Annotated in this window: 190 protein-coding genes, 4 tRNA genes and 4 pseudogenes (1 of these 198 cut by a window edge); 104 read left to right on the top strand and 94 right to left on the bottom strand. The window is 59.7% G+C overall.

From position 1 onward, the window contains the following. Positions 1-258: 258 nt before the first annotated feature. The 6 genes from msrQ to AC1RJ3_RS02670 all read right to left on the bottom strand — a co-directional run bounded on the left by msrQ (position 259) and on the right by AC1RJ3_RS02670 (position 6,241). Positions 259-879, bottom strand: coding sequence for a protein-methionine-sulfoxide reductase heme-binding subunit MsrQ (msrQ, locus tag AC1RJ3_RS02695; protein WP_054595579.1), 621 nt, complete (start codon positions 877-879; stop codon positions 259-261). Next, positions 879-1,892 carry a protein-methionine-sulfoxide reductase catalytic subunit MsrP gene (gene msrP, locus AC1RJ3_RS02690; protein ID WP_103320095.1) on the bottom strand — a complete coding sequence of 338 codons (1,014 nt, stop codon included), beginning with the start codon at positions 1,890-1,892 and terminating at the stop codon, positions 879-881. The genes msrQ and msrP overlap by 1 nt, the downstream gene beginning before the upstream one ends. Positions 1,893-1,955: 63 nt before the next feature. Beyond that, on the bottom strand, positions 1,956-2,813 hold the full coding sequence (gene pssA, locus AC1RJ3_RS02685; RefSeq protein WP_054595577.1) for a CDP-diacylglycerol--serine O-phosphatidyltransferase: 858 nt from the start codon (positions 2,811-2,813) through the stop codon (positions 1,956-1,958). Between the two features lie 144 nt (positions 2,814-2,957). Next, positions 2,958-3,974: a ketol-acid reductoisomerase gene (ilvC, locus tag AC1RJ3_RS02680; protein WP_003185459.1), complete on the bottom strand. Its 1,017-nt coding sequence runs from the start codon at positions 3,972-3,974 to the stop codon at positions 2,958-2,960. A 48-nt stretch (positions 3,975-4,022) separates the two neighbouring features. Next, entirely contained in the window at positions 4,023-4,514 is a 492-nt protein-coding gene (ilvN, locus tag AC1RJ3_RS02675) for an acetolactate synthase small subunit (protein WP_003205610.1), read from the bottom strand. 2 nt (positions 4,515-4,516) lie between these two features. Continuing rightward, complete coding sequence (locus tag AC1RJ3_RS02670) at positions 4,517-6,241, bottom strand: acetolactate synthase 3 large subunit (protein ID WP_054598234.1); 1,725 nt, start codon at positions 6,239-6,241, stop codon at positions 4,517-4,519. 399 nt (positions 6,242-6,640) lie between these two features. On the opposite strand from AC1RJ3_RS02670, the gene AC1RJ3_RS02665 reads away from it, so the two are divergent. Further along, entirely contained in the window at positions 6,641-7,063 is a 423-nt protein-coding gene (locus AC1RJ3_RS02665) for a DUF4124 domain-containing protein (protein ID WP_347928877.1), read from the top strand. Between the two features lie 22 nt (positions 7,064-7,085). Here AC1RJ3_RS02665 and AC1RJ3_RS02660 read toward each other — a convergent pair whose 3' ends face one another. Genes AC1RJ3_RS02660 through mrcB form a run of 3 tightly spaced genes read right to left on the bottom strand, consistent with a single transcriptional unit; the run spans position 7,086 to position 10,520 of the window. Then, positions 7,086-7,421, bottom strand: coding sequence for a YqcC family protein (locus tag AC1RJ3_RS02660; RefSeq protein WP_347928876.1), 336 nt, complete (start codon positions 7,419-7,421; stop codon positions 7,086-7,088). Continuing rightward, positions 7,421-8,179, bottom strand: coding sequence for a tetratricopeptide repeat protein (locus AC1RJ3_RS02655; protein WP_054595574.1), 759 nt, complete (start codon positions 8,177-8,179; stop codon positions 7,421-7,423). The genes AC1RJ3_RS02660 and AC1RJ3_RS02655 overlap by 1 nt, the downstream gene beginning before the upstream one ends. A gap of 16 nt (positions 8,180-8,195) precedes the next feature. Beyond that, on the bottom strand, positions 8,196-10,520 hold the full coding sequence (gene mrcB / locus AC1RJ3_RS02650; protein ID WP_103320101.1) for a penicillin-binding protein 1B: 2,325 nt from the start codon (positions 10,518-10,520) through the stop codon (positions 8,196-8,198). Between the two features lie 117 nt (positions 10,521-10,637). Between mrcB and AC1RJ3_RS02645 the strand changes: the two genes are divergently transcribed. From AC1RJ3_RS02645 to AC1RJ3_RS02635, 3 genes are all read left to right on the top strand, one after another. After that, positions 10,638-12,194, top strand: coding sequence for a bifunctional aminoglycoside phosphotransferase/ATP-binding protein (locus tag AC1RJ3_RS02645; RefSeq protein ID WP_347928875.1), 1,557 nt, complete (start codon positions 10,638-10,640; stop codon positions 12,192-12,194). Positions 12,195-12,284: 90 nt separating this feature from the next. Further along, a complete protein-coding gene (locus AC1RJ3_RS02640; RefSeq protein WP_054595571.1) occupies positions 12,285-12,629 on the top strand; it encodes a pentapeptide repeat-containing protein in 345 nt (114 codons plus the stop codon). Positions 12,630-12,853: 224 nt separating this feature from the next. Beyond that, a complete protein-coding gene (locus AC1RJ3_RS02635; RefSeq protein WP_019691679.1) occupies positions 12,854-13,126 on the top strand; it encodes a TfoX/Sxy family protein in 273 nt (90 codons plus the stop codon). A gap of 255 nt (positions 13,127-13,381) precedes the next feature. Here the strand turns inward: AC1RJ3_RS02635 and AC1RJ3_RS02630 are convergent, their stop codons facing one another. From AC1RJ3_RS02630 to AC1RJ3_RS02615, 4 genes are read right to left on the bottom strand one after another with little or no spacing between them, the layout of a single operon-like run. Beyond that, on the bottom strand, positions 13,382-14,233 hold the full coding sequence (locus AC1RJ3_RS02630; protein ID WP_347928874.1) for a ChaN family lipoprotein: 852 nt from the start codon (positions 14,231-14,233) through the stop codon (positions 13,382-13,384). A gap of 9 nt (positions 14,234-14,242) precedes the next feature. Next, entirely contained in the window at positions 14,243-15,010 is a 768-nt protein-coding gene (locus tag AC1RJ3_RS02625; RefSeq protein WP_054595569.1) for a heme ABC transporter ATP-binding protein, read from the bottom strand. Continuing rightward, complete coding sequence (locus AC1RJ3_RS02620; protein WP_173860012.1) at positions 15,010-15,993, bottom strand: FecCD family ABC transporter permease; 984 nt, start codon at positions 15,991-15,993, stop codon at positions 15,010-15,012. Before AC1RJ3_RS02620 ends, AC1RJ3_RS02625 begins: the two co-directional genes overlap by 1 nt. A gap of 50 nt (positions 15,994-16,043) precedes the next feature. Next, positions 16,044-16,931, bottom strand: a complete 888-nt coding sequence (locus AC1RJ3_RS02615) for a heme/hemin ABC transporter substrate-binding protein (protein ID WP_493077295.1) — start codon at positions 16,929-16,931, stop codon at positions 16,044-16,046. A 185-nt stretch (positions 16,932-17,116) separates the two neighbouring features. On the opposite strand from AC1RJ3_RS02615, the gene AC1RJ3_RS02610 reads away from it, so the two are divergent. Next, positions 17,117-17,434 carry a Rieske (2Fe-2S) protein gene (locus AC1RJ3_RS02610; protein ID WP_493077293.1) on the top strand — a complete coding sequence of 106 codons (318 nt, stop codon included), beginning with the start codon at positions 17,117-17,119 and terminating at the stop codon, positions 17,432-17,434. Here AC1RJ3_RS02610 and sfsA read toward each other — a convergent pair. Next, positions 17,431-18,144, bottom strand: a complete 714-nt coding sequence (sfsA, locus tag AC1RJ3_RS02605; RefSeq protein ID WP_493077291.1) for a DNA/RNA nuclease SfsA — start codon at positions 18,142-18,144, stop codon at positions 17,431-17,433. The two genes, AC1RJ3_RS02610 and sfsA, sit on opposite strands and share 4 nt — an antisense overlap. Next, entirely contained in the window at positions 18,144-19,316 is a 1,173-nt protein-coding gene (locus tag AC1RJ3_RS02600) for a pyridoxal phosphate-dependent aminotransferase (RefSeq protein WP_054595564.1), read from the bottom strand. Before AC1RJ3_RS02600 ends, sfsA begins: the two co-directional genes overlap by 1 nt. Before the next feature lie 332 nt (positions 19,317-19,648). Between AC1RJ3_RS02600 and dksA the strand changes: the two genes are divergently transcribed. The 16 genes from dksA (at position 19,649) to AC1RJ3_RS02520 (ending at position 40,613) form a co-directional block, all read left to right on the top strand. Then, positions 19,649-20,095, top strand: coding sequence for an RNA polymerase-binding protein DksA (dksA, locus tag AC1RJ3_RS02595; protein WP_054595563.1), 447 nt, complete (start codon positions 19,649-19,651; stop codon positions 20,093-20,095). 159 nt (positions 20,096-20,254) lie between these two features. Beyond that, positions 20,255-21,151: a tRNA glutamyl-Q(34) synthetase GluQRS gene (gene gluQRS, locus AC1RJ3_RS02590; RefSeq protein ID WP_347928871.1), complete on the top strand. Its 897-nt coding sequence runs from the start codon at positions 20,255-20,257 to the stop codon at positions 21,149-21,151. A 77-nt stretch (positions 21,152-21,228) separates the two neighbouring features. Then, positions 21,229-21,405, top strand: coding sequence for a hypothetical protein (locus AC1RJ3_RS02585; protein ID WP_003176118.1), 177 nt, complete (start codon positions 21,229-21,231; stop codon positions 21,403-21,405). Beyond that, positions 21,389-24,343: a sensor histidine kinase gene (locus AC1RJ3_RS02580; protein ID WP_162491270.1), complete on the top strand. Its 2,955-nt coding sequence runs from the start codon at positions 21,389-21,391 to the stop codon at positions 24,341-24,343. Before AC1RJ3_RS02585 ends, AC1RJ3_RS02580 begins: the two co-directional genes overlap by 17 nt. Before the next feature lie 22 nt (positions 24,344-24,365). Beyond that, a complete protein-coding gene (locus tag AC1RJ3_RS02575; RefSeq protein WP_054595560.1) occupies positions 24,366-25,799 on the top strand; it encodes a sigma-54-dependent transcriptional regulator in 1,434 nt (477 codons plus the stop codon). A gap of 859 nt (positions 25,800-26,658) precedes the next feature. Continuing rightward, positions 26,659-28,062 carry a polynucleotide adenylyltransferase PcnB gene (locus AC1RJ3_RS02570; RefSeq protein WP_054595559.1) on the top strand — a complete coding sequence of 468 codons (1,404 nt, stop codon included), beginning with the start codon at positions 26,659-26,661 and terminating at the stop codon, positions 28,060-28,062. A gap of 4 nt (positions 28,063-28,066) precedes the next feature. Further along, positions 28,067-28,549 carry a 2-amino-4-hydroxy-6-hydroxymethyldihydropteridine diphosphokinase gene (gene folK, locus AC1RJ3_RS02565; RefSeq protein WP_347928870.1) on the top strand — a complete coding sequence of 161 codons (483 nt, stop codon included), beginning with the start codon at positions 28,067-28,069 and terminating at the stop codon, positions 28,547-28,549. 325 nt (positions 28,550-28,874) lie between these two features. Beyond that, the gene (gene panB, locus AC1RJ3_RS02560; RefSeq protein ID WP_054595557.1) at positions 28,875-29,675 is read left to right on the top strand and encodes a 3-methyl-2-oxobutanoate hydroxymethyltransferase; all 801 of its coding nucleotides are present in this window, start codon (positions 28,875-28,877) and stop codon (positions 29,673-29,675) included. Beyond that, a complete protein-coding gene (gene panC / locus AC1RJ3_RS02555) occupies positions 29,672-30,532 on the top strand; it encodes a pantoate--beta-alanine ligase (protein ID WP_054595556.1) in 861 nt (286 codons plus the stop codon). The genes panB and panC overlap by 4 nt, the downstream gene beginning before the upstream one ends. 158 nt (positions 30,533-30,690) lie before the next feature. Beyond that, entirely contained in the window at positions 30,691-31,071 is a 381-nt protein-coding gene (panD, locus tag AC1RJ3_RS02550; RefSeq protein ID WP_003228271.1) for an aspartate 1-decarboxylase, read from the top strand. 245 nt (positions 31,072-31,316) lie between these two features. After that, positions 31,317-32,981, top strand: coding sequence for a glucose-6-phosphate isomerase (gene pgi, locus AC1RJ3_RS02545; RefSeq protein ID WP_145022128.1), 1,665 nt, complete (start codon positions 31,317-31,319; stop codon positions 32,979-32,981). A 174-nt stretch (positions 32,982-33,155) separates the two neighbouring features. Further along, positions 33,156-35,093 (top strand): acetate--CoA ligase, encoded by a 1,938-nt coding sequence (gene acs / locus AC1RJ3_RS02540; protein WP_054595554.1) that lies wholly within the window; start codon positions 33,156-33,158, stop codon positions 35,091-35,093. A gap of 63 nt (positions 35,094-35,156) precedes the next feature. Beyond that, complete coding sequence (locus tag AC1RJ3_RS02535; RefSeq protein WP_493077285.1) at positions 35,157-36,029, top strand: oxygenase MpaB family protein; 873 nt, start codon at positions 35,157-35,159, stop codon at positions 36,027-36,029. Between the two features lie 216 nt (positions 36,030-36,245). Next, the gene (locus tag AC1RJ3_RS02530; protein WP_493077284.1) at positions 36,246-37,262 is read left to right on the top strand and encodes a class I SAM-dependent rRNA methyltransferase; all 1,017 of its coding nucleotides are present in this window, start codon (positions 36,246-36,248) and stop codon (positions 37,260-37,262) included. A 106-nt stretch (positions 37,263-37,368) separates the two neighbouring features. Further along, positions 37,369-40,311 (top strand): DUF748 domain-containing protein, encoded by a 2,943-nt coding sequence (locus AC1RJ3_RS02525; protein WP_493077282.1) that lies wholly within the window; start codon positions 37,369-37,371, stop codon positions 40,309-40,311. 2 nt (positions 40,312-40,313) lie between these two features. After that, positions 40,314-40,613, top strand: a complete 300-nt coding sequence (locus tag AC1RJ3_RS02520) for a DUF2845 domain-containing protein (protein ID WP_054595550.1) — start codon at positions 40,314-40,316, stop codon at positions 40,611-40,613. 111 nt (positions 40,614-40,724) lie between these two features. On the opposite strand, the gene AC1RJ3_RS02515 is transcribed toward AC1RJ3_RS02520, so the two are convergent. Then, complete coding sequence (locus AC1RJ3_RS02515; protein WP_347928865.1) at positions 40,725-41,081, bottom strand: BON domain-containing protein; 357 nt, start codon at positions 41,079-41,081, stop codon at positions 40,725-40,727. A gap of 277 nt (positions 41,082-41,358) precedes the next feature. Next, positions 41,359-41,769, bottom strand: a complete 411-nt coding sequence (locus tag AC1RJ3_RS02510) for a pilin (RefSeq protein ID WP_054595548.1) — start codon at positions 41,767-41,769, stop codon at positions 41,359-41,361. 226 nt (positions 41,770-41,995) lie between these two features. Between AC1RJ3_RS02510 and pilB the strand changes: the two genes are divergently transcribed. Genes pilB through yacG form a run of 5 tightly spaced genes read left to right on the top strand, consistent with a single transcriptional unit; the run spans position 41,996 to position 46,609 of the window. Next, positions 41,996-43,696 carry a type IV-A pilus assembly ATPase PilB gene (gene pilB / locus AC1RJ3_RS02505; RefSeq protein WP_493077279.1) on the top strand — a complete coding sequence of 567 codons (1,701 nt, stop codon included), beginning with the start codon at positions 41,996-41,998 and terminating at the stop codon, positions 43,694-43,696. Positions 43,697-43,699: 3 nt separating this feature from the next. Beyond that, on the top strand, positions 43,700-44,917 hold the full coding sequence (locus AC1RJ3_RS02500) for a type II secretion system F family protein (RefSeq protein WP_054595546.1): 1,218 nt from the start codon (positions 43,700-43,702) through the stop codon (positions 44,915-44,917). 2 nt (positions 44,918-44,919) lie between these two features. Beyond that, a complete protein-coding gene (locus tag AC1RJ3_RS02495) occupies positions 44,920-45,792 on the top strand; it encodes a prepilin peptidase (protein ID WP_493077276.1) in 873 nt (290 codons plus the stop codon). After that, positions 45,789-46,412: a dephospho-CoA kinase gene (coaE, locus tag AC1RJ3_RS02490; protein WP_054595544.1), complete on the top strand. Its 624-nt coding sequence runs from the start codon at positions 45,789-45,791 to the stop codon at positions 46,410-46,412. The genes AC1RJ3_RS02495 and coaE overlap by 4 nt, the downstream gene beginning before the upstream one ends. Beyond that, complete coding sequence (gene yacG / locus AC1RJ3_RS02485) at positions 46,409-46,609, top strand: DNA gyrase inhibitor YacG (RefSeq protein WP_054595543.1); 201 nt, start codon at positions 46,409-46,411, stop codon at positions 46,607-46,609. The genes coaE and yacG overlap by 4 nt, the downstream gene beginning before the upstream one ends. 9 nt (positions 46,610-46,618) lie before the next feature. On the opposite strand, the gene AC1RJ3_RS02480 is transcribed toward yacG, so the two are convergent. The 3 genes from AC1RJ3_RS02480 to AC1RJ3_RS02470 form a co-directional block, all read right to left on the bottom strand. Beyond that, positions 46,619-46,834: a hypothetical protein gene (locus AC1RJ3_RS02480; protein ID WP_054595542.1), complete on the bottom strand. Its 216-nt coding sequence runs from the start codon at positions 46,832-46,834 to the stop codon at positions 46,619-46,621. Positions 46,835-46,897: 63 nt separating this feature from the next. Beyond that, on the bottom strand, positions 46,898-47,584 hold the full coding sequence (locus AC1RJ3_RS02475) for an energy-coupling factor ABC transporter permease (protein WP_493077273.1): 687 nt from the start codon (positions 47,582-47,584) through the stop codon (positions 46,898-46,900). Between the two features lie 130 nt (positions 47,585-47,714). Then, positions 47,715-48,647: a LysR family transcriptional regulator gene (locus AC1RJ3_RS02470; protein ID WP_493077271.1), complete on the bottom strand. Its 933-nt coding sequence runs from the start codon at positions 48,645-48,647 to the stop codon at positions 47,715-47,717. Between the two features lie 121 nt (positions 48,648-48,768). On the opposite strand from AC1RJ3_RS02470, the gene AC1RJ3_RS02465 reads away from it, so the two are divergent. Beyond that, positions 48,769-49,008 carry a DUF2790 domain-containing protein gene (locus AC1RJ3_RS02465; RefSeq protein WP_347928860.1) on the top strand — a complete coding sequence of 80 codons (240 nt, stop codon included), beginning with the start codon at positions 48,769-48,771 and terminating at the stop codon, positions 49,006-49,008. A 20-nt stretch (positions 49,009-49,028) separates the two neighbouring features. Here the strand turns inward: AC1RJ3_RS02465 and AC1RJ3_RS02460 are convergent. From AC1RJ3_RS02460 to AC1RJ3_RS02450, 3 genes and pseudogenes are all read right to left on the bottom strand, one after another. Then, positions 49,029-49,421, bottom strand: a pseudogene (locus AC1RJ3_RS02460) (methyl-accepting chemotaxis protein); the annotation flags it as partial. 494 nt (positions 49,422-49,915) lie between these two features. Beyond that, on the bottom strand, positions 49,916-51,184 hold the full coding sequence (locus tag AC1RJ3_RS02455) for an OprD family porin (protein ID WP_493077269.1): 1,269 nt from the start codon (positions 51,182-51,184) through the stop codon (positions 49,916-49,918). Positions 51,185-51,258: 74 nt separating this feature from the next. Continuing rightward, positions 51,259-52,335 (bottom strand): MFS transporter, encoded by a 1,077-nt coding sequence (locus AC1RJ3_RS02450; RefSeq protein ID WP_493077267.1) that lies wholly within the window; start codon positions 52,333-52,335, stop codon positions 51,259-51,261. A 252-nt stretch (positions 52,336-52,587) separates the two neighbouring features. On the opposite strand from AC1RJ3_RS02450, the gene AC1RJ3_RS02445 reads away from it, so the two are divergent. From AC1RJ3_RS02445 to AC1RJ3_RS02435, 3 genes are all read left to right on the top strand, one after another. After that, entirely contained in the window at positions 52,588-53,214 is a 627-nt protein-coding gene (locus AC1RJ3_RS02445) for a DUF1780 domain-containing protein (protein WP_054595535.1), read from the top strand. Positions 53,215-53,290: 76 nt separating this feature from the next. Next, positions 53,291-53,464, top strand: coding sequence for a DUF3094 family protein (locus AC1RJ3_RS02440; protein ID WP_054595534.1), 174 nt, complete (start codon positions 53,291-53,293; stop codon positions 53,462-53,464). A 60-nt stretch (positions 53,465-53,524) separates the two neighbouring features. Next, positions 53,525-54,823, top strand: a complete 1,299-nt coding sequence (locus tag AC1RJ3_RS02435; RefSeq protein WP_054595533.1) for an NAD(P)/FAD-dependent oxidoreductase — start codon at positions 53,525-53,527, stop codon at positions 54,821-54,823. A gap of 120 nt (positions 54,824-54,943) precedes the next feature. Here the strand turns inward: AC1RJ3_RS02435 and AC1RJ3_RS02430 are convergent. From AC1RJ3_RS02430 to rluD, 7 genes are all read right to left on the bottom strand, one after another. Continuing rightward, a tRNA-Pro gene (locus AC1RJ3_RS02430) sits at positions 54,944-55,020 on the bottom strand. Positions 55,021-55,118: 98 nt separating this feature from the next. Continuing rightward, a tRNA-Lys gene (locus AC1RJ3_RS02425) sits at positions 55,119-55,194 on the bottom strand. 5 nt (positions 55,195-55,199) lie between these two features. Next, positions 55,200-55,276: transfer RNA gene (locus AC1RJ3_RS02420), tRNA-Pro, on the bottom strand. 9 nt (positions 55,277-55,285) lie between these two features. Beyond that, positions 55,286-55,361 (bottom strand) — tRNA-Asn (locus AC1RJ3_RS02415). 296 nt (positions 55,362-55,657) lie between these two features. Further along, the gene (gene clpB / locus AC1RJ3_RS02410) at positions 55,658-58,222 is read right to left on the bottom strand and encodes an ATP-dependent chaperone ClpB (protein ID WP_493077264.1); all 2,565 of its coding nucleotides are present in this window, start codon (positions 58,220-58,222) and stop codon (positions 55,658-55,660) included. A gap of 129 nt (positions 58,223-58,351) precedes the next feature. Then, a complete protein-coding gene (gene pgeF / locus AC1RJ3_RS02405) occupies positions 58,352-59,077 on the bottom strand; it encodes a peptidoglycan editing factor PgeF (protein ID WP_493077262.1) in 726 nt (241 codons plus the stop codon). Next, positions 59,074-60,036 (bottom strand): 23S rRNA pseudouridine(1911/1915/1917) synthase RluD, encoded by a 963-nt coding sequence (rluD, locus tag AC1RJ3_RS02400; protein ID WP_054595530.1) that lies wholly within the window; start codon positions 60,034-60,036, stop codon positions 59,074-59,076. The genes pgeF and rluD overlap by 4 nt, the downstream gene beginning before the upstream one ends. A gap of 152 nt (positions 60,037-60,188) precedes the next feature. On the opposite strand from rluD, the gene AC1RJ3_RS02395 reads away from it, so the two are divergent. The 4 genes from AC1RJ3_RS02395 (at position 60,189) to AC1RJ3_RS02380 (ending at position 64,482) form a co-directional block, all read left to right on the top strand. Beyond that, complete coding sequence (locus AC1RJ3_RS02395; protein ID WP_493077260.1) at positions 60,189-61,202, top strand: outer membrane protein assembly factor BamD; 1,014 nt, start codon at positions 60,189-60,191, stop codon at positions 61,200-61,202. Between the two features lie 124 nt (positions 61,203-61,326). Next, positions 61,327-61,560 carry a PP0621 family protein gene (locus AC1RJ3_RS02390; RefSeq protein WP_054595528.1) on the top strand — a complete coding sequence of 78 codons (234 nt, stop codon included), beginning with the start codon at positions 61,327-61,329 and terminating at the stop codon, positions 61,558-61,560. Beyond that, entirely contained in the window at positions 61,550-63,139 is a 1,590-nt protein-coding gene (locus AC1RJ3_RS02385; protein WP_493077258.1) for a sensor histidine kinase, read from the top strand. Before AC1RJ3_RS02390 ends, AC1RJ3_RS02385 begins: the two co-directional genes overlap by 11 nt. Then, positions 63,136-64,482, top strand: coding sequence for a sigma-54-dependent transcriptional regulator (locus tag AC1RJ3_RS02380; protein ID WP_347928852.1), 1,347 nt, complete (start codon positions 63,136-63,138; stop codon positions 64,480-64,482). The genes AC1RJ3_RS02385 and AC1RJ3_RS02380 overlap by 4 nt, the downstream gene beginning before the upstream one ends. 164 nt (positions 64,483-64,646) lie before the next feature. Here AC1RJ3_RS02380 and thiO read toward each other — a convergent pair whose 3' ends face one another. The 7 genes from thiO to AC1RJ3_RS02345 are packed head-to-tail and all read right to left on the bottom strand — an operon-like array spanning position 64,647 to position 71,484. Then, positions 64,647-65,747, bottom strand: coding sequence for a glycine oxidase ThiO (gene thiO / locus AC1RJ3_RS02375; protein ID WP_493077255.1), 1,101 nt, complete (start codon positions 65,745-65,747; stop codon positions 64,647-64,649). Positions 65,748-65,804: 57 nt separating this feature from the next. Next, the gene (locus AC1RJ3_RS02370) at positions 65,805-66,206 is read right to left on the bottom strand and encodes a type IV pilin protein (protein ID WP_054595524.1); all 402 of its coding nucleotides are present in this window, start codon (positions 66,204-66,206) and stop codon (positions 65,805-65,807) included. A 15-nt stretch (positions 66,207-66,221) separates the two neighbouring features. Then, on the bottom strand, positions 66,222-69,383 hold the full coding sequence (locus tag AC1RJ3_RS02365) for a pilus assembly protein (RefSeq protein ID WP_493077253.1): 3,162 nt from the start codon (positions 69,381-69,383) through the stop codon (positions 66,222-66,224). After that, positions 69,370-69,855, bottom strand: a complete 486-nt coding sequence (locus AC1RJ3_RS02360; protein ID WP_427546457.1) for a pilus assembly PilX family protein — start codon at positions 69,853-69,855, stop codon at positions 69,370-69,372. The genes AC1RJ3_RS02365 and AC1RJ3_RS02360 overlap by 14 nt, the downstream gene beginning before the upstream one ends. A 5-nt stretch (positions 69,856-69,860) precedes the next feature. Further along, positions 69,861-70,571 carry a PilW family protein gene (locus AC1RJ3_RS02355; RefSeq protein ID WP_347928848.1) on the bottom strand — a complete coding sequence of 237 codons (711 nt, stop codon included), beginning with the start codon at positions 70,569-70,571 and terminating at the stop codon, positions 69,861-69,863. Next, positions 70,568-71,014, bottom strand: a complete 447-nt coding sequence (gene pilV, locus AC1RJ3_RS02350; RefSeq protein ID WP_347928847.1) for a type IV pilus modification protein PilV — start codon at positions 71,012-71,014, stop codon at positions 70,568-70,570. The genes AC1RJ3_RS02355 and pilV overlap by 4 nt, the downstream gene beginning before the upstream one ends. After that, complete coding sequence (locus tag AC1RJ3_RS02345) at positions 71,011-71,484, bottom strand: GspH/FimT family pseudopilin (RefSeq protein ID WP_054595520.1); 474 nt, start codon at positions 71,482-71,484, stop codon at positions 71,011-71,013. Before AC1RJ3_RS02345 ends, pilV begins: the two co-directional genes overlap by 4 nt. 123 nt (positions 71,485-71,607) lie before the next feature. On the opposite strand from AC1RJ3_RS02345, the gene AC1RJ3_RS02340 reads away from it, so the two are divergent. Then, the gene (locus AC1RJ3_RS02340; protein WP_054595519.1) at positions 71,608-72,156 is read left to right on the top strand and encodes a GspH/FimT family pseudopilin; all 549 of its coding nucleotides are present in this window, start codon (positions 71,608-71,610) and stop codon (positions 72,154-72,156) included. Here the strand turns inward: AC1RJ3_RS02340 and ispH are convergent. The 6 genes from ispH to murJ form a co-directional block, all read right to left on the bottom strand. Further along, positions 72,133-73,080 (bottom strand): 4-hydroxy-3-methylbut-2-enyl diphosphate reductase, encoded by a 948-nt coding sequence (gene ispH, locus AC1RJ3_RS02335; protein ID WP_103319409.1) that lies wholly within the window; start codon positions 73,078-73,080, stop codon positions 72,133-72,135. The two genes, AC1RJ3_RS02340 and ispH, sit on opposite strands and share 24 nt — an antisense overlap. Positions 73,081-73,213: 133 nt before the next feature. Then, positions 73,214-73,651 (bottom strand): FKBP-type peptidyl-prolyl cis-trans isomerase, encoded by a 438-nt coding sequence (gene fkpB / locus AC1RJ3_RS02330; RefSeq protein WP_173860013.1) that lies wholly within the window; start codon positions 73,649-73,651, stop codon positions 73,214-73,216. Positions 73,652-73,658: 7 nt separating this feature from the next. Next, positions 73,659-74,171 carry a signal peptidase II gene (gene lspA, locus AC1RJ3_RS02325; RefSeq protein ID WP_019691622.1) on the bottom strand — a complete coding sequence of 171 codons (513 nt, stop codon included), beginning with the start codon at positions 74,169-74,171 and terminating at the stop codon, positions 73,659-73,661. Further along, a complete protein-coding gene (gene ileS / locus AC1RJ3_RS02320) occupies positions 74,164-76,995 on the bottom strand; it encodes an isoleucine--tRNA ligase (protein ID WP_054595516.1) in 2,832 nt (943 codons plus the stop codon). Before ileS ends, lspA begins: the two co-directional genes overlap by 8 nt. Before the next feature lie 13 nt (positions 76,996-77,008). Then, positions 77,009-77,947 (bottom strand): bifunctional riboflavin kinase/FAD synthetase, encoded by a 939-nt coding sequence (gene ribF, locus AC1RJ3_RS02315; protein WP_347928845.1) that lies wholly within the window; start codon positions 77,945-77,947, stop codon positions 77,009-77,011. A gap of 129 nt (positions 77,948-78,076) precedes the next feature. After that, positions 78,077-79,615 carry a murein biosynthesis integral membrane protein MurJ gene (gene murJ, locus AC1RJ3_RS02310; RefSeq protein ID WP_347928844.1) on the bottom strand — a complete coding sequence of 513 codons (1,539 nt, stop codon included), beginning with the start codon at positions 79,613-79,615 and terminating at the stop codon, positions 78,077-78,079. Between the two features lie 251 nt (positions 79,616-79,866). On the opposite strand from murJ, the gene rpsT reads away from it, so the two are divergent. After that, complete coding sequence (gene rpsT / locus AC1RJ3_RS02305; RefSeq protein ID WP_003185593.1) at positions 79,867-80,145, top strand: 30S ribosomal protein S20; 279 nt, start codon at positions 79,867-79,869, stop codon at positions 80,143-80,145. A 120-nt stretch (positions 80,146-80,265) separates the two neighbouring features. Here the strand turns inward: rpsT and AC1RJ3_RS02300 are convergent, their stop codons facing one another. From AC1RJ3_RS02300 to rplU, 5 genes are all read right to left on the bottom strand, one after another. Next, the gene (locus AC1RJ3_RS02300; RefSeq protein ID WP_019691618.1) at positions 80,266-80,730 is read right to left on the bottom strand and encodes a CreA family protein; all 465 of its coding nucleotides are present in this window, start codon (positions 80,728-80,730) and stop codon (positions 80,266-80,268) included. A gap of 11 nt (positions 80,731-80,741) precedes the next feature. After that, positions 80,742-81,860: a glutamate 5-kinase gene (gene proB, locus AC1RJ3_RS02295; protein WP_054595513.1), complete on the bottom strand. Its 1,119-nt coding sequence runs from the start codon at positions 81,858-81,860 to the stop codon at positions 80,742-80,744. Positions 81,861-81,983: 123 nt separating this feature from the next. Next, on the bottom strand, positions 81,984-83,207 hold the full coding sequence (gene cgtA / locus AC1RJ3_RS02290) for an Obg family GTPase CgtA (protein WP_019691616.1): 1,224 nt from the start codon (positions 83,205-83,207) through the stop codon (positions 81,984-81,986). Between the two features lie 195 nt (positions 83,208-83,402). Then, positions 83,403-83,660 carry a 50S ribosomal protein L27 gene (rpmA, locus tag AC1RJ3_RS02285; protein ID WP_003176049.1) on the bottom strand — a complete coding sequence of 86 codons (258 nt, stop codon included), beginning with the start codon at positions 83,658-83,660 and terminating at the stop codon, positions 83,403-83,405. 35 nt (positions 83,661-83,695) lie between these two features. Then, the gene (rplU, locus tag AC1RJ3_RS02280) at positions 83,696-84,010 is read right to left on the bottom strand and encodes a 50S ribosomal protein L21 (protein WP_003176051.1); all 315 of its coding nucleotides are present in this window, start codon (positions 84,008-84,010) and stop codon (positions 83,696-83,698) included. Positions 84,011-84,250: 240 nt separating this feature from the next. Here rplU and AC1RJ3_RS02275 point away from each other — a divergent pair, with 240 nt between their 5' ends. From AC1RJ3_RS02275 to AC1RJ3_RS02265, 3 genes are all read left to right on the top strand, one after another. Beyond that, entirely contained in the window at positions 84,251-85,219 is a 969-nt protein-coding gene (locus tag AC1RJ3_RS02275; protein WP_054595512.1) for a polyprenyl synthetase family protein, read from the top strand. A gap of 194 nt (positions 85,220-85,413) precedes the next feature. Further along, positions 85,414-85,755: a zinc ribbon domain-containing protein YjdM gene (locus tag AC1RJ3_RS02270; protein WP_054595511.1), complete on the top strand. Its 342-nt coding sequence runs from the start codon at positions 85,414-85,416 to the stop codon at positions 85,753-85,755. 205 nt (positions 85,756-85,960) lie between these two features. Further along, on the top strand, positions 85,961-86,218 hold the full coding sequence (locus AC1RJ3_RS02265; RefSeq protein ID WP_054595510.1) for a PA4570 family protein: 258 nt from the start codon (positions 85,961-85,963) through the stop codon (positions 86,216-86,218). Positions 86,219-86,326: 108 nt separating this feature from the next. Here AC1RJ3_RS02265 and bamJ read toward each other — a convergent pair whose 3' ends face one another. From bamJ to AC1RJ3_RS02250, 3 genes are all read right to left on the bottom strand, one after another. Continuing rightward, the gene (gene bamJ, locus AC1RJ3_RS02260) at positions 86,327-86,944 is read right to left on the bottom strand and encodes a BamJ family beta-barrel-assembly machinery protein (RefSeq protein WP_054595509.1); all 618 of its coding nucleotides are present in this window, start codon (positions 86,942-86,944) and stop codon (positions 86,327-86,329) included. A 127-nt stretch (positions 86,945-87,071) separates the two neighbouring features. Next, positions 87,072-87,365: a DUF6482 family protein gene (locus AC1RJ3_RS02255; protein ID WP_103319432.1), complete on the bottom strand. Its 294-nt coding sequence runs from the start codon at positions 87,363-87,365 to the stop codon at positions 87,072-87,074. 255 nt (positions 87,366-87,620) lie between these two features. Further along, on the bottom strand, positions 87,621-88,109 hold the full coding sequence (locus AC1RJ3_RS02250; RefSeq protein ID WP_019691610.1) for a TIGR00645 family protein: 489 nt from the start codon (positions 88,107-88,109) through the stop codon (positions 87,621-87,623). Between the two features lie 161 nt (positions 88,110-88,270). Here AC1RJ3_RS02250 and AC1RJ3_RS02245 point away from each other — a divergent pair, with 161 nt between their 5' ends. Beyond that, the gene (locus tag AC1RJ3_RS02245; RefSeq protein ID WP_493077245.1) at positions 88,271-90,100 is read left to right on the top strand and encodes a hypothetical protein; all 1,830 of its coding nucleotides are present in this window, start codon (positions 88,271-88,273) and stop codon (positions 90,098-90,100) included. A 3-nt stretch (positions 90,101-90,103) separates the two neighbouring features. On the opposite strand, the gene AC1RJ3_RS02240 is transcribed toward AC1RJ3_RS02245, so the two are convergent. Both AC1RJ3_RS02240 and AC1RJ3_RS02235 read right to left on the bottom strand, forming a co-directional pair. Next, positions 90,104-90,445 (bottom strand): PA4575 family protein, encoded by a 342-nt coding sequence (locus tag AC1RJ3_RS02240; protein WP_019691608.1) that lies wholly within the window; start codon positions 90,443-90,445, stop codon positions 90,104-90,106. A gap of 271 nt (positions 90,446-90,716) precedes the next feature. Next, positions 90,717-93,161, bottom strand: coding sequence for a Lon protease family protein (locus tag AC1RJ3_RS02235; RefSeq protein WP_054595507.1), 2,445 nt, complete (start codon positions 93,159-93,161; stop codon positions 90,717-90,719). 278 nt (positions 93,162-93,439) lie between these two features. On the opposite strand from AC1RJ3_RS02235, the gene AC1RJ3_RS02230 reads away from it, so the two are divergent. From AC1RJ3_RS02230 to AC1RJ3_RS02215, 4 genes are all read left to right on the top strand, one after another. Then, positions 93,440-93,928, top strand: coding sequence for a DUF3015 domain-containing protein (locus tag AC1RJ3_RS02230; protein WP_054595506.1), 489 nt, complete (start codon positions 93,440-93,442; stop codon positions 93,926-93,928). A gap of 85 nt (positions 93,929-94,013) precedes the next feature. After that, positions 94,014-95,867, top strand: a complete 1,854-nt coding sequence (locus AC1RJ3_RS02225; RefSeq protein ID WP_493077242.1) for an Lnb N-terminal periplasmic domain-containing protein — start codon at positions 94,014-94,016, stop codon at positions 95,865-95,867. Between the two features lie 159 nt (positions 95,868-96,026). After that, positions 96,027-96,332 carry a chorismate mutase gene (locus tag AC1RJ3_RS02220; protein WP_347928840.1) on the top strand — a complete coding sequence of 102 codons (306 nt, stop codon included), beginning with the start codon at positions 96,027-96,029 and terminating at the stop codon, positions 96,330-96,332. Positions 96,333-96,449: 117 nt separating this feature from the next. Further along, on the top strand, positions 96,450-96,941 hold the full coding sequence (locus tag AC1RJ3_RS02215) for a GreA/GreB family elongation factor (RefSeq protein WP_347928838.1): 492 nt from the start codon (positions 96,450-96,452) through the stop codon (positions 96,939-96,941). A 78-nt stretch (positions 96,942-97,019) separates the two neighbouring features. On the opposite strand, the gene ettA is transcribed toward AC1RJ3_RS02215, so the two are convergent. Beyond that, a complete protein-coding gene (gene ettA, locus AC1RJ3_RS02210) occupies positions 97,020-98,684 on the bottom strand; it encodes an energy-dependent translational throttle protein EttA (RefSeq protein ID WP_054595502.1) in 1,665 nt (554 codons plus the stop codon). A 285-nt stretch (positions 98,685-98,969) separates the two neighbouring features. Here ettA and AC1RJ3_RS02205 point away from each other — a divergent pair, with 285 nt between their 5' ends. The 5 genes from AC1RJ3_RS02205 to AC1RJ3_RS02185 all read left to right on the top strand — a co-directional run bounded on the left by AC1RJ3_RS02205 (position 98,970) and on the right by AC1RJ3_RS02185 (position 107,464). Continuing rightward, positions 98,970-102,818, top strand: a complete 3,849-nt coding sequence (locus tag AC1RJ3_RS02205) for a sensor domain-containing protein (RefSeq protein ID WP_347928836.1) — start codon at positions 98,970-98,972, stop codon at positions 102,816-102,818. A 279-nt stretch (positions 102,819-103,097) separates the two neighbouring features. Further along, the gene (gene glyA, locus AC1RJ3_RS02200) at positions 103,098-104,351 is read left to right on the top strand and encodes a serine hydroxymethyltransferase (protein ID WP_054595500.1); all 1,254 of its coding nucleotides are present in this window, start codon (positions 103,098-103,100) and stop codon (positions 104,349-104,351) included. A gap of 259 nt (positions 104,352-104,610) precedes the next feature. Beyond that, positions 104,611-105,924 (top strand): C4-dicarboxylate transporter DctA, encoded by a 1,314-nt coding sequence (locus AC1RJ3_RS02195; protein WP_103319429.1) that lies wholly within the window; start codon positions 104,611-104,613, stop codon positions 105,922-105,924. Between the two features lie 68 nt (positions 105,925-105,992). After that, positions 105,993-106,697, top strand: a complete 705-nt coding sequence (locus tag AC1RJ3_RS02190; protein ID WP_054598230.1) for a FadR/GntR family transcriptional regulator — start codon at positions 105,993-105,995, stop codon at positions 106,695-106,697. Between the two features lie 44 nt (positions 106,698-106,741). Further along, complete coding sequence (locus AC1RJ3_RS02185) at positions 106,742-107,464, top strand: GntR family transcriptional regulator (protein ID WP_054595499.1); 723 nt, start codon at positions 106,742-106,744, stop codon at positions 107,462-107,464. 85 nt (positions 107,465-107,549) lie between these two features. On the opposite strand, the gene yjiA is transcribed toward AC1RJ3_RS02185, so the two are convergent. The 3 genes from yjiA to AC1RJ3_RS02170 all read right to left on the bottom strand — a co-directional run bounded on the left by yjiA (position 107,550) and on the right by AC1RJ3_RS02170 (position 110,923). Next, a complete protein-coding gene (gene yjiA / locus AC1RJ3_RS02180) occupies positions 107,550-108,521 on the bottom strand; it encodes a GTPase (RefSeq protein ID WP_347928835.1) in 972 nt (323 codons plus the stop codon). A 122-nt stretch (positions 108,522-108,643) separates the two neighbouring features. Then, positions 108,644-108,841, bottom strand: coding sequence for a YbdD/YjiX family protein (locus tag AC1RJ3_RS02175; RefSeq protein ID WP_010448516.1), 198 nt, complete (start codon positions 108,839-108,841; stop codon positions 108,644-108,646). A gap of 15 nt (positions 108,842-108,856) precedes the next feature. Continuing rightward, positions 108,857-110,923: a carbon starvation CstA family protein gene (locus AC1RJ3_RS02170; protein WP_054595497.1), complete on the bottom strand. Its 2,067-nt coding sequence runs from the start codon at positions 110,921-110,923 to the stop codon at positions 108,857-108,859. A 158-nt stretch (positions 110,924-111,081) separates the two neighbouring features. Between AC1RJ3_RS02170 and AC1RJ3_RS02165 the strand changes: the two genes are divergently transcribed. Next, positions 111,082-111,462, top strand: coding sequence for a PilZ domain-containing protein (locus AC1RJ3_RS02165; RefSeq protein ID WP_347928832.1), 381 nt, complete (start codon positions 111,082-111,084; stop codon positions 111,460-111,462). A 34-nt stretch (positions 111,463-111,496) separates the two neighbouring features. On the opposite strand, the gene radA is transcribed toward AC1RJ3_RS02165, so the two are convergent. From radA to katB, 3 genes are all read right to left on the bottom strand, one after another. After that, positions 111,497-112,864: a DNA repair protein RadA gene (gene radA, locus AC1RJ3_RS02160; RefSeq protein ID WP_019691594.1), complete on the bottom strand. Its 1,368-nt coding sequence runs from the start codon at positions 112,862-112,864 to the stop codon at positions 111,497-111,499. A gap of 45 nt (positions 112,865-112,909) precedes the next feature. After that, positions 112,910-113,464: an ankyrin repeat domain-containing protein gene (locus AC1RJ3_RS02155; RefSeq protein WP_493077234.1), complete on the bottom strand. Its 555-nt coding sequence runs from the start codon at positions 113,462-113,464 to the stop codon at positions 112,910-112,912. 63 nt (positions 113,465-113,527) lie between these two features. Then, positions 113,528-115,069 carry a catalase KatB gene (gene katB / locus AC1RJ3_RS02150; RefSeq protein WP_493077232.1) on the bottom strand — a complete coding sequence of 514 codons (1,542 nt, stop codon included), beginning with the start codon at positions 115,067-115,069 and terminating at the stop codon, positions 113,528-113,530. 284 nt (positions 115,070-115,353) lie between these two features. On the opposite strand from katB, the gene mscL reads away from it, so the two are divergent. Next, positions 115,354-115,767 (top strand): large-conductance mechanosensitive channel protein MscL, encoded by a 414-nt coding sequence (gene mscL, locus AC1RJ3_RS02145; RefSeq protein WP_347928828.1) that lies wholly within the window; start codon positions 115,354-115,356, stop codon positions 115,765-115,767. Between the two features lie 45 nt (positions 115,768-115,812). Here the strand turns inward: mscL and AC1RJ3_RS02140 are convergent, their stop codons facing one another. After that, positions 115,813-116,589, bottom strand: a complete 777-nt coding sequence (locus AC1RJ3_RS02140; RefSeq protein ID WP_054595493.1) for a ferredoxin--NADP reductase — start codon at positions 116,587-116,589, stop codon at positions 115,813-115,815. 343 nt (positions 116,590-116,932) lie between these two features. Here AC1RJ3_RS02140 and AC1RJ3_RS02135 point away from each other — a divergent pair, with 343 nt between their 5' ends. Both AC1RJ3_RS02135 and AC1RJ3_RS02130 read left to right on the top strand, forming a co-directional pair. After that, positions 116,933-117,649, top strand: a complete 717-nt coding sequence (locus tag AC1RJ3_RS02135) for an autoinducer binding domain-containing protein (RefSeq protein WP_054595492.1) — start codon at positions 116,933-116,935, stop codon at positions 117,647-117,649. 203 nt (positions 117,650-117,852) lie between these two features. After that, on the top strand, positions 117,853-118,977 hold the full coding sequence (locus tag AC1RJ3_RS02130) for a methyltransferase (protein WP_493077229.1): 1,125 nt from the start codon (positions 117,853-117,855) through the stop codon (positions 118,975-118,977). 84 nt (positions 118,978-119,061) lie between these two features. Here AC1RJ3_RS02130 and AC1RJ3_RS02125 read toward each other — a convergent pair whose 3' ends face one another. From AC1RJ3_RS02125 to AC1RJ3_RS02115, 3 genes are read right to left on the bottom strand one after another with little or no spacing between them, the layout of a single operon-like run. Continuing rightward, the gene (locus AC1RJ3_RS02125) at positions 119,062-119,229 is read right to left on the bottom strand and encodes a DUF2474 domain-containing protein (RefSeq protein WP_427534066.1); all 168 of its coding nucleotides are present in this window, start codon (positions 119,227-119,229) and stop codon (positions 119,062-119,064) included. Positions 119,230-119,286: 57 nt separating this feature from the next. Further along, complete coding sequence (gene cydB, locus AC1RJ3_RS02120) at positions 119,287-120,294, bottom strand: cytochrome d ubiquinol oxidase subunit II (RefSeq protein ID WP_427534064.1); 1,008 nt, start codon at positions 120,292-120,294, stop codon at positions 119,287-119,289. Positions 120,295-120,297: 3 nt separating this feature from the next. Further along, complete coding sequence (locus tag AC1RJ3_RS02115) at positions 120,298-121,734, bottom strand: cytochrome ubiquinol oxidase subunit I (RefSeq protein ID WP_103316873.1); 1,437 nt, start codon at positions 121,732-121,734, stop codon at positions 120,298-120,300. Between the two features lie 396 nt (positions 121,735-122,130). On the opposite strand from AC1RJ3_RS02115, the gene AC1RJ3_RS02110 reads away from it, so the two are divergent. From AC1RJ3_RS02110 to AC1RJ3_RS02100, 3 genes and pseudogenes are all read left to right on the top strand, one after another. Next, positions 122,131-123,405, top strand: coding sequence for an MFS transporter (locus AC1RJ3_RS02110; protein ID WP_493077226.1), 1,275 nt, complete (start codon positions 122,131-122,133; stop codon positions 123,403-123,405). Positions 123,406-123,466: 61 nt separating this feature from the next. Further along, positions 123,467-123,744, top strand: a pseudogene (locus AC1RJ3_RS02105) (type II toxin-antitoxin system RelE/ParE family toxin). 14 nt (positions 123,745-123,758) lie between these two features. Then, positions 123,759-124,046, top strand: a complete 288-nt coding sequence (locus AC1RJ3_RS02100; RefSeq protein WP_173860029.1) for a HigA family addiction module antitoxin — start codon at positions 123,759-123,761, stop codon at positions 124,044-124,046. A 6-nt stretch (positions 124,047-124,052) separates the two neighbouring features. Here the strand turns inward: AC1RJ3_RS02100 and AC1RJ3_RS02095 are convergent, their stop codons facing one another. Both AC1RJ3_RS02095 and AC1RJ3_RS02090 read right to left on the bottom strand, forming a co-directional pair. Further along, positions 124,053-124,604, bottom strand: a complete 552-nt coding sequence (locus AC1RJ3_RS02095; protein ID WP_103316880.1) for a DJ-1 family glyoxalase III — start codon at positions 124,602-124,604, stop codon at positions 124,053-124,055. An 80-nt stretch (positions 124,605-124,684) separates the two neighbouring features. Then, positions 124,685-125,143, bottom strand: coding sequence for a DUF4879 domain-containing protein (locus tag AC1RJ3_RS02090; RefSeq protein WP_493077223.1), 459 nt, complete (start codon positions 125,141-125,143; stop codon positions 124,685-124,687). A 215-nt stretch (positions 125,144-125,358) separates the two neighbouring features. On the opposite strand from AC1RJ3_RS02090, the gene AC1RJ3_RS02085 reads away from it, so the two are divergent. Further along, complete coding sequence (locus AC1RJ3_RS02085) at positions 125,359-126,654, top strand: NCS2 family permease (protein ID WP_493077221.1); 1,296 nt, start codon at positions 125,359-125,361, stop codon at positions 126,652-126,654. After that, positions 126,651-127,730, top strand: a complete 1,080-nt coding sequence (trmA, locus tag AC1RJ3_RS02080) for a tRNA (uridine(54)-C5)-methyltransferase TrmA (RefSeq protein ID WP_493077219.1) — start codon at positions 126,651-126,653, stop codon at positions 127,728-127,730. Before AC1RJ3_RS02085 ends, trmA begins: the two co-directional genes overlap by 4 nt. Positions 127,731-127,785: 55 nt before the next feature. Here trmA and AC1RJ3_RS02075 read toward each other — a convergent pair whose 3' ends face one another. Beyond that, the gene (locus AC1RJ3_RS02075; protein ID WP_054595482.1) at positions 127,786-128,679 is read right to left on the bottom strand and encodes a PA4780 family RIO1-like protein kinase; all 894 of its coding nucleotides are present in this window, start codon (positions 128,677-128,679) and stop codon (positions 127,786-127,788) included. Between the two features lie 368 nt (positions 128,680-129,047). On the opposite strand from AC1RJ3_RS02075, the pseudogene AC1RJ3_RS02070 reads away from it, so the two are divergent. Further along, positions 129,048-130,136: pseudogene (locus AC1RJ3_RS02070) on the top strand (cache domain-containing protein); the annotation flags it as partial. Between the two features lie 90 nt (positions 130,137-130,226). Continuing rightward, positions 130,227-130,994 carry a methyl-accepting chemotaxis protein gene (locus tag AC1RJ3_RS02065; RefSeq protein WP_371917654.1) on the top strand — a complete coding sequence of 256 codons (768 nt, stop codon included), beginning with the start codon at positions 130,227-130,229 and terminating at the stop codon, positions 130,992-130,994. Positions 130,995-131,170: 176 nt separating this feature from the next. Here the strand turns inward: AC1RJ3_RS02065 and AC1RJ3_RS02060 are convergent, their stop codons facing one another. Next, positions 131,171-131,962 carry an AraC family transcriptional regulator gene (locus AC1RJ3_RS02060; protein WP_493077216.1) on the bottom strand — a complete coding sequence of 264 codons (792 nt, stop codon included), beginning with the start codon at positions 131,960-131,962 and terminating at the stop codon, positions 131,171-131,173. Positions 131,963-132,045: 83 nt separating this feature from the next. Here AC1RJ3_RS02060 and AC1RJ3_RS02055 point away from each other — a divergent pair, with 83 nt between their 5' ends. Then, positions 132,046-133,074, top strand: coding sequence for a bile acid:sodium symporter family protein (locus AC1RJ3_RS02055; RefSeq protein ID WP_054595479.1), 1,029 nt, complete (start codon positions 132,046-132,048; stop codon positions 133,072-133,074). Here the strand turns inward: AC1RJ3_RS02055 and AC1RJ3_RS02050 are convergent. Beyond that, positions 133,061-134,338 (bottom strand): acetyl-CoA C-acetyltransferase, encoded by a 1,278-nt coding sequence (locus AC1RJ3_RS02050; protein ID WP_493077214.1) that lies wholly within the window; start codon positions 134,336-134,338, stop codon positions 133,061-133,063. The two genes, AC1RJ3_RS02055 and AC1RJ3_RS02050, sit on opposite strands and share 14 nt — an antisense overlap. A 118-nt stretch (positions 134,339-134,456) precedes the next feature. On the opposite strand from AC1RJ3_RS02050, the gene AC1RJ3_RS02045 reads away from it, so the two are divergent. Together AC1RJ3_RS02045 and AC1RJ3_RS02040 are read left to right on the top strand one after the other, a co-directional pair. Then, entirely contained in the window at positions 134,457-135,809 is a 1,353-nt protein-coding gene (locus AC1RJ3_RS02045; RefSeq protein WP_489111315.1) for a 3-oxoacyl-ACP reductase, read from the top strand. A gap of 2 nt (positions 135,810-135,811) precedes the next feature. Beyond that, positions 135,812-136,666, top strand: coding sequence for a MaoC family dehydratase (locus AC1RJ3_RS02040; RefSeq protein ID WP_493077211.1), 855 nt, complete (start codon positions 135,812-135,814; stop codon positions 136,664-136,666). 20 nt (positions 136,667-136,686) lie between these two features. Here the strand turns inward: AC1RJ3_RS02040 and AC1RJ3_RS02035 are convergent, their stop codons facing one another. Next, the gene (locus AC1RJ3_RS02035; RefSeq protein ID WP_493077209.1) at positions 136,687-137,136 is read right to left on the bottom strand and encodes a DMT family transporter; all 450 of its coding nucleotides are present in this window, start codon (positions 137,134-137,136) and stop codon (positions 136,687-136,689) included. A gap of 389 nt (positions 137,137-137,525) precedes the next feature. On the opposite strand from AC1RJ3_RS02035, the gene AC1RJ3_RS02030 reads away from it, so the two are divergent. Both AC1RJ3_RS02030 and AC1RJ3_RS02025 read left to right on the top strand, forming a co-directional pair. After that, on the top strand, positions 137,526-139,082 hold the full coding sequence (locus AC1RJ3_RS02030; protein WP_493077207.1) for a collagen-like triple helix repeat-containing protein: 1,557 nt from the start codon (positions 137,526-137,528) through the stop codon (positions 139,080-139,082). A 199-nt stretch (positions 139,083-139,281) separates the two neighbouring features. Further along, positions 139,282-140,952, top strand: a complete 1,671-nt coding sequence (locus AC1RJ3_RS02025; protein ID WP_493077205.1) for a ShlB/FhaC/HecB family hemolysin secretion/activation protein — start codon at positions 139,282-139,284, stop codon at positions 140,950-140,952. A 57-nt stretch (positions 140,953-141,009) separates the two neighbouring features. Here AC1RJ3_RS02025 and AC1RJ3_RS02020 read toward each other — a convergent pair whose 3' ends face one another. From AC1RJ3_RS02020 to AC1RJ3_RS02005, 4 genes are all read right to left on the bottom strand, one after another. Beyond that, positions 141,010-143,085 (bottom strand): autotransporter family protein, encoded by a 2,076-nt coding sequence (locus AC1RJ3_RS02020; protein ID WP_493077203.1) that lies wholly within the window; start codon positions 143,083-143,085, stop codon positions 141,010-141,012. A gap of 179 nt (positions 143,086-143,264) precedes the next feature. After that, on the bottom strand, positions 143,265-143,468 hold the full coding sequence (locus AC1RJ3_RS02015) for a Flp family type IVb pilin (RefSeq protein ID WP_347928815.1): 204 nt from the start codon (positions 143,466-143,468) through the stop codon (positions 143,265-143,267). A 38-nt stretch (positions 143,469-143,506) separates the two neighbouring features. Next, a complete protein-coding gene (locus AC1RJ3_RS02010) occupies positions 143,507-143,920 on the bottom strand; it encodes a response regulator (RefSeq protein WP_054595470.1) in 414 nt (137 codons plus the stop codon). Between the two features lie 52 nt (positions 143,921-143,972). Beyond that, positions 143,973-144,176 carry a Flp family type IVb pilin gene (locus AC1RJ3_RS02005; RefSeq protein ID WP_054595469.1) on the bottom strand — a complete coding sequence of 68 codons (204 nt, stop codon included), beginning with the start codon at positions 144,174-144,176 and terminating at the stop codon, positions 143,973-143,975. A 322-nt stretch (positions 144,177-144,498) separates the two neighbouring features. On the opposite strand from AC1RJ3_RS02005, the gene cpaB reads away from it, so the two are divergent. The 5 genes from cpaB to AC1RJ3_RS01980 are packed head-to-tail and all read left to right on the top strand — an operon-like array spanning position 144,499 to position 149,751. Then, positions 144,499-145,440, top strand: a complete 942-nt coding sequence (gene cpaB, locus AC1RJ3_RS02000; RefSeq protein WP_493077200.1) for a Flp pilus assembly protein CpaB — start codon at positions 144,499-144,501, stop codon at positions 145,438-145,440. 60 nt (positions 145,441-145,500) lie between these two features. Then, complete coding sequence (locus tag AC1RJ3_RS01995) at positions 145,501-146,691, top strand: CpaE/TadZ family protein (protein WP_054595467.1); 1,191 nt, start codon at positions 145,501-145,503, stop codon at positions 146,689-146,691. Continuing rightward, entirely contained in the window at positions 146,688-147,962 is a 1,275-nt protein-coding gene (locus AC1RJ3_RS01990; RefSeq protein WP_054595466.1) for a TadA family conjugal transfer-associated ATPase, read from the top strand. The genes AC1RJ3_RS01995 and AC1RJ3_RS01990 overlap by 4 nt, the downstream gene beginning before the upstream one ends. Positions 147,963-147,980: 18 nt before the next feature. Continuing rightward, positions 147,981-148,865, top strand: coding sequence for a type II secretion system F family protein (locus tag AC1RJ3_RS01985; RefSeq protein ID WP_493077197.1), 885 nt, complete (start codon positions 147,981-147,983; stop codon positions 148,863-148,865). 1 nt (position 148,866) lies between these two features. Then, complete coding sequence (locus AC1RJ3_RS01980) at positions 148,867-149,751, top strand: type II secretion system F family protein (RefSeq protein ID WP_493077195.1); 885 nt, start codon at positions 148,867-148,869, stop codon at positions 149,749-149,751. Between the two features lie 254 nt (positions 149,752-150,005). Here the strand turns inward: AC1RJ3_RS01980 and AC1RJ3_RS01975 are convergent, their stop codons facing one another. The 3 genes from AC1RJ3_RS01975 to AC1RJ3_RS01965 all read right to left on the bottom strand — a co-directional run bounded on the left by AC1RJ3_RS01975 (position 150,006) and on the right by AC1RJ3_RS01965 (position 152,542). Beyond that, positions 150,006-150,395 (bottom strand): DUF6124 family protein, encoded by a 390-nt coding sequence (locus AC1RJ3_RS01975; RefSeq protein WP_427529436.1) that lies wholly within the window; start codon positions 150,393-150,395, stop codon positions 150,006-150,008. 784 nt (positions 150,396-151,179) lie between these two features. Next, positions 151,180-151,947: a response regulator transcription factor gene (locus AC1RJ3_RS01970; RefSeq protein ID WP_489111323.1), complete on the bottom strand. Its 768-nt coding sequence runs from the start codon at positions 151,945-151,947 to the stop codon at positions 151,180-151,182. A gap of 124 nt (positions 151,948-152,071) precedes the next feature. Then, positions 152,072-152,542 (bottom strand): prepilin peptidase, encoded by a 471-nt coding sequence (locus AC1RJ3_RS01965; protein WP_493077192.1) that lies wholly within the window; start codon positions 152,540-152,542, stop codon positions 152,072-152,074. A gap of 75 nt (positions 152,543-152,617) precedes the next feature. On the opposite strand from AC1RJ3_RS01965, the gene AC1RJ3_RS01960 reads away from it, so the two are divergent. Together AC1RJ3_RS01960 and AC1RJ3_RS01955 are read left to right on the top strand one after the other, a co-directional pair. After that, positions 152,618-153,064 carry a TadE/TadG family type IV pilus assembly protein gene (locus AC1RJ3_RS01960; protein WP_103316930.1) on the top strand — a complete coding sequence of 149 codons (447 nt, stop codon included), beginning with the start codon at positions 152,618-152,620 and terminating at the stop codon, positions 153,062-153,064. Beyond that, entirely contained in the window at positions 153,061-155,826 is a 2,766-nt protein-coding gene (locus tag AC1RJ3_RS01955; protein ID WP_493077189.1) for an ATP-binding protein, read from the top strand. The genes AC1RJ3_RS01960 and AC1RJ3_RS01955 overlap by 4 nt, the downstream gene beginning before the upstream one ends. Here AC1RJ3_RS01955 and AC1RJ3_RS01950 read toward each other — a convergent pair. The 5 genes from AC1RJ3_RS01950 to AC1RJ3_RS01930 all read right to left on the bottom strand — a co-directional run bounded on the left by AC1RJ3_RS01950 (position 155,811) and on the right by AC1RJ3_RS01930 (position 160,146). Continuing rightward, a complete protein-coding gene (locus AC1RJ3_RS01950) occupies positions 155,811-157,763 on the bottom strand; it encodes a pilus assembly protein TadG-related protein (protein WP_493077187.1) in 1,953 nt (650 codons plus the stop codon). The two genes, AC1RJ3_RS01955 and AC1RJ3_RS01950, sit on opposite strands and share 16 nt — an antisense overlap. 112 nt (positions 157,764-157,875) lie before the next feature. Next, complete coding sequence (locus AC1RJ3_RS01945; RefSeq protein WP_054595455.1) at positions 157,876-158,433, bottom strand: DUF4136 domain-containing protein; 558 nt, start codon at positions 158,431-158,433, stop codon at positions 157,876-157,878. Positions 158,434-158,461: 28 nt separating this feature from the next. Beyond that, positions 158,462-159,070 carry a DUF4136 domain-containing protein gene (locus tag AC1RJ3_RS01940; RefSeq protein WP_054595454.1) on the bottom strand — a complete coding sequence of 203 codons (609 nt, stop codon included), beginning with the start codon at positions 159,068-159,070 and terminating at the stop codon, positions 158,462-158,464. A gap of 24 nt (positions 159,071-159,094) precedes the next feature. Further along, positions 159,095-159,844 carry a methyltransferase domain-containing protein gene (locus AC1RJ3_RS01935; RefSeq protein WP_103316940.1) on the bottom strand — a complete coding sequence of 250 codons (750 nt, stop codon included), beginning with the start codon at positions 159,842-159,844 and terminating at the stop codon, positions 159,095-159,097. Next, positions 159,844-160,146: a MazG-like family protein gene (locus AC1RJ3_RS01930; RefSeq protein WP_054595452.1), complete on the bottom strand. Its 303-nt coding sequence runs from the start codon at positions 160,144-160,146 to the stop codon at positions 159,844-159,846. Before AC1RJ3_RS01930 ends, AC1RJ3_RS01935 begins: the two co-directional genes overlap by 1 nt. A gap of 311 nt (positions 160,147-160,457) precedes the next feature. On the opposite strand from AC1RJ3_RS01930, the gene AC1RJ3_RS01925 reads away from it, so the two are divergent. Together AC1RJ3_RS01925 and AC1RJ3_RS01920 are read left to right on the top strand one after the other, a co-directional pair. Then, positions 160,458-160,751 carry a hypothetical protein gene (locus tag AC1RJ3_RS01925; RefSeq protein ID WP_054595451.1) on the top strand — a complete coding sequence of 98 codons (294 nt, stop codon included), beginning with the start codon at positions 160,458-160,460 and terminating at the stop codon, positions 160,749-160,751. 293 nt (positions 160,752-161,044) lie between these two features. After that, positions 161,045-162,385 (top strand): MATE family efflux transporter, encoded by a 1,341-nt coding sequence (locus AC1RJ3_RS01920; protein ID WP_493077183.1) that lies wholly within the window; start codon positions 161,045-161,047, stop codon positions 162,383-162,385. Positions 162,386-162,449: 64 nt separating this feature from the next. On the opposite strand, the gene AC1RJ3_RS01915 is transcribed toward AC1RJ3_RS01920, so the two are convergent. The 6 genes from AC1RJ3_RS01915 to AC1RJ3_RS01890 all read right to left on the bottom strand — a co-directional run bounded on the left by AC1RJ3_RS01915 (position 162,450) and on the right by AC1RJ3_RS01890 (position 169,254). After that, positions 162,450-163,235: a DUF4123 domain-containing protein gene (locus AC1RJ3_RS01915; protein ID WP_493077181.1), complete on the bottom strand. Its 786-nt coding sequence runs from the start codon at positions 163,233-163,235 to the stop codon at positions 162,450-162,452. Beyond that, positions 163,232-164,614 carry a contractile injection system protein, VgrG/Pvc8 family gene (locus AC1RJ3_RS01910; RefSeq protein WP_493077179.1) on the bottom strand — a complete coding sequence of 461 codons (1,383 nt, stop codon included), beginning with the start codon at positions 164,612-164,614 and terminating at the stop codon, positions 163,232-163,234. Before AC1RJ3_RS01910 ends, AC1RJ3_RS01915 begins: the two co-directional genes overlap by 4 nt. 233 nt (positions 164,615-164,847) lie before the next feature. Beyond that, positions 164,848-166,761 carry an arginine decarboxylase gene (gene speA / locus AC1RJ3_RS01905; RefSeq protein ID WP_054595447.1) on the bottom strand — a complete coding sequence of 638 codons (1,914 nt, stop codon included), beginning with the start codon at positions 166,759-166,761 and terminating at the stop codon, positions 164,848-164,850. Between the two features lie 218 nt (positions 166,762-166,979). Beyond that, a complete protein-coding gene (locus AC1RJ3_RS01900) occupies positions 166,980-167,351 on the bottom strand; it encodes a translation initiation factor Sui1 (RefSeq protein ID WP_054595446.1) in 372 nt (123 codons plus the stop codon). A 262-nt stretch (positions 167,352-167,613) separates the two neighbouring features. Next, positions 167,614-168,183, bottom strand: a complete 570-nt coding sequence (locus tag AC1RJ3_RS01895; RefSeq protein WP_493077176.1) for an NUDIX hydrolase — start codon at positions 168,181-168,183, stop codon at positions 167,614-167,616. A gap of 3 nt (positions 168,184-168,186) precedes the next feature. After that, positions 168,187-169,254: a DUF2333 family protein gene (locus AC1RJ3_RS01890; protein ID WP_103316950.1), complete on the bottom strand. Its 1,068-nt coding sequence runs from the start codon at positions 169,252-169,254 to the stop codon at positions 168,187-168,189. A 291-nt stretch (positions 169,255-169,545) separates the two neighbouring features. On the opposite strand from AC1RJ3_RS01890, the gene gcbA reads away from it, so the two are divergent. The 14 genes from gcbA to AC1RJ3_RS01820 all read left to right on the top strand — a co-directional run bounded on the left by gcbA (position 169,546) and on the right by AC1RJ3_RS01820 (position 188,440). Further along, on the top strand, positions 169,546-171,216 hold the full coding sequence (gene gcbA, locus AC1RJ3_RS01885) for a diguanylate cyclase GcbA (protein ID WP_054595443.1): 1,671 nt from the start codon (positions 169,546-169,548) through the stop codon (positions 171,214-171,216). A 51-nt stretch (positions 171,217-171,267) separates the two neighbouring features. Next, complete coding sequence (locus AC1RJ3_RS01880; protein WP_493077173.1) at positions 171,268-173,229, top strand: methyl-accepting chemotaxis protein; 1,962 nt, start codon at positions 171,268-171,270, stop codon at positions 173,227-173,229. Positions 173,230-173,480: 251 nt separating this feature from the next. Beyond that, positions 173,481-175,244: a protein-disulfide reductase DsbD gene (locus AC1RJ3_RS01875; protein ID WP_493077171.1), complete on the top strand. Its 1,764-nt coding sequence runs from the start codon at positions 173,481-173,483 to the stop codon at positions 175,242-175,244. Between the two features lie 131 nt (positions 175,245-175,375). After that, complete coding sequence (gene aroQ, locus AC1RJ3_RS01870; RefSeq protein WP_019693755.1) at positions 175,376-175,828, top strand: type II 3-dehydroquinate dehydratase; 453 nt, start codon at positions 175,376-175,378, stop codon at positions 175,826-175,828. A 48-nt stretch (positions 175,829-175,876) separates the two neighbouring features. Beyond that, positions 175,877-176,341 carry an acetyl-CoA carboxylase biotin carboxyl carrier protein gene (accB, locus tag AC1RJ3_RS01865; RefSeq protein WP_103316957.1) on the top strand — a complete coding sequence of 155 codons (465 nt, stop codon included), beginning with the start codon at positions 175,877-175,879 and terminating at the stop codon, positions 176,339-176,341. Positions 176,342-176,358: 17 nt separating this feature from the next. Further along, positions 176,359-177,720: an acetyl-CoA carboxylase biotin carboxylase subunit gene (gene accC, locus AC1RJ3_RS01860; RefSeq protein ID WP_019693757.1), complete on the top strand. Its 1,362-nt coding sequence runs from the start codon at positions 176,359-176,361 to the stop codon at positions 177,718-177,720. Between the two features lie 311 nt (positions 177,721-178,031). Further along, positions 178,032-178,910: a 50S ribosomal protein L11 methyltransferase gene (prmA, locus tag AC1RJ3_RS01855; protein WP_489111331.1), complete on the top strand. Its 879-nt coding sequence runs from the start codon at positions 178,032-178,034 to the stop codon at positions 178,908-178,910. A gap of 30 nt (positions 178,911-178,940) precedes the next feature. Then, on the top strand, positions 178,941-180,203 hold the full coding sequence (locus AC1RJ3_RS01850) for a DUF3426 domain-containing protein (protein ID WP_493077168.1): 1,263 nt from the start codon (positions 178,941-178,943) through the stop codon (positions 180,201-180,203). A gap of 197 nt (positions 180,204-180,400) precedes the next feature. Further along, entirely contained in the window at positions 180,401-181,411 is a 1,011-nt protein-coding gene (gene dusB, locus AC1RJ3_RS01845) for a tRNA dihydrouridine synthase DusB (RefSeq protein WP_054595437.1), read from the top strand. Continuing rightward, positions 181,408-181,728, top strand: a complete 321-nt coding sequence (gene fis / locus AC1RJ3_RS01840; protein WP_007921650.1) for a DNA-binding transcriptional regulator Fis — start codon at positions 181,408-181,410, stop codon at positions 181,726-181,728. Before dusB ends, fis begins: the two co-directional genes overlap by 4 nt. Before the next feature lie 82 nt (positions 181,729-181,810). After that, complete coding sequence (gene purH, locus AC1RJ3_RS01835) at positions 181,811-183,418, top strand: bifunctional phosphoribosylaminoimidazolecarboxamide formyltransferase/IMP cyclohydrolase (protein WP_493077165.1); 1,608 nt, start codon at positions 181,811-181,813, stop codon at positions 183,416-183,418. Between the two features lie 188 nt (positions 183,419-183,606). Continuing rightward, positions 183,607-184,902: a phosphoribosylamine--glycine ligase gene (gene purD, locus AC1RJ3_RS01830; RefSeq protein ID WP_493077163.1), complete on the top strand. Its 1,296-nt coding sequence runs from the start codon at positions 183,607-183,609 to the stop codon at positions 184,900-184,902. Positions 184,903-185,001: 99 nt separating this feature from the next. Continuing rightward, entirely contained in the window at positions 185,002-187,779 is a 2,778-nt protein-coding gene (locus AC1RJ3_RS01825; protein ID WP_493077161.1) for a hybrid sensor histidine kinase/response regulator, read from the top strand. Positions 187,780-187,843: 64 nt separating this feature from the next. Beyond that, positions 187,844-188,440, top strand: coding sequence for a MarC family protein (locus AC1RJ3_RS01820; RefSeq protein WP_493077159.1), 597 nt, complete (start codon positions 187,844-187,846; stop codon positions 188,438-188,440). Between the two features lie 89 nt (positions 188,441-188,529). Here AC1RJ3_RS01820 and AC1RJ3_RS01815 read toward each other — a convergent pair whose 3' ends face one another. The 6 genes from AC1RJ3_RS01815 to cobG form a co-directional block, all read right to left on the bottom strand. Then, positions 188,530-189,180: a hypothetical protein gene (locus AC1RJ3_RS01815; protein ID WP_054598227.1), complete on the bottom strand. Its 651-nt coding sequence runs from the start codon at positions 189,178-189,180 to the stop codon at positions 188,530-188,532. Positions 189,181-189,244: 64 nt separating this feature from the next. After that, a complete protein-coding gene (locus tag AC1RJ3_RS01810; protein WP_493077157.1) occupies positions 189,245-190,051 on the bottom strand; it encodes a hypothetical protein in 807 nt (268 codons plus the stop codon). A 235-nt stretch (positions 190,052-190,286) separates the two neighbouring features. Continuing rightward, positions 190,287-191,990, bottom strand: coding sequence for a precorrin-3B C(17)-methyltransferase (gene cobJ, locus AC1RJ3_RS01805; protein ID WP_493077155.1), 1,704 nt, complete (start codon positions 191,988-191,990; stop codon positions 190,287-190,289). Beyond that, the gene (locus AC1RJ3_RS01800; protein ID WP_103317033.1) at positions 191,990-192,721 is read right to left on the bottom strand and encodes a precorrin-2 C(20)-methyltransferase; all 732 of its coding nucleotides are present in this window, start codon (positions 192,719-192,721) and stop codon (positions 191,990-191,992) included. Before AC1RJ3_RS01800 ends, cobJ begins: the two co-directional genes overlap by 1 nt. After that, positions 192,721-193,347 carry a precorrin-8X methylmutase gene (locus AC1RJ3_RS01795; RefSeq protein ID WP_054595430.1) on the bottom strand — a complete coding sequence of 209 codons (627 nt, stop codon included), beginning with the start codon at positions 193,345-193,347 and terminating at the stop codon, positions 192,721-192,723. Before AC1RJ3_RS01795 ends, AC1RJ3_RS01800 begins: the two co-directional genes overlap by 1 nt. Then, complete coding sequence (cobG, locus tag AC1RJ3_RS01790; RefSeq protein ID WP_493077152.1) at positions 193,340-194,662, bottom strand: precorrin-3B synthase; 1,323 nt, start codon at positions 194,660-194,662, stop codon at positions 193,340-193,342. Before cobG ends, AC1RJ3_RS01795 begins: the two co-directional genes overlap by 8 nt. Positions 194,663-194,778: 116 nt before the next feature. Here cobG and cbiE point away from each other — a divergent pair, with 116 nt between their 5' ends. The 16 genes and pseudogenes from cbiE to urtC all read left to right on the top strand — a co-directional run. Then, the gene (gene cbiE, locus AC1RJ3_RS01785) at positions 194,779-195,990 is read left to right on the top strand and encodes a precorrin-6y C5,15-methyltransferase (decarboxylating) subunit CbiE (protein WP_493077150.1); all 1,212 of its coding nucleotides are present in this window, start codon (positions 194,779-194,781) and stop codon (positions 195,988-195,990) included. Next, positions 195,983-197,080: a cobalt-precorrin-5B (C(1))-methyltransferase gene (locus AC1RJ3_RS01780; RefSeq protein ID WP_493077148.1), complete on the top strand. Its 1,098-nt coding sequence runs from the start codon at positions 195,983-195,985 to the stop codon at positions 197,078-197,080. The genes cbiE and AC1RJ3_RS01780 overlap by 8 nt, the downstream gene beginning before the upstream one ends. Continuing rightward, complete coding sequence (locus AC1RJ3_RS01775; RefSeq protein ID WP_493077146.1) at positions 197,077-197,802, top strand: cobalt-precorrin-6A reductase; 726 nt, start codon at positions 197,077-197,079, stop codon at positions 197,800-197,802. Before AC1RJ3_RS01780 ends, AC1RJ3_RS01775 begins: the two co-directional genes overlap by 4 nt. A 56-nt stretch (positions 197,803-197,858) precedes the next feature. Continuing rightward, on the top strand, positions 197,859-198,194 hold the full coding sequence (locus AC1RJ3_RS01770) for a type II toxin-antitoxin system RelE/ParE family toxin (protein WP_123423705.1): 336 nt from the start codon (positions 197,859-197,861) through the stop codon (positions 198,192-198,194). Positions 198,195-198,198: 4 nt separating this feature from the next. Beyond that, positions 198,199-198,522, top strand: coding sequence for a helix-turn-helix domain-containing transcriptional regulator (locus tag AC1RJ3_RS01765; RefSeq protein WP_123423706.1), 324 nt, complete (start codon positions 198,199-198,201; stop codon positions 198,520-198,522). Positions 198,523-198,634: 112 nt separating this feature from the next. Further along, positions 198,635-199,036, top strand: coding sequence for a DUF2946 domain-containing protein (locus AC1RJ3_RS01760; protein WP_054595426.1), 402 nt, complete (start codon positions 198,635-198,637; stop codon positions 199,034-199,036). 47 nt (positions 199,037-199,083) lie between these two features. After that, positions 199,084-199,563: a copper chaperone PCu(A)C gene (locus AC1RJ3_RS01755; RefSeq protein ID WP_493077144.1), complete on the top strand. Its 480-nt coding sequence runs from the start codon at positions 199,084-199,086 to the stop codon at positions 199,561-199,563. Between the two features lie 54 nt (positions 199,564-199,617). Then, entirely contained in the window at positions 199,618-200,037 is a 420-nt protein-coding gene (locus AC1RJ3_RS01750) for a DUF2946 domain-containing protein (RefSeq protein ID WP_493077142.1), read from the top strand. An 89-nt stretch (positions 200,038-200,126) separates the two neighbouring features. Next, positions 200,127-202,256, top strand: a complete 2,130-nt coding sequence (locus tag AC1RJ3_RS01745) for a TonB-dependent copper receptor (protein ID WP_493077140.1) — start codon at positions 200,127-200,129, stop codon at positions 202,254-202,256. 149 nt (positions 202,257-202,405) lie between these two features. Beyond that, on the top strand, positions 202,406-203,788 hold the full coding sequence (locus AC1RJ3_RS01740) for a PepSY-associated TM helix domain-containing protein (RefSeq protein WP_493077138.1): 1,383 nt from the start codon (positions 202,406-202,408) through the stop codon (positions 203,786-203,788). A 225-nt stretch (positions 203,789-204,013) separates the two neighbouring features. Then, a pseudogene (locus AC1RJ3_RS01735) lies at positions 204,014-204,796 on the top strand (ABC transporter ATP-binding protein); the annotation flags it as partial. Position 204,797: 1 nt separating this feature from the next. Beyond that, a complete protein-coding gene (locus tag AC1RJ3_RS01730; protein WP_493077136.1) occupies positions 204,798-205,757 on the top strand; it encodes an ABC transporter substrate-binding protein in 960 nt (319 codons plus the stop codon). Beyond that, positions 205,754-206,764 carry a FecCD family ABC transporter permease gene (locus AC1RJ3_RS01725; protein WP_347928781.1) on the top strand — a complete coding sequence of 337 codons (1,011 nt, stop codon included), beginning with the start codon at positions 205,754-205,756 and terminating at the stop codon, positions 206,762-206,764. The genes AC1RJ3_RS01730 and AC1RJ3_RS01725 overlap by 4 nt, the downstream gene beginning before the upstream one ends. Positions 206,765-207,128: 364 nt before the next feature. After that, positions 207,129-208,394 carry an urea ABC transporter substrate-binding protein gene (gene urtA, locus AC1RJ3_RS01720; protein WP_123583251.1) on the top strand — a complete coding sequence of 422 codons (1,266 nt, stop codon included), beginning with the start codon at positions 207,129-207,131 and terminating at the stop codon, positions 208,392-208,394. Between the two features lie 132 nt (positions 208,395-208,526). Next, a complete protein-coding gene (gene urtB, locus AC1RJ3_RS01715) occupies positions 208,527-210,026 on the top strand; it encodes an urea ABC transporter permease subunit UrtB (protein WP_493077133.1) in 1,500 nt (499 codons plus the stop codon). Next, positions 210,026-210,921, top strand: partial view of an urea ABC transporter permease subunit UrtC gene (gene urtC, locus AC1RJ3_RS01710; RefSeq protein ID WP_347928779.1) — the 5' portion only. 184 nt of this gene lie beyond the right edge of the window; only the first 896 of its 1,080 coding nucleotides appear in the window; its start codon is at positions 210,026-210,028; its stop codon lies off the right edge, out of view. Before urtB ends, urtC begins: the two co-directional genes overlap by 1 nt.

Below are 210,921 nucleotides of genomic sequence, written 5' to 3'. Positions count from 1 at the left end.
CTCTCGTTAGCGGGAGGCGAATTCTACAGCGTTACTCGCTGCTGTCAACACCTCTTTTTCTCCGCTTTCGACCGAGAGGATCGAACCGTTAAAAGAGCCAAACAACACCGCTCTTTCAACTCCTTCAGGCCTCGATGAACTGAAGCGTAACCGCTGTCGAAAACTGCGTAACTCTTTGTTTACCAAGGAGTTTTCCGTTTCGACTGCGCCGGAAGTGGGGCGAATTATAGACTTCCAGAATCTGCCGTCAAGGGTTAATTACGCTTTTGTTGCAGAAGGCGCATTTCTGGTCATTAAACGAGGGATTCGGCGCATTACAGAGGGTGCTCGCAGCATTAATAGCAGTGCGCCTATAGATGCATAGATTACCCACTCCTTTAGATCCGCCCGAACTATCCAAAGCATATGCAGCAATCCAAGGCCAAGAATCACATAGACCAAGCGATGCAACTTTTTCCAACGGACACCCAATCGTCGCTGACTATAACGATTGGACGTAACCGCCAGTGCCAGAAGACCAAGAAATCCCAGACTGCCGACAATAATGTACGGCCGCTTGCGCAGCTCTACCCCCAACTGAGACCAGTCAAGACCGAGAATGAAAACCAGATAGCCACTCAAATGCAGAACAACATAAGCGAAGCACCACAGCCCGAGCTGCCGCCGAATGGCAATCCACCCAACCCATCCTGTCAGCTTTTGTACAGGCGTCATGCTTAAGGTGACCAATAGCAGGACCAGAGCCCCCAACCCCAGCCGATCCACCAGCACTTTTCCGGGATCCGGCCCCAAGGCAAAACTCCAGGCTTCATACAGCCAGAGTAATGGCCATACCGCCGCAACGATAAAGACGCTAATGCGCCACACTGGAAAACGCATCAGTAATTCTTCCGCAGATCGAGGCCTGTATAGAGAGACGCGACTTCATCTGCGTAGCCATTGAACATCTGTGTCTCACGCACATTAGGCTTGAACAGCCCGCTCGGTAGGCGCCGCTCCCTGGCCTGAGTCCAACGCGGGTGATCAACCGTAGGGTTCACGTTCGCGTAAAAGCCATACTCATCGGATGCAATGCTCTGCCAAGTGGTTTTCGGTTGCTCGCTGACCAGACTGATACGTACGATGGATTTGACGCTCTTGAACCCGTACTTCCACGGCACCACCAAGCGTAAAGGCGCGCCATTCTGATTGGGCAGCTCGCGGCCGTACATGCCGACGGCAAGAATCGCCAACGGATTCATCGCCTCGTCCAGACGTAGCCCTTCTACATAAGGCCAGTCGATCAAGGCGAAACCAGAACGCTGCCCCGGCATGGTCTTGGGGTCCTGCAAGGTTTCAAAACGAATGTACTTTGCTTTGGATGTCGGCTCGACCTGGCGAAGTAACGCCGAGATGGGAAAACCGATCCAGGGAATCACCATCGACCAGGCTTCTACACAGCGCAGACGATAGATGCGCTCCTCCAACTGATACGGCTTCATGAAGTCCTCCAGCGCATAACGCCCTGGCTTACCCACCTCGCCATCGACAACCACAGACCACGGCTCGGTTTTCAGTGCGCCAGCATTTTGCGCTGGATCGCCCTTGTCGGTACCGAACTCATAGAAGTTGTTGTAGTGAGTCGCGTCCTTGAACGGCGTGATCGCCTCATCCTTGACGGTCACCGCCTCCCATTTGGTTGCAGGGAGCTTTTCGGAAAACCAGGAAGGCGCCTTGCCCGACTCGACATCCGCGTACCGAGCCGCGCTGTCAGCGCTGGCCCATCGTGGCAGGCCGCTGACCGCCATACCGGCGATCGCCCCACCAAGCACACTGCGACGAGAGAGATAGAGAGACTCAGGCGTGACGTCCGACTCATGAGAGTCGGACGACTTGGGAAACTTGAATAACATGGCAACTCCGCAGAATTGGAGGACAGATGCACCAATAGACTGCGGAGTATGGGGGAAATTACATCACTCGGCGTTTTTGTGCCGACGAAGATGCAACAGGTACTGCACCGGACCAGAAGCTGCATAGGCGAGAAAAACCAGCAGCAGAATGCGCGGCGGATCGCTGAAGACTACTGCAAACACCAGCACCACCGCCAGGATCGCTACGAAAGGTACACGCCCCTTCAGGTCCAGCTCTTTGAAGCTGTTGTACTTGATGTTGCTGACCATCAGCATCCCGGCGGCTGCAACCATCAGAGCAACCAGGAAGGACATCTTGGAGCCCTGAATCCCGTAATCGCTGAATGCCCAGACAATACCTGCAACCACACCTGCCGCAGCCGGACTGGCCAGACCGATGAAGTAGCGCTTGTCTGCAGTGCCGACCTGGGTATTGAAGCGCGCCAGACGCAATGCCGCGCCTGCGACATAGATGAAGGCAACCATCCAGCCAACCTTGCCCATATCCCCCAGTGCCCAGCCGAATGCCAGCAACGCCGGCGCAACACCGAAGGCAACCATGTCCGACAGCGAGTCGTACTCGGCACCGAAGGCGCTTTGGGTATTGGTCATGCGCGCTACCCGGCCATCAAGGCCGTCGAGGACCATGGCGACGAAAATCGCAATCGCCGCGAAAGCAAAATACTTGCTCGCGCTTGCAGCATCACCGGCACTCAAGGCGCTCTGGGCACTCATCGAGTTGATGATGGAGTAGAACCCTGCGAACAGGTTCGCAGTGGTGAACAAATTCGGCAGAAGATAGATACCACGATGCCGGACTTTACGGCCTTCAGCGTCATGCCCTTCTTCGACATGCTCATCGATGGGTAGCAGGCTTTCGGCGTCAGAGGCCTGGTTTGGCTCTTCGGGACGTTCGCTCATGGACATTACCTTGCAACGGTGTGGAAAGTTTCGACAGGTGTCTGCGACAACGGTTCGGCCGCAAACGATGCAGCTTTATACCAGAACCGACCACTCAAACGAAAAAACGCGGCCTAAGCCGCGTTTTCTGTACAAGCTCGTGACTTAGTTTTTGGCTTTGTCGACGATTTTGTTGGCGCCGATCCACGGCATCATCGAGCGCAGTTGCTCGCCGATGATCTCGATGCCGTGTGCAGCGTTGTTACGACGCTTGGCGGTCATCGAAGGATAGCCGGTAGCACCTTCGCTGATGAACATCTTGGCGTATTCGCCGTCCTGAATACGTTTCAGGGCATTACGCATGGCCTGACGGGATTCAGCGTTGATGACTTCAGGGCCGGTAACGTACTCGCCGTACTCGGCGTTGTTGGAGATCGAGTAGTTCATGTTGGCGATACCGCCTTCGTACATGAGGTCAACGATCAGCTTCAGTTCGTGCAGGCATTCGAAGTAGGCCATTTCTGGCGCGTAGCCAGCTTCAACCAGGGTTTCGAAACCGGCTTTGACCAGTTCAACGGTACCGCCGCACAGAACGGCTTGTTCGCCGAACAGGTCGGTTTCGGTCTCGTCCTTGAAGGTAGTTTCGATGATGCCGGTACGACCACCACCAACGCCGGCAGCGTAGGACAGTGCTACGTTTTTGGCGTTGCCGGAAGCGTCCTGATAGATAGCGATCAGGTCAGGGATACCGCCGCCTTTTACGAACTCGGAACGCACGGTGTGGCCCGGAGCCTTCGGCGCGATCATGATCACGTCGAGGTCAGCGCGCGGCACAACCTGGTTGTAGTGGATCGCGAAGCCGTGGGAGAAGGCCAGGGTGGCGCCTTTCTTGATGTTCGGCTCGATTTCATTCTTGTACAGGGCAGACTGGAACTCGTCCGGGGTCAGGATCATGACCAGGTCGGCAGCGGCAACAGCAGAAGCAACGTCAGTCACTTTCAGGCCGTGAGCTTCGGCTTTGGCAACAGTGGCCGAACCTTTACGCAGACCGACAGTAACGTCAACGCCGGAGTCTTTCAGGTTGCACGCTTGAGCGTGACCCTGGGAACCGTAACCGATGATGGCAACTTTCTTGCCCTGGATGATCGACAGGTCACAGTCTTTATCGTAGAAAACTTTCATGAATTTCCCCTATATATCCAGGCCGTTCAGGCCATTCGCTAATTTGGTTTAGATGCTGAGTACTTTGTCGCCACGGGCAATCCCGGTGACGCCACTGCGTACGGTTTCCAGAATCGAGGCAGTGCCGATCGACTGAATGAAACTGTCGAGCTTATCGCTGGTACCGGTCAATTGAACGGTATACACGCTGGCACTGACATCGACGATCTGTCCACGATAAATATCGGTAGTGCGTTTGATCTCGGCGCGCTGGGCGCCGGTGGCCTTGACCTTGACCAGCATCAGTTCGCGCTCGATGTGAGCGCTTTCCGACAGGTCGACCAGCTTGACCACTTCGATCAGTTTGTTCAGGTTCTTGGTGATCTGCTCGATGATTTCATCGTGGCCAACAGTGGTCAGCGTCAGACGCGACAGGGTCGGGTCTTCGGTAGGTGCCACGGTCAGGCTCTCGATGTTGTAGTTGCGCTGCGAGAACAGGCCGACTACACGAGACAGAGCGCCCGGTTCGTTTTCCAGAAGCAAGGAAATAATATGCCGCATGATTACGTACGCTCCGTCTTGCTCAGCCACATATCGCGCATGGAGCCGTCTTTGATCTGCATCGGATAGACGTGCTCGCTGGTGTCGACCGAAATATCGAGCACCACCAAGCGATCTTTCATGGCGAACGCTTCCTCCATCTTCGACTTCAAATCCTTCGAGTCGGTGATGCGCACGCCGACGTGACCATAGGCCTCTGCCAGCTTGACGAAGTCAGGCAGCGATTCCATGTAGGAGTGCGAGTGACGGCTGCCGTAACTCATGTCCTGCCACTGGCGAACCATACCCAGAACACCGTTGTTCAGGATGACGATTTTTACCGGCAAACCGTATTGCAGGCAGGTGGACAGTTCCTGAATGTTCATCTGGATACTACCCTCGCCCGTCACGCAGGCGACGTCGGCATCCGGGAAGCTCAACTTGATGCCCATCGCCGCCGGGAAACCGAAGCCCATGGTGCCCAGGCCACCGGAGTTGATCCAGCGGTTCGGCTTATTGAACGTGTAGTACTGCGCCGCGAACATTTGGTGTTGGCCCACGTCGGAGGTCACAAAGGCATCGCCCTTGGTCACTTCGCAGAGGGTTTCGATCACGGTTTGCGGCTTGATAACGCTACCGTCGCCCTTTTCATACGGGAACAGGCCACGATCACCACGCCACTCGTCAACTTGCTTCCACCAGCTGGCAACAGACTCCTTGTTCGGGGTCTCGCCGATTTCCTTGAGGATCGCGACCATTTCGGTCAGGACGCTCTCAACCGGGCCAACGATAGGCACGTCTGCCTTGATGGTCTTGGAAATCGAAGCCGGATCGATGTCGATGTGAATGATCTTGGCGTTCGGACAGAACTTGGCCGGGCCGTTGATCACGCGGTCATCGAAACGCGCGCCGACAGCGAGAATCACGTCAGCATGGTGCATGGCCAGGTTGGCGGTGTAGCTACCGTGCATGCCGAGCATGCCGATGAACTGACGGTCGGTGCCAGGGTAGCCACCCAGGCCCATCAGGGTGTTGGTCACTGGCAAGTTGAGCATTTGCGCCAGTTCGGTCAGCGGCGCGGAGCCACCGCCAAGGATCACGCCGCCGCCCGAGTACAGCACGGGACGCTTGGCCGCCAGAAGCATTTCTGCTGCCTTGCGGATTTGCCCGGAGTGACCACGAACCGCCGGGCTGTAGGAACGCAGCTTGGCTTTTTTCGGGAAGACGTATTCGAATTTTTCGGCCGGGTTGGTCATGTCTTTCGGGATATCGACAACGACAGGACCGGGACGACCGGATTGCGCCAGGTAGAACGCTTTCTTCATGACTTCCGGGATTTCCGACGCGTGCTTGATCATGAAGCTATGCTTCACGATCGGCCGGGAGATACCGATCATGTCGGTTTCCTGGAACGCATCGGTGCCTACCATGGTGCTAGGCACCTGGCCGGAAATGATCACCATCGGAATGGAGTCCATGTAGGCCGTGGCAATACCGGTGATGGCGTTGGTTGCGCCCGGCCCGGAGGTCACCAGTACTACGCCGGCTTTACCGGTAGCACGGGCATAGCCGTCAGCCATATGGGTCGCAGCCTGTTCGTGACGAACCAGGATGTGGGTCACTTCCGGTTCTTTGAACAGGGCATCGTATACATGAAGGAGAGCACCACCCGGGTACCCGTAGATATATTTGACGCCTTCGTCACGCAAAAAGCGGACGAGCATCTCACCGCCAGATAAAAGCTCCACGTTGTTCACCTCTAAAACGCCAGAATACCGCCCACATAAGGGGACGGGTCTTAATAGGTTTACTTCTCGGCAGAGCATGAGCGACGGTGGTCGCCGACTACGTCAGCACTGACTGAGCAAGTATTGGGATCGTCCCAAGTGTTGCGGGGCTTTCCCACCCAGCGCGAGGTAACGCGTTGCGGGTGTAACAGGTCGGCGCGGATATGCGCCTCATGATCTGCCGAGCGGGCCTGCTTCTGGCAGTCCCTCTACAGCGGACTTTGGATTCTTCTGTTTCGCCCTCTGCAAGTCAAGCCGTCAATGTGCTTTATTCGAACTAAGCGCATGAGAACGCAAGAAAAAACCTATAAACAGCAGGTGTGTTAGCTTCAATTGCGCAACCCACGACAAGGAAACGGCATGCGAACGTTGATCTTCACGGCCAGTCTGCTGATTGGCCTGAGCCCTTTGTGCATGGCCAGTCCGATCTACACATGGATTGATGGCCAGGGCGTTACCCATTTCGATGCACAGCCGCCTCAAGGGCAGGAAGCCACCACCGTAGTGAAACCCGCCCTGCCCGCTGGCAAACCGACCACCCCGCCGCGCAACAGCGCGACAGGCGATCAACAGGCCATCGATAGCACAGTGAAAAAGCAGGTCGCAGAGCAGCAAGCCCAGCTCAAGACGTTCTGCGAACAGGCACGAACGAACCTGGCTCAACTGCAGAACAATCCGAGGTTACGTGAGGAAGTCGACGGTGAGATGCGTCGCCTGACAGACCAACAGCGTCAGGAACGCATCACCGAAACACAAAAACAGATCAAGGATAACTGCCAGTAGTTAGGCACTGGCAGTTTCCGGCTTAGCGGGAGGCCGTGATGAGCTGATCGAACTCTTTGAGCAAGGCTTGCAACCGCTGATCCTTGCCCTGGACATTACGCGAAGCAAAGACCATCTCGGCCATTTCCTGAATGCCCGAGGCGTTCGGCAGCGGCAGGTTGTTCTCAAGGATGATCTTCATGCGCGGCAGGAAGATCCATTGCAGCCACTGCTCGAAATCCAGCGTATCGACGGAAAATGGCTCGACGCTGGCCAGCGCCTCAGCGCTTGGCGAGACCTCGCCCCACCAGCCCTGAAGACGCAACTCACGCTCGATCAGCAGCAGCTGTTCGGCGATCTTCGGAAAACGGACATCCATCAGAGCGAAACCTTGGCCTTTTGACGAGCCTGCGCCGCGCCAGCGGAGTCGCCCTGTTTCTCACGCGCCTGGGCGATCAGTTCCCACAGGCTCGCCTGCAGATCCGGACGTCCATTGGCAAACGTCAAACCTCGGCGAGCGAACTGCTCGGCTTGCGCTGCATCACCTTGGGCCAAGCGCACCTGCGCCAGACGATAAAGCACTTGCGGCTCACGCGGAGCAACCCGCTGGGCACGCTCGAGGCTGGAAGACGCACCATTGAGATCGCCGCTCGCCTGTTGCTGCTGCGCGGTGGTCAGCAAGGCCAGTACCGGACCGTCAAGCTGCTCGTCGGCAGACAAACCGCCGCCGCTGCTCGCAGGAGGAATCCCGCTCGGCGTCGATGGCATGCTGTAGTTACCCTGATTGATTGGTGCCGACTGCATCGGTCCGCTGTCATACGTCCCCGGAGTAATCGGACCGGAACTGGTCGGGCCAGGACTGATCGGCTGCGTGCTGATTGGCGTCGACGTCGTCGCGCCACCGCCCGGGATCATTACCACCACGCCAGTGTCACCCTGCGGGATCGCCTGAGTCTGGGCTTGTGCCGGCCGTTTCACGGTGCTTTTACGGAAACCGCCATTGGCAGAAATCCGCTCACTGTTGGACACGGCCGTACCGGAGTCGACCACTGGAATCGAGCCGTGCTGCACATTGGAGCAACCGCTGAGCAAAGCCAGGGCTGTCACCGTAACCGCTGGAATAAACCACTTGTTCACTTGAATCCCTCTTTGCTTAATTCATCCAGCCCTTGACCCAATCCATCACCGATTCGCCTGACGCGGGGCCTGAACCACCGCACGCAGCGCCAGGAGGCGGTTCGCTGCCGCGAATATACGGCATCTGCACCGCGCCTGGGCAGCTGGCTTCAGAACCCTGGCCGGTGCGCGAATCGACCCAGGCTTGAACGATATTATCCGGCTGCGGCATATCCAGCGGCAACGGGTCGGCCTTGCGCATGAAACTGGTCCAGACTTGCAGCGCGCCCGTGGCACCGGTGAACGGCGTCTTGCCGTTGTCATCGCGCCCCAGCCAGACCACTGCCAGCAGATCCTGGCTGAAACCGGCGAACCAGCTGTCTCGCGAGTCGTTACTGGTACCGGTTTTACCCGCCAGCGTCAGCGTCTTGGGCAGCACGTTGTAAACCGAGCTACCGGTACCTTCACGCATCACGCGCTGCATGGCGCTTTGGATCAGGTAGATGGAAGCCGGATCGAAACGCTGCTGAATCTGGAACGGATAACGCTTGAGCGGCTGACCTTCGGCGGTCAGTACGCTGCGAATCCCGCGCATCGGCGTGTTGAAACCACCGTTGGCCAGCGTCTGGTACATGGTTGCCACTTCAATCGGCGTCATGCCACCCGCTCCCAGCAACATCGACGGGAAGGCCGGAAACTCGCGAGTGATGCCCAGACGCCCAAGGGTTTTCAGGACGTTCGGCACACCGACTTCCAAGCCCAGACGCGCAGTCGACAGGTTGTAGGAGTGCGCCAGCCCCTGGTACAGGAAAACCGTACCGTGGGAGCGACGATCATAGTTCTGCGGTTTCCAGACCTGACCATCTGCGCCTTTGACCGAGAAGGACTCATCGGACAGCCAACTGGTCAAGGTGTACTGGCTCGGCTTTTCAAGCGCGGTCAGGTATACCGCCGGCTTGATCAGGGAACCGATTGGCCGCACGGCATCCAGCGCCCGGTTGAAGCCGGCGAAGCTGGCCTGGCGACTACCGATCATCGCCTGGACTTCACCGGTTTCAGGATTGGTCACGACCATCGCCGCTTCAACATCATCCGAACCTTTGCGGCCGGCAAGGCGCTTGAAGGTATCGTTGACCGAGGCTTCGGCCTTCATCTGCAGGATCGGGTCGAAACTGGTGAAAATCCGCAGACCTTCTTCGGTCAAGTCTTCGTCGCGGTAGTCTTCGCGCAGTTGACGCTTGACCAGATCGAGGAAGCCCGGGAACGAACTGTCGGCCAGGCTGCCGCGCTTGGTCACGCCCAGCGGCATCTTCTTCGCCGCAGCGACTTGCTCGGCAGTAGCGACACCTTGCTGTTCCAGCAGATCGAGTACCAGATTGCGTCGCTCAAGCGCGCGCTCCGGGTAGCGACGCGGGTTGTAATAGGACGGCCCTTTGACCATACCTACCAGCAACGCGACTTGATGCAACTTGAGTTCGGACAGCGGCTGGCTGAAGAAGAACTGACTGGCCAGACCAAAACCGTGCACGGCGCGCTGACCGTCCTGACCGATGAACACTTCATTGAGGTAAGCCTCAAGAATGTCCGGCTTTTTGTAGTGCAACTCAAGCAGCATCGCCATCATCGCTTCGGTCAGCTTACGGCTCAGGCTGCGCTCGTTGGTCAGGTAGAAGTTCTTGACCAGTTGCTGCGTCAACGTACTACCGCCCTGACGCATTTGCCCGGCCGATGTGTTGACCCAAACGGCCCGCATGATCGATTTTGGCGACACACCGAAGTGGTGATAGAAGTCACGGTCTTCCACCGCCACCAGCGTATCGAGCAGATACGGTGGCACTTGATCGATCTTGATCAGGATGCGGTCTTCGAGGTTTTTCGGGTAAAGGCCACCGATCAACAGCGGCTCGAGGCGCACCACCGACAGTTTTGAACCGTTGGTCGACGACAGCTCGGCGACGTAATCGCCCGAGAAGCGCACACGTACCGGTTGAGCCTGCTCCAGGCCCTCATAGAACTGGAACCCACGGGTGTTCAAATCGACGGTATTGCCGTTGACCGATGCCGCGCCAGGTCCATTGGCCACACTTTCGCGGCGATAACCCAAGGCATCGAGCTCGGTGAGAAAGTCATCCTTGCTCAGTTTCTGTCCGACGAACAGTTCGAGCGGGCGCGCATAAACCTTGGCCGGAATGGTCCAGCGCTTGCCGGAGAACTTCTCCTGGACCACGGCATCAAGGTAAACCGCGAAGCCTGCCAGCACTACGAGGCCGACCAGACTGAGCTTGAGCGCCCAGCCTAACCAGGGGCGCAGGCCGCTAGAAGGAGGTTTTTTAGGGGTACGAGGGGATCGGGTACGAGTCATGGCGGCGGATTATACGCACTTTATTCCCGATCAACATGAGCCCAGCGAGGTTTGCGTTAACCCGGCTAGCCGCCATAATGTTGCCCTTGAATTTTTCCAGACTCTGAAGGATCACCTGTGAGCCAGTCCTTGATCGCTGCCCTGCAAAACCCGGCCCTCTACCCGCATCCTGTAGAGGGATTCCAGGTCATCGAGACGCACATCTCATGGGTGCTGCTCACTGGCCCCTATGCTTATAAAGTGAAGAAGCCGGTCAATTTCGGCTTCCTCGACTTCACCAGTCTCGAGTCACGCGAACATTTCTGCAGCGAAGAACTGCGCCTTAACCAGCGTCTGACCAACGATTTGTACCTTGAAGTGCTGCCGATCACCGGCAGCATTGAAGCGCCGCAATTGGGCGGCACCGGTCCAGTGCTCGATTACGCGCTGAAAATGCGCCAGTTCCCGCAAAGCCAGTTGCTCAGTAACCTGCAGGCCAATGGCGAACTGACGACTGCGCACATCGACGAGATGGCCACCCAGATCGCCCGGTTCCACCTGAGCACCCCGAAGGTTCCGGCAGCTCATGAAGCCGGCACGCCTGAAAGCGTCATGGCACCGGTGCGGCAGAACTTCGAACAAATCCGCCCGTTCCTCAGCGAAAAAGCCGACCTGCTGCAACTCGACGCCCTGCAAGCCTGGGCCGAAAGCAGTTTCGAACGCCTGAAACCACTGCTGGTACAACGTAAGGCCGAAGGTTTCATCCGCGAATGCCACGGTGATATCCATTTGGGCAACGTCACCGTGATCGACGGCAACGTGGTGATTTTCGACTGCATCGAATTCAACGAGCCGTTCCGCTTCACCGACGTCTATGCCGACACCGGTTTCCTGGCGATGGACCTTGAAGACCGTGGCCTGAAAAGCCTGGCTCGGCGCTTCATGAGCCAATACCTGGAGCTGACCGGCGACTATCAGGGCCTTGAGCTGCTGAACTTCTATAAAGCCTACCGCGCACTGGTTCGCGCCAAGGTCGCCCTGTTCAGCATGCCCGCCGAGGCCGATCCGGTGCAGCGCGCCACCACCCTGCGCCAGTACCGCAACTACGCCAACCTGGCGGAAAGTTACAGCACCATTCCATCGCGCTTCATGGCGATCACCCACGGTGTTTCTGCCGTAGGTAAAAGCCACGTAGCCATGCGCCTGGTAGAAGCACTGGGCGCGATTCGCCTGCGCTCCGACGTCGAGCGCAAGCGCCTGTTCGGCGAACAGCACGTACCGAACGACCTGCAAGCCGGTATCTACAGCGCCGACGCCAGTGCCAGCACCTATTCCCGCCTGCATGAAATCGCTGGCGTGATTCTGCGCGCCGGTTTCCCGGTGGTCATTGACGCGACTTACCTCAAGCGTGAACAACGCGATAACGCGGCAAAAATCGCCGAAGCGACCGGCGCGCCATTCCTGATCCTCGATTGCAACGCACCACAAGCCGTGATCGAGAGCTGGCTCGCACAGCGTCAAGCAGACAAAAACGATCCATCTGACGCCAATCTGGCTGTTATCGCAGCTCAACAAGCCAGCCGCGAGCCGCTGACTCCGGCAGAGATTCTCTGCAGCAAACGCGTTCAGACCAATGAAAGCGGGACCCTCGACACCGTGGTCGCGCAAATTCGTCAGCGTCTGCCGGGGCTGTAAGAAACTAAATTCAGGCGCGAAGCCCTAACCGGCTTCACGCCTGCAAAATAGTGGCACTATACTGGCGTCATAAAACCAACAGGTGACACCATGAGCCAGCCGAAACTTCTCGACACCCCGCTATATGCCCTGCTGCACAAAGACGACATCGAAGGCTTCAATCGCGAAAGGCCCAAGTCCGGGCCTATCGATATGGTGGGCGGCGACTTTCGTGGCCTCGACCTGCGCGAGCTGAACGCCGAAGGTATTGATTTCAGCGATGCCTATTTCCGCTCTGCCGACCTGCGCGGCATTGATTTTCGTGATGCCTCCCTCGAAGGCGCGAGCCTGGCCCACGCACAAATCTCTGGCGCTTACTTTCCCTCCGAGCTGAGCGCTGACGAAATTCTCATGTCGATGAATTTCGGCACTCGCCTGCGCTACCGCACCCGCTAACACCTGCCGTCACCTGAAGTCCGGTGCCCCTGCTGCGCGCCGGACTGCATGCCTGATCTCCCAAGTCCTTTCCTGCCGCCGCTACCGCCCTTTCCAGAACTATCTGGTAGAACGCCTTAGAAGCTTTTGCGTTCAAACTGACCAAACAACCACGCTTTTCCTACTGACCGCTACACTCCTGTGAGGCTTGCCCACGCACTCTTCGGCTGTCGCAAGGAGGCTTGATGAATGATGAACTGCAACACCTGAAAAACCTTGGCAAGACATCGGCGCAATGGCTGCATGCCGTGGGCATCCACAGCGCCTCGGACTTGCGCCGCCTGGGCGCGGTAGATGCTTATCGTGCGGTACGCACTCGCGGGTTTCGCGCCTCGAAGGTGTTGTTGTATGCGATTGAGGGGGCGCTGATGGATGTGCACTGGAACGATATCCCCGCTGATCGCAAGGAAGCACTCAATAAACAGCTTGAAGCCATTTCGTCACGTCACAAGGTCTAAAGCCCAGCATTTACAGGCGATCCAAACAAGTGTTTAGCAAAAGAGCAAAGAACTCGGAAAACAGCGATTGACTTAGAAATGAGAATCGTTATGATTATCGCAACTGATCGCGAGATCAGCTGATCTTCTGAAAGACCATTGGTTCGGACTCTCAGATTATCTCCTCATCAGGCTAATCACGGTTATTTGACCCGGCTCTTGCCGGGTCTTTTTTTGCCTGTCGAAAAGTGCTTCGCGAGATATGCCGACTGCTTGTTACTGACGCATTTGCGCGCAATAGTCCTGAACGGGTCGGGCGGCCGTGTACCAGACGTAATCCGCCGATGCCGACGAGACCACAGCTCCCTTCTCCGCCAGCATCACCACCACGGGCGCCGAATGCTCACCAAGATCCTGCACATGCAACGGTACGCCAATGTCCAGCCGCGCGTGATAAGCGCCGGCAAACAACAATGCCGGCGCGGGCGCTGCCAGCAGTTGTTCGGCCATTTGCCGATCACGTTGTTGCTGAACCGCCAGCATGGCCGGCATCCGGCTTTCGGGTAACAACCCGCAATGAGACTCACGGATTTGCGCCAGCAGCTCATTCCTGACCGCTGGCGCATTCGACCGGGTTCCGCTTACGGCCGGCGCTTGCTTGTACATACGCCGAACGTCAGTCGAGTCCAGATTCGCCGCCAATAACGGATAGGGCTGAGCCAGGGCAAAGCGCACAATCGGCCCATACAGATTCCAGTCCCAACCCGATTGCCAGGCCAACGCCGCCGGCAAATCGGCGGGCCAGCGAGCGGTGTCCAACGCATGGATTTCATCGACACGTGCCTGCTGGTCCGGCGTCAGCATTTCCAGCAGCACGCTGCCCTGAGTCCGGCGCTGGGACAGTGCCTGCAATAACCACAGCTGTGCGTGATGATGATCAGGATTGTCATGCTGCTCGCCAACGATCAGCCGTGGCGCCCCGGCCAACCGCTCGACCAGCGCTTGCGCGCTCAGACGCTGACCGCTATGCAGATCGCGAATCACCCCAGCCGGTTGATCCACGGCACTGGGTGCCATGTTTTGGCATGACACCAGTAACAACAGCGCCAGAATCAATATCCCACGCATGAGCTCACCTCAACGGGCGATGATCAGTGGATGCCCGCGCTCCGGGTGCGGCTGCACCAACACATCCAGCCCGAACACGGCTTTGAGCGGCTCCGGCCGCAGCACCTGCTGCGGTGTGTCCAATGCATGCGGACGGCCACTTTCGAGCAACAGAATGCGATCACAGTAACGCGCCGCCAGATTCAGGTCATGCAGAATCACCAGCACCGCCGCTCCGCGATCAGCAAATTCCCGAATCGCCTGCAAGGTGGTGTGCTGATGCAGCGGATCGAGCATCGACGTCGGCTCGTCGAGCAGCAAGGTTTGCCCAGCCTCCCCCGGCCAAAGCTGCGCCAGCACCCGCGCCAGGTGCACACGCTGGCGCTCACCGCCGGACAGGGCGAGGTAGCTGCGGCCACTCAAATGCCCGACATCGGCAGCCTGCAAGGCAGCAGCGACAATCTCGTCATCGCGCACCCGGCCTGTTTGATGCGGCAAACGGCCCATGCCGACCACTTCCTCGACGCGGAACGCAAAATCCAGGGTCGAGGTCTGAGGCAATACCGCCAGGCGTTGCGCCCGTTGTGCACCATCCCATTGGCTTAGCTCGCGCTGATCGAGCCAGACACGACCATGATCAGGACGTAACTCGCCGCATAACGCGCCGAGCAAGGTACTTTTGCCCGCGCCGTTGGGGCCCAGCACTCCGAGGACTTCGCCCGGCTTGAGTTCAAGATCGATATCGGCCAGGACGATTTTCTTGCCGCGGCAGATCTGCAGGTTTTCCACTCGCAGCATCAGGCGCGACCTCGTAGCAGCAAATATAGAAAGAACGGTGCGCCGATAAACGCCGTAACGATGCCAATCGGCAATTCAGCCGGGGCCAACGCCAAGCGCGCCACCAGATCGGCAAACAACAACAGGCTGGCGCCTGCCAGGACTGAGGCCGGCAATAACACGCGATGATCGGGTCCCGCCAACAGTCGCACCAGATGCGGCACCACCAGCCCGACAAAACCGATCATCCCTGCCGCCGCAACAGCGGCACCGACGCCCAGCGCGGTGCAGAACACCAGCTCGCGCTTGAGCCCTTCGACGTTGATCCCCAAATGACTGGCCTCGGACTCACCGAGCAACAACGCATTCAACGCCTTGGCCCGGCGCGGCAACCACAGCGCTACCGCAGCGCTCACCAACAACAATGGCCAGAGTCGCGCATAGCTGGCGCCATTCAGGCTGCCCAGGTTCCAGAAGGTCAGCGTACGCAAGGTCGCGTCGTCCGCCAGATAGGTGAACAAACCCACCGCCGAACTGGCCAGCGCCGTCAGAGCGATGCCTGCCAGCAACATGGTTGCCACGTTGGTCTGGCCGTTACGCCGACCAAGACGGTAAACCAGCGCCGTCACCCCGAGCCCACCCAGAAACGCACACAGCGATAACAGGTAAGGACCGATCGCCTCAGGCAAGCCGCCAAACAGCGAGCCGCCGACAATCGCAATCGCCGCGCCCAAGGCTGCACCACTTGAAACGCCGACCAACCCCGGATCGGCCAGCGGATTGCGGAACAAACCCTGCATCGCCACGCCAGACAACGCCAGCACCCCGCCCACCGCCAGACCGAGCAAAGTACGCGGCAAGCGAATCTGCCCGAGGATCAGTTCAGCCTGCTCCAATCCCTCGGCAGGAACCGGTAGACCGATCATCCGCATTGCGGCGCGCAACGTATCGAGCAGCGGCAAGCTGACCGGGCCCAGGGCCAATGACAACCAGATCGCCAACAAACACAGCAAGCTCAGCCCGATGAACAACGAACGAGGTTTGACCAGAGTACTCATGGGGCGATGGTTGCCTTGGCCGATTCAGCGGGATAGAACCCGGCGGACAGCTTTACCAGGCTTTCCGGCAAGCGCGGCCCCAAGCCGCCAACCAACAGCGTCGGGTCCAGCTCGAACACCCGTCCGGCCTTGGCCGCCGGCGTCGACGCAAGAATCGGGTTTTCCTTGAACAACGCGGCACGCGCGGCGTTACCGGTCAGCGCCCGGTCGGCAAACACCAGCACGTCTGGCGTCAGGCCCGCGAGGGACTCAACGGAAAAAGGCTTGTAACCGGTATGGGTCGCCAGGTTATGCCCACCCGCCTGTTGCAACAGCCAATCGGCTGCGGTGTCCTTACCGGCGATCAGCGGCTTGCCGCCAGCGTGCCCCAGCAACAGCAACACGCCCGGCGCTTTTTGTTTGGCCTGAGCCTGGCTGACCCAGACTTTCTGCTGCTCAAGTTGCTGTTGATAACTCTGGAACAACGCCGTGGCCTGCGGCTCGCTACCGAGCAATTTACCCAGGTGCTGCAAGTTGCCTTGCAGAGTTGGCAAGTCAGGTTGTGCAGAGAACAACTCAACCTGCACCCCGGCACCGCGAATCTGCGACAACACTGGCGGTGGGCCCATTTCTTCGGTGCCAATGAGAAGCTGCGGGCGCAAACTCAGGATGCCCTCTGCCGACAATTGCCGCTGATAACCGATACTCGGCAAGGCCTTGAGCGATTCGGGATGCTGGCTGGTGCTGTCAACACCGACCAGTTTCGACTCGCCGCCCAACGCACTCACCCACTCCGACAAAGCCCCGCCGGCACTGACCCAGCGTTGCGGCAATTCGGTCGCTTGAGCCCCATGATTGACCAAAAGTCCGACACAGAGCGCAATAGCGCTGGTACTCAGGCGCATAACAGGGTTTCCTTTGTGGAGTTTTCCCGCAGGATCAAGGCGTCGTCAGCTACGCAGCCGCCACGGGCGAAACACCCATTTGATAATTGTTTGCATTTGCACGTCAAGCGCAGACACATTTGCTAACCAGTGAGCGCGCACGCATCACCGCCAGAGGCCAGAGCCTTTGGCACTTGAGGATAGTCATGAAGTTTCTTTGCTCCAGCGCCGAGCTGGTCGATGCCGGCAGCCGTGGTTTCGAGATCGATGGCCAGAAGTTGTTTGCCGTACGCCGTGAAGGCCGGGTCTACGTGTACGAAAATCGCTGCCCGCATCGCGGTGTCGGCCTGGAATGGCAGCCGGACCAGTTTCTCGACCCCAGCGCCAGCCTGATCCAGTGCGCCACTCACGGTGCATTGTTTCTGATCGAAAGCGGTGAATGCGTGGCCGGGCCCTGTGCCGGGCAGTCCCTCAGTGCCCTGGCATGCCGCGAAGACAGGCAGGGAATCTGGGTTCAACTTTAGGCGTCGAGCAACACCTCCAGTCGACGGTCAACGCGCACTTCATTCGAGGTCAGGCTCACACCGTACGCCAACACTTCAACCCCGGCCGCTTTCGCCTCACGCAAAGCGGCCGCGTAACCCGGATCGATCTCCTCGGCCGGGCGCACCGAGTCAATGCCGGTCAGATTGACGCAATACAACTGCACCGCACGAATACCGTCCCGCGCCAGGCACGCCAGCTCGCGCAAGTGCTTGGCACCGCGCTGAGTCACTGCGTCCGGAAACGCCGCAACCGCTGAGCCATCGAAGCCCAGCGTGACGCTTTTGACTTCGACGAAGGCCGGGCCGCTCGGGTAATCGAGGCGGAAATCGATGCGGCTGTTTTCCTGACCATACGGCACTTCACGCTTGAGCCCGGTAAAGCCATTGAGCTCGCTGATCAAACCGCCACGTAGCGCTTCTTCAATCAAGGTATTGGCCCGCGCGGTGTTCACGCAGGCCAGCCGCCCTTGCGGGGTTTCACTGATTTCCCAGGTGCCGGGCAACTTGCGTTTCGGATCGCTGGAGCGGCTGAACCAGACCTGCCCGCCTTCGACCATGCAGTTGAACATCGACCCGGTGTTTGGGCAGTGAATAGTCAGCAACTCGCCGCTAACGGTTTCGATATCGGCGAGAAAACGCTTGTAGCGACGAATCAGCCGACCTTCTTCCAGAGGAGGATTGAAATGCATCAGCCTTGCCAGCTCCGCAGGCCACGGGCAATCCGCTGAACCGCTTCCTGCAAGCGTGGCAGGCTCTGGGTGTAGGCGAACCGCACGTGATGACCGGCCTGATACCGACCAAAATCCAGGCCCGGGGTGAAGGCAACATGTTCGGTTTCCAGAAAGTGCCGGCAGAAGGCAAACGCATCACCGCCAAAGGCACTGATGTCGGCATACAGATAGAAGGCGCCTTCCGGCTCCACGGCGATCCCGAAACCCAACTCGCGCAAGGCTGGCAACAGGAAGTCACGTCGGCGCCCGAACTCGGCCCGGCGCTCTTCGAGAATGCTGATGGTGTCCGGCTCGAAGCAGGCCAGTGCTGCGTGCTGGGCCATGCTCGGCGCGCTGATATAAAGGTTCTGCGCGAGTTTTTCCAACTCGCCGACCGCAGCCTCCGGGGCGACCAGCCAACCAAGGCGCCAGCCGGTCATGCCGAAATACTTGGAGAAACTGTTCAGCACAAAAGCGCTGTCATCGACTTCCAGCACACTGGCAGCGTCGGTGCCGTAGGTCAGGCCGTGATAGATCTCGTCCACCACCAAATGGCCGTGGCGCTCTTTGATTGCCGCAGACAGCCCGGCCAGCTCATCGCGGGTCAGGATGGTTCCGGTCGGGTTGGCCGGTGAAGCGACCAGTGCGCCAACGCTGTCGTGGTCCCAGTAACGCTCGACCAGACCTGGCGTCAGCTGATAGCGCACGTCCGGGCCGACCGGCACCAGTTGCGCCGCACCTTCCACCAGCCGCAGGAAATGCCGGTTGCACGGGTAACCCGGGTCGGCCAGCAGCCAGTGTTTACCGGGATCGACCAGCAAGGCGCTGGCCAGCAGTAACGCGCCAGAACCACCCGGCGTGATCAGGATGCGCTGCGGGTCGATGTTCAAGCCGTAACGTTGTTCATAAAAGCCCGAAATGGCTTCACGCAGCTCTGGAATGCCACGAGCCGCGGTGTAACGGGTTTTCCCCGCCGTCAGCGCCGCCTGGCCGGCCTTGATGATCGGCTCGGCAGTGGTGAAATCCGGTTCGCCGATTTCCAGGTGAATCACGTCGTGCCCGGCCGCTTGCAATTCATTGGCGCGCGCCAGCAATGCCATGACATGGAAAGGTTCGATAGCGCGGCTGCGCGCACTGTAGGGCTGAGCCATTAGCCTTCCTTCAACGGGGGAAAAGAATTGATTCTACCCAAGCCCGGGAACGAGCGAGAACCTAAAGCGGTCACAACCGGAAGTTCACCCGTAAAAGAGCTGATACATAAGCCTCAGGATTGACTAAAATCAATATCTGATCAGGCCTCCAGACCCGCCAGACAAGGCTTTGCAAACATTTGCAAGCCTTACGGACCGCAGCCTCGACATCCAGGAGTAGCGCGCTCCGATTTGATCTGGTAAGTTCGCCCGCTTGCAGCCGCAGGGCCGGCAGGTGTCGGTGATGGAGCAATCCTGCGCAATGGATTACAAGAGTAGAGGCGGTCCATTTCATGCCCACCCAAGCAAAGCAGCAAAGCACTGAGCCAAAGATCAGCGGCTTCGAACCCTATATTGAAAGCAAGGGCGAGGAGTACATGGGCGAGCCCATGCGCAAACACTTCACCAAGATCCTGCAGAAGTGGAAACAGGACTTGATGCAGGAAGTCGACCGCACTGTTGATCACATGAAGGACGAAGCGGCGAACTTCCCCGACCCGGCCGACCGTGCCAGTCAGGAAGAAGAATTCAGCCTCGAACTGCGTGCCCGCGACCGCGAGCGCAAGCTGATCAAGAAAATCGACAAGACCCTGCAACTGATCGAAGACGAAGAATACGGCTGGTGCGAGTCTTGCGGCGTCGAGATTGGCGTCAAACGCCTGGAAGCACGCCCTACCGCTGACATGTGCGTCGACTGCAAGACCCTTGCAGAGATCAAGGAAAAGCAAGTCGGCAAGTAAGTGGCCGCTTGAACGAAGAACGGAGCGTGCGAACGCTCCGTTTTTGTTTCTGGTGCCTGAACGTCCGAGGGAGCAAAGCTTGCTCGCGATGGCAATTTCAAGGGCGCCATCGCCGGCAAGCCGTGCTCCTACAGAACCAGACAACGTAACATCGCGCCCATGACTGCCATCAAATCCCCCGCCTACATCGGGCGCTTCGCTCCCACCCCCAGCGGGCACCTGCACTTCGGCTCGCTGGTCGCGGCATTGGCCTCGTACCTTGACGCCCGCTCGGTTGGCGGCCGCTGGCTGTTGCGCATGGAAGACCTCGACCCGCCTCGGGAGGAACCCGGCGCCCAAGCGGCGATCCTCAAGGCACTGGAAAGCTACGGTTTCGAATGGGACGGCGAAATGGTTCGCCAGAGCGACCGCCACGACGCCTACGCGCAGGTGTTGAATCAACTGTTCAACCATGGTCTGGCCTACGCCTGCACCTGCTCGCGGAAAAAACTGGCGCCTTATCACGGGATTTATCCAGGTCTGTGCCGCAACGCCGGTCATGCCAGCGAAGACGCCGCAATCCGCTTGCGCGTCCCGGAACTGGAATATCACTTCACCGACCGCGTGCAAGGCGAATACCGCCAGCACCTGGGCCGTGAGGTCGGCGACTTCGTCATCCGTCGACGCGACGGGCTCTACGCCTATCAACTGGCAGTGGTGCTCGACGACGCCTGGCAAGGCATCACCGATATTGTCCGCGGTGCCGACTTGCTCGATTCCACCCCGCGCCAGCTGTACCTGCAAGAACTGCTCGGCCTACCGCAACCGCGCTATCTGCATCTGCCGCTGATTACCCAGCCGGACGGCAACAAGCTCGGCAAGTCCTACCGCTCGCCGCCGTTGACCGAGGATCAGGCCACGCCCCTGTTGCTGCGCGCCCTACGCGCACTGGGACAAAAGCCTGGCCACGAACTCGATAACGCCAGCCCCAGGGAAGTGCTGAACTGGGGCATCAGGCACTGGGATGCGGCGTTAATCCCGCGCACACTGACACTACCCGAAGCGCAATTACGCTGACTAAGCTTGCAGGTTGGCGCCCATCCGTTACCATCGCCGCACGTTTTCGGGCACGCGCACAATAAAGAGAGGCCGGGATGTACATCTATCGCTTGGTCCTACTCCTGGTAGTGGGGATCTATCTGTTCTCCCCAGCCATCATGGACTGGTGGATCGACGCCACTGGCGCCTGGTATCGCCCGTATCTGCTGTGGCTGATTCTGATCGTCGTGACCTTCATCCTGCAGAGCCAAAAAGATGCCGATGAGCTTTAGCCTGACCCAGATGATCCTGATCAGTGCCGCCTACCTGGCAGTGCTGTTTGGTGTTGCCTGGATCAGTGAACGCGGAATGATCCCGCGAGCGATCATTCGCCACCCGCTGACCTACACCTTGTCATTGGGTGTCTACGCCAGCGCCTGGGCGTTCTACGGCACGGTCGGCCTGGCCTATCAATACGGTTATGGCTTCCTGTCCAGTTACCTCGGCGTTTCCGGGGCGTTTCTGCTGGCGCCGGTGTTGCTCTACCCGATTCTGAAGATCACCCGAACCTATCAACTTTCCTCCCTGGCCGACCTGTTTGCGTTTCGTTTCCGCAGCACCTGGGCCGGCGCGCTGACCACCATCTTCATGCTGATCGGCGTGCTGCCGTTGCTTGCGTTGCAGATTCAGGCGGTCGCCGATTCGATTGGCATCCTCACCCGTGAGCCGGTGCAGCATCGGGTCGCCCTGAGTTTTTGTGCGCTGATCACCCTGTTCACGATCTTCTTCGGCTCGCGGCATATAGCGACCCGGGAGAAACACGAAGGCCTGGTGTTCGCGATTGCCTTTGAATCGGTGATCAAGCTGATCGCCATTGGCGGCGTTGGCCTCTACGCCTTGTACGGCGTGTTCGACGGTCCGCAACAGCTGGAAGTCTGGTTGCTGCAAAACCAGACCGCCCTCGCCGCCCTGCACACGCCGCTGCAAGAAGGCCCATGGCGCACGCTGCTGCTGGTGTTCTTCGCCTCGGCGATCGTGATGCCGCACATGTACCACATGACCTTCACCGAAAACCTCAACCCGCGCTCGCTGGTCAGTGCGAGTTGGGGCTTGCCGCTGTTTCTCCTGCTGATGAGCCTGGCCGTACCGCTGATTCTCTGGGCTGGCCTCAAACTTGGCGCCACCACCAACCCGGAATACTTCACCCTCGGCGTTGGCATCGCCGCCAACAGCAAGGCGCTGGCACTGCTGGCCTACGTCGGTGGTTTGTCAGCTGCCAGCGGCCTGATCATCGTCACCACCCTGGCGCTGTCCGGGATGGCCCTGAACCACCTGGTGCTGCCGCTGTATCAGCCGCCTGCCGAAGGCAACATCTACCGTTGGCTGAAATGGACCCGCCGCGCCTTGATCGTCGCGATCATCATGGCCGGTTATGGTTTCTATCTGCTGCTGGGCGCCGAGCAGGACCTGGCCAACCTGGGCATCGTCGCATTCGTTGCCACCCTGCAGTTTTTGCCCGGCGTACTGTCCGTCCTGTATTGGCCGACCGCCAACCGTCGCGGCTTCATCGCCGGGTTGCTGGCGGGGATTCTGGTCTGGCTGGTGACTATGCTGTTGCCGCTGGTCGGCAACCTGCAGGGCTTCTATATCCCGTTGCTGAACATGATCTACGTGCTCGACGACACCAGTTGGCACATGGCGGCGATCGCGTCGCTGGCGGCCAACGTGCTGATGTTCACGCTGATCTCGCTGTTCACCAACGCCAGTACCGAAGAAGCCAGCGCCGCTGAAGCCTGTGCCGTAGACAACGTGCGTCGCCCGCAACGCCGCGAACTGCACGCCGCCTCACCCCAGGAGTTCGCCACCCAACTGGCCAAACCGTTGGGCGCCAAAGCCGCGCAGAAAGAAGTCGAACAGGCCCTGCGCGACCTTTATCTGCCGTTCGACGAGCGTCGCCCATATGCCTTGCGCCGCCTGCGTGACCGAATCGAAGCCAACCTCTCCGGCCTGATGGGCCCGAGCGTTGCGCAAGACATGGTCGAAACCTTCCTGCCGTACAAGGCTGGCGGCGAAAACTACGTCACCGAAGACATTCACTTCATCGAAAGCCGCCTCGAGGACTATCACTCGCGCCTCACCGGCCTTGCCGCCGAACTCGATGCCCTGCGCCGCTATCACCGCCAGACCTTGCAAGAGTTGCCGATGGGTGTTTGCTCGCTGGCCAAGGATCAGGAAATCCTCATGTGGAACAAGGCCATGGAGGAGTTGACCGGGATCGCCGCGCAACGCGTGGTCGGTTCACGCCTGGGCACCCTCGGCGAGCCGTGGAAAGAACTGTTGCAAGGCTTCATCAATCTTCCCGACGAGCATTTGCACAAACAGCACCTGGCTCTGGACGGTCAGACGCGCTGGCTGAACCTGCACAAAGCGGCGATCGACGAACCGCTCGCGCCCGGTAACAGCGGTCTGGTATTGCTGGTCGAAGACCTGACTGAAACCCAGATGCTCGAAGACAAACTGGTGCACTCCGAACGTTTGGCGAGTATCGGTCGACTGGCGGCCGGCGTGGCCCATGAAATTGGCAACCCGATCACCGGCATCGCGTGTCTGGCGCAGAACCTGCGCGAAGAGCGCGAAGAAGACAGCGAACTGAAGGAAATCAGCGGGCAAATCCTCGAACAGACCAAACGCGTGTCACGCATCGTTCAGTCGCTGATGAGCTTCGCCCACGCCGGCAGCCATCAGCACAATGACGAACCGGTCTGTCTGGCCGAGGTGGCCCAGGATGCCATTGGTCTGCTGGCGCTGAACCGCCGCAACTTCGAAGTGCAGTTCTTTAACCTGTGCGATCCCGAGCATTGGGTCGATGGCGATCCGCAACGGCTCGCCCAGGTATTGATCAACCTGCTGTCCAACGCCCGCGACGCATCGCCGGCCGGCAGTGCGGTTCGAGTAAAAAGTGAAGCCAACGAACACACGATCGACCTGATCGTGGAAGACGAGGGCAGTGGTATCCCGTCGAGCATCATGGACCGATTGTTCGAACCCTTCTTCACCACCAAGGATCCTGGCGAAGGCACCGGTCTGGGCCTTGCACTGGTCTATTCCATCGTTGAAGAGCATTATGGACAAATCACCATCGACAGCCCGGCTGACACACAAAGCCAACGCGGCACCCGTATCCGGGTGACCTTACCGCGTCATGTCGAAGCGACGTCCGCTGTGAACTGAGACCGTCGAGAGTATCGAATCAATGCCGCACATTTTGATCGTCGAAGACGAAACAATTATCCGCTCCGCCTTGCGCCGCCTGCTGGAACGTAACCAGTACCAGGTCAGCGAAGCCGGTTCAGTGCAGGAAGCACAAGAACGCTTCAGCATTCCCACGTTCGACCTGATTGTCAGTGACCTGCGCCTGCCTGGCGCACCGGGCACCGAGCTGATCAAGCTGGGCCAGGGCAAGCCGGTGCTGATCATGACGAGCTACGCCAGCCTGCGCTCGGCAGTCGACTCAATGAAGATGGGCGCGGTGGACTACATCGCCAAGCCTTTCGACCATGACGAGATGCTCCAGGCCGTCGCACGCATCCTGCGTGACCGGCAATCGGCGCAAAGCTCCGTGGGCGAACCTGCGGTCGGCAAAGCCAGCGGCTCGGCGAAGTCCGCTGTCGATAACAGCAATGGCGAAATCGGCATCATCGGCTCGTGCCCACCGATGCAGGATCTGTACGGCAAAATCCGTAAAGTGGCTCCCACCGATTCCAATGTATTGATTCAGGGCGAATCAGGCACCGGTAAAGAGCTGGTCGCCCGCGCCCTGCACAACCTGTCCAAACGCGCCAAGGCGCCGATGATTTCGGTGAACTGCGCAGCCATCCCGGAAAGCCTGATCGAGTCCGAGCTGTTCGGCCACGAGAAAGGCGCGTTTACCGGCGCCAGCGCCGGGCGCGCGGGCCTGGTTGAAGCCGCCGACGGCGGCACTTTGTTCCTTGATGAAATCGGCGAACTGCCACTTGAAGCCCAGGCGCGCCTGCTGCGCGTGCTCCAGGAAGGTGAAATCCGCCGCGTGGGCTCGGTGCAATCGCAGAAGGTCGACGTACGCCTGATCGCTGCGACTCACCGTGACCTGAAGAGCCTGGCCAAGATCGGCCAGTTCCGTGAAGACCTGTATTACCGTCTCCACGTTATCGCCCTGAAACTGCCGGCCCTGCGTGAGCGTGGCGCGGACGTCAACGAAATCGCCAATGCTTTCCTCGCCCGCCAGAGCGCGCGCGTGAATCGCACCGACCTGAAATTCGCTCCGGACGCCGAACAGGCAATTCGTCATTACTCCTGGCCGGGCAACGTGCGTGAACTGGAAAACGCTGTCGAGCGTGCCGTCATCCTGTGTGAGAGCCCGGAGATTTCTGCCGAGTTGCTGGGCATCGATATCGAGCTCAGCGATCTTGAAGATGACGAGTTCATCGGCCTGGCACCGCAACAGGGCAGCACCGGCAACACCAGCCACGAGCCCACCGAAGACCTGTCACTGGAAGACTACTTCCAGCACTTCGTCCTCGAACACCAGGATCACATGACCGAAACCGAATTGGCTCGCAAACTCGGCGTCAGCCGCAAATGCCTGTGGGAGCGTCGTCAGCGCCTGGGTATCCCACGACGCAAGACCGGCGCGACCAGCGAAAGCTGAACGTCACCTGTCGAGTGTGCGAGTAACACATGACAATGTGAAAAAACTGTTACCGCAGCTTTTTCTCGTAACAGAAGCCGGGGCTTACGGTAACGAAGCCCCGGTTTTTTTTGGCCCTGAAAAAGGCGACCCAGGCACCTAACCCCTTGTTTTACTGGGGCTCGCAAAAGTTGGCACGGCACCTGCTATATGTTTGGTACAAGAACAATAACAAGCAATGCACAAGACAATAAAAATAAGACGAATCGACTCACGCACAACAAAAACAAGACGGCGAGAGGCGTAGCTAACTGATTCTTTTGGAGAGGCGTTGTATTTGGGGCTTGCCCCGCAACCAGGCCGAGAACAACAAAAACTGCCCTAAGGCAGAGCCTGAACTGGTTGGATCGCACAGATCACTGCAGCACAGCGACCAAAGCAATCCGTTTGCTCTTGGCTCCCGATTGGGAGGGTCATGAAGGAAACCTTCATGACAAGGGCGCGACACAAAAACAAGAAGCCCGAAACCAAAAATAAAAATAGAGCATGCAACTACTTCTTGGGGAGCTTCGGCTCCCCTTGTAGTTTCTGGCGTTTGGCCAACGCGGCTTGTAGCAGCTGCCGAGCCCGCGAGGCTGCGTTCGGTGCGGGCCGCGTTCGGACGCAGCCGTCGTAGAACCTGAGATTGCGGTCTGTCAGATAGTATGAGGTGTATGCATTTACGACGGCTTCGCCGCCGAACGCTGCCTCGCATAGCTCGACAGCTGCTACGCAGATCAGCGCAGCTTCCTACACCATCCCCCGACTAAATGCTAGAATCCCGGCCCATCATGCGGTCATTCTTCGTTTTGGCCGAACATTCCTTCAAACAGTGCATCCCATGCTGAAGAAGCTGTTCCAGTCATTCCGTTCTCCCTTGCGTCGTACGCAACACATTCGCAGCACGCCTGAAGTGCTCAACAGCAGCCAACACTCGCTGCAACGGGCTCAGTTCAGCCGTTATGCGGTGAACATCGTCGAACGCCTGCAGAGCGCCGGCTACCAGGCTTACCTGGTCGGTGGCTGTGTGCGCGACATGCTGCTCAACATCACACCCAAGGATTTCGACGTCGCCACCAGCGCCACACCGGAACAGGTTCGCGCCGAGTTTCGTAATGCGCGGATCATCGGGCGCCGATTCAAACTGGTGCACATCCATTTTGGTCGCGAAATCATTGAAGTCGCGACCTTCCGCGCCAATCACCCGCAAAACGACGAGGAAGAAGACAGCAACCAGTCCTCGCGTAACGAAAGCGGGCGCATTCTGCGCGACAACGTTTACGGCACGCTGGAGGAAGACGCGCAACGCCGCGACTTCACCATTAACGCCCTGTATTACGATCCGGTCAGCGAACGCATTCTCGACTACGCCAACGGCGTACACGACATCCGCAATCACCTGATCCGCCTGATCGGCGACCCGACCCAGCGTTACCAGGAAGACCCGGTGCGGATGCTCCGTGCGGTGCGTTTCGCCGCCAAGCTGGACTTCGGCATCGAGAAGCACAGTGCCACGCCAATCCGTAACCTGGCACCGATGCTGCGCGAGATCCCGTCGGCGCGCTTGTTCGAAGAAGTGTTGAAGCTGTTCCTTTCGGGTCATGCCGCGGACACCTTCGAGATGCTGGTCGATCTGCAATTGTTCGACCCACTGTTCCCGGCCAGCGCCGAAGCCCTGGAACACAACCCGACCTACACTCACACCCTGATCAGCGAAGCGCTGATCAACACCGACCTGCGGATCAAGCAGAACAAGCCGGTGACGCCAGCGTTCCTGTTCGCCGCCCTGCTCTGGCCAGCCTTGCCGGCCCGCGTACTGCGCTTGCAGGATCGTGGCATGCCGCCGATTCCGGCCATGCAGGAAGCTGCTCACGAACTGATCAGCGAGCAATGCCAGCGGATCGCGATTCCAAAGCGCTTCACCATGCCGATCCGCGAGATCTGGGACATGCAGGAGCGCCTGCCACGCCGCAGCGGCAAACGTGCCGACCTGTTGCTGGACAACCCGCGATTCCGTGCCGGTTACGACTTCCTGCTACTGCGTGAAAGCGCTGGCGAACAGACCAATGGCCTGGGCGAATGGTGGACGGACTATCAGGACGCCAACGAAAGCGAACGCCGCGACATGATCCGCGACCTCAGCGGCAAGGACGACGGTGCCAGCGGTGCGCCGCGTAAACGTCGCCGCAGCGGTGGCGCCAAGCGCAAACGTGCCGCTGGCGTACCGAGTGCGTCGGGCGAGTAAATCGATGGAACGCATTTACATTGGCATGGGCAGCAACCTCGCCGCCCCCGCGGAACAATTGCGCAGCGCCGTCGAAGCGCTCGCGCAGTTACCCCAGACAGCGCTGGTGGGAGTTTCGTCCTTCTATCAAAGCGACTCCTTGCTGCCGGGCCAGCCGCGATATACCAACGCGGTGGCCGCGCTCGACAGCACGCTGACGCCGCTTGAGCTGCTCGATGCGCTGCAAGCCATCGAAATCGACCAGGGTCGCGAGCGTCATGAACGCTGGGGCCCGCGCACGCTGGATCTGGATATCCTGCTGTTCGGCGATCGACTGATCGACGAGCCCCGCCTCAAAGTCCCCCATTACCACATGCAGGCCCGAGCCTTTGTGCTGTACCCATTGGCCGAACTGGCGCCAGCTGACCTGCAACTGGCCGACGGTCGTCACCTGCGCGACCTGCTCGCTGCATGCCCGTTCGTCGGACTGGAACGCCTGGCCCCGTAGGAGCAAGACTTGCCCGCGATGGCAACACTGCGGTTTCCAGACAGACCGCGTAATCGTTCATCGCGAGCAAGCTCAGCGCCTACAGATCTATGCTGAATCGCATCAGTAACGCCGGTAACACCAACGGCGTAACATTGCGGTAACACATCCAATTGACTTCCCGAGTTCTCCTCACGACTATAGGCGTCCCGCTGCCGGCAACCCGGCACTACAGGGCGCAATCCAGGCTTTTAAAGCACGACACAAGACCGTGCGCCTGAGTAAATGAAGAATCACGCGCGTTACCCGCAGTAGTTTTCCAAGCGCCTGAATGAGGATTCCTTACATGCCAGCTATCACCTTGACCACATTGCAGAGCCTCAAGCAAAAGGGTGAAAAAATCACCATGCTGACCTGCTACGACGCTACCTTCGCCCACGCTTGCAATGAGGCGGGTGTTGAAGTGTTGCTGGTGGGCGACTCCCTTGGCATGGTGTTGCAAGGACACGACAGCACCCTGCCGGTGACCAACGCCGAAATGGCTTACCACGTCGCCGCGGTCAAGCGTGGCAACACCGATGCCTTGATCCTCGCGGACCTGCCGTTCATGGCCTACGCCACCATCGAGCAAACGATGACCAACAGTGCCCAGTTGATGCAGGCCGGTGCACACATGGTCAAGGTCGAAGGCGCGCTGTGGCTGGCCGAGTCGATTCGTCTGCTGGCCGAACGCGGTATTCCGGTGTGCGCGCACATGGGGCTGACGCCACAGTCGGTGAACATTCTCGGCGGCTATAAAGTTCAGGGCCGCAATGAAAACCAGGCCCGGCAGATGCGTGCCGACGCGATTGCCCTGGAACAGGCCGGCGCGGCGATGCTGTTGCTCGAATGTGTACCGAGCGAGCTGGCCCACGAAATCACTCAAGCGGTGAAGATTCCGGTGATCGGCATCGGCGCCGGCAATGCCACCGACGGTCAGGTGCTGGTACTGCACGACATGCTCGGCCTGTCCCTCAGCGGCCGCGCACCGAAGTTCGTGAAGAACTTCATGGCCGGCCAAGACAGCATTCACGCCGCCCTGAGCGCTTACGTCGCTGAAGTCAAAGCCGCAACCTTCCCTGGCGCCGAACACGGATTCTCTGCATGAACACTGTCAAAACCGTACGTGAACTACGTGCCGCCGTCGCCCGCGCTCGCGGCGAAGGCAAACGTATCGGCTTCGTACCGACCATGGGCAACCTGCACAGTGGTCACGTCGCACTGGTCACCAAAGCCGCCCAACGAGCGGACTTTGTAGTCGCGAGCATTTTCGTCAACCCGCTGCAATTCGGTGCCGGCGAAGACCTCGACAAGTATCCGCGGACCTTGGCCGCCGACCAGGAGAAACTGCTGCAAGCCGGCTGTCACCTGCTGTTCGCCCCAACCGTGGAGGAAATGTACCCGGACGGCATGGCCGGCCAGACCCGCGTCAGCGTTCCACTGCTGTCTGAAGGCCTGTGTGGCGCCAGCCGCCCCGGGCATTTCGAAGGCGTGGCGACGGTGGTCAGCAAGTTGTTCAACATGGTTCAGCCCGACCTCGCGGTCTTCGGTCAGAAAGACTTCCAGCAACTGGCGGTGATTCGCGCGCTGGTGCATGACCTGAACATGCCGATCCAGATCATTGGCGAACCCACCGTAAGAGCCGCCGACGGTCTGGCGCTGTCCTCGCGCAATGGTTTCCTCAGCGAAGAACAGCGGGCCGTCGCGCCAATTGTGTATCGCACGCTGAGCGACATCGCCGAAGCCATCAAACAGGGCGAACGCGATTACCCGGCGCTCCTGGCCCGGAAGATCGAGCAGCTCCAGGCCGCAGGGTTGCGTCCTGATTACCTGGAAATCCGCCACGCACTGACCCTGCGCCCAGCGACCGTGGATGACCGTGACCTGGTGATCCTGGTGGCCGCTTTCCTGGGCACGACCCGGTTGATCGACAACCTGCACCTGAACCTCGACGCTCCGGTTTAAAGGGCAAGATCAAAAGATCGCAGCCGGCGGCAGCAACTACAGAATTATACGATTCCGTGTAGGAGCTGCCGCAGGCTGCGATCTTTTGCGGTGTATTGCCGGCCTCAAAAGCTTCGGGCAAACTGCCCGCCGTTCGGATCTGACCAAGGGAAACACTCATGCACGCCATCATGCTCAAGGCCAAGCTGCATCGCGCCGAAGTTACCCACGCAGTGCTCGACTACGAAGGCTCTTGCGCCATCGACGGTGAATGGCTGGACCTGTCCGGGATCCGTGAGTACGAACAGATCCAGATCTACAACGTCGACAACGGCGAACGCTTCACCACTTACGCCATCCGTGGCGAAGAAGGCTCGCGCATGATCTCGGTCAACGGCGCCGCCGCACACAAGGCCAAGGTCGGTGATCGGGTGATCATCTGCGCTTACGCTCATTACAGCGAAGCCGAACTGCTCAATTTCAAACCGCGCATGCTCTACATGGCTCCAGGCAACGAGTTGAGCCATACCAGCAATGCCATCCCGGTTCAGGTCGCCTGAACCCTCCCCCGTACTCCGAACACTGAAAGCCCGCCTGCCTGGCGACCTTGAGTGCCGGTACAAAATAGTACCGGCCACAGGTCAGACAAAGCCAAGACAGATCACACCGCGAGGTTTACTGTAATCGCCCTGCGCTATTAAATCGTTTATTCGCAGTTCAACCGGAGGGCGCCTGTCATCAAACAGGACATTCCGGATTTTTCAGTGTCCTAAAGGCAGTCCAAGTAAAAAGGAAACCCGCAGCGATGGCGTACTACCGCACTCCTCATGACGTTACCGCTCTGCCAGCCTGGCAGGCGCTGAATGATCACCGCCAAGCCATGCAGGATTTCAGCATGCGCGAAGCGTTCAATGCCGACCCGCAGCGTTTTACCCAGTTCACACTGAGCAGCTGTGGACTATTTCTTGATTACTCGAAAAACCTGATCAATACCGAAACCCGCAATCTGCTGGTGGGCCTGGCGAACGAAGTCGGCTTGCAAGACGCGATCAAGGCGTTGTTCAACGGCGAAATCGTCAATGCCTCCGAAGGCCGTCCGGCGCTGCATACGGCCCTGCGCCGCCCGGTGGGCGACAAGCTGTCGGTCAATGGCGTCAACGTCATGCCGGACGTGCACAAAGTGCTGAACCAGATCACCGAGCTGGTCGGGCGCATTCACGACGGCCTGTGGCGCGGTTATACCGAGAAGCCGATCACTGACGTGGTGAACATCGGCATCGGTGGTTCGTTCCTCGGCCCTGAACTGGTGTCCGAAGCGCTGTTGTCCTACGCCCAGAAAGGCGTGCGCTGCCATTACCTGGCGAACATCGACGGCAGCGAATTCCATGAGTTGTCGGCAAAGATTCGTGCCGAAACCACGCTGTTCATCGTGTCCTCGAAATCCTTCAACACCCTCGAAACCCTGAAAAACGCCCAGGCCGCTCGCGCCTGGTACCTGGCTCAGGGCGGCTCCGAAGCCGAGCTGTATCGCCACTTCATCGCCGTTTCGAGCAACAACGCTGCGGCCGTGGCCTTCGGTATTCGCGAAGAAAACATCTTCCCGATGTGGGACTGGGTTGGTGGGCGTTACTCGCTGTGGTCGGCCATCGGTTTGCCGATTGCCCTGGCCATCGGCATGTCGAACTTCAAGGAACTGCTGTCCGGCGCCTACACCATGGACCAGCACTTCCAGAGCGCACCGTTCGAACAGAACATGCCGGTGCTGCTGGCATTGCTCGGTGTCTGGTATGGCAACTTCTGGGGCGCGCAAAGCCACGCGATCCTGCCGTATGACCACTACCTGCGCAACATCACCAAGCACTTGCAGCAACTGGACATGGAGTCCAACGGCAAGAGCGTACGTCAGGACGGCACGCCGGTTTCCACCGATACCGGTCCGGTCATCTGGGGCGGCGTCGGTTGCAACGGTCAACACGCCTATCACCAGTTGCTGCACCAAGGCACCCAGCTGATTCCAGCCGACTTCATCGTGCCGATCGTCAGCTTCAACCCGGTTGCCGACCACCACCAGTGGCTGTACGCCAACTGCCTGTCGCAAAGCCAGGCGCTGATGCTCGGCAAGACCCGCGCCGAGGCGGAAGCCGAGCTGCGTGAAAAAGGCGTGGCCGAAGACCAGGTGCAAAAACTCGCGCCGCACAAGGTGATCCCGGGCAACCGCCCGAGCAACACCCTGGTGGTCGAGCGCATCAGCCCGCGTCGTCTTGGCGCGCTGGTGGCGATGTACGAGCACAAGGTGTTCGTGCAGAGCGTGATCTGGGGCATCAACGCCTTCGACCAATGGGGCGTGGAGTTGGGCAAGGAGCTGGGCAAAGGCGTCTACAGCCGCCTGGTCGGCAGCGAAGAAACCCCGGCCGAAGACGCTTCGACCCAGGGCCTGATCAACTACTTCCGCGGTCGTCACCGCGGGTGATTTGACCTTCAAAGTTTGCTCGCGATGCAAACACTGCGGTGTATCCGATACACCGCATCATCGTTCATCGCGAGCAAGCTCTGCTCCTACGAGGGTCGCGTAGCTCCCCTCTTGAACCCGATAGTCACTCGGCGCATCTTTATCACTTGTGCAATACAAGCATAAGGAACCGCCATGTTCGATATCAGCACGTTCCCCAAAGCCGATGCCGTCCGCCAGGCTGCGCAACTGAGTCAGGACGACTACCAGCGCCTGTACCGCCAATCCATCGAGCAACCCGACGTTTTCTGGGCCGAACAGGCCAAGCGTTTTCTTGACTGGTCGACCCCCTGGCAAAGCGTTCAACACACGAATATCAAAACCGGCGCGGCACAATGGTTTGCCGGTGCTCAGCTCAACGTCAGCTATAACTGCATCGATCGCCACCTCGCCCAACGCGGCGAACAGACCGCGATCATCTGGGAAGGCGACGACCCGGCTGAATCGCTGCACATCACCTACCAAAAACTGCATCACTGCGTTTGCCGCCTGGCCAACGTGCTGAAAAGCCGTGGCGTAAAAAAAGGCGACCGGGTGTGCATCTACATGCCAATGATCCCTGAAGCCGCCTACGCAATGCTCGCCTGTGCACGCATTGGCGCCGTGCACTCGGTGGTCTTTGGCGGGTTTTCCCCCGACTCCCTGCGTGACCGGATCCTCGACGCGGACTGCCGCACCGTGATTACCGCCGATGAAGGGGTACGTGGCGGTAAATACGTACCGCTCAAACAGAACGTCGACAAAGCCCTGCTCAGTTGCCCGGCCGTCAGTACTGTCGTAGTGGTCGAACACACTCAGATCGAGGTCAATTGGGTCGAGGGCCGCGACCTCTGGTATCACCAGGCCCTGCGCGACGTCAGCGACGACTGCCCGCCAGAACCCATGGACGCCGAAGACCCGTTGTTCATCCTTTACACTTCCGGCAGCACCGGTAAACCCAAAGGCGTGCTTCACACCACTGGCGGCTATCTGCTGCAAGCGGCGATGACCTTCAAGTACGTGTTCGACTACCGCGACGGCGAAGTTTTCTGGTGCACCGCCGACGTCGGCTGGGTCACCGGCCACAGCTACATCGTCTACGGGCCACTGGCCAATGGCGCGACCACACTGATCTTCGAAGGCGTGCCAAGCTACCCGAACAGCTCGCGGTTCTGGCAGGTCATCGACAAGCATCAGGTGAACATCTTCTACACCGCACCCACCGCCTTGCGAGCCCTGATGCGCGAAGGCCTGGAGCCGTTGAAAGACAGCTCACGCGCCAGTTTGCGGCTGCTGGGCAGCGTTGGCGAGCCGATCAACCCGGAAGCCTGGGACTGGTATTTCAACGCAGTCGGCGAGCAGCGCTGCCCGATCGTCGACACCTGGTGGCAGACCGAAACCGGCGGCATCATGCTCAGCCCGCTGGTCAGTGCACAACGGATCAAACCCGGTTGCGCAACCCGGCCGATGTTCGGCGTGCAACCAGTATTGCTCGATGAACACGGCAAGGAAATCAGCGGCGCCGGCAGCGGCGTGCTCGCCATAAAATCAAGCTGGCCAGGGCAAATCCGCAGTGTCTATGGCGACCCGCAACGCATGATCGATACCTATTTCAAACCCTATCCCGGCTACTACTTCACCGGCGACGGCGCACGGCGCGATGAAGACGGCGACTACTGGATCACCGGACGCATCGATGATGTGATCAACGTCTCCGGGCACCGCATCGGCACCGCCGAAGTCGAAAGCGCACTGGTGCTGCATGACAGCATCGCCGAGGCTGCGGTGGTCGGTTACCCCCACGACCTCAAGGGCCAGGGCATCTACGCCTTTGTCACGCCGATGAACGGCATCGAACCCAGCGACGCATTGAAGAAAGAACTGCTGGCCCACGTCAGCCAGGAAATCGGCAGTTTCGCCAAACCCGATCTGATCCAATGGGCACCGGCCTTGCCGAAAACCCGTTCGGGCAAGATCATGCGGCGCATCCTGCGCAAGATTGCCTGCAATGAGCTCGACAGCCTCGGTGACACCTCGACCCTGGCCGACCCCAGCGTGGTCGCCGGGCTGATCGACAAGCGCCTGAACCAATGATCTGTTCACCCAAGCGCGGCCGTTGGCCGCGCACTTTTTAAATGCCATAGCCACCGAGTCGTCATGGAATTCATCCGTAGCCGTATCGAAACCCAGATCATGAGCCTGTCCGGCCTTTCGCTGGGCAAGCTCGACCTGGAAAACCCCAAGGGCGATCCCGGGCTCTTCGGCCCCGACTCGGTGAGCTGGCAAGTGCATGGCGACTTCAGCAGCATGCTCATCGGCGGCATCAGCGCCTTGATGCTGCAAGCCTTGCACCCGCTGGCACTGGCCGGGGTCTGGGACCACTCGAATTTCCGTGAGGACATGCTCGGTCGACTGCGCCGCACCGGGCAGTTCATCTCCGGTACCACCTTCGGTTCGCGTCAGGACGCCGAGTGGCTGATCGAGAAAGTGCGCACCATTCACCTGCAAGTGGTCGGCACCGCGCCCGATGGGCGCCCTTATGCCGCCAGCGATCCGGACCTGCTGACCTGGGTCCATGTGGCCGAGGTCAGCAATTTTCTCGCTGCGCATTTGCGCTACCGCAATCCGAATCTTTCGCCCACCGATCAGGACCGTTACTACAGCGAGATCGCCTTGGTCGCCGAGCGTCTGGGCGCCCGCGATGTTCCGCGCTCACGGCGGGAAATCAGCGAATACCTTGAGCGAATTCGCCCACAACTACTGTGCGATGAACGCAGCCGCGAAGTGCTGCGGTTGCTCCTCGCTGCACCGTCACCCAGCCGCCTGGCCAGGCCCTTCGGTGGGCTGATGATGCAAGCGGGCATCGACCTGCTGCCCGACTGGGCCAGTGACATGCTTGGTGTCCGCCAGAATCCGCTGCAACGCAAACTGATTCGCGCCAGCGTCAATCGCAGTGCCCCGATGCTGCGCTGGGCGGTGCGCAATGGTTCGGTGCAGCGGGCCAAACGGCGGATGGGAATCCTCAGCTGAATGCGTGGTGTTGCCTTACCCTGTGGCGAGGGAGCTTGCTCCCGTTGGAGCGCGAAGCGCTCCCAAATCCTTCAGCCGAATTCTTTCAGACAGAGCCCGGTCGAAAGTTTTACGGCCGCTGCGCGCCCGAGCGGGAGCAAGCTCCCTCGCCACAGGGGATCCATCGATCACAATCCTGTTAAACTCTCGCGCCAAATTCCCCAGCAAGGCGCGTCCATGTCTTCCTTGAATCAGGCGCTGCGCGCCGCCCTCGATCATCGCCAAGACTTGCTCGCAGAGCTCCACTCGCAAGGCACCGACTGCTATCGACTGTTTCATGGCAGCCAGGAAGGTGCCGGCGGCCTGACCGTCGACCGTTACGGCCCGCAACTGCTGGTCCAGAGCTTTCACCAGTCGCTGGAACGCGATGACTTGCTCGCGTTGCACGAGGTCATCAATCAGCACCTCAACCTCAACACCCTGCTGGTCTATAACGACCGCTCGCGGGGTAACTCGCGCATTGATCGCGAAGACACGGTCTACCGCGCCGAAGAGGCCGCGCTTGTCGACATGGTGGGCCACGAATGGGGCCTGAACTACCGGGTCCGTGGTCGCCACGCCGGACAGGATCCGCTGCTGTTTCTCGACCTGCGCAACGCCCGCGGCTGGGTCAAGGACCACAGCGCCGGCAAAAGCGTGCTGAACCTGTTCGCCTACACCTGCGGCGTCGGCCTTGCCGCGGCGGCTGGCGGTGCACGCGAGGTGTGCAATCTGGATTTCGCCGAGGGTAACCTGGCAGTCGGCCGTGAGAACGGCCTGCTCAACCCGCAATTGCCAAGCATGCAGTTCGTACAGTCCGATTACTTCCCGGCCATCCGCCAACTCGCCGGCCTGCCGATCAGCCAGCGCCGCGGGCAGAAACTGCCCAGTTATCCGCGCCTGGAACAGCGTCAGTACGACCTGGTCCTGCTCGATCCACCCGCCTGGGCCAAAAGTGCATTCGGCACCGTTGACCTGCTGCGCGACTACCAGAGTTTGCTCAAACCGGCGCTACTGGCCACCGCCGACGATGGCGTGCTGATCTGCTGCAACAACCTGGCAAAAGTCAGCATGGACGACTGGCGTGAGCAGGTGCTGCGCTGCGCAGAAAAGGCCGGACGCCCGGTGCGCGACTGGAAAGTGCTGACACCTGGCAGCGACTTTCCGTCGATGGATCAGCAGCCGCCGCTGAAAACCCTGATCCTGCAACTCTGAGCTCTTTCGAAAAAACCTGACATTTGCTGTTCAAGGTGATTGCTTTGGAACCAGAATCGCATGCCATACTCCAAGCCACTCCCGATTCCGATAGTTGAAGCCGAACATGCCCAAAGGATTGATTCGCGCCATCGGCGCCTTGTTGATTGCCGTCGCCCTTTACAGCGTGTTGGGGTTTCTGATTTTACCGGGCATCGCCTTGCGGATCGCCAATCAACAATTGGCCAACTACGCGGCGGTGCCTGCGCACATTCAACGGATCGAACTCAATCCCTTCAGTCTTGAACTGACCGTGTGGGGCCTGAACATCGGCGAGCCGGGCAAGGAACAGCTTGCCTTCGAGCGCCTGTACGCCAACCTGCAAATCGATAGCCTCTGGACTCGTGCACTGCACTTGATCGATGTGCAGCTGGACAAGCCGAAAACCGAGATTCTGTTCAACAAGGACGGCAGCCTGAACCTCACGCAACTGTTCAAGTTGCCAGCCAGTGAGCCGACGCCTGCGGACCCGAACGCCAAACCCTTCCCGCTGCGCATCGACCACATCAATCTGGCCAGTGGTTATGTGCACTTCCAGGACCTGCGCCCGAGCGAGCCGATCGAATTCCTGTACGACACGCTCAATCTGGAGTTGAACAACCTCAGTACCCTGCCCGACGACAACGCCGCCATGACCCTCGTCGCAGCTGGCCCGGCGGGTGGCCGGATCGACTGGACCGGCCACATCAGCCTGGTACCCATCAGCTCCGAAGGCACACTGAAAGTCACCGACGGCAAAATGAAATCCTGGTGGCCTTACGTGCGTGACGCATTGCCGCTGGTGCTTGAAGACGGAACGCTGAACCTGAGCACCGATTACAAGTTCAACCTGACGCAGGGAACCGAACTGCTGCTGAACAACGCCTCCGTCAGCGTTGCTCCGTTCGCCATCAAGGCCCCGGATGGCCGGCCGCTGGTGCGCCTCGAACGTCTGGACGTCAGCGAGACCACGGTCGATCTGGTCAAGCAACAAGTGATCGTCGGCAAGATCCGCAGCCAGAAGCTCGAAACCTGGGCCGCCCGCGAAGCCGATGGCCAGCTCGACTGGCAGAAGCTCTTCGCCAGCCAACCGACCAAACCGGCCACAAAACCCGAGTCAACCAAGGCTCCGGCGGCGGCAGACTCGCCGCAACCAAAACCCGATCCAGCGGTGCCGAGCAAGCCCTGGCAAGTGCTGCTCAAGGATGTCGAGCTGCGCAACTATCAAGTGCACCTGGCCGACCGTCAGGCCCAACCGGCGGTGGCACTGGAGCTTGGCCCGCTGAACGTCGATGTGAAGAATTTCGATAGCCTCAATGGTTCGCCGTTTTCCCTCAAGGTCGATACCGGCCTGGGCAAGCAGGGCAAGATTCTCGCGGATGGCGAGGTCAACCTTGCGCCGATCAGCGCCAAACTCAAGGTCCAGACCAAAGACATCGACTTGCGCGTCGCCCAGTCCTATATCAACCCGTTCATTCGTCTGGAGCTGCGTTCCGGGATGCTCGGCAGCGACCTGGCGGTTGACCTGAAAAGCACCGAGCCACTGGCGTTCAGCGTTACCGGCCGCGCTCAGGTCGACCAATTGCACACCCTGGACACTCTGAAAACCCGCGACTTCCTCAAGTGGCAGCAAGTGGTGGTCGAAGGCCTGAACTACCAACATGGCGATAGCCTGTCGATCGACAAGATCAACCTGCAACAGCCCTATGTGCGCTTCATGATCAACGATGATCGCACCACCAACATCAACGACCTGCTGATCCCGCAATCGCCCGACAACGGCAGTAAAACCGCCGCCGCGAAACCTGCTGCAAGCAAGGACAAGCCACTGGGTATCCACATCGGCGCGATTGCGATCAACGACGGTTCGGCGAACTTCGCCGACTTCAGCCTGACACCGAACTTTGCCACCGCCATTCAACAGCTCAACGGCCAGATCGGCACCATCGACAGCCGCCAGGTCAAACCTGCCGCCGTCGACATCAAGGGCAAAGTCGACCGCTACGCCCCGGTGACCATCAAGGGCAGCGTCACCCCGTTCGACCCGATGACCGCGCTGGATATCGCCACCAGTTTCAAACGCGTCGAACTGACCACCCTGACCCCCTACTCCGGCAAATTTGCCGGTTACCGGATCCGCAAGGGCCGGCTCAATCTCGACCTGCACTACCAGATCGTCAAAGGCCAGTTGAAAGCCGAAAACAAAGTGGTGGTGGAGCAACTGCAACTGGGCGAAAAAGTCGACAGCCCGGACGCCGTGAGCTTGCCGCTGAAACTGGCCATCGCCTTGCTCAAGGACAGCGATGGCAAAATTTCCATTGATCTGCCGATAACAGGCGATCTGAACAACCCGCAATTCAGCATCATGCCGATCATCTGGCAAACCCTGCGCAACCTGATCGTGCGCGCGGCCGAGGCGCCCTTCAAGCTCATTGGCGGGCTGGTCAACGGCAGTGGGGCCGAGGACCTGGGCAGCGTGTCGTTCGCACCCGGTTCAAGTGAACTGGGCAAGAACGCCGAGTCGGCGCTCGATACCCTGGCCAAAGCGCTCAAGGAACGTCCGGCCCTGCGCCTGGAAATCGAAGGTACCGCCGCCGAGAAGAGCGATGGCCCCTTGATTGCCGAACAGCGACTGGAACGTGAATACCAGTACAACTACTACAAAATGCTCCAGCGCCGCGGCGACAAAGTCCCTGCGCAAGCTTCGTTGCTGGCAGTCCCGGACAGCGAAAAAGGCCCGCTGCTCGAAGCCATTTACCGCACACGCCTGAAAACCCAGCCACCGGCCGAATGGACGCAACTGGGCAAAGCAGAGCGCACCGCCAAACTGCGTGAAGGCGTGATCAAGTTCTGGTCTTCAGACACCGCGCTGCTGCGCCAACTGGGTCAGGATCGCGCCAGCACCATCAAGGACTACCTGGTCGACAAAGCCCAGCTCGCCGATGACCGGGTGTATTTCGTTGACGCTAACCTGGGCGAAGCCGAAAGCGATGGCCGAGTAGTCACGCCCATGCACCTGGATGCGGAGTAAGCATGAATAGCCGATTGCTGATCAGCCTGGCACTGGCGTTCTTCGCCAGCCAGGTGCAAGCCCAGACCGATACCTTGCGCTGCGGCAGTCAGTTGATCAGCGTCGGCGATCGCACCAGTGAAGTGCTGCACAAATGTGGCGAGCCGGTTGCACGTGATGCGTTGGGCTACAAACGTAGCGCCAATCGCCGGGAAGAAGTCCCGGTTGAGGAATGGACCTACGGTCCGAACAGCGGCATGTACCAATACCTGCGCTTTGAAGGCAACCGCCTGGTACGGATCACCAGCAAACGCGGAAACTGATTGGAAAAGATCGCAGCCTGCGGCAGCTCCTACGCCAAAATCATGGTCTGTAGGAGCTGCCGCAGGCTGCGATCTTTTGCTTCTCCCCGCTCCGGCGGGAAACCTTCAGTCTTACTGGGCCAACAGGCCATCAGCCGATACAGCTTTGACACCTTTGATTTTCTTGGTGATAGCGACGGCCATATCTTTCTGAGACTGGGTAATGGCTACTTTCGACGATAGAGAAACGACGCCTTTGTTGGTTTCGACTTTGATGTCGGTGCCAGGAATCCCCTTCTCGGTGACCAGATCGCTTTTCACTTTAGTGGTGATCCAGGTATCGGAAGTTGCTTCCTCGGCCTTGGTCATTTCACCGGCAGCCACCACCATCGGCGACTGTGTGGCTTGAGTGGTCTGCGCAAATGCAGCGTTGGCCATGGTCAGGGTCAGAGCGGTTGCAGCGGCGGCAGCGATAGCGAACGTCTTCATACGAGTAACTCCTGTTCTTCCAGAAAGTCTGCTGCATGCCTTCTCAGCAGGGTTAACAGAGACAGTGCGAAGGCCGTGCCAACTTGAGATAGCCAAATAAACCGATAAGAATCAATGCGTTATAAAAAATCCAAATACCTGGAGTCATGCAAAATGCATGACCCGGGCGTTATTGACATGCAAGTTGCGGGTTTTATCGAATTACCGCGATGCCATCGAACGGTCGAGAAAATGCCTCGCGTCCGTAGAGGCGAGGCATTGAGGCTTCGATACAGGATCAGACGCCAGTGCAACCCTTGGGCGCGTAGTCCTGCAGCGCGGTGGTCGCGCAGGTCCAGCCACCGGCCAGTGTCCGCGTCAGCGTGATGGTTTTGCTGAGCACCGGACCTGGTGCATTGACAATCGTGCAAACAATAGTACCTGCACCGCTGGAAGCAGTACCCGATGCCGTGATTGTGCAGTTACCGGTAGTTGCCGTACCACCGATCAGCGCCAGTGTCGGGTCGGTGCCCTGATTGATAATGTCTTCAAAAGGCACCTTCAGTGCTGAAATTTCCGCCAGCCCCGCGGTGACCTTCGCCCGCGCCTGATACTTGGAATACAGCGGCAACGCGAACGTCGCCAGAATGCCGATGATCGCCACCACGATCAGCAGCTCGATGAGGGTAAAACCTTTTTGATTATTCATAGAACAGGCTCCATGCATGAGGCGAAATCTCATGTCCTGAACCAGTCAAAGCACAGCACATGCCAACCCCTGCGCCCCCGGCTTACAGGGTGTCAGATCGGTAAAAGCCCGGCACATACCCCGAAGAACCGCACTATCTGACACTTTTTGTCACCTCAAGAACGCTGGTGAGGTTCCATCCGTTGACTAGGCTATAAGTCTTGAACGGTCTGTGCCTGGTAATCGAATGAATGACATCGCCCTCAGCGGTCTGGCCAAGCAATTGGTGCTGGCCGAACTGCTCACTGACAAAAGCGCGCAACAGGCGTATCAGCAAGCTCAGCGCAATCGCGTTTCCCTGGTCAGCTATCTGGTACAGAACAAAATGGTGAGCAGTCGCCAGGTTGCGGAAATTGCCTCAGAGCATTTCGGCGTCGCCTTCCTCGACCTCAACTGTCTCGACAAAGACTCCCAGCCCAAAGACCTGGTCAGTGAAAAGCTGATTCGCCAGCACCACGCCCTGCCACTCTGGCGGCGCGGCAACAAACTGTTCGTGGGCATTTCCGACCCGAGCAATCAGCAGGCGATCAACGATATCCAGTTCAGCACCGGGCTCACCACCGAAGCGATCCTGGTCGAAGACGACAAGCTCAGCGACGCCATCGAGAAATTCTTCGACAGCCACAGCACGGGCCTGGAAGACATGGCCGATATCGACCTCGGGGGCCTGGACATCGAAGCCGTCGACGACCAGCGCCAGGACGCTGTCACCGGCCAGGACTCCGACGATGCCCCGGTGGTGCGCTTCGTCAACAAGATGCTGCTGGACGCGATCAAGGGCGGCTCCTCGGACCTGCATTTCGAGCCCTACGAAAAAATCTATCGGGTGCGGGTACGGACCGACGGCATGCTGCGCGAAGTTGCCAGGCCGCCGACTCAATTGGCCAACCGCATCGCTGCCCGTCTCAAGGTGATGGCCAGCCTGGACATTTCGGAACGTCGAAAACCCCAGGACGGGCGGCTCAAGATGCACCTGTCGAAAAGCAAATCCATCGATTTTCGGGTCAACACCCTGCCAACGTTGTGGGGCGAAAAAATCGTGATACGGATTCTCGACCCCTCCAGTGCACAGATGGGCATCGACGCGCTGGGTTACGAGCCCGATCAAAAAGACCTGTATATGGCGGCGCTCAAGCAACCTCAAGGGCTGATTCTGGTCACCGGGCCGACGGGTTCAGGGAAAACCGTGTCGCTGTACACCGGGTTGAATATCCTTAATACCGTCGACATCAATATCTCCACCGCCGAAGACCCGGTAGAGATCAACATGGAAGGCATCAACCAGGTCAACGTCAATCCCAGGCAGGGCCTGGATTTCGCTCAGGCATTGCGCTCATTTCTGCGCCAGGACCCGGACGTGATAATGGTCGGCGAGATCCGCGATCTGGAAACCGCCGAAATCGCGATCAAGGCTGCGCAAACCGGACACCTGGTGCTTTCCACCCTGCACACCAACAGCGCGGCTGAAACCCTGACCCGGCTGCACAACATGGGCATCCCGGGGTTCAACATCGCCACGGCCGTGCACCTGATCATTGCCCAGCGCCTGGCCCGCAAGCTGTGCCCCCACTGCAAAAAAAACCTCTCGATTCCCGACGAAACCCTGATCAAGGAAGGCTTCCCACGGGAACGCATCGGCTCCTTCACGATCTACGAACCCGTCGGTTGCGATCTCTGCAACAACGGCTACAAAGGGCGAGTCGGAATCTATGAAGTGGTGAAAAACACCCCGCAGCTGCAACGGCTGATCATGGCTGAAGGCAATTCTCTGGAAATCGATACGCAGATGCGCAAGGACGGCTTCAACGACCTGCGCACCTCGGGCTTGCTCAAGGCCATGCAGGGCATCACCAGCCTCGAAGAAATCAACCGGGTCACCAAGGATTGAGTCATGGCGGTCAAAGCAATCAAGGTCAGCGTCTACGCCTGGGAAGGCACCGACAGGAAAGGCAGCAAGGTAACCGGCGAGCTGAGCGGTCATAACCCGGCCTTGATCAAGGCGCAGCTACGCAAACAAGGGATCAACCCGGGCAAAGTACGGAAAAAAACCGCTTCGCTGTTCAACCTCGGCAACCGTATCAAGCCGCTGGACATTGCTCTCTTCACCCGGCAAATGGCGACCATGATGAAAGCCGGTGTGCCGCTGCTGCAGTCGTTCGACATCATCGGCGAGGGCTTCGACAACCCGAACATGCGCAAGCTGGTGGACGAGGTGAAACAGGAAGTCGCCGCCGGCAACAGCTTCGCCACCGCACTGCGGAAAAAGCCGCAGTACTTCGATGAGCTCTACTGCAACCTGGTCGACGCGGGCGAGCAGGCCGGCGCGCTCGACACGCTGCTGGAGCGGATTGCGACCTACAAGGAAAAAAGCGAAAGCCTCAAGGCCAAGATCAAAAAAGCCATGACCTATCCGCTGGCCGTGGTCTTTGTCGCAATCATCGTCACCGGCATTCTGCTGGTCAAAGTGGTCCCGCAATTTCAGTCGGTGTTTTCCGGGTTTGGTGCAGAACTCCCGGCCTTTACCCTGATGGTGATCGGTCTGTCCGAGTTCATGCAGGCGTGGTGGTGGCTGTTACTCGGCGGCCTGATCATCGGGGCCCTGAGCTTTCGCCATGCGCTCAAGCGCTCGCAACGCTTTTGCGACTGGCTGGATGCCAAACTGCTGAAAATGCCGATACTCGGCGCACTGCTCTACAAATCGGCGGTGGCGCGCTTTGCCCGTACCCTGTCGACCACCTTCGCCGCAGGCGTCCCCCTGGTCGAAGCTCTGGATTCGGTAGCAGGTGCTACTGGCAATATCGTGTTCAAACGGGCGGTTCTGCGCATCAAACAGGATGTCTCCACCGGCATGCAATTGAACTTCTCGATGCGCACCAGCAGGATTTTCCCCAACATGGCGATTCAAATGGCCGCCATTGGCGAGGAGTCTGGCGCACTCGACGATATGCTCGACAAAGTTGCGATCTACTATGAAGCTGAAGTCGACAATATGGTCGACAGCCTGACCAGCCTGTTGGAGCCGTTCATCATGGTGGTGCTCGGCGTCATTGTCGGCGGACTGGTGGTTGCCATGTACCTGCCCATTTTCCAACTCGGTTCAGCGATTTGAACATGCCCTTGAGTGAATTCATGGCCGGTTACCCACTGGCATTCGTTGTCACTGCGCTAGTGCTTGGGCTGGTGATCGGTAGTTTTCTCAACGTGGTGGTCTGGCGCCTGCCGAAAATGCTTGAGGGCGACTGGCGGCAACAAGCCCTGGATGTACTGGGTTTACCCCCTGAAGCACCGGGCCCGACCTACAACCTGATGTTGCCGCATTCACACTGTCCGCAGTGCGCCCATCGAATCCGCGTCTGGGAGAACATTCCGCTGCTCAGTTACCTGGCGCTGCGCGGCCGGTGCTCAAGTTGCAAAGCGCCGATCAGCGCCCGCTACCCCTTGACCGAACTGGCCTGCGGCGTGCTGTCGGCGTTTGTCGCCTGGCACTTCGGCTTCGGTTGGACAGCTGCGTGGGTGCTGGTCCTGAGTTGGGGGTTATTGGCGATGTGCCTGATCGACGCCGACCACCAATTGCTGCCGGATGTGCTGGTGTTGCCGTTGTTGTGGCTGGGTCTGATCGTCAACAGCTTCGAGCTTTTCGTGCCTTTGCAGGCAGCGATGTGGGGGGCGGTGGCCGGCTATCTGCTGCTGTGGTCGGTGTATTGGCTGTTCAAACTGATAACCGGCAAGGAAGGTATCGGTCACGGCGACTTCAAGCTCCTGGCGCTGCTCGGTGCCTGGGGCGGTTGGCAGATTCTGCCGCTGACGGTCCTGCTTTCATCGCTGGTGGGTGCTGTGGGGGGAGTGATTTTACTGCGCCTGAAAGATACCAACACCTCGACGCCGATCCCCTTTGGACCCTATCTGGCAATTGCCGGCTGGATTGCCTTGCTCTGGGGTGGTCAAATAACCGGCTTCTATTGGCAGTTTGTCGGTTTCAAATGAATACCCCTGTGGAAAAACCCTGGATTCTCGGTCTGACCGGTGGCATCGGCAGCGGCAAAAGCGCGGCGGCCCAGCACTTCATCGATCTGGGTGTGCACGCGGTGGATGCCGATCATGCCGCACGCTGGGTGGTCGAACCCGGTCGCCCGGCGCTGGCGCAGATTGCCGAGCACTTCGGTGTCGGCGTGCTGCAAGCCGATGGCCAATTGAATCGCGCAGCACTGCGCAAGCTGATCTTTGAAGTCCCCGAAGAACGCCGCTGGCTCGAAGCGTTGCTGCATCCGCTGATCGCTCAGGAAATCGCCGCGCACCTGGCACGCGCACAATCACCTTATGCGATTCTGGTGTCGCCGCTGTTGATCGAGTCCGGGCAGTACAAAATGACCCAGCGAGTGCTGGTGATCGACGCACCGGAACACTTACAGATCGAACGAACCTTGCAGCGCGACCAGACCAGCGAACAGCAGGTCCAGGCGATCCTCAAGGCCCAGTCCAGCCGTCAGGACCGCCTCAGCCATGCCGACGATGTGGTGGTCAACGACCGCGACCTCGCCTGGCTGCACAGCGAGGTCGAACGCCTGCATCACTTTTACCTTACTTTGCGTGGAGGCCAGTCATGAGCCAACCCCCTGTCGTCGAATGTCCAACCTGCGGCGCCCCTGTTGAATGGAGCGCGACCAGCACCTTCCGGCCGTTTTGCTCGGACCGTTGCAAACTGATCGATCTGGGCGCCTGGGCCTCGGAAGAACACAAGATTCCGGTCAGCCCCGACTCTGAAGACGAGTTGTTCTCGGAAGATTTCGACCCGCGCCACTGATCCCGCCCCTCAGGGCCGCATGAACCCGTAGTCCTGGCTGTCGTCGAGATTCTCCGCCAGAAACTGCAACTCATCGGCCAGATCCTCGACACTGCGTACGCCCTTGCTCTGCTGCACCACCGCACTGAGCAAGGCACGCAGGCTCAACCCCGGTTCAAACCCCGCCTCATGCGCCGACTCGAGACTGTTGCGCAATTCCTGCCTTGCCCATTCGTAAACGCTCATGCCACTGCTCCTGAGGATTTTCCAGAGCATGGAATCGCAGCCGATTCGAACATTTGATATGGATCAAGGCTTGTCGTCGTCCTTCCACGGCGCCGACAAATAACGCGTGCGGTTGAAGGTCTCCAGCCACTCGGGACAGAACACCACCAGCGAACTGATCACCATGCCGTTGATAAACGCCTCGGGGAAAATGATCAGCCACAGGTAACCGACAAAATCCTCCAGCCATTCCGGCATCGCAAAACGCTCGTCGAACCACAATAGCCCCAGCGCCGCCAGCAGGCAGAGCAACGCCGAAAGCCCGGCGGCCAAAAAGCCCGAGCAAAAGATATACACAAAGGGATTACGCGGTTGCGCCCGCTCCACCAGGATTGCGCAGCCTTCGGTGACCAGCACCGGCAACAGAATCAGCAACGCACCATTGACCCCCATCGCGGCCAGGTCCTGACGCCCGAGCAGCACCAGCCCCACCTGCGCCACCAGCCCGCCGACAATCGCCAGCGGCCAGTCCAGCAATAACGTCACCGCCGTCATGCCGATGATGTGATAAGACACGCCGGTGTCGAAGTCCCGTCGCACCAGCCAGAGGACGAACAACGCGAACACGGTGCCAAACAGCAAATGCTGACGCCGACTGTCCGTGAACAACTCGACCCACGGTGCTCGGGCAACGGCCCAGATCAGCACTGGCACGTAGATCAGCCAGCCGACCGTGAGGGTTTCGGGCGAGAGCAATGCGGCACCGATCATCGCGGCAGGCACTCCCACGCCCACAACGGCACAAAACCCGGTAACCCTACTGAGCAGACCTTCACTCCAGACTCCTTCCTGAACCGAAACAAGCCTTGAGTCTACACCGCCCTGCGCGCGCCCTCAGATCTCAGGCCCAGTGGCGTGGATCGCTCATCACTGCCTCATGCTCGGCGAACAGGCGCGGTAACTCCGCCTTGAGAAAATCCACCCAGGTTCGGACCTTTGCATCGAGAAAGCGCCGCGACGGGTACAGCGCGTAGACATTGCGCTCACGCGGGCGATAGGTCGGCAGCAGGCGCAGCAACGTGCCGTCGCTCAACGGCCGAGTCGCGGTATAAAACGGCAACAGACTGACCCCCATCCCCGCCTCGGAAGCCTTGACCATCGACTCGGCTACATTGCACTGAAAGGTCTTCGCCGGGCTGACGCGGTGCTCACCCTCCTCGTCATGGAACACCCATTGATCGCTGTACAACGGATCCAGCATGCGTAGGCAGCGATGATCGTTCAGGGCCAGCGGCTTGTCTGGCACCCCCTGGCGTTGCAGGTAGTCGGGGGAGGCGCAGGGCACGCTGTAGATCTGCCCGACGACCTGGGCGACAAACTGCGAGTCGGCCAGCTCATGGGCAATCGAAATCACCACGTCATGGCCTCCTTCCAGCGGATCCGGATTGCGTTGCGACAAGGTCAGCTCGAACACCACATCAGGATAGAGTTCGGTGTATCGAGCGATCAGCGGCGTGATCAGCACACCCAGGCCATGCATGCTGTGAACCCGCAACCGACCGCTGGGCTTGAGATGAGCGCCACGCGCTTCGGCCGTGGCCTCTTCCATCTCTTCGAGTATTTGCCGACTGCGCAGCAAAAAGCGCTCGCCGGCCTCGGTCAAGCTCAAACGCCGAGTGGTGCGTTGCAGCAGGCGCGCCTGCACATGTTGCTCCAGATCCGCGACCAGTCGGGACACTTGCGCGGTCGAGAGTTCAAGCGCGTCGGCGGCAGCGGTAAAGCTGCCGCTGTCCACCACGCGGACAAACACCCGCAAGTTATTGAGCAAATCCATAGGCCCTCCTCGGGCACTGACTGTTGCGTTTCACGTAAGGCTGCATCAGGCACTTGCCCCTTTATCGGTAGCGGGCAAGGCATAGACTTCAATCATCGGAACCCACACGGAGTACACAAAAATGAAAACCTTGATCAGCCTGTTTCTGACCGTTGTCGCCACCTCCGCCATGGCCGCCGGCAACGAACCCGCCACTCCGTACAACCCGGCGCAACCGCTGGACATCGCCAAGGTGCTTTCCGTGACAAACACCGCCACCGCCTGCGACGTAGTGCCGGCGACCATGGTCTACATCGATCATCAAGGCCAGACCCACCGCGTGACGTATCAGGTCATGGGCAGCTGCACGAGCAACCTGTGATCGCTGGCTCGCGGCACGACTCAAACGACCATCCGTTTCGCCTGCAAGGCCAGATCATGCAGCCCGGCCAAGCGCGCCATGATGCGCTCGACCACTTCGACCCGGGCCAGCGCACCACTTTGCAGTTCGCCCATCGAGTGCAGCGCCACTTCGGCCTTTTCCAGCCCCAGACGCGTTGAACCGGCCAACTGCTCGATACCTTGGCGCGCATGCTCGGCGGACTGTTCCAGGCCCGTCGCGATCTGCCTGATCTGCGCACTGGAATCCGCCGCCTGACGTGACAGATTGCGCACTTCGTCCGCCACCACCGCAAAGCCTCGACCATGGCTGCCCGCCCGCGCCGCCTCGATGGCTGCGTTCAACGCCAGCAGATTGGTCTGACGGGAAATGTCCTGAATGCTGCCGACAATTGCACCAATGCGCATCGACTGAGCGCCGAGTTCATCGAATACTTGATCGAGACGCTGCATATAGAGGTTCAGGTCCCCCAGCACACTGGCCGAAGACTGCATGCTCAGCGCACTCGCCTTCACCCGCTCACCGGCCGTGCGCGCCAGCTGATTGGCAAAACGCATGTCTTCCTCGGTTTGCAGCACCGACTCGGTCAATTGCTCCAGCGTGAGGTGCACAATCGCACCGGGCCATTCGCGCTCGGGTTGCACTGCCGGGGTCGGGGGCTCGATCAGCTCCACGCTCGGCACGGGAGTTTCAGACTCAAGCGGCAGCGTCACTGTCACCGGTGGCTGTCGACGATACAGCGCCGCAGCGAACAGCAATGCGAGGTTGATCCCGCCAGCCAGCAGCAGCCGCTCGTTATCGCCCCAGGCCAACAGCACAGCGCCCACGCCAGCACTCATCAACAGTAAACCCGCACCGATCTTGCGCGGCCCGCGCTCTTGCGCGCCGGTCATAGCAGCGTCCAGGTGTAACTGAGGATCAAGCGGTTTTCGTCGATATCACTGCGGTAGTTGGAACGCGCCACGGCGTTGCGCACGCGTATCCCGAGACCTTTGAGGGTGCCGCTCTGCAGCACATAACCGAGATCGAGATCGCGTTCGCGGTCCTTGCCTTCGAAACCCTTGCCGGTGTCGACGTTGTTGCCGGTGATGTAACGCACAGTGCTGGTCAGCCCCGGCACCCCGAGGGCGGCGAAGTCGTAGTCATAGCGCGCCTGCCAGGAGCGTTCGTCGGTGTAGGCAAACTCGTAGGTCGGCACCTCGTTGCCCAGCGGCGAGATGTTGGCGAAGACTCGTGGGAAGGCACTATCACCATACATCCCCTGATAACCGACATAGAACGTATGGCCGCCATGCTTGGCCGAGAGCAAGGAGAAGAACGCCCGGTTGTCGATGTTACCCAGCAATTTTTTGCCGTCCTCATGGGAGTCGTAGTAACCGAGGTTGGCGCCCAGGGTCCAGTCGCCCAACGGTTCACTGTGCTTGAGGCCGAGGAAGCGCTGGTTGTAGATATCGTCCAGTTGCCCGTACCAGGCACTGACCGAGGTGCGTTTGTCATTGAAGGCGTAATCGGCGCCCGCAAAGTTGAAGCCGTCACTGCTGGCCTGGCGCTGCGGCACATGACCGAGCATGGCCTGCATTTTTTGCTCGCCGGACTCGTTGCGCAGACTGGTCGAACTCAAATGCCCTGCCTGCAAGGTCAGGCCGCTGATCTCGCTAGAGCTGATGCTCGCCCCTTGGTAGGTCGGCGGCAGCAAGCGAATATCGCTGAAGGCCAGCACCGGCAGGTTGGGTTGCAATTCACCGACCTTCAATTCGGTACGCGAGTAACGCAGCTTCAATGCGCCGGCCAGACGACTGTAATCATCCGCCGCCCGCCCATCGCTCTGTACCGGCAACAGCCCGGTATTGACCCGGTCCGGACTGCTGTCGAGCTTGAGGCCGAGCAAGCCAATGACATCCACGCCGACACCGAGGGTGCCTTGGGTGTAACCGGATTTGACGTTAAGGATGAAGCCTTGGGCCCACTCTTCGGCCTTCGACTGTCTGTTGGCCCCGACGATGTCGGAAAAGTCCCGGCTGAAGTAGTAATTGCGCGCCTGCAAGGTGGCGCTGGCGTCTTCGATAAAGCCGCCCTCGGCAGCCATCAGGCCACTGGAAAAACCCGAGACGACCGCCAGGGACACCGCTGAACCCAGTGTGGGGAGAATCTGTTTCATCGCTTTTCTCTTATTGTTATTGATCGACAGGTTGGCGTGCGCCACCCGCAGCGTTGCGATGCGGGTGGTGGGAGTCAGACGCTGGTCGGCACCAGTCTCGAGGCGACGCCTTTGCTGCTGCGTTGGCAGCTGATGGCGAACACGGCCATGGCGATGGCGGCGATCGCCCCCGGCAAGGCGAACGCCATGAAATTCAGTTGCAGCGGCAGACTTATTCCCAGCAACGCACCGCCCAGAAGCGGGCCGACGATGGCCCCGAAGTTCAGTACCAGCAGGAATGACAGACTCGAACCCAGGCTATAACCGGCGTTGGCCATCAGTTTCGGCAGCCAGGAGCTCAAGGCATACACCATCAACAGGCAGCAGAAAAACGCCAGCCACAACATGAGCGTGCGCATCGCCCGGCCTTCACGAAACAGCTGTAAAACCGGGGTGCCGCTGCCCTTCACTTCGGTCATGTGCAGTTGATCGGTGGCTTGCGCAACATAAGCCGGGTCAACCCGTTGGAGCACCTTGCGCGCCTGTTCATTGCGACCCTGACGCAGCATGAAACCTACCGACTCGGGCAAGAAATACATGATCAGCGGCAACAGTAGCAACGGCACAATCGCCACATAAAACACCGACTGCCAGCCAAAGCTCGGGATCAGCACGATACCGAGCCCGGCCGAGAGCATGCCGCCCACCGAGTAGCCGCTGAACATGATCGCCACCAGGGTACTGCGGATCTTTTTCGGCGCGTACTCGTTCATCAGCGCCACCACGTTGGGCATCACCCCGCCAATCCCCAGCCCGGCGATGAACCGGCAAATGCCAAATTCAGTAGGGTTGCCGGCAAAACCATTGAGTACGGTAAAACCGCTGAAAAGCATCACGCACAGGGTGATGGCTTTTTTGCGGCCGATCCTGTCCGACAGCGGGCCGAAAAACAGCGCCCCGAACATCATGCCAAACAGTGCATAACTGCCTAATGCACCTGCCTGCAGAGGACTCAGCCCCCAGTCCTTCATCAACATCGGCAGCACCACGCCGTAGATCACCAGATCGTAACCATCGAAGATGATGATCAGGGCACACCAGCACAGCACCCTCCAGTGAAAACGGTTGAAGCGTGCGTTGTCGATAAGCTCATGTACGTCGATCGTGCGCATGGCATCTTTTCTCTTGTTGTTGTTTTTTTAAGAGCTTCGGTAACGCGGTAAACGTCCGTAAAGCCGAGGGTAGGGACGTCTGGCGCGCGGCAATATCCGCTTTGTGCAGATCGCTATCCGTTTTGTGCAGTGCCCTGGACCGGGCCTTGGAGGAAGATCGCTGGATGCTTGCAACGATGAAGGCTCGGGAAAGTTTTTCCTCTCCGACAAACTGTCTTCTTTGCGATCGCATTTGAACGCTAAGCTTGGCCTATGGATGACTCAGATTATTTGCGCCTGCTGACCATCGCGGCCGAGCAAGCCAACGCGTTCCTTTCCAATGCCCGCAAATGGGAGCGTGAGCGTTGGGTTTGCCAACGCCTGCTGCAAGGCTTGAACATTCCCTACCGCGTCGACGAATTCACCCCCGCTGGTGAACCGCCGGATGTACTGTTTCGCGAGGCAAATTTCGAGGTGTTCTTCGTGCTCGACGAAGGTCGACGGTTGAATGACGAGTGGCGCGACGAGCTGCAACGCCGGCGCAGTGCATTCTCCCTGAGCCAACTGGTGCGCCGCGAAGCCAAGCCCAGGCGTATTCCAGCCAACGAGTTCTTGCTGAGACTGGCACCGACCTTGCGCAAAAAAGCCCATAACTACAAAGAACGCGGGATGGACCTGGGCGAACTGGACATCATCGCCTTCGCCAGCCTCAAGCGCGAAGTGCTCGACCTCAACAGCCATTTCCCGCCGCCCACCGAATACCTGCGCCAGGGGTGGCGCTCGTTGTCGCTGGTCGGCCCGACCTTCGCTCGAGTGCTGTTCGCTCACCCGGATGCACCGGACTTTTTGCGCGGTAACCTGGGACGCAGCATCCTCTTCGACGTCGGGATCAGCCTGTGAACTCACGACAGCAATTGTTGGCGCCCCCGCTGTAGCTTCTATACATTTAGCAACGTCTACCTGACGAGGCCTTATCATGACCAGCCGCCTGAAACCCGACGACCAGCAGCATGTCGAAGAGTATCTGCAACTGTCGCAGAACCGAGTCGAGCGCCGGCCTTTCCGGCCGTGGATGCTCCTCGTGGTGGTATTGGCAGTGACCATTGGCCTGGGCCTTGTGAGCCGACTTATCAGTTACCTGACGCTATGAGCAGCGTGGCGCTCGCTCGGGTAATTGCACCGATTTCCTTTAGCCTTGCGAGATATCCCCATGACTCATCGTATTGTCATCGTTGGCGGCGGCGCCGGCGGTCTGGAGTTGGCTACCCGTCTGGGTAAGACTCTGGGCAAGCGTGGCACGGCCAGTGTGATGCTGGTCGACGCGAACCTGACGCACATCTGGAAACCGCTGTTACATGAAGTGGCGGCAGGTTCGCTGAACTCTTCCGAAGACGAACTCAACTATGTTGCCCAGGCAAAATGGAACCACTTCGAGTTCCAGCTGGGGCGCATGAGCGGGCTCGATCGCGCACAGAAAAAAATCCAGTTGGCGGCTACCTACGATGAAAATGGCCGGGAACTGGTGCCGGCACGCGAAGTGGCTTACGACTCGCTGGTGATTTCGGTCGGCAGCACCACCAACGATTTCGGCACCCAGGGCGCGGCGCAACACTGCCTGTTCCTCGACACCCGTAAACAGGCCGAGCGCTTCCACCAGCAATTGCTCAACCACTACCTGCGCGCCCACGCCGGGCAATCCGATGCGGTGCAACAGATCAGCGTGGCCATCGTCGGCGCGGGCGCCACCGGCGTTGAACTGGCGGCGGAACTGCACAACGCGGCCCACGAACTGGCGGCATACGGCCTGGACCGGATTCTTCCGGAAAACATGCACATCACCCTGATCGAAGCTGGCCCACGGGTGCTGCCTGCCCTGCCGGAGCGGATCGGCGGACCTGTGCATAAAACCCTGGAAAAACTCGGCGTCACGGTGCTGACTAACGCAGCCGTCAGTGAAGTCACCGCCGATGCGCTGATCACTGCCAGCGGCCAGGAGATCAAGGCCAGCCTGAAAGTCTGGGCAGCCGGGATCCGTGCGCCGGGTTTCCTCAAGGATATCGACGGCCTGGAAACCAACCGGATCAACCAGCTGCAAGTGCTGCCGACCCTGCAAACCACCCGCGACGAAAATATCTTTGCTTTCGGTGACTGCGCGGCCTGCCCACAACCGGGCACCGATCGCAACGTGCCGCCACGTGCGCAAGCCGCGCACCAACAAGCCTCGCTGCTGGCCAAATCGTTGAAACTGCGCATCGAAGGCAAGCCGTTGCCGACGTACAAGTACACCGATTACGGCTCCCTGATCTCGCTGTCGCGTTTTTCGGCTGTGGGTAACTTGATGGGCAACCTGACCGGCAGCGTAATGCTCGAAGGCTGGCTGGCGCGGATGTTTTACGTGTCGCTGTACCGCATGCACCAGGTCGCGTTGTACGGCCCGTTCCGCACAGCGATGCTGATGCTCGGCAGCAGGATTGGTCGCGGCACTGAACCGCGGCTCAAGCTGCATTAAGATCCTCTCGTCCGTTAATTGATCGTTCCTACGAGTGCGTGGGAACGATCATTTGTAGCGATACCGGATTTCAGCAGGCAAAAAAAATCCCCGTATCTTTCGATACGAGGATTTTTAATATGGTCGGGGTAAGGGGATTCGAACTCCTGACATCCTGCTCCCAAAGCAGGCGCGCTACCGGACTGCGCTATACCCCGGTAAAAAAAAGGCACCCTTTTAAAAGAGCGCCTTCTTCGATCAGCGCTTTTGGCCTCTGATCTTAAGATTCGATTCCAGCGCTAACTGGTTTCAAAAATGGTGGGTCGTGTGGGATTCGAACCTACGACCAATTGGTTAAAAGCCAACTGCTCTACCAACTGAGCTAACGACCCAAAAATGGTCGGGGTAAGGGGATTCGAACTCCTGACATCCTGCTCCCAAAGCAGGCGCGCTACCGGACTGCGCTATACCCCGGTTTGAAATTGGCTCCGTGACCAGGACTCGAACCTGGGACCCAATGATTAACAGTCATTTGCTCTACCGACTGAGCTATCACGGAACTACATATTTCAATTACAACTGTGAAGCTTGCTTCACCTCTTCGACCCGTTCGCATCGCTGCGTTCGTGTGTCTGAGGCGCGCTATTTTACAATCTTAAGCACCTCTGTCAACCCCCTAAATTGCTTTCAAGACAATGATTTGCAACTTATTTCAGATTTCTCCTTGGGGAGAAGAAACCGCTGGGGTGACTTACTGCGGGGCGCACTTTACAAGCCTTTTCCTTACAGTTCAACACCCTAAGAAAAAAAAGGCCCCGCGATGCGGGGCCTCCTTCATTACCGTGCAGCGAACGGTCAGTTGAAAACGATTTCGTCGTTCGCCACAGTGGCCGTCACAGTGGTGCCCGGCAGGAAGCTGCCGGCCAGAATCAGCTGTGCCAGCGGGTTCTCGATCCAGCGCTGGATCGCTCGTTTGAGCGGCCGTGCGCCATAGACCGGGTCGTAACCCACCGCAATCAACTTATCCAGCGCCTCGCTGCTCAGCGTCAGTTTCAGCTCGCGCTCGGCCAGACGGCTGCGCAGGCGACCCAACTGGATCTCGGTAATGCCGGCAATCTGATCCCGTGCCAATGGCTCGAAGATCACCACTTCGTCGATCCGGTTGATGAACTCCGGACGGAAGTGCGTCGACACTGCATCCATCACCGCTGCACGCTGCGCTTCACGATCACCGACCAGTTCCTGGATCTGCACCGAGCCCAGGTTGGAGGTCATGACGATCACTGTATTGCGGAAATCCACGGTACGTCCGTGACTGTCGGTCAGACGGCCATCTTCCAGCACTTGCAGCAGCACGTTGAACACGTCCGGGTGGGCCTTCTCGACCTCGTCCAGGAGGATCACCGAATACGGCTTGCGACGCACCGCCTCGGTCAGGTAACCGCCCTCCTCGTAGCCCACGTAGCCTGGTGGCGCACCGATCAGCCGCGCCACGGAATGTTTCTCCATGAACTCGGACATGTCGATCCGCACCATCGCCTCTTCGGTATCAAAGAGGAATTCGGCCAAGGCTTTGCACAACTCGGTTTTACCGACACCGGTCGGGCCGAGGAACATGAACGAACCGCTTGGGCGATTCGGGTCGGACAACCCGGCACGCGAACGGCGCACGGCGTTAGCCACCGCCACCACGGCTTCGTTCTGGCCGATCACGCGTTGATGTAGCAGGCTTTCCATCTTCAGCAGCTTGTCGCGCTCACCTTCGAGCATTTTCGACACCGGAATACCGGTCCATTTCGACACGACTTCGGCGATCTCTTCTTCAGTCACCTTGCTGCGCAGCAACTGGTTTTCGCTCTTGCCATGCTGGTCGACCATTTGCAGGCTGCGTTCCAGATCCGGGATCACCCCGTACTGCAATTCGGCCATGCGGTTGAGGTCGCCTTTGCGGCGGGCAGCTTCCAGTTCCTGGCGGGACTGTTCGATTTTCTGCTGGATCTGCGCTGAGCCCTGCACTTCGGCTTTTTCCGAAGCCCAGATTTCTTCCAGATCCGAATACTCACGCTCGTGCCGGGCAATTTCTTCCTGGAGCTTTTCAAGACGCTTCTTCGCCGCTTCATCGTCCTCTTTCTTCAGCGCCTGAGACTCAACCTTCAGTTGAATCAAGCGCCGTTCCAGACGATCCAGCACTTCCGGTTTGGAGTCGATCTCCATGCGAATGCGGCTGGCCGCTTCGTCGATCAGGTCGATAGCCTTGTCCGGCAACTGACGGTCGGTAATGTAACGATGGCTCAACTTGGCCGCCGCAATGATCGCGCCGTCGGTGATCGCCACCTTGTGGTGAACCTCGTAGCGCTCTTTCAGGCCACGCAGGATCGCGATGGTGTCTTCTTCGCTCGGTTCATCCACCAGGACCTTCTGGAAGCGCCGCTCAAGGGCCGCATCCTTCTCGATATATTGGCGATACTCGTTGAGCGTGGTCGCGCCGACGCAATGCAGCTCGCCACGGGCCAGGGCTGGTTTGAGCATGTTGCCGGCGTCCATAGAGCCTTCGGCTTTACCGGCACCGACCATGGTGTGCAGTTCGTCGATGAACAGGATGATCTGGCCTTCCTGCTTCGACAGCTCGTTAAGCAGGGATTTCAGGCGCTCTTCGAACTCGCCACGGTACTTGGCACCGGCAATCAGCGCGCCCATGTCCAGCGACAGCAGGCGTTTGCTTTTCAGACCATCCGGCACTTCGCCGTTGATGATGCGCTGGGCCAGGCCTTCGGCGATGGCGGTTTTACCCACGCCAGGCTCACCGATCAGCACCGGGTTGTTCTTGGTGCGGCGCTGCAGGACCTGGATGGTCCGGCGAATCTCGTCGTCACGGCCGATCACCGGGTCGAGCTTGCCTTCTTCGGCGCGCTTGGTCAGGTCAATGGTGTATTTGTCCAGCGCCTGACGCGATTCCTCGACGTTGGCGTCATTTACCGCTTCGCCGCCACGCAGGTTGTTGATCGCGTTTTCCAGGGCTTTCTTGCTCACGCCCTGACCGAGCAGCAACTTGCCGAGCTTGCTGTTCTCGTCCATGGCAGCGAGCAGTACCAGCTCGCTGGAGATGAACTGGTCACCCTTCTGCTGGGCCAGGCGATCGGCCTGATTGAGCAGACGCGCCAAGTCCTGCGACATGTTCACGTCGCCGGTGGGATTCTGGATTTTTGGTAGACGGTCGAGCTCTTTGCTCAACTCTTTGCGCAGGCTGTTGATGTCAAAACCGACTTGCATCAACAACGGCTTGATCGAGCCGCCCTGCTGCTCCAGCAGCGCTTGCATCAGGTGCGCAGGTTCAATACCCGGATGGTCGAGGCCGACAGCCAGGGATTGGGCGTCGGACAAGGCTAACTGCAATTTACTGGTTAAACGGTCTATACGCATTGGTCACCTTCCTTTGAGCAGGCCGGAGCGATGGACACACCTAAATAGAGAAACCTGCCAGATACCCCACTAGATGCGGTCAATTCTGGAAGATTCAAGCAGTGTTTGATTGACGCAGATCAGAAAAGTCTAGCGTTCGAGCCAGACCAGGGAAGCAAACCGACCGGTGCGCGGACTGCGGCGGTAAGAGAAGAAGCGTGGATCGGTCACGGTGCAGAAGCCGCCACCGTAAACAGCAGTAACACCGCAGGCTGCCAGGCGCAGGCGCGCCAGCGTATAGATGTCGGCCATGAACTTGCCGGCGTTATGGCTCGGGACAAAGGCCTGATCGGTTTCCGCGAGTTGCCGGACAAAGGCTTCGCGAACTTCCGGGCCGACTTCGAACGCTTTCGGACCAATGGCCGGGCCGAGCCAGACCAGCACCTCGGCAGGGTCTACGGCCAGGCTTTCGACGGTGGCCTCCAGCACACCCGCCGCCAGACCGCGCCAACCGGCGTGAGCGGCAGCGACACGGGTGCCAGCGCGATCACAGAACAACGCTGGCAGGCAGTCGGCCGTCATTGCCGTACAGGCGATGCCCGGCGTGGCCGTCCAGCTGGCATCGGCCGTCGCCACTGCAGTCGGGTCGGCATAGGCCACGGTAACCCCGTGAACCTGTTGCAACCAGGCCGGTTGAATAGAGAAATGATCGGTGAGGCGACGGCGGTTCTCGGCAACCGCTTCAGGGTTGTCGTCGACGTGATCGCCCAGATTGAGGCTGTCGAACGGCGCCAGACTGACGCCGCCCGCCCGGGTGGTGACGCAGGCTTTTATCCCGGCCGGCGCGGGCCAGTCAGGAATCAGCCAGTCAATCATCCGATGAACGCCTCACGGTCTTGCTTGAGCAGCGACAGCAACCAGACAAAATCGTCCGGCAGTGGCGACTCCCAGCTCATGCGCTTACCGGTGGTCGGATGATCCAGTTCCAGGAAACGCGCATGCAGCGCCTGACGCGGGAAATGTTTCAGCGATTCAACCATGGTCACACTGGCTGCCGGCGGAATACGGAAGCGACCGCCGTAGGCAGGATCTCCGACCAACGGGAAGTTGATGTGGGCCATGTGCACGCGAATCTGGTGCGTACGACCGGTTTCCAGCTTGACCCGCACGTGAGTGTGGGAGCGGAAACGCTCGAGCACGCGGTAATGACTGACCGCCTGCTTGCCACCTTCCATCACCGCCATGCGCTGGCGTTGCTGGCCGTGACGACCGATCGGCGCGTTGATCTTGCCGCCGGCAGTGACCACGCCGATCACGATGCATTCGTAGATCCGGCTGACGCTGCGGCTCTGCAACTGCGTAACCAGCTGCGTCTGCGCCTGAATGGTCTTGGCCACCACCATCAGACCGGTGGTGTCCTTGTCCAGACGGTGCACGATACCGGCGCGCGGCACATTGATGATGTCCGGCACGTGGTGCAGCAAGGCGTTGAGCAAGGTGCCGTCGGCGTGACCGGCGGCAGGATGCACCACCAGGCCCGCAGGCTTGTTGATCACCAGGATGTCGTCATCTTCATAGACGATGTCCAGCTCGATGTCTTGAGCGATCCATTCGCCCTGAGCTTCCTGCTCGGCAGTGAGTTCAAGAATGGCGCCGCCGTGGACGATGTCTCGCGGGCGGATAACCGCTCCATCCACAGTCAGGCGGCCGTCTTTGATCCAGGCGGAAAGGCGCGAGCGCGAGTGCTCAGCGAATAATTGTGCGGCGACTTGATCGAGGCGTTGGCCGCCCAGTTCGGACGGCACCTCTGCGCGAAGTTCAATTTTATCGGACATGCTCAGACTAGGCGTCGGCTACAGCCTTTGGTTTCGGCTGCGCGCTTGTGGTTAAATACGGCGTCTTTTGCCCCGAGGCTTTTCAACGGGGCACTCATCATAACAGGACGGCCCCGCCCAAGACAGCGGCCGTCATAGGGACGCAAGCCGCCATGCAAGTGAAACACCTGCTGCTGATCGCCATCCTCGCATTGACCGCTGCTTGCTCATCGAAGGAAGTCGTCGACGAAAACCTGAGCGAGGTCGAGCTGTACCAGCAGGCCCAGCACGATCTGGATAACAATAGCTATACCAGCGCCACCGCCAAGTTGAAGGCTCTGGAATCGCGTTATCCGTTCGGCCGCTATGCTGATCAGGCTCAACTCGAACTGATTTATGCGAACTACAAGAACGCCGAGCCGGAGGCTGCCAAGTCTGCCGCCGAGCGTTTTATCCGCCTGCACCCGCAGCACCCGAACGTCGACTACGCGTACTACCTCAAGGGCCTGACCTCCTTTGACCAGGACGTCGGCCTGCTGGCGCGCTTCCTGCCGCTGGACATGACCAAGCGTGACCCGGGCGCCGCACGTGACTCCTACAACGAGTTCGCCCAGCTCACCAGCCGTTACCCGAACAGCCGCTACGCGCCAGACGCCAAGCAGCGCATGATTTATCTGCGCAACCTGCTGGCGTCCTACGAAATTCACGTAGCCGACTACTACCTGACCCGTCAGGCGTACGTTGCAGCGGCCAACCGTGGTCGTTATGTAGTGGAAAACTTCCAGGAAACCCCTTCGGTCGGTGACGGCCTGGCGGTGATGGTCGAGTCCTACCAGCGCCTGCACCTGGACGAACTGGCCAACACCAGCCTCGAAACCCTGAAGCTCAACTACCCGAACCACCCGACCCTGGTCGACGGTCAGTTCGTACCACGCGTTGCCGAAGCCGACAACCGTTCGTGGCTGAGCAAGGCCACTCTGGGCCTGATCGAGTCCCGCCCACCGCTGCCGCCGGGCGAAACCCGCGCCAACCAGGACGTGATGAAGCAGTTCCAGGATGCCAAGGACGCGATCCCTGCCGAGCTCAAGCCTAAAGAAGGCGATGCGGTTGAAGAACAGCCGCACGAGGCCGAAGGCAACAGCAGCGACCCATGGTTCAGCCGCCTGACCTTCGGTGTGTTCGACTGACACCTTGGGGCACCAAAAAGGGAGACTTTCGAGTCTCCCTTTTTTATGCCCGCGTTTTATTGCGCTGTGCGCTTCTCCAGTCCTTGGCTAAACTGCCGGATTATTCATTGCAAAGCGGTTCATCATGCTTCGTTTACTGTTCTGGATTGCCCTGATTGCTGCAGCAGTATGGTTCTGGCGCAAGTTCAAGCGCCCAGACGAAACCTCCCATACGTCCAGCGAACTCGATGCACCGCCCATGGTTCGCTGCGCCCATTGCGGCGTACACCTGCCACGCGACCGCGCGCTGAGCCTTCAACAACAGTGGTATTGCAGCCAGGCTCACCTCGAGCAAGGCCCGAGTTCACGTGATCGCTGAGATCTCGAGCCCTGGCGACAAACAGGCCCAGCGACTGCTGCGCCTCTATCATCTCTACCGTTTAAGCATCGGCCTCCTTCTGGTGCTGTTGATCTCCAGCAACATGGACAACCAGTTGCTGGAGTTCACCAACGACGACCTGCTGCGCAATGGCAGTTGGTTGTACCTGATTCTGAATATCCTGCTGGTGGTATTTGCGGGAAACCCCAGACAACCCGCACAGATCTTCGGCCTCACGCTGGTTGATATCCTGCTGTTATCAGTGCTGTTCTATGCCGCAGGTGGCGTCCCCAGCGCCATCGGCAATCTGCTGATCGTGTCCGTGGCGATCGGCAATACACTGCTGCGCCGGCGCATCGGCCTGCTGCTCGCGGCAGTCGCCGCCATCGGTATCATTTCCCTGACTTTCTCCCTGAGCGGCAGCCACCCGACTGGCGCCAATCACTACTTGCAAGCCGGCACCCTGGGCGCCCTGTGCTTTGCCGCAGCCTTGCTGGTGCAAGGCCTGACCCGACAACTGGAGGTCAGCGAGAGTCTGGCCCAGCAGCGCGCCAGCGAAGTGGTCAGCCTGGAAGCGCTCAATGCGCTGATCCTGCAACGCATGCGCACCGGCATCCTGGTACTCGACAGTGAGCGCCGGGTTCAGTTGGCCAATCACAGCGCCTTGAGTCTGTTTGGCCAGACACACCTCGACGGCCAACTCATCGACGATTATTCGACAGCCTTGGTCGAGCTCCTGCAACTCTGGTTCAACAACCCGACCTTGCGCCCACAAAGCCTGAAAGTCGCCCGCACTGGCCTGGAACTGCAACCGAGCTTCATCGCGCTGGGCCTGAACGAACAACGCCAGACCCTGGTATTTCTCGAAGACCTTGCCCAGGTCGCGCAACAAGCCCAGCAACTCAAGCTTGCAGCACTGGGGCGGCTGACAGCAGGCATTGCCCATGAAATCCGCAACCCATTGGGTGCCATCAGCCATGCGGCGCAGTTGCTGAACGAGTCTGAGGAACTGATCGGCGCCGACCGGCGTCTGACGCAGATTATTCAGGACCATTCTCAACGCATGAACCGAGTGATAGAAAACGTCCTGCAGCTTTCACGGCGCCAGCAAGTCGTACCGCAACGGCTCGACTTGAAGCAGTGGCTGGAGCAGTTCGTGTGCACGGTGCGCGAAGGAGCAACGGATCGCCAACAGATTCATCTGAACGCCGGTCCAGGCCCCTTCACCACTTTGATAGACCCAGACCAACTGACTCAGGTGCTCGATAACCTGTTGCGCAATGCCTGGCGCCACAGCGCCCTTGCGCACGAACAGGCCGAAGTCTGGCTCACGCTGTTTATCGACCCCGACAGTCAGCTTCCAACCCTGGATGTGCTGGACAATGGCCCCGGCGTTTCAGCGGAGCAGCAAGCGCATTTGTTCGAACCGTTCTTCACCACCAGTAGCCAGGGTACTGGCCTGGGTCTCTATCTGTCCCGTGAGCTGTGCGAAAGCAACCAGGCCCGCCTAGACTTCAAACCACGCCAAGGCGGCGGCTGCTTTCGCATCACCTTTGCTCACGGACGGAAACAAAGTTGAAGACAAGCCCACGGCAAAAAGTCCTGATCGTCGATGACGAACCGGATATTCGCGAACTTCTGGAAATCACCCTCGGCCGAATGAAACTCGATACGCTGAGCGCGCGTAATGTCGGCGAAGCGCGGTCGTTGCTGGCCCAGGAGCGGTTCGACCTGTGCCTGACCGATATGCGCTTGCCCGACGGTACCGGCCTGGAGCTGGTGCAGCACATTCAGCTGACCCATCCCTACGTGCCTGTGGCGATGATCACCGCTTATGGCAGCCTTGATACCGCCATCAACGCGCTGAAAGCCGGTGCCTTCGACTTCCTGACCAAACCGGTGAACCTCACCCGACTGCGCGAGCTGGTGGTCAGCGCCCTGCGCTTGCCGGTCGCGGGCGACGCTGCCAGTGCCATCGATCGCCGGCTGCTCGGCGACTCAGTGCCCATGCGCAACCTGCGCACACAAATCGACAAACTGGCGCGCAGCCAGGCACCGGTGTACATCAGCGGCGAATCCGGCAGTGGAAAGGAGCTGGTCGCCCGACTGATTCATGAACAAGGTCCACGCAGCGGCCAGCCATTTGTGCCGGTCAACTGCGGGGCAATTCCGTCCGAATTGATGGAAAGCGAGTTTTTCGGTCATCGCAAAGGCAGTTTCAGCGGCGCCATCGAAGACAAACCCGGGCTGTTCCAGGCGGCTAACGGTGGGACGTTGTTTCTCGATGAAGTGGCCGACTTGCCGCTGGCGATGCAGGTCAAGTTGCTGCGCGCGATTCAGGAGAAGGCGGTACGCAGCATCGGCGGACAGCAGGAAGCCATCATTAATGTGCGAATACTCTGTGCGACCCACAGGGATCTGGACGCCGAAGTGGCCGCTGGGCGCTTTCGGCAGGATTTGTACTATCGGCTGAATGTCATCGAGTTGCGCGTCCCGCCGCTACGCGAGCGCCGTGACGACATCGAGCTGCTGGCCAGTCATGTACTCAAGCGTCTCGCGGCAGTCAGCGGCTTGCCGGCCGCCCATCTCCAGCCGCAAGCCCTCGATGCACTCAAGCACTACCGTTTTCCGGGTAACGTCCGCGAGTTGGAGAACATGCTCGAACGCGCGTACACCCTGTGCGAAAACAAGCAGATCGAAGCCAGCGACCTGCGCCTGACTGATGGCAATTGCAGCGCCGACACCGGATTGCCGGACCTGACGAAAATCGACAACCTTGAGCAGTATCTGGAGAACGTCGAACGCAAACTGATTCTCCAGGCGCTCGAAGAAACCCGCTGGAACCGCACAGCGGCGGCCCAACGGCTGAACCTGTCGTTTCGGTCAATGCGTTACAGGCTGAAAAAGTTGGGGCTGGACTGAGGCCGTTTTATATAGACGACCCGGTCACCGTGGCGAGGGAGCTTGCTCCCGCTGGGGTGCGAAGCGGCCCAAAAATCAGACTGTGGACTTGCCAGCTTGGCGGCTGCTACGCAACCGAGCGGGAGCAAGCTCCCTCGCCACAGTCTGTGCTTTTACCTGAAGGGCTAGATTCGCCCGGCCGGCGCATAAGGCGCCGGATCGATAACCGGTTCGCGCCCCAGCATTACATCCGCAAACAACTGGCACGACGCCGGCGCCAGCACCAACCCGTTGCGGTAATGCCCGCAATTAAGCCATAACCCGGAAAATCCGGGCACTGCGCCAATGTACGGAATCCCTTCCGGCGAACCCGGCCGCAGCCCCGCCCAATGCCCGACCACTTCGGCCTCGGCCAGCGCCGGAATCAGCTCGACCGCCGAGGCCTTGAGGCTTTCCAGCGCGGACTCGGTCGGTGTCTTGTCGAACCCTTCATGTTCCAGTGTACTGCCGATCAGGATATGCCCGTCTCGGCGCGGAATGGCGTAACGGCCCTTGGCCAGAATCATGCTCGACAGGAAGTCAGACGCGCACTTGTAGAGAATCATCTGCCCCTTGACCGGCTCGACCGGCAGATCCAGGCCCAGGGTTTTCAGTAAATCACCGCTCCAGGCGCCAGCGGTCAGTACTACCTGATCGCCATGGATCGGGCCTTTTGAAGTCTCGACGCCCACTACCGCATCGCCTTCACGGATGAACGCGCTGACCTCGCACTGTTCGTGAATAGTCACGTTAGGCAGCGCCAGCAAGGCCGCCTTGAGCGACTTCACCAGTCGCGGGTTACGCACATTAGCGACATCGGCCATGTAGATTGCCCGCGAGAACCCCTGCCCCAATACCGGCACGGCATCGTGAGCAGCCGAAATATCCACAGGGCTCAGCGGACGATTTTCGCGTTTTGCCCAGGCCAGCGCCTCAGCCTCGTCATCCAGATCCAGCCAGTACAGGCCCGTGGTGTGCACCTCGGGATCGACCCCGGTGCTCGCAAACAGACGCTCAGCCAGTTGTGGATAAAAATCCTGGGACCAGTGGGCCAATGCGGTGACCGCCGGGCTGTAGCGCCACGGGTACAGCGGCGAAACGATGCCGCCACCGGCCCACGAAGATTCCTGCCCCACGTTCGAGCGATCCAGCAGGACCACGCTCTGCACGTGCGACGCCAGATTAAACGCGGTCAGCAGGCCGATCACCCCACCGCCGACAATCACCACTTGCTGTTGCTTGGCCATCATCTGATCCAACGATAAAAAAGACAGGGGGCGCCAAACGCGCCCGAGGAAAGGTACTCAGCGACCCCAGCAATCCTTGGTGGTCAGCCCGGTCGTCGCATTGTTCATGCCTCTGACGCCGGTGTTGCTGAGGGTGAAATCCCCACATTTGTCACTGGCCATCGTTGACCCGGCCTTGCGCACGGCGGTGAGCAAGAAGGTCTGATCGGTCAGTGTCGGGGTAATGGTGTAGTAGTCATTGCCGGCACTCAGCCCGGTAGCGTTGCTGTACACATTGTTTTTCGAATAGAACCGTTCAAGGTTTTGTGCCTGCTCGGACAGCAGCCCGGCAATTTCGGTGCGATGGCTTCGCTTCACGTACTCGGTAAGGAGTGGAGCGGAAATGGTCACCACAATCCCGATGATCGCAATCACGATCATAATTTCGATCAGGGTAAAACCTTGGTTGGATCTGCGCATTGCCTCAACTCTCACTTACTGTATTTGTCGCCACATGATTCGACGGCTACCACCGCCGGATTTTTCAACCAGAGTGGTGATGCCACCACTGGAGTCGTTCACGATCTTGCGGGTTGCACTGTTGACGATCGCATTCAGCGTCGGAATACCACCGGTAAAAATCACCCCGCTGGAGATCGTGTCGTTCGTGTCGACCAGGCCATCGCCATTGGTGTCGAGCACCGCATAGTTGAGCATCTTACCGCTGAACGCATCGAGTTCGACCAGTTTGCCGTTGCCAAAGCTGGAACAGGGGTCCGTGGTGTCGATGCTGGCCGTGGTAAATACAATTCGCCCGAGCACCAGGGCCGCCTGGTTGATCACCCGCTCACCGGTCAGGGCATTGTTGTACACCAGCGGCAAGTACCAGCCGTTCTGCGCCGGATAGGTCACGGGGTTCTGTGAGGTAGTGATGAACTGCCCCCCGGCGGTCCCCGTGAAAACCCCGGTCACAGCCTGCGCCTGCAAGCTCGACACGCTGATCTGCCCCGAACCGCCATCGGCATCCCACACCCCATAGAACGCTTGCAGGTCCTTGCTGAGCTTGTCAGCGGTCTCGTTGAATTTCCCGGTGCCGAAAAACACCTCTTTGCCGTTGATCGGATGGTCCGCCAGCAACGGTTGCGCAGTAATCGGCTGCGTCGCGCCGCCCGGTGCAGTGAATAGCGGCTTACCGGAAAAGGCCACGCCCCAGCTGGCGGGGTTCGAGCTGCTCAAGTCGAACTTCCACATCCGGCCTTTCAAATCACCGCCATAGGCCGCCTGCACAATGCTTTGCGAGTCGACCTTGAGCTTGACCGATGACAGGCCATTGGTGGTTTCGGTGCTGTCGATAACGATTTTCCTGATCAGCGAACCATCGCGAATATCCACCACGTACAGCGCGGCAACACCCGAATTGCTGCCGTAGCCATTGGAGATGAAGGCCGCCCAGCGACCATCGGCCAAGCGTGCCACTTCCGGCCGTGCGTAGGCATAACCCAGATCATTGAAAGCGTTCGCAGTGTTGGCGGTGGTCGGCGCGCTGATTTCCCACAAGGCGTTGGTCACGTTCCCCGCCGTCCCATCAAACAGCTGCACGGCGTAAAAGGTCTTGCCGCCCGCCCCCACGCCACCCAGGGCCAGGGTTTTCCAGGCGTTGTTGAGTTGGGCATCGAATACACCGACCTGGCCATCGTTGAGGAACTTGTGGCTGGTGCCATTGATGTAGGCGGTATCGGCGATGAAATGCAGCGACGACAGCACGCTGGAAGGCATGTAGCCGTAGAGCCGTGCACCGTTGCCGGCGTTGATGACATTGACAAAGCCATCGTTGGCATTCACCACCAGGCTGGTGTTCATGTTCGCGGCTTTGCTGGTCAGGAACGTGCTGTAACTGGTACTCCCGGCCAGGTCCGAAGCGGTTTTGTCAGTGGGCGATGCCAGCGTCAATGGCGAGTTGATGATGTCCCCAAGCAGCACGGCACGAGTCTTCAAACCGGTTTTATTGGTGCCCTTGCTCCACTCCACCAGATCGCTGCCGCTGATACCGGTCGGCAAGTTCTGGCTGAGGCTGGTTTGCTGGGTGCTGGAAAAGTTGCCGTAGGCCAGGGTAACCGCGGCGTTGGTTGTGGTGTTCCAGGACTGATAAGTCGGCGCCGTCGCGCCGGGAACAATGGCTGTGTCGGTGGTCCACAGCACCGAGGTGGTGTCCACGGCTCCGCTTGAGGTGAAGCCAAAGGCCTTGATCGTGCCGCGCCAGTCCTTGGGGTCGTAGCCGGTCTGAAAATAGCTGGAGCCACTGGTCAGCGTGTTGCTGCTGGCGACGCCGCTGCCACCCGAGCCAGCCTTGGTGGAGATGTTGCTCAAGGCTGCCGATAGCGCGGTGTTGAGGCTGGCGCTGTCGGTTGCCTGATAGTACTTGCCCTGCCCGTAACGGGCGGCATCCGCCAACATCTGATTGGCGGTCGCGAACCCCACCGTGTAGGTGTTCAGGTTCTGCTTGGGGAAGTCCGGGGAACTCCAGCTTTTGCCCGCCAGATCGGTACCAGTGGAGCGCATGTCGATGTCGAACGCGAATTTGGCGATGTCGTCCAGGTACAGGGTGTCACCCTCGTCATCGCCGTTTAGGTCGTTACCGTCATTGTTGATCCCGTCCCAGTTGGGCAGCCGGGTGCCACCGAGTGGATCGTCGTTCGGAAAACTCCGGTCGTATGTCGGCAGACCATCGGTGATGACCACCCCGTAGTTCTTCTGGCAGCGGTACTGGATCGGACTGGTGTAGGTGGCTGGCCCAGAGTTGTAGTACGGCGTCATGCCGCGAAAATAGCGGGTGATTTCGTAGTAGGTTTCTGCCAGTGGTGTATTGGATATCGCGCTCAGGGCGCCGATGGAAGAGATCAGCGCGTTGTAGTTGGCGTCCGCCTGGGGCTGGGTCACGCTGCCGCTGACCGCCGTCAGATCGCTGATCTCGTTGACGATGTAACCGCCATTACCGGCATTATTGTTGCCGATACCACTGCCAACGCCGTTGCCATGATTACCATCACTGTTGCCATGGGTATTCGGCGAGTTATAGGTTGCCAGACCGAAACGCAGCCCGCGATTACTGGTGATCAGCGCCGTGGCTACGTTGCGCGCCACGTTGATTCGGTAGTCATTGGGTATCGAGCCGTCGGTGAAGTCGCGATTGTTGCCGTTGGCCAGGCTCACCAGGTAGGAAATGTAGTTATCGGAATAACGGGTGTTGCCGCCGCCCACCGGGTCAGGGAGCTTGAGGCACAGCGGCGTCAGGCTGTTTTTGTAGAACGCGTAGTAACCGCTGGAACATCCCGACTGGGGCAAACTGGACAGCAGGATCGGATCGCCAACGATAGCCGAGCCACTAAAGCACAAGCCAAAGAGCGCGTTACATTGCTGGGCCGGAGTTCGTGAAACGGTCGGGTCAAACCCCGAGGCATAGATGATGCTGTTCATGCTCCCCGAATCATCAAGCAGCAGTAGTACGTTTGGCGCGACTGCCGACGCGCCGAGCAGTGGTGAATCCGATGGCGTGAAGGCATACGCCGGTGCGGCCAGATAAAGCCCCAGCAGCCAGCCGCAGACTAACTGCGTCAACCAACGGCGCGGCTCCCGACGACGAGCCTCAGTATTTCGCATAGATGCTCTCCACCACACTGCGCGAAGTACCCGCCAACCCGACGGCCGTGACCCGATAGAGCGTCGCCGAAGTGTTGCTTGGGATATTCACGGCGCTCAACGTAGTGCCCAGGTTCTGCACACCGTAAAAGCCGCTGCCGGCAGCGATCCAGGTCACCCCGGAGGTGGCGTTGAAGCCAGCAGCCGTGATCACTGAAGATTCGGCCGGCGGGGCACATTGGGTGGTGTTGGCGCAGGCCGCCAGGGTGTATGCGCTCAGTTGTACGGCGCTTTCACCGATCCGCAACGCTGCCTCTGCGCCCTGGAAAGATTGATTGCGCAGCGTCACGCTGCCGGCCATTTTCTCCTGGAGCGTGGCGTTCTGCATCGACGAGATACCAATCAGCGTCAACAGCAGCAGAAACACCAGGCTCATCAGCAGTGCCATGCCGCGTTGGGCGCGTGCCTTGAGGGGAGGACGGATCATCGGCATCGCCCCTACATCAACCGGTTGCGCAAAGCGGCAACCACGTTGAAAGTCTGATTGCGCACGCGGTTGTTGGGATCCGTCAGGGTCAGGGTCAAACGCACACTGCGGATTCGCGTCGGGTCGGTCGGATTGCTGCTGTAACTCGACGCGGCAACATCGGTGGCGCTGGTGGCCATGCCGAAGGTCACGTTGAAAGCACTGACGTTGTTCACCAGTACCGCCGATGCACCGCCGGTGCCAGAGGTCATCAGGATCTGGCCATTGCTCAGGCTATAGGCCAACCGTCGGATCGGAAACGCCAGTTGCCCGGCTGCGGGGGTGTGCGCCCCTGAGTAGGCCGTTGCGCTGGTTCGGCAGTCAGACACCACAGTCCAGGTAGGCACGCCACCGTTGCCGCCGACATCCGACGTCACCAGGGTCAGTTTGAGCGCGGTGTTGTCCCAACTGATGGGGGTGATCTGGTTGGCATTGAAGTCGCCGGCCGAGCTCGCGTCGGTAATCGTCCCCAGGCAACCGAACATCCCGACCATGCGAATTTCCTGAATCATTTTGCTCAGGACAAACCGCGCATCCTCCTGCATCCCGGCAGAAGTGCTCTGGCTGATGTAGGTGCTTTTCGCCGATATAAAAATCTGCGCCACGCCGAGCACCACGATCAGGCTGATCGCCATGGCGATCATCAGCTCGATCAGACCAAACCCTCGGGAAGAACGATTCATGGCGTCGTCACTGGATCGACGGTGGCACGACTGCTCAGGACAAAGCTGCGAGTCGAAGTAGCGGCGGCTGCCCGCGAGTCATCCCAGGTAATGGTGATGGTATACACCCGCTGGTTCAGGGTAATGCTGCCCGTAGCGGTCGGGCCGCCGAAGCTGATGATATTGGTGGTGAAGTCATACAGGTCCTGATCCCGGGTGACATTCAAATTGCCCGAGGTCGGTGGCGTGACGGTGTAGTCGGCCGCGGAATTGGCTCGAATCCGGTCCATCATGTCGTAGGCAATAAAGCTCGCCTGGCTGCTCATGAGCGAGCTGTCGGTGTACTTCAGCGCATTCAGCTGAGTCGCCGCCGCGCCCAATAGCCCTACGCTCAGAATCAACAGCGCAACCAACACTTCGATCAGTGTCATGCCGTCCTGTGCACGCGATCCCGCTCCTGTCATCCGCAACTTCCACCCAAGACAATCCGTCCGTTTAGACACACGCTGAGCGTCCGGCTCTGCGCCCCTGATACGTAATTGAACAGCACTGCCGTGGCCGGCGCCGACAACCCACCCAAGTTGTTGAAATCGATGCTGGTCACTCCAGAGGTTAGCGTCAGAGTGGCGCCGCTGCTCATTGCCGGAATAACCCGCAATACATTCGCCGGCGAGCCGGTGCTGTCGTACACCGTCAACTCCCCGGTCCAGACGCTGCCGCCGGCGGTTGGCCGGATGCGCGTAGTGATGCCCCGGTCGATCGCCTCCAGGCGGGCGTAATTGAGTCCTCGCTGCAAATCACTGATTTCGGTATCGGCCTTGGCGTTCTGTATTGAACTGTTGAACGCCGGGACCGCCAGGGTGAGCAGAATCGCCATGACCGCAAGGATCACCAGCAATTCGACCAGCGTGAAACCTTTTGTACGATGATTCATCGCTGCCCTCCGCTGCCAACGACTACACCTAGCTGTATCAAGCTAGAACATTCAACCGGTAGCCGCAGGGTTGTTTTGACATTCGTTGCACAACCCAACGCCCTCTCCAGGGAAGGAGATGCCATGCATCAGAAGGGTTTCGGTCTGATAGAACTGCTTATCGGACTGGCAATCGCAGCGATCGTTCTGCACCAGGTCAGTCCGGTGCTCAGCGAGTACACGCAATCAGTGAGTCGCGAGACCGCGGCGCAAACACTCGCCAGCGGCATGCGCAACGCCCGCACCGAGGCCATCCTGCGCAATCAGACCCTTGTCATCCACGCGTTGAACGACGATTGGGGTCAAGGCTGGCGAATCATTCTGGACATTAGTGGCGAGGGGCATCAGGACAGCAGCAACCCGCTGTTGCTCGAGCGCCAGACAAGCGTCGGGGTGCCGATTGTGGGCAATCGGCCGGTGAGGAGTTTTGTACGGTTCAGCGGTCTGGGCGAGCCGCAGTTGCCCAGCGGTGCCTTTCAGGCCGGGACGTTGCACATCTGCGCGGACCGCGAGCCGGTCAGTCATCACCAGGTGGTGCTGTCCAGAAGCGGCCGCGTCAGCCTGCGCAGCGACAAGGCCGAGCAGGCCTTGTGTGCGGGAGGTGAGGAATCAGAGCAGGGAGCGAACGCGTAGCTCTTTGGGCATGGAGAAGGTGATGTTCTCCTCGCGACCGGCCAGTTCATCGGCGCCGGTAGCGCCCCAGGCCTGCAGTTGCTCGATAACGCCACGAACCAGCACTTCCGGTGCTGAGGCCCCGGCGGTGATGCCGATACGCTCGACGCCATCGAACCAGCTACGCTGCATGTCTTCGGCACCGTCGATCAGGTACGCCGGGGTAGACATGCGCTCAGCCAGCTCGCGCAAGCGGTTGGAGTTGGAGCTGTTCGGGCTGCCGACCACCAGCACCACGTCACATTCGTCAGCCAGTTGCTTGACGGCGTCCTGACGGTTTTGCGTGGCGTAGCAGATGTCGTCCTTGCGTGGGCCGCCAATGGCCGGGAAGCGAGTGCGCAAGGCATCGATCACACGGCTGGTGTCGTCCATCGACAAGGTGGTCTGAGTGACGAAGGCGAGTGTTTCAGGATTGCGCACATTCAACGCGGCAACGTCCTTTTCGTCTTCGACGAGGTAGATCGCACCACCGTTGCTGGCGTCGTACTGGCCCATGGTGCCTTCGACTTCCGGGTGACCGGCGTGGCCGATCAGAATGCACTCACGACCGTCGCGGCTGTAGCGCGCCACTTCGATGTGCACTTTGGTCACCAATGGGCAAGTCGCATCGAAGACCTTCAGGCCACGGCCTGCAGCTTCGGTACGAACGGCCTGGGAAACCCCATGGGCGCTGAAAATCACGATGACGTCGTCCGGCACCTGATCCAGTTCTTCAACGAAGATTGCCCCGCGTGCGCGCAGGTCTTCAACGACGAATTTGTTGTGGACCACTTCGTGGCGTACATAGATTGGCGGCCCGAAGACTTCCAGGGCGCGGTTGACGATTTCGATCGCCCGGTCCACGCCGGCGCAGAAGCCACGGGGGTTGGCGAGTTTGATTTGCATGCTGTGCCTCGTGTCTTGCGCGCAAGAAATTAGATCATTTGTAGGAGCTGAGCTTGCTCGCGATGACTGATTGTCAGTCAACATCAATGTTGAATGTCAGGCCCTCATCGCCAGCAAGCTCAGCTCCTACAGGTTACAGCGCTTTGACGTTGATGATTTCTACGTCAAAGGTCAATGTCTTGCCAGCCAGCGGGTGGTTGAAGTCGATGGTCACCTGAGCGTCATCGAATGCCTTGACCACACCGGGCAGCTCAGTATTCGCCGCATCGTTGAAGATCACCAGCAGGCCTTCGGACAGTTCCATATCCTGGAACTGCGAACGCGGGATGATCTGCACGTTTTGCGGGTTGGGCTGGCCAAAGGCGTTTTCTGGCTGAATCGTCAGATTACGCTTGTCACCCGCCTTGAAGCCAAACAGCGCAGCTTCGAAACCTGGCAGCAGGTTGCCGTCGCCGACCTTGAAGGTCGCCGGGGCTTTGTCGAAGGTGCTGTCGACGGTGTCGCCGTTCTCCAGGCGCAATGCAAAGTGCAATGTGACTTCCGTGTTCTGGCCGATGCGTTGCTCAGCCAATACCTGTTCAGTCATGAACGGCTTCTCCGGTCTTCTTGCTTTTGAACATATCCAGCGCGAGCATCACAGCCCCGACGCTGATGGCGCTGTCGGCAAAGTTGAACGCCGGGAAATACCAGCGGTTCTGCCAATGCACCAGAATGAAATCGATCACATGGCCCAGGGCAATGCGGTCGTACAGGTTGCCCAGCGCGCCGCCGAGCACCAGTGCCAGCGCAATCGCCAGCCAGGTGTCGTTGCGCCCCAGACGCTTGAGCCAGACCACCAGCACCGCACTGACCACAACCGCGATCAGGGCAAACAACCAGCGCTGCCAGCCGGAGCTGTCAGCCAGGAAACTGAAGGCCGCGCCTGTGTTGTAGGCCAGGGTCCAGCTGAAATAATCAGGGATCACCACGATTTGCTGGTACATGGTCAGCGAGCTTTCGAAGTGGAACTTGCTGGCCTGGTCAATGACCAGAACCAGCACGCTCAACCAGAGCCAGCTCAGCCGTCCGAAACGGCTAGCAGCATTAGGCATAGTGACGAACCTCGCCAGCACCGCTGATGTTGTCGACGCAACGACCGCAGATTTCCGGATGCTCGGGGTTCACGCCAACGTCTTCACGGCAGTGCCAGCAACGGGCGCACTTGGCGAAGCTCGACTTGACCACTTTGAGTTTCAGACCGCTGACTTCGGTTTCAACCGCGTCGGCCGGCGCTTGCACGAACGGTGCAATGCTCGCGGTCGAGGTGATCAGCACGAAGCGCAGTTCGTTGCTCAGCTTGGCCAGGTCGGCGCTCAGCGCCTCTTCGGCGAACAGCGTCACTTCGGCTTGCAGGTTACCGCCCACGGCCTTGGCCGCGCGCTGGATTTCCATTTCCTTGTTGACCGCGACCTTGACCGCCATGATCCGCTCCCAGTAGGCGCGGTCCAGTTCGAAGCCTTCCGGCAACTCGCTGAGGCCTTCGTACCAGGTGTTGAGCATGACCGATTCATTGCGCTCGCCCGGCAGGTATTGCCACAGCTCATCAGCGGTGAACGCGAGGATCGGCGCGATCCAGCGCACCAGCGCTTCGGAGATGTGGAACAGCGCAGTTTGCGCCGAACGGCGGGCCTTGCTGTTGGCGCCAGTGGTGTACTGACGGTCCTTGATGATGTCGAGGTAGAAACCGCCCAGCTCCTGCACGCAGAAGTTGTGCACCTTGGAGTAGACGTTCCAGAAACGGTATTCACCGTAGTGCTCTTGCAGCTCGCGTTGCAGCAGCAAGGTACGGTCCACGGCCCAACGATCCAGCGCGAGCATTTCTTCTGCCGGCAGGATGTCGGTGGCCGGATTGAAACCGGTCAGGTTGGAAAGCAGGAAGCGCGCGGTGTTACGGATCCGCCGGTAGGCGTCCGCACTGCGTTGCAGGATCTGGTCGGAAACCGCCATTTCACCCGAATAATCGGTCGAAGCGACCCACAGGCGCATGATATCGGCGCCCAGGGTGTCGTTGACTTTCTGCGGCGCGATCACGTTGCCCAGGGACTTGGACATCTTGCGACCGGCTTCGTCGACGGTGAAACCGTGGGTCAGCAGTTCGCGGTACGGCGCATGGTTGTCGATGGCGCAACCGGTCAACAGCGACGAGTGGAACCAGCCGCGGTGTTGGTCGGAACCTTCCAGGTACAGGTCGGCACGCGGACCGTTCTCGTGGCCCATCGGGTGCGAACCGCGCAGGACGTGCCAGTGCGTGGTGCCCGAATCGAACCAGACGTCGAGGGTGTCGCTGATCTTGTCGTACTGCGGCGCTTCGTCACCGAGCAACTCGGCTGCGTCCATCTTGAACCAGGCTTCGATGCCCTCGACTTCGACGCGCTGGGCGACCTCTTCCATCAGCTCGACGGTACGTGGGTGCAGTTCGCCGCTTTCCTTGTGCAGGAAGAACGGGATCGGCACGCCCCAGTTGCGCTGACGGGAGATGCACCAGTCCGGACGGTTGGCGATCATCGAATGCAGGCGCGCCTGGCCCCAGGCCGGTACGAATTTGGTGTCTTCGATGGCTTTGATCGCGCGTTTGCGCAAGGTGTCGCCCGTTGCCGGCTGTTTGTCCATGCCGATGAACCACTGCGCCGTAGCGCGGTAGATCAGCGGGGTCTTGTGACGCCAGCAGTGCATGTAGCTGTGTTCGATGATGCTGGTGTGCAGCAGCGCACCGACTTCCGTCAGCTTGTCGACGATAGCCGGGTTGGCCTTCCAGATGAACTGGCCGCCAAAAAACTCCAGCGACGGCACGTAAACGCCGTTGCTTTGCACCGGATTGAGGATGTCGTCGTTGACCATGCCGTAAGCTTTGCAGGTCACGAAGTCGTCTACACCGTAGGCCGGCGAGGAGTGAACCACGCCAGTGCCGGCGCCCAGTTCGACGTACTCGGCCAGGTAAACCGGCGACAGGCGATCGTAGAACGGGTGACGGAAGTTGATCAGTTCCAGCGCCGCACCAGTGGCGGTGGCGATGACCGAGCCTTCGAGGTTGTAGCGAGCCAGGCACGACTCGACCAGCTCTTCAGCCAAGACCAGCAGTTTGTCGCCGACGTCGACCAGGGCGTAGTTGAACTCGGGGTGAACGTTCAGCGCCTGGTTGGCCGGGATGGTCCACGGGGTGGTGGTCCAGATCACGATCGAAGCCGGTTTGCCCAACGATGGCAGGCCGAAGGCGGCAGCCAGTTTGGCTTCGTCGGCAATCGGGAAGGCGACGTCGATGGTCGAGGACTTTTTGTTCTCGTATTCAACTTCGGCTTCAGCCAGGGCCGAACCGCAGTCGAAGCACCAGTTCACAGGCTTGAGGCCCTTGAACACGAAACCACCCTTGACGATTTCCGCCAAGGCGCGGATTTCGCCGGCCTCGTTCTTGAAATCCATGGTCTTGTACGGGTTGGCGAAGTCACCCAGCACACCCAGGCGGATGAACTCGGACTTCTGGCCTTCGATCTGCTCGGTGGCGTAGGCACGGCACAGCTCACGGGTTTTATCCGCCGTGAGGTTCTTGCCGTGGGTCACTTCGACTTTGTGCTCGATCGGCAGACCGTGGCAGTCCCAGCCCGGAACATAAGGCGCATCGAAACCCGAAAGGGTCTTCGAGCGGATGATCATGTCCTTGAGAATCTTGTTGAGCGCATGACCGATATGAATGGTGCCGTTGGCGTACGGAGGACCGTCGTGCAGAACGAACTTCGGACGATCCTTACCAATCTCACGCAACTTCTGGTACAGGCCAATGCTGTCCCAGCGCTGCAGAATCTGCGGTTCGCGCTGAGGCAGGCCGGCCTTCATTGGGAAGGCGGTGTCCGGAAGGTTTAGCGTGGCTTTATAGTCGGTCATTTAAGGCTCTTCATTAGCGATTGGCGCTAGGTGCGGCTAGGGCACGGGCGGCGGCGACATCCGCATTGATCGCCGTCTTAAGCGCCTCCAGAGAGGCGAAACGCTGCTCTTCGCGCAGCTTGTGGTGGAAAACCACCGTCAAACGCCGGTCATACAGATCGCCGGCAAAATCTAGAATATGGACTTCAAGGTGGGCTTTGCCATCACCTTCAACCGTTGGCCGAACGCCAATATTGGCGACGCCTGGCCAGGTCTTGCCGTCGACTTCGACGCTCACCAGGTAAACCCCGGTCAGCGGTACACGACGACGCTTGAGTTGCACGTTGGCGGTTGGCGTACCCAATTGGCGCGCCAGCTTCTGCCCGTGCAGGACCCGCCCGGCAATCCCGTACGGATGACCGAGCAAGCGCTCGGCCAAGGTAAAATCAGCGGCGGCCAAGGCATTACGCACTTGCGTGCTGCTGACACGCAACCCGTCCAGTTCAACGGTCTGCGCCGCTTCGACGGTGAACCCCTGGACGGCCCCGGCCTGTAGCAGGAAATCGAAATCCCCTACCCGGTCACAGCCGAAACGGAAGTCGTCACCGACCTCCAGATGCTGCACACCCAGGCCATCGACCAGAATGGTGTCAACGAACTCGGCAGCGCTGAGCTTGCTCAAACGATGATTGAAAGCCAGGCACAGAACCCGGTCAACACCCTCGGCGGCCAGCAACTGCAGCTTGTCGCGCAAGCGCGCCAGACGGGCTGGAGCCGTGTCCGGGGCGAAAAACTCACGCGGCTGCGGCTCGAAAATCACCACGCAGCTGGGTACACCCAACTCGAGCGCACGCTCACGCAGTCGGGCCAGGATAGCCTGGTGACCACGGTGAACACCGTCAAAGTTGCCAATAGTGGCGACACAGCCCCGATGCTGGGGGCGCAAATTGTGGAGGCCTCGAACCAGCTGCATAACGCGCTTCTTGCTCATAAAGTGGTCGATTATAACCACACCCGGCGGCCGACAACAGGCAACACCGTAACCCAAAGTGATCGAACCGACAAAACTGGCGCCCGACCCGCGATTATTGATGCCGCGTCTTCAGTTCAACGCCTTGCGATTGAAGTCCCGCAGACGGAAGCCCATCAACGCCAACATACCGAAATAGGTCACCACACCAGCACCGACCAAAGCCCCCAGACGCAGGAAGCGCCCCGGCATGTGCCCTTCGCCCCAGGCCGGCATGAAATGCATCGCCCCCAGCAGAACCACGGACATCACCGTCACCGCAACCACCAGTTTGAGCCCGAACAGGCCCCAGCCTGGCTGTGGCTGATACATCTTCTGTTTGCGCAACTGATAGAACAATAAACCGGCGTTGATACATGCACCCAAGCTAATGGCCAAGGCCAGCCCTGCGTGTTTCAACGGGCCGATCAAGGCCAGGTTGAACAGCTGAGTGACGACCAGCGTGAAAATCGCGATTTTTACCGGTGTGCGAATGTTTTGTTGCGCATAGAACCCCGGCGCCAGCACTTTAATCACGATAATCCCGAGCAAACCGACCGAGTAGGCAATCAGGGCGCGCTGGGTCATCGAGGCATCAAATGCGCTGAATTGACCGTACTGGAACAGCGAAACGGTCAGCGGCTCCGCCAGAATCCCCAGCGCCAGCGAGCACGGCAGCACCAGCACGAAGCACAGGCGCAGACCCCAATCGAGAATACGCGAGTATTCGTGGCGATCCTTGCTGGCGTAGGTTTTGGCCAGCGTCGGCAGCAAAATCGTGCCCAATGCCACACCGAGAACGCCGGATGGCAATTCCATCAGGCGGTCGGCGTAATACATCCAGGACACCGAACCCGCCACCAGAAACGAGGCAAAAATGGTGTTGATGATCAGCGAAATCTGGCTGACCGAGACCCCGAGGATCGCTGGCAGCATCTGTTTCATCACCCGCCAGACACCGGTATCGCGCAGATTAAGGCGCGGCAACACCAACATGCCGATTTTTTTCAGGTGCGGCAGTTGATAGAGCAATTGCGCCAGGCCACCGACCAGCACGGCCCAGCCCAGGGCCATTACCGGCGGATCGAAGTACGGCGTCAGGAACAATGCGAAGACGATCATGCTGACGTTGAGCAGCGTCGGCACGAAGGCCGGCACCGAAAAACGGTTCCAGGTATTGAGGATCGCCCCGGCCAGCGAGGACAGCGAGATCAGCAATATATAAGGAAAGGTCACTCGTAACAGGCTGGAGGTCAGCTGGAATTTTTCCGGCGTATTGGTAAACCCCGGGGCCGTTGCCCAGATGACCCAGGGCGCCGCGACCATCCCCAGAATCGTGACCAGCGCCAGTACCAGCGTGAGCAAGCCCGACACGTAAGCGATGAAAGTTCGTGTCGCCTCCTCGCCCTGCTGACTTTTGTATTCCGCCAGGATCGGCACAAAGGCCTGGGAAAACGCCCCCTCGGCGAAGATTCGCCGCAACAGATTGGGCAGTTTGAAGGCGATAAAGAAGGCGTCTGTGGCCATCCCGGCGCCAAATATGCGTGCGACGAGCGTGTCACGGACGAACCCCAGAACCCGGGAAAGCATCGTGATAGAGCTGACGGCGGCCAACGATTTAAGCAGGTTCATTGAAGAGTTTTTGCCTGTCGATAAACAGCAGGCGAACAAACCGCCCACTTATGCGATACTCCGCGCCGCAACAGCACAGAGCCAAAGCTCGCGAGTTTACAGGTCAAGCGCCGGAAATAAATATCCCGCCTCTTTAGATCGACCACTCAGCGGAACGCATCACCCGCCCTTGACAAGACTTCAACTCATCGGCATGATTCGCGGCCTATTTTGTTTGCTATTTCCTAAAAAGTCTTTCGAGGAGCTCGACGGTGGCCAACACACCTTCCGCCAAAAAACGTGCAAAACAGGCTGAGAAGCGTCGCAGCCACAACGCCAGCCTGCGTTCCATGGTTCGTACCTACATCAAGAATGTAGTTAAAGCCATCGACGCAAAAGACGCTGAAAAAGCGCAAGCCGCTTACGTTCTGGCTGTGCCAGTTATCGACCGTATGGCCGATAAAGGCATCATCCACAAGAACAAAGCTGCTCGCCATAAGAGCCGCCTGAATGGCCACGTCAAGGCTCTGAACGTTGCCGCTGCTGCCTAAGCGACACGCTCATTAAAAAACCGACCCCAGGGTCGGTTTTTTATTGCCTGCGATTTAGCGAATGCAGTGCAAAAAAAGTGGGCGCGAGCCCGCTCGCTCCCACACTGGATTTGCATCAGATTACTGAGCGTGTGCCCACGGCAAAATCGGAATCGCGGTCACGGCATTCTGCGGACTGCCTTCGATCAGGCGATCGCTGTAGACCAGGTACACCAAGGTGTTGCGCTTCTTGTCGAGGAAACGCACCACCTGCATGGTCTTGAACACCAGCGATGTGCGCTCCTTGAACACCTCCTCGCCATCCTTGAGCTCCCCCTTGAAGCTGATCGGGCCGACCTGACGACAAGCAATGGACGCTTCCGACCGATCCTCGGCCAACCCCAGACCACCCTTCACACCACCCGTCTTGGCTCGCGACAGGTAGCAGGTCACGCCATCGACCTTCGGATCATCAAATGCCTCGACGACGATGCGGTCATTCGGCCCGACAAATTTGAACACGGTCGATACTTGACCAATTTCTTCAGCCGAAGCCAGCAGCGGCATCGCCAACAGCAACCCCAACAATCCTTTTGCCATGCGCATTCGCGTTTTCCTTAAACCAGAATCAGGTTATCGCGGTGAACCAACTCCGGCTCCGCCATGTAACCCAGCAAACCGACAATCGCCTCAGACGATTGACCGATGATTTTTTGCGCCTCAAGCGCACTGTAGTTGGCCAAGCCACGGGCAATCTCACGACCGTCCGGCGCCACGCACACCACCATTTCACCGCGACGGAAGCTGCCCTGAACCAGCTTGACGCCAACCGGCAGCAGACTTTTATTACCCCGAGACAACGCCGTGACCGCCCCCTCATCCAGCACCAGCGTGCCGCGAGTCTGCAAGTGCCCGGCCAGCCACTGCTTGCGCGCCGCCAGCAGGCCGCGCTCAGGCGACAGCAAGGTGCCGATGCGCTCACCCGCCTTCAAACGATCCAGCACACGCTCAAGACGCCCACCCACGATGATCGTGTGAGCCCCCGAACGCGCCGCCAGACGCGCCGCGCGCAATTTGGTCTGCATACCGCCACGACCCAACGCACCGCCAGTGCCGCCCGCGACCGCGTCCAGCGCCGGATCATCGGCGCGCGCTTCGTAAATCAGCTTGGCATCAGGGTTGTTGCGCGGATCGGCGTCGAACATGCCGTCACGATCAGTGAGGATCACCAACAGGTCAGCCTCGACCAGGTTGGCCACCAGCGCCGCCAGCGTATCGTTGTCACCGAAACGGATTTCGTCGGTGACCACCGTATCGTTCTCGTTGATCACCGGAATGACCTTGAGATCGACCAGCGCACGCAAGGTGCTGCGGGCGTTGAGGTAACGCTTGCGATCAGACAAGTCATCGTGAGTCAGGAGAATCTGCGCCGTGTGCCGGCCATGCTCGGCAAAGCTCGACTCCCAAGCCTGCACCAACCCCATCTGACCGATGGCGGCAGCCGCCTGCAACTCGTGCATCGCACTGGGTCGTGCGGTCCAGCCAAGGCGACTCATACCTGCCGCCACCGCCCCCGAGGACACCAGCACCAGCTCGACACCCGCCTCATGCAGCGCGACCATCTGCTCAACCCAGACGCTCATTGCTGCGCGATCCAGACCCTTGCCGTCAGCCGTCAGCAAAGCGCTGCCGATCTTCACGACCCAACGCTGCGCACCTGTCACCTTGCTCCGCATCATCTTCAACCTTAGCTTGAGGACAGCGCGACCCAGCGCTGCCCGTAACGTTATTCGTGACTACCGATTTCCAGATACCAAAACGCCGCTCGATAGAGCGGCGCTTAAGTTTACTGCAACGAATCAGTCGCGCACGTAAATGATTTCCGGACCATCTTCATCATCCACATCCTCTTCATCCCAGTCATCGTCACCGATGTCATGGACCGACTTCACGCCGCTGCGGCGCAGGGCACGCTGGTCATCCAGCGCCTGCAACTGGGCACGAGCTTCGTCTTCGATGCGCTGATCGAGATCGGCCAACTCTTCCTTGTAGACCGGGTCGTTAGCCAGACGATCGGCACGATCCTCCAGGTAACGCATGATGTCGCGCGTCAGGCGCTCGGTGCCCTCTTTGGCAATGGCCGAGATCACGTAGACCGGACCGGTCCACTCCAGACGATCAACGATCTCCTTGACCCGCTCTTCGTGCTCTTCTTCAAGGATCTGGTCGCACTTGTTCAGCACCAGCCAGCGATCACGCTCTGCCAGCGAAGGGCTGAACTTGGTCAGCTCGCTGACAATGACTTCAGCCGCGTCCGGAGCACTGGTGTCATCCAGCGGCGCCATGTCGACGAGGTGCAGCAACAGGCGAGTACGCGACAAGTGCTTGAGGAAGCGAATCCCCAGGCCCGCGCCATCGGACGCACCTTCGATCAGACCCGGAATGTCGGCAATGACGAAGCTCTTCCAGCGATCGACGCTGACCACGCCGAGGTTTGGCACCAGCGTGGTGAACGGATAATCGGCAACTTTCGGCTTGGCCGCCGAGACCGAACGGATAAAGGTACTTTTGCCGGCATTCGGCAAGCCCAGCAGACCCACGTCGGCCAACACCTTCATTTCCAGCTTGAGATCACGCTGCTCGCCCGGCTTGCCTGGCGTAGTCTGGCGCGGTGCGCGGTTGGTACTGGATTTGAAACGGGTGTTACCCAGACCGTGCCAGCCGCCATGCGCCACCAACAGACGCTGACCAGCCTTGGTCAGGTCGCCAATGACTTCTTGCGTAGCAGAGTCAATGACCGTGGTGCCGACCGGAACCCGCAGGACCAGCTCCTCACCTTTTTTACCGGTGCAGTCAGTGCTGCCGCCGTTGGCGCCACGCTCGGCATCAAAGTGCCGGGTGTAACGGTAGTCAACCAGGGTGTTGAGGTTTTCGTCGGCGATCATGTAGACCGAGCCGCCGTCACCACCATCACCGCCGTTAGGACCGCCGTTTTCGATGAATTTTTCCCGACGGAAACTCATGCAGCCATTGCCGCCGTCGCCAGCTTTTACTCGAATCGATACTTCATCAACAAACTTCATAACAAAACGCCTCTCGCCATACGGACGAGCCGAAAAACACTAAGACATAAGACTCTTGCAAAAATGAGCGCAGCGACCTCAATCAACGACCGCATAATCCAGCGCCGGCAGCCCATACAAACAGTTTTGCAAGAGACTCACCCCACAAACGAAAAAGCCCCGTCGCAAGACAGGGCTTTTCCAGCGATCGCGCAATTAAGCCGCGACAACGCTCACGTAACGGCGGTTGAACGCGCCTTTTACTTCAAACTTGATCACGCCTTCGATTTTCGCGAAGAGGGTGTGATCTTTACCCATGCCAACACCGTAACCGGCGTGGAATTGGGTGCCGCGCTGACGCACGATGATGTTGCCCGGAATGATTTTCTGGCCGCCATACATCTTCACGCCAAGGCGTTTGGCTTCTGAGTCGCGACCGTTACGGGTACTACCACCAGCTTTTTTGTGTGCCATGAGTTCAATTCTCCTAGTGAGGAATTAGGCTGAAATTAAGCCTGAATACCGGTGATTTTGATCTCGGTGTACCACTGGCGGTGGCCCATACGCTTCATGTGGTGCTTACGACGACGGAACTTGATGATGCGGACTTTATCGTGACGACCTTGGGAGATCACTTCAGCCACAACGGTAGCGCCAGCAACAACTGGAGCGCCGATATTCACGTCATCGCCATTGGCGACCAACAGAACGCGATCAAAAGTTACGGATTCGCCGGTAGCGATTTCCAGTTTCTCGATCTTCAGGTATTCACCTGGGGCGACCTTGTATTGCTTGCCACCAGTAACGATTACTGCGTACGACATGGTATTTCTCCGATAATCCTGCTCACCCAGCTCTTTATAAGAAGAGGTATTGGCTGGCATGGCTGCATGGGATGGAACGACCCAAATGCAATTGCGTAAGGCAGGTGCTGCCCAGGAAGTTCAGGGTGCGCGATTGTACGCAAGCCACGAGCGCGTTGCAAGTGGCCGTCCATCGCGCCTTGACAGGCCCGGACGTGGGTCCTAGCATGCCGCGCAACCCTTCTGGAGCGACTGTCGCTGATGCAACCCCAAGCTTTCTACCGCGCGGTGGCGGACGATTTTAACGCCGTCGACGGCATCATCAAGAAGCAGCTGACTTCCCGAGTGCCGCTGGTATCGAAAATCGGCGATTACATTACCTCGGCTGGCGGTAAACGCCTGCGCCCTTTATTAGTGTTGCTGTGTGGCAAGGCCCTGGGGCGCGAAGGCGACGACATGCGCTTGCTGGCCGCCACCATCGAATTCCTGCACACCGCCACCCTGCTGCACGACGACGTGGTCGACATGTCCGGCATGCGCCGTGGCCGCTCGACCGCCAACGCCATGTGGGGCAACGCCCCGAGCGTGCTGGTGGGTGATTTCCTGTACTCGCGCTCGTTCGAGATGATGGTCGAACTGGGCTCGATGCCGGTGATGAAGATTCTCTCGCAAGCCACGCGGATCATCGCCGAAGGCGAAGTCCTGCAGCTGTCCAAGGTGCGCGACGCCAGCACCACCGAAGAAACCTACATGGAAGTCATCCGCGGCAAAACCGCGATGCTTTTCGAGGCTTCGACCCACAGTGCCGCGGCCCTGGCTGGCGCTACACCAGAACAGAGCGAAGCCTTGCGCACCTTTGGCGACCACCTCGGTGTGGCCTTCCAGCTGGTCGACGACCTGCTGGATTACAAAGGCGACGCAGAAACCCTGGGCAAGAACGTCGGTGACGATCTGGCCGAAGGCAAGCCGACCCTGCCGCTGATCTACACCATGCGCGAAGGCACGCCGGAGCAAGCGGCACTGGTGCGCCGGGCAATTCAGAAAGGTGGTATCGAAGACCTGGAAAGCATCCGCGCTGCCGTGGAAGCCTCGGGCTCGCTGGACTACACCGCACAACTGGCCCGCGATTACGTGGCCCGTGCGATCAAATGCCTCGAAATGTTGCCCGCCAGCGAATACAGGGATGCATTGGTCGAGTTGAGCGAGTTTGCGGTCGCCCGCACGCACTGACCCGCTCTTTGTAGAAGCAGAGCTTGCTCGCGATAGCGATCTCAAGAACGCCATCGCTGGCAAGCCGTGCTCCTACAGACGCCTCTACCCGACAGTGCGACATCGAAGACACCTTGCTGCAAGTGTTGACCCCATCCCCGCCTAAAACCCTATATAATGTGCGCTTTTAGCCATCCTGAATCCAAGGAGCTTTAGTGAGCACGTTGCCACCCTGCCCGAAATGCAATTCCGAATACACCTATGAAGACGGCGCCCAACTGATCTGCCCAGAGTGCGCCCACGAGTGGTCCGCCAACGGCGAAGCCGACGCAGCGTCCGATGAAACCGTGAAAAAGGATTCGGTCGGCAACGTCCTGCAAGATGGCGACACCATCACCGTGATCAAGGACCTCAAGGTCAAGGGCACATCGCTGGTGGTCAAGGTCGGCACCAAGGTCAAGAACATCCGCCTGTGCGATGGCGACCACGACATCGACTGCAAGATCGACGGTATCGGCCCGATGAAGCTCAAATCCGAGTTCGTCAGAAAAGTCTGAACCTGCTGTATTCCATCCTGCGCCCTGCGTGGGATGGAGCCTCACCCTCGCCCGATCCCCCAGCAATCCTGCCCAATAGCAAAACGCCAGCCGTTTTGACCCTCAGCAATTCCCCTACAGAAAACAGCAGAAACCGCCAATAGGTACTTGCTATTAATTGAATAGGAATTATTCTCATCAAACCATTAAAAAGGAGATGAGCATCATGACTTACTTGATCGATGCATGGCTGGATCGTCCACACCCGTACCTCAGGATCCTGCATCGGGAAACCGGGGAAGTGTGTGCGGTATTGGAAGAAGAAGCCTTGAGTGAGCTGCAGGACCAGGGCGACCTCGACCTCAATGGCCTGAGTTCCAGCGAGCCAGTGGTGCTCAAGGAGCTGGTACGCAACCTGTTTCTATTCTGCTACGCCCGGGCATTGCGCCCGATGAATGATTCGAACACCAAGTTCGAAATATGAGTGACGTAACCCCCGTAGGAGCAAAGCTTGCTCGCGATGCAGGCGACCCGGTTCAACGGTAAAACCGCGGTGAGATCGCTAGCAAGCTCTGCTCCTACGCATTCGGGCTTACAGAACGTCGAGCAGCTCGACGTCGAACACCAGAACGCTGTGCGGCGGAATGCTGCCAACGCCTTGTGCGCCGTAAGCCAGTTCGCTCGGCACGTACAGGCGCCATTTGCTACCGGCGTTCATCAGTTGCAGAGCTTCGGTCCAGCCGGCGATTACGCCGCCAACCGGGAATTCTGCAGGCTGACCACGATCGTAGGAGCTGTCGAACACAGTGCCGTCGATCAGCGTGCCGTGGTAGTGAGTACGCACTTGATCTTCACGGGTTGGCTTGGCGCCTTCACCTTGAGTCAGTACTTCGAACTGCAGGCCGGAAGCCAGAGTGGTGATGCCGTCACGCTTGGCGTTTTCAGCCAGGAATGCCAGGCCTTCGCCAGCGGCCGCTTCAGCCTTGGCAGCAGCTTCGGCTTGCATGATTTCGCGGATGACCTTGAAGCTGGCAGACATTGCTTCCTGGCCAACGCGGCTTTCCTTGCCGGCGAATGCGTCGGTCAGACCGGCCAGGATCGCGTCCAGGCTAACGCCCGGTGGCGGGTTGTCGCGCAGTTGGTCGCCCAACTGACGGCCGATGCCGTAGCTGACGCGGGTTTCGTCGGTGGACAGATTTACTTCGGACATGACACTGCTCCGCTGTGCGGACGGCTCGGGACATTGCCGTGCGTGCACAGCGCATCCCGGAGCGCCCGGAACCAAAAGGGCGAGCAGACTAGCACAGATGCCATTGCGGTGATCAGGGCTGTCAGCGCTATTGGGATATGGGCACCTTCAGGCTCTCTTCCCCGCTGGTGCCCAGACCGCACATCTCATCGTGCACCGAGGTGTGAATCAGGTTGAACGTCAGCTTGGGAAAGGCATGAAGGACTTCACGAGCATGCTCTACCGAACGCAAATGCAGTGTTTGCCCATGGGTGTCGTCGATTGGATGAGCGGCGCCATGTATCCGTGCCTCTAACAGATAGATCCCGCCTTCCATCGAGATCAGGTTCAGCTCATCGACCTTCCCGGCGATGGCATAGGCGTTCAACTCTTGCAGGTTCATGAGCGCACCCCGCGCGATGGCGAGCCAAGACATTTACAGGGATATGCCTCGGCGTACAAAAGCACAAGCCACAAACGCCGCCGCCCGTCCGTTTCACAATGGCTGGGGCGAGCGAGCTTGCTCGCGCTGGGGCGCGAAGCGGTCCTGAAACCTGCCAATGCAGTTAATCAGGTAAATCGCGCCCTCAGGTTTTACGACTGCTGCGCAGCCGAGCGCGAGCAAGCTCGCTCGCCACAGGGGACATTCCAAAGCGGATCAGTGCTTGGTCAGCTTGTCCAGGTAGCCCATGGCAAACGCCGAGATCACGAAGGTCATGTGAATGATCACGTACCACTTCAGGTGCTCGGGATCGACGTTCCTGGCGTCCATGAAGATGCGCAACAGGTGAATCGAGGAAATCGCCACGATCGAGGCCGCGACTTTCATCTTCAGGGAAGAAGAGTCCATCGTGCCCAACCAGTTGAGCTTCTCCTTGCCTTCATCAATGTCGAGTTCGGACACGAAGTTTTCGTAGCCGGAAATCATCACCATCACCAGCAAGCCGCCCACCAGCGCCATGTCGATCAGCGACAACAGCACCAGAATCAGATCGGACTCGGCCATCGAGAACACGTTGGGAATAACGTGGAAGACTTCCTGAAAGAATTTCAGCGCGAGGGCCAGCAGGCCCAGGGACAAACCGAAGTAGATCGGCGCCAGCAGCCAGCGCGAGGCGTACATTGCATTTTCGACAAAACGTTCCATTGAATCTCACACAAGGGTTTTAAACGGCGGCGAGTATATCAGCCGCTCAAAACCCCATAAACCGCAGACAAATCCACAACCTGCGAGTCTGCCAAAGCGTTTTTCTGCTAGTGTCCAAAGCATTCGCATTGTTTATTTGCGTTGTAGAGGAAAACCGGAAAATGGATTTGCGATTGCCTTTAACGACTGTCGGCCTTTGCCTTGCGGTACTGATCGGCGGCTGCTCACCCAGCGATGAGAAGCGCCCGCAAAGCCTCGAGGAGAAGACCGCACAGTTCGAGAAGTCGCTGGACGCGATTCAGGATCCCCAGCTCAAGGATGCCGTGGCCAACCTCGGTGGCTCGTTGCTGCTGCTCGAGCGCGCACAGCAAAAGCTTGCCATCAAGCCGATCGCCACCGAATACGGTGAAGATGCCATGGCCCTGCTCAAGCACTATCCCAGCCCACAGGCGCTGGTCGACACCTACATCAATGGCCTGTTCGTATTGCGCAAGGACTCCAGCTCCGAGTATCTGACCGACTTGCAGCCGGTGTTTCCCTTCAGCTTCAACATGCCTTCCGAGTTCCCCTTTCCGCATGGGCTGGAATGGCAGTCGGTCACGCTAAGCAACAAGAAGGTCGTCCCTTTCCAGCCCGAATGGTCGGAAACCGATCCCGGCATTCAGTTGAGCCCTTCAAGCGCCGGCCTGACCAATCCGGATGACCTGACCGTGGCCTACCCTTTTGTCGAGGGCGAGAACATCGACAGCAAAAGCCAGCCGCAACCGACAACCCTGAAAGGTAAAGTCGAGGTCATTGCACCGCGCAAGGTATTCACCTTCGACCTGACGAAAAAGGACGTGGGCCAGACCCGCACTGACGACAACATCAGCGTCACCCTGAAGGCCCTCGAAAAGAACTACGCCGAGGTCGAAGTCAACAACAGCGCAGCACTGGCACCAGACGTCAGCGATACCCCGCTCAATCCGCTGATTGTCCAGGCCAGGGACACGACCGGGCAGCTTCTCTCACGCTCGGGCTCGATCAACGAAGATGCCGCCCAAATCGGGTTCTATCAAAAACAACTGGCCGAGATGCAGAAGCAGACCGCCTGGAGCGATGCGTTCGAAAAACAGCTAGAAGACGAGCAACAGGCGTTCGAGCACAAGCAGACTCATCATTACACCAAGGTGTACTTCAACGGTCCCATCGAAAACCTCGAAGTCAACGTCCTCGACTTCTCGGCCGTCACCGTCACCCGCAAAGACCTGGAACTGCCAGTACGCCGCTTCGACCGCAATACCACGGATAAAACCATCCAGAGCCTGAACCTGCCCGTGGTCGTGTACGACGATCAGGCCGCAACCTGGCTCAAAGGCGCCGCACTGGATGAGGAACAGCTGAAAAAGAACATCCACGTCAATCAGTCCGTCGAGGACGCCAGTGCGGCACGTATCGAATTCGATCACCCGAAAACCTTCAACGACGAACTGCTCGGCTCCTCCTTCAGCCCTGGCGACACCCCCGTGACCTTCTTCACCCAGGACGATAAGGGTAAACGTGGCGAGCCCATCGAATTGCCAGCCGAGGCCTTCGAAATCGACCCGCTACGCGCCACCATCACCTACGACCTGACCTTGTTCCCCGAAACGCCGGCGTATGCTGTCGGCTCGATGCCGTTGTTTCTGGCCAATATTGCAAAAGACAACCTCGACACCCAGAAACTGCCCAAAGGCCTGGAGCTCAAGGGCAACGCCCTGGTGGTTGACCAGAAAGTATTCCCCGCCCAGAACTGGCGCTTCTTCGCCAAGGACGCGAGCGGAAATTACCTGAAGGAGATTCTTGCGGTCAGCCACGACGCCAGCGCAGAAGGCCCGGCGCTGGTTGAGGTGCATTATTTCTACGGCCAGCCGACCAGCCTGGAAACCTACCAGCGCACCAACCTCAATACCGTCGAATACGGATTCGAGGTCAAGCTCGACAAGGCCGAAAACCCCAACCCTGTCGAATAGTCACTAATGCTCGGGGTTGAACTGGAAACCACCCGGATTTCGGCAGCGTCCACCATTGATTTCCCGAAGTTGGGCTTGCAAGTGCAAACACCAGATTTGCGGGTCATCGGCCAGCTGATAGCCGTGCAGAGTCAGGCTTTCAACGATGGTATCGAGTATCGACTCGGCCACGAAAGGACCATGAAACGGGCCTTGGGCCTTGATGGCGGAAGGTTGTTCACCGGCCATTCCGGCGGCAAACAACAAGGTCCACATACCGGTGTCCCCGGCAAGCGGACGAATACTGCATTCAATACGGGTAACCAGGCCCAGGCATTGGCGGGTGAGGCAGAGGTTGCGCGGCATGGCGGCGACCCTCGGTAAATCGGGTATTCAGCCTCCACGGGAAGGCTGTCTCGATCCAGTGATGACTGTCGATGTCCTTGTCCTGAGCATAGAAGAAAAGTCGAGTCAGCAAGTTGACGGAGCTTAGAAGGCGCCGAATGGTCGTTGTTGGTTTTTTGACGCCACCCGGGCGGTAAAAAGCGCTACCAAAATGACGACCCAGTACCATGCACAAACCCCGTGGCGAGGGAGCTTGCTCCCTCGCCACAATGGCTGTGTACAGCTTCGGGTGTCAGGCAGGCTTGGCCGCAGCCAATATTTCCTGCGCCTGCACATGTTCCTTCTCGGCCTCTTTCAAGTCATCTTCGCTGATCATTTCCGCGATCACCCGCAAACGCTCCACCACGCGCGCGTTGACGCTGCCCTCAGGGAACTGACCCTCTTCGTCCGGCTCGCCGGCGGCCTCGCCCACCAGCAGGCTCAGTGCCTCATCGGCCTGACGCACCGCATAGACATGGAACTGCCCGGCACGCACGGCCGCCAGCACCCGCTCATCGAGCATCAACGTGGCAACGTTGGCCTGAGGAATGATCGCGCCCTGCTCGCCGGTCAAGCCACGCGCTTCGCAAAGACGGAAGAAGCCTTCGATCTTCTCGTTGACCCCGCCCACCGCCTGCACTTCACCGAACTGGTTGATCGAACCGGTAATCGCGAAGCACTGCTTGAGCGGGGTTTTCGACAATGCCGAAATCAACGTGCAGGCCTCGCCCAGCGATGCACTGTCACCATCGACGTAACCGTAGGATTGTTCCAGCGCGATACTGGCCGAAATCGCCAACGGGAATTCCTGGGCGTAACGGCTGCCCAGATACCCGGTGAGGATCATCACACCCTTGGAGTGGATCGGCTGCCCGAGGTTGACCTCACGCTCGATGTCGACGATGCCGCTGCCACCGGGGTAAACCGTGGCAGAGATTCGCGCCGGTATGCCGAACGCCGAGTCGCCGACCTCCAGCACCGTCAGCCCGTTGCACTTGCCGACCGCCGCTCCAGCGGTGTCGATCAGGATGATCCCGGCCAGCATGTCATCGAGAATCCGTGCCGACACACGCCCGGTGCGGGTGGCCTTGGCCTTGAGCGCACGTTCGATGTGCCCGGCATCAGTCATCTCGTCACCGGCCAGATCGCGAATGAAGTCCGCCTCGCTGACCAACTGGAACAGATCGCCAATGCGCGCCGACAAACGGCCCTGATGCTCGGCCAGCCGCGCACTGTAGGTCGCCAGACGCGCCACCGCATCGGCGGTCAGCGGGGCCATGCCTTCTTCCGAGGTCCGGGTCTTGAGCAACTGGGCGAACTGCTCGAGGCTCTCATCGACCATCGGGATGTCTTCATCGAAGTCCACGAGTACCCGGAACATCTCCTGGAAATCCGGATCGAGGTCTTGCAGCGTGTAATACAGCTGGCGTGCGCCAATGATGACGACTTTGACCTGCAGCGGAATATGTTGCGGCGTCAGGGTCACCGTGGCCAGTCGGCCCAGCTCGCCCAGCGGCGATTCCATTTTCAGTTTGCGTGACTGCAAGGCCCGCTTCAGCGCATCCCAGACAAAGGGTTCGCTGAGCATTTTTTCGGCTTCCAGAATCAGGAAGCCGCCGTTGGCCCGGTGCAGCGCGCCCGGACGCAACTGCCGATAAGTGGTGTAGAGCGCGCCCTGATCAGTGCTGTACTCGATACGGCCGAACAGGTTGTCGTAAGTCGGGTGCGGTTCGAACACCACAGGGGCACCGCCACTGTGCGGATGACCGACCACCAGGCTCGGGCCATATTGTTCTTCGAGCAACTTACGGGCGACCGCGTCGGTCTTGCTGTCATCGACCAGTTGCTCGACCACCGTCTTGAGCAGATACACCTGCATCGCTTGCAGGTAACCGCACACCGCCGCGTTTTCTGCGTACTTTTCCGACAGCGGCGAAAGCAATGGCTGCAAGGCCAGCGTGATGGTTTCTTCGTTGAGCTGGCGCAGCTGATTGCTCGACTCGCGCTTCCACTGCGGCAAGCTGGCCAACTCTTCGTTCAGCCGTTCTTCCAGTCCGGAAATGTCGTCGTGGAAGCGCTCGCGAACGGCCTCCGGCAACTGGGCGAATTCCGCTTCGTCCAGCGCCTTGCCTTCGCTCATCGGGGTGAAAGCGATGTTGGTGCTGTCACGGTACAGCGCGACTTCTTTCTCCAGCGCCAGGCGCTCGATCACGTCCAGTGCACGGTCGTAGCGCTGATTGAAGGCGCGGTCGATGGCACTCTTCTTTTGCTGGTAGGACGGGTGCTCGAAGACTGCTGGAAACGTCGCCAGCAGGTTGTCGATCAGGCCGTTGATGTCGGTGATGAACGCACCGGCCGTCCCCGATGGCAACTCCAGTGCGCGAGGTTCGCGCGGCTCATCGAAATTGTTGACGTAGACCCAGTCCGCCGGGGTCTGCAGGCGTTTGCCTTCGGCTTTCAGGTAGCGTTTGACGAAAGAGAACCGGCCGGTACCGGGCTCACCCATGACAAACACGTTGTAACCGGGGCGTGGCATGGCCACACCAAACTGCAAGGCTTCAACCGCACGTTCCTGGCCGAGCACGCCGCGAAAAGGCTCCAGCTCATTGGTGGTAGAGAAGCTGAACTGTTCAGCGGAAAACGGACGGGTCAGCGCTTCAGGCGCTAGACGCAAGCTGGCAGCAACAGGATCGGGCATCGGGCTTCCTTACATCAGGCGGGGCAATTAAAGGCATTCTGGCGCTGCCCGTGCCCGACTGGCAAGGCGCGCCTTGGGTAAAAGCATAGTCAAGCGCCAAACCCTGGACGGGCCAGGGCTAAATCAATGGTTACTGGGAATGTTTGGCAAAAAATCACGGAACCCCCGGATCGTGCCTAGACTCCAAACTGCGCGGCTGGACCAATCACCAGCCAAATGGCGTCGGAGCGGCGCCAGAACCCCTGTCCATTGGTACGCAAACAAAAGAGAACACAGCTATGAAACGGATTCTTCTTGGTACTCTCTTCACCGTTGCATCCCTCAACGCCATGGCCCAGGCGCCAGGCGGCCCGGATTGCGGTTGGGGCAACATGCTGTTCGAAGGTCAGCGTGGCACCCCGGCACACTTCCTGGCATCCACCACCAACGGCACTTCTGGCAACGCCACTTTCGGCATGACATCCGGCACCAACGGTTGCGCAACCAACGCCGCGCTGACCTATGGCGGCAAATCCTGGATCGCCATGAACGGCATGATGAACGAACTGTCCGAAGACATGGCCAAGGGCTCCGGCGAAGCGCTGACCACTTATGCAGTGGTACTGGGCGTCGCACCGCAAGACCGTGCGTATTTCGCCACCGTCACCCACGAGCACTTCCAGCAGATTTTCAGCAAGGCTGATGTGACTGCTGAAGACGTGCACACCAATACCCTGGCGGTACTCAAAGGCGATGCTCGTCTGGCCAAATATGCCACCCCGGCTTAAGCTCGGCCTCACCCGCCCCTCACCCGGGCGGGTTTTGTTTTTTGAACCCGACCTGCTTTGGGGTTTTTTAATTAAGTAGCCCACCATGCTCAAACGCCTTGCCTGTCTGGCGCTGTTTGCCTGCGCCCCGCTGTCCGCCGCGCCTCTGATCGACAACCAACGTTTGCAGCAACTGGCCAACGACCGGTTCTGGATTTCCCTGGGCCACTACGAAAGCGCAAAACTCGGCGGCTGGCGCAGCTATGTCAGCGACAAGAAGTTCTTCCTGGCAGCCAAGGGTGCCGAACATCCCGACGCAGAGCTGGCGGCCACCGTACAAGCGCTCTATGCCCCGGCCAGTAAAGGCCAGCAGCACGCGCAATGTATTTACCCGGCGCGTACCCGCTGGTTGAAAGCCCAACTGAACCTGAACGATTTGCCGACGGTGGATTGCAGCGAGTTCAAACAATGGTTCAAGGACGTATCACCCCACAGCGCGGTGATGATTTTTCCGGCAGCCTATCTGAACAGCCCGTCATCGATGTTCGGTCATACCTTGTTGCGCATCGATCAGGCTGACGTGCAAACCGACCACACGGCCCTGCTCAGTTACGCGATCAATTTCGGTGCCTATATCGAAGGTTCGGACAACAGCATTCTGTATGCCTGGAAAGGCCTGATGGGCGGCTATCCGGGGTTGTTCGCGCTGGTGCCCTACCAGGAAAAACTCTCGGAATACCGCAGCCTGGAAAACCGCGATCTGTGGGAGTACCGGTTGAACCTGACGCAGGCAGAAACCGAGCGCATGGTCGAGCACGTCTGGGAGCTCAAGCAGATTCAGTTCGATTATTTCTTCTTCGATGAAAACTGCTCCTACCGCTTGCTGGAGTTGCTGCAAGTCGCAAGACCGAGCCTCAGGCTCACCGAACAATTCCCGCTGACGGCGATTCCCACCGACACCATCAAAGCCGTGAAAGACGCCGGGCTGGTGGAAAAAATCGATTACCGCCCATCCCGCGAACGTGAGCTGTTGAGCCGCGCCAAACCGCTCTCAGGCGATGAGCAGCAATGGGTGTTGAAGGTCAGCGCCGACCAGAAACGCTTGCAGGAGCCGACCTTCAAGGCGCTGCCACGTGATCGTCAGGCATTGATTATCGACGCGGCCTACCGTCTTGAGCGCTACCGCGCCAACGGCCAGGAACGCGATCCACAGCGCGCGCAACGCAGCTTCGAGCTGCTGCGGGCGATCAATCAGAACCCGCCACCGGAGTTGTCCATCGAACGCCCGGGCTTGCCGGAAAACGGTCACGAATCGCGCACCTGGCAGGCCGGCATCGGCACCCGTGGCGACAAAACCTTTGGTGAATATGGCCTGCGCATGGCCTATCACGACCTCAACGACAACGCCGAAAGCTTTCCACTCGGTGCGCAGATTGAAATTCTCCAGATGAAGCTGCGCCAGTACGAAGGCAATCACTGGCAATTGCAGCAACTGGACCTGGCGACCATCCGCTCATTGACCCCGCGCAACGAGCTGCTGCAACCGTGGTCCTGGCAGGTGACCGGCGGCCTGGAGCGAGTACCGGGAAAGCACGACGATGAAACCCTGGTCAGCCATGTCAACGGCGGCGCCGGTGGCACCTGGCAACTGGGCGACGACGTACTGGGCTTCGCCCTTGGCACTGTGCGCATTGAGCACAACAGCGACTTTGCCGGTTTCATCGCGCCCGCCGCCGGCTTCAACAGCGGTGTTCTGTGGAAGAACCCGCTGGGCAATCTGAGCCTGGAAACCAAAGGTGATTACTTCACCAACGGTGAAGTGCGACGTAGCCTGAGTCTGAACCAGCAGTGGGAGCTGTCGCGTAACCTCGGCCTGCGCCTGAGCGCCCAACGGGAGTTCAGCCACATCGCGTCCCCCGAAAACGAGGTTATGCTGGAAGTGAAGTGGTATCACTATTGAACCCCGCGCCCTTGTAGGAGCACAGCTTGCTGGCGAAGGGATCACTGCCGTTCTACTGGCAGACCGAGGAGCCTGCATCGCCAGCAAGCTGTATTCCTACAAGGGGAGTGTGAATCCCCCGACGTTAAAGACTATGTTTATACAAGGAGCTCAAACTACATGGATGCCAACTGCCGCTCCCTCGAGGAAGTACGCGAAAACATTGACCGGCTGGATCGGCAAATTGTCAGCCTGTTGGCCGCGCGCGGCGCTTATGTGTCGCAGGCCGCTCGCTTCAAGAAAGACAGCGACGCGGTGAAAGCACCGCAGCGTGTTGAACAGGTCATCGCCAAAGTCCGGGCACTGGCTGAAGAGGTCGGTGCCAACCCGCAGGTCATCGAGCAGGTGTATCGAGCCATGATCGCCGCGTTCATCGAACAGGAACTGGCTGAACACGCTCACCTTGCAACCACGACGATGGATTGATCAGCACCCTTCCACGGGTGTAGCAAGGGGCTATCGCTCGCAGCAGGTCGTTTTCGGACAACCTTGGAAACCAGAAGCCTGCGACGATGGCCAAAACCCCATTCAGGGAGAACCGCCATGAGCCGCGCTTTCGTCAATGAAGATAACGCCACCCCACAAGCCGACCAGCCGGTAGAACGCCAGGTCAGCACGCAGCCCAACTACGTCACGCCCGAAGGCCTCGCCCTGCTGCAGGCCAAAGTCGCCGAGTTGCAAAACCAGCACGGCGAACAATCGGCCCGCGAGGAGGCTGACCCACAGTGGCTGGCCGATCTCGAGCGTGATCTGCGTTACTTCAAGCAACGCCTGCAAAGCGCTCAAGTGGTGACACCGGCCACTTCCACCAAGAAGGTTCAGATTGGCAGCTGGGTGACCTACGCCGATGAACGGGGCACCGAACGACGCGTGCAACTGGTTGGCGAAGACCAGGCCAATGCCGCCAAAGGCCTGATCAACTGGAGCTCACCGCTGGGACGGGCGCTGCTCGGTGCACAGTTGAATGACGAAGTGCTCTGGCAACGACCCGCCGGCGATCAGTTGATCGAAATCATCCGCATCGAACCGAACTGAACCGCGCCCGGAGCCAGAGAAAGCTCACGCAAAAAAAAAACGGAGCCCGAAGGCTCCGTTTTTCATGTAACCAGCCGATCAGGCCAGTTTCTTGTGACGCACCCGGTGTGGCTGGGAAGCGGCATCGCCAAGACGCTTTTTGCGGTCGGCTTCGTACTCGGTGTAGTTACCTTCGAAGAACACCGCTTGCGAGTCGTCTTCGTACGCCAGGATGTGAGTCGCGACGCGGTCAAGGAACCACCGATCGTGAGAGATCACAATGGCGGCGCCCGGGAAGTCCAGCAGGGCTTCTTCCAGCGAACGCAGGGTTTCAACGTCGAGGTCGTTGGACGGTTCGTCGAGCAGCAGGACGTTGCCGCCCTCTTTCAGGGTCAGGGCCAGGTGCAAGCGACCACGCTCACCACCGGACAGGTCCTTGACGAACTTCTGCTGATCGCCGCCCTTGAAGTTGAAGCGACCCACGTAGGTGCGCGACGGGATCTCGTAGTTGCCGATGCGGATCTGGTCGGAACCGTCGGAGATCTGCTGGAACACAGTCTTGCTGCCGTCCAGGTCTTCACGGCTCTGGTCGACGCAGGCCAGTTGCACGGTTTCACCGACTTCGATGCTGCCCGAATCCGGTTGTTCCTTGCCCATCAGCATGCGGAACAGCGTGGATTTACCCGCACCGTTACCACCGATCACGCCAACGATGGCGCCTTTAGGCATGGAGAACGACAGGTTGTCGATCAACACGCGATCGCCATAGCCCTTGGTAACGTTCTTGAATTCGATGACCTTGTCGCCCAGGCGAGGACCGGCCGGGATATAGATCTCGTTGGTTTCGCTACGCTTCTGGAATTCCTGCGATTGCATTTCTTCGAAGCGTTGCAGACGCGCCTTGGATTTCGACTGACGGGCCTTGGCGCCTTTGCGCACCCACTCCAGCTCTTCCTTCATGGCCTTTTCATGGGCCGACTGCTGCTTGGATTCGGCGGCCAGACGGTCGGACTTGGCTTCAAGCCAGCCCGAATAGTTGCCCTCGTAAGGAATACCGGCGCCGCGGTCAAGTTCCAGAATCCAGCCGGCAACGTTGTCCAGGAAGTAACGGTCGTGCGTGATCGCAACCACGGTACCCGGGAAGTCGTGGAGGAAATGCTCCAGCCAGGCCACGGAGTCGGCGTCCAGGTGGTTGGTTGGCTCGTCGAGCAGCAGCATGTCCGGGGCGGACAGCAGCAGGCGGCACAGGGCCACACGACGCTTTTCACCACCGGACAGGTGTTCGATCTTCGCATCCCAGGCCGGCAGACGCAGCGCGTCGGCGGCGACTTCCAGCTGGCGATCCAGGTTGTGACCGTCGCCCGCCTGCAGGATGGCTTCGAGCTTGGCCTGTTCGGCGGCCAGCTTGTCGAAGTCGGCATCCGGGTCGGCGTATTCGGCGTAGACCTGATCCAGACGCGCTTGCGCGTCCTTGATCACGCTGACCGCTTCCTCGACCACGTCACGCACGGTCTTGGTCGGATCCAGCAGCGGCTCTTGCGGCAGGTAGCCGATGTTCAATTCCGGCATCGGACGGGCTTCGCCGTCGAACTCGGTGTCGACGCCGGCCATGATTTTCAACAGTGTGGATTTACCCGAGCCGTTGAGGCCGAGTACGCCGATCTTGGCGCCCGGGAAGAACGACAGCGAAATGTTTTTCAGGATTTCCCGCTTCGGCGGAACAACTTTGCCCAGCCGATGCATGGTGAAGACGTATTGAGCCATGGAGAACCTAGGGTCAGTGACTGATGAATATAAGCACGGGCGAAGCCCGGGCCAGGCCATACGCGCCGCCTGCGATTGATTGCTATCAATACGTGCGCGCGAAAAAAGCCTGAGTCTAAGAGCTGGAACGCTCCCGCGTAACCGGCAAAGCTACCTTAATGACGGAAGGCAGTCCAGCCGAGAGGGGCTGGCACTTTGCCACAACTCAAGGCATGCTAGCCGCCCTCCGGGCGTCCGGCTTATAGTGCACGTCGCGCCAATCCAGCCAAACCGCAGGATCACAGTTTGTCCAATGTCACTCCGCCTTCGTCCGTGAGCGCACTGAGTTCTGCGACCGGATCGCCCCTGCGCGGCACCTTGAAAGGCGCATTGGCGACGCTTGTCCTACTGTTGATCGGACTGCTGCTTTGGCAATTATTCGACCAACTGAGCGAAACCCAGAACAGCCAGCGCCAGTACACCATTGACTACACCGCCGATCTGGCCGCGCAAGTCAGCCTGAACATGACGCTCAACGCCCAGATCGCACTGAATCTGCTACCGATCGTCGAAAAACCGCAGACCGTTGATCAGCAACAGGCGCTGCTGCGCAAACTGCAGCAATCGCTACCTGATTTACTCAGCCTCGCGCTGCTCAGCCCCTCGGGGAAAATCCTCAGTGACAGCGCCAGCGACAGCCAGGATGCCGGCTACCTGAGCGAGCTGGTCCGGCGCAGTCACGCGCAGGTGCATTACTTCAGCAACGCCAACGACGGCTCGGTGGTGAACCTGTTGCTGCACCAGGCCAGCGGCAGCACGCGCGACTACTGGGTCTTGCGCCTGCGGCCGACGTTTTTCTCTTCACTGACCAAGCAGAGTGACACAGGAATCCGTCCGCTGTGGGTGGTGGAAAACCGCATCAACCAACAGATCGTCAGCCGCGACGACGGATTACCCTCGAACAAACCGGGCACGGTAAACGCCAATGACCTGGCGAACAGCGTACTGGTCGTCCCCCTCAGTAACAGCGACTGGCAATTACGCGGGCTGTTTGACCGGCAACGAGTGTTCGAACAACTGCTGCCGGTGTTTATCGGCAAATGCCTGCTGGGTTTGGCCTTCTCGCTGCTACCACTCATCGCATTGTTGAATATGCGCCGACGCCAGCGTCAGGTGCACGACGGACGTCGGCGCTATCGGGACATTTTCGACGGCACCGGTGTTGCGCTCTGTGTACTGGATCTCTCCGGACTCAAAGCCTGCCTCGACAAGGCGCAACTGCACACCAGCGAGCAATTGCAGCGGTGGCTGGAGAACCCCGAACAACGCCGACAGTTGCTACAGGAGTTGCGCATCACCGAGGTCAACCAGGTCGCCTTGCACCTGCTCAACGTCCAGTCCAGCGAGCAAGCCTGGAAGCTGTTGATCGAAGGCGGGCCACTGGATGGCAACGCTATCGGCAACCAGTTACTCGATGCCGTGCTCAACCAGCAGAAACAGCTGGAACTGGAGATCAAGCTCAGGGACACCCAGGGCCGCGACCAGCATCTGTGGCTGGTATTGCATTTGCCGCAAGCACAGCACGACGCCAAAGCGGTGATCCTCAGCATCAGCGATATCACCAGCCGTAAAATTGTCGAGTTGTCGCTGCTGGAGCGTGAAGGTTTCTGGTCGGATGTCGTGCGTACCGTCCCTGATCATCTCTACGTACAGGACGTGATCAGCCAGCGGATGATTTTCAGTAACCACCACCTGGGCCAGACGCTGGGTTACAGCAAAACCGAACTGCACCAGATGGGCGAATACTTCTGGGAGATTCTGCTGCACCCCGAAGATGCCGATCACTACCACCGCTTGCGGCAGGAACAGCGCCAGGCCGGTTACACCCAACTGATGCAGTGCCAGTTGCGCTTCCGTCACCGCGACGGCAAATGGCGACGTTTCGAAATCCGCGAACAGGCGCTGGCGCGGGACAAACATGACCAGGTCACCCGCATCATTGGCGTGGCCAAAGACATTACCGATCAGATCGAAGCCAGCGAATCCTTGCGCGACAGCGAGCAGCGTTACCGGATGCTCGCTGAAAGCATCAGCGACGTGATTTTCTCCACCGACAGCAAACTCTCGCTCAATTACGTCAGCCCGTCAGTGAACGCCGTGCTCGGCTATGACGTTGACTGGATCTTCCAGAATGGCTGGCAATCAACCATCGCCAACCCGCAACAATTGACCGGCATCTACAGCCTGATGGACCGGGTCAGCAAAGCCCTGGATAAACCCGAGCAACTGGCGCAACTGCGCAGCCAGGTGCAAACCCAGCTGTTCCTGTTCGACTGCTTGCGCGCCGACGGGCGCAAGATCCCGATCGAACTGCGCCTGGTCCTGGTCTGGGATGAACATGGCGCGTTCGAAGGTGTGCTCGGGGTCGGTCGCGATATCAGCCAGCAGCGCCGCGCCGAGAAAGACCTGCGCATGGCGGCCACGGTTTTCGAGCACTCGACGTCGGCGATTCTGATCACCGACCCGGCCGGCTACATCGTGCAGGCCAACGAAGCCTTCAGCCGCGTCAGCGGTTACGAAGTGGCGCAGGTCCTGGACCAGTTGCCGAACATGCTGACCGTCGATGACCAACAGGAAGCCCACCTGCGCTATGTGCTCAAGCAATTGCACCAGCACAGCACCTGGGAAGGCGAAGTCTGGCTCAAGCGCCGCAACGGTGAACACTACCCGGCGTGGGTCGGCATTACGGCAGTACTCGATGACGAAGGCGACCTCGCCAGCTACGTGTGCTTTTTCAGTGACATCAGCGAGCGCAAGGCCAGCGAACAGCGGATTCACCGCCTCGCCTACTACGACGCCCTGACCCACCTGCCCAACCGCACCTTGTTCCAGGACCGGTTGCACACCGCGCTGCAATCGGCGGAGCGGCAGAAGTCGTGGGTCGTGCTGATGTTCCTCGATCTCGACCGTTTCAAGCCGATCAACGACTCCCTCGGCCACGCCGCCGGCGACCGCATGCTCAAGGAAATGGCGACCCGCCTGCTCGCTTGCGTCGACGATGACGACACGGTGGCGCGCATGGGCGGCGATGAGTTCACCTTGCTCCTGCAACCGCGTGCCAGCCGCGAGATCGCGCTGAACCGGGCGATTCATGTCGCCGAGCAAATCCTTGCCAGCCTGGTGAAACCGTTTGTCCTCGAAGGCCGCGAGTTCTTTGTCACCGCCAGTATCGGCATCGCCTTGAGTCCGCAGGACGGCAATGAACTGAGTCAGTTGATGAAGAACGCCGACACGGCGATGTACCACGCCAAGGAGCGCGGCAAGAACAACTTCCAGTTCTATCAGGCGGACATGAACGCCAGCGCCCTGGAGCGCCTGGAACTGGAAAGCGACCTGCGCCACGCCCTTGAGCAAAACGAATTCGTTCTGTACTACCAGCCGCAATTCAGCGGCGACGGTAAACGCCTGACCGGCGCCGAAGCCCTGCTGCGCTGGCGGCATCCACGTCGCGGACTGGTGCCACCGGGAGACTTCATTCCAGTGCTCGAAGAGCTTGGACTGGTGGTGGATGTCGGTGACTGGGTGATCAGCGAGGCCTGCCGTCAGCTCAAAACCTGGCACCAGGCCAAGGTCCGCGTCCCGAAAGTCTCGGTGAACATCTCTGCACGGCAATTCTCCGACGGCCAGCTTGGCACGCGCATCGCCACCATCCTCAAGGACACGGGCCTGCCACCAGCTTGCCTGGAGCTGGAGCTGACCGAAAGTATCCTGATGCGTGAAGTCAGCGAAGCCATGCAGATTCTCGCCGGGCTGAAAAACCTCGGCCTGAGCATCGCGGTCGACGACTTCGGCACCGGTTATTCATCGCTGAACTACTTGAAGCAGTTCCCGATCGACGTGCTGAAAATCGACCGGACCTTCGTCGACGGCCTGCCGTCCGGCGAACAGGACGCGCAGATTGCCCGGGCGATCATCGCCATGGCCCATAGCCTGAACCTGGCGGTGATCGCCGAAGGCGTGGAAACCCACGAACAGCTCGACTTCTTGCGTGAACACGGCTGCGACGAGGTGCAGGGTTATCTGTTTGGCCGCCCGATGCCGGCGGCGCGTTTCGAAGCGCAGTTCAGCAATGATGCGTTGTTCATGTTTGACTGAAATCCTTGTGGCGAGGGAGCTTGCTCCCGCCGGCCGGTCCGCGCTCGGGCGAAGCATTCGCAAAACCACAACCGTGCTGCACCTGACACACCACATTCACCCATTTTGGGATCGCTTCGCAATCCAGCGGGAGCAAGCTCCCTCGCCACAGGCGTTATTCGTCGCCCCAATGGCTCATGAACACCACTTGTCTGCGACATGATGTCCTTTCATATGCCAGACAAAACCCATTGGGTTAGAATGCTTTCCTTTTCTGCCCCCCGATCCTTGAGGACCGCCATGTTCAGCCGTGATTTGACTATTGCCAAGTACGACGCCGACCTTTTTGCCGCCATGGAGCAAGAAGCTCAGCGCCAGGAAGAACACATTGAGCTGATCGCTTCGGAAAACTACACCAGCCCAGCGGTGATGGAAGCTCAAGGCTCGGTTCTGACCAACAAGTACGCCGAAGGCTACCCAGGCAAGCGCTACTACGGCGGTTGCGAGTACGTCGACGTGGTTGAGCAACTGGCCATCGACCGTGCCAAACAACTGTTCGGCGCCGATTACGCCAACGTTCAGCCACACGCCGGCTCGCAAGCCAACAGCGCCGTTTACCTGGCCCTGCTGCAAGCGGGCGACACCATCCTGGGCATGAGCCTGGCCCACGGCGGTCACCTGACCCACGGCGCCAGTGTTTCCTCCTCCGGCAAGCTGTACAACGCCGTTCAGTACGGTATCGACAGCAACGGCCTGATCGACTACGACGAAGTCGAGCGTCTGGCTGTTGAGCACAAGCCAAAAATGATCGTGGCCGGTTTCTCTGCCTACTCGCAGATCCTCGACTTCCCGCGCTTCCGTGAAATCGCTGACAAGGTTGGCGCCTACCTGTTCGTCGACATGGCTCACGTAGCCGGCCTGGTCGCTGCTGGCGTCTACCCGAACCCGGTGCCATTCGCTGACGTGGTCACCACCACGACCCACAAGACCCTGCGCGGTCCACGTGGCGGCCTGATCCTGGCTCGCGCCAACGCCGACATCGAGAAGAAACTGAACTCCGCGGTATTCCCGGGCGCCCAAGGCGGCCCACTGGAGCACGTGATCGCCGCTAAAGCGATCTGCTTCAAGGAAGCGTTGCAGCCTGAGTTCAAGGCCTACCAGCAACAAGTGGTCAAGAACGCCCAGGCCATGGCCGGCGTGTTCATCGAGCGCGGCTTTGACGTGGTCTCCGGCGGTACTGAAAACCACCTGTTCCTGCTGTCGCTGATCAAGCAGGAAATCTCCGGTAAAGACGCCGACGCCGCTCTGGGCAAAGCGTTCATCACCGTGAACAAGAACTCGGTTCCAAACGATCCACGCTCCCCGTTCGTCACCTCCGGCCTGCGCTTCGGTACTCCGGCTGTGACCACTCGCGGCTTCAAAGAGGCTGAGTGCAAAGAGCTGGCCGGCTGGATCTGCGACATCCTGGCTGACCTTTCCAACGAAGCGGTGATCGATGCCGTTCGCGAGAAGGTCAAGGCCATCTGCAAGAAGCTGCCGGTATACGGCGCTTAATCAGCCCGCTTAACCGCAGCAAAAAGAAACCGGCCAGAGATGGCCGGTTTTTTTTCGCCTGCAAAACCGCTCAAGATCGGCCCTTACCGCACAGCTGGTAAGACCGGTAAAGCCAATTCGTCATTTTCCGCTTGCAGCCCTCTGAAAACAGCGCCTAAACTGCGCCTGCACTGGACATACCGGTAAGACCACAATAATTAAGTCCTGAATCTGATGCGCACAGCGCACGGCACCCAGGACACTCACCAGGATTCCTCCCATGCTCAGATGGTGCTCGCGCTCAATCTTCCTTCAAGTTGTCCTTGGACTGGTGCTCGGCATCATCTGCGGACTGACCCTTCCCGAATACTCCGCCCAGTTAAAACCCCTCGGCGACGGCTTCATCAAACTGATCAAAATGCTTATCGGCCTGATCGTGTTCTGCGTGGTGGTCAGCGGTATTTCCGGCGCAGGCGACCTGAAAAAGGTCGGACGCATCGGCCTCAAATCGGTGATCTACTTCGAAGTGCTGACTACCATCGCCCTGGTGATCGGTCTGGTGTTCGCATTCAGCACCGGCATCGGCAGCGGCGCGAACATTCATCTGGATCAGCTTTCCACCGCCGACATGGGCGATATCGCCCAGCGCGGCCAGCACATGCACACCACCACGCAATTTCTGATGGACCTGATCCCGACCTCGGTGATTGGCGCCTTTGCCGACAACAACATCCTGCAAGTGCTGCTGTTCTCGGTCTTGTTCGGCAGCGCGCTGAACCTGGTGGGTGAAGCAGCCTCGGGAATTTCGCGACTGATCAACGAGCTCAGCCATGTGATCTTCCGCATCATGGGCATGATCGTGCGCCTGGCACCGATTGGTGTGTTTGGTGCGATTGCTTTCACCACCAGCAAATATGGCCTGGACTCCCTGCAACATCTGGGCAGCCTGATCGGCCTGTTTTACCTGACATGCGCAGTGTTCGTGTCGTTGATCCTGGGTCTGGTGATGCGCCTTTCCGGCCTGCGGCTGCTGCCCTTTCTCAAGTACTTGCGCGAAGAGTTGCTGATCGTCCTGGGCACCGCCTCCTCCGACGCCGTGCTTCCGCAAATCATGCGCAAACTGGAGCACCTGGGTATCGGCAGCTCGACGGTTGGCCTGGTGATTCCCACCGGATACTCGTTCAACCTCGATGGTTTTTCGATCTACCTGACCCTGGCCATCGTGTTCATCGCCAACGCCACCGGAACACCGCTGGCCATGAGCGATTTGCTGACGATCCTGCTGGTTTCGCTGATCACCTCCAAAGGTGCCCACGGCATTCCCGGCTCGGCCCTGGTGATTCTGGCGGCAACCCTGACCGCGATCCCGGCGATTCCGGTGGTGGGCCTGGTGCTGGTATTGGCGGTGGACTGGTTCATGGGCATTGGCCGGGCACTGACCAACCTGATCGGTAACTGCGTCGCCACCGTGGCCATCGCCCGCTGGGAAAAAGACATCGATGTCCAGCGTGCCAACAAGGTACTGTCCGGCGAGCAGGGCTACACCTTCCAGTCACGTAAATCAGCACCGCCGGCGCATCAGCAAGAATTTTGACCGAACCTTGTGCCTGTCACTGGCAGGCACAACAATTGAGCGTTTTACCGTCTCTCATGGAGCAAACAGTGATCACCTCGTCGACAGTTGTAAATTCAGTGGTTGAAAAGCTCCGCGCCGCCTTGGCACGCGGGCAGTGGCGCTCGGGCGACATGTTGCCGGGGCAACGCGAACTGGCTGAACAACTGGGTATCAGCCGGCCTAGCCTGCGTGAAGCGGTGATCGTGCTGGAGACCCTCGGCCTGGTGCGCTCCATGCCCGGCAAAGGCGTGGTGGTGCTGGAGGCCAACCTGAACGACGCGCCAGCCAACGACAGTGGCGTAGCCGGCGCCAGTCTCGAGGATGTGCTGCAACTGCGTTACACACTCGAACCGTTCATTGTCGGGTTGGTTGCCCAGTCCATCAGCAGCAAGGAAATCGGCCAACTGCGCCTGACGCTGATGGACATGCGCGAAGCCCTCGAAGCCAACGACAGCGAAGCCGGAATGAACGCCTACATCGCGTTCCACGAAGAGCTGTTCACCCTGACCTCGAACCCGATTTTCCAGAACGTCGTGCAGCAAACCAGCAACGCCCTCAAACAGAGCGCCGAGATGCTGCGCAATTCCCCGGAACACTTGGCCGGGCGGCTGGAAGAAAACGAAGCCGTGGTCCGCGCGATCCGCAGCAAAAACAGCGCCCTGGCCAGCGCCGAAATGCGCCGGCACATCCTTCAGGAAGGACAGCGCATGGGTATTGAACTGAATATCCCGGATGACAATCTGGGCCAATAACTGTTTGTAGAATCCCCTATCGGCAACCGGACTGGAGACTGGCCATGAGTTCCTACGCCTTGAAGAATCCCGTTTTCTCGATTTCCGCCGCCCTGCCCTTGCGCCGCCAGAGCGAAAAGAAGCGTTGCGTCGATGACATCTATCCGCAGATTTTCGACGCCATTCTCGAACAACGCATCGCCCCGGCCAGCCGCTTCACCGAAGAAAGCCTTGGCCAGGCATTCGGGGTCAGCCGCAGTATCATCCGCCAGGTGCTGGCGCGTTTGTCCCATCAGCAGGTGGTCATCCTGCGGCCCAATCATCGTCCGCAAGTCGCGGCGCCCGATGCCGAACAAACCCGCCAGATACTCCACGCCCGCAGGCTGACTGAAACCACCCTGGTGCGACTGGCCTGCCAACAACCGACTTCCCGGCACCTGCCGCAGTTACGCGAACTGATCGAACGCGAACGCCGCTGTATCGAACAGAACCAACGCGGGCCGGCGATTCGCCTGTCGGGTGAGTTCCACCTGCAACTGGCGCACGTCGCCGGTAACGCGCCGCTGGCACAATTTCTCGGCAGCCTGGTGCCGCTGACATCGCTGGCTATCGCCTGCTACGAAGAACAGTCGCCCAGTCATTGTGCGTGGCAGGAGCATGCGGCGATTGTCGAGGCGATAGAGCGCGGAGACGCCAAGGCTGCCGTGGGGCTGATGACCGAGCATCTGGATCATCTTGAGAAGAAATTACTGAGCCCGGAATCGGCCCCTGATAGCGTCGCCGGTTAGACCGCCATCGCGGGCACGCCTTACGCCTTGTAGGAGCAAGGCTTGCCCGCGATGACGGTCTCAAACACGCGGAAGATATCCGACCTTACTCAGCTGCCACCCGCGCAAACCCGGCGCGAATTTTCTCTTCCGGCAATTCATCGGCAATAAACACGATCACACTTTCCCGCCCTTCATCCTCGGCCCACTCAGTATCCCAGTCAAAACCGTACAACTTCAGTACGCCCTGAAACACCATGCGCCGAGGTTCGCCGACGATGTTCAGCACCCCTTTGTAGCGCAGCAACTGCTTGCCATGGTCTTCCAGCAGTTCGTTCATGAATTCGCTGAGCTTGTCGATATCCAGCGGTTTGTCGGTCCGCAGCACCAGGCTCGAGATGCGGTCGATAGACGGCGCCTTGCCCACCGGGCGCAGGCTGACACCACCGCCGAGGTCGGCATTGAGGTTGAAACCACGCACGTCGAGCAACTCGGCCAGATCGATCTTGCCGTGCTCAACCACGCGGATCGGCGCACGACGATTGATCCGGGTCAGACGCTCGCTCAGCGCGCTGAACGTCACCTCGTCGACCAGATCGCGCTTGCTCACCAGCAAGCGGTCGGCAAAGCCGATCTGCGCCTGGGCGATGGTCTGGGTCAAGTGCTGCTCGGCGTGAGCCGCATCGACCAAGGTGATGATGCCGTCGAGGATGTAGCGCTCGCGCAGCTCTTCATCGATGAAGAAGGTCTGCGCCACCGGTGCTGGATCAGCCAGGCCGGTGCATTCGATCACCAGGCGGTCGAAGGCGATTTCGCCGCTGTCCAGACGTTCCAGCAACAGGTACAAGGCCTTGGTCAGGTCGGTGTGAATGGTGCAGCAGACGCAGCCATTCGACAGCGTCATGACTTGCACCGGCTCATCGCCCAAGAGTTGGGTGTCGATGCCGGCGTCGCTGAATTCGTTTTCGATCACGGCGATTTTCAGGCCGTGCTCGGCTTTGAGCAGGTGACGCAGCAGTGTGGTTTTGCCGGCGCCGAGGAAACCGCTGAGGACCGTAACAGGGATAGGGGGTAGCAAAAGAAGATCTCCCAAACGCTGAAAAAACTGTAGGAGCACAGCTTGCTGGCGATAGCGATCTTGAAGACGCCATCGCCCGCAAGCTGTGCTCCTACAGTCGTGTGTTACCTAGACCTCATGCATCAACAGCACTTCGGCCCACCCTTGCCACCATAACGAGCCTCCTGGCGCTCCCGAAAGAACGCCTCGTAGCTCATCACCGGTTTGTCCGGGTGTTTGGTTTGCATATGCTCGACGTAGGTGTCGTAGTCGGGCATGCCGACCATCAGGCGCGCGGCCTGACCGAGGTATTTACCGAGGCGACTCAGGTCATTGAACATGCTTGCAACCCTCGATTACGCTTCTGGAATCGCCTGGAATGGCGATTCTTTATCCGTGCGTTCTTTGCTGCCCCAGGCGGAAATACCGACCTTGATCGCATAGAACAGGATGCTGAAGACCACGAACAGGAACAGCGCCGTCAGCGTTGCGTTGGTGTAGGCGTTGTAGATCACGTGCTGCATCTGCGTGATGTCCTTGGCCGGCGCGAGGATCTGACCGTTGGCCAGGGCATCGCTGTATTTTTTGGCCAGCGACAGGAAGCCGATCGCCGGGTTGGCGTCGAACAGCTTGATGAAGCCTGCGGTGGTGGTGCAGATCAGCAGCCAGGCGGCGGGCAACAAGGTCACCCAGATGTAGCGTTGGCGTTTCATTTTGATCAGCACCACCGTGCCGAGCATCAGCGCGATACCGGCCAGCATCTGGTTGGAGATACCGAACAGCGGCCACAAGGTGTTGATGCCGCCCAACGGGTCGATCACGCCTTGGTACAGCAGGTAACCCCACATTGCCACGCAACCGGCGGTCGCGATCAGGTTGGCGGTCCAGGACTCAGTACGTTTGAGCGCCGGAACGAAGGAACCGAGCAAATCCTGCAGCATAAAACGTCCGGCACGGGTGCCGGCGTCGACCGCCGTCAGGATGAACAGCGCTTCGAACAGGATCGCGAAGTGGTACCAGAACGCCATGGTGTTTTCGCCCGGCAGAACGCTGTGCAGGATCTGCGCGATACCGACCGCCAGGGTCGGCGCACCGCCGGCACGGGCCAGCACGGTGGTTTCACCGATGTCCTTGGCCACCGCTTGCAGGGCTTCCGGGGTGATCGCAAAGCCCCAACTGCTGACGGTTTGCGCGACTTGCATCACTTCACCGCCGACGATCGCCGCCGGGCTGTTCATCGCGAAGTACACGCCCGGTTCGATCACCGAAGCCGCCACCATCGCCATGATGGCCACGAAGGACTCCATCAGCATGCCGCCGTAACCGATGTAACGGGCATTGCTTTCGTTATCCAGCAGTTTCGGAGTAGTCCCGGAGGCAATCAGCGCGTGGAAACCCGAGACCGCGCCGCAGGCAATGGTGATGAACAGGAACGGGAACAACCCGCCCTTCCACACCGGCCCGGTGCCATCGATGAATTGGGTCAGTGCCGGCATTTTCAGCACGGGCATGGTGATCAGGATGCCAATCGCCAAGGCGACAATGGTACCGATCTTGAGGAAGGTCGACAGGTAGTCACGCGGCGCCAGAATCAGCCAGACCGGCAATACTGCCGCGACGAAACCGTAGCCGATCAGCATCCAGGTGATCTGGATCCCGGTGAAGGAGAAGGCCTTGGCCCAGACCGGATCAGCGGCGATCTGCCCGCCCAGCCAGATCGAGCCGAGCAACAGCAGCACGCCGACGATGGAGATTTCACCGATGCGGCCCGGGCGGATGTAGCGCATGTACACGCCCATGAACATCGCGATCGGGATGGTCGCCATCACCGTGAAAATGCCCCACGGGCTTTCGGCCAGGGCCTTGACCACGATCAGCGCCAGCACCGCGAGGATGATGATCATGATCAGGAAGCAGCCGAACAGCGCGATGGTCCCGGGTATCTGACCCATTTCTTCACGGACCATGTCGCCCAGGGAGCGACCGTTGCGGCGGGTCGACATGAACAGGACCATGAAGTCCTGAACGGCACCGGCCAGCACCACACCGGCGATCAGCCAGAGCGTGCCGGGCAAATAGCCCATCTGCGCCGCCAACACCGGACCGACTAACGGACCAGCACCCGCGATGGCCGCGAAGTGGTGACCGAAAAGAATGTGTTTGTTGGTGGGCACGTAGTCCAGACCGTCGTTGTTGACGACAGCGGGGGTGGCTCGCAGCGGATTGAGCTGCATCACATTATTGGCAATGAACAGACTGTAGTAACGGTAAGCGACCAGATAAATGGCGACTGCTGCGACTACGATCCAGAGGGCGTTGATGGCTTCGCCGCGGCGCAGGGCCACAACTCCCAAGGCGCACGCGCCTACGACTGCCAGCACCAGCCAAGGTAAGTGGCGTAGCAGGCTATTATTATTTTTCATTTTTGATTCCAGCCAGAGTGGACAAAAAAGACAGCCACCCCGAGTTTAGCGCTACTGGCGCCAAAGACCATACCCCGACCTAGGTCTAGAGTCGTACCGACAGTGGCAGCCTGCGCGGATGCTGGTCTATAGTCAGCGAACACCCAGAGGATTGCGCCATGAGGGACCACCCCGCCAATCACCGCCGCTTCAAACGCATTGCCTTCGATGCCAAAACCGAGCTCAGCCAAGGCGAGCATCGGTGGCCGGTGAAACTGCTCGACCTGTCACTCAAGGGCCTGTTGATCGAACGTCCCGAGCCCTGGCTTGGGGACGAAGAGAAGATGTTTTCGGTCGACATTCACCTGAGCAGCGACACCGAGATCCGCATGGATGTGCAACTGTCCCATGACAATAACCACCAGTTAGGCTTCGTCTGTCGGTACATCGATCTGGAGTCTGTCAGCAAACTGCGGCGGCTGGTCGAGCTCAACACGGGCGATCAGGCCGAACTTGAGCGAGAGCTGGGTGCGCTGATCCACATTAGACCACTCTTGTAGGAGCTGCCGCAGGCTGCTCCTACAAGGGCTGGGTTTATTCAAATAACGCGTCCAAGGCCTGTTCCAGTCGCGTCACCGCGATGATCCGTAACCCGGCAGGCGCTTCCTTCGGCGCATTGCCCTTGGGCACGATGGCGCGTTTGAAGCCGTGCTTGGCGGCTTCCTTCAAGCGCTCCTGACCGCTTGGCACCGGCCGCACTTCACCAGACAAGCCAACCTCACCAAACACCAACAGATCATGTGGCAATGGCCGATTGCGCAGGCTGGACATCACGGCTGCCATCAACGCCAGATCGGACGCCGTCTCCAGCACCTTGACCCCGCCGACCACGTTGAGGAACACGTCCTGGTCGTGAGTCGGTATGCCTCCATGACGGTGCAGCACCGCCAACAGCATGGCCAGGCGATTCTGATCCAGGCCGAGGGTGACACGGCGCGGGTTGGCCAGGTGGCTGTCGTCCACAAGAGCCTGAACTTCCACCAGCATCGGTCGCGTGCCTTCCCACGTCGCCATCACTACGCTGCCCGGCACTTCTTCCTGCGCGCGGGTGAGGAAAATCGCCGAAGGGTTGGAGACCTCTTTCAAACCCTTGTCGGTCATACCGAACACGCCCAACTCGTTGACCGCACCGAAGCGGTTTTTCACCGCTCGCAACAGACGCAAGCGTCCATCCGACTCGCCTTCGAAATACAGCACCGTGTCGACCATGTGTTCCAGCACTCGGGGCCCCGCCAACGCACCTTCTTTGGTCACGTGGCCGACGAGGAAAATCGCCGTGCCGCTCTGTTTCGCGTAACGCACCAGCAATGCCGCGCTTTCGCGAACCTGAGAGACGCCGCCCGGTGCCGATTGCAGTTGCTCAGTGAAAATCGTCTGGATCGAGTCGATCACCATGACCTTGGGTTTTTCCACCCGAGCCGTGGCGATGATGGTTTCGATGCAGGTTTCGGTCATGACTCGCAGTTGATCCTGCGGCAAGCCCAGACGTCGGGCGCGCATGGCCACTTGCTGCTGGGACTCTTCGCCCGTGACATACAGCGCCGGCATCCGGGTCGCGAGGTTGCACAGGGTTTGCAGAAGGATCGTCGACTTGCCGATCCCCGGATCACCGCCGATCAACACCACCGAGCCGTCGACCAGGCCGCCACCGAGCACCCGATCCAGCTCGCCGGACGCGGTGGAGAAACGTGGAATTTCTTCGACACTGACTTCGGCCAGCGTCTTGATCTGCGCCTGCTGCCCGGCCCAGCCGGTACGACCGCTGGGGGCAGCGGCACCGCCACTTTCCACCAGGGTTTCGGTCAGGGTGTTCCAGGCCCCGCATTCGCCGCATTGGCCAGCCCACTTGGGGAAGGTCGAGCCGCATTCGGTGCAGCCGTACATGCGCTTTGCCTTGGCCATCTGAACTCCCGGAAAAAACCGCGATGATAGCTCAGCTGGACGCGATCAGCGCGGCGCCGGGGTACGGATTTCGCCCGCGGCCAGACGCGCGGCGCTGTTACCCAGCGGATCCTCGGCATTCAGGTCGGCCCCCTTGGCAGCCAAGGCGTCGAGCAACTCGACCCGTTTGAACAGGCCCGCATACATCGCCGCCGTCTGGCCTGCGCCATTACGTTGCTCCGGGTTGCAATCGGTCGCCAACAGTCGCCGGGCTATTTGCACTTCGCCCTTGAAGATCGCCCCCATCAGCGCCGTGTTGCCACGCAGGTCCTGGGCACAGGCATTGGCTCCGGCGCCGAGCAAGCGCTCTACCGCCGCAGACTGACCGTGGTAAGCCGCCAGGATCAACGCGGTGTAGCCCTTGCTGTCGCGAGTCTCAAGGGAATAGCCCGCCTCGATGAACGTCTCGAGCATCGGCACATCGCCGCGACGAGCGGCGTCAAAGTAGTAATCCTGCAATTGCGCCTTGAGCGCTACCGGGTCCTTGGTCAGGTCGGCACCCGGTTCTGCATAAACGCTGCTCGCCAGGCTGGCCAGAAACAGGCAAAGATATATTCGCATGGCATAGCTCCTGGGCTCTCGCACGGCACTGAGTCGTGCGAGAGCCGGTTGAGGCAATGACGATCAGTCGACCAGTTTGTCCGCGAGCGCCTTGACGCGACTCAGATCTCCCTTGGCGACCTTGGTCACGCCGGTGCCGTATTCAGGGTCAGCCTTATAGAGGAAGGACAGGATGATGTGCTTGCTTTCGTCATCCGTGGTGGCCAGCGAGCCACCAAAACTTTCGATCAGGTCGCTGCGCTCCTTCTTGCTGAACGAACGATACAGATCGCCGGCCTGCTTGAAGTTTTGCTCGCGCTGGATCTTCGCCTGCTGGGTCGTACCCGACAGCGCCGACTGGCTGTAGCGTGCCGCTTGAGGTTCCTCACGTGACTCCAGACGACTCGGCTGATAGTTCACACCCCCGCTGCTGCGACCTGTGTTCATCGCTCCGTCCTGGTTACCGTTGTTCACCGTTACTTTTGGTGCATTGATCGGTAACTGCAACGCATTGGCGCCCAGGCGATACAGTTGCGTATCGGCATAAGAGAACACTCGACCTTGCAACAAACGATCTTCCGAAGGTTCAATTCCCGGCACTAGATTGGCCGGTGCCATGGCAACTTGTTCGGTTTCCTGAAAGACATTCGCAGGATTACGATTGAGCACCATTTGTCCAACTTTTCGCTCAGGGATACCCGGCCAGATCTTGGTAGCATCCAAAGGATCGAAGTCAAACTTATACAAGTCTTGTGGTTTTAGAACCTGAATGTACAAGTCCCACTTTGGAAAGTCGCCTTTATTGATATGAGCCACCAAGTCATTGGTCATATGACTGTAGTCTTGCCCCTGAACCTTGGTAACCGCTTGTGGGTCAAGGTTATTAATCCCCTGCAAACTCTTCCAGTGAAACTTCACATAGCTGACTTCGCCTTTGGCATTGACCAATTTATAGGCGTGAACTCCATTACCGTCCATTTCCCGGTAACTCGCCGGTGTGCCGGAGTTGGAATACAACTCGGTCAACGTCCGAGTGGCTTCCGGGACATGGGAAAAGAAGTCGAACCGGCGCGAGTCATCATCCAGGTTGGTGCGCGGGTCTGGCTTGAAGGCGTGGACCATGTCCGGGAATTTGATCGCATCACGGATGAAAAAGGTCGGGAAGTTATTGCCGACCAGGTCCCAGTTGCCGTCTGCGGTATAGAACTTGGTGGCAAAGCCTCGTGGATCGCGCAAGGTTTCCGGGGAATGGTTGCCGTGCACCACCGCAGAAAAACGCACGAACACCGGCGTCGTCTGGCCAGCGGCAAAGACTTTGGCCTTGGTCAGGTCACTGAGATCATCGGTTACCGTGAAACTGCCATGGGCACCCGTACCACGGGCATGTACGACCCGCTCCGGGATGCGTTCGCGGTCAAAGCGCTGGAGTTTCTGGATCAGTTGCACGTCCTGCAACAGCACCGGGCCAGTGGCCCCCGCGGTCTGCGAGTTCTGGTTGTCGCCCACGGCAGCGCCGTTATCGCGGGTCAGGGTCGCCGCGTGAACGGAGAATGACAGCAGGCTGGCGGTCAAGACGCCGAATACACGGCGCTGGGAAAAAGCCCCTCGGCTAATGGCGGTGGTCATGTCGAACTCCTCTGGTTTTGTGTAGCGCATCCAGGTGCGCTGAACAGAGGCTAGTGACCAGACAGTCAAAACATAAATAGAAAGAACGCAATGCGTCGATTGAGAGTTTTTTCTGGTCTATCAGTGAGTTGGCGCGTATTCACGCGCGATTGATGGCACTTTGTAAACTATTTGCCAGTAAGCGGGTCGATAGCAGCGAGCACTGTAAGTAGTTGTGTCGAGCAAGACCCGACTTGCTGATTTACACTGCGTTCACCAACCTCATCTGTAACAAGGAATAACCTATGGGCGTGCTCAGTGAGTTCAAGGCCTTCGCGGTCAAAGGTAATGTGGTCGACATGGCCGTCGGTATTATCATCGGTGCCGCGTTCGGCAAGATCGTTTCGTCGTTTGTCGGTGATGTTGTCATGCCGCCAATCGGCCTGCTGATCGGGGGGGTGGACTTCGCGGACCTGGCGGTCACGCTGAAAGCGGGTCAAGGCACTGTCCCGGCCGTGGTGCTGGCCTACGGCAAATTCATCCAGAGCATCATCGACTTCCTGATCGTCGCGTTCGCGATCTTCGCGGGCGTGAAGGCCATCAACCGCCTGAAGCGTGAAGAGGCTGTGGCGCCAAGCCTGCCGCCGGTTCCGACCAAGGAAGAAGAACTGTTGAGCGAGATTCGCGACCTGCTCAAAGCGCAGAACAATAAGCCCTGAAGGCTGGGTTGCGAAATAAACGGCGCCTGATGGCGTCGTTTTTCATTACCAGTAATTTTCCACAGCCACCTGACCAGGTCGCCGAGTCAGACTCAGTTGCATGTCGCGCGCTTTCAGCAAGTTGCGCGTGTCATCGATCATCTGCGGGTTTCCACAGAGCATCACTCGCGAATGTTCGGCCGTAATGGCGACGCCAGCCACCCGCTCCAGCTCGCCATTGTTGATCAACTGGGTGATTCGCCCGCTCAATGCTTGCGGATGCGGCTCACGGGTAACCGTGGCGATAAATTGCAGTTTATGGGCGTGCTCCGCCAAATACTCACGCTCTTCCAATTCAGCAATCAGCGCCTGATAAGCCAGCTCCCGCGTTTCACGCACGCTATACACCAGAATGATTCGCTCAAATTTCTCCCAGACCTCGAAGTCCTGCAGGATCGACAGAAACGGCGCAATACCCGTCCCTGTGGACAATAACCATAGATCACGCCCATCGACGAAGCGATCAAGGGTCAGGAAACCAAAGGCCTGACGGTCGACCATCAAGGTATCGCCTACCTCCAGACGACTCAGTTCGCTGGTAAATTCGCCACCCGGAACGACGATGGAAAAGAACTCAAGAAACTCGTCATGGGGTGAAGAGACCATAGAATAGGCGCGCCAAACCGTGCTGCCGTCAGCCTTGGTAACCCCTAAACGGGCGAATTGCCCGGCACGAAAACGAAAACCCGGATCTCGCGTGGTACGTAGCGTGAACAGGCTGGACGTCAGTGGCTGGACATCGAGCAGGGTTTGTCGGGTGAACTTCTCTGCGCTGGCGGTCATGGGGCGCTCCATAGGTCTGATTGCTCCAGTGTCCCGCAAAGCCGGACGAAGAAACACCGCCGATTTGTAGTGGTATTAATCAACAGATGACTAACAGTTAACTAAAGAGTTAAAGGCAGGGTTCGCAACCTGAATATAAAGATAGTATTAATATCTCTACAGATGTCGGAGCAAATCGCATGATCTGTACAGGTACTGTTTCTCTAATAACCGGTTATTTATTTTGCGAACCTATCAAGAGCAAAAAACTCACTTCGCACCTGTAGGATTTACCCTACACTCGCAACGTACCAATTTTGGATCCAATAAACACCTACGAAGCGAAACACAGGGAGAAGTTTGTATGGATACCTGGAAGGAGACTCGGTTAAAACAGCTGATTTATGAGTCAAGCCTTGAAAAGGCTTACACGATAGCACTTGGCTTCTTTAATAATCTTGGCTACGAATATTGTGCGTTTTCAATGACTTCTCATGCGCCAAATCATTGTGACAATGACCTGAACCTTAATAATTACTCACCTGACTGGAACACCCGTTATGAACAAAACAACTACTGCGCAATAGACCCAATAGTAGCTCATTGCAATCATTCAATGCTGCCCATTCTCTGGGACAGTGATACCTTCGCCAACGTCCCCGATCTACGGCGCGCACTCGCGGGTCAAGGCATGCAGCACGGTTGGTCGCTGCCGCTACATGAGCTGAACAACCATAGCAGCGGCATGCTCTGCGTCGCCCGAAGCCATTGCCGTATCACGGCTTATGAACTCTATGAAAACCTCGGTTATGCAACGTTCATCAGCCATAAGCTGCATGTCCTCGCAATGCAAAAGCTGGCCTGCAAGAATCCGGACGGCTTGAGCGCGACTCAATTATCGACGCGGGAAACAGATGTGCTGAAGTGGGCTTCGAAAGGCAAGAACGCATTGGAAACCGGGATAATCCTAAACATCACCCAACGTACGGTAAATTTCCACATAGGCAATGCGATCAAGAAACTGGGTGTCACCAACAAAATTTCTGCGGTGGTACAGGCCGCGAAGTGCAGATATATCTGAGCCTGACCCAATACCAGTGCTTGTCAGCGCTGGACACGACGGAAAACCTGCGAGTAATTCGACGGAAAAAAACGTACCATTTACGCCCCTTCTGAGTGATGAAGCGAACGACACCGCAACGCAGTCCACTCAGACGGTCCCGTCCAGCATTGAATACGTGCAAAACCGCGGGACACCCGTTGATTACCCAGAGTCCCCGCCCCATGCCCCTGCTCGAAAGCCCCTTCGCCCAACTTGACCTGATCCGCCAGCCCGAACAGCAGAACGAACCGCTGCAAGCCTTCGATGCGGCTGACGAGTATCTGCTTAATTTTCTGGCCGAACAGCAGCCGAATGCTGATACCCGGGTTCTGGTGCTCAATGACAGCTTTGGTGCACTGGCGGCGAGCCTTGCCGGCAAGGTTCAAGTCACCAGTAGCGGTGATTCGTTTCTCGCAGCCCAGGCATTGGAAAAGAACCTGGTACGCAATGGCCTTCCCTTTGATGTTGTGTCAGTGCTGCCGGCCAGTGCGCCACTGGTCGGCCCGTTCGATCGGGTACTGATCCGCGTCCCCAAAACCCTGGCGTTGCTGGAAGAGCAACTGATCCGCCTGCAAACGCAGCTGGCACCCGGCGCACAAGTGGTTGCTGCGGCCATGGTCAAACACCTGCCGCGGGCAGCCGGCGATCTGCTGGAGCGCTACATCGGCCCGGTGCAAGCGTCGCTGGCGGTCAAGAAAGCCCGCTTGCTGATTGCCACAGCCGATGCCAGGCAACCCGCGCAGTCGCCCTACCCGACTCGCTACACACTCGACGATCCGGCAATCGAGTTACTCAACCACGCCAACGTGTTCTGTCGCGAAGGCCTGGACATCGGCACTCGGGCGTTTCTCCCTCACCTGCCGAAAAACCTCGGTAACGCGCGGGTCGCCGACCTGGGTTGCGGCAACGGCGTCTTGGCCATCGCCAGTGCCCTGCAAAACCCTCAAGCCCACTACACGCTGGTGGACGAATCGTTCATGGCCGTGCAATCCGCTGCCGAAAACTGGCGGGCCGCCCTCGGTTCGCGCGAAGTCATCGTGCGCGCGGGCGATGGTCTGGCCGGGCAGGAGCCGCAGTCGCTGGACGTGGTGCTGTGCAATCCGCCTTTCCACCAGCAACAAGTGGTCGGGGACTTCCTCGCCTGGCGGATGTTCCAGCAAGCTCGCGAAGCCCTGGTGGTGGGCGGCGCGCTGTACATCGTCGGCAACCGTCATCTGGGCTATCACAGCAAACTGGCGCGTCTGTTCCGGGGTGTCGAGCAGGTTGCGGCAACGCCCAAATTCGTGATCCTCAATGCCCGCAAATAACGGCCAACGCCCAGGCAAAAAAAACCCTCCAGTGGAGGGTTATAAATCCGTGCCGCAAAGCACGGGATGGGATGTTCGGGTCGATCAGTGAGTGGTCAGGCCTGCAGCATTCATGAACATGCGCATCAGGCTGGCTACGACAAATAGCGCCAGTACGCTGCCGGTCCAGATCATTACCAACCAGCCAAGCCGCTGCCAGAGCGGCTTCTTTTCAGCCTGTTCGATTTCCTGCAAAGAGTGTTTACCAGCCATTGTCGAATGCTCCTGTCAGACAGCTCGGGCACCTGGCCCGAGCCGCGGTCACGCAGACTAGTGGTAACCGTCGTCATGGGTCACCTTGCCGCGGAACACGTAGTAGCTCCAGAAGGTGTAGCCCAGAATGAACGGGATGATGAACAGGGTGCCGACCAGCATGAAACCCTGGCTTTGCGGCGGTGCGGCGGCGTCCCAGATCGAGATCGACGGCGGCACGATGTTCGGCCACAGGCTGATTCCCAGACCGCTGTAACCGAGGAAAATCAGCACCAGGGTCAACAGGAACGGTGTGTAATGAGCGTTACGCGCCACAGCACGCAGTAAACCGTACATCGTCACCAGCACCAGGATTGGCACTGGCAGGAACCAGAACAGGTTCGGCAGGGTGAACCAGCGCGCAGCGATCTCGGCATGGGCCAGCGGGGTCCAGATACTGACGATACCAGTCACCGCCAACACCACGAACGCCAGCGGGCGGGCCAGGTCGTGCATTTGCTTTTGCAACTTGCCTTCGGTCTTCATGATCAGCCAGGTGCAGCCGAGCAGCGCATAAGCGACGATCAGCGCCACGCCACAGAACAGCGAGAACGGTGTCAGCCAGTCCAGCGTGCCGCCCGCGAACTGCCGATTGACCACCGGAATGCCGTCGATAAACGCCCCCAGCGCCACACCCTGGAAGAACGTCGCCGTCAGCGAGCCGCCGATGAAGCACTTGTCCCAGATGTGTCGTTTGTGGTCCTTGGCCTTGAAGCGGAACTCGAACGCCACACCGCGGAAGATCAAGCCGATCAGCATCAGGATCAGCGGCAGGTACAGCGCCGACAGCACCACCGAATACGCCAGCGGGAAGGCGCCAAATAGCGCCGCGCCGCCCAATACCAGCCAGGTTTCGTTACCGTCCCAGACTGGCGCGACAGTGTTCATCATCACATCGCGGTCACGGTGGCCCTTGATGAAGGGGAAGAGAATGCCGATTCCCAGGTCAAAACCATCCATGACCACGTACATCATGATCCCGAAGATGATGATCACGGCCCAGATCAGCGGAAGATCAATACCCATGACTCAATTCCCCTTGTTCAGGCTGGCGTCGCCGTTTTCGTCGCCTTCATCGGCAGCGGAAAGCGGACGGGCCGGAGTACGTTGCTGCCCGGGACCACCGTGGCTCGGTTCGGCACCTTCGTTGATCTTCGGCCCTTTGCGCACCAGGCGCATCATGTAGCCCAGACCGACCCCGAACAGCGAGAAATACACCACGACGAACAGCGCCAGGGTAATGCTCATCTGCAGGAAACTGTGCATGGATGAAGCATCGGCAGTGCGCATCAGCCCGTACACCACCCACGGCTGACGACCAATTTCAGTGGTGAACCAACCGGCAAGGATCGCGATCAGGCCCGATGGCCCCATCCACAGCGCCAGGTAGAGGAACGCACGGTTCGAATACAGCCTGTCACGCTTGCGCAGCCACAGACTCCACAGACCGGTGAAGATCATCAGGAAGCCCAGCCCGACCATGATCCGGAACGACCAGAACACAATGGTCGAGTTCGGCCGGTCTTCAGGCGCGAACTCCTTGAGTGCCGGAACCTGTTTGTCCAGCGAGTGAGTCAGGATCAGGCTGCCCAGGTACGGAATCTCTACCGCGAATTTGGTCTTCTCGGCTTTCATGTCCGGCCAGCCGAACAGGATCAGCGGGGTCGGCTCATTGCCGACGTTTTCCCAGTGACCTTCAATCGCGGCGATTTTTGCCGGCTGATGCTTGAGCGTGTTGAGGCCGTGGAAGTCGCCGATCACCGCCTGAATCGGTGCAACGATCAAGGCCATCCACATGGCCATCGACAGCATGGTGCGAATCGCCGGATTATCACGGCCGCGCAACAGATGCCAGGCGGCCGACGAGCCGACGAAGAATGCAGTGGCAACGAATGCTGCCGTAGCCATGTGCATCAGGCGGTAGGGGAACGACGGGTTGAAGATCACCGCGATCCAATCCACCGGAATCACCTGACCGTTAACGATTTCGTAGCCCTGCGGGGTTTGCATCCAGCTGTTGGAGGCCAGAATCCAGAACGTCGAGATCAGCGTGCCAATAGCCACCATGACCGTGGCAAAAAAGTGCAGCTTGCGCCCGACCCTGTTCCAGCCAAACAGCATGACGCCGAGGAAACCGGCTTCGAGGAAGAACGCCGTGAGCACTTCATAGGTCAGCAGCGGCCCGGTGACGGAACCGGCAAAGTCCGAGAAGCGGCTCCAGTTGGTGCCGAACTGATAGGCCATGACCAATCCGGAGACCACGCCCATGCCGAAGTTGACGGCAAAGATCTTCGACCAGAAGTGATACAAATCACGGTAGGTATCGTTGTGGGTCTTCAGCCACAAGCCTTCGAGCACCGCCAGGTAACTCGCCAGGCCGATGGTGATCGCCGGGAACAGGATGTGAAACGAGATGGTGAACGCGAACTGAATTCGGGCGAGATCAAGTGCCTCCAAACCGAACATAAGTCTTCCTCTGTCTGGTAATACGGCTGCTGGCTGGGAGCCTGCACCCACCGCCCCCACGGTTATGGAGTGTGGCGAATTCAAATTCGTTGTTTTTTACAACCATCGCAACGCAGGGAGTCTGGCCATCTGGCCGTCAGAGCAAATCCACCAAGGGTTTTGATCTGGATCAAGTAACGATGAAAGAGTAGTCCCATTTTCAGCGCCCGACTGTGTGGTCTTTTGCCGCGTGACAGGTTGCCTCACCGTTCTGTTCAGGGCTGCGGTATTGGCTGTGGCGAAGACAGGACGCGGGCTGCAGGATAGGTGTCTAGCTAACTAAATTCTCCGCACACGCAACTTCAGGTTACAAGTTGGTGATAATCTCGATTTTTCCTCGCTCAGAACTACCCGCCGATGCCGACCCAAGCCCCGCTGTTGTTGCGCCATCACCGCCCATTCATTGCCTTCTGGCTGGCGCGGGTGTTCACCGCCAGCGGTTTCCAGATGCTTACCGTGGCCATCGGCTGGAATCTCTACCAACTCACCGGCAACGTGCTGGACCTGGGTCTGGTCGGGCTCGTGGAGTTCGCGCCACGGGTGTTGTTCATGCTCCACACCGGGCATGTGGCAGACCGCTATGACCGGCGCAAGGTCGCGGCCATCTGCCAGTCCGTGCAGGCGATGATCGCGCTCGCCCTGGCGATTGGCAGTGCCACTGACCACGTCACCCGCGAGATGATCTTCATCCTCGCGTTCCTGCTCGGCGCCGCCCGCTCATTCGAAATGCCGACCACCCAGGCCTTATTGCCGACGATTGTCCCCAGTGCACTGTTTCCGCGCGCGGTGGCCGCGTCCCAGTCGGCTCAGCAATCGGCAACCATCGTCGCGCCAGCGCTGGGTGGTTTGCTGTATGCCTTCGGCAGCGTCTGGGTGTATGGCCCGACGGTGATTTTGTACCTCATCGCCTGCAGCCTGATGCTCAACCTGCCCGCACGACAAACCCCGCTGAACAAGGGCAAGGCGACCCTGGATTCATTGCTTGCAGGGATTCGCTTCATTCGCAGCCGCCCGGACATTCTTGGGGCGATCTCCCTGGATTTGTTCGCGGTATTGCTCGGGGGCGCCACGGCGCTGCTGCCGGTATTTGCCAAGGACATCCTGCTGACCGGCCCCTGGGGACTCGGGCTGCTGCGCTCGGCGCCAGCGGTCGGGGCCTTGTTGATGTCGTTATGGCTGGCGCGGTTTTCCGTGGAGCGCAACGTCGGACGCGTCATGTTCACCGCCGTCGGGGTGTTCGGCGTCGCAACGATCGCCTTCGGTCTGTCGACCTCGTTCTGGTTCTCGCTGGCGGTGCTGGTGGTGCTCGGCGCGGCCGACATGATCAGCATGGTGATCCGCGCGTCCTTCGTGCAACTGGAAACCCCGGACGAAATGCGCGGCCGGGTCAGCGCGGTGAACGGCTTGTTCATCGGTGCCTCGAACCAGTTGGGCGAATTCGAATCTGGACTCACTGCCCACTGGTTCGGCACTGTACCGGCGGTGGTAATGGGCGGGATCGGTACGCTGCTGGTCACCGGGACATGGATCAAACTGTTCCCGACCCTGGCACAACGCGACCGCATGCATGTGCCGGTAGATGAAACGAAGGCAAGTACCGAGCGTTTGCCAGGTGAACAAAGCAGCATTTAGGCGACGCAGGGCGGTACATAGTTAGTGCATAAGGTGTAATGTATCGCCTTACACTGACGCCATGATCAAATCCTTTCAGCACAAAGGCCTTCGTGGCTTCTATGAAACCGGTTCGACTCGTGGGATCCGCACCGATCATGCGAAACGCCTGGCCCGCATGTTGCCGTCATGGATCGTGCACTGAGCCCGGGCGACCTGGACCTTCCCGGTTGGCGCCTGCATCCGCTCAAGGGCGATCTTCAGACCTATTGGTCACTGAACGTTTCCGGGAACTGGCGGCTGATTTTTCGCTTTATCGGTTCAGACATCGAACTGGTCGACTATCTGGACTATCACTGAACAGGAGGCAGGACATGCCTATGCACAACCCGCCACACCCTGGCGAAACACTTCTGCTGGATGTGTTGCCGGAACTCGGCGTCAGTATCACCGAGCTGGCCAAGCGGCTTGGCTACGCCCGCCCGCATTTCTCGCGGGTGCTTCACGGTCATGCCCCTATCAGCCCGGATCTGGCAGTACGGCTGGAGCGCGCCGGTATCGGCAAGGCAAGAACCTGGCTAGGCGTTCAGACTGACTACGATCTCTGGCAAGCCGAGCACCGCGAACAGCCCCCCATCGAGCGTTTCGCCGCCCAGGCGTGAAAGCCGCTACGCCAGCAACTCCCCCGCCACCGCAGCCCTGACGGCTTTGCCACACAGTCGTTCAACCAGCACCAAGGCAAACGCCAGGGCAGCGCTCGAACCTTGAGCGGTGATGCAGTTGCCGTCGATGACCACGGGTTGATCGACGAATGTGCAGCCGAGCAGTTGATGACTGGCCGCAGGCAGACAGGTCATGCGCCGCTGACGCAATACGCCAAAGGCTTGCAGCGCCAGCGCCGGCGACTCGGCGATACCGGCAAACATGCGCCCGGCGGCGGATTGATCCTGGACCAGCTGTAACAAGGGTTGATGAGCCGCCAGGCGCTGTGCGCCGACGGCGCCACCCGGCAAAACGACCAGGTCGAAAGGTTGCGCCAACACATCGACCAGCATCGCGTCGGCAGTCAATCGGGTGCCACGGGCGCAGGTGAGCATGCGCCGTGACTCGATGCTCGCCACCACCACTTCGACTTTCGCCCGGCGCAACACGTCGATCAGTGTCACGGCTTGCAGGTCGTCGATACCTTCGGCAAGGGTAATCAGGGCTCTAAAGGTCATGGTCTGCGTCCACAGGGTGATCCTTAAAGCGTAGTCAGCTTTGTCGACAGATGTTCGAGCCTGCTGTTACCCCGTGAAAGTTACTTGATGTACAGCTGCGTCGACATCCTATTGCCCGGTGCATTGATCGAGGTATTGCTGAAGGTGAAAGTGCCTTCCTGCTTACCCGCCAGATCAAAGGTGTAGAGGTTGCCGACGATTTTGCTGGCCACCCCGGAGCATTCCGTCAAATTGCCGTTGCCATAGGCGCAGACAGGCGCCCGCACGCCATTGACTTCAAAGCCGTCCAGCGTTGCATTCGGCAGGCGGCCGTAGCCGATCTCCAGCACGTAGATCTTGATGTTGGGGCCTGCGTGATCGCACTTCGTCTTGTCCTGCCCTGGCGCAATATCTTCAATGCCGCAGGAGGTCGACTGGACCTTGAGCACCTTGACTTCGCTCAGCGGTGGTGCGGACGCTGCCAGTGCGGTGTGCGCACCGAGCAGCATGGCACCAGACAAGCCAAAAGCCAGAATCATCCTGTTCTTTATAGAAGACATATCCACTCCCAAAACCAGCGCGCAGTATGCCCCACTCCCTCAAACTGCAAAACATCGCCGACGATCAACGCCATTAGGCAGCCATAGCCGCACGCTGCTGGTATGATGCGCGGCTTTTTCCGACCGACAGAAAATACTCAGGCGCCTGGCACGGCCTGTGCTTTGCTGTTGAAGTCGATACATTCACGGCGCCGGGTGCGCCACGAGGAGCAGGCATGCTGGAAAGGCTGTTTCAACTCAAGGCACACAACACCAACGTGCGTACCGAGATTCTTGCCGGTATCACCACCTTTTTGGCCATGGCCTACATTCTGTTCGTCAACCCGAGCATCCTCGGCGAGACCGGCATGGACAAGGGCGCGGTGTTTGTCGCGACGTGCCTGGCAGCGGCCATTGGCTCGACGGTGATGGGCCTGATCGCCAACTACCCGATCGCGCTGGCGCCAGGCATGGGCCTGAACGCCTTCTTCACCTACACCGTTGTCCTGCACATGGGCCATACCTGGCAAGTGGCGCTGGGGGCGGTGTTCATCTCGGCGGTCATGTTTTTCCTGTTGTCGATCTTTCGCATCCGCGAATGGATCATCAACAGCATCCCGCTGGCCTTGCGCTCGGCGATTGCCGCCGGTATCGGTCTGTTCCTGGCGCTGATCGCCCTGCACAACGCCGGCATCGTGGTCAGCAACCCGGCGACCATGGTTGGCCTCGGCGACCTGAAACAACCGGCACCGATCCTCGCGACCCTGGGTTTTGCGCTGATCGTCGCCCTCGAAGCCCTGAAAGTGCGCGGTGCAGTGCTGATCGGCATCCTGGCCGTGACCATCGTTTCCATCGCCCTGGGCTTCACACCGTTCGGCGGCGTAATGGCGATGCCACCTTCGCTGGCGCCGACCTTCCTGCAACTGGACATCAAGGGTGCGCTGGACATCGGCCTGGTCAGCGTGATTTTCGCTTTCCTGTTCGTCGACCTGTTCGATAACTCCGGCACCCTGATCGGCGTCGCCAAGCGCGCCGGCCTGATGGGCAAGGACGGCCACATGCCGAAAATGGGGCGTGCGCTGATCGCCGACAGCACCGCGGCCATGGCCGGTTCCCTGCTGGGCACCTCGACCACCACCAGTTACATCGAGTCGGCAGCGGGCGTCAGTGCCGGCGGTCGTACCGGCCTGACAGCCGTCGTAGTGGCCGTTCTGTTCCTGCTGGCGTTGTTCTTCGCACCACTGGCCGCCAGCGTACCGGCCTTCGCCACTGCACCGGCCTTGCTGTTCGTCGCCGTACTGATGACCTCGGGCCTGGCGGAAATAGACTGGGACGACATCACCGTCGCCGCGCCCGTGGTCGTTACCGCGCTGGCCATGCCATTCACTTACTCCATCGCCAACGGTATAGCGTTCGGGTTCATTTCCTGGACCGCTATCAAGTTGCTGTCCGGCCGTGGCCGTGAGCTGAACTCGGCGTTGGTGGTTCTATCGATTCTGTTCGTGATCAAGTTGGGTTGGTTCAACGCATGACTTTCGATTCCCAGGCTTACACGGCTCAGCTCGAAGAAAAGGCCACGCGCTTGCGTGACCTGCTGGCGCCGTTCGATGCACCCGAACCTGCAGTGTTCGACTCACCGCTGGCGAACTTTCGCCTGCGCGCCGAATTCCGCTTGTGGCGCGAAGCCGGCGAGCGTCATTACGCGATGTTCTCCCAGGAAGACAAACGCACGCCGATCCTGATCGAAGAGTTCCCGATCGCAAGCCTGCGCATCAACCAGTTGATGCCGCAGCTCAAGGCCGCCTGGCAAGCCAGCGCCGCCCTGAGCCACAAGCTGTTTCAGGTGGAGTTCCTGACCACCCTGGCCGGCGATGCGATGATCACCTTGTGTTATCACCGCCCGCTGGACGAGCATTGGCACGCGGCCGCGTCGAAACTGGCCGCCGACCTCAACGTCAGCGTAATCGGTCGCTCCAAGGGCAAACGCGAAGTGATCGGCCATGATTATGTGGTCGAGAAACTTGAAGTCGGTGGTCGCACCTTCAGCTATCGCCAACCGGAAGGCGCGTTCACCCAGCCGAACGGTACGGTGAACCAGAAGATGCTCAACTGGGCTTACGACGCTCTGGGTGATCGTTGCGACGATTTGCTGGAGTTGTATTGCGGTAACGGCAACTTCACCCTGCCGCTGGCGACCCGCGTGCGCAAAGTGCTGGCCACCGAAATCAGCAAGACCTCGGTGAATGCGGCGCTGAGCAACCTCAGTGAAAACGCTGTGGATAACGTCACCCTGGTGCGTCTGTCTGCCGAAGAGCTGACCGAAGCGCTGAATGAAGTTCGCCCGTTCCGCCGTTTGCACGGCATTGATCTGAAGAGCTACGAGTTCGGTAGCGTGTTCGTCGACCCGCCGCGCGCCGGCATGGACCCGGACACGTGCGAGCTGACCCGACGCTTCGAGAACATTCTGTATATCTCGTGCAATCCGGAAACGCTGGCGGCCAACATCGCCCAATTGCACGACACCCACCGCATCACCCGCTGTGCGATGTTCGATCAGTTCCCGTGGACGCACCACATGGAATCCGGGGTCTTGCTGACCCGGCGTTGATTGCATTCGCTCAATACAAAAAATCCGGCCGAAGCCGGATTTTTTATTCAACCGATCACTGCATCCACGGTGGAGGCGGTTCTTCGGTTTTACCTGGTGGGGCGTCGTCTGCGGCGCGAACCGCTTGCCGTCGCTCCTCGTCAAGGCGTGCGGCCTCGATCTCACGCATGATGCCGCCCACGTCCGCCAGCTCTTCCGGCTCGTCGAACTCACCGGTCAGGACGCTGGCCGGGTGCAGGGTGCCGGCTTCATACAGGGCCCACATTTCCTTGGCGTACTTGGTCCGCTTCAACTCCGGCGCAAAGCGCCCGAAGTACGAGGCCATGTTGCCCACGTCGCGCTCCAGCATGCTGAACGCGTGGTTGTTGCCAGCAGCATCGACTGCCTGGGGCAAGTCGATGATCACCGGACCATCCGGGGTCAGCAGTACGTTGAACTCGGACAGGTCACCGTGCACCAGACCGGTACACAGCATCAGCACGATCTGTGAAATCAGGAAGGCGTGGTATTCACGCGCCTGATCCGCTTCCAGCACCACGTCATTGAGACGCGGCGCGGCATCGCCGTACTCGTCCGCCACCAGTTCCATCAGCAGCACGCCTTCCAGGAAGTCGAACGGCTTGGGGACTCGCACCCCGGCACTGGCCAAACGGAACAATGCCGCAACCTCGGCGTTCTGCCAGGCGTCTTCGGTTTCTTTACGACCGAACTTGGAGCCCTTGGCCATCGCGCGAGCCTGACGGCTGTTACGGACCTTGCGACCTTCCTGATACTCGGCCGCCTGACGAAAACTTCGTTTATTCGCCTCCTTGTAAACCTTGGCGCAACGTAACTCGTTGCCGCAGCGCACCACATAAACAGCTGCTTCTTTACCACTCATGAGTGGGCGCAGCACCTCGTCAACCAGACCGTCCTCGATCAGCGGTTCAATGCGTTTTGGAGTCTTCATCAGCTTTTATTGTGGGTCCTTTATTACCAAACACGCGAATGTCACTCGTTATACGGCAATCCTCTCCCGTCGGGGAGGGGTTGCCGACCTATGAACGTTGCAGATGCACCCAATGTGCCAGATTAATCAGGTAAACCCTGTTGAGCGACGAAGATCATAGCCGAGAGTCAGCCGCACGTTGGCGACTGGATCAGCAGGCATTTGCGACAGCGTCTGAGATCAGACAAGCCACTCCTTGTAGGATTTTTACCAATAGTCCTCAATTTCCGCCTCTGGCGGCCGAAGTCATCAAAGAGAAAGGAGTTTGTCCGACAATCCGCGGGGCGTCAGCACTACGTGGGCTTAATAAGAAAAAAACTGGAGCGCGGATGAACATCAAACAAAAACTGACGTGGGCGTTTGCAATCATCGCCTGCTTGCCGGTTGTGCTGGTCGCCACCCTGGTGGTCATGAACCTGCGCAGCGATGCCAAAGATAACTTTGTCGACGGCAGCGGTCGAGAGATCCGCCAGGTCAGCAACGCCATGCAACTGTTCTTCGACGGCATCAGCCAGAACGTCAACTACCTGGCCTCCCAGCCGCTGATCAAAAACACCGACGCCAGTCTCAAAACCTACATGAGCGCCAATGCGACGGAAATTCCGCAAGGCGAGATGGACAAGCAGGTGTTTGCCTTGCTGCAAGACCTGGGCGCCAGTCATCCGTCGTACGCGTACGCCATCGTCGGCACCAGTGCCGGGGGTTACGTGTCCTGGCCCGATGACCCGAAACTGGCCAATTACGACCCGCGCCAACGTCCCTGGTACAAGGCAGCGCAAGCCAAACCGGGCAAACCGTTTCGCACCGAGGCTTATTACTGGGCTCAGGATGATGCGACTTACGTCAGTACCGTGCGCACCCTCGACAATAAGCTCGGCGCCAATGGCGGCGTGGTCAGCATCGACGTGACGCTCAAGCAGCTCACCGAGATCGTCAAACAGATCAAGCTCGGTGAAACCGGCTACCTGATGCTGATGGAAAACAACGGCACGGTGCTGGTCGACCCGAAACAGCCAGAGCACAACTTCAAAGCGCTGGGCAGCCTGGGCGACGGTTACGCGCAACTGGCCAAGGCTGGCAAAGGCCTGGTCGAAGTCGAGTTGAACGGCGAGCGCTACATGGCCAACGTCTGGCCGTCGGAGCAACTGGGCTGGACCTTCATCGGCCTGATCAAGCAAACCGACGTGATGAGCTCTGCCACTGCGCTGACTTGGCTGATCGCGATCATCGCCGCCGTACTGGCGGTATTCTTCGCCGTGGTCGGCGCCAGTTTCGCCAGCCTCATCGTGCGGCCGATCCGCAGCGTCGCCAGCGGTCTGGAAGGCATCGCCCAAGGTCAAGGTGACTTGACCCAGAACCTGCAGATCCGTGGCAGCGACGAAACCGCGCAACTGGCCAACTGGTTCAACCAGTTCCTCGCCGCGATTCGCAGCCTGATCCAGCACATCGGCGGCGCTGCGACCAAAATTCTTGCCAACTCGCAAAGCGCGACCCAGGTCTCCAGCGACATGGCCGACGCCGCCGGGCGCCAACGTGAAGCGGTGGACATGGTGTCCACGGCGTTCCACGAGATGGTCGCCACCGCCAACGAAGTCGCGCGCTCCTGCAGCCAGGCCGCCGAGTCGGCCGACAGCGGCCAGCGTCAGGCCCGCGAAGGTCAGCAACAGATCGATGCCGCCGTGCACAGCGTCGACAAGTTGAGCCAGGAAATCGAACAATCGGCGCAGTCGATGCAGCAGCTGGAACGCGACAGCAATGACATTCAGTCAATCCTCGGCACCATTCGCTCCATCGCCGAGCAAACCAACCTGCTGGCACTGAACGCTGCGATCGAAGCGGCTCGCGCTGGCGAGCAGGGTCGTGGTTTTGCGGTGGTGGCCGATGAGGTTCGCGCACTGGCCAAACGCACGGCCGATTCCACCGCGGAAATCGACGGACTGCTCGGCAACCTGGCCAAGCGCACCAGCCAGGTCACCCAGCAAATGCACGCCAGCCTCGAGGTGTCGCAACAGTCGGTCAGCCGGATCGGCGAAGCGCGCAACAGTTTCGGGCAGATTCGCGAATCGGTGGATGTGATCCGCGACATGAACACCCAGATCGCCACCGCCGCCGAAGAACAGCATCAGGTCGCCGAAGACATCAACCGACACATCAGCCAGATCCATGGCGATGCGCAGTTGGTGGCCGAACTGGCCAACTCGGCACGGCTCGACTCCCAGAGTCTGGCGGGGTTGTCGAATGAGCTGGACGGGCTGGTGCGACGGTTCCGTACTTAATCACCTCGATCGCCCCAGCAGACACTGCCCCCTGTGGCGAGGGAGCTTGCTCCCGCTGGAGCGCGAAGCGGTCCCCATTCAGTCAACGCGGTCTATCAGGTAGACCACATTTTCTGGATTACGACTGCTTCGCCCGAGTGCGGACCGGCCGGCGGGAGCAAGCTCCCTCGCCACAATTACTGTTTGAACAACTCTCCCGGGGTAAACCCGAACAGGCTTTTGAACGCGGCAATAAACGCCGACGTCGAGTCATAACCGCTGGACAGCGCCGCCGTGGTCACGCTGTTACCGTCTTCCAGCAAACTCAATGACGACAACAGCCGCATGCGCTGGCGCCAGCTGCGGAAACTCAATCCGGTTTCACGCTGGAACAGGCGCATCAAGGTTTTCTCCGACGTCCCCAATCGTTCGGCCCATTCATGCAACGTCACGTTCTGTTCAGGGCTTTCGATCAGTTCGTTACACAACCCAAGCAAACGCGGGTGACGTGGCAACGGCAGAGAGAAACCGACTTCCGGCAGGCTCGCCAGCTGATCCAGCAGCACCTCGACCAGGCGTGCTTCACGGCTGTCACCCTCTGGGTAGTCCACCGGCAACAGGCAAAAACTCTTGATCAGCTCACGCGCCAGCGGCGTGACTTCCAGCACCCGACAACGCTCGTCCGCCCAGGCGCATGCCTCGCGCCGTACATAGAGGCTGCGCATTTCCGCGCGCATCGAGGTCACCACCTGGTGCTCCAGATCAGCCGGAATCCAGATCCCCCACTGCGGCGGCGCAAAGAAACTGCCCTCGGCGGTGTGTACGCCGAGCACACCACTGATGGCGTAGGAAAACTGCACCCAATCGTGGCGATGAGGTGGCGTCCACGAGCCGGCGCTGAGGCTTTCCGCACGGGCATATAGCGGGCGCGGCAACGCTGTCAGGGTCGGGATGGTCCGTTCAAGGGAAATTTGTCCGTTAGCCGGCATTGGTTGGCCTTATGTCGCAAGACGGGCGAAAGTCTTGACCTTAGGCTAGGTCATCCCTTCTGACAATGCCTTCGGTGCCCGTTATGCATGCCTTCAAACACCTCAAACGCGTGGTCACCGACTGGTTCCTGTGCGGGATGCTGATCGCCACGCTGCTGTCCTGGGTCTTCCCGCACTTCGGTGCAACGGGGGGCGCGATGCATGCTGAGTGGGTGATCAACATTGGCGTGTTCCTGGTGTTCTTCCTGCACGGGGTCAACCTGTCGAGCGAGCAAATCCGCCACGGTTTGAAAAACTGGCGCCTGCACCTGATGGTCCAGGGCTTCACCTTTCTGGTGTTCCCGCTGATATGGCTGATAAGCGACAAGCTGCTGGGCTCACACATTCCGTCGCTGCTGATGCTCGGGTTCTTCTACCTGTGCGCCCTGCCCTCGACCATTTCCTCTTCCGTGGCCTTGACCGGCAGCGCCGGTGGCAACGTGCCGGCGGCGATTCTCAACGCGAGCCTGTCCAGCGTACTGGGAATTTTCCTCACGCCATTACTGGTGAGCCTGGTGGTGGGCAGCGGCGCTGGCGGCATCGACCTGGGTTCAACCCTGCTCGATCTCTGTGCCATGTTGCTGTTGCCGCTGGTACTGGGTCAGTTGCTGCGGCCGCCGTTCGGCAAGTTTTTCAGTCGCCACAAGCGCTACACCAACATCGTCGACAAACTGGTGATCCTGCTGCTGGTCTACGCGGCGTTCTGCAACTCGATGGTTTCCGGGATGTGGCAGCAACAGGGCAATACGGTGATTCTCAGCGCATTGCTCGGCAGTGCCATGCTGCTGGCGATCATTCTGTGGATGACCACCCGCACCGCCCGTGCCCTGAAGTTCAGCCCCGCCGATGAGATCGCTGCAGTGTTCTGCGCCAGTAAAAAATCCCTGGCCGCCGGTGCACCGATGGCCGCGCTGATCTTCGGTGCCAACCCGGGGCTCGGTCTGATCCTGTTGCCGATCATGATCTATCACCCGCTGCAGTTGATCGTCTGCTCGGTGATGGCCGAGCGTTATGCCAACCGCAATCGGGTATTGGCCGAACAACAAAACACTGCGGTTCTCAGCGCTCAATAATGGCGGTCACTCCCTGACCTCCGGCGGCGCAGATCGAGATCAATCCGCGCCCCTTCCCGGCGGCGTCGAGCAGCTTGGCAAGGTTGGCGACGATGCGCCCACCGGTCGCGGCAAACGGATGCCCGGCGGCCAGTGAACTGCCTTTGACGTTGAGTCGGCTGCGGTCGATCGAGCCTAGCGCGGCATCGAGGCCGAGCCGGTTTTTGCAGTAATCCGGGTCTTCCCAGGCCTTCAAGGTGCAGAGCACTTGCGCGGCGAAGGCTTCGTGGATTTCGTAGTAGTCGAAGTCCTGCAAGGTCAGGCCGTTGCGTGCCAGCAAACGCGGCACGGCGTAGACCGGCGCCATCAGCAATCCTTCGGCGCCGTTGACGAAATCCACCGCTGCCGCTTCGCCGTCGCGCCAGTAAGCGAGGATCGGCAGGCCGCGCTCTTTCGCCCACTCCTCACTGCCGAGCAGCACCAGCGACGCGCCATCGGTCAGCGGTGTCGAGTTGCCGGCGGTGAGCGTGCCTTTGTCGCTCTTGTCGAATGCCTGTTTCAATGACGCGAGTTTTTCCAGTGTCACGTCCGGGCGCAGGTTGTTGTCGCGGGTCAGGCCGAGGAACGGGGTCATCAGATCGTTCTGCCAGCCTTCGGCGTAGGCCGCGGCCATTTTCTGGTGGCTTTCCAGCGCCAGTTGATCCTGCTCGGCACGGGGAATGTTCCAGGTCTGCGCCATCAACTCGCAATGCTGCCCCATCGATAACCCCGTGCGCGGCTCGCCGTTGCGCGGAAACTCGGGGATCAAATGCCGGGGACGCAATTGCAGGAAAGTTTTCAGCTTGTCGCCGGTGCTCTTGGCACGATTGGCTTGCAGCAGAATCTTGCGCAAGCCGTCGCTGACACTGATCGGCACATCCGATGTGGTGTCGACACCACCGGCAATGCCGCAGTCGATCTGCCCCAGGGCAATCTTGTTCGCCACCAGCAACGCCGCTTCCAGCCCGCTGCCGCAGGCCTGCTGAATGTCATAGGCCGGGGTGGTCGGTGACAGTCGCGAGCCGAGCACACATTCGCGGGTCAAGTTGAGGTCCCGGGAAAGCTTGAGTACCGCCCCCGCCACCACTTCGCCCATGCGCAGGCCATGCAGGTTGTAGCGTTCGATCAAGCCTTCGAGCGCCGCCGTCAGCATTGACTGATTACTGGCAGTGGCATACGGCCCGTTGGAGCGAGCAAAAGGAATGCGATTACCGCCGATGATCGCAACGCGGCGCAACTGAGTCATGAAAAGCTCCTATTCTGTGAAAGGCATAACCCACAAGCGTAGGCCTTATCTCGTGGGTCGAACGACTGATCGCGATTCATGGTCCACACCTTGAACCCCCACTGCCGGAGAGCCTTCCATGTCTGACCGTTATATCGACTTCGCCAATTCGGCCCTCGGCCACCGCCTGGTCGGGGCCCTTGGCCTGCCGTCGCCGGTTCGTCTGGAACGCTGGGAGGCCGGTCGCCTACGGCCCGTCAATGGCGCGCTGTTGATCGGTGGCGGCCCGCTGTCACAGAACGTCAGCGCGTTCGCCAACAAACTCACCGAGCAGATTTACAGCTACGGCCCCGAACCCTCGCTGGCCCAGGCGTGGATTCCGGGCCACGGTCCCAAGCTCAAGGCCGTGGTGTTCGACGCCAGTGACCTGATGCAGACCGGGCAACTCAAGCAGCTGCGTGAGTTCTTTCAACCGTTAATGAAAAACCTCGAGCACAGCGCCCATCTGGTGATTTTCGGGCGCGCACCGGAAACCTTGAGTGACCCGTTCGCCGCCAGTGCCCAACGTGCACTCGAAGGCTTCAGTCGCTCGCTGGCCAAAGAGTTGCGTAGTGGCGGCACCTTGCAGTTGCTGTATGTGGGGGCCGGAGCTGAAGGCCAACTCGAAGGGGCGCTGCGGTTTTTCCTCTCGCCAAAGAGTGCTTATGTCTCGGGACAGGTTGTGCGGCTGAACGCTTGCGACACTCAGGTCCAGGACTGGACTCGCCCGTTGGCGGGGCGCACGGCGCTGGTCACGGGCGCCGCTCGCGGGATCGGCGCATCGATCGCCGAAACCCTGGCCCGCGACGGGGCGCAGGTGATGCTGCTCGACGTACCACCGGCCAAGACCGATCTCGATGCCCTCGCCGCCCGCCTCGGCGGCCACAGCATCACCCTCGATATCTGCGCCGAAGACGCCGCTGCGCAATTGATCGAGCAATTACCGAACGGCATCGACATTGTGGTTCATAACGCGGGCATCACCCGCGATAAAACCCTGGCCAACATGACACCGGAATTCTGGGATGCGGTGCTTGCAGTGAACCTGAATGCACCGCAAGTATTGACCAAAGCGCTGCTCGACGGCGGCGCCCTGCACGATAACGCTCGGGTGATTCTGCTGGCGTCGATCAGCGGCATCGCCGGCAATCGCGGGCAAGCCAATTACGCCGCGAGCAAGGCCGGACTGATCGGTCTGGCGCAGGCCTGGGCGCCACTGTTGGCAGCGCGCGGAATCAGCATCAACGCCGTCGCCCCTGGCTTTATCGAAACCCGAATGACCGCGCAGATTCCATTTACCTTGCGTGAGGCGGGGCGACGCATGAGTTCACTGGGCCAAGGCGGACTGCCGCAAGACGTTGCTGAAGCCGTCGCCTGGCTGGCCCAACCCGGCAGCGGAGCGGTCAGCGGGCAAGCGCTGCGGGTGTGTGGGCAAAGTGTCTTGGGGGCCTGAACATGGAAACAGATTGGCATTCACAGAGCACTACACCGTACTTGCCCGAGTTGTATTGGCGGGCGGCGACGCGGCGCAAGATCACCGGCACCACCCTGCCCGAGGATGGCTTTCGTTGCTGGGTCAACGTTGACCTCAAGCGTTTGGCAGCCTATCGCAAGGTGTGCGGGTTTACCGATAACGGCCTGTTGCCACCGACCTATCCTCATGTGCTGGCGTTCGCCCTGCAGATGCAATTGCTCACAGCCAGGACGTTTCCGTTTCCGCTGCTGGGGCTGGTTCACCTGGCCAATCGCATCCGTATTCTGCGCCCCTTGGGCGCAGTCGCTCGAGTGCGGGTAAGCGTGCGGGTGCAGAACCTGCAACCCCACGCCAAGGGCGCGGTGTTTGAGTTGATCACCACGATTGACGACGCACTCGGGCCGCTCTGGGAAGCCGAAAGCCAGATGCTCTGCAAAGGCGTGAAGCTTCCCGGCGAAGCAATTGAGCCGTCGACGGATTCTGCCCTGACCATGAACGAGGTCACCCGCTGGTGGGCGCCCAGTGAGATTGGCCGGCGCTACGCCAGGGTTTCCGGTGACTACAACCCGATTCACCTGAGCGCTCCCAGCGCCAGACTCTTCGGTTTCCCCCGGGCCATCGCCCACGGTTTGTGGATCAAGGCGCGCACCCTCGCGGCCCTGAGCGGGCATCTGCCGACGTCGAACATCGAGATTGCCGTGCAGTTCAAGAAGCCCGTGCGCTTGCCCAGCGAGGTCTGCTTGCTGACCAGCGTTGCCGGCTCAAGCGGTGACTTCAAGGTGATCGGCGCCGGGGATCTGGAACACATGTCCGGCACCTGGCGACCGCTTGCCTGAAACGGCTCAGCCGCGCCGAATCAGCCGCGCCTGATAAAGAACACACCCGCCATGATCAACACCAGCCCGGCAATTTTGCCGGCGCTGACGGGTGCTTCGCGAAACCCGGCCCAGCCGAAATGATCCAGGGTCATCGCCATCCCCAGTTGCCCGGCCAGCACCAGTGCCATGAACAGCATGGCGCCGATGCGCGGTCCGGCGAAAGCCGCCGTGGTAATAAAAAATGCGCCGAGCAGACCACCGCTCCAGTGCCACCAGGTCAGGCTTTTGAGGGTCTCCAATGCCGGGGTTTCGCGCTGCATCACGACCAGCAGCAACAACGCCACGGTGCCGACAAAAAACGAAATCAGCGCGGCGGCCAGTACGCTCGACACCTGTTTGGCCAATTGGCCATTGATACCGGCCTGCAAGGGCAAAAACGCACCCGCGACAAAAGGCAGGCAAAGCAACCACCAGACGGGGGCCGGCATGCTGTTCTCCACTGAGTAAATGAGGCGCGCAGTATACGCCGCCCTCGGATGAACCGTGGGCGACATTTGCGTGCAGCCACGCCTGATCGCCCCTGGTTAATTGTATATATATAACTTAAGTTTTTCGAAGTGCCTCACGGCTTTCAAGAAAACACCGCTCATTGATTTATAAGGGTTTTATTATAAGAAAGCGCACCCTTTCATACCGTTGGTATTAGCCCTCAAGTACAACCCGATCCGCGATATATAAGTGGTTAATACCAAGTTGAGAATGGCATGAAACAGCACCTGCATTAGATAGATAAGCAACGGACGAGGCATTGCCAGCAACAGAACTGGCAGGCCATCGAAAACAGTGATCGTTGTGACAGGTGCAAGGAAACTTACTCATGAGCTCTCACGTTTTGTTGAAAACCAGTACTGCATTGGCGTTGGTCCTGAGTCTCAGCCTGACCGGTTGCAGCAGCGGCGGTGGCGGTCATCACAGCAGTCCCGGCAGCTCATCACCTGATAGCGCCGCGGGTGCCGCAGGTGCAGGCGGCTCCAGTGGTTCGGGTAGCAGCGGTGGTACGGACGGCAGTGGTGGCGGTACGGCGGGTACTGGCGGAACCGGTGGCACTACCGGCGGCACGGCAGGAACAGGCGGAACCGGTGGCACTACCGGCGGCACGGCAGGTACTGGCGGAACCGGTGGCACTACCGGCGGCACGGCAGGAACAGGCGGAACCGGTGGCACTACCGGCGGCACGACAGGAACAGGCGGCGGGACTGGCGGAACCGGTGGCGGCACCACCAGCCCTGCCCTGACAACCAGTACGCTGGTTTCCGATCTGGGCAATACCATCAGCGGTGTAGGTGCTGGCGTGAGCGATCTCGGCACTGCCGTCGCCCCCCTTCCGGTAGTCGGCGGCGTCCTTCAAAGTGCCGTCAATACGACGGGCAATGTGGTCGATAGCTTGGGCGGAGGCCTGAGCAGCGGCCTCGGGACACTGGGCTCGAATCCACTGGCGGTGAGTAAAACCACAGCCGTGGTCGGTAATGTCGTGACTGACGTCGGCAACGGCGTGACGGATCTGAGCGGCAAACTGTCGACAACCACTCAAAGCATTCCGCTGGTCGGCGGCCTGATCACTCAGGTTGCTCCCGTGGTGGGTGGGGTAGGCAATAGCGTTTCCATGCTCGGCAACACCTTGAGCACCGTGACCAGCAGTGGTCCGCTGGGTTCGTTGAGCAATGGTGTGGGCACCAACACGCTGGTTCCGGTGGTCACATTGGCTGAAGGACTGACAGGAAAGGTCGCCAGTGCCACCGGGCTAAGCGCCCCGGTCAATGGTCTGCTCAACAACGTCAGCGGCGCACTCGGTGGTTTGGGCAGCAATGTCGCCACCTCGAGCACCAGCAATCCGCTGACCAACATCATCGGTGGCGCACTGGCTAACACGGCAACCACCACTGGCGCGGCCGGTGGCCTGACGAGCACGTCGGGTACGGCGGGTGGAGTGGGTGGTCTGACGGGCAGCGGGCTGCTGGAAACCGTCGGCGGTGCAGTCGTGAATGTCGCTGGCGGACTCAACGCCGGCAGCACCAACCCAACGATCAGCTCTGCCGCAGTAACGGGCGGCTCGGCGGGTAACCTGGTGGCTGGAACAGGTACGCTCCTGGGCGGTACGGGTATCGCCAATACGGCGCCGACCGCGCCTCTGGCCGCAGTTGGCGCAACGCTCGGTGCTGCGTTGAATCCAGTCACCAGCGGTGTCGCCATCAGCGGCGCAGGCACCAACATCACCGCTGCCGCCACCACCCCGGTTGTCACTGCGGTCAGCAATACCGTGACCGCCGCAGGGACTACCGTCAGCAACCTGCTCACCGGCACGACCTCTGGCGGTACTACCAGTGGGCTCGGTGTGCTGGGCAGTTTGACCGGCACATTGACGGGTACCAAGTAGTCATTGCACCTGGCCGATTCGACGGCCATTCCTACAGCGCCTACGCTTGGTTGGAGACGGAGGATTCAAATGGGTCTTCCGTCTTTTTCTATGTTGGCGCAAGACGTCGGCTGTCTCCGAATCACGTCCTCAGAACCTGACGGGAACAGCTGATCGAAGATCTTTTCGCAATGCTGCGGTTTTGATCATGGGGTGTTCTATGCGCGCTTTGACTTGCTTGTTGCTGCTCAGCTGTTGTTCTGGTGTTTATGCCGACTCCCTCCCCGCTTTCCTCAATAGCAACGAAACCACCCGCAACCTGCCTGTCCCCAACCTGCCTGCCGATGCCTACCGTCCGGCCACGCCAAAGCTGCAAGTCCCGGAGCCTGCCGCCACCTCGGCACAACCCTTGACGATGGGCACCAAGGTCAGCGTGCGCACCGTGCAAATTGAAGGCGGGACCCTTTACCCATTGCGCGAACTGGGGGCCGTCTATCAACCGTTGCTTGGCCATGAAACCACCCTCGCGCAACTGATCGAAGCGACACGCAGCATCACCCGACGCTATCAGGAGGATGGTTATTTGCTGTCCTACGCGTTCCTGCCACAGCAAACCTTCGATAAAGGCGTGGTGCGCGTGGTGTTGGTAGAGGGCTATATCAAGAACTATCAATTGCAGGGCGATGTCGGTCGGGTAAAGAGCCTGCTCGACAAACTGGTGGCCAAGCTGCAGGCCGAACGCCCGCTGACGCGCAAGACTTTCGAGCGCTACACCACCTTGATGAGCCGCATTCCCGGCGTCACTGTACAAGCGCAAGTGCCGCCACCGGGCACTACCGACGGCGCGACCTACTTGATCGCGCAGGCCAGTCGCAAACCGTTCGCCAGTAGCCTGAGCACCACCGAAGACAACCGCAAAGGCACCAAAGCCTTGCTCGGTGTCAGCAGCAACTCGCAAACGTCGATGGGTGAGCAGATCACCCTCAGCGGTCTGTTTCCACCGGGTGATGACCACGAAAAATACTACCGCCTGGACTACAACCAGTTCCTCAATGCCGAAGGCACGCAACTGCTGTTGTCCGGTTCGCGCTACCGCGCCGACCCGGCGACGCTTGTGCAACTGGACAACGGCCTGCAACTCAAATCACACCGCGAAAACGATCGCTACTCCATTGGGTTCAGCCATCCACTGATTGCCTCACCCACCAAACTGCTCACGCTCACCACGCGCTTGTATGCGGTCGACGACATGACCCGCTACAAAGTGCTTGGCTATCCGATTACGGTCGATGAAAAAACCGACATCCGCGCCCTGGCCTTCGAAGGTGACTGGCGCAAAGCCGATGACCGACAACTGCGCATCATCAGTGGCGGCGTGTACCAGGGCATCAATGGCATGGGTGCCAACACCAACAACCCGACCTATGACCTGGACTTCTTCCGCCTGCGACTCTCGGGTGTGCAAAGCAACAAGTTCTTCGACAACTGGCAAGGTGTGCTGTCAGCCGCGCTGTACTGGACCGACGACACCCTGCCCGACAGCGAGCGTGCGGTATTCGGCGGGCAGAACTTCGGTCGTGGCTACCCCGACGACCAGGCCTCCGGCGATAAGGGCTGGGGCGCGGCTTATGAAGTCAACTACAGCTTCAATCGCGCCGGTAACTGGGTGCGCATCCTGCAGCCCTACGTCGTACTGGACCGCGCGAAAACCTGGTTCAACACCCTGCCGATACAAGGCAGTAACCTGTCCTCGGTGGCCGTCGGCCTGCGCTTCGGTGACGCCAGGTACTACAACATCGCCCTGGAAGCGGGCAAGGCGATGTCCGATGAAGCACTGGACACTTTCAATCGGCGTACGCGTTACAGCATCAGTTTCAGCTACCAGTTGTAGAGCCGCAGAAACAAAACGACCCGCTCATGGCGGGTCGCTTGGGTGACAGCCAATCAATCAGAAATCGTAGCGAACCTTGGCGGTGAAGGTGTCTGCATTGAAGTCGGCTTTGGTCAGGTAATCATACGAACCGCCCACGCTCCAGGCACCGATCCGGTAGGTGGCGCCCAGACCCAGTTCATAACTGTCACGCGCAGGTTTCGCACCGCTGGTGGTGAACGGTGTGCCGCCGAGCACAAAGGTCGAGGTCGCGTTGGCCTGGTCACCGATGAAGTCGTGCCACGCCATGGCCTTGGCTTCGGGTTGGAGGCTGCCGGCGCCGACATCGAAGGCCGCGGCCAGGCGTGCACCGAGGCCCATCTCACCCACTTCATAACGCTGGCTGCCGACGTTCAACGCGGCCGAACTGCCCTTCTCGCGGTACGCATCGATCGCTACGTTGGCATAGCGCGCGCCGACCTGCGGCTCCAGCACTACCTGCTGATTGAAGCGCAAAGTGTAACCGGCCAACGCGTTCACGCCGAAGATATCACTGTCGTAATCGCCCTTGGCACGGGTGCCGGCGATGTAGCGTTTGGACTCGTTGGTATTCCAGCCATAGGTCAGCGAGGTGTCGACAAAGAAATTGTCGTGAGTCCAGTTGCCGTACAGCGTCAGCGCGTTACCGATCACATCGGTCTTGCTCCCGGCGTCGGACGTCACGTTGCTGTTCAGGTAGCTGTAAGCGATACCCAGCGTGGTGTCGGCATTCAACTGACCGTCAGCGCCCACCGCAATACCCTGACTGTTGGCGCTATAACCGGCGACACCGCCGCGCGAGCCTTGATCGGCATCGCTGTTCAAGGCTTGCAGCCACACGCCTTTTTCGGCCAACACATCACCCGAGGACAAACCGCTGCGGGCACTGCTGGAGCGCGTGTTGATCACACTGTTGATCAACGACTGTCCGCTGACGGCAGCTTGGGTCGCACCGCCGCTGACGTCAGGAGTGAGCTTTTCAGCCAGTTTGGCCAGTTCGGCGTCGCTGCTGGCGTTGGCGAAGGCCTGGAACACTGGATCATGTTCATCCAGCTTGGTCATCAAGCCATTCGAGACACGCGCTGCCGCACTGGCGGCGTTCGAGGAACCACCGGCATTCAGAACGTTTTGCCCCACGACGGCCTCACCCTTGGCATCGACCAATGCCTTCACGTCGTTGCCCTCGACGCCGTAGCTCTTCACTTCCAGCAACGCCGAAGAAGACGAAACCGTCAGGTTTTCGCCGCCTTCCAGCTTGCCGGAGCTGATCAAGGTATAACGGGTACCGCCATTAGCCGTACGGAAGTCTTCGGAGCGCGCCTTCAACTCAAGACGAGCACCTGGGCCGATGTCCGCCAGGCCGGTGACCTTGAGCACCGGAAGATTGGGGTTGGTGTCGTTGCCCAGGAACATATGCAACACCGAACTCGGCTCTTCCATGTCGAATTCGCCGATGATCGTGGTGTGGGCCTGCTGTAGCGTCAGCTCGCCCTTTTCCACCGTGATGTAGCCAGCCTGGATGGTCGAACCGTCGAAGTTCACATCACCATTGATCTTCACGCCGGAAAGGCCCATTAGATTGCCTTTGACGTTACCGCCATTCCAGTAGAAATAGGCTTCTCCGTCGTCGACCTGAATGGCCGCGTTACCGCCTTCGATCGAACCATACTGTTGATCGATCGACATGAAACGGCCACTGGCCGGTTGGTTGCTGACATGAATACCGAGGCTTTCGCCGGAGATCAGACCAGTGTTGTAAATGCTGAACGATCTGACACCAGGGGTCGGCGCGAACGTAGCACCATCCAGTCGCAACGCTTCTGCGTTGGCGCCCGTGGCGGTGATCGTGCCCTGGTTGATCACACTGTTACCGATGCGGGTACCGATCAGTGCCATCCCGGTCGCGTTCACTCCGCTGACAGCGATACTGCCCGAATTCAGGACGTTGTTGGTCACAACACCGCCCTGATCCTTGATGCCAAAAGCCCCGTCACCGTAGGCCGTGATCGAGCCGTCGTTGATCAGGTTCAAAGGTGCGGCAATAACAGGGGTATGAATCGCGGCAGCAGCCACGGAAAGCGCCAACAACGAGCGGCGCAGGCAAGAGGTGTTCAATGCAGGTTCCCTTCAGAAGCCTATGGAAGACGCGTTTTTCAGCAGGCGCGCCCAGCTTCTTTCAGGCATCCATACCGGCCAACCAGCGGGGGCTGGTTCAGGCGCGGGCAATATACAGGTGCCATCATTTAGACACCACCAAAAAATGCCAAATGAATGACGTCAGTTTTTTCAATGGGTCAAGTGACCTGCACGCCGCCCAATGCACCGACGACCTTGTTGAAGGTGGCTTTCACCGAATCCCCTAGCGGCGCGATAAAGGAAACAACTACCAGGGCCACCATCGCAACGATCAGCGCGTACTCAATCGCCGAAGCACCCTCGGTCCGGCTCATGAACAGCTGGAATCGAATGGACAGATACTGCACAAAATGAAGGAACATACGACTTCTCCTGCAAGATGTAGAACACTCTGAAGGTTCTAAGGACTGACACGGTGCATCTTCGATTGCGGGAACAGGTTGTCCAGGGTCTCCAGAAGGCGAACGTGATAGATCGGTTTGCGAAACAGGTCCAGCACCTGCAAGCGCAGCATGTCGCTGACGTCGTCCATGTCGGCATGGCCGGAGGTCACGATCACCGGCAAGTGCTGTCGGGATGTGTGTTCACGCAAACGGCGGATCAATGACATGCCACTCTCTTCGGGCATGCACAGATCGGTGATGACCAACGCGATATCGGGGTGACGAGTCAGATGCTGCAACGCGAGTTTGACCGAGGTTGCGGTGTAGCAACAAAAGCCCTCGCCCTCCAGCAATTCCGCAAGTTCCAACAGGGCGTCTTCTTCGTCGTCCACCAAAAGCAACTGTTGGCGCGCAGTTGAAGAAGCGTTCATGTGCGACTCCTGTCACTGAGTAAACAATCGGGTTCGCGCGCGGCCCCACTGGTCAGGCCACAACCGTCCCCCCCAGTGCAGTAATGACTTTGTTGAAAGTGTCATGAACCGACTTGCCCATATTTGGGATAAAGGCTACGACGATCAACGCCACCATCGCGACAATCAACGCATATTCAATGGCTGAAGCGCCCTCGGTCCTGGTCATGAACAACTGGAGGCGGATATACAGATACCGCACGAATTTAAGGAACATACGACTTCTCCTTATGCGCCGAGGACGCACATGTAGCGGGTGCACAACATGATTGCGCTTTGCCATCGGATCATTGCCAACAAACCCCGCGCCAGCAACTGTAATAAGCGATTAATCACAAAGTATTAACCGGAATGGTGACGACTGGGGATTAACCGAAATGTCATGCGGTTGTGAGTTATTTTTTTGACCGGTGATGGCGTTTTGATTTAGCTGCGCTACTTTCAAATAGCGAATTAGTTGCATGTTCATAGCTGCCTGATTGCGAATCAACTCGTTGAACGTCACGAGCCGATGGTGCAGCAGGAAAGGGAGAGCCGTCATGAACAGCCGCGTCACTATGGGTCTGGCTGGACTACTGTTAGTCGCAGCCGTCATTGTCGGGTACTGGGGGTTGGTGCTGAGCCGGCAACCGCTAGCAATCGAACCCGTCACCCCCCCTGTCACCGTTGCGCTGGAAAAAACCGTTGCTAGCGCCGAAGACCAGACCCGCCAGGCCGTCGTCGTTCTGGTGCATGATGTCCTGCCGTTTACCCCCCTCACCGCCGCCGACCTGACCCTGGAAAAACTCCGCAGCGCCCCCGTCGGCAGCTTGAACAGCCTGGACCAGGCCGTTGGCCGCACACCCTGGCGGCGCCTGAGCGCGGGCACTTGGCTAAGCAACGAGAGTTTCGAGGCCGGCGGCGCGCTGGCACGAATGATCCACAGCGATGAACGCGCGCTGGCGGTGGCGGTAGACGAAGTCATTGGCGCTGCCGGACAACTGATCCCGGGGGATTACGTCGACGTGCTGTTGTTCTTGCGTCAGGACGCCATCAATACGCAGCACTCGGCGCAAATCGTCATTCCGGCCATGCGTGTACTCGGCGTTGGCGAACAATTTGGCTTGACCAACGAAGGCAAACCCGCCTCCCCCACCGCCAGCACCGACGAAAAACTCAAACAGGATCAACGCCGCATCGCGGCCCGCAGCGTCGTGCTGGCGGTACCCGAACAGCTTCTCAGCCGAATGATGCTGGCGACTCAGGTCGGCACCTTGCGCCTGGCCGTACGCAGCAGCGAAGAACAGCTCCTGGCCAAATACTGGGCCGGTGAAAGCGACTCATCCACCCGCCTGAGTAGCGCCAACAGTCAGCTATTCCAGTTCAATCAACTGGCCCAGGGCATTGCACCGAAAACCATCGTCCACACCCGCACGGTAGAGGTGTCGCGGCGCGGCATCGAGGTTATACGCGGCAATCAGGTCACCCAACAAACCCCTTGATTGCGCAAGGGTGCATGGCCTCAAAAACGGCAACTTCGACACACGCATCGGACTCTCACCATGAGCCAGAACCTGAGCCAGACGTTCCTTGCGATTACTCGCAACAGCACTGACCTTGAATGGTTGCAAGGCGCACTGGCGCCCTTGGGCCAAGTGGTCAGCGCCGGTGGCGGCAGCCTCGATGAACTGCTCGCGCTGGTCGACGTGACCTTCGCCAGCCTGGTGTTCATCGGCCTCGACCGCGACCATGTAGTGGCCCAGAGCGCGTTGATCGAAGGCGCGCTGGCAGCCAAACCGATGCTGGCCATCGTCGCGCTGGGCGACGGCATGGACAATCAGCTGGTGCTCAATGCCATGCGCGCCGGGGCCCGGGATTTTGTTGCCTACGGCTCACGCGCCAGCGAAGTTTCGGGCCTGGTACGACGCCTGAGCAAACGTCTGCCGCCTGTCGCAACCACTACCCAAATGGGTGGCCTGACAGTGCTCTTCGGCACCCAAAGCAACGCCGACGGCGCTCTGCTCGCCGGACACCTGGCCCTGGTGATCCAGAAGAGTGGCCAGCACACCTTGCTGCTCGACCTCGGCCTGCCCCGTGGTGACAGCCTGGCGTTGTTAGGCCTGGAGAGCTCGTTCCATTTTGGTGATGCATTGCGGCATCTGCGGCGCCTTGATGCGACGCTGATCGACAGCGCCTTCACCAGCGCCGAAGCCGGGCTGCGAATCCTCGCCTACGCCAACAATGACGAACCGCTGGAGCGCACCAGCGCCGCCGAGCTGTACATGTTGCTCAGCGCCTTGCGACAACACTTTCAACACATCGTGGTGAACCTCACCGGCCAACCTGACAGCGAAGCCCTGCGCACCTTCGTCAGCCATTGCGACAAATTACTGTGGTACACCGACCAGAGCGTGCTCGACTGCCGACGCAACCTCACAGTGCTCAACCTGTGGCGCGAAAAAGGCATGAAGCTTGAGCACGCCCAACTGCTGGTCGACCGTTACCTGCGCCACTCCGCCCCGGACGCCGACACCCTGGGCAAAACCTTTGGCCTCGAAGTCATCGCCGTCCTGGCCTACAGCCCAGAGGTTCGGCTCAACGCCAAAAACCAGGGCGTAACCCTGTTTGACCTGGCTCCCCGCGAGGTCCTGACCCAAAGCTTGCGCACCTTGGGCGAACGTCTGGCCAAGCACTCTGAAACGCTGGCAACCCCCAAAATCAGTTGGCTGAATCGCTTGCGAGGCCACAAATGAGCGGTGAAAAACTCTTCGGTGCACAGACTCAAAGTCCGATCGGCAACACCGACCACGAGGGCCTGAAGCTGGTGCTGCATCGCTATGTCATCGATGCCATCGAAGAGTCGGGGAAAAACCTGCTGGAAGGTTCGCGCCCGCTCCTTGCGCAATTCGTCACCGACAAGGTCGCCGAATACATCGCCCGCTTGCACCTGGCGATTTCGCGCTACGAAATGGAGCGTCTGGCAGAAGAAATCGTCGACGAACTCACCGGTTTCGGTCCACTGGAAGTGCTGCTGCGCGACCCCGCCGTGACCGAAATCCTGGTCAACGGCCCTCACCGGGTGTTCATCGAACGTGACGGTGTATTGCACCAAAGCGACCTGCGATTCATCGACGCGCATCATGTCGAACGGGTCATGCAACGGATCCTCGCGCCACTCGGACGGCGTCTGGACGAGTCATCGCCGATGGTCGATGCGCGCATGCCGGACGGTAGCCGGGTCAATGCGATCATCCCGCCCATCGCGCTGGACGGGCCGTGCCTGTCGATTCGTAAATTTCGCAAGGACATGCTTAAAAGCAGCGACCTGATGGCGATGCAAACCATTGACCAGGCGATTTTCGACTTCATCGAGAAAGCCGTCGGCAAACGCTGCAACATCCTCATCAGCGGCGGGACCGGCACCGGTAAAACCACGCTGCTGAACATCCTCAGTCAACTGATCGATCCTCACGAACGCCTGGTGACCATCGAAGACGTTGCCGAGCTGCAACTGGGCCACCCTCACGTCGTGCGCCTGGAAACCCGCCCGCCGAACGCCGAGGGCCACGGCGAAGTGAAAGCCAGTGACCTGATCCGCAACGCCCTGCGGATGCGCCCGGATCGAATCATCCTTGGCGAAATCCGTGGCGTTGAAGTGCTCGACGTACTGACCGCCATGAACACCGGTCACGACGGCTCGATGAGCACCGTCCACGCCAACAATGCTCAGGACGCGCTGTTGCGCCTGGAGACGTTAGTGGGCCTGACCGGGCGTCAAATCGCCGAGCGCACGCTACGGCAAATGATTTGCGCGGCACTCGACGTGGTGATTCAACTGACGCGCCTGCCCGATGGCCGACGCTGCGTCAGCGAGGTGGTGGAAGTGGTGGGGATCCGCGAGGACATCTACGTCACCAACACCCTGTTTCGTTTCGACCGTCGGACCGGTTTCGGCTTTCTGCGCGAGGCGGTCAACCCCGCCGGCGACAAGCTGCGCCATGAGCTGGCTCTGCCCCTCAACTGACTTGACGAGGCTTGCGCGATGATCGGTCCGATACTGCTCAGCCTGATGTTTCTCGTGTTGCTGGGACTGTCGATCTGGCTGTTCTATCAGGGCCTGCGCAAGACCAGCAACGAACGCGTGCTGAATCGCCTTGCTCAGGGGCAACCGCATCTGATCGTCGAAAACCCGGCGTGGGCCAACCTTGAGCGGACCTTTGTGCGCGCAGGCCTGGGCCGCCCGACGGAGCGTCTGCCGCTATGGCTGGGATTTTGGGTGTTTATCAGTCTGCTCGGGTTTGTGCTGGACGGCTGGCTGGGACTGCTGACACTGTTAGTCCTGCAACCGTTGATTCTGCGCCTGTACATTTCCTGGCGTTATCGGCGTCGCCTGAGACGAATGATCGAGCAGTTGCCGTCGTTGCTCGATCACACCATACGCAGCCTCAAATCCGGCCGCACCTTGGCCGATGCGGTGATGGGCAGTATCGACGCCAGCGCCAACCCGCTTAAAAGAGCGATGGGACGAATTCAGCGCAACGTGCAATTGGGGATCAACCTGCCCGACGCCGTGCACGATTTTGCCGAGTTTTACGACCAGGACGAACTGCGCATGTTTGCCTTGGGATTGAAGGTCAATCACCGTTACGGCGGCAATGCCAGCGAGCTGCTGGAGAACCTGATGAAGCTGATTCGCGAACGCGAGCAAGGCGCCCGTCAGCTTCGGGCCATGACCGGCGAAACCCGAATGACCTCCTGGGTTCTGGGGGCCTTGCCCCTCCTCATCGCCAGTTACTTCATGCTGACCAACCCCGGTTACATGCTGAGCATGTGGCACGACCCTTCCGGCCAGCACATGCTGATCGCTGCGGTTGGCTTACAGATCGTCGGGTGCCTGGCGCTGTGGCGCATGTTACGGAGTGTCTGAGATGGTCTTACTGGTGAGCGCCTTGCTGTTTCTGGGAGCCATAGCGCTGGTGCTCGGCCATTTGCTGGAACAGCGACGACGCGCGCGACACGTCACCCAACGCCTGCAAGGGCATGTGGCGCACGACAACACTTTCGGCAACTGGCTGCGGGCGCTCGGCAACAGCCGGTTTGGCCAGCGCTCGCTCAGCATCGACAGTGAAACCCAAACCTTGCTCGCACGCCTGGGTTGGCGCAAATCCAGCGAGCGCTCGTTATTCGCCGCATGCCAGGTCGGCACGCCTCTGCTGGTGTTCGGGCTCGCGGTGTTCTTTCAACAGGTGTTCTACCCCACTGCGCAAAACCACTGGCTTGCGCCGATGCTGGGCGCCGGGCTGGGTTATCTCTTGCCCAAACGGTTATTGGCCTATGCGGTAAAACGTCGGCAAAAAAACATTGCCATCGAGATCTCGACGTTCATTCCATTGCTGCGGATTCTCTTCGAATCGGGCATGGCCGTAGAGCAGTCACTGCGGGTGCTCAGCAGCGAGGCGCATAAACTGCTGCCGGAGCTGACCAGCGAACTACGGCTGATCCTGACTCGGGTCGACTCCGGCCTGGAACTCGGCCAGGAGCTGCACAAGACCGCGACGCTGCTGACGGTAGATGAACTCACCGACACCTGCGTGATCCTCCAGCAACTGATCCATCAGGGCGGCGGCGCCATGAAATCGCTGCTCACGCTCAAGCAATTGCTCGATGACCGGCGCCTGACACACCAGCAGGAATACATCTCGAAAATGTCCGCCAAGATGTCCGTGGTGATGATGCTGTTTCTGTTTCCCGCCTTGCTGATTGTTTTAGCCGGCCCGGGCTTCACCGCTATTGGCCGGGCGTTTGGGTCCTAGAATCGCGTCATCTGGCGAATGAGTCGCCCGTAGCAGCTGCCGAGCCTGCGAGGCTGCGTTCGGTCTGGGCCGCATCCGGACGGAGCGGTCGTAAAATCAGGCAACGCGTTCTTTCAGGTAAACCGCGTATGCAGGATTTGCGAGGACTTCGTCCGAACGCGGCCCGCCTCTAACGCAGCCTCGCAGGCTCGGCAGCTGCTACGGAGGTGGTCCTGCACCGTATTTCAACGTTGAAAAATCGCCGTCCCAAGCGACTAAGGTTTGACGACATACTCCGCCGGTTCTTCAGGGTCCATATTGTCCAGCGCTCGATCCACCAGCAGCCGGATCCCGTCGATCATCCTGCAAATACCTAGCGCCACATTGCGTCGAGACCCTTCGATCTCAAACGCCAGGTCAGCGGCCATGGCCTTGACCGAAGCCAGGTCCTCCGAAGCGTTCGCCAGCAGGCTTTCATTGTCGATACCCGGGTTGACCGCAAACAACCGGTCCGAATGCAGATCGCTGAAACGCAGCTTCGAAAGGGTCGGTTTCAGGTAATGATCGAGGGCGCGATGGGCAGCGTCGTGGAGCTTTTTTGAGTCGGGAGAATCGTAGGGGGAAACGTCGTCGTGTTCGGGGGGATTAGGGGTTTCTTTGATCATGATGGAGCTCCTACGGTAGTGGGAGCCACGACTTGCCGGTCTCACTCGGCGAAGAGGTGGCAGCTGTGAACGGGGTGAGAATACCGGTCGTAGGCACCCGGCCAGACCTAAGTCTGCCCGCACACAGCCGCCATAATGCATGGCGCAGACGAAAAACGTCGGCGACGATTATGGTAGAGCCAGCGCTTTGCGCCTACAGAATTTCCTGGGTTCTCACACCCTGTCGCTGAATTTCAGCGACGTTCAAAGGCTAGAGGCCGTGCTTCCGAGGGGCAACCTTAAAGACATGTCGGAGATTTCTACGTTGCTCGTGATGCTGTCATCAAATTCCGGCCTCATCCTACGGGCATTACACAAATGATCGTTCCCACGCTCCGCGTCAGCTCGTGAAGCGGAACGCGGGAACGATCAATCTAACGCCGTTCACGCTCTTACCACTCAGGCCGGCCGGTAGGCCGCCGTGCTTTGCTTTTGATCCACCCGCCCCATCGGGAGGCCGAGTGGAGGTGTTCATCAGGGGGTGGGCGCGCAGCGCCGTACGGCGCAGCCGGACACATCGAGAGGAGGTCGTCGCGAAGCAGACCGTAGGCGATGCCCCCTGATGGACACCGTAGCGAGGGAACGCCGAGCCTAGGCGAGGTGCCGTACGCTCGGGGCGAGACCTTTTGGTTCCTTTTGGCTGGGCCGGCACTCCGGGCGTTTGCCAAAAGGGACTCGCCGTAAGGGCGAAACCATAAGCAGCCGTTACACCAATAACGGATATACACACATACAAACCAGGAGCCTAGTGCGCCGTAACCCGCACCCGCCCCCCAAAACTCCCCGGCGACAAAGCCAACGCCAACTGCGTCCGATTATGCATATGCGTCAACCGCAACACCTGCGACACATACAACTTCACCGTGTTCTCGGTAATCCCCAACTCACAGGCAATCTGATAATTGGTCTGCCCCTTGCCCACCAACCGCGCAACATCAAGCTGACGAGGCGACAGCTGATCAAAGATCGCTGGCATCTGCTCCCGGTCAACCTCCCCACCCGACGGCAAAAGCGGAGCACGACGAACTTTATCAAGGTCCTGATAAAGGTCATCGATCGATTCGGAAAGGTCTTGCAGCTTCTGATTCAAGTGCCCCAACTGCACACTCTTTTGCCGTTCCTGAAGCGCGACCTCCTGACGCTGCAAACCTTCCAGCAGCTCATCCAGGTCAATCGGTTTCTGGTAGTAGTCGGCGATCCCGGCGCGCAGGGCCTTGATCACATCCTGTTTGTCGGCACGCCCGGTGAGCATGATGGCTTCGAATGCCCGGTGCTTGCCGGCGATGCGTTGCAGCTCCTGAACCAGCTGAATACCGTCGAGCCCGGGCATGTGCAAATCACAGAGGACCAAACCGATGTCGACATCTTCACTGAAGCACGCGATGGCTTGCTCGCTGGACTCACAAGGGACGCAACGGTAACCGCTGCTTTCAAGAAACTCGCAAAGCTCTTCCACGATCAGCGGTTGATCGTCGACCACCAGCACTTTTACCGCAGAGGTAGGCTTGTTCACGTGCGCCTCCATGCCCTGTCCGAAGACTGTCACTCCTGTACCGACAGCGGCAAGCTGTACAGGCCTGAACAGAAAGTAGACCTACTTTCCTACTATGTACATAGCGATATGTCGTGCCGCACGACTAGCGGGTACAGGCCAGTGTCAGCAGCATGCCGATCAGCACAAAGGGCGCAAAGGGTGGTTTTCTTGACAGCTCGGGAGCGAGGTATTGAAGTCGGGCCCTAAGCCGTTGACTCATATGCGGCCAGACCTTTGAAGCAATCAATAGCCACACCAGGCCAGACATTCCAGCGCCGATAAAACTGCCGAGCAAATGCAGGTTGTCGGTCGCCAGGCCGATCGTCGCCATCAGCTTCACATCGCCGGCCCCCAAGCGTCCCAACCCATAACCGGGCAAGGTAAACAACAGTGCCAGCAGCAATGCCCACCCGCCCTGAACGTCAGGCGCGCCCAGCCAGGTGGTGCCGGTCCACAACAGATAAATCAATGCCAACAACCCGACGCCCAAGGTCAGGCTGTTGGCAATATGCCGTTGCTGAACATCCTGTGCCGCGCAAAGCGCCAGCCAGATCAGTAGGACAAAACTCTGCATCCGGTAAAAATCGTCCGCTTTGGCTGAATGATTCTATGCTCATACCACGTAGTCGTTGTCAGGGTAGACGCACTCATGAAATCAGGCCTCCCCAGAAAGCAAAAAGGTGCTGTGGCGATTGAGTTCGCCTTGGTGTTCGTGATCTTTTTTGCGGTGTTCTACGCAATCGTCAGCTACAGCCTGCCGCTGTTGCTGGTGCAGTCATTCAACGAAGCCACGGCCGAGGCAGTCCGGCAAAGCGTCGCGCTTGATCCGAAGACGCCCAACTACCCAACGGCGATGGAGAACCTGGCAAACAGTGTTTTACAGCAGCAACTGTCCTGGGTGCCAAGCACCTTCAACATCACCTTTGGTGTCGACGCCAAGGCGGCCTATAACGCAGGCACCGGATTACTGACGGTCAGCGTGACGTACCCCACCAGCAAGCTCAATCAGGTCATCCCGTTCCTCGTCCTGCCCGGTGTCGGCACCGTGCCCAATCTGCCGACGAACCTGACGGCACAATCGAGTCTTCAATTTTGACACCTGGGGAAAAGCTCTTTGGCCGACTGCTCAATCGTCCGCCATTCCAGGAGCCCGACACGCCCTACAGCCTGGTGACACAGAATGTCGGATTACACCTGCTGCTGAACCCTCAGGGCCGGGTGCTGAAAATGAGTGGCCCCTTGCGTCATGCATTGGCGCAGCGTCCTCACGCCGACCAACCCCCACACCTGATCGATTACCTGCTGCCCCACAGCCATTTGGTCGTCGAAGGCACACCCGCCGAATGGCAAGGCCAAAACCTGGACCTGGATTTCGCCGGCCTCGGTGGCCAAACCCTGCACCTGCGCGGCTGGGTTCAGCCGACGCCTGACAGCTGGCTGCTGCAGTTGCTCGACATCGGTGATTTGCTGCACGAACGCCAACAAGCCCACAGCCGCGAGGAATGTCAGTCGTTCGCCGGGCACATGAGCGAACAGCTTCGCCTGTGCAGCCTGATGCGCCTGCCCGAGGTGCTGACCGAGCAACTTCAAGGCCTGGCCCAGCGCTGGCACATTCCCTGTGTGGCCATCGCGCTGCTCGACGATCAGGAACAAGGCTGGCTGATCCACAGCCAGTACAACGCCCACGATGCGCCGCAGCTGTGGCAAACCGGCCAACCGCTGGGCACCAGCCTGGACAGCTTGAGCGGTAATACGCCGTTGCGCTTGAGCGTCGCGCATGGTTTCAGCGAGCACCCGCGGTTGCAGAGGACCTTCGGTAATACCGACGGATTTCTGGTGCCTTATCGGGACGATCACGGTGTCGCAGCCTGGTTGCTCTGTGGTTTTTACCCGGTGCAGCAACGTGCGCCGCAGCTCAGCGAGCGTGACTGGTCGCTGCTGGCCGCAGCGCTGGCCGGACCACTGCTGGGGCGTTTACGCGAGCAGCATCAACATCATCAACTGGAGCGACTCGAAGCCCTGCAAGGTTTGCTGGGCACCGGTTGGTGGGAGCTGTTCGGCAACATTGACGAGGTTCAACTGGCACCGCAACTGGCGTTCACCCTGCACCTGGAGAGTGCCCGTTTACCGCTGGCCCAGTGGCTGACGCTGATCCATCCGGCCGACCGCCAAGAGCTGGCCAGCCGCGTGCAGGACCTGCAACAACACGGCAAGACCTTGCTGCTGTGCGTGCGTCTGCACCGCGCTGACGACGCCCAGACGCCGATCTGGTATCGCCTGCAAGGCCAGGCGCTAGGCGTAGGTGAACAGCGTCGGCTGGTGGGGTTCATGCTCGACATCAGCGACATCAAGAATCAACAGCAACAGGCCGCCGCTGCCCATGCCCGCCTGGACAACCTGATCGCCAGTTCGCCGGCGGTGATCTATGTGCAACGCTATGTCGAAGGCGCGCTGCAACCGAGCTTTTTCAGCGCCAGCCTGCTGCCGTTGCTCGGCTGGAACCTCAATGATTTAGCAGGCAACGCGCTGGTTGGGCGGGTTCATCCCGAAGACCGTGACCTGTATTTCGAGCGTACCCGCCAGCTGCTGCGTGAGGGCTCGGTACGCGCGCGTTACCGTCTGCGCGACCAGCGTGGCGACTACCACTGGCTGCTCGATGAAGCCCGGTTACTGCGCGATGACCTCGGGCTGCCCGTGGAGGCGGTCGGCTTGTGGCTGGATGTCAGCGAAGCGACCCAGGCCGCCGAACAGGTCAAACAGAGCGAGGAGCGCTACCGGATTCTGGTGGAAGATTCGCCCGCGATGATCTGCCGCTACCGTCCCGACTTGACGCTGACGTTCGGCAATCGGCCCTTGGCGACGTACCTGGAACGCACGCCCGAACAATTGCCGGGGGTTGATCTGGGCAGCTGGCTGTCGGCCGAACAGCGCGAAGCCTTTGTGCTGCGCCTGCGCCAATTGACGCCGGAGTTCCCGGTGAGCACCGCGGAAATCAGCCTGCAACTCCCCGGGCGCGAAAATGCCTGGTGGGTCTGGTCGGATCGCGGGGTGTTCGACGAGCGGGGTCGCCTGATCGAAATTCAGGCCGTGGGCCGCGACAACACCGAAGTCCGCCGCTCGCAACAACAGCTCACGCAAAGCGCAAAAATGGCCACCCTGGGAGAAATGGCCACCGGGCTGGCGCATGAAATCAACCAGCCACTGAACGTGATGCGCATGGCCATCGTCAACGTGCTCAAGCGCTTGAGCAACGGCGATGTACAGATCGACTACCTGCAAGACAAACTCAAGCGTATCGACGCCCAGGTCCAGCGCGCGGCTCGGGTGGTCGATCACATGCGGGTGTTCGGCCGGCGCTCGGAAATCGAGCAACAGTTGTTCAACCCGGCGCAAGCGGTGGAAGGCACGCTGTCGTTGCTGGCCGAAGGCATGCGCGGCAAAGGCGTCGACTTGCGGATCAGCGAGTTCGGCTTCGAAGCCAATGTACGTGGCCATGTCGATCAGCTGGAACAAGTGTTGATCAACCTGATGGTCAACGCTCGCGACGCACTGCTGAGCAAGCGCGAAAGCGACCCGGCGTTCAAGCCGTGGATTTCACTGTATGCCGAACGTGACCACAGCTCGCTGCAGCTGTGGGTCGAAGACAACGCTGGCGGCATTGATCCGCGTTTGCTGGAGCGAATCTTCGAACCGTTCTTCACCACCAAACCGGTCGGTGTCGGCACCGGTCTGGGTTTGTCGGTGAGCTACGGCATCGTCGAGAACATGGGCGGACAGTTGAGTGTGCGCAACTCGACCGAGGGCGCGCGGTTCTGTATCGAGCTGCCGATTGCGCTGGGTGATCAGATCACCAGGTAGGCTTTGCCTTTTTGACCGCAGGTGAGGTTGAACCCCACATCGACTTTGTTGACGTCGATCCCCAGATTGAGCAGCAGGTTATTGACCAACGGGTCGACCAAGGGCGCCAGTAAGCCGTCGATCGCACCGACCAATTGAGTGGTCGCCAGACTCAGGGTCGATACCAATGTAGTGAGCAGCCCGCCAATCAGGCTGCCACTAATAGTGGGAGTGTGCGAAATCAAAGTGACCCCACCCAATGTCCCGTTCAAACTACCAACTACACCCGATACCGAAACAGTGTGAAGCGGCAATGGCGGTACATTGATGTCCTTGGGATTACTGTAGGCGTAGTTGGACTCGCTGGTGCCTGCGATCGGGCTATCAATCATGATTTCAGCACCACCACCGGCAAATGGTGTTCGCGTACCACAGGTCATAGGGGCTAGAAAGTGACCTTGACAGGTCGTACTGCCAACATCGAACAGGGTGATCGGAGAAAGCGCAGGTAACGGAGAGGACGAAAGCCAGATGGCAGGGTCGATATGACCGATTTTGACTTTGATTGCCGCAATGTCGGTGGTGGCGGAGAGACTTTTGTTAGTGGGGCTGATGGGGATTATGCACGCGTAGTCGGTGACATAACTACTGCCCACTCCGGCCTCAAGCCCCACATCCAGATTAATACCGTTAGGCACTATTTGCAGATCAGTTTGTGTGCAGGTTCCTCCCGCCAAACACCCGGGCAGCAGTAGCGGGTTGATTAAATTAACTACACCACTCAACCCTGTGTTGACGAGTTGCAACACCGCGTTGATCAGTGACAGATCAACCGAGGCCAGCACTCGCACCTGCGCCGTCTTCACATAGATCCGGTTCACGCCCAACGGGTCAGCCTTGGCTAGTTCCGGATCTCCCACGGCAGAAAACTGCGGCGGCTCAATCACTTTTACACGGGTTGTGACGCCCAGCAGCCCCAGTACGTTCACCGGTAGAACGGCGGTCACCGCACTGTTTTTATTCGCCAACTGCACAAAGCCCTGAACCAGCTGAAACAGCTGCACCGTGGCATCCAGGCCGGCCGTCGAGGTGCCCGTCTGAAGTTGCAGCACATCGCCAAGTTTGATCGGTGGTGCATTGCTGGCCCCCACCTGAAGACTGGTCAGCGCCGTCATCACTTCGGCCGTGGCACCGTTCTGACCTGCAACCGTTGCCGCGGCGTGTATGAATTGGGTGACCGTTCCTTGCGTGCTGAGCAATGCCGTGTAGTCGCCTGCGCTCACCCCCAGCTCGATGGCCAGCTGGTCCATGAATTTCAGCAGGTTGATATCGGCATTGACCAAGCCATCCCAGCCCACGGCTGTCAGGTTCACGCTGCCGCCCAGAAGGCTCGAGAACAGCGGATTCAAGAGATTCGATCTCGCGGTGTCGACGCTGACGACCGAACTGCGAATGCTTAGCTGCGCCAGCGTCGGTTGCGGCGCCGCGGCCACCGCCGTGGCAGTCAGCGTGGTATTGGCATTGAGCGAAGCCCCACTGAACAATGCCTGAATACCCGCCGCGGCACTGGTCGCCACCACGTTGGTGGCAATCACCTGAATGGCCATCGATTGCGCGGCATTGGGGACGAAAGTGCGCAGGTTGGTCGGCGCCGTCGCCAGCGAACCGCAGGTGGTGGTCAAGGTGCTGGTGGGGCTGACGATGAACGCATTACGAACCGCGCTTTGCCCGGCATAACTGGCCGCCGTCAGGCCCGGCAGGCAGGTGCCGCCGCGGCTGACCGCTTCCAGCGCGGCGTTGTCCACCACCCGTTGCAACTTGCGCTGCTCCAGATAGAGCCGGCCACTGTCGACCACCAACAGCGCTATCAAAAGCGCCAGGCCGAAGGTCATTGCCGCGAGCAAACCGATAGCGCCACGTTGCCCGGCGGGGCCGCGAAACTGCAAACTGGGAGACATCGAGCACTCCTTTGCCGGCGTACTGCCGAGCGCTACCTCCGGTGGTGCAGGCAGTGTAGTCAAGGCTCGAGCACGGCGCTGGCGACTTGCCAGCGCCGATGATTCAAGTGCTTTATTTCGGTGGGTAATTGCTCAATATCCGCCCTACCGTCGCGCGAATCGCGGCGCTGCGGTCGGCGGGCTGCGGCGATCTGCTGAGCAGTTGTTCATCACTGCCACGCCAGACCAGCTTGCCATCCTTGCCATCGAGCAGGTCGATCTGAAGTGTGGCGACCTTGTAAGAGACGTTGCGGGTTTCGTTGTACATCGGTGCGCCCCAGTAGCCGTTCCAGGGGCCACCCCAACCACCGCCATAGTTAGTGGTGATTTGCTGCTGGCGATCCTCGACGATCAGGTAGGTCCGCACATTGACGTCAGCCTTGGCACCGGTAGCGGCCGGGCGCAGACCACGCTGGTCGAGTTGATCGGCAACCGCCTGGCGAATGCGTTGTTCGGTGAGGTCGCTCTTGATCCGCGGATCGTCAGGACGGTATTGCACGGCAGGCTCTTTCCAGGCCCAACTGCGATAGGCGGCGAAATCGCGGCTGGCATCAAAATCGTGATTGACCTGGGTCGTTTGGCAGGCGCTGAGCAACACAGCGCAAGCCAATAATGAGAGACGGCGGGACATGATTTTTCTCCGGGTCCAGGCAGGGAACCTAACTAGGAGGATACGCCGCTACCGCCTTTTCCACAGCTGTTCGTAACGCATCGCCACGTTCTATTTCGTTGCCCTGAAGGCCCGCTTCAGCGCTGGCACTCCAGACCGGTTGCCCGGTGCTGGCGTCGAACAAATCCACCCGGATCACCAGCACTTGCACCTGATAGGTACGAACGATCGGCACCGTGTTGTACATCCCGTAGCCATTGCCATAACGGTTATAACCGCCGTAGCCGCCATAACCGTAATCCTCCTGGACCTGCTTCAGGCGGGTTTCCTGATGCAGGTCGGCGCTGACCCACAGGTCCGCCGGACGATTGTCGTGCAGCGGACGCAAACCCCGTTGATCCAGCGCATTGCTGACCGCTTCGGCAATCTGCGCCGAGTCGGCCAAGACCGAACCGTTGGGCAACCGGCCATTGAGCCAGGCCCAGCTTTGGTAACGGCTGTAATCACGCGGCGCCGCTGGATAGGCGCTGCGATCAAAGGTGTTGGCAGCGTGCGGTGGGGCCGGCGGCAGCGGGTTGGAGCTGGCGACATACGGATTGCTGCCCTGGCAGGCACCGAGCCCCAGACACAGCATGATCAATCCCAAACGGCGTTTCATGATGCTCTCCACAGAAACCACGGTTCAGACCGGGCGACAGATCCAGTGCAGGTAACGCCCCAGTCCGGCAAAACTCGGGTGACGACGGTGGGCCAGTTCCATTTCCAGCAAGTCGATCAGTTCGGCTCGGGCCTGAAACTCTACCGGCATGTAGTCATGAAAAACCCGCACTCCGCTCTGGGTTTCGACCTGCCACAAACCTTCCAGTTGCGTCGCCAGTTCGCGCGGATCCAGAGGCATCTGCGGGGTCAGGCTCTGCTTCTCGCCGGCCATGTCGTTCTTGCGCATCTTGCGGAAATGGCCCTTGAGCAAGTTGCGGTAAATCAGCGCATCGCGGTTATAGAACGCCAGCGACAGCCAGCCGTCTTTGGTCGTCAGTTGATGCAGCACCGGCAGAATCGCGTGGGGTTCGGCCAGCCACTCCAGCACCGCGTGGCACAGCACCAGGTCGTAAGGTTCGGTGAGTTGACCGAGCAGCTCTTGCCACGGCGCCTGGATAAACGTCGCCGCTTGCCCGGCCTCGGCGAAGCGCTGACGGGCGCCTTCGAGCATCGGTTCGGCAGGCTCGGCCAGGGTCACCTGGTGCCCGCGCTGGGCCAGCCACAACGACATGTGCCCAAGGCCTGCGCCGATATCCAGCACCCGCAACGGGCGATCCGGCAGGGTTTCGGCCAGGTCGGCCTGAAGCACCGCCAGACGGATTGCGCCTTTGGCACCGCCGTAGATTTTTTCGGCGAAACGGGTCGCCAACTGATCGAAATGACGGTCGCTCATCAGCTGAACCGCCGTTCGCTGTCAGCCAGCTTGCTGCGTACTACCTGTTCCATGTCCAACCCCAGCTCGCTGCACAGCAGCAGTAGATAAAGCACGATATCGCCGACTTCCTGACCGGCATGCGCCAGTTTGTCCGCCGGCAACTGCCGCGACTGGTCTTCGCTCAACCATTGGAAAATTTCCACCAGCTCAGCCATTTCGACACTGGCGGCCATGGCCAGGTTCTTCGGGCTGTGAAATTGCCGCCAGTCGTTGCGGTCACGGATGCAGTGCAGGCGTTCGGTCAGTTCAACAAGGTTCATCGGGCTCTCCTGAAGGCGTATAGCTTCGGGCGGATGGCGGATGAAGGCAAGCACCGAACACTGCTGTCGTTTCGTGACAGTTCGCGAGTAAACCCGCCTGTGTATTTAGACTTGAGGGGGTGGGTGGGACTAAAAGCCCGATTCTGACTCTAGCCAGTACAGAACGCAGAAGCTTGCCCAGTGGGTGCAGACGTTCAGTTACTATTCGCCAATTCAAACCACCAAACCTCTATGCTTCAAGGGCGCTCGCCAGCCCTGACAATGGCCAAAGCGCTCAGCGCCGGCACCCACTCTTTCATCAGGACGTACACATGCAGGTAGATAGCTTTTTCGAATGGCTTGGCCAGGCGCTGGGTTCGGTCATCCGGTTCATCGTCGATACGCTCAGTGGGTTGTTCAGTGCCTTGACTCACGCCAGCGGCAATTTTGTCGACGGGCTGTCACGAGCACTGGGCATGGAGCCCTCGATCATCAGCATACTCGTGCTGATCATCGGCTTGATGCTGCTGTACTCGGCGGTCCGCGCGTTCATGCGTGCATCGATCATCGCAGGGATTATCTGGCTGGTGCTGGGGTTGTGGGTGTTGAGCTGGGTGGTTCACTGAACAACACCTCGCTCACTCACGCACAACCTGTAGCAGCTGCCGAAGGCTGCGTTCGAGGGCGAAGCACTCGCCAAGCTGACGACGCGGTCATCCAGAGGGACCTTGGTATGCCATTCACGACGGCTTCGCCGCCGAACGCAGCCTTCGGCAACTGCTACAGGTGAGGTGCCGAGCCCGAAATCCCTTGACTTACCGGCATCTGAGCAAGCTCCCTCCTCACAAAAAGCCCGCTTTCACAAGACCACTGACGCTTGGATCTGCCGCTACAATGCCCGCTCTCGAAAGGAGCCTGAATGTCTACGTTGATTAACGACTGGCGCGATCGTGCGACCCATCGCCGCGTCTGGGCACTTGCCGCGCCGATGATTCTTTCGAACATTTCCGTGCCGCTGGTGGCGCTGGTCGACAGCACGGTGGTCGGCCACCTGCCCCACGCACATCAGCTCGGCGCGGTCGCGGTGGGCGCCAGCCTGTACACCTTTCTGGCCTGGGCCATGGGGTTTCTGCGCATGGGCTCGACCGGGTTTGCAGCGCAGGCAGCCGGGCGCGGTGACGGCGCGGCGCTGCGGCAGATCCTGCTGCAAGGCTTGCTATTGGCGATGGGGCTGGCGCTGCTGCTCGGGATGCTGGGCGTACCGCTCAGTGGCGTGGCGTTGCACTTCATGCAGCCCTCTGCCGAGCTCGATCAACTGACCCGCGAATTTTTCCACACCCGGTTGTTTGGCTTACCGGCGGCGCTGGCCAGTTATGCGCTGGTCGGCTGGTTCCTCGGCACCCAGAACGCCCGCGCACCGCTGGCGATTCTGCTGACCACCAACCTGGTGAACATCGCGCTGAACCTGTGGTTCGTCCTGGGTCTGCAATGGGGCGTTGTCGGGGCGGCCCGTGCTTCAGTGATCGCCGAATGGACCGGCGCCCTGCTCGGTCTGGCCATGACCCGTAACGCCCTGCGCGCCTACCCTGGGCATATCGCCTGGGCGGCACTGGCGCTGTGGCAGAGCTGGCGGCCGCTGCTGGCGGTCAACCGGGACATTTTCATTCGCAGTCTGGCGCTGCAATCGGTGTTCTTCATGGTGACCGTGCAAGGCGCACGACTCGGCGATGCGACGGTGGCGGCCAATGCATTATTGCTGAATGGTTTGCTGTTGACCGCCCATGCTCTGGATGGCCTGGCCCACGCAGTGGAGGCTCTGTGCGGCCATGCCATCGGTGCCCATGACCGTCAGGCTTTGCGTCGGTCCCTGGTGGTTGCCTGCGGCTGGTCATTGATTGCCAGTCTGGGTTTTGCGCTGCTGTTCTTCTGCGCCGGGCATTTGTTCATAGAGATGCAGACCAACATCCAGAGCGTGCGCGACACTGCGTTCGTCTACTTGCCGTACCTCGCCGCACTGCCACTGATCGCCGTCTGGAGCTACTTGCTCGACGGCCTGTTCATTGGCGCCACCCGTGCCCGGGAAATGCGCAACGGCATGCTGCTGACGGTGCTGCTGTTGCTGCCGTTTGCCTGGGCACTGCAAGGGTTCGGCAACCACGGACTGTGGCTGACCTTCCTGCTGTTCATGGTGCTGCGCAGCCTGATGCTTGGGGCATTCGCCTGGAACCTGCGCAAGAACGATGGCTGGTTCACCGTCTGAACATCGTGCTGCTCCAACTCTCGGCAGCTGCCACGAGTGCAGTTTTTCATCGTAATTTACGAATTCAGGAACGATGCCTCTGCCAGCGGTTGCGCAAGCTGTCGAGTCGCTCTTGCTGAGTGCGCCCCGGCAGGTGTGCTTCGGGTGTGGCTGACGGGTATTGCAAACGTAATCGCAGCCAGCCATCGAGCACTGCCTGCTCGCTGAAGCCGTGTTCGAGTCCTTCCTGCACAAAAGACCAGATCGTGCCAAAGTCGTGGCCCGTCGAGCGACTCCAGTACCACGCATGGCGCTCCAGCAGACAGGTTTGCAACTTGTTCTGCTGGCGAAGGCTGAGGCTGTCTTCGATGGCCAGTTCACTGACGGCCAATCGCGGATTGACCAAATGCAACCAACCCAGACTGCCGATCGCCCGGTCCTCCCAGGTTCCACCGTGCCAGTACAGTTTATCGATCGGCCCCAGCCAGCGGCTCAACTCGCGGGCATCACTGGCATCAAAAAAGTAACTGGCGATAAAGGGGTTGTAGTAGCTGAGCAAGCCTTTGTAATGAAGCCCGAACGTGACCGTGAGCATACGTCGAAGGTGCCCGAGCAATTGCTCCGGGGATGCAGAGCTGACCAGCAGCAACCCCGGCCAGTCCGCCGGCTCGTCGTGGCAACATTGCATCAGCGGCGATTGCGCCGACAGTTCGATCAACTGCGGCCCCTGGTCGCGCAACCCATGCAGGTCGGTGTTCTCGAACAACGCATAACACGGTACGTCGGCAAACCGTTGCTGCAGGCTCCACCCTGCCTGCGGCGAACCTGGTACATCCAGCAAAAGCCATTGAGCCGACTGGGCAGCGATCATGCCGCACCACTTTGGCCAAGCCCTGCCACTGTGCGGCAGGTGCAGATCGCTTGCCGGCAATGCATGAAACTCCCCCCGCCGGGTATCAAACACAGCAACACCAAGGGCTGACTGCCCTGAACCATTGCCAACAAGTCATGGCGATCATCGGGCGGCAATTCCTCCCGTGCCGGGAGCACCTCCCCGGCCATTGAAGGCGGGGAGGTTTCGACAGGCAACACGCCGTCGACATGCAACGGCGCCCCCCGAAATATGCCGGTGATCAATGGCTGGTCCGGGTCGCCCTCGATAAAGCTCACACAGACCTCAACCCCCGCCGTCAAACCGGCAACCGACTCTGCAGACAGCTGGGGCGAGACCGGCAGCCAACAATGGCTGGGCCGTGCACCCTCGCCCTGATAAAGCCAATCGAACTGCACGGCGATGCGTTGGGCCGCGTCGCTGCGAGGTTCGTCGACATTGACCACCCAGCCACGTTGCAGGCTGTTCATCCGAGGCTTCTCGCTTGGACGAAACGCTACGAACGGCGCCTCCCAGGGAATCGCATCAATGCGGTTGCGGTAGTACGGCAACTGCGCCTGACTGCCCGAATGCTCGACCCGGGTCAGCAACCACAGGTGATTCCAGTCAGCAAACGGATGGCCCGACAACGCCATCAGCATGCCGCTACGCAGGTTCGGCAGGTCCGTTTCGCCTGCTGCGACAGGTTTCGGCAATCCATCGTGATGCGCCCCTTCGGCATAAGCATGAACCGTGAAACGCCTGACTGCGGGTACCGTGCCTTGGCTATCAAAGGGTGTGCCGGCACCTGGAGACGAACTGCGCCGAGTGTCGGCAAAGATCAGGTAATGACCGTGCTTGCGGTGCTGAAAATGGTAGTGAATCCGCTCTTGCTCACACAGGCGCTGAAGAAACGCCAAGTCCGACTCACGGTACTGGGTGCAAAATTCCCGCACGGGGTAGTCGTTCCGGAGTTCGAATCGACAGTTTTTTTCGTCTATACCGTGTTCTTTCAGTACCTGCACCAGAATCTGCGGGACTGACAGGCCGCTGAAAATTCGCTGGTTGCAGCGTTGCGCCAGGCAGGCCAGCTTCGGCCCGAGGCACAGACGCCAGAGCGCCGGCACCGCGTCGTCATGAAGCGGGGCAAGGTCATGAATCTGTCCGTGGATACCGGTGCCCGCGCCTCCAAACCCCAGGTATGCCGAGCGAAACATCAGGCTCGCCATGTCCAGCCGCGGCTCATCGAACTGCAGATCCAGCTGGAAAGCAAAGGGTTGGCTGATGGACTCGCAGCCGGTAAAGGCGACAACGACAAAGGGTTGGGGCTGACCCGCTATCTCCAGACGAAATGACGGCTCGTTGACGGGATCGAACATCGGCGTTTCTCTACAGGAGGGACGGCCGGGGATTCTCGCTGAGAGACATGGCCGAGTAGAGTGCCGAAGTACAACTTAGGAAATGGCCTACGCGAAATGAAGACCACACAGCGTTGAAAGTGCGTGGGCACGGCAAATCGCTACAAAAATAAAGAAATGCCGTACCAGGTCCTCGGAAAACTCCGCACTATGCGGAGTATTTTCCGACAACCTGGTCACAGCGGTTCGCTACCTCAAGAAGACAGGTAAGACGAACGAGTCAGACCCAGGCGCAAGGCATCGAGGTACTGGGTGCGCTCGGTGGCACTGATTCGAGCGCTGGCCACTTTGTCGCGGTAGTGCGTCATCAGCTCTTCCGGCGACAAGTGCACGTAACGCAGCATGTCTTCGATGGTGTCGTGGGTTTCGATACCGGCGTGGTAAACGCTGCCGTCGGCATTCTGGTAGATGTTTACCGAGTCGGTGTCACCGAACAGGTTGTGCATGTCACCGAGAATTTCCTGGTAAGCGCCCACCAGGAAAATCCCCAGCAGGTAGTCTTCGCCATCATTGAGCCCGTGTACCGGCAGGCTGGTTTCGATGCTCTGCTCGTCGACGTATTGCTTGATCTTGCCGTCGGAGTCACAGGTCAGGTCTTGCAGCACGGCACGGCGCATCGGCTCTTCATCAAGACGGTGCAGCGGCAGGATCGGCAGGACCTGGCCGATCGCCCAGGTGTCCGGTAGGCTCTGGAATACCGAGAAGTTGCAGATGTATTTGTCGGCCAGCTTGTCGTTGAGTTCGTCGAGCACCTGACGGTGCGAGCGCTGACGGGCTTTCAACGAGTTGTGCAGGCGACGGCAGACAGCGAAGTAGCATTGCTCGGCCAGGGCTTTTTCGGCCAGGGTCAGCTTGCCATCGGCGTACTGGGTGGCCACGTCGCTCATGTAGTGAGTCGCGCGCCAGTAGGTTTCGGTGACCATCTCGATATCGGTCGGGCCGAGCAGGTCGACCAGCCATTGCACGGTTTCCGGCAGCTCTTCCTTGTTCTCGATCATCGGCACGTCGTCGTTGTGTTTCTCGACGTCGGTGACCTGCACCACCAGCATGGCGTGGTGAGCGGTCAGCGAACGACCACTCTCGGAGAAGATGTTCGGATGCGGCAGGCTCTGCGCGTCGCAGAATTCCTTGAGCATGCCGACCACGACACCGGCGTAATCGTCCATGTCGTAGTTGATCGAGCTGGCGTTGCGCGAGTGGGTACCGTCGTAGTCGACGCCCAGGCCACCCCCCACGTCGATGTGATCCACCGGCAGGCCAAGGTTGCGCAATTCGCCGTAGTAACGGATCGCTTCCTTGAAGCCGTGCTGGTAGTCCGCCAGGTTGGCGATCTGCGAGCCCATGTGGAAGTGCAGCAAACGAATGCCCTGATCCAGACCGGCCGCACGGAAGCGCTCGACTACCGACAGCAACTGGGCAGCAGACAGCCCGAACTTGGATTTTTCGCCGCCAGTGTCAGCCCATTTGCTCGATGCCAGGGACGACAGGCGAACCCGCAGGCCGACTTGAGGCTTGACCTTCAGCGAGGCGGCCTCTTCGATCACCAGGCCGACTTCGGATTCTTTCTCGATCACGATGAACACGTTGTGGCCCAGCTTCTGGCCCATCAGTGCCAGGCGGATGAACTCACGGTCCTTGTAACCGTTGCAGACGATGGTGCCGCCCTTTGGCGCCAGGGCCAGCACGGCCAGCAGTTCCGGCTTGGAACCGGCTTCCAGGCCGATGGAGACGTTCTGGGTGGCGATGATGTTCTCGATCACCGCTTCCTGCTGGTTAACCTTAATCGGGTACAGCGCGGTGTACTTGCTCTGGTATTCCAGACGCTCGATATTCGCGTCGAAGGCGCCGGTCAGCTGACGGACACGGTCCTGCAGGATGTCCGGGAAGCGCACCAGCAGTGGCAAGGACAGGCCGCTTTTGCGCAGCTGTGCGACTTGTTCGAACAGATCGATAGGTGCGCTGCTCGGGCCGTTCGGACGAACTTCTACGCGACCGGCGTCACTGATCGCGAAATACCCGGCCCCCCAATGGCGAATCCCGTAAACACTGCGGCTGTCCGCAACTGTCCATTGGCTGCCATCGTCTTTGCGTGTGCGTCGTACGGACATCGAAGTCCCCTATAAAGAAGTCAAAGAGCGCCACCCGGGTTGAGGGCTGACGCAGTCTAAAGTGAAAAAATGACGATTAGCCTGCAAGCGGGATAGACCACACTTGCAGCGCTGAGTTTAGAAACCGGTCAGAACAGGCTCTGTGAAAACCATGGAGACGACGTTCAACCTGAATCGATCAGGACTGCATCAAGTCGGGGTGGTTTTCACAGAGGCTGCTAGCCGCCGGATTTCTTCGCTTTGAAACCGTGTTTGATCAGCTCGGCCAAGAGTAGCTCGACATGATCACCCTGGATCTCGATGATCCCGTCCTTCAACGCACCACCGGTGCCGCAACGTTTCTTCAACGTCGTGGCAAGCTCCTTGAGCGCGTCTTCAGCCAGCGGCACGCCGCTGATCGTGGTCACCGTCTTGCCGCCCCGGCCCTTGCTTTCGCGGCGCACGCGCGCGATGCCGTCGCCGGCCGGGATAACGGTTTGTTTGCAGATGCAGGCTGCCACCGGCTGGCTACAGTCCGGGCAATGTCGACCTGCGTCGGTGGAAAATACCAGGCCACCAAGGGCGGCGAAGGATGCGGCTTTTTTGGCCACCGGCAATCCTCTTGGGAGGACAAAGACTGGTCGCAGCAACTTTGGCAAGTGCTATCGACCGCGAAGCCCCACTCAGGCAGGGGCAGCGCTATGGGCTAATTAGCCCTGGGGCAAAGCTTGATCGCGAAGGATGTCAACGATAACGCGTGCCGTCAGACAGTACGCGGAGCCATTACGTTCTTCGCGAGCAAGCTCTGCTCCTACAAAGGTCGCGCAGTGTAACGGCAAAAAGCGCACTTGCTAAGAGCCAATCGGCGCCATTTTATAGATCTTTTGCGACGCCCTTCAGAGCGTCACCCCCGCGCGCGCGCAGATAGCGCTTCAACGCCGCCAGAGAGTCCGGGCAGTAAGGCTTCTGCGTGATTTCCTGCATCACCTGTTCGATGGGAATAAAGCGGGCCTGAAGCACTTCTTCCAGCTGCAGGATCAATGGTCCGTCCCAGACTGCCGAAAACGCCGAACACCACAAGCGGTTGCCGGTGTCCTCAAAGAAAAAATGATCATGGGCGGTCAGCTCGACCCCGCTGACGCCCAACTCTTCTTCCAGTTCACGGGCCGCCGATTCGGCGTAGGTTTCGGTCGCCAATACCATGCCGCCCGCCGCCACATCCCAGAATCCCGGATAGATGGCTTTGCTGAACGTGCGCTGATGCACGCACAGTTCACCGGCCGAGTTGAACAGCATGATGTAAGTGCCGCGCCCGATCAGCCCGCGCTCGCGCAAGTCCGAGCGCACCAGCGAACCGAGCAGGTTGTCCTGCTCGTCGACCCAGGCGATCTGTTCGGCGTCCGAGGCCGCGCGGTGCGCAGCCTCATTCAGGTTATCTGCCATGACTCAGCCCTGATTGAGCAATTGACGCAAATCGATAACTGCCGCGTTGGCCCGCGAGATGTAGTTGGCCATGACCAGCGAGTGGTTGGCCAAAATCCCGAAACCGCTGCCGTTGAGGATCATCGGGCTCCAGACTGTTTCCTGGGAGGCCTCCAGCTCACGAATGATCTGGCGCACGCTGACCGTGGCGTTCTTCTTCGCCAACACATCGGCGAAGTCGACTTCAATGGCGCGCAGCAAATGCGACAGTGCCCAGGCCTGACCACGCGCTTCATAGAATACGTCGTCGATCTGCAGCCAAGGGGTTTCCACCCGCTCTTCATCCACCTGCGGCACCTGACCCGGTGCCAGGGTTTCGGTTTTCAGCGCGGTGTTCAGCTTGACCCGGCCAACACTGGCCGACAGCCGTTGCGACAGCGAACCCAAGCGGGTCGCGACATCACCCAGCCAGTTGTTCAGGTTGTCGGCACGCGCATAGAACTGCGCATTTTTTTGCGTTGGATCGGACAGGCGAGCCTGGTAGCGGCTCAGGGAGTTGATGCCTTCCTGGTACTCCGACTCGCTGGACGGCAGCATCCAGCTCTTGTTATCGAAGTTGAAACGCGGCTCGGCCTTGGCCAGATCGGCGTCTTCAGCCGATTGCGATTGCGAACGGGCAAAATCTTTACGCAAGGCGCGAGTCAGATCGCGTACCTGCACCAGTACCCCGTATTCCCAGTTCGGCATGTCGTCCAGCCACACGCCTGGTGGAAAACGGTCGTTGGAAATATAGCCACCCGGCTTGTGCAGCAAGGTACCGGCGACGGTCTTGAGGGTTTCGACCGTGGTGTAGCCGATGACCATCTGCTTGCCTTCCTTCTCGGCGGCCAGTTGTGCGTTCTGCTGAACCGGGAACAGCGCAGGTTCATGGCTCCAGTACCAGCCCACGGCGAGGACCACCAGCAAATACAGGCCGATCAAGGTGGCCAATGCGCGGCTGAACAGCAGGCCACCTAAATAGCTGCGGGTTGCCGACTTGGGTTCGGCGGCACGTTCAGGCGCGCTGCCTGTGCGGTTCTTCCAGTCCAGCATGGCGATATCCTTTCAATCACTTGAGTTCGTCGGTTCGACCACAACCCTACTCCATCGTGCTTTGTCGCGAGCAGATTAAATCTGCCCGGCAGACCGTGGATCGCACAGTGGCCGCGAATCGAGCAGCCACTATAAATGAAGCACAGCGTTGATCCTATGCGACCAGTCGGTCAGGAACTGAATAACGTCGCTTTACAGTTTATTGATGTACGACACTCATGGCATCGGAAAGAGGTGCTAGCATAGAGCCACCAGTCGACCTCAGCATGCACCCTAACTAGTAGTCAGGATATGACCGAGCCAGAAGACCCCAGCCGTGAGCGCCTCAAGCACCACTTTGCCCAGCGGGTAATTCATCAAGCACGTCAGATTCTTGAGATATGGCAGCGCCTGCAACGCTGTGAATGGTCAGGCGCCGACCTCGCAGAGCTGAGTGAAGCGAACCTGCGGCTGCTGCGTTTCGCCGAACGTTTCGAACAACCCGAACACACCCACCTGGCGCACAGCATCAGCCAGTCGCTTGCAGCCGTCGACGCCAATCGCGGACGCCTGAGCAGCGGGCTGATCACCGACCTCAATCGTCTGATGCAGCGCCTGTCGCGCACTGGCCTGCGGCATGGCGACCAGCTCGAACAAACCTTTTTACCGCCACTGCGCAAGCCGATCTACGTGATGCTGCAAGATCACGACCGCGCCGAGCGACTGGCCAAGCAACTCGAGTTTTTCGGTCTCAGCGCGCAATCGCTGGACAGCGTGGCGGCGTTTCGCTCCTCGATGGTCGAGCGGTTGCCGGCAGCGATTGTCATGGACGTCGACTTCAGCGGCCCCGGCATGGGCCTGCAATTGGCAGCCGAAGCTCAGGAAGGCCTGGAACAGAAACTGCCGCTGCTGTTTTTCAGCCTGCTGGAAACCGACACCCCGACCCGCCTCGCGGCCGTACGCGCCGGCGGCCAGGAGTTTCTGACCGGCACCCTCGAAGCGTCGAGCCTGCTGGAAAAGATCGAAGTGCTGACCTGCGTCGCCCAGTACGAACCTTATAAAGTGCTGATCATCGACGACTCCCGTGCCCAGGCCCTGCACACCGAGCGCCTGCTCAACAGCGCCGGGATCGTCACCCGGACCTTGATCGAGCCGATTCAGGCGATGGCCGAGCTGGCGGATTTCCAGCCGGACCTGATCATCCTCGACATGTACATGCCGGCCTGCACCGGCACCGAACTGGCCAAGGTGATCCGGCACAATGACCGTTACGTCAGCGTGCCGATCATCTACTTGTCGGCCGAAGACGACCTGGACAAGCAGCTCGACGCCATGAGCGAAGGCGGCGACGACTTCCTGACCAAGCCGATCAAGCCGCGTCACCTGATCACCACCGTACGCAACCGAGCAGCCCGGGCGCGCAACCTCAAGGCGCGGATGGTCCGTGACAGCCTGACCGGCCTCTATAACCACACCCATATTCTGCAATTGCTCGAAGACTGCAGCTTCCGCGCCCGCCGCGAGAACAAGCCATTGAGTTTTGCGATGCTCGACATTGACCATTTCAAGCGGGTCAACGACAGCCACGGCCACCCCATGGGCGACCGGGTGATCAAGAGCCTGGCACTGTTTCTCAAGCAACGCCTGCGCAAGACCGACTTCATCGGCCGGTATGGCGGTGAAGAGTTCGCCATCGTGATGCCCGACACCGATATCGAATCGGCCTATAAAGTGCTCGATGAAATCCGTCAGCGCTTTGCCGAGATCCACTACCCGGCCCAGCCGCAAGACCTCTGGTGCACCTTCAGTGCCGGCGTGGTGGACCTGCATGAAGAGTGCGACAGCCTGATGATGGCCAGCCAGGCAGACGAGGCGCTGTACCGCGCCAAGGACGCCGGACGCAATCGCGTTCAAGCGGCGCGGTCGTCGAATCAAAGTGCCACTTTTTCACCTGAATCCACTGATTCGGTCATAACCCTGTAACACAAACGCAATAACTTCAGGCACTTACCATTCGTCGTTGGTAGAACCGCGATGCGCCTGAAGTTGCTGACTAATCTCAATACCCTGCTTCTAGTCGCGGTGTGCCTCGCACTCGGCGCCACACTCTGGTGGTCGCAAAAAGCCCTGGAGCGTCCTTATCTGTTGATGGAGCGTTACCTGGGCCTGTCGCAGCACTTTCAAAATCAAGTGGCGCGTAACGTCGAGGATTACCTGGCCAGCGGCGATGCCTTGCGCCTGAGCAGCGCCAGCCAGGCCATCGAAACCCTGCAAAAAGAACTCGACGAACTGCCGGCCGGCTTGGCTGACAGCGTGCGGCCGAGCCTTGCCAGCCTCGATGACTTCAGCAAGACCGACCTGTTGGCCGCCGGCAAACTGGCGGGTGATCCGCAAGCCTTGCTGCTCCAGGCCGAGCGCGAACTGGGCGCCAGCCTGGAGCAACTCAGCCAATACGCCACCAGCGCCAATACGCCTGCCGCTGCCGCCTATCTTCCACCGCTGCTCGTTGCCTCGCAGCATGTCGGTAAACTCTCGCTGGCCCGAGACAAACTGGTCAGCAGTGGCCGCAGCGAACTGGCGGCCGATGTTGAGCGTGAAGTCAGCAGCATCCGCGCTCAGGCCGAGCTGATCGAAGCACTGCCGCTGCTTGGCGTGACCGCCAGCAAAGAATCGAATACCGACGATTTCTCGGCGATGATGGGCCTGGAGAACACTGAAAAAACCGCCGCCGAAGATGTCGGCACCGGCTTCAAACGCGAACTTGCCAGCCTGCTCGGTCGCTATCCCGCCGAACTCACCCGGACCCGCGAACAGATTCAGAAACGCGCCGACCTCAGCGCCGCTACCCACCTGAAAATTGCCGCCGTGCAGCAGGCCATCGCCGGGCTGGAACCGACCGTGCGCGCGCAGCATGGGCAAATCCAGGGTGAAGTGCGGCTCATGCAGGGCGTAATGATCGGCCTGATCCTGCTAATCGCGCTGCTCATCGACACCTTGCAACGACGCCTCGCCCGTGTGCTGACCAATCTGGCGCCAGCGCTGTCGACCTGGGCTGAAGGCGACTTCAGTCGGGACATCCAGCTCGGCGCAACCAACCGTGAACTGCACGATATTCAAGAATCGCTGAATCGCCTGCGCGCTTATCTGGTGGATCTGGTCGGGACAATCCGGCTGAACGCCGAACAGGTTGCCGGCAGCAGCCGGGTATTGGCCGAACTGAGCAGCGACTTGCACAGCGGTGCCGAACATCAGGCCGGCGACACTGCGCTGATCCGCGACTCGCTTGGTGAGCTGGAAGCGACCATTCAGCAAGTCGCCGGCGATGCCAGCCAGGCTGCCGACGCCAGCCGTCACGCCGGTCTGGCGGTCGAGCACGGGCAAAAGGTCATTGGCTTGAGCCTGACCGGACTGCACGCGCTGGTCGGCGAAGTCCAGGGCAACGCACAAATGATCGAGCATCTGGCCGAAGAGTCGGCCACCATCGGCGGCGTACTGACGGTGATTCGCTCGATTGCCGATCAGACCAACCTCCTCGCCCTGAACGCGGCGATTGAAGCCGCCCGCGCCGGGGAAATGGGCCGCGGTTTTGCGGTGGTCGCCGAGGAGGTTCGCTCGCTGGCGCAACGCACCGCCGGCGCTACCGCAGAAATCCAGACGTTAATTGCCGGCCTGCAACAGGCCGCAAGACAATCGGTAGAAGGCATGCGTGCCCAGGTCGAGCACGCAGAAGCCACCGCCAGCCAGGCACAAGCCGCTGACGGCGCACTGGATAAAATCGTCGGGGCGATCCAGACCATTGCCGACACCGCGGTGCGCATCGCCGATGTAACGGCGCAACAAAGTGGCGCCGTCAGTGAAATCCGCGATCACAGCGAGCGAATTCATCAGTTGGGTGGGGATAACCTGGTGCGTATCGGTGAAGGCCGCAGTCAGGGCGAGAACCTGCTGGTGCTGGGTGGGCAATTGCATACCGCCGTTCAGGCCTTCCGCGTCTGACACCAACTCTGAGCGACGCTGATCTCTGTGGCGAGGGAGCTTGCTCCCGCTGGGTTGCGCAGCAACCCTGAAACCTGCCACTCGGTTGTTTCAGGCATACCTTGCTCTATGGCTTTGCGACTGCTGCGCCCGAGCGCGGACCGGCCGGCGGGAGCAAGCTCCCTCGCCACAATGAATCATCGAAACCCCTGACTCGGCAGTCATCGGCTCCGTCCGCTATCATGCTCCCACTTTCGATACGCGAGATTGTCATGCGCCGTCTGCTCTGCCTGATGCTGTTAGTGCTGGTCCTGCCGGTGAATGCCGCCGGCCTCTTGGACAGTCGCCCCAGTTCGACCCTGGGCTCGATCAATAACAGCGCCGACTTCCTGCCCGTGCGCGAAGCCTTTCAACTGAGCCTGGTGGAAAGCACACCGCAATCGATCAAGCTGCGCTTCGTCGCTACCGAGGGTTACTACCTCTACCGGCATCGCTTCCAGTTTCACAGCGAGCCCGCCGACATTGGCCTGGGCGCTGCGCAACTGCCTTCAGGCGAAAAAAAGCACGACGAATACTTCGGCGATGTCGAGGTCTACCACGGCATTCTCGACGTCGACCTGCCACGCAGCAGCGCCGATCAGCGGGCTTTCACGTTGGCCGTCACCTACCAGGGCTGCGCCGATAAAGGCCTGTGTTATCCACCGGAAACCGAACGCCTGAAAATCGACGGTGCAGCCATTACCCCTCCAGCCAGTGCCGCAGGCTGGAGCTGGCGCGAACTGGCGCTGTTCTTCCTGGCGGGCCTTGGCCTGACGTTTACCCCTTGTGTGCTACCGATGCTGCCGATTCTCTCCGGTGTGGTGTTGCGCGGTCAGGTCGGCGGACTGCGCGGTTTTAATCTGTCGCTGGCCTACGTCTTGCCAATGGCCGCCTGTTTCGCCGTGCTCGGCGCGCTGATGGGGCTGTTCGGCGCCCAACTCAACCTTCAGGCACGCCTGCAATCGGCGTGGGTGTTGGCGCCGTTTGCCTTGTTCTTCGCGGTGTTTGCCTTAGCGATGTTCGGGGTGTTCGAACTGAAACTACCCCACGCGATCAGCAGCCGCCTGGACCGCATTGCCGGCCGCACCGAAGGGGGATCGCTGTGGGGCGCGGCCGTGCTCGGCGTGGTGTCGAGCCTGTTGGTCTCGCCGTGTGTATCTGCACCGTTGGCCGGAGCACTGCTGTATATAAGCGCCAGCGGCGATGCGCTGGGCGGCGCGCTGAAGCTGTTCGTTCTGGGCCTGGGGATGGGCGCGCCATTGTTGCTGGTCGCCACTGGCGGCGCGGCCTGGCTGCCGAAAAGCGGCCCATGGCTGATCTACGTGAAAAATGCGATTGGCGTGTTGTTGCTGGGGTTGGCAATCGGTTTGCTGAGCCGGGTATTGCCGGGGCCCATCACCTTGCTACTGATCGGTCTGCTGGCGGTCGGGGTCGGCTTGTTTCTCGGGGCGCTGGAGCTTGGCTATAAACCGCCGCGAAAACGCCTCGGTCAATTGCTCGGGATACTCCTGGTGTTTTATGGGTTGGCGTGTTGGTACGGCGCCTTCAGCGGCCAGGCCGATCCGCTCAATCCGATCAGCCAGCCAAAAGTCATCAATGTTCCTGGCAGCGCTCAAGCGCAAAACCCGAGTGAATGGCAAACCATCAGCACCCCGGCGGAACTCGATCGCGTGCTCGCTGAAGCAAAATCCACCAACACCCCGCTGCTGCTCGACTGGTACGCCGACTGGTGCATCAGCTGCAAAGTCATCGAGCACGAGGTGCTTAACGACAGCAACGTCGTTGAACGCCTTAAAGGTTATCGACTGGTTCGCTTCGACATCACCGCCAGCAACGCTGAACAACGCGCCTTGCTCGATCGTTACAAGCTGTTCGGACCACCGGCGCTGATGTTTTTCGGCAAGGATGGCAAGGAACGTGGCGATGTGCGGGTGATTGGCGAGATCAACGCCAGGGGCTTCGCCGAACGTGTCGCTAAAGCGAATGACCAGATTTAATCAGTTGGTCACATAAATCGCGCAATCATCGGTCATTGTGCTGCCTATTGCAGAGAACTGGACAGTCACAAACGCTTTGCGGCATAGTCGCCGGGTTCTGATAACTGCACACAGATAACAAGGAACAGCCGATGGCGACCCTACTGGTTTTGCACGGACCCAACCTGAACCTGCTCGGCACCCGCGAACCGGGCGTCTACGGGGCTGTGACCCTGGCCGAGATCAATCAGGACCTGGAACAACGCGCGCGCAATGCCGGCCACCATTTGCTCTACCTGCAAAGCAACGCCGAGTATGAATTGATCGACCGCATTCACGCCGCTCGCGGCGAGGGTGTGGACTTCATTTTGATCAATCCAGCAGCTTTTACGCATACAAGTGTCGCATTACGTGACGCGCTGCTGGCGGTGAGCATCCCATTCATCGAAGTGCATTTGTCTAACGTGCACAAACGCGAACCTTTCCGCCATCACTCTTACTTCTCCGACGTTGCGGTGGGAGTGATCTGCGGCCTTGGCGCCAGCGGTTATCGACTGGCCCTGGAGGCCGCACTAGAACAGCTTGAAAGACAGGCAACGGCTTGAACAACAAGCGTTAAACGCCCCTGACCGACCCTTGGGAGTTGATGATTCATGGATATCCGTAAAGTTAAGAAACTGATCGAACTGCTGGAAGAGTCCGGCATCGACGAGCTCGAGATCAAGGAAGGCGAAGAGTCCGTACGTATCAGCCGCCACAGCAAAACCCCGGCTCAGCAGTACTACGCTCCTGCGCCAATGCACGCTCCGGCTCCGGCACCTGTCGCTGCTGCCGCGCCTGCTGCTGCCGCTGCACCAGCTGCTCCCGCTGCGCCAGCGCTGAACGGCAACGTTGCCCGTTCGCCAATGGTGGGCACGTTCTATCGCAAATCTTCGCCGTCCTCGCCGTCCTTCGTTGAAGTTGGCCAGAGCGTGAAGAAAGGCGACACCCTGTGCATCGTCGAAGCCATGAAGATGATGAACCACATCGAAGCTGAAAGCAGCGGTGTGATCGAATCCATCCTCGTCGAAGACGGCCAGCCGGTTGAGTACGACCAACCGCTGTTCACCATCGTTTGAACCGCGGAGAGCCAACGATGTTGAAACCTGCGAAGTTGGAAAAAGTTCTGATCGCCAACCGCGGTGAAATCGCCCTGCGGATCCTGCGTGCCTGCAAAGAGATGGGCATCAAGACCGTCGCCGTTTACTCCAAGGCCGACAAGGAGCTGATGCACCTGGGCCTGGCAGACGAATCGGTGTGCATCGGTCCGGCATCGGCCGCGCACTCTTACCTGCACATCCCGGCGATCATCGCCGCTGCTGAAGTGACCGGCGCCACCGCCATTCACCCAGGCTACGGTTTCCTCGCGGAAAACGCCGACTTTGCCGAACAGGTAGAAAACTCCGGCTTCGCCTTCATCGGCCCGAAAGCTGAAACCATCCGCCTGATGGGCGACAAGGTTTCGGCCAAGCACGCCATGATCGCTGCCGGCGTACCAACCGTTCCAGGTTCCGACGGCCCGCTGCCGGAAGACGAAGAAACCGCTCTGCGCATTGGTCGCGAAGTCGGTTACCCGGTGATCATCAAAGCCGCTGGCGGCGGTGGTGGTCGCGGCATGCGCGTTGTGCACAAAGAAGAAGACCTGATCTCCTCGGCAAAACTGACCCGCTCCGAAGCTGGCGCGGCGTTCGGCAACCCGATGGTCTATCTGGAAAAATTCCTGACCAACCCACGTCACGTGGAAGTTCAGGTACTTTCCGATGGCCAGGGCCACGCTATCCATCTGGGTGACCGCGATTGCTCGCTGCAACGTCGTCACCAGAAGGTTCTCGAAGAAGCACCGGCACCGGGCATCGACGAGAAGGCTCGCCAGGAAGTCTTCGCTCGCTGCGTCAAGGCGTGCATCGACATCGGTTACCGTGGCGCCGGGACTTTCGAGTTCCTGTACGAGAACGGCAGCTTCTACTTCATCGAGATGAACACTCGTGTCCAGGTAGAGCACCCGGTTTCGGAAATGGTCACCGGCATCGACATCGTCAAGGAGATGCTCAGCATCGCCGCCGGCAACCCACTGTCGTTCACCCAGGATGACGTGGTCATCCGCGGTCACGCGCTGGAATGCCGGATCAACGCCGAAGACCCGAAAACCTTCATGCCAAGCCCAGGCACGGTCAAGCATTTCCATGCCCCGGGCGGCAACGGTGTGCGGGTTGATTCGCACCTGTACAGCGGCTACGCCGTTCCGCCGAACTACGATTCGTTGATCGGCAAACTGATCACTTACGGGGCAACCCGTGAAGAAGCCATGGCGCGCATGCGCAATGCGCTGGACGAAATCGTGGTCGACGGGATCAAGACCAACATCCCGCTGCACCGCGACCTGACCCGCGATGAAGGCTTCTGCAAAGGTGGAGTCAACATCCACTACCTGGAACACAAGCTGGCTGCACAACACTAAAGCTTGATCCAGACCAACAAAGCCGCTTTCGAGCGGCTTTGTTGTATCCGGGATTACTGAATGCAGAACCCTTGTGGCGAGGGAGCTTGCTCCCGCTCGGTTGCGAAGCAGCCGCAAACCATCCAACAGTTGTGTCCCAGGTAAAACCGAGGCGCCCATTTTTGGACCGCTTCGCGCTCCAGCGGGAGCAAGCTCCCTCGCCACAGGTATATCCCTGGCAAGCCGGTCGTCTTCTGCGCCGCTCTCGCGTAAACTTACGCGCTTCTCGCAGCCCGCCAGGCTGCACATTACATTTTTCAAAGGTGCCCGCCATGCCTTGGCTGCAAGTCCGTCTCGCCATCAGCCCAGAACAAGCCGAAACCTACGAAGACGCCTTCCTTGAAGTCGGCGCCGTCTCGGTGACCTTCATGGACGCCGAAGATCAGCCGATCTTCGAGCCGGAACTGAACACCACCCCACTGTGGTCGCACACCCATCTGCTGGCCCTGTTCGAAGGTGGCACCGAAGCCGCCAACGTGCTGGCTCACCTTGAGCTGCTGACCGGCAGCCCGCTGCCCGAGCATCACAGCGAAGTCATTGAAGACCAGGACTGGGAGCGCAGCTGGATGGACAACTTCCAGCCAATGCGCTTCGGCCAGCGCCTGTGGATCGTCCCGAGCTGGCACGCTGCGCCTGAGCCTGATGCGGTCAACCTGCTGCTCGATCCGGGCCTGGCGTTCGGCACCGGGACCCACCCGACCACCGCCTTGTGCCTGGAATGGCTCGACGGCCAGGACCTGAAGGACTGCCACGTACTGGACTTCGGCTGCGGCTCGGGGATCCTCGCGATCGCTGCCCTGCTGCTGGGCGCCAAGGAAGCCGTCGGCACCGACATCGACGTGCAGGCACTGGAAGCCTCCCGCGACAACGCCGGGCGCAACAACATCGACCCAGCGCTGTTCCCGCTGTACCTGCCTCAAGATTTGCCGCAAGTGCAGGCCGACGTACTGGTCGCCAACATTCTCGCCGGACCACTGGTTTCCCTGGCCCCGCAACTTTCCAGCCTGGTCAAGCCCGGCGGTCGCCTGGCACTGTCGGGCATCCTCGCCGAGCAAGGCGCGGAAGTCGCAGAGGCTTATGCCAAGGACTTTGAGCTGGACCCGATTGCCAATCGCGATGGCTGGGTGCGCATCACCGGCCGTCGGCGCTAAAATGAGCGCCTGCATACTCCGGATAGCCGCATGACCGATAGCTTCGTCACCCAGTGCCCGCATTGCCAGACCAGTTTCCGCGTCAGCCACGCCCAATTGAGCGTCGCCCGCGGAGTGGTTCGCTGCGGCTCTTGCCTGCAAGTGTTCAATGCTGCACGGCAGTTGCTCGAGCAACGCATGGGCAAGGAAGCTATCGCCCTCACGACCCCGCCACCGGTTGAGCCGCCCACGCAACGGGCCATCAGCCAGAAGCAGTGGACAGCCGCCGAACTGGATCTGGACAGCCTCGACCTTGACGAAGAACTCGCCAAGCTCGAACAACGGGAAATCCAGCCGACCAAAGAGTTCGGCCATCATGAGCGCAAGCACAAGGAAGACTCGCTGAGCGCCCGCCGGGATACGCCCGAAGGTGAAGAGCCTTGGTCCGACAGCCTGTTCAGCGATTCCGCCGCCGAACGCGCGCTGGCCAGCGAACACACGCACACACCAACCGAGAACCATCGATCGGCGGACATCGCCGACGAGCCGGAAAAACCCTCGCGCACCGAACCCTCGCTGTCGCTCGAACTGGTCGACCTGGACGATGAGCCGGAGGCACCGCAGCTGCGTCTGGACCAGCCATTCGAAACGCCAGAGCCCGCAGCGAAACACGAACGCCTGTCCGCGACCGATGACGACCTCGACGACGCCCCCCCTGAAGCCGAGCCCGTACGCAAGAAGCGCACGCGCAACGAACCAGCCATGCATGACGAGGTGCTGCAGGACCTGATCGACGACCCGCTGCAACTCGACTGGCAAAAACGCCGCTCACCCTGGGGTCGCCGGCTCTTTTGGAGCCTGATGGTCCTGCTGGGCGCAGCAGCCCTTGCCGGCCAGTACATCGCCTATCACTTCGACGAACTGGCCCGTCAGGATCAATACCGCCCCTGGTTCCAGCAACTGTGCCCGCAGATTGGCTGCAGCGTGCCGTCCAAAGTCGACATCGCGAAAATCAAAAGCAGCAATCTGGTGGTGCGTAGCCACCCGGACTTCAACGGCGCGCTGATAGTCGACGCGATCATCTACAACCGCGCGTCGTTCTCGCAGCCGTTCCCATTGCTGGAACTGCGCTTTGCCGACCTCAATGGCCATCTGATCGCCAGCCGCCGCTTCAAACCGGGCGAGTACCTCAATGGCGACCTCGCGGACCTCGCAGAAATGCCACCGCAAACACCGATCCATATTGCCCTGGACATCCTCGATCCCGGCCCAAAAGCCGTGAACTACAGCCTGAGCTTCCACTCGCCCGAGTGAATCGCTTCACTCGGCGCCGAGTCTCGCGCCGTTGACGGCAATTTTCCGACTCCCGGCGCCTCGAACCAAACTGATGGCAATAACAGAATAACTGTTCAGATTTTATCCAATTCAGCCTTTATCCAGTCATCGAGAGCGGGTATCATGCCAACCCTTTTTCGAACTCTCATGATCCGACCCCACAACAGGGAAGTCCTATGTCGGCGGTACGCATCGGCCCATATACATTGCACAACGGCTTGATTCTCGCCCCGATGGCGGGAGTCACCGACCAGCCCTTTCGTCAGCTGTGCAAACGACTGGGCGCAGGGCTTGTAGTCTCGGAAATGGTCACCAGCGACATGAGTTTGTGGAACACCCGCAAATCGCGTCTGCGTATGGTCCACGAAGGCGATCCCGAGCCACGCTCGGTACAGATCGCCGGTGGCGATGCACAGATGCTGGCGGAGGCAGCACGCGCCAACGTCGAGTTGGGCGCCCAGATTATTGATATCAACATGGGATGTCCGGCCAAGAAGGTCTGCAACAAGGCCGCCGGCTCCGCGTTACTGAAAGATGAAGAGTTGGTGACCGAGATCCTGCACGCCGTCGTGGCGGCGGTTGATGTGCCGGTCACGCTGAAGATCCGTACGGGCTGGGACCGTGCGAACAAGAATGGTCTGACGGTGGCGAAGATCGCCGAACAGGCAGGCATTACGGCACTGGCGGTGCATGGCCGGACCCGTGCCGATCTGTACACCGGTGAAGCCGAGTACGACACCATTGCCGCGATCAAGCAGGCGGTGTCGATTCCGGTCTTCGCCAATGGCGATATCGACTCGCCCGAGAAGGCCCGGCACGTGCTTGACGCGACCGGTGCCGATGGCCTGCTGATAGGCCGGGCTGCCCAGGGGCGGCCATGGATTTTTCGTGAGATCGAGCATTATCTGCGTACCGGCGAAAAACTCCCGGCACCGGAATTGATCGAGGTGGAACGTATTCTGCTTGAGCATCTGGCCGCGCTCCATGCTTTCTATGGAGATGTCATGGGCGTACGCATCGCCCGCAAGCATGTCGGCTGGTATCTCGCAACCCTGCCGGGCGCCAGGGAGTTTCGCGCCCACTTCAATCGTTTGGATGGTACGGAAACACAATGCGCCAACGTTCGGGAGTTTTTCGCCGAGCGCTACAAGAGCCTGACAGGGGACGGAGAAGGGGTGGCCGCATGACGATGATGACCGAGACTTTAGTGAGTGGAACAGCACCCGTGAGCGACAACGTAAATTTGAAACAGCACCTCAATACACCGAGCGAAGAAGGCCAGACCCTTCGCGGGAGTGTCGAGAAGGCGCTGCACAATTATTTCGCCCACCTTGAAGGCGCTGCCGTCACGGATGTGTACAACCTGGTGCTCTCCGAAGTCGAGGCTCCCCTGCTCGAAAGCGTGATGAACTACGTCAAGGGCAATCAGACCAAGGCCAGTGAGCTGCTGGGACTGAACCGCGGCACCTTGCGCAAGAAACTCAAGCAGTACGATTTGCTGTAAGCATTCAATCAAACCAGAAAGGCGCCCGCGTAAAACCGGTCGCCTTTTTTGCTGACTTCCTTTGCTTTTGATGGAAATTGAGATGACCGACCAGACCACCCGCCTGCCGATCCGCCGCGCCTTGATCAGCGTTTCCGACAAGACCGGGATCCTCGAATTCGCCAAGGAACTCGAAGCCCTCGGCGTCGAGATCCTCTCCACCGGCGGGACGTTCAAGCTGCTGCAGGACAATGGCGTAGCCGCTGTGGAAGTCGCGGATTACACCGGTTTCGCAGAAATGATGGACGGTCGGGTGAAAACCCTGCACCCGAAAATCCACGGCGGGATCCTCGGTCGTCGCGGTATCGACGACGCGATCATGAACGAGCACGGCATCAAGCCGATCGATCTGGTCGCCGTTAACCTCTACCCGTTCGAAGCCACCATCAACAAGCCAGGTTGCGACCTGCCGACCGCCATCGAGAACATCGATATCGGCGGCCCGACCATGGTCCGCTCCGCGGCCAAGAACCACAAAGACGTGGCTATTGTGGTGAACGCCAGCGATTACGCCAGCGTGCTGGAAAACCTCAAGGCCGGTGGCCTGACCTACGCTCAGCGTTTCGACCTGATGCTCAAGGCCTTCGAACACACCGCGGCCTATGACGGCATGATCGCCAACTACATGGGCACCGTGAACCAGGCTGCTGAAACCCTCACCACCGAAGGTCGCAGCGAGTTCCCGCGCACCTTCAACAGCCAGTTCATCAAGGCTCAGGAAATGCGCTATGGCGAGAACCCGCACCAGAGCGCGGCGTTCTACGTTGAAGCCAAGCCCGCCGAAGTCGGCATCGCTACCGCGACCCAACTGCAAGGCAAAGAACTGTCGTACAACAACGTGGCCGACACCGACGCTGCGCTGGAATGCGTGAAGAGCTTCGTCAAACCGGCCTGCGTGATCGTCAAGCACGCCAACCCGTGCGGCGTTGCCGTGAGCCCGGACGCTGAAGGCGGTATCCGCCAGGCGTACGAACTGGCTTACGCCACCGACACCGAATCGGCTTTCGGCGGCATCATCGCGTTCAACCGCGAACTGGACGCTGAAACTGCCAAGGCCATCGTCGAGCGTCAGTTCGTCGAAGTGATCATCGCCCCGTCGGTCAGCGATGAAGCCCGCGCCATCGTTGCCGCCAAGGCCAACGTTCGCTTGCTGGCCTGCGGCCAATGGTCGGCGGATCGTGCCCCGGCCTGGGACTACAAGCGCGTCAATGGCGGTTTGCTGGTACAGAGCCGCGACATCGGCATGATCGGCAGCGAAGACCTGAAGGTTGTGACCAAGCGCGCACCGACCGAGCAAGAGATCAACGACCTGATCTTCGCCTGGAAAGTCGCCAAGTACGTCAAATCCAATGCCATCGTCTACGCCAAGAACCGTCAGACCATCGGTGTCGGCGCTGGCCAGATGAGCCGAGTGAACTCTGCGCGTATCGCTGCCATCAAAGCTGAACATGCTGGCTTGCAAGTGCAGGGCGCGGTCATGGCCTCGGACGCGTTCTTCCCGTTCCGCGACGGCATCGACAACGCCGCCAAGGTTGGCATCACCGCCGTGATTCAACCAGGCGGCTCGATGCGTGACAACGAAGTGATTGCTGCCGCAGACGAGGCCGGCATCGCCATGGTATTCACCGGCATGCGCCACTTCCGTCACTAATACGACAACGGTCGCACTGACGCCGGCATCTGCTGCGTTGGAGCCCACATCGATGATGCTCATTGCCTAGAGGCAACTCCGCTCATCAAGGTGGGCTCCGCCTGCATCTACCGACGTCATTGCAACCTCCTACGGCGTGAAGCGCCTTAGGTTCCAAAACAGAATTAGCGTCATCCGAGGTTTTTGAAATGAATGTTTTGATCATTGGCAGCGGTGGCCGTGAACACGCCCTGGCCTGGAAAGTCGCTCAGGATCCGCGCGTACAGAAAGTCTTCGTTGCCCCGGGCAACGCCGGCACTGCCATTGAAGCCAAGTGCGAGAACGTCGCTATCGACGTGCTGGCCCTTGAGCAACTGGCTGACTTTGCCGAGAAAAACGTCTCCCTGACCATCGTCGGTCCGGAAGTCCCGCTGGTCGCAGGCGTAGTCGATCTGTTCCGCAAACGCGGCCTGGACTGCTTCGGCCCAACCGCTGGCGCCGCCCAGCTGGAAGGTTCCAAGGCATTCACCAAGGACTTCCTGGCTCGCCACAAGATCCCGACGGCCGACTACCAGAATTTCACCGAGATCGAGCCTGCCCTGGCTTATCTGCGTGAAAAAGGTGCGCCAATCGTGATCAAGGCCGACGGCCTGGCAGCCGGTAAAGGCGTGATCGTCGCCATGACCCTGAGCGAAGCCGAAGACGCCGTACGCGACATGCTCGCCGGCAACGCTTTTGGCGACGCCGGTTCGCGCGTGGTCATCGAAGAGTTCCTCGATGGCGAAGAAGCCAGCTTCATCGTCATGGTCGACGGCAAGAACGTGCTGCCGATGGCCACCAGCCAGGACCACAAACGTGTTGGCGACGCCGACACCGGCCCGAACACGGGCGGCATGGGTGCCTACTCCCCTGCCCCGGTGGTCACCAGCGAAGTTCACCAGCGCGTCATGGACCTGGTGATCTGGCCAACCGTGCGTGGCATGGCCGAAGAAGGCAACGTCTACACCGGCTTCCTCTATGCTGGTCTGATGATCGACAAAGCCGGCAACCCGAAAGTCATCGAGTTCAACTGCCGTTTCGGCGACCCCGAGACCCAACCGGTAATGCTGCGCCTGCAGTCGAGCCTGGTATTGCTGGTCGAAGCGGCGCTGGCACAGGCACTGGACAAGGTCGAAGCTCAGTGGGATCCACGTCCAAGCGTCGGTATCGTACTGGCTGCTGGCGGCTACCCGGGCGATTACGCCAAGGGCGCCGTGATCGAAGGCCTGGATGCCGCCGCTGCGCTGGAAGGTAAAGTCTTCCACGCCGGTACCGCACTCAAGGACGGCAATGTTGTGACGGCCGGTGGTCGGGTACTTTGCGCCACCGCCATGGGCGCAAGCGTCGATGCCGCCCAGCAGCAGGCCTACAAGCTGGCCGCCAAAATCAACTGGGAAGGCTGTTTCTACCGCAAGGACATTGGCTACCGCGCCATTGCCCGTGAGCGTGGCGAAAATCAGGAATAAGCTATCCATTCGGCTAGGCAGGGGCCTATGGCCCTTGCCGTACTATTCCGGCGCCGCGCATAGTTATAATCTGGAATCAACCTACGAAGGGATTTCGCCGTGCGCTGGCTCAGGATTGCCATAGGCTTCACCGTCACTCTGCTGACCCTGCTCTGCATGCTCCCGGCGCAGGCCGCGCAAGGCAGTGGCTGGGCGGTATTGCTCGACGAACAGGCAGACCTGCAACTGAGCGATATCCGCTCGGCTCGCTACACCAACCAATTCAGCCCGATTGAACTCGACCAGATCACCGCCGCCGAACCCAGTGGCGCGTTGTGGCTGCGTTTCAAGCTCAGTCCCGGCAAACACGAACAACTGCTGCGCATCTTCGCCCCCGATTTGTCGCACCTGAACCTCTACGTTCTGGATGGCGACACGCTGGTCGAGCAATTGACCAGCGGCAACGAGCAACCGCAGAGCGAGCGACCACTCCCCAGCAGCGACTTCATGTTGCCGCTTCCACAAAGCGACAAACCCCTCGACGTCTATCTGCGACTGGTTTCCGAACACGAGTTGCGCCCCTATATCACCCTGCAATCTGCAGTGATGGTGGCGGCGAACCAGAACCAGACGCTGATCTATGGCCTGTTTTTTGGCTGCATCGCGATGCTGATCCTGTACAACCTCACGCGCTACGGCTATAGCCGCTCGCGCAGCAGCGTCTGGCTGGCAGCGTGCGAGGGACTGTTACTGCTCAGCCTGGTGCTGTTGTTGAACCTGGCTGGCCCATGGCTTCCCGACTGGCATGCCGTGCAAACACCCGGCGCCTACCTGGCGCTACTGCTGACAGCCCCTTGCGGCCTGATGTTCGCCTACCGCTTCTTTGCCCCGCTGGGCCCGCATCCTCTAAACAAATTGCTGCTGGGGGACATCCTGTTCATTGTCCTGTGCAGCCTGCTGTTGCTGTTCGTCGACACCCTGCCGCTGAACATCATCACCTATGCGCTGGTGGCCCTGGCGGGCCTGAGCATGCTCTTTGTCAGCGCCTATCACTGGCAAAAGGGTTATCGGCCGGCACGCCTGTTCGTGGCTGCGATGGTGGTGTTCAACGTCGGCACGCTGATCATTCTGCCGGCGCTGCTGGGGCTGACCCTGGTTGCACCGCAAGGCCTGATCATGACCTTGATGGCCTTCATCTGCATCTGCGGCGTGCTGATGAGCATCGCCTTGAGCGAACGCCAGCGCAGCATCACCGAAGACCGCTTCAGCGTCAGCCGTGACCTGGCAGCAAGTAATGCCGAGATCAATGCCAAAGCCGAATTCCTGGCAAAGATCAGCCACGAAATCCGCACCCCGATGAATGGCGTGCTGGGCATGACCGAACTTCTGTTGGGCACCCCGCTGTCGGTCAAACAACGCGACTACGTACAAACCATCCATAGCGCCGGCAATGAACTGCTGACGTTAATCAACGAAATCCTCGACATCTCCAAGCTCGAGTCCGGACAAATCGAACTCGACGATGTGCAGTTCGACCTCAACGCACTGATCGAAGACTGCCTGAGCATCTTCCGCGCCAAGGCCGAACAACAGAACGTCGAGCTGATCAGCTTCATCCAGCCACAGGTCCCTCGCGTGATCAGCGGCGACCCGACGCGTCTGCGCCAGACACTGCTGAGCCTGCTGGAAAACGCCCTGAAGAAAACCGACGAAGGCGAAATCCTGATCGTCGTTGCCCTCGACGAACGCAGCCACAAACCGCGCCTGCGCATTGCCGTGCAAGACAGCGGGCAACCCATGGATGCCGAAGAACGAGAAGCCCTGCTGCATGCCGAACTGCACAGCAAGAACTTCCTTTCCGCCACCCGCCTGGGCGGTAACCTGGGGCTGGTAATCGCCCGCCAATTGATTCTGCTGATGCACGGCGAATTCGGCATCAAGAGCGGCAGCAATCAGGGCAGCACACTGTGGCTGACCTTGCCGCTGGACCCCGAGCGCCTCGAACACCCGACCTCCGATCTCGATGGCCCGCTGCAAGGCGCACGGGTGCTGGTGGTGGACGACAATGACACCTGCCGAAAAGTCCTGGTGCAGCAATGCAGCGCCTGGGGGCTGAACGTCAGCGCCGTACCTTCCGGCAAGGAAGCCCTCGCCCTGCTGCGCACCAAGGCGCACCTGCGTGACTACTTCGACGTGGTCCTGCTCGACCAGAACATGCCCGGCATGACCGGCATGCAACTGGCGGCGAAGATCAAGGAAGACCCGAGCCTGAATCACGACATTCTGCTGATCATGCTCACCGGCATCAGCAACGCGCCGAGCAAGGTCATTGCACGCAATGCCGGGATCAAACGCATCCTCGCCAAGCCCGTGGCCGGCTACACCCTCAAGACCACGCTGGCGGACGAACTGAGCCAACGCAGCAAAGGCCTGGCGGTCTCGCAGCAACTGCCGAGCGGCGCGTCTGCGGCGGTCAAGGTGCCGAGCGATTTCCGCATTCTGGTGGCCGAAGACAACAGCATTTCAACCAAAGTGATTCGCGGCATGCTCGGCAAGCTCAACCTTCAGCCGGACACCGCCTGCAATGGTGAAGAAGCCTTGAAGGCGATGAAGGCCCAGCGCTACGACCTGGTGTTGATGGACTGCGAAATGCCAATCCTCGATGGCTTCTCCGCCACCCAGCAATTGCGTGCCTGGGAGGTCGGCAACCAGCGAACTCGCACACCGGTAGTAGCACTTACCGCACACATCCTGGCCGAACACAAAGAACGCGCACGCCAGGCCGGCATGGATGGCCATATGGCCAAGCCCGTCGAGCTTTCACAACTGCGCGAACTGATCGAGCATTGGGTCGCGCAGCGCGATCAGCAGAATCAGGCAACGGCTCAAACGTCCTGAGCCGACAGACCCCGCAGCGCCTGATAGACTCCTCCTCGACTTCCCTCGCCAGTGAGCTTGCCCCATGCTCCACGTGTTGTTCAGCGTTTACCTGAAGATGCTGGTGCTCTACAGCCCCTTCTTCGTGTTGTCCTGCTTCATCAGCCTGACCCGCGGTTATTCGCGTAAGGAACAACGTCGATTGGCCTGGAATGTCGCCCTCGCGACCCTGGTTTCCAGCGTGCTGTTGTATTTGTTCGGGCGGGTGATTTTCAGCGTGTTCGGCATCACCGTAGACGCCTTCCGCATTGGCGCCGGCAGTGTGCTGTTCATTTCGGCACTGGGCATGGCTCAGGGCAAGTCAGCGGTCCAGACCGACAACGTGCAGCAAGACGTGACCATCGTCCCGCTGACCATTCCGCTCACTGTCGGCCCCGGCACCATCGGGGCCTTGCTGGTGATGGGCGTCAGCCAGCCGCACTGGGACGACAAACTCACCGCCATCCTCAGCATCGCCATGGCCAGCCTGACCGTCGGCGTGGTGCTGTACCTGTCCAACCGTATCGAACGGATGCTCGGTGACCAGGGTTTGCAGATTGTCAGCCGGTTGATGGGGTTGTTTGTGTGTGCACTGGCAGCGCAGATTATCTTTACCGGGGTCAAAGGGTATCTGGTGCCTTAGTTCGTCGTTCATCACGAGATTGCCCATCGAAAAACAAGGCCTTGTTGTTAAAGCACAAGGCCTTGCCAATGTTGATCAAACCAAACGACTCAGAGCTTCAGTTTCCTCACCAGGATCTTGTCTGAGTAAGCGTCGATTTTCTCGTGAACCCGTCCACGGTAGTTTTCAAACACCTCCCGATTGAAAGCAAAAACGCCGCCATCCGGGATGATGACCACTTCTTTGCCGAACTCACTCCAGAAAAAGAAGTCATCCTCAATCACGTTGGTGCTATAGCGCAATCCGTACAGGCAGACGACCACGTCGCCGGAATCAAGACGTTCGCAAGGTGCACATTTGAGAATACCCGACCCACTGTTCGCGACGTTGCCGCGAAAGAAGTTCCAGGCAAACTCGTCCAGCCTCAACGCCGCGTAAGTTTCCTCAACAAGCTGACCTAAGCGTTCCACCCCCAAGCGGCCGATGATGGTATGGCTGATGCTCAGCAGTTGATTGACATTCGACACCCTCAACGGCTCAGAGGGGACGATAGTTTTGAGTGTGAAGCCAGCCTTCAACAACCGCCCCTGGTAATAATCGAACCAGACTTTTTTTGATACTTGCCCTGGGTATTTATCAGTCGCTGCCAGTTCCGCATACAGCAAACAGTCCTGTATATCCTGTTGGTCCTGCGGGCAAACTTCGGACGCAAAGGATAACACGCAGCTACCCACCACTACAGCATCAGCAAGCACTGACATATTGAACACCCCGTTCATCCACGCTAAATAAACCACCCCCTATTGAAAGCCTCTTTCGGCTTTACTAACCTGCAATCTTTTTAAACAGATCATCACCGAACTGGTTAATGTAGTTATGAACCTGCTGACGCTTTCGATCAAACGCACGCTTATTAAACTTTCTAATGCCTGCCGCTTGAAAAAGGTGAACCCCCTCTGTCTTGAAAGTAAAAAATAGAAATTCGCCATCGTAGTCTTTACTGAACACATCCAGGCCGCCCATGACCATTGCCATACCACCACCTGGGGCAACAATACAAGGAACTGCTTTGAAGCTGACAACCGAACTTTCCTTGCTTCCGGCGTCCACGATTTTCAGCGCTGCCTTATCGCCCTTGAGCTTGTCAAATCCCGACGCTACCAGGCTCAATACATTTGCAGAGCCCGCACTGATGACAGTCTCAAGCACTTGCAGCAATGCTTCGTTCATGCTCAGCGTCAGCTTTTTGGAGTCATACTTCTTATACGTGTAGCTTTCTGTGACCCAGCCAATCGCCGACAAGGCTTCGTTATAAGCCATATATCGCTGCTCTTGCGAAGTTTCGACAGGCAGTTTTCTGACGACAGCTTCGGCAAAAGCCTGGCTATCCAGTGCATCCTGCTTATCATCTTCGCTAAGCCGTTCCTCAAATACCACAAGGGATGGGCCGACGACCGACGCATCAATTCCCTGCGCAGCACCATTCAGCGAAACACTGCCGCTCTTGGCAAACATCCTGAGTCGGGGACGCGCGAAAACTTCAGCTAACTGAGCCTCGATTCGCTCAAAGTATTTATCCTGCACAGCCTCAGAGAAAGGGACATCCGCAACATTAATTATTTCGTTTCCCATATGAACATCCTTAGTAAATACTCGCCGCTCCATGCGACAGAAACAAAACTAAGGCACTCGACTTCAATCGTCAAACGCATTCACAGAAGCAACTTATTCCAATAGTTACCAACCTCCATGCAGCTCCAACAGCAAGCCATAGCCAGAGCACATAAAAGTGCGCTATTTATTAGCGGTGTTAGTTGTGAAAACCACTGTGAAAACGCAGGCGACCTCGGCGTGAGGTCGCCGTTATTCAGGAGACCGGCTTGGTTGAATACCAGCGTGGCGTATAAACCCACTCACCACCTTCAGCGCGCGGGAACACGCAGGTGGTGGATGAACCAATCAGCACCATGGTCCGCATATCAACCTGATCAGGGGTCAACTGCCCGAGGGTCGTGACCCGCAGCGTCTGGCCCGGACGACCGATATCCCGCCCCAGCACCACTGGCGTTTCCGGCGTGCGATGCCGGGCGACGATTTCCAGCGCACGGCCCAATTGCCATGGCCGCGAACGCGAGATCGGGTTGTAGAAGGCCAGGGCCAGGTCAGCCTCTGCCGCCAGGTCCAGACGCTTCTCGATGATCGCCCAGGGTTTCAGGTTGTCCGATAAAGACATCACGCAGAAGTCATGCCCCAAGGGTGCACCCGCTTGAGCGGCGGTCGCCAATGAAGCGGAGACACCCGGCAGGATTTCCAGATCGACGCTGTGCCAGCTCGTATCGGTAGATTCGTGCAGCGCTTCGAGCACCGCCGCTGCCATGGCAAATACGCCTGGGTCACCGGATGAGACGACCACCACTGAACGGCCTTGGGCGGCCAGTTCGAATGCGTGGCGCGCGCGCTGCATCTCCTCGCGGTTGTCGGTGCAGTGCAACACTTGATCGGCACGGAACGGCCCGGCCATGCGCACGTAGGTTTCATAACCGAGCACGTCGTTGGCACGAGTCAGTTCCGCCTTGACCGCCGGCACCATCAGTTCGGCAGCGCCAGGCCCAAGACCGATGACCGCCAAACGGCCACGAGCACGACCGATCTGCAACGGGTCAAGCGGTTGCTCAGCCATCGCGATGGTGATTCCGTTAACCTCACAGACGCTGACCGGCTCTGCGAGCGCATTGTGCGCCAGTTCACCGAGACTCCCGGCAGCCGTCGCAAAACGCAGTGGCACACCCAGCTCCCGCGCCGCTTCACGCAACGCCGGGCTCGCCATCTGCTGATCGCTGGCCAACACGCAGGCGACCGATTGCACAGCAATTTTCGCCTGATGCAAGGCATCGCGTATCACGTTCGGCAGATCTGCGACGTCGGCGCTCACCGCGACCAGAACGTTTTTCGGGTAGATCCGCAATTCATTGGCCGCAGGTGCGCGTTCGGCGCTACCAATATGAATCGCCAGATGCGCTTGCGGATCCTGCGGCAACTGCGCTTGATCCAGCCACGGGGCAGCGCCTTCGATACGTACGCTCTCACCGGCCAGCAAATCCGAAACGAAGCGCTTGCCCAGTTCCAGATCGCCCAACGCATAGCCACTTGGCGGATTGAGCAAGCAAGTGCCGAAGCGCAACTCACCGCTGGTGGTGATCGCCGCAGCCACGCCCAAACCGTCAGCTATCTCGCGGGCCAGCACGTTCACCCCGCCCAGACCGCCCAACAGCGGCACGACCGCGCTGCCATCCTCGGCGACAGCCAGCACCGGCGGCTCAGCGCCTTTTTCCAGGAGCAATGGCGCCAGCGTGCGAATGACGATACCGGCGGCACACAAAGCAATGATCGGTGTGTCATGTTGATAGAGCTGGCGCAGCGTCGCACCGAACTCGTGGTAAACGCGGTCCGCGCCGTCGACCCGTTCGGCCAGGCCGTGGATCAAGGCGCCGGGGTATAGCTGTTGGATCTTGCGTGCGGTCGCGAGGCTGCCATTGCCAAGAATGACAATCGCCGGAACTGAACGAGTCATCAGCCTTGCCACCTTTCGCCGGGAACGATGATCAACGAAAAATACGGCGAGGACATCGGCTCGACCTGATCCAGCGGCACGATCTTCTGATTGGCCATGGTGGCGCGCTCAACGTACAACGCACGCTCTGCCAAACCGAGCTCTTCCAGCACCTGACGCACCTTGGGAAAGTTGCGCCCCAACTTCATCACCACAGCCGCGTCGGCATCGGCCAAACGGCGCTTGAGTTCTTCGTGCGGTAGCACCCCGGACAACACCGACAGGCTTTGATTGCGATACACCAGCGGCGCGCCCAGCACCGAAGCACCGCCAAGCATCGAGCAGACGCCCGGCACCACTTCAGCCTCGTAACGTTCGGCCAGACGATCATGCAAATACATATAGGAGCCGTAGAAGAACGGATCGCCTTCGCAGATCACCGCCACGTCACGCCCGGCATCCAGGTGCGCGGCGAGCTGTTCGCCGGCCGCATCGTAGAAGTCGCTGATCACTTGCTCGTAGGACAGCGGCGGCGCCAAGGTCTCGGTGGTCACCGGGTAAACCAGCGGCAGCAACGTCTGCGCGCCCTGCAAATGCGCTTCGATGATGCCGAACGCATTGCCTTTTTTGCCCTTGGCGACGAAGTACGCCACCACCGGCGACTCGCGCAACAGGCGCAAGGCCTTGACCGTAATCAGTTCCGGATCACCAGGCCCCACGCCAAGGCCGATCAAACGTCCAGGTTGCTGCATCATTCAATCTCCGTGGCGAGGGCATTGACCGCTGCGGCGGCCATGGCGCTGCCGCCCAACCGACCTTGCATGATCACAAACGGCACGCCACGGCTGTCAGCCGCAAGCATTGCCTTGGACTCGGCGGCACCGACGAAGCCCACCGGGAAGCCGAGAATCAACGCCGGTTTTGGCGCGCCGGCATCGAGCATTTCCAGCAAGTAGAACAACGCGGTCGGGGCGTTGCCAATTACCACCACGCTGCCTTCCAGATGCGGACGCCACAGCTCCAGAGCCGCTGCCGAACGGGTGTTGCCGAGTTCGCGGGCCAGCTCCGGAACGCTCTCGTCACGCAGGGTGCAAATCACCGGATTGTTCGCCGGCAACCGCGCCCGGGTCACGCCTTCTGAGACCATCCGCGCATCACACAGAATCGCTGCACCGGCGGCCAGCGCATCGCGCCCGGCCTTGCCCGCGCCTTCGGAGAATTGCAGACCGTCGATCGCATCGACCATGCCGCAGGCGTGAATCACCCGCACCGCGAGTTTTTCCAGATCGGCCGGAATCCGGGCGAGGTTGGCCTCGGCGCGAATGATCGCGAAGGAGTTGCGATAGATCTCCTGACCGTCGCGGATGTAATCAAGCATCAAGTGGGCTCCGTGGGCGGGCATCAAGCGCTGCGCCGGCCGCTTCAATAGTGAGGTTGCGTACTTGCAGGGCGCCGAAACCCGGCTGCCCTGCATCGCGAAAATAGAGGTCGTAATGACCGGGGCTGACTGCCAGCAAGGTGACCGGCGCGATGTGCGCGGAGGCACAGGAGCGTGGGCAGCCGGACAGGTGAACTTGAACTCGGTCGCCACGACTTTGCAGCTGTGTGGACAATTGCAGGGCATCACCCTTTGTATCTGCCAGACCTTTGCCGCACCCGGCCGATCCAGTGCAGGCCACCAGATGGGCCAAAGCTTGATCGGCACTCACCAGAAAACCCAGGGCCTGCATTCCCTCACTGAGCGCCGGGGCATCCTGCGGGCGAATGTTCGGCAGCAGCAGGCTTTGCCAAGGGGTCAACCGCAGGCTGCCATCCCCAAACGCCTCGGCCAGAGACGCCGCGCCTTTGAGCATCGAAGCATCCAGCCGCCCCAGAGGCGGGACAGCGCCGACATAGACCAAGTCTTCCTGGCGCTGTGGATAAGTACCGATGTGCAACCCTGGGCGCGACTCGGGACGCTGCCAGTCACTGATCGGGGTCAACGGCACACGCTCGGCCAAGGCCTGCACTACCGACGCCAGCGAACGCTCGGCCAGCACCTGCCGCATGCGGGTCTGATCCGGCCGCGCCAGATCGAGAAACAGCTCCAACACCGCCACCACCAAGGTGTGACCGTCATTGCGCAACACCGCCCCTGCCGGTGTATCCGTGGGACAACCCGCCAGGCCAAACGCCAGCCATTGCTCGCCATTGCGTTCAACCGCGCTCAACCAGAGGTCATGCGGATGTTCGAGCATCGCCAGCGCCTCGCCGCCATCCAGTTGCACGGCAAACTTGGCCGACAGCTGGTGGAAATGCTCATGACTTTGCAAGGTGGCGAGAATCTGCTCGGCCAGCGGACGAGTATCGAACAGCATGTGCCGATCGATGCCGGCCCCGGGACTGAGCATCAGGTTGCGTACATCATCGCCGGCAGCCGTCTTTGGGCCCAACCCGGCGGCCAGCAGGCTGTCGATCAAGGGCCGGTGCTCACTACCAATTCCGCGAATTTGCAGATTGGCGCGGTTGGTCGCCTCAATCACTCCACCGGCATAACGCTCGGCGGCCTCGGCCACAGCCATAGCCTGGGCAGCGCTGATCGACCCGCCATTCAACTTGATCCGGCAAATACCGCCGTCCGATGCCTGGACGATACGCAGCAACCCCGGACAGGCCGAGGGGCGTAAGGCGGTGTGCAGCTGATGTTCGTTCAAGGGGGCGACCGGCTAAGAGGTAGAAGCACTTCGCGAGCGAAGGCGCGGTATTATGCCTGCTTTGTCTGACGGCATGAAAAGCCTGCCCGTCGGAACACCCGGTTTGAGGAATATAAATGGCCCCTTGGCTGACAGTAGTGGGAATCGGTGAAGACGGCTTCAACGGCCTGGGCAAGAACGCTCGGCGCGCGCTGCTGGGTGCTTCGCGGATTTTCGGTGGCCAACGGCAACTGGATCTGCTGCCCGTGTGCATTCGTGGCGAACGACAGCTCTGGCCAAGTCCGTTTTCCCTTGAGCCCGTACTGGCGCAACGCGGTGAGCCTATATGTGTGCTCGCCAGTGGCGATCCGATGCTGTTCGGCGTGGGCGCCAGCCTGACGCGGCAAATTCCGAACGATGAGATGCTGATCCTGCCCGCGCCGTCCTCCTGCTCTCTCGCTGCGGCCCGGATGGGCTGGCCGTTGCAAGAAGTGGTCGCGCTGTCGGTGGTTGCCCGGCCAATCGCAGCGCTGAACGCTCAGCTGTTCAGCGGCGTTCGTTTACTGGTGTTGAGCAATGACCGACAAAGCCCCGCCGCGATTGCCGCGCTGCTGCGTGAACGCGGTTTCGGGCCGAGCCGGATGACCGTCCTGGAACACCTGGGCGGCGCGAGCGAACGACGCGTCGACGGCATCGCCAGCGACTGGACCGACCCGGTCGTCGCCGACCTCAACCTGATTGCCATCGAGTGCCTCGCCGCCCCTGATGCGCCGCGCTTGTCGCGCCTGGCTGGTTTACCGGATGCAGCCTTCGAGCACGACGGCCAGCTGACCAAACGCGATGTCCGCGCCATCACCCTCGCCCGCCTGGCGCCGGTGCCCGGTGAACTGTTGTGGGACGTCGGCGCCGGCAGCGGCTCGATCGGCATCGAGTGGATGCGTGCACACCCGAGTTGCCGCACGCTGGCCATCGAGGCCGATGCTGGCCGCCAGCAACTGATCGAACACAACCGCGATGCCCTCGGCGTGCCCGGCCTGCAACTGATTCGTGGCAGCGCGCCGCAGGCGTTGGCCGGTCTTGAGCGACCCGACGCTATCTTCATCGGTGGCGGCGTCACCCACGACGGCGTGCTCGACACCTGTTGGGCGCAGCTCAAACCCGGCGGTCGGCTGGTCGCCAACGCGGTCACCCTGCAAAGCGAGATGACCTTGATGGCCTGGCGCGAACAACACGGTGGCGAGCTGACACGGATTCATATCGCTCAGGCGCAGCCGCTGGGAGAGTTCGACACCTGGCGCCAGGCGTTGCCGATCACCTTGCTGGACGTGGTTAAACCCTTCGATGCGTGACGAAACCGCCGAACAACCCGCGCCCCTGCGCAGTGGCCTGACCACTGGCAGCTGCGCCACAGCCACCAGTCTCGCCGCCGCGCGCCTGTTGCTCGGCGCCGTGAGCAGCGATGCAGTGGAGATTGTGCTGCCCAAAGGCAAACAGGTGCAGATGCGCCTGGAGTTTTGCCGGCCGACTGCCGACGGCGCCGAAGCCGGAACCATCAAGGACGCCGGCGACGACCCGGACGTAACCCACGGTGCGTTGCTCTACAGCCAGGTGCGTTTGATCAGCGAACCCGGTATTCGTTTCTGCGCCGGCAAAGGCGTCGGCACTGTCACTCGCCCGGGGCTGGTACTGAGTGTCGGCGAACCTGCGATCAATCCGGTGCCACGCAAGATGATCTCCGACCATCTGCTACTGCTCGCGCAAGAATTCAGCTACGGCGGCGGTTTTGAGGTGACGGTCAACGTCGAGAACGGCGAGGCCCTGGCGCTGAAAACCATGAACCCGCGATTGGGTATTCTTGGCGGGTTGTCGATCCTCGGCACCAGCGGCATCGTTCGACCGTTTTCCTGCGCGGCGTACATCGCCTCGATCCACCAGGGCATCGATGTCGCCAAAACCAACGGTTACCTGCACATCGCCGCCTGCACCGGCAACGCCAGCGAAGACACCATGCGCCGGGTCTACGACCTGCCGGAAATCGCCCTGATAGAAATGGGCGATTTCGTCGGTGCAGTGCTCAAACATCTGCGCAAAGTGCCTGTGGATAAACTGAGCATTTGCGGCGGCTTCGGCAAGATCAGCAAACTCGCCGCCGGGCATATGGATTTGCACAGTCGCCACTCCAGCATCGACCTGCCGCAACTGGCCGAATGGGCCGCGAACGTTGGCGCTGACGCTGCATTGCAGCAAGGCATCCGCGAGGCCAACACCAGCCAGCAAGCCCTGGCAATGGCCAGCGCTGCCCGTATCGCCCTCGGTGATGCGGTGTGCCGGCACGCGCTGGATTTCGCCCGTAGCGTGGTGCCCAGGCAGGTTCAGGTCGAGGTGTTTGCCATCGATCGCCAGGGTGGCATCGTCGGTCATGCCGGAGCTTTTCAATGAAACGTTTGTTGCTGCTCGGCGGCGTCACCGAGGCCCTGGCAATTGCCCGAACCCTCGGCCCGCAACATATCTACAGCCTGGCGGGTGTGGGTCGGGTGCCGACCGACCTGAACTGCCAGGTACGAGTCGGCGGCTATGGCGGCGCTGAAGGCTTGACGCAATTCATCAAGGATCAAGGCATTGACCTGTTGCTCGACGCCACCCATCCCTACGCCGCGCAAATCAGTCGGAACGCCGCCACCGCGGCACAACAAAGCGGCATCCCGTGCTGGGCGCTACGCCGTCCGGCGTGGCAAGCGCAGACCGGGGATGACTGGCGCGAAGTCAGCGACTGGGCTGAACTGATCGAAGCACTGAAACCGTTCAAGCGCCCATTGTTTACCTTGGGCCGCGAACCGCTGCAGCACCTGGATGAAATCCCGCCCGAGCAGTTCTGGACCTTGCGCGCACTGGAGGTTTATCCCGGCAACGAGCGCTGCGAAGTGATCGGTGCACGCGGACCATTTTTCATCGAAGACGAACGCGCGCTGTTCGAACGCCGGCAGATCGATGTACTGATCAGCAAAAACAGCGGCAGCAGCGCCACCGAACCCAAACTTGAAGTGGCCCGCGAACGCGGGGTGCCGGTGTTGATCCTCAAGCGACCGGAGTTGCCGGGGGTTGAGCGGGAGTTATTGACGCTCGACGAAACACTTGAGGCGTTGGCAGCCTTCACTCGATAAGGCAGGATCACTTGCTTGCATGAACAGTAACCTATTTGTTACCTTCAAGGCCGCCTGTGATCACACTCGAAGAATACCTTCAGGATAACGATACGAGCCCGTTCGGGCGCTGGTTCTCCACCTTGGACGCACAAGCGGCACGCAAGGTGTCCAACGCTCTGGTGCGGCTGGAGATCGGCAATACGTCAAACATCAAATGGTTCGACGGTCTCGGCGAATACCGTATCAATTGGGGCCCGGGATACAGAATCTATTTGGTGCAAGAGGGTAAGCGCCTCATCATCCTGTTTGGAGGAGGCGATAAGTCCACCCAGAAAAAGGATATCAAACAGGCAAAAACGCTCGTTGCCGAATTTCGGACCCGGAAAAAAGCTGAACGGAACATGAGGTAACGCAATGGCTCTCACCCGAAGTTACAAACATACGATTGCCGAGCGCGCCCAGCGTGACCCCGAGTTCGCCCAGGCGTTATTGGATGAGGCTGCTACTCTGTTCCTCAATGGAGAGCCGGAAATCGCTCGGATCATTCTTCGCGATTTGGTCAACGCCACCGTAGGTTTCGAAGAGCTGGCAAAGGAAACGTCAAAACCCAGCAAAAGCCTGCATCGAATGTTGTCTGCCAAGGGCAACCCAAGCATGGATAACCTGGCGGCAATATTTGCAGTCATTCGAACGACGCTCGGCGTAGATATACAAGTGCATGCCGTACCTGCTCACTGACAGGAATGAATCAAAAGCCGCTGCGACACCACACCGCACGGCGGCTTTTTACTTATCGCCCCCGATCAGGCTAAATACCCGGCTTGATCACCCACCCGACCGGATATGACCCATGTCCCGACAACGGCTAGCATTTGCCTGGATCGCCTGCTTCGCAGTGCTGTTCAATATGCTCGCCATGCCGATGTCCGGCGCGATGGCGCAAGGTGCCAGTCAGTCGCCGGCCGAGCAGTTGTTGTGGGGCAGTTTCTGCTCGTCCAGCGGGACGAAAATGGTGGCGATTTCTCTGGGCAAACTTGAACAAAAAGCCCCTTCAAACGACGATCATTCAAATATGCAGCATTGCTGGTGCTGCTCGGGTTCGGCGCCTCTGATGGCGTTGCCGGGCCATGTTCCACAGCTGTATTTCGCGCGTTTCGAGGCCAATCGAAGCCGACCGGCGCCGACCCTCGACATCCCCACGCCACGCCAGCAATGGCCAAGCCTCAATCCTCGAGCCTCTCCTCTGGTCTGATTACCCTCGCAATTGATCTGCGTGTCTAATCGTTCTGGAGAACTGTCATGTTGAAGAAACTCATCGTTCTGGCCGCCTTGTTGCTGCCTGCGTGCTTTGCCAATGCCCATGAATACAAAGCCGGCGAACTGGAAATCGCCCACCCTTGGTCGCAAGAGCTACCGCCCAACGCGCCAACGGTTGCTGCCTATTTCGTGATTCACAACAACGGCAAAACCGCCGACCGCCTGCTCAGCGTTGCTTCGCCGGTCGCAGGCATCGCCGAGCTGCACGAGCACGTGATGCAAGGTGATTTGATGAAAATGCAGCAAGTGCCGAGCGTCGAGATTCCGGCTGGCGATGACATCACGTTCGCACCGATGGCTTATCACGTGATGCTGCTGGAGCTCAAAGACCGCAGCCTGCTCCGCGACGGCAAACGCTTCCCGCTGACCCTGCATTTCGAAAAGTCCGGCGATGTGACCGTCGAGGTCGCGGTACAGAAACAACCGCCCGCCGGCACCGAAGCGCACATGCACGCCCAGTAATCACAGCCTGAAAAACCTGTGAACGCACGGCGCTCGCTCAGCGTCAGGCGGTCAGTGCCGCGCCGCACCTCGTTGAAGGTTGCTCGCGGTAGCTGGATCAGCCTGTTCGCCATGTTGATGATCTTTATCGGCCCACTGATTTCTCAGTCGATGCCGATGGATCAACGCATGCCGATGCCTATGAACGTGTCGATGGACATGAGCATGGACATGTCGGCGAACGCCCACGCCGAGCAAAACGCGCAAGCGGCTGCCGAACACTGCGCACCAAAACCCGATCACCACGCGCTCTGGGAAAAGTGCGGCTATTGCAGCCTGCTCTTCAACTGCCCCGCGCTGCCCGGCAGCCTGTCGTTCGCTGCCTTCGACACACCTTCCGCCCACCGTTTCATCAGCCCCTCCCCCCGCCTGGGCCATGCCCGGCAAACCGTTTTCCCCGGCGCCCGCACCCGCGCCCCGCCCATCGTCGCGTAAACACCCACCACTACTCATACGGCCGACTGTAGAGAACGACAGCCGCAGGCTGCTGGCCGTGTTGTTGACGACTGATTGATGGAACCTTTATGTCCAGGTTTTCTGCTGACACACGCTTGAGCGCTGCTCAGGCATTTTTCGCCCTGAACGCGCCACGCGCCCGTTTCAAACAGGCCACTGCCATTCTGTGCGGCGCCCTGCTTTCCCCGTTGGCCAACGCGGCCGAGCAACCGGTTGACCACAGCCAGCACACTGAAGAGCTGAGCCCAACGGTCATTACCGCGATCGCCCCAAGTTCGCCGCTGACCATCGTCACCAACCCCAAGGACCCGCGCCAACCAGTGCCGGCCAGCGATGGCGGCGATTACCTGAAGACCATTCCCGGCTTCGCGCTGGTTCGCAATGGCGGCACCAACGGCGATCCGGTGCTGCGCGGCATGTTCGGTTCGCGGCTGAACATTCTCACCAACGGCGGCATGATTCTCGGTGCCTGCCCTGGCCGCATGGACGCCCCGACTTCCTACATCTCACCGGAAACCTACGACAAGCTGACCGTGATCAAAGGCCCGCAAACCGTACTTTGGGGACCTGGCGCCTCTGCCGGCACCATCCTGTTCGACCGTGAGCCGGAAAGCTTCGGCGAGCTGGGCACGAGGGTTAACGCCAGCCTGCTGGCCGGCTCCAACGGGCGTTTCGACAAGCTCGTCGACGCCGCTGCCGGTGGCCCACAGGGTTACATCCGGGTGATCGGCAACACGGCTCACGCCGACGATTACCGCGACGGTAACAACGACACCGTGCCGTCGCGCTACGACAAATGGAACGGCGATGTCGCCCTGGGCTGGACGCCGGATGCCGACACGCTGCTGGAACTGACCGCCGGCAAGGGCGACGGCGAGGCACGTTCGGCCGGCCGTGGCATGGACGGTTCGCAGTTCAAGCGCGAAAGCCTGGGCCTGCGTTTCGAGAAGTCGAACCTTGGCGAAGTACTGGATAAAGTCGAAGCGCAGGTCTACTACAACTACGCCGACCATGTGATGGACAACTACACCCTGCGCACGCCATCCGGTACCGGGATGATGGCCGGTCCGATGGCCTCCAACGTCGACCGCCGCACCCTCGGTGCACGGATCAAGGCCACCTGGCGCTGGGCCGATGTGCAGTTGATCAGCGGCATCGATGCGCAAACCAACGAACACCGTCAGCGCGCCGCCATGGGCATCGACACCTATAAGGACGTGCCACGCAACAAGGATGCGGACTTCCATAACTACGGCGTTTTCAGTGAGCTGACCTGGTACGCCGCCGACCGTGATCGCCTGATCAGCGGGGCACGACTGGACCGTGCCTCGGCCAAGGATTTTCGCCAGACCATTGGCTCCGGGATGATGGGCCGACCCAACCCGACCGCCGACAAGAGCCGTGCCGATACCTTGCCAAGCGGCTTCGCGCGCTATGAGCATGATCTGGCGGACAGCCCGACCACGCTCTATGCCGGCCTCGGCCACGCCGAACGTTTCCCGGATTACTGGGAGCTGTTCTCGCCAAAATCCGGCCCTGCCGGTTCGCTCAACGCCTTCGACTCGATCAAGCCCGAGAAAACCACCCAGCTCGACTTCGGCCTGCAATACAAAACCCAGGACCTCGAAGCCTGGGCCTCGGGTTATGTCGGCGAAGTACACGACTACATCCTGTTCGATTACACCCCCGGCATGATGGGCATGACCTCTCGGGCCGAAAACATCAACGCGCGCATCATGGGCGGTGAACTCGGCGCAGCCTACAACCTCACCTCCCATTGGAAAGCCGATGCGACCCTGGCCTACGCCTGGGGCAAAGACACCACCCACGACACAGCACTGCCGCAAATGCCGCCGCTGGATGCGCGTTTCGGCCTGACCTACAGCGAAGACAACTGGAGCGCCGGCGCCTTGTGGCGAGTGGTTGCGGCGCAAAACCGCATCGAGCAGAACAAGGGCAACGTGGTCGGCAAGGATTACGACAAGAGCCCGGGCTTCGGCGTGTTCTCGCTCAACGGCGCCTACCGGATCGACAAGCACTGGAAGGTCAGTACCGGCGTCGACAACCTGTTTGGCAAGGCCTACGCCGAGCACTTGAACCTGGCCGGCAACGCCGGGTTCGGCTACCCGGCCAATGACCCGCAAGCGATCAACGAACCAGGGCGGACGTTCTGGACCAAGGTCGATATGAGCTTCTAAAGGCATCGCGGGCAAGCCTTGCTCCTACAGATTTGTGTCGTTCATAACATTCGTGATCGACATATCCCCGTAGGAGCAAGGCTCGCCCGCGATCGGTTGCGTAGCGACCGCAAACAAACAACAAAGATCTACGCCAAGCGGAGCACCTGATGAACCAACCCAAACCGAATTTCTACAACCTGGCCTGGCGCTGGCATTTTTATGCCGGGCTGTTCGTTGCGCCGTTCATGGTGATGCTGGCCTTGACCGGCATCGTTTACCTGTTCAAACCGCAACTCGACCCACTGATGTACGGCAGCCTGCTCAATGTGCCGGGCGGCCATCACACCGTCAGTGCCGACGAGTTGCTGCGCCGTGTCAAAGAGGCTTATCCACAGGGCCAGATCAAGCAGTACCTGCCGCCGCTCAATGCCGAGCACAGTGCGCAGTTTGTCGTTAAGAATGCCGGCAGCGAGCTCAACGTCTTCATCGATCCGTATCACGCCGATATCCTCGGTGAGCAGGACGCGAAGAAAAACCTGCAAGCCATCGCCCGGGCTATTCACGGTGAGTTGATGATCGGCACCGTCGGTGATCGGCTGGTCGAACTCGCGGCTGGCTGGGGCGTGGTGCTGGTGGTTTCCGGGGTGTTCCTGTGGTGGCCACGCGGGCGAACCGACGCGGGGATCGTGTGGCCGCGATTCAGCAGTCGCGGACGTGTGCTCTGGCGTGACCTGCACGCCGTGACCGGGTTCTGGGGCGCGGCGTTTTTGCTGGTGATGCTGCTCAGCGGCATGACCTGGACCGGCTTCTGGGGCAAGCAATACGCTGAAGTCTGGAACCGCTTTCCGGCAGCCATGTGGAATAACGTGCCGAAATCCGACCAGCAAGCCCGCAGCCTCAACACCGCAACGCGCCAGACCGTGCCCTGGGCCATGGAAAACACGCCGATGCCGATGTCCGGTGACCACGCCGAACACATGGCGCACAACGGCGGCAGCAGCGCCCCGGCGGCGCCGACCATCAGCCTGCAAGAGGTACAGGACATCGCCGTTCAACGCCAGGTCGAGCCGGGTTACAGCATCACCTTCCCGACCACCGCCAGCGGCGTGTTCACCATCGCCGTATTCGCCGACGACCCGCGCAACGACGCCACCCTGCATGTCGACCAGTACAGCGGTGAAGTGCTGGCCGACGTGCGCTGGCAGCATTACGGCAACGTCGCCCGCGCCACGGAAATGGGCGTGATGCTGCACGAAGGCAAACTGTTCGGGCCGCTCAACCAGATCGTCGTGTTGCTGATCTGCCTGATGATCCTGCTCAGCGCCGTCAGCGGTGTAGTGATCTGGTGGAAGCGCCGCCCACAAGGCAAGCTCGGTGTTCCACCGTTGCGGCATGACCTGCCGACCTGGAAAACCGGGGTGGTGATCATCCTCGCATTGGCGGTGATATTCCCGTTGGTGGGCGCTTCGCTGATCGTGGTGTGGCTGCTGGATCGCCTGCTGCTGTCGCGCTTGAACCGCCAGCCTGAATCGGCCTCATCTTCATCCTGAAGACAGCGAGATGCGTGCAGCGACTGGCGCTGTAGAATGCCCGGCCAACGCACAGTTGCGGCTCTAGGACTGTTGTGGCGAGGGAGCTTGCTCCCGCTGGGTCGCGTAGCGGCCCTTAAATCAAAATCGGCACCTCCATTTGATCGTGAAACAAGCCATGGCGCCTGCTTCGCAGTCGAGCGGGAGCAAGCTCCCTCGCCACAGGGAACCATCGAAAGGAATGGCATGACCTCGCTGAACCTAACCCACCTCGCCTGGACACCGCTGGGCCATGGCCACTGTCATCACCAGTTCCAGCTGCGTGAGGCCAGCCTGCACGTGGCGGCCGGTGAGTTCGTCGGCTTGATCGGCCCCAACGGCAGCGGCAAGACCAGCCTGTTGCGCTGCGCCTACCGCTTCAGCAAACCGGAGTCCGGCGAGGTGCATCTGGCCCATCACAACGTCTGGAAGCAGTCGTCGCGCTGGTGTGCGCAACGCATTGCGGTGGTGTTGCAGGAGTTCCCCGATGCCTTCGGCCTGACCGTCGAGGAAGTGGTTGCCATGGGCCGCACACCGCACAAAGGCCTGTTCGATGGCGACACGCTGGAAGATCGCCGAATCGCCGAACAGGCACTGGAATCGGTGGGCCTCAAAGGCTTCGAAGATCACGCCTTCGCCACGCTGTCGGGCGGCGAAAAACAACGCGTCATTCTCGCCCGCGCCCTGGCTCAGCAACCGCAATTGCTGATTCTCGACGAACCGACCAACCACCTCGATCCACGCTATCAGCTCGAACTGCTGCAACTGGTCAAGCGCTTGCAGATCGGCACCCTGGCGAGCATCCACGACCTCAATCTGGCCGCGGCGTTCTGCGATCGGCTGTACGTGATCAACCACGGACGCATCGTCGCCAGCGGCACGCCAAAAGAAGTGCTGACCACCACGCTGCTGCGCGAAGTGTTCGGCGTCGAAGCGTTGATCGATGAACACCCGCTGTCCGGCTACCCCCGAATTACCTGGATAACCCAACATGACCTTGCGCACCCTGCTCCGCTCCAGCCTGTCCATCGCCCTGCTGCTGGGCAGCGCCCAGGCATTCGCCGAAGCGAGCCGCTACCCGTTGACGATACAGAGCTGCAACCGTGAAGTGACGTTCAAGGAGGCGCCAAAACATGCCCTCAGTCACGACATCAACATGACCCAGATGATGCTCGCCCTCGGCCTCAAGCCGCGGATGGTCGGCTACAGCGGGATCAGTGGCTGGAAAGCCGTGACCCCCGAGATGCAGAGCATTCTCGACGGCCTGCCGGAACTCGCCGCCAAGTACCCATCGGTGGAAACCCTGCTCAACGCCAACGTTGATTTCTTCTTCGCCGGCTGGGATTACGGCATGCGCATTGGCGGCGACCTGACCCCGCAAACCCTCGGGCCGCTGGGGATCAACGTCTATGAACTGAGCGAGTCGTGCGCCTTCGTAATGAAGCGCCCAGCGGCCAGCCTCGATGACACCTACAACGACCTGCGCAACCTCGGCAAGATCTTCGACGTACAGGATCGCGCCAACCGCTTGATCAGCGACATGCAGGCGCAAGTGGCCCAGGTTCGCAAAAACCTGCCGAGTGAAAAACCGCGGGTGTTCCTTTACGACAGCGGCGAAGACCGGGCCATGACCTCGGGCCGCCTGGGGATGCCGCAAGCGCTGATCGACGCCGCCGGCGGGCGCAACATTCTCGACGATGTCGACGCGAGCTGGACCCGGGTCAACTGGGAAAACGTGGTTGAGCGCAACCCGCAGGTGATCGTGATCGTCGACTACGGCGAAGTCAGCGCCGAGCAAAAGGAACAATTCCTGCTGAACAACAAGGCCCTGCAATCGGTGGATGCGATCAAGAACCAGCGCTTCATCGTCATCCCTTACGTGCAAGCCACACCGGGGATCGACAACGTGCTGGCGGTTGAAACCCTGGCCAAGGGTTTCCACGGCGAATGATCAATCGTCGTTATGCCTTGTTGCTGGTTGCCCTCGGCGCGCTGTTGCTGGTGTCTTGTGTGGTGTCGCTGGGCTTTGGCTCGGCACGAGTGCCGGTGGACGTGGTCTGGCGGATTCTGCTGCATCAGGCATTCGGGATTGGCGAGGTGAACTGGAGCGCCGGGCAAGAGCACATCGTCTGGCTGATTCGCGTACCGCGCATGTTGCTCGGCGCGTTGGTGGGCGCCGGGCTGGCGCTGATCGGCGCGGTGCTGCAAGCCGTCACGCGCAATCCGTTGGCCGACCCGCATTTGCTCGGCGTGACCTCCGGCGCGACCCTTGGCGCGGTAATCGTGGTGCTGCATGTGGGCGAGATCGTCGGCCTGCTGACCTTGCCGATCGCCGCGTTTATCGGTGCATTGCTGAGCATGCTGGTCGTGCTGATAATCGCCAACCGCAACGGTCGGCTGGACAGCGATCGGCTGCTGCTGTGCGGGGTGGCGGTGTCATTCGTGATGATGGCAGTCGCCAACCTGCTGCTGTTCCTTGGCGACCACCGCGCCAGTTCTGCGGTGATGTTCTGGATGCTTGGCGGCCTCGGGCTGGCGCGCTGGGAGTTGCTGGCAGTGCCGGCGGCCAGCGTGCTGCTCGGGCTGGTTTTGCTGCTGGGCATGGCCCGGCCGCTGAACGCCTTGATGGCTGGCGAGCAAACCGCTGTCACACTCGGTCTGAATGCTCGCACCGTGCGTTTACGGGTGTTTGTGATTGCGTCGTTGATGACCGGGGTGCTGGTCTCGATCAGCGGCTCCATTGGTTTTGTCGGGCTGATGGTGCCGCACATTGCGCGGCGCCTCGTCGGGGCGGAACACCGCAGATTGCTGCCGGTATGCGTGTTGCTCGGCAGTGTTTTCCTCGTTTGGGTCGACGTAGCAGCACGAACCATGATTGCACCGGAAGATCTGCCAATCGGCGTCGCCACCGCAGCCATCGGTGGCCTGTTCTTCATCGGCCTGATGCGCCGCCGCTGATCCCGCACTGGCACGATCAATTGTGGCGAGGGAGCTTGCTCCCGCTGGGCTGCGAAGCGGCCCTGAAACCTGCGACTGCGCTCCATCTGATACAACGCATGCGCCGGGCTTGCGACTGCTTCGCAGCCGAGCGGGAGCAAGCCCCCTCGCCACAGGGTCGGCGCTCGGCTCTTGCTCCAAGGTGGCGCATCACAACGCACCAGCGCGCCAGACGCGTCCCTTCATGGTGCACCACTTACCGGCGCAACCGCTCTAACACGACATTTCCTTGCCTTTCTCCGACCGGGCACAGCCCTTGCTAAAGACCCTTCAGTAGTCCGCATCTGCCAACCAAGAAAACTCATAAGTTCATGGAGATCGCACAATGAAGCGTCGCAGTTTGATCAAGGCTTTCACATTATCGGCATCGATCGCCGCGATGGGCATGACCTGGACTGTCCAGGCCGCCGAGACCATCAAGGTCGGGATCCTGCATTCGTTGTCCGGGACCATGGCGATCTCCGAAACCTCGCTCAAAGACATGGCGCTGATGACCATCGACGAGATCAACGCCAAGGGCGGGGTCAACGGCAAGATGCTCGAACCGGTGGTGGTCGATCCCGCCTCGAACTGGCCGTTGTTCGCGGAAAAGGGTCGGCAATTGCTGACCCAGGACAAGGTCGCGGTGGTGTTCGGCTGCTGGACCTCAGTGTCGCGTAAATCGGTATTGCCGGTGTTCGAAGAGCTCAACGGCCTGCTGTTCTACCCGGTGCAGTACGAAGGTGAAGAGATGTCGCCGAACGTCTTCTACACCGGTGCCGCGCCGAACCAGCAGGCGATCCCGGCAGTGGAATACCTGATGAGCGAAGAAGGCGGCAGCGCCAAGCGCTACTTCCTGCTCGGCACCGACTATGTCTACCCGCGCACCACCAACAAGATCCTGCGCTCGTTCCTGCACTCCAAAGGTGTGGCTGACAAAGACATCGAAGAGGTCTACACGCCGTTCGGCCACAGCGACTATCAAACCATCGTCGCCAACATCAAAAAATTCTCGGCGGGCGGCAAGACGGCGGTCATCTCCACGGTCAACGGCGACTCCAACGTGCCGTTCTATAAAGAGCTGGCCAACCAGGGCCTGAAAGCCACCGACGTTCCAGTCGTGGCCTTCTCGGTAGGCGAAGAAGAACTGCGCGGCATCGACACCAAACCGCTGGTCGGCAACCTCGCGGCGTGGAACTACTTCGAATCGGTGGAAAACCCGGTGAACCAGAAGTTCGTCGCCGACTGGAAAGCCTATGCCAAGAAACACAACCTGCCGGGCGCCGACAAAGCGGTGACCAACGACCCGATGGAAGCCACCTACGTCGGCATCCACATGTGGGCGCAGGCCGCCGAAAAAGCCAAGTCCACCGATGTCGACAAGGTCCGTGAAGCGTTGGCCGGCCAGACCTTCGCCGCGCCGTCGGGCTACACCCTGACCATGGACAAGACCAACCACCACCTGCACAAGCCGGTGATGATCGGCGAGATCCAGGCCGACGGTCAGTTCAACGTGGTCTGGCAGACCGAGGGGCCGATCCGCGCCCAGCCGTGGAGCCCGTTCATACCGGGCAACGACAAGAAGCCGGAGTATGCGGTGAAGAGCAACTAAGCAGCAGGAACAAGCCTCCTACAAAACCCTGCAGGAGCAAAGCTTGCTCGCGATGGCGGTTCGTCAGACACACCGCCATCGCGAGCAAGCTTTGCTCCTACGGGGTCAGCCGTCGCCTTTCAGGACGTAGCCATGTCCCTTTATCGCCTGTTTCTCGCTATTGCTTTTGTACTATTGCCAATGGTCGCCCATGCCGGGGACGCCGAAGACTTTGTTGCGGCCAATCCGGTGCAGCAAGCCAAGCTGTTGGAAACCTGGGCCGCGCAACCCGACCCGGCCCGCATCGAACTGATCAACGCCCTGCAACAAGGACAACTGAGCGTCGACGGCAAAGTCAGGATCCTGCGCCTGAACAATCGTCTGCGGGGCTTGATCGACACCGCACTGGCCAGCCACCAACTGCTCGCCGCTGACACCACAGTGCGTTTGAGCGCCGCACAACAACTGCAAAAAAGCGCCAAACCAGCGCAACTGAAATTCCTTGACCAGCAACTGGCTGGCGAAAAAGACCCGAGCGTTCACGCCGCCCTGAGTCTGGCGTTGGCCAATCTGCAACTAGTGGACGCCGACCCGGTCGTGCGCCTCGCCGCAGTGCGTCTTCTGGGGGAAACCGGCGATCCGCTGGCCCGTACCCGTCTCGAAGGTTTGCTCCAACCCGGCGTCGAAGCCGACACCACGGTGCACACAGCTGCCGAAACCAGCCTGGCGCAAGTCAAACGCAAACTGCTGATCGGTGAGCTCCTCGGCCAGGCCTTCAGTGGCATGTCGCTGGGCTCGATTCTGCTGCTGGCGGCCCTCGGCCTGGCGATCACCTTCGGCCTGCTCGGGGTGATCAACATGGCCCACGGCGAGATGCTGATGCTCGGGGCTTACTCCACTTACGTGGTGCAGTTGCTGTTCCAGCGCTTCGCCCCGCAAGCGATCGAGTTCTATCCGCTGATCGCTTTGCCGGTGGCATTTTTTGTCACCGCCGGCATCGGTATGGCGCTGGAGCGCACGGTGATTCGCCACCTTTACGGGCGGCCACTGGAAACCCTGCTCGCCACCTGGGGCATCAGCCTGATGTTGATACAGCTGGTGCGTTTGTTGTTCGGTGCGCAGAACGTCGAAGTGGCGAACCCGGCCTGGCTCTCGGGCGGGATTCAGGTACTGCCTAATCTGGTGCTGCCATACAACCGCATCGTGATCATCGCGTTCGCGCTGTTTGTGGTGGTGCTGACGTGGCTGCTGCTGAACAAGACCCGCCTCGGTCTGAACGTGCGCGCAGTCACCCAGAACCGCAACATGGCCGCCTGCTGCGGCGTACCCACCGGGCGTGTCGACATGCTCGCCTTCGGCCTCGGTTCGGGCATCGCCGGGCTTGGCGGCGTGGCCCTGAGTCAGGTCGGCAACGTCGGCCCGGACCTCGGCCAGAGCTACATCATCGACTCGTTCCTGGTGGTGGTGCTCGGCGGCGTTGGTCAGTTGGCCGGCAGTGTGCTCGCTGCGTTCGGCCTGGGGATTGCCAACAAGATTCTTGAACCACAAATCGGCGCCGTACTCGGCAAGATCCTGATCCTCGCGCTGATCATTCTGTTCATTCAGAAACGCCCGCAAGGACTCTTCGCACTCAAAGGACGGGTAATCGACTGATGAACCAGCCCCTGATGCTCACGGCCACGCAAAAGGCCGGCCCCAAAGTCACGATCGCAGTGGGCGCGGTGATTCTCGCGCTGTTGCTGGCGCTGCCGCTGCTGTCATTGCTGCCTGCCGACAGCACCTTTCACGTCTCGGCCTACACACTGACGCTGGCGGGCAAGATCCTTTGCTACGCCATCGTCGCCCTGGCGCTGGATCTGGTCTGGGGTTACGCCGGTTTGCTGTCCCTGGGTCATGGCCTGTTCTTCGCCCTCGGCGGCTATGCCATGGGCATGTACCTGATGCGCCAGGCATCGGGCGATGGCCTGCCGGCATTCATGACCTTCCTCTCGTGGACCGAACTACCGTGGTACTGGACCGGCACCAGCAGCTTTATCTGGGCCATGTGCCTGGTGGTGCTGGCGCCGGGTTTGCTGGCGCTGGTGTTCGGCTTCTTCGCCTTCCGTTCGCGGATCAAGGGCGTGTACTTCTCGATCATGACCCAGGCTCTGACCTTCGCCGGGATGCTGCTGTTTTTCCGCAACGAGACCGGGTTTGGCGGCAACAACGGCTTCACCAACTTCCGCACGATCCTCGGCTTCGGCATCACTGAGCCGGGCACGCGCGCGGTGCTGTTCGTCGCCACCGTACTGCTGTTGGTGGCTAGCCTGTTCATCGGCTGGCGCCTGGCACAAAGCAAGTTCGGCCGGGTATTGACCGCCCTGCGCGACGCGGAAAACCGCCTGATGTTCTGCGGCTACGACCCACGCGGTTTCAAGCTGTTTGTCTGGGTCTTGAGCGCCGTGCTGTGCGGCCTCGCCGGTGCGCTGTATGTGCCGCAAGTGGGGATCATCAACCCCAGCGAAATGTCGCCGACCAACTCCATCGAAGCCGCCGTGTGGGTCGCACT

This window comes from Pseudomonas sp. GW822-FHT04C11 (assembly GCF_058800905.1).
This window is presented reverse-complemented; position numbering and strand designations above follow the sequence as displayed.

What these genes read in the sequence shown, in the direction of transcription:
- msrQ (WP_054595579.1), bottom strand. Translation starts at nt 879, where the DNA reads ATGCGTTTTCCAGTGTGGCGCATTAGCGTCTTTATCGTTGCGGCGGTA.
- msrP (WP_103320095.1), bottom strand. Translation starts at nt 1,892, where the DNA reads ATGTTATTCAAGTTTCCCAAGTCGTCCGACTCTCATGAGTCGGACGTC.
- pssA (WP_054595577.1), bottom strand. Translation starts at nt 2,813, where the DNA reads ATGAGCGAACGTCCCGAAGAGCCAAACCAGGCCTCTGACGCCGAAAGC.
- ilvC (WP_003185459.1), bottom strand. Translation starts at nt 3,974, where the DNA reads ATGAAAGTTTTCTACGATAAAGACTGTGACCTGTCGATCATCCAGGGC.
- ilvN (WP_003205610.1), bottom strand. Translation starts at nt 4,514, where the DNA reads ATGCGGCATATTATTTCCTTGCTTCTGGAAAACGAACCGGGCGCTCTG.
- AC1RJ3_RS02665 (WP_347928877.1), top strand. Translation starts at nt 6,641, where the DNA reads ATGCGAACGTTGATCTTCACGGCCAGTCTGCTGATTGGCCTGAGCCCT.
- AC1RJ3_RS02660 (WP_347928876.1), bottom strand. Translation starts at nt 7,421, where the DNA reads ATGGATGTCCGTTTTCCGAAGATCGCCGAACAGCTGCTGCTGATCGAG.
- mrcB (WP_103320101.1), bottom strand. Translation starts at nt 10,520, where the DNA reads ATGACTCGTACCCGATCCCCTCGTACCCCTAAAAAACCTCCTTCTAGC.
- AC1RJ3_RS02640 (WP_054595571.1), top strand. Translation starts at nt 12,285, where the DNA reads ATGAGCCAGCCGAAACTTCTCGACACCCCGCTATATGCCCTGCTGCAC.
- AC1RJ3_RS02635 (WP_019691679.1), top strand. Translation starts at nt 12,854, where the DNA reads ATGAATGATGAACTGCAACACCTGAAAAACCTTGGCAAGACATCGGCG.
- AC1RJ3_RS02630 (WP_347928874.1), bottom strand. Translation starts at nt 14,233, where the DNA reads ATGCGTGGGATATTGATTCTGGCGCTGTTGTTACTGGTGTCATGCCAA.
- AC1RJ3_RS02625 (WP_054595569.1), bottom strand. Translation starts at nt 15,010, where the DNA reads ATGCTGCGAGTGGAAAACCTGCAGATCTGCCGCGGCAAGAAAATCGTC.
- AC1RJ3_RS02615 (WP_493077295.1), bottom strand. Translation starts at nt 16,931, where the DNA reads ATGCGCCTGAGTACCAGCGCTATTGCGCTCTGTGTCGGACTTTTGGTC.
- AC1RJ3_RS02610 (WP_493077293.1), top strand. Translation starts at nt 17,117, where the DNA reads ATGAAGTTTCTTTGCTCCAGCGCCGAGCTGGTCGATGCCGGCAGCCGT.
- sfsA (WP_493077291.1), bottom strand. Translation starts at nt 18,144, where the DNA reads ATGCATTTCAATCCTCCTCTGGAAGAAGGTCGGCTGATTCGTCGCTAC.
- AC1RJ3_RS02600 (WP_054595564.1), bottom strand. Translation starts at nt 19,316, where the DNA reads ATGGCTCAGCCCTACAGTGCGCGCAGCCGCGCTATCGAACCTTTCCAT.
- dksA (WP_054595563.1), top strand. Translation starts at nt 19,649, where the DNA reads ATGCCCACCCAAGCAAAGCAGCAAAGCACTGAGCCAAAGATCAGCGGC.
- gluQRS (WP_347928871.1), top strand. Translation starts at nt 20,255, where the DNA reads ATGACTGCCATCAAATCCCCCGCCTACATCGGGCGCTTCGCTCCCACC.
- AC1RJ3_RS02585 (WP_003176118.1), top strand. Translation starts at nt 21,229, where the DNA reads ATGTACATCTATCGCTTGGTCCTACTCCTGGTAGTGGGGATCTATCTG.
- AC1RJ3_RS02580 (WP_162491270.1), top strand. Translation starts at nt 21,389, where the DNA reads ATGCCGATGAGCTTTAGCCTGACCCAGATGATCCTGATCAGTGCCGCC.
- AC1RJ3_RS02575 (WP_054595560.1), top strand. Translation starts at nt 24,366, where the DNA reads ATGCCGCACATTTTGATCGTCGAAGACGAAACAATTATCCGCTCCGCC.
- AC1RJ3_RS02570 (WP_054595559.1), top strand. Translation starts at nt 26,659, where the DNA reads ATGCTGAAGAAGCTGTTCCAGTCATTCCGTTCTCCCTTGCGTCGTACG.
- folK (WP_347928870.1), top strand. Translation starts at nt 28,067, where the DNA reads ATGGAACGCATTTACATTGGCATGGGCAGCAACCTCGCCGCCCCCGCG.
- panB (WP_054595557.1), top strand. Translation starts at nt 28,875, where the DNA reads ATGCCAGCTATCACCTTGACCACATTGCAGAGCCTCAAGCAAAAGGGT.
- panC (WP_054595556.1), top strand. Translation starts at nt 29,672, where the DNA reads ATGAACACTGTCAAAACCGTACGTGAACTACGTGCCGCCGTCGCCCGC.
- panD (WP_003228271.1), top strand. Translation starts at nt 30,691, where the DNA reads ATGCACGCCATCATGCTCAAGGCCAAGCTGCATCGCGCCGAAGTTACC.
- pgi (WP_145022128.1), top strand. Translation starts at nt 31,317, where the DNA reads ATGGCGTACTACCGCACTCCTCATGACGTTACCGCTCTGCCAGCCTGG.
- acs (WP_054595554.1), top strand. Translation starts at nt 33,156, where the DNA reads ATGTTCGATATCAGCACGTTCCCCAAAGCCGATGCCGTCCGCCAGGCT.
- AC1RJ3_RS02535 (WP_493077285.1), top strand. Translation starts at nt 35,157, where the DNA reads ATGGAATTCATCCGTAGCCGTATCGAAACCCAGATCATGAGCCTGTCC.
- AC1RJ3_RS02530 (WP_493077284.1), top strand. Translation starts at nt 36,246, where the DNA reads ATGTCTTCCTTGAATCAGGCGCTGCGCGCCGCCCTCGATCATCGCCAA.
- AC1RJ3_RS02525 (WP_493077282.1), top strand. Translation starts at nt 37,369, where the DNA reads ATGCCCAAAGGATTGATTCGCGCCATCGGCGCCTTGTTGATTGCCGTC.
- AC1RJ3_RS02520 (WP_054595550.1), top strand. Translation starts at nt 40,314, where the DNA reads ATGAATAGCCGATTGCTGATCAGCCTGGCACTGGCGTTCTTCGCCAGC.
- AC1RJ3_RS02515 (WP_347928865.1), bottom strand. Translation starts at nt 41,081, where the DNA reads ATGAAGACGTTCGCTATCGCTGCCGCCGCTGCAACCGCTCTGACCCTG.
- AC1RJ3_RS02510 (WP_054595548.1), bottom strand. Translation starts at nt 41,769, where the DNA reads ATGAATAATCAAAAAGGTTTTACCCTCATCGAGCTGCTGATCGTGGTG.
- pilB (WP_493077279.1), top strand. Translation starts at nt 41,996, where the DNA reads ATGAATGACATCGCCCTCAGCGGTCTGGCCAAGCAATTGGTGCTGGCC.
- AC1RJ3_RS02500 (WP_054595546.1), top strand. Translation starts at nt 43,700, where the DNA reads ATGGCGGTCAAAGCAATCAAGGTCAGCGTCTACGCCTGGGAAGGCACC.
- AC1RJ3_RS02495 (WP_493077276.1), top strand. Translation starts at nt 44,920, where the DNA reads ATGCCCTTGAGTGAATTCATGGCCGGTTACCCACTGGCATTCGTTGTC.
- coaE (WP_054595544.1), top strand. Translation starts at nt 45,789, where the DNA reads ATGAATACCCCTGTGGAAAAACCCTGGATTCTCGGTCTGACCGGTGGC.
- yacG (WP_054595543.1), top strand. Translation starts at nt 46,409, where the DNA reads ATGAGCCAACCCCCTGTCGTCGAATGTCCAACCTGCGGCGCCCCTGTT.
- AC1RJ3_RS02480 (WP_054595542.1), bottom strand. Translation starts at nt 46,834, where the DNA reads ATGAGCGTTTACGAATGGGCAAGGCAGGAATTGCGCAACAGTCTCGAG.
- AC1RJ3_RS02475 (WP_493077273.1), bottom strand. Translation starts at nt 47,584, where the DNA reads ATGATCGGTGCCGCATTGCTCTCGCCCGAAACCCTCACGGTCGGCTGG.
- AC1RJ3_RS02470 (WP_493077271.1), bottom strand. Translation starts at nt 48,647, where the DNA reads ATGGATTTGCTCAATAACTTGCGGGTGTTTGTCCGCGTGGTGGACAGC.
- AC1RJ3_RS02465 (WP_347928860.1), top strand. Translation starts at nt 48,769, where the DNA reads ATGAAAACCTTGATCAGCCTGTTTCTGACCGTTGTCGCCACCTCCGCC.
- AC1RJ3_RS02455 (WP_493077269.1), bottom strand. Translation starts at nt 51,184, where the DNA reads ATGAAACAGATTCTCCCCACACTGGGTTCAGCGGTGTCCCTGGCGGTC.
- AC1RJ3_RS02450 (WP_493077267.1), bottom strand. Translation starts at nt 52,335, where the DNA reads ATGCGCACGATCGACGTACATGAGCTTATCGACAACGCACGCTTCAAC.
- AC1RJ3_RS02445 (WP_054595535.1), top strand. Translation starts at nt 52,588, where the DNA reads ATGGATGACTCAGATTATTTGCGCCTGCTGACCATCGCGGCCGAGCAA.
- AC1RJ3_RS02440 (WP_054595534.1), top strand. Translation starts at nt 53,291, where the DNA reads ATGACCAGCCGCCTGAAACCCGACGACCAGCAGCATGTCGAAGAGTAT.
- AC1RJ3_RS02435 (WP_054595533.1), top strand. Translation starts at nt 53,525, where the DNA reads ATGACTCATCGTATTGTCATCGTTGGCGGCGGCGCCGGCGGTCTGGAG.
- clpB (WP_493077264.1), bottom strand. Translation starts at nt 58,222, where the DNA reads ATGCGTATAGACCGTTTAACCAGTAAATTGCAGTTAGCCTTGTCCGAC.
- pgeF (WP_493077262.1), bottom strand. Translation starts at nt 59,077, where the DNA reads ATGATTGACTGGCTGATTCCTGACTGGCCCGCGCCGGCCGGGATAAAA.
- rluD (WP_054595530.1), bottom strand. Translation starts at nt 60,036, where the DNA reads ATGTCCGATAAAATTGAACTTCGCGCAGAGGTGCCGTCCGAACTGGGC.
- AC1RJ3_RS02395 (WP_493077260.1), top strand. Translation starts at nt 60,189, where the DNA reads ATGCAAGTGAAACACCTGCTGCTGATCGCCATCCTCGCATTGACCGCT.
- AC1RJ3_RS02390 (WP_054595528.1), top strand. Translation starts at nt 61,327, where the DNA reads ATGCTTCGTTTACTGTTCTGGATTGCCCTGATTGCTGCAGCAGTATGG.
- thiO (WP_493077255.1), bottom strand. Translation starts at nt 65,747, where the DNA reads ATGGCCAAGCAACAGCAAGTGGTGATTGTCGGCGGTGGGGTGATCGGC.
- AC1RJ3_RS02370 (WP_054595524.1), bottom strand. Translation starts at nt 66,206, where the DNA reads ATGCGCAGATCCAACCAAGGTTTTACCCTGATCGAAATTATGATCGTG.
- AC1RJ3_RS02365 (WP_493077253.1), bottom strand. Translation starts at nt 69,383, where the DNA reads ATGCGAAATACTGAGGCTCGTCGTCGGGAGCCGCGCCGTTGGTTGACG.
- AC1RJ3_RS02360 (WP_427546457.1), bottom strand. Translation starts at nt 69,855, where the DNA reads ATGCCGATGATCCGTCCTCCCCTCAAGGCACGCGCCCAACGCGGCATG.
- AC1RJ3_RS02355 (WP_347928848.1), bottom strand. Translation starts at nt 70,571, where the DNA reads ATGAATCGTTCTTCCCGAGGGTTTGGTCTGATCGAGCTGATGATCGCC.
- pilV (WP_347928847.1), bottom strand. Translation starts at nt 71,014, where the DNA reads ATGACAGGAGCGGGATCGCGTGCACAGGACGGCATGACACTGATCGAA.
- AC1RJ3_RS02345 (WP_054595520.1), bottom strand. Translation starts at nt 71,484, where the DNA reads ATGAATCATCGTACAAAAGGTTTCACGCTGGTCGAATTGCTGGTGATC.
- AC1RJ3_RS02340 (WP_054595519.1), top strand. Translation starts at nt 71,608, where the DNA reads ATGCATCAGAAGGGTTTCGGTCTGATAGAACTGCTTATCGGACTGGCA.
- ispH (WP_103319409.1), bottom strand. Translation starts at nt 73,080, where the DNA reads ATGCAAATCAAACTCGCCAACCCCCGTGGCTTCTGCGCCGGCGTGGAC.
- lspA (WP_019691622.1), bottom strand. Translation starts at nt 74,171, where the DNA reads ATGCCTAATGCTGCTAGCCGTTTCGGACGGCTGAGCTGGCTCTGGTTG.
- ileS (WP_054595516.1), bottom strand. Translation starts at nt 76,995, where the DNA reads ATGACCGACTATAAAGCCACGCTAAACCTTCCGGACACCGCCTTCCCA.
- ribF (WP_347928845.1), bottom strand. Translation starts at nt 77,947, where the DNA reads ATGCAGCTGGTTCGAGGCCTCCACAATTTGCGCCCCCAGCATCGGGGC.
- murJ (WP_347928844.1), bottom strand. Translation starts at nt 79,615, where the DNA reads ATGAACCTGCTTAAATCGTTGGCCGCCGTCAGCTCTATCACGATGCTT.
- AC1RJ3_RS02300 (WP_019691618.1), bottom strand. Translation starts at nt 80,730, where the DNA reads ATGCGCATGGCAAAAGGATTGTTGGGGTTGCTGTTGGCGATGCCGCTG.
- proB (WP_054595513.1), bottom strand. Translation starts at nt 81,860, where the DNA reads ATGCGGAGCAAGGTGACAGGTGCGCAGCGTTGGGTCGTGAAGATCGGC.
- cgtA (WP_019691616.1), bottom strand. Translation starts at nt 83,207, where the DNA reads ATGAAGTTTGTTGATGAAGTATCGATTCGAGTAAAAGCTGGCGACGGC.
- rpmA (WP_003176049.1), bottom strand. Translation starts at nt 83,660, where the DNA reads ATGGCACACAAAAAAGCTGGTGGTAGTACCCGTAACGGTCGCGACTCA.
- rplU (WP_003176051.1), bottom strand. Translation starts at nt 84,010, where the DNA reads ATGTCGTACGCAGTAATCGTTACTGGTGGCAAGCAATACAAGGTCGCC.
- AC1RJ3_RS02275 (WP_054595512.1), top strand. Translation starts at nt 84,251, where the DNA reads ATGCAACCCCAAGCTTTCTACCGCGCGGTGGCGGACGATTTTAACGCC.
- AC1RJ3_RS02265 (WP_054595510.1), top strand. Translation starts at nt 85,961, where the DNA reads ATGACTTACTTGATCGATGCATGGCTGGATCGTCCACACCCGTACCTC.
- bamJ (WP_054595509.1), bottom strand. Translation starts at nt 86,944, where the DNA reads ATGTCCGAAGTAAATCTGTCCACCGACGAAACCCGCGTCAGCTACGGC.
- AC1RJ3_RS02255 (WP_103319432.1), bottom strand. Translation starts at nt 87,365, where the DNA reads ATGAACCTGCAAGAGTTGAACGCCTATGCCATCGCCGGGAAGGTCGAT.
- AC1RJ3_RS02250 (WP_019691610.1), bottom strand. Translation starts at nt 88,109, where the DNA reads ATGGAACGTTTTGTCGAAAATGCAATGTACGCCTCGCGCTGGCTGCTG.
- AC1RJ3_RS02245 (WP_493077245.1), top strand. Translation starts at nt 88,271, where the DNA reads ATGGATTTGCGATTGCCTTTAACGACTGTCGGCCTTTGCCTTGCGGTA.
- AC1RJ3_RS02240 (WP_019691608.1), bottom strand. Translation starts at nt 90,445, where the DNA reads ATGCCGCGCAACCTCTGCCTCACCCGCCAATGCCTGGGCCTGGTTACC.
- AC1RJ3_RS02235 (WP_054595507.1), bottom strand. Translation starts at nt 93,161, where the DNA reads ATGCCCGATCCTGTTGCTGCCAGCTTGCGTCTAGCGCCTGAAGCGCTG.
- AC1RJ3_RS02230 (WP_054595506.1), top strand. Translation starts at nt 93,440, where the DNA reads ATGAAACGGATTCTTCTTGGTACTCTCTTCACCGTTGCATCCCTCAAC.
- AC1RJ3_RS02225 (WP_493077242.1), top strand. Translation starts at nt 94,014, where the DNA reads ATGCTCAAACGCCTTGCCTGTCTGGCGCTGTTTGCCTGCGCCCCGCTG.
- AC1RJ3_RS02220 (WP_347928840.1), top strand. Translation starts at nt 96,027, where the DNA reads ATGGATGCCAACTGCCGCTCCCTCGAGGAAGTACGCGAAAACATTGAC.
- AC1RJ3_RS02215 (WP_347928838.1), top strand. Translation starts at nt 96,450, where the DNA reads ATGAGCCGCGCTTTCGTCAATGAAGATAACGCCACCCCACAAGCCGAC.
- ettA (WP_054595502.1), bottom strand. Translation starts at nt 98,684, where the DNA reads ATGGCTCAATACGTCTTCACCATGCATCGGCTGGGCAAAGTTGTTCCG.
- glyA (WP_054595500.1), top strand. Translation starts at nt 103,098, where the DNA reads ATGTTCAGCCGTGATTTGACTATTGCCAAGTACGACGCCGACCTTTTT.
- AC1RJ3_RS02195 (WP_103319429.1), top strand. Translation starts at nt 104,611, where the DNA reads ATGCTCAGATGGTGCTCGCGCTCAATCTTCCTTCAAGTTGTCCTTGGA.
- AC1RJ3_RS02185 (WP_054595499.1), top strand. Translation starts at nt 106,742, where the DNA reads ATGAGTTCCTACGCCTTGAAGAATCCCGTTTTCTCGATTTCCGCCGCC.
- AC1RJ3_RS02175 (WP_010448516.1), bottom strand. Translation starts at nt 108,841, where the DNA reads ATGTTCAATGACCTGAGTCGCCTCGGTAAATACCTCGGTCAGGCCGCG.
- AC1RJ3_RS02170 (WP_054595497.1), bottom strand. Translation starts at nt 110,923, where the DNA reads ATGAAAAATAATAATAGCCTGCTACGCCACTTACCTTGGCTGGTGCTG.
- AC1RJ3_RS02165 (WP_347928832.1), top strand. Translation starts at nt 111,082, where the DNA reads ATGAGGGACCACCCCGCCAATCACCGCCGCTTCAAACGCATTGCCTTC.
- radA (WP_019691594.1), bottom strand. Translation starts at nt 112,864, where the DNA reads ATGGCCAAGGCAAAGCGCATGTACGGCTGCACCGAATGCGGCTCGACC.
- AC1RJ3_RS02155 (WP_493077234.1), bottom strand. Translation starts at nt 113,464, where the DNA reads ATGCGAATATATCTTTGCCTGTTTCTGGCCAGCCTGGCGAGCAGCGTT.
- katB (WP_493077232.1), bottom strand. Translation starts at nt 115,069, where the DNA reads ATGACCACCGCCATTAGCCGAGGGGCTTTTTCCCAGCGCCGTGTATTC.
- mscL (WP_347928828.1), top strand. Translation starts at nt 115,354, where the DNA reads ATGGGCGTGCTCAGTGAGTTCAAGGCCTTCGCGGTCAAAGGTAATGTG.
- AC1RJ3_RS02140 (WP_054595493.1), bottom strand. Translation starts at nt 116,589, where the DNA reads ATGACCGCCAGCGCAGAGAAGTTCACCCGACAAACCCTGCTCGATGTC.
- AC1RJ3_RS02135 (WP_054595492.1), top strand. Translation starts at nt 116,933, where the DNA reads ATGGATACCTGGAAGGAGACTCGGTTAAAACAGCTGATTTATGAGTCA.
- AC1RJ3_RS02130 (WP_493077229.1), top strand. Translation starts at nt 117,853, where the DNA reads ATGCCCCTGCTCGAAAGCCCCTTCGCCCAACTTGACCTGATCCGCCAG.
- AC1RJ3_RS02125 (WP_427534066.1), bottom strand. Translation starts at nt 119,229, where the DNA reads ATGGCTGGTAAACACTCTTTGCAGGAAATCGAACAGGCTGAAAAGAAG.
- cydB (WP_427534064.1), bottom strand. Translation starts at nt 120,294, where the DNA reads ATGGGTATTGATCTTCCGCTGATCTGGGCCGTGATCATCATCTTCGGG.
- AC1RJ3_RS02115 (WP_103316873.1), bottom strand. Translation starts at nt 121,734, where the DNA reads ATGTTCGGTTTGGAGGCACTTGATCTCGCCCGAATTCAGTTCGCGTTC.
- AC1RJ3_RS02110 (WP_493077226.1), top strand. Translation starts at nt 122,131, where the DNA reads ATGCCGACCCAAGCCCCGCTGTTGTTGCGCCATCACCGCCCATTCATT.
- AC1RJ3_RS02100 (WP_173860029.1), top strand. Translation starts at nt 123,759, where the DNA reads ATGCCTATGCACAACCCGCCACACCCTGGCGAAACACTTCTGCTGGAT.
- AC1RJ3_RS02095 (WP_103316880.1), bottom strand. Translation starts at nt 124,604, where the DNA reads ATGACCTTTAGAGCCCTGATTACCCTTGCCGAAGGTATCGACGACCTG.
- AC1RJ3_RS02090 (WP_493077223.1), bottom strand. Translation starts at nt 125,143, where the DNA reads ATGTCTTCTATAAAGAACAGGATGATTCTGGCTTTTGGCTTGTCTGGT.
- AC1RJ3_RS02085 (WP_493077221.1), top strand. Translation starts at nt 125,359, where the DNA reads ATGCTGGAAAGGCTGTTTCAACTCAAGGCACACAACACCAACGTGCGT.
- trmA (WP_493077219.1), top strand. Translation starts at nt 126,651, where the DNA reads ATGACTTTCGATTCCCAGGCTTACACGGCTCAGCTCGAAGAAAAGGCC.
- AC1RJ3_RS02075 (WP_054595482.1), bottom strand. Translation starts at nt 128,679, where the DNA reads ATGAAGACTCCAAAACGCATTGAACCGCTGATCGAGGACGGTCTGGTT.
- AC1RJ3_RS02065 (WP_371917654.1), top strand. Translation starts at nt 130,227, where the DNA reads ATGGCCGACGCCGCCGGGCGCCAACGTGAAGCGGTGGACATGGTGTCC.
- AC1RJ3_RS02060 (WP_493077216.1), bottom strand. Translation starts at nt 131,962, where the DNA reads ATGCCGGCTAACGGACAAATTTCCCTTGAACGGACCATCCCGACCCTG.
- AC1RJ3_RS02055 (WP_054595479.1), top strand. Translation starts at nt 132,046, where the DNA reads ATGCATGCCTTCAAACACCTCAAACGCGTGGTCACCGACTGGTTCCTG.
- AC1RJ3_RS02050 (WP_493077214.1), bottom strand. Translation starts at nt 134,338, where the DNA reads ATGACTCAGTTGCGCCGCGTTGCGATCATCGGCGGTAATCGCATTCCT.
- AC1RJ3_RS02045 (WP_489111315.1), top strand. Translation starts at nt 134,457, where the DNA reads ATGTCTGACCGTTATATCGACTTCGCCAATTCGGCCCTCGGCCACCGC.
- AC1RJ3_RS02040 (WP_493077211.1), top strand. Translation starts at nt 135,812, where the DNA reads ATGGAAACAGATTGGCATTCACAGAGCACTACACCGTACTTGCCCGAG.
- AC1RJ3_RS02035 (WP_493077209.1), bottom strand. Translation starts at nt 137,136, where the DNA reads ATGCCGGCCCCCGTCTGGTGGTTGCTTTGCCTGCCTTTTGTCGCGGGT.
- AC1RJ3_RS02030 (WP_493077207.1), top strand. Translation starts at nt 137,526, where the DNA reads ATGAGCTCTCACGTTTTGTTGAAAACCAGTACTGCATTGGCGTTGGTC.
- AC1RJ3_RS02025 (WP_493077205.1), top strand. Translation starts at nt 139,282, where the DNA reads ATGCGCGCTTTGACTTGCTTGTTGCTGCTCAGCTGTTGTTCTGGTGTT.
- AC1RJ3_RS02015 (WP_347928815.1), bottom strand. Translation starts at nt 143,468, where the DNA reads ATGTTCCTTCATTTTGTGCAGTATCTGTCCATTCGATTCCAGCTGTTC.
- AC1RJ3_RS02010 (WP_054595470.1), bottom strand. Translation starts at nt 143,920, where the DNA reads ATGAACGCTTCTTCAACTGCGCGCCAACAGTTGCTTTTGGTGGACGAC.
- AC1RJ3_RS02005 (WP_054595469.1), bottom strand. Translation starts at nt 144,176, where the DNA reads ATGTTCCTTAAATTCGTGCGGTATCTGTATATCCGCCTCCAGTTGTTC.
- cpaB (WP_493077200.1), top strand. Translation starts at nt 144,499, where the DNA reads ATGAACAGCCGCGTCACTATGGGTCTGGCTGGACTACTGTTAGTCGCA.
- AC1RJ3_RS01995 (WP_054595467.1), top strand. Translation starts at nt 145,501, where the DNA reads ATGAGCCAGAACCTGAGCCAGACGTTCCTTGCGATTACTCGCAACAGC.
- AC1RJ3_RS01990 (WP_054595466.1), top strand. Translation starts at nt 146,688, where the DNA reads ATGAGCGGTGAAAAACTCTTCGGTGCACAGACTCAAAGTCCGATCGGC.
- AC1RJ3_RS01985 (WP_493077197.1), top strand. Translation starts at nt 147,981, where the DNA reads ATGATCGGTCCGATACTGCTCAGCCTGATGTTTCTCGTGTTGCTGGGA.
- AC1RJ3_RS01980 (WP_493077195.1), top strand. Translation starts at nt 148,867, where the DNA reads ATGGTCTTACTGGTGAGCGCCTTGCTGTTTCTGGGAGCCATAGCGCTG.
- AC1RJ3_RS01975 (WP_427529436.1), bottom strand. Translation starts at nt 150,395, where the DNA reads ATGATCAAAGAAACCCCTAATCCCCCCGAACACGACGACGTTTCCCCC.
- AC1RJ3_RS01965 (WP_493077192.1), bottom strand. Translation starts at nt 152,542, where the DNA reads ATGCAGAGTTTTGTCCTACTGATCTGGCTGGCGCTTTGCGCGGCACAG.
- AC1RJ3_RS01960 (WP_103316930.1), top strand. Translation starts at nt 152,618, where the DNA reads ATGAAATCAGGCCTCCCCAGAAAGCAAAAAGGTGCTGTGGCGATTGAG.
- AC1RJ3_RS01950 (WP_493077187.1), bottom strand. Translation starts at nt 157,763, where the DNA reads ATGTCTCCCAGTTTGCAGTTTCGCGGCCCCGCCGGGCAACGTGGCGCT.
- AC1RJ3_RS01945 (WP_054595455.1), bottom strand. Translation starts at nt 158,433, where the DNA reads ATGTCCCGCCGTCTCTCATTATTGGCTTGCGCTGTGTTGCTCAGCGCC.
- AC1RJ3_RS01940 (WP_054595454.1), bottom strand. Translation starts at nt 159,070, where the DNA reads ATGAAACGCCGTTTGGGATTGATCATGCTGTGTCTGGGGCTCGGTGCC.
- AC1RJ3_RS01935 (WP_103316940.1), bottom strand. Translation starts at nt 159,844, where the DNA reads ATGAGCGACCGTCATTTCGATCAGTTGGCGACCCGTTTCGCCGAAAAA.
- AC1RJ3_RS01930 (WP_054595452.1), bottom strand. Translation starts at nt 160,146, where the DNA reads ATGAACCTTGTTGAACTGACCGAACGCCTGCACTGCATCCGTGACCGC.
- AC1RJ3_RS01925 (WP_054595451.1), top strand. Translation starts at nt 160,458, where the DNA reads ATGCAGGTAGATAGCTTTTTCGAATGGCTTGGCCAGGCGCTGGGTTCG.
- AC1RJ3_RS01920 (WP_493077183.1), top strand. Translation starts at nt 161,045, where the DNA reads ATGTCTACGTTGATTAACGACTGGCGCGATCGTGCGACCCATCGCCGC.
- AC1RJ3_RS01915 (WP_493077181.1), bottom strand. Translation starts at nt 163,235, where the DNA reads ATGATCGCTGCCCAGTCGGCTCAATGGCTTTTGCTGGATGTACCAGGT.
- AC1RJ3_RS01910 (WP_493077179.1), bottom strand. Translation starts at nt 164,614, where the DNA reads ATGTTCGATCCCGTCAACGAGCCGTCATTTCGTCTGGAGATAGCGGGT.
- speA (WP_054595447.1), bottom strand. Translation starts at nt 166,761, where the DNA reads ATGTCCGTACGACGCACACGCAAAGACGATGGCAGCCAATGGACAGTT.
- AC1RJ3_RS01895 (WP_493077176.1), bottom strand. Translation starts at nt 168,183, where the DNA reads ATGGCAGATAACCTGAATGAGGCTGCGCACCGCGCGGCCTCGGACGCC.
- AC1RJ3_RS01890 (WP_103316950.1), bottom strand. Translation starts at nt 169,254, where the DNA reads ATGCTGGACTGGAAGAACCGCACAGGCAGCGCGCCTGAACGTGCCGCC.
- gcbA (WP_054595443.1), top strand. Translation starts at nt 169,546, where the DNA reads ATGACCGAGCCAGAAGACCCCAGCCGTGAGCGCCTCAAGCACCACTTT.
- AC1RJ3_RS01880 (WP_493077173.1), top strand. Translation starts at nt 171,268, where the DNA reads ATGCGCCTGAAGTTGCTGACTAATCTCAATACCCTGCTTCTAGTCGCG.
- AC1RJ3_RS01875 (WP_493077171.1), top strand. Translation starts at nt 173,481, where the DNA reads ATGCGCCGTCTGCTCTGCCTGATGCTGTTAGTGCTGGTCCTGCCGGTG.
- aroQ (WP_019693755.1), top strand. Translation starts at nt 175,376, where the DNA reads ATGGCGACCCTACTGGTTTTGCACGGACCCAACCTGAACCTGCTCGGC.
- accB (WP_103316957.1), top strand. Translation starts at nt 175,877, where the DNA reads ATGGATATCCGTAAAGTTAAGAAACTGATCGAACTGCTGGAAGAGTCC.
- accC (WP_019693757.1), top strand. Translation starts at nt 176,359, where the DNA reads ATGTTGAAACCTGCGAAGTTGGAAAAAGTTCTGATCGCCAACCGCGGT.
- prmA (WP_489111331.1), top strand. Translation starts at nt 178,032, where the DNA reads ATGCCTTGGCTGCAAGTCCGTCTCGCCATCAGCCCAGAACAAGCCGAA.
- AC1RJ3_RS01850 (WP_493077168.1), top strand. Translation starts at nt 178,941, where the DNA reads ATGACCGATAGCTTCGTCACCCAGTGCCCGCATTGCCAGACCAGTTTC.
- dusB (WP_054595437.1), top strand. Translation starts at nt 180,401, where the DNA reads ATGTCGGCGGTACGCATCGGCCCATATACATTGCACAACGGCTTGATT.
- fis (WP_007921650.1), top strand. Translation starts at nt 181,408, where the DNA reads ATGACGATGATGACCGAGACTTTAGTGAGTGGAACAGCACCCGTGAGC.
- purH (WP_493077165.1), top strand. Translation starts at nt 181,811, where the DNA reads ATGACCGACCAGACCACCCGCCTGCCGATCCGCCGCGCCTTGATCAGC.
- purD (WP_493077163.1), top strand. Translation starts at nt 183,607, where the DNA reads ATGAATGTTTTGATCATTGGCAGCGGTGGCCGTGAACACGCCCTGGCC.
- AC1RJ3_RS01820 (WP_493077159.1), top strand. Translation starts at nt 187,844, where the DNA reads ATGCTCCACGTGTTGTTCAGCGTTTACCTGAAGATGCTGGTGCTCTAC.
- AC1RJ3_RS01815 (WP_054598227.1), bottom strand. Translation starts at nt 189,180, where the DNA reads ATGTCAGTGCTTGCTGATGCTGTAGTGGTGGGTAGCTGCGTGTTATCC.
- AC1RJ3_RS01810 (WP_493077157.1), bottom strand. Translation starts at nt 190,051, where the DNA reads ATGGGAAACGAAATAATTAATGTTGCGGATGTCCCTTTCTCTGAGGCT.
- cobJ (WP_493077155.1), bottom strand. Translation starts at nt 191,990, where the DNA reads ATGACTCGTTCAGTTCCGGCGATTGTCATTCTTGGCAATGGCAGCCTC.
- AC1RJ3_RS01800 (WP_103317033.1), bottom strand. Translation starts at nt 192,721, where the DNA reads ATGCAGCAACCTGGACGTTTGATCGGCCTTGGCGTGGGGCCTGGTGAT.
- AC1RJ3_RS01795 (WP_054595430.1), bottom strand. Translation starts at nt 193,347, where the DNA reads ATGCTTGATTACATCCGCGACGGTCAGGAGATCTATCGCAACTCCTTC.
- cbiE (WP_493077150.1), top strand. Translation starts at nt 194,779, where the DNA reads ATGGCCCCTTGGCTGACAGTAGTGGGAATCGGTGAAGACGGCTTCAAC.
- AC1RJ3_RS01780 (WP_493077148.1), top strand. Translation starts at nt 195,983, where the DNA reads ATGCGTGACGAAACCGCCGAACAACCCGCGCCCCTGCGCAGTGGCCTG.
- AC1RJ3_RS01775 (WP_493077146.1), top strand. Translation starts at nt 197,077, where the DNA reads ATGAAACGTTTGTTGCTGCTCGGCGGCGTCACCGAGGCCCTGGCAATT.
- AC1RJ3_RS01765 (WP_123423706.1), top strand. Translation starts at nt 198,199, where the DNA reads ATGGCTCTCACCCGAAGTTACAAACATACGATTGCCGAGCGCGCCCAG.
- AC1RJ3_RS01760 (WP_054595426.1), top strand. Translation starts at nt 198,635, where the DNA reads ATGTCCCGACAACGGCTAGCATTTGCCTGGATCGCCTGCTTCGCAGTG.
- AC1RJ3_RS01755 (WP_493077144.1), top strand. Translation starts at nt 199,084, where the DNA reads ATGTTGAAGAAACTCATCGTTCTGGCCGCCTTGTTGCTGCCTGCGTGC.
- AC1RJ3_RS01745 (WP_493077140.1), top strand. Translation starts at nt 200,127, where the DNA reads ATGTCCAGGTTTTCTGCTGACACACGCTTGAGCGCTGCTCAGGCATTT.
- AC1RJ3_RS01740 (WP_493077138.1), top strand. Translation starts at nt 202,406, where the DNA reads ATGAACCAACCCAAACCGAATTTCTACAACCTGGCCTGGCGCTGGCAT.
- AC1RJ3_RS01730 (WP_493077136.1), top strand. Translation starts at nt 204,798, where the DNA reads ATGACCTTGCGCACCCTGCTCCGCTCCAGCCTGTCCATCGCCCTGCTG.
- AC1RJ3_RS01725 (WP_347928781.1), top strand. Translation starts at nt 205,754, where the DNA reads ATGATCAATCGTCGTTATGCCTTGTTGCTGGTTGCCCTCGGCGCGCTG.
- urtA (WP_123583251.1), top strand. Translation starts at nt 207,129, where the DNA reads ATGAAGCGTCGCAGTTTGATCAAGGCTTTCACATTATCGGCATCGATC.
- urtB (WP_493077133.1), top strand. Translation starts at nt 208,527, where the DNA reads ATGTCCCTTTATCGCCTGTTTCTCGCTATTGCTTTTGTACTATTGCCA.